General features: G+C 41.1%; 193 protein-coding genes and 2 tRNA genes (2 of these 195 running past the window's edge). 122 read left to right on the top strand and 73 right to left on the bottom strand.

Going from position 1 to position 230,686, the window contains the following annotated elements; all coding sequences use genetic code 11:
- The 4 genes from D7322_RS03090 to fabD all read left to right on the top strand — a co-directional run.
- On the top strand, positions 1 to 2,359 hold the 3' portion of the coding sequence (locus tag D7322_RS03090) for a TonB-dependent receptor (protein WP_121121154.1). 491 nt of this gene lie to the left of the window's left edge; only the last 2,359 of its 2,850 coding nucleotides appear in the window; its start codon lies beyond the left edge, outside the window; the stop codon is at positions 2,357 to 2,359.
- A 98-nt stretch (positions 2,360 to 2,457) separates the two neighbouring features.
- On the top strand, positions 2,458 to 2,904 hold the full coding sequence (locus tag D7322_RS03085; protein WP_121121152.1) for a GNAT family N-acetyltransferase: 447 nt from the start codon (positions 2,458 to 2,460) through the stop codon (positions 2,902 to 2,904).
- Between the two features lie 18 nt (positions 2,905 to 2,922).
- A complete protein-coding gene (locus D7322_RS03080) occupies positions 2,923 to 4,152 on the top strand; it encodes a M16 family metallopeptidase (protein WP_121121150.1) in 1,230 nt (409 codons plus the stop codon).
- A gap of 98 nt (positions 4,153 to 4,250) precedes the next feature.
- Positions 4,251 to 5,141 (top strand): ACP S-malonyltransferase, encoded by an 891-nt coding sequence (gene fabD, locus D7322_RS03075; RefSeq protein ID WP_121121147.1) that lies wholly within the window; start codon positions 4,251 to 4,253, stop codon positions 5,139 to 5,141.
- 225 nt (positions 5,142 to 5,366) lie between these two features.
- On the opposite strand, the gene D7322_RS03070 is transcribed toward fabD, so the two are convergent.
- Positions 5,367 to 6,098, bottom strand: a complete 732-nt coding sequence (locus tag D7322_RS03070) for an RDD family protein (protein WP_121121145.1) — start codon at positions 6,096 to 6,098, stop codon at positions 5,367 to 5,369.
- A gap of 29 nt (positions 6,099 to 6,127) precedes the next feature.
- Here D7322_RS03070 and D7322_RS03065 point away from each other — a divergent pair, with 29 nt between their 5' ends.
- The 6 genes from D7322_RS03065 to D7322_RS03040 are packed head-to-tail and all read left to right on the top strand — an operon-like array spanning position 6,128 to position 12,349.
- The gene (locus D7322_RS03065; RefSeq protein WP_121121143.1) at positions 6,128 to 7,090 is read left to right on the top strand and encodes a stage II sporulation protein M; all 963 of its coding nucleotides are present in this window, start codon (positions 6,128 to 6,130) and stop codon (positions 7,088 to 7,090) included.
- Positions 7,081 to 7,992, top strand: coding sequence for an ABC transporter permease (locus D7322_RS03060; protein WP_121121140.1), 912 nt, complete (start codon positions 7,081 to 7,083; stop codon positions 7,990 to 7,992). Before D7322_RS03065 ends, D7322_RS03060 begins: the two co-directional genes overlap by 10 nt.
- Positions 7,985 to 8,845 carry a DUF4129 domain-containing protein gene (locus tag D7322_RS03055; RefSeq protein ID WP_121121139.1) on the top strand — a complete coding sequence of 287 codons (861 nt, stop codon included), beginning with the start codon at positions 7,985 to 7,987 and terminating at the stop codon, positions 8,843 to 8,845. Before D7322_RS03060 ends, D7322_RS03055 begins: the two co-directional genes overlap by 8 nt.
- Complete coding sequence (locus D7322_RS03050) at positions 8,842 to 10,035, top strand: DUF4350 domain-containing protein (protein ID WP_121121137.1); 1,194 nt, start codon at positions 8,842 to 8,844, stop codon at positions 10,033 to 10,035. Before D7322_RS03055 ends, D7322_RS03050 begins: the two co-directional genes overlap by 4 nt.
- Positions 10,032 to 11,021 carry an AAA family ATPase gene (locus tag D7322_RS03045; protein WP_121121135.1) on the top strand — a complete coding sequence of 330 codons (990 nt, stop codon included), beginning with the start codon at positions 10,032 to 10,034 and terminating at the stop codon, positions 11,019 to 11,021. The genes D7322_RS03050 and D7322_RS03045 overlap by 4 nt, the downstream gene beginning before the upstream one ends.
- Positions 11,021 to 12,349: a DUF58 domain-containing protein gene (locus D7322_RS03040; protein WP_245971235.1), complete on the top strand. Its 1,329-nt coding sequence runs from the start codon at positions 11,021 to 11,023 to the stop codon at positions 12,347 to 12,349. Before D7322_RS03045 ends, D7322_RS03040 begins: the two co-directional genes overlap by 1 nt.
- On the opposite strand, the gene D7322_RS03035 is transcribed toward D7322_RS03040, so the two are convergent.
- Together D7322_RS03035 and metK are read right to left on the bottom strand one after the other, a co-directional pair.
- Positions 12,342 to 12,746: a Dabb family protein gene (locus tag D7322_RS03035; RefSeq protein WP_220700006.1), complete on the bottom strand. Its 405-nt coding sequence runs from the start codon at positions 12,744 to 12,746 to the stop codon at positions 12,342 to 12,344. The two genes, D7322_RS03040 and D7322_RS03035, sit on opposite strands and share 8 nt — an antisense overlap.
- Positions 12,747 to 12,828: 82 nt before the next feature.
- Positions 12,829 to 14,082: a methionine adenosyltransferase gene (metK, locus tag D7322_RS03030; RefSeq protein WP_121121133.1), complete on the bottom strand. Its 1,254-nt coding sequence runs from the start codon at positions 14,080 to 14,082 to the stop codon at positions 12,829 to 12,831.
- Between the two features lie 306 nt (positions 14,083 to 14,388).
- Between metK and D7322_RS03025 the strand changes: the two genes are divergently transcribed.
- The 24 genes from D7322_RS03025 (at position 14,389) to D7322_RS02905 (ending at position 38,672) form a co-directional block, all read left to right on the top strand.
- Positions 14,389 to 15,267, top strand: coding sequence for a diacylglycerol/lipid kinase family protein (locus D7322_RS03025; RefSeq protein ID WP_121121131.1), 879 nt, complete (start codon positions 14,389 to 14,391; stop codon positions 15,265 to 15,267).
- Between the two features lie 4 nt (positions 15,268 to 15,271).
- The gene (locus D7322_RS03020) at positions 15,272 to 15,622 is read left to right on the top strand and encodes a translation initiation factor (protein WP_121121129.1); all 351 of its coding nucleotides are present in this window, start codon (positions 15,272 to 15,274) and stop codon (positions 15,620 to 15,622) included.
- Between the two features lie 432 nt (positions 15,623 to 16,054).
- Positions 16,055 to 16,879, top strand: coding sequence for a MotA/TolQ/ExbB proton channel family protein (locus D7322_RS03015; RefSeq protein WP_121121127.1), 825 nt, complete (start codon positions 16,055 to 16,057; stop codon positions 16,877 to 16,879).
- Between the two features lie 103 nt (positions 16,880 to 16,982).
- On the top strand, positions 16,983 to 17,645 hold the full coding sequence (locus D7322_RS03010; protein ID WP_121121125.1) for an ExbD/TolR family protein: 663 nt from the start codon (positions 16,983 to 16,985) through the stop codon (positions 17,643 to 17,645).
- Between the two features lie 24 nt (positions 17,646 to 17,669).
- Positions 17,670 to 18,227, top strand: coding sequence for an ExbD/TolR family protein (locus D7322_RS03005; RefSeq protein WP_077437320.1), 558 nt, complete (start codon positions 17,670 to 17,672; stop codon positions 18,225 to 18,227).
- Between the two features lie 33 nt (positions 18,228 to 18,260).
- The gene (locus D7322_RS03000) at positions 18,261 to 19,151 is read left to right on the top strand and encodes a TonB family protein (protein ID WP_108634594.1); all 891 of its coding nucleotides are present in this window, start codon (positions 18,261 to 18,263) and stop codon (positions 19,149 to 19,151) included.
- A gap of 329 nt (positions 19,152 to 19,480) precedes the next feature.
- Complete coding sequence (locus D7322_RS02990) at positions 19,481 to 20,407, top strand: PstS family phosphate ABC transporter substrate-binding protein (protein WP_183078587.1); 927 nt, start codon at positions 19,481 to 19,483, stop codon at positions 20,405 to 20,407.
- Between the two features lie 25 nt (positions 20,408 to 20,432).
- Positions 20,433 to 22,238: a tetratricopeptide repeat protein gene (locus D7322_RS02985; RefSeq protein ID WP_121121119.1), complete on the top strand. Its 1,806-nt coding sequence runs from the start codon at positions 20,433 to 20,435 to the stop codon at positions 22,236 to 22,238.
- A 119-nt stretch (positions 22,239 to 22,357) separates the two neighbouring features.
- A complete protein-coding gene (locus tag D7322_RS02980; RefSeq protein ID WP_121121117.1) occupies positions 22,358 to 22,732 on the top strand; it encodes an NADH-quinone oxidoreductase subunit A in 375 nt (124 codons plus the stop codon).
- Positions 22,733 to 22,793: 61 nt separating this feature from the next.
- Positions 22,794 to 23,345, top strand: a complete 552-nt coding sequence (locus D7322_RS02975; protein WP_104383484.1) for an NADH-quinone oxidoreductase subunit B — start codon at positions 22,794 to 22,796, stop codon at positions 23,343 to 23,345.
- A gap of 3 nt (positions 23,346 to 23,348) precedes the next feature.
- Positions 23,349 to 23,843, top strand: a complete 495-nt coding sequence (locus D7322_RS02970) for an NADH-quinone oxidoreductase subunit C (protein WP_121121115.1) — start codon at positions 23,349 to 23,351, stop codon at positions 23,841 to 23,843.
- Between the two features lie 10 nt (positions 23,844 to 23,853).
- Complete coding sequence (locus D7322_RS02965; RefSeq protein ID WP_183078586.1) at positions 23,854 to 25,089, top strand: NADH-quinone oxidoreductase subunit D; 1,236 nt, start codon at positions 23,854 to 23,856, stop codon at positions 25,087 to 25,089.
- Positions 25,082 to 25,603 (top strand): NADH-quinone oxidoreductase subunit NuoE family protein, encoded by a 522-nt coding sequence (locus tag D7322_RS02960; RefSeq protein ID WP_121121113.1) that lies wholly within the window; start codon positions 25,082 to 25,084, stop codon positions 25,601 to 25,603. The genes D7322_RS02965 and D7322_RS02960 overlap by 8 nt, the downstream gene beginning before the upstream one ends.
- Position 25,604: 1 nt before the next feature.
- Positions 25,605 to 26,960, top strand: coding sequence for an NADH-quinone oxidoreductase subunit NuoF (gene nuoF, locus D7322_RS02955; protein WP_121121111.1), 1,356 nt, complete (start codon positions 25,605 to 25,607; stop codon positions 26,958 to 26,960).
- Between the two features lie 30 nt (positions 26,961 to 26,990).
- Entirely contained in the window at positions 26,991 to 28,010 is a 1,020-nt protein-coding gene (locus D7322_RS02950; protein ID WP_121121109.1) for a 2Fe-2S iron-sulfur cluster-binding protein, read from the top strand.
- A 9-nt stretch (positions 28,011 to 28,019) separates the two neighbouring features.
- Positions 28,020 to 29,063 (top strand): NADH-quinone oxidoreductase subunit NuoH, encoded by a 1,044-nt coding sequence (nuoH, locus tag D7322_RS02945; RefSeq protein ID WP_121121107.1) that lies wholly within the window; start codon positions 28,020 to 28,022, stop codon positions 29,061 to 29,063.
- A gap of 12 nt (positions 29,064 to 29,075) precedes the next feature.
- A complete protein-coding gene (locus tag D7322_RS02940; RefSeq protein ID WP_077437308.1) occupies positions 29,076 to 29,585 on the top strand; it encodes a NuoI/complex I 23 kDa subunit family protein in 510 nt (169 codons plus the stop codon).
- A gap of 11 nt (positions 29,586 to 29,596) precedes the next feature.
- The gene (locus D7322_RS02935; protein ID WP_121121106.1) at positions 29,597 to 30,094 is read left to right on the top strand and encodes an NADH-quinone oxidoreductase subunit J family protein; all 498 of its coding nucleotides are present in this window, start codon (positions 29,597 to 29,599) and stop codon (positions 30,092 to 30,094) included.
- Complete coding sequence (gene nuoK, locus D7322_RS02930) at positions 30,094 to 30,423, top strand: NADH-quinone oxidoreductase subunit NuoK (RefSeq protein ID WP_121121104.1); 330 nt, start codon at positions 30,094 to 30,096, stop codon at positions 30,421 to 30,423. The genes D7322_RS02935 and nuoK overlap by 1 nt, the downstream gene beginning before the upstream one ends.
- Positions 30,424 to 30,442: 19 nt before the next feature.
- Positions 30,443 to 32,365, top strand: coding sequence for an NADH-quinone oxidoreductase subunit L (gene nuoL / locus D7322_RS02925; protein ID WP_121121102.1), 1,923 nt, complete (start codon positions 30,443 to 30,445; stop codon positions 32,363 to 32,365).
- A gap of 15 nt (positions 32,366 to 32,380) precedes the next feature.
- On the top strand, positions 32,381 to 33,823 hold the full coding sequence (locus D7322_RS02920; RefSeq protein WP_121121100.1) for a complex I subunit 4 family protein: 1,443 nt from the start codon (positions 32,381 to 32,383) through the stop codon (positions 33,821 to 33,823).
- 18 nt (positions 33,824 to 33,841) lie between these two features.
- Complete coding sequence (locus D7322_RS02915) at positions 33,842 to 35,218, top strand: NADH-quinone oxidoreductase subunit N (protein WP_121121098.1); 1,377 nt, start codon at positions 33,842 to 33,844, stop codon at positions 35,216 to 35,218.
- Between the two features lie 174 nt (positions 35,219 to 35,392).
- Positions 35,393 to 37,885, top strand: coding sequence for a DUF5686 family protein (locus D7322_RS02910; protein WP_183078585.1), 2,493 nt, complete (start codon positions 35,393 to 35,395; stop codon positions 37,883 to 37,885).
- A gap of 4 nt (positions 37,886 to 37,889) precedes the next feature.
- Positions 37,890 to 38,672: an enoyl-CoA hydratase/isomerase family protein gene (locus tag D7322_RS02905; protein WP_121121094.1), complete on the top strand. Its 783-nt coding sequence runs from the start codon at positions 37,890 to 37,892 to the stop codon at positions 38,670 to 38,672.
- Between the two features lie 133 nt (positions 38,673 to 38,805).
- Here D7322_RS02905 and D7322_RS02900 read toward each other — a convergent pair whose 3' ends face one another.
- Entirely contained in the window at positions 38,806 to 39,699 is an 894-nt protein-coding gene (locus D7322_RS02900; RefSeq protein WP_121121092.1) for an AraC family transcriptional regulator, read from the bottom strand.
- A 126-nt stretch (positions 39,700 to 39,825) separates the two neighbouring features.
- Here D7322_RS02900 and D7322_RS02895 point away from each other — a divergent pair, with 126 nt between their 5' ends.
- The 5 genes from D7322_RS02895 to D7322_RS02875 all read left to right on the top strand — a co-directional run bounded on the left by D7322_RS02895 (position 39,826) and on the right by D7322_RS02875 (position 50,200).
- The gene (locus tag D7322_RS02895; protein WP_121121090.1) at positions 39,826 to 41,214 is read left to right on the top strand and encodes a sugar porter family MFS transporter; all 1,389 of its coding nucleotides are present in this window, start codon (positions 39,826 to 39,828) and stop codon (positions 41,212 to 41,214) included.
- 64 nt (positions 41,215 to 41,278) lie between these two features.
- On the top strand, positions 41,279 to 44,647 hold the full coding sequence (locus D7322_RS02890; protein ID WP_121121088.1) for a tetratricopeptide repeat protein: 3,369 nt from the start codon (positions 41,279 to 41,281) through the stop codon (positions 44,645 to 44,647).
- A gap of 8 nt (positions 44,648 to 44,655) precedes the next feature.
- On the top strand, positions 44,656 to 47,445 hold the full coding sequence (locus D7322_RS02885; protein ID WP_121121086.1) for a sugar-binding domain-containing protein: 2,790 nt from the start codon (positions 44,656 to 44,658) through the stop codon (positions 47,443 to 47,445).
- Between the two features lie 198 nt (positions 47,446 to 47,643).
- On the top strand, positions 47,644 to 48,837 hold the full coding sequence (locus D7322_RS02880) for an ankyrin repeat domain-containing protein (protein ID WP_121121084.1): 1,194 nt from the start codon (positions 47,644 to 47,646) through the stop codon (positions 48,835 to 48,837).
- Between the two features lie 19 nt (positions 48,838 to 48,856).
- Entirely contained in the window at positions 48,857 to 50,200 is a 1,344-nt protein-coding gene (locus D7322_RS02875; protein WP_121121083.1) for an ankyrin repeat domain-containing protein, read from the top strand.
- Between the two features lie 98 nt (positions 50,201 to 50,298).
- Here the strand turns inward: D7322_RS02875 and D7322_RS02870 are convergent.
- Together D7322_RS02870 and D7322_RS02865 are read right to left on the bottom strand one after the other, a co-directional pair.
- A tRNA-Glu gene (locus D7322_RS02870) sits at positions 50,299 to 50,370 on the bottom strand.
- Between the two features lie 110 nt (positions 50,371 to 50,480).
- Positions 50,481 to 51,122 carry a 4'-phosphopantetheinyl transferase family protein gene (locus D7322_RS02865; RefSeq protein WP_121121081.1) on the bottom strand — a complete coding sequence of 214 codons (642 nt, stop codon included), beginning with the start codon at positions 51,120 to 51,122 and terminating at the stop codon, positions 50,481 to 50,483.
- Between the two features lie 166 nt (positions 51,123 to 51,288).
- Between D7322_RS02865 and dcd the strand changes: the two genes are divergently transcribed.
- Together dcd and D7322_RS02855 are read left to right on the top strand one after the other, a co-directional pair.
- Positions 51,289 to 51,825, top strand: a complete 537-nt coding sequence (gene dcd, locus D7322_RS02860) for a dCTP deaminase (protein ID WP_108634617.1) — start codon at positions 51,289 to 51,291, stop codon at positions 51,823 to 51,825.
- Positions 51,826 to 52,935 carry an MBL fold metallo-hydrolase gene (locus tag D7322_RS02855; protein ID WP_121121079.1) on the top strand — a complete coding sequence of 370 codons (1,110 nt, stop codon included), beginning with the start codon at positions 51,826 to 51,828 and terminating at the stop codon, positions 52,933 to 52,935.
- A gap of 1 nt (position 52,936) precedes the next feature.
- Here the strand turns inward: D7322_RS02855 and D7322_RS02850 are convergent, their stop codons facing one another.
- Positions 52,937 to 54,175: a glycosyltransferase gene (locus D7322_RS02850; protein ID WP_121121078.1), complete on the bottom strand. Its 1,239-nt coding sequence runs from the start codon at positions 54,173 to 54,175 to the stop codon at positions 52,937 to 52,939.
- Between the two features lie 122 nt (positions 54,176 to 54,297).
- On the opposite strand from D7322_RS02850, the gene D7322_RS02845 reads away from it, so the two are divergent.
- The 6 genes from D7322_RS02845 (at position 54,298) to D7322_RS02820 (ending at position 61,291) form a co-directional block, all read left to right on the top strand.
- On the top strand, positions 54,298 to 56,892 hold the full coding sequence (locus tag D7322_RS02845) for a phosphatidylglycerol lysyltransferase domain-containing protein (protein ID WP_121121077.1): 2,595 nt from the start codon (positions 54,298 to 54,300) through the stop codon (positions 56,890 to 56,892).
- A gap of 39 nt (positions 56,893 to 56,931) precedes the next feature.
- Complete coding sequence (locus tag D7322_RS02840) at positions 56,932 to 57,600, top strand: AcvB/VirJ family lysyl-phosphatidylglycerol hydrolase (RefSeq protein WP_121121076.1); 669 nt, start codon at positions 56,932 to 56,934, stop codon at positions 57,598 to 57,600.
- A gap of 77 nt (positions 57,601 to 57,677) precedes the next feature.
- Entirely contained in the window at positions 57,678 to 58,718 is a 1,041-nt protein-coding gene (locus D7322_RS02835; protein WP_121121074.1) for an Atu2307/SP_0267 family LLM class monooxygenase, read from the top strand.
- 71 nt (positions 58,719 to 58,789) lie between these two features.
- On the top strand, positions 58,790 to 59,371 hold the full coding sequence (gene miaE, locus D7322_RS02830; protein WP_108634623.1) for a tRNA-(ms[2]io[6]A)-hydroxylase: 582 nt from the start codon (positions 58,790 to 58,792) through the stop codon (positions 59,369 to 59,371).
- 75 nt (positions 59,372 to 59,446) lie between these two features.
- A complete protein-coding gene (gene rlmN / locus D7322_RS02825) occupies positions 59,447 to 60,547 on the top strand; it encodes a 23S rRNA (adenine(2503)-C(2))-methyltransferase RlmN (RefSeq protein WP_376786660.1) in 1,101 nt (366 codons plus the stop codon).
- Positions 60,548 to 60,589: 42 nt separating this feature from the next.
- Entirely contained in the window at positions 60,590 to 61,291 is a 702-nt protein-coding gene (locus tag D7322_RS02820) for a ComF family protein (RefSeq protein ID WP_121121072.1), read from the top strand.
- 29 nt (positions 61,292 to 61,320) lie between these two features.
- Here the strand turns inward: D7322_RS02820 and D7322_RS02815 are convergent, their stop codons facing one another.
- Entirely contained in the window at positions 61,321 to 61,704 is a 384-nt protein-coding gene (locus tag D7322_RS02815) for a VanZ family protein (protein ID WP_121121070.1), read from the bottom strand.
- A gap of 155 nt (positions 61,705 to 61,859) precedes the next feature.
- Here D7322_RS02815 and D7322_RS02810 point away from each other — a divergent pair, with 155 nt between their 5' ends.
- The 3 genes from D7322_RS02810 (at position 61,860) to D7322_RS02800 (ending at position 66,463) form a co-directional block, all read left to right on the top strand.
- Positions 61,860 to 62,231, top strand: coding sequence for a PadR family transcriptional regulator (locus D7322_RS02810; RefSeq protein ID WP_104383543.1), 372 nt, complete (start codon positions 61,860 to 61,862; stop codon positions 62,229 to 62,231).
- Entirely contained in the window at positions 62,224 to 63,894 is a 1,671-nt protein-coding gene (locus D7322_RS02805) for a PspC domain-containing protein (protein ID WP_121121068.1), read from the top strand. The genes D7322_RS02810 and D7322_RS02805 overlap by 8 nt, the downstream gene beginning before the upstream one ends.
- Before the next feature lie 145 nt (positions 63,895 to 64,039).
- A complete protein-coding gene (locus tag D7322_RS02800; RefSeq protein ID WP_121121066.1) occupies positions 64,040 to 66,463 on the top strand; it encodes a TonB-dependent receptor domain-containing protein in 2,424 nt (807 codons plus the stop codon).
- Positions 66,464 to 66,524: 61 nt separating this feature from the next.
- On the opposite strand, the gene D7322_RS02795 is transcribed toward D7322_RS02800, so the two are convergent.
- Positions 66,525 to 67,535, bottom strand: coding sequence for a LacI family DNA-binding transcriptional regulator (locus D7322_RS02795; protein WP_121121064.1), 1,011 nt, complete (start codon positions 67,533 to 67,535; stop codon positions 66,525 to 66,527).
- A gap of 218 nt (positions 67,536 to 67,753) precedes the next feature.
- On the opposite strand from D7322_RS02795, the gene D7322_RS02790 reads away from it, so the two are divergent.
- A complete protein-coding gene (locus tag D7322_RS02790) occupies positions 67,754 to 68,521 on the top strand; it encodes a rhamnogalacturonan acetylesterase (protein ID WP_121121062.1) in 768 nt (255 codons plus the stop codon).
- A 178-nt stretch (positions 68,522 to 68,699) separates the two neighbouring features.
- Here D7322_RS02790 and D7322_RS02785 read toward each other — a convergent pair whose 3' ends face one another.
- The 11 genes from D7322_RS02785 to D7322_RS02735 form a co-directional block, all read right to left on the bottom strand.
- Entirely contained in the window at positions 68,700 to 70,319 is a 1,620-nt protein-coding gene (locus D7322_RS02785; protein ID WP_121121060.1) for an NADP-dependent glyceraldehyde-3-phosphate dehydrogenase, read from the bottom strand.
- 71 nt (positions 70,320 to 70,390) lie between these two features.
- On the bottom strand, positions 70,391 to 71,833 hold the full coding sequence (locus tag D7322_RS02780) for an MFS transporter (RefSeq protein WP_394342578.1): 1,443 nt from the start codon (positions 71,831 to 71,833) through the stop codon (positions 70,391 to 70,393).
- Between the two features lie 103 nt (positions 71,834 to 71,936).
- Complete coding sequence (locus tag D7322_RS02775) at positions 71,937 to 72,581, bottom strand: bifunctional 4-hydroxy-2-oxoglutarate aldolase/2-dehydro-3-deoxy-phosphogluconate aldolase (RefSeq protein ID WP_121121058.1); 645 nt, start codon at positions 72,579 to 72,581, stop codon at positions 71,937 to 71,939.
- Positions 72,578 to 73,603, bottom strand: coding sequence for a sugar kinase (locus tag D7322_RS02770; RefSeq protein WP_245971234.1), 1,026 nt, complete (start codon positions 73,601 to 73,603; stop codon positions 72,578 to 72,580). Before D7322_RS02770 ends, D7322_RS02775 begins: the two co-directional genes overlap by 4 nt.
- 5 nt (positions 73,604 to 73,608) lie before the next feature.
- On the bottom strand, positions 73,609 to 75,009 hold the full coding sequence (gene uxaC / locus D7322_RS02765; RefSeq protein WP_121121054.1) for a glucuronate isomerase: 1,401 nt from the start codon (positions 75,007 to 75,009) through the stop codon (positions 73,609 to 73,611).
- Between the two features lie 14 nt (positions 75,010 to 75,023).
- Positions 75,024 to 76,670 carry a UxaA family hydrolase gene (locus D7322_RS02760; protein WP_121121052.1) on the bottom strand — a complete coding sequence of 549 codons (1,647 nt, stop codon included), beginning with the start codon at positions 76,668 to 76,670 and terminating at the stop codon, positions 75,024 to 75,026.
- A 12-nt stretch (positions 76,671 to 76,682) separates the two neighbouring features.
- Positions 76,683 to 78,200, bottom strand: coding sequence for a tagaturonate reductase (locus tag D7322_RS02755; RefSeq protein ID WP_121121050.1), 1,518 nt, complete (start codon positions 78,198 to 78,200; stop codon positions 76,683 to 76,685).
- A 14-nt stretch (positions 78,201 to 78,214) separates the two neighbouring features.
- Positions 78,215 to 79,252, bottom strand: coding sequence for a pectate lyase (pelA, locus tag D7322_RS02750; RefSeq protein ID WP_121121048.1), 1,038 nt, complete (start codon positions 79,250 to 79,252; stop codon positions 78,215 to 78,217).
- Between the two features lie 4 nt (positions 79,253 to 79,256).
- Positions 79,257 to 81,173 (bottom strand): glycoside hydrolase family 88/105 protein, encoded by a 1,917-nt coding sequence (locus D7322_RS02745; protein ID WP_121121046.1) that lies wholly within the window; start codon positions 81,171 to 81,173, stop codon positions 79,257 to 79,259.
- Positions 81,174 to 81,180: 7 nt separating this feature from the next.
- Positions 81,181 to 82,851, bottom strand: coding sequence for a glycoside hydrolase family 28 protein (locus tag D7322_RS02740; protein ID WP_121121043.1), 1,671 nt, complete (start codon positions 82,849 to 82,851; stop codon positions 81,181 to 81,183).
- A gap of 98 nt (positions 82,852 to 82,949) precedes the next feature.
- Positions 82,950 to 83,240, bottom strand: a complete 291-nt coding sequence (locus D7322_RS02735) for a hypothetical protein (protein WP_121121041.1) — start codon at positions 83,238 to 83,240, stop codon at positions 82,950 to 82,952.
- Positions 83,241 to 83,422: 182 nt separating this feature from the next.
- Here D7322_RS02735 and D7322_RS02730 point away from each other — a divergent pair, with 182 nt between their 5' ends.
- The 3 genes from D7322_RS02730 to D7322_RS02720 all read left to right on the top strand — a co-directional run bounded on the left by D7322_RS02730 (position 83,423) and on the right by D7322_RS02720 (position 87,547).
- Positions 83,423 to 84,724 carry a UDP-N-acetylmuramoyl-tripeptide--D-alanyl-D-alanine ligase gene (locus D7322_RS02730; RefSeq protein ID WP_121121039.1) on the top strand — a complete coding sequence of 434 codons (1,302 nt, stop codon included), beginning with the start codon at positions 83,423 to 83,425 and terminating at the stop codon, positions 84,722 to 84,724.
- A gap of 295 nt (positions 84,725 to 85,019) precedes the next feature.
- A complete protein-coding gene (truA, locus tag D7322_RS02725) occupies positions 85,020 to 85,775 on the top strand; it encodes a tRNA pseudouridine(38-40) synthase TruA (protein WP_121121037.1) in 756 nt (251 codons plus the stop codon).
- Positions 85,776 to 85,783: 8 nt separating this feature from the next.
- Entirely contained in the window at positions 85,784 to 87,547 is a 1,764-nt protein-coding gene (locus D7322_RS02720; protein WP_121121035.1) for an ABC transporter ATP-binding protein, read from the top strand.
- 3 nt (positions 87,548 to 87,550) lie between these two features.
- On the opposite strand, the gene D7322_RS02715 is transcribed toward D7322_RS02720, so the two are convergent.
- Positions 87,551 to 88,069, bottom strand: a complete 519-nt coding sequence (locus D7322_RS02715) for a PglD-related sugar-binding protein (protein WP_108634644.1) — start codon at positions 88,067 to 88,069, stop codon at positions 87,551 to 87,553.
- 243 nt (positions 88,070 to 88,312) lie between these two features.
- On the opposite strand from D7322_RS02715, the gene D7322_RS02710 reads away from it, so the two are divergent.
- Positions 88,313 to 88,795: a DUF4293 domain-containing protein gene (locus tag D7322_RS02710; RefSeq protein ID WP_121121033.1), complete on the top strand. Its 483-nt coding sequence runs from the start codon at positions 88,313 to 88,315 to the stop codon at positions 88,793 to 88,795.
- A 68-nt stretch (positions 88,796 to 88,863) separates the two neighbouring features.
- Positions 88,864 to 89,328: a hypothetical protein gene (locus tag D7322_RS02705; protein ID WP_121121031.1), complete on the top strand. Its 465-nt coding sequence runs from the start codon at positions 88,864 to 88,866 to the stop codon at positions 89,326 to 89,328.
- An 81-nt stretch (positions 89,329 to 89,409) separates the two neighbouring features.
- On the opposite strand, the gene D7322_RS02700 is transcribed toward D7322_RS02705, so the two are convergent.
- The gene (locus D7322_RS02700; RefSeq protein WP_108634647.1) at positions 89,410 to 89,949 is read right to left on the bottom strand and encodes a tetratricopeptide repeat protein; all 540 of its coding nucleotides are present in this window, start codon (positions 89,947 to 89,949) and stop codon (positions 89,410 to 89,412) included.
- A gap of 232 nt (positions 89,950 to 90,181) precedes the next feature.
- Between D7322_RS02700 and ung the strand changes: the two genes are divergently transcribed.
- Positions 90,182 to 90,856: a uracil-DNA glycosylase gene (ung, locus tag D7322_RS02695; protein WP_121121029.1), complete on the top strand. Its 675-nt coding sequence runs from the start codon at positions 90,182 to 90,184 to the stop codon at positions 90,854 to 90,856.
- On the opposite strand, the gene D7322_RS02690 is transcribed toward ung, so the two are convergent.
- A complete protein-coding gene (locus D7322_RS02690; RefSeq protein WP_121121027.1) occupies positions 90,853 to 91,926 on the bottom strand; it encodes a DUF6695 family protein in 1,074 nt (357 codons plus the stop codon). The two genes, ung and D7322_RS02690, sit on opposite strands and share 4 nt — an antisense overlap.
- A gap of 13 nt (positions 91,927 to 91,939) precedes the next feature.
- Positions 91,940 to 92,410: an Lrp/AsnC family transcriptional regulator gene (locus tag D7322_RS02685; RefSeq protein ID WP_028071042.1), complete on the bottom strand. Its 471-nt coding sequence runs from the start codon at positions 92,408 to 92,410 to the stop codon at positions 91,940 to 91,942.
- A 331-nt stretch (positions 92,411 to 92,741) separates the two neighbouring features.
- On the opposite strand from D7322_RS02685, the gene sufB reads away from it, so the two are divergent.
- The 4 genes from sufB (at position 92,742) to D7322_RS02665 (ending at position 98,024) form a co-directional block, all read left to right on the top strand.
- On the top strand, positions 92,742 to 94,193 hold the full coding sequence (sufB, locus tag D7322_RS02680) for a Fe-S cluster assembly protein SufB (RefSeq protein WP_121121025.1): 1,452 nt from the start codon (positions 92,742 to 92,744) through the stop codon (positions 94,191 to 94,193).
- 60 nt (positions 94,194 to 94,253) lie between these two features.
- Positions 94,254 to 95,012, top strand: a complete 759-nt coding sequence (gene sufC, locus D7322_RS02675) for a Fe-S cluster assembly ATPase SufC (RefSeq protein ID WP_121121023.1) — start codon at positions 94,254 to 94,256, stop codon at positions 95,010 to 95,012.
- A 60-nt stretch (positions 95,013 to 95,072) separates the two neighbouring features.
- The gene (gene sufD, locus D7322_RS02670) at positions 95,073 to 96,380 is read left to right on the top strand and encodes a Fe-S cluster assembly protein SufD (RefSeq protein WP_121121021.1); all 1,308 of its coding nucleotides are present in this window, start codon (positions 95,073 to 95,075) and stop codon (positions 96,378 to 96,380) included.
- 420 nt (positions 96,381 to 96,800) lie between these two features.
- Entirely contained in the window at positions 96,801 to 98,024 is a 1,224-nt protein-coding gene (locus tag D7322_RS02665; protein ID WP_121121281.1) for an MFS transporter, read from the top strand.
- A gap of 49 nt (positions 98,025 to 98,073) precedes the next feature.
- On the opposite strand, the gene D7322_RS02660 is transcribed toward D7322_RS02665, so the two are convergent.
- A tRNA-Gly gene (locus tag D7322_RS02660) sits at positions 98,074 to 98,149 on the bottom strand.
- A gap of 59 nt (positions 98,150 to 98,208) precedes the next feature.
- Positions 98,209 to 99,753 (bottom strand): NAD(P)/FAD-dependent oxidoreductase, encoded by a 1,545-nt coding sequence (locus D7322_RS02655; protein WP_121121019.1) that lies wholly within the window; start codon positions 99,751 to 99,753, stop codon positions 98,209 to 98,211.
- 166 nt (positions 99,754 to 99,919) lie between these two features.
- On the opposite strand from D7322_RS02655, the gene D7322_RS02650 reads away from it, so the two are divergent.
- The 5 genes from D7322_RS02650 to D7322_RS02630 all read left to right on the top strand — a co-directional run bounded on the left by D7322_RS02650 (position 99,920) and on the right by D7322_RS02630 (position 103,794).
- The gene (locus tag D7322_RS02650; RefSeq protein WP_108635100.1) at positions 99,920 to 100,498 is read left to right on the top strand and encodes a LemA family protein; all 579 of its coding nucleotides are present in this window, start codon (positions 99,920 to 99,922) and stop codon (positions 100,496 to 100,498) included.
- A 157-nt stretch (positions 100,499 to 100,655) separates the two neighbouring features.
- Positions 100,656 to 101,084, top strand: a complete 429-nt coding sequence (locus tag D7322_RS02645; RefSeq protein ID WP_317125718.1) for a TPM domain-containing protein — start codon at positions 100,656 to 100,658, stop codon at positions 101,082 to 101,084.
- 20 nt (positions 101,085 to 101,104) lie between these two features.
- Positions 101,105 to 101,896, top strand: coding sequence for a TPM domain-containing protein (locus D7322_RS02640; RefSeq protein WP_245971233.1), 792 nt, complete (start codon positions 101,105 to 101,107; stop codon positions 101,894 to 101,896).
- A 74-nt stretch (positions 101,897 to 101,970) separates the two neighbouring features.
- The gene (locus D7322_RS02635; RefSeq protein ID WP_121121277.1) at positions 101,971 to 103,110 is read left to right on the top strand and encodes a TlpA disulfide reductase family protein; all 1,140 of its coding nucleotides are present in this window, start codon (positions 101,971 to 101,973) and stop codon (positions 103,108 to 103,110) included.
- Positions 103,111 to 103,347: 237 nt separating this feature from the next.
- Complete coding sequence (locus D7322_RS02630; protein ID WP_121121014.1) at positions 103,348 to 103,794, top strand: hypothetical protein; 447 nt, start codon at positions 103,348 to 103,350, stop codon at positions 103,792 to 103,794.
- Positions 103,795 to 103,912: 118 nt separating this feature from the next.
- On the opposite strand, the gene pfkA is transcribed toward D7322_RS02630, so the two are convergent.
- From pfkA to D7322_RS02610, 4 genes are all read right to left on the bottom strand, one after another.
- Positions 103,913 to 104,887, bottom strand: a complete 975-nt coding sequence (pfkA, locus tag D7322_RS02625) for a 6-phosphofructokinase (protein ID WP_121121012.1) — start codon at positions 104,885 to 104,887, stop codon at positions 103,913 to 103,915.
- A 196-nt stretch (positions 104,888 to 105,083) separates the two neighbouring features.
- Positions 105,084 to 106,790 carry a protein-disulfide reductase DsbD family protein gene (locus tag D7322_RS02620; RefSeq protein ID WP_121121010.1) on the bottom strand — a complete coding sequence of 569 codons (1,707 nt, stop codon included), beginning with the start codon at positions 106,788 to 106,790 and terminating at the stop codon, positions 105,084 to 105,086.
- 86 nt (positions 106,791 to 106,876) lie between these two features.
- Complete coding sequence (locus D7322_RS02615) at positions 106,877 to 107,326, bottom strand: protein-disulfide reductase DsbD N-terminal domain-containing protein (protein ID WP_121121008.1); 450 nt, start codon at positions 107,324 to 107,326, stop codon at positions 106,877 to 106,879.
- Positions 107,327 to 107,449: 123 nt separating this feature from the next.
- On the bottom strand, positions 107,450 to 108,220 hold the full coding sequence (locus tag D7322_RS02610) for a biotin--[acetyl-CoA-carboxylase] ligase (protein ID WP_245971232.1): 771 nt from the start codon (positions 108,218 to 108,220) through the stop codon (positions 107,450 to 107,452).
- 47 nt (positions 108,221 to 108,267) lie between these two features.
- Between D7322_RS02610 and rsfS the strand changes: the two genes are divergently transcribed.
- From rsfS to D7322_RS02590, 4 genes are read left to right on the top strand one after another with little or no spacing between them, the layout of a single operon-like run.
- Positions 108,268 to 108,642, top strand: a complete 375-nt coding sequence (gene rsfS / locus D7322_RS02605; RefSeq protein ID WP_077437259.1) for a ribosome silencing factor — start codon at positions 108,268 to 108,270, stop codon at positions 108,640 to 108,642.
- 48 nt (positions 108,643 to 108,690) lie between these two features.
- Positions 108,691 to 110,775, top strand: a complete 2,085-nt coding sequence (ftsH, locus tag D7322_RS02600) for an ATP-dependent zinc metalloprotease FtsH (protein WP_121121006.1) — start codon at positions 108,691 to 108,693, stop codon at positions 110,773 to 110,775.
- A gap of 57 nt (positions 110,776 to 110,832) precedes the next feature.
- On the top strand, positions 110,833 to 111,480 hold the full coding sequence (locus D7322_RS02595; RefSeq protein ID WP_121121004.1) for a LutC/YkgG family protein: 648 nt from the start codon (positions 110,833 to 110,835) through the stop codon (positions 111,478 to 111,480).
- 2 nt (positions 111,481 to 111,482) lie between these two features.
- The gene (locus D7322_RS02590) at positions 111,483 to 112,106 is read left to right on the top strand and encodes a rhomboid family intramembrane serine protease (RefSeq protein WP_121121002.1); all 624 of its coding nucleotides are present in this window, start codon (positions 111,483 to 111,485) and stop codon (positions 112,104 to 112,106) included.
- On the opposite strand, the gene D7322_RS02585 is transcribed toward D7322_RS02590, so the two are convergent.
- Positions 112,103 to 113,647 carry a YifB family Mg chelatase-like AAA ATPase gene (locus D7322_RS02585; protein WP_121121000.1) on the bottom strand — a complete coding sequence of 515 codons (1,545 nt, stop codon included), beginning with the start codon at positions 113,645 to 113,647 and terminating at the stop codon, positions 112,103 to 112,105. The two genes, D7322_RS02590 and D7322_RS02585, sit on opposite strands and share 4 nt — an antisense overlap.
- A gap of 239 nt (positions 113,648 to 113,886) precedes the next feature.
- Between D7322_RS02585 and D7322_RS02580 the strand changes: the two genes are divergently transcribed.
- The 3 genes from D7322_RS02580 to D7322_RS02570 all read left to right on the top strand — a co-directional run bounded on the left by D7322_RS02580 (position 113,887) and on the right by D7322_RS02570 (position 115,200).
- Positions 113,887 to 114,156, top strand: a complete 270-nt coding sequence (locus D7322_RS02580) for a YtxH domain-containing protein (protein WP_104383581.1) — start codon at positions 113,887 to 113,889, stop codon at positions 114,154 to 114,156.
- 128 nt (positions 114,157 to 114,284) lie between these two features.
- Positions 114,285 to 114,704, top strand: a complete 420-nt coding sequence (locus D7322_RS02575) for a hypothetical protein (RefSeq protein WP_121120998.1) — start codon at positions 114,285 to 114,287, stop codon at positions 114,702 to 114,704.
- Positions 114,697 to 115,200, top strand: a complete 504-nt coding sequence (locus tag D7322_RS02570) for a hypothetical protein (protein ID WP_121120996.1) — start codon at positions 114,697 to 114,699, stop codon at positions 115,198 to 115,200. Before D7322_RS02575 ends, D7322_RS02570 begins: the two co-directional genes overlap by 8 nt.
- Here D7322_RS02570 and fcl read toward each other — a convergent pair.
- Positions 115,197 to 116,135 carry a GDP-L-fucose synthase gene (fcl, locus tag D7322_RS02565; protein WP_121120994.1) on the bottom strand — a complete coding sequence of 313 codons (939 nt, stop codon included), beginning with the start codon at positions 116,133 to 116,135 and terminating at the stop codon, positions 115,197 to 115,199. The genes D7322_RS02570 and fcl overlap by 4 nt on opposite strands.
- A gap of 57 nt (positions 116,136 to 116,192) precedes the next feature.
- On the opposite strand from fcl, the gene trmB reads away from it, so the two are divergent.
- The 5 genes from trmB (at position 116,193) to D7322_RS02540 (ending at position 124,048) form a co-directional block, all read left to right on the top strand.
- Positions 116,193 to 116,849: a tRNA (guanosine(46)-N7)-methyltransferase TrmB gene (gene trmB, locus D7322_RS02560; protein ID WP_121120992.1), complete on the top strand. Its 657-nt coding sequence runs from the start codon at positions 116,193 to 116,195 to the stop codon at positions 116,847 to 116,849.
- A gap of 465 nt (positions 116,850 to 117,314) precedes the next feature.
- On the top strand, positions 117,315 to 120,494 hold the full coding sequence (locus tag D7322_RS02555; RefSeq protein WP_183078584.1) for a SusC/RagA family TonB-linked outer membrane protein: 3,180 nt from the start codon (positions 117,315 to 117,317) through the stop codon (positions 120,492 to 120,494).
- Positions 120,495 to 120,505: 11 nt separating this feature from the next.
- Complete coding sequence (locus D7322_RS02550) at positions 120,506 to 121,975, top strand: SusD/RagB family nutrient-binding outer membrane lipoprotein (RefSeq protein ID WP_121120989.1); 1,470 nt, start codon at positions 120,506 to 120,508, stop codon at positions 121,973 to 121,975.
- A 3-nt stretch (positions 121,976 to 121,978) separates the two neighbouring features.
- Entirely contained in the window at positions 121,979 to 123,238 is a 1,260-nt protein-coding gene (locus tag D7322_RS02545; RefSeq protein WP_147430281.1) for a DUF5689 domain-containing protein, read from the top strand.
- A 129-nt stretch (positions 123,239 to 123,367) separates the two neighbouring features.
- The gene (locus tag D7322_RS02540; RefSeq protein ID WP_121120985.1) at positions 123,368 to 124,048 is read left to right on the top strand and encodes a DUF937 domain-containing protein; all 681 of its coding nucleotides are present in this window, start codon (positions 123,368 to 123,370) and stop codon (positions 124,046 to 124,048) included.
- A 150-nt stretch (positions 124,049 to 124,198) separates the two neighbouring features.
- Here the strand turns inward: D7322_RS02540 and trhO are convergent, their stop codons facing one another.
- The 10 genes from trhO to D7322_RS02490 all read right to left on the bottom strand — a co-directional run bounded on the left by trhO (position 124,199) and on the right by D7322_RS02490 (position 133,255).
- Positions 124,199 to 125,179, bottom strand: coding sequence for an oxygen-dependent tRNA uridine(34) hydroxylase TrhO (trhO, locus tag D7322_RS02535; protein ID WP_121121273.1), 981 nt, complete (start codon positions 125,177 to 125,179; stop codon positions 124,199 to 124,201).
- Positions 125,180 to 125,273: 94 nt separating this feature from the next.
- Entirely contained in the window at positions 125,274 to 125,489 is a 216-nt protein-coding gene (locus D7322_RS02530; protein ID WP_046673143.1) for a DUF3820 family protein, read from the bottom strand.
- Entirely contained in the window at positions 125,489 to 126,244 is a 756-nt protein-coding gene (locus D7322_RS02525) for a glycosyltransferase family 2 protein (RefSeq protein ID WP_121120983.1), read from the bottom strand. The genes D7322_RS02530 and D7322_RS02525 overlap by 1 nt, the downstream gene beginning before the upstream one ends.
- 2 nt (positions 126,245 to 126,246) lie before the next feature.
- Complete coding sequence (locus tag D7322_RS02520) at positions 126,247 to 127,161, bottom strand: glycosyltransferase (RefSeq protein ID WP_121120981.1); 915 nt, start codon at positions 127,159 to 127,161, stop codon at positions 126,247 to 126,249.
- A gap of 3 nt (positions 127,162 to 127,164) precedes the next feature.
- Complete coding sequence (locus D7322_RS02515; protein WP_121120979.1) at positions 127,165 to 128,037, bottom strand: glycosyltransferase family 2 protein; 873 nt, start codon at positions 128,035 to 128,037, stop codon at positions 127,165 to 127,167.
- Positions 128,038 to 129,498: a lipopolysaccharide biosynthesis protein gene (locus tag D7322_RS02510; RefSeq protein WP_121120977.1), complete on the bottom strand. Its 1,461-nt coding sequence runs from the start codon at positions 129,496 to 129,498 to the stop codon at positions 128,038 to 128,040.
- Positions 129,499 to 129,521: 23 nt separating this feature from the next.
- Positions 129,522 to 130,265 (bottom strand): DeoR/GlpR family DNA-binding transcription regulator, encoded by a 744-nt coding sequence (locus D7322_RS02505; RefSeq protein WP_108634674.1) that lies wholly within the window; start codon positions 130,263 to 130,265, stop codon positions 129,522 to 129,524.
- 65 nt (positions 130,266 to 130,330) lie between these two features.
- A complete protein-coding gene (locus D7322_RS02500; RefSeq protein WP_121120975.1) occupies positions 130,331 to 131,458 on the bottom strand; it encodes a hypothetical protein in 1,128 nt (375 codons plus the stop codon).
- Between the two features lie 121 nt (positions 131,459 to 131,579).
- Positions 131,580 to 132,305 carry a YebC/PmpR family DNA-binding transcriptional regulator gene (locus D7322_RS02495; RefSeq protein WP_121120973.1) on the bottom strand — a complete coding sequence of 242 codons (726 nt, stop codon included), beginning with the start codon at positions 132,303 to 132,305 and terminating at the stop codon, positions 131,580 to 131,582.
- Positions 132,306 to 132,307: 2 nt separating this feature from the next.
- Positions 132,308 to 133,255 carry an NAD-dependent epimerase/dehydratase family protein gene (locus tag D7322_RS02490; RefSeq protein WP_121121271.1) on the bottom strand — a complete coding sequence of 316 codons (948 nt, stop codon included), beginning with the start codon at positions 133,253 to 133,255 and terminating at the stop codon, positions 132,308 to 132,310.
- A gap of 403 nt (positions 133,256 to 133,658) precedes the next feature.
- Between D7322_RS02490 and D7322_RS02485 the strand changes: the two genes are divergently transcribed.
- Positions 133,659 to 134,648 carry an aspartate-semialdehyde dehydrogenase gene (locus D7322_RS02485; RefSeq protein WP_120260404.1) on the top strand — a complete coding sequence of 330 codons (990 nt, stop codon included), beginning with the start codon at positions 133,659 to 133,661 and terminating at the stop codon, positions 134,646 to 134,648.
- Between the two features lie 121 nt (positions 134,649 to 134,769).
- Here the strand turns inward: D7322_RS02485 and def are convergent, their stop codons facing one another.
- Positions 134,770 to 135,996 carry a peptide deformylase gene (gene def / locus D7322_RS02480; protein WP_121120970.1) on the bottom strand — a complete coding sequence of 409 codons (1,227 nt, stop codon included), beginning with the start codon at positions 135,994 to 135,996 and terminating at the stop codon, positions 134,770 to 134,772.
- A gap of 106 nt (positions 135,997 to 136,102) precedes the next feature.
- On the opposite strand from def, the gene ruvX reads away from it, so the two are divergent.
- From ruvX to D7322_RS02465, 3 genes are all read left to right on the top strand, one after another.
- Positions 136,103 to 136,516 (top strand): Holliday junction resolvase RuvX, encoded by a 414-nt coding sequence (ruvX, locus tag D7322_RS02475; protein WP_121120968.1) that lies wholly within the window; start codon positions 136,103 to 136,105, stop codon positions 136,514 to 136,516.
- Positions 136,517 to 136,674: 158 nt separating this feature from the next.
- A complete protein-coding gene (ybeY, locus tag D7322_RS02470; protein WP_121120966.1) occupies positions 136,675 to 137,103 on the top strand; it encodes an rRNA maturation RNase YbeY in 429 nt (142 codons plus the stop codon).
- A gap of 273 nt (positions 137,104 to 137,376) precedes the next feature.
- Entirely contained in the window at positions 137,377 to 138,153 is a 777-nt protein-coding gene (locus tag D7322_RS02465; RefSeq protein ID WP_121120964.1) for a class I SAM-dependent methyltransferase, read from the top strand.
- A 68-nt stretch (positions 138,154 to 138,221) separates the two neighbouring features.
- Here the strand turns inward: D7322_RS02465 and D7322_RS02460 are convergent, their stop codons facing one another.
- Positions 138,222 to 138,641, bottom strand: a complete 420-nt coding sequence (locus D7322_RS02460) for a nucleoside-diphosphate kinase (RefSeq protein ID WP_077437233.1) — start codon at positions 138,639 to 138,641, stop codon at positions 138,222 to 138,224.
- Between the two features lie 300 nt (positions 138,642 to 138,941).
- On the opposite strand from D7322_RS02460, the gene D7322_RS02455 reads away from it, so the two are divergent.
- The 5 genes from D7322_RS02455 (at position 138,942) to galK (ending at position 144,596) form a co-directional block, all read left to right on the top strand.
- Positions 138,942 to 139,790 (top strand): 4-hydroxy-3-methylbut-2-enyl diphosphate reductase, encoded by an 849-nt coding sequence (locus D7322_RS02455; RefSeq protein ID WP_121120962.1) that lies wholly within the window; start codon positions 138,942 to 138,944, stop codon positions 139,788 to 139,790.
- 80 nt (positions 139,791 to 139,870) lie between these two features.
- Positions 139,871 to 140,905 (top strand): ferrochelatase, encoded by a 1,035-nt coding sequence (gene hemH / locus D7322_RS02450; protein WP_121120960.1) that lies wholly within the window; start codon positions 139,871 to 139,873, stop codon positions 140,903 to 140,905.
- Positions 140,906 to 140,917: 12 nt separating this feature from the next.
- Complete coding sequence (locus D7322_RS02445) at positions 140,918 to 142,192, top strand: metallophosphoesterase (RefSeq protein WP_121120958.1); 1,275 nt, start codon at positions 140,918 to 140,920, stop codon at positions 142,190 to 142,192.
- A 200-nt stretch (positions 142,193 to 142,392) separates the two neighbouring features.
- Positions 142,393 to 143,442, top strand: a complete 1,050-nt coding sequence (locus D7322_RS02440) for a UDP-glucose--hexose-1-phosphate uridylyltransferase (RefSeq protein WP_121120956.1) — start codon at positions 142,393 to 142,395, stop codon at positions 143,440 to 143,442.
- Between the two features lie 2 nt (positions 143,443 to 143,444).
- Positions 143,445 to 144,596 (top strand): galactokinase, encoded by a 1,152-nt coding sequence (galK, locus tag D7322_RS02435; protein ID WP_121120954.1) that lies wholly within the window; start codon positions 143,445 to 143,447, stop codon positions 144,594 to 144,596.
- 94 nt (positions 144,597 to 144,690) lie between these two features.
- Here galK and D7322_RS02430 read toward each other — a convergent pair whose 3' ends face one another.
- The 6 genes from D7322_RS02430 to D7322_RS02410 form a co-directional block, all read right to left on the bottom strand.
- A complete protein-coding gene (locus D7322_RS02430; RefSeq protein ID WP_121120953.1) occupies positions 144,691 to 145,881 on the bottom strand; it encodes a trans-sulfuration enzyme family protein in 1,191 nt (396 codons plus the stop codon).
- 201 nt (positions 145,882 to 146,082) lie between these two features.
- Positions 146,083 to 149,421, bottom strand: a complete 3,339-nt coding sequence (gene mfd / locus D7322_RS02425; protein WP_121120951.1) for a transcription-repair coupling factor — start codon at positions 149,419 to 149,421, stop codon at positions 146,083 to 146,085.
- A 212-nt stretch (positions 149,422 to 149,633) separates the two neighbouring features.
- Positions 149,634 to 149,765, bottom strand: coding sequence for a hypothetical protein (locus D7322_RS29060; RefSeq protein WP_262707616.1), 132 nt, complete (start codon positions 149,763 to 149,765; stop codon positions 149,634 to 149,636).
- Positions 149,766 to 149,767: 2 nt separating this feature from the next.
- On the bottom strand, positions 149,768 to 150,352 hold the full coding sequence (locus D7322_RS02420; RefSeq protein ID WP_121120949.1) for a hypothetical protein: 585 nt from the start codon (positions 150,350 to 150,352) through the stop codon (positions 149,768 to 149,770).
- Positions 150,353 to 150,675: 323 nt separating this feature from the next.
- Positions 150,676 to 151,968: an HAD-IB family phosphatase gene (locus tag D7322_RS02415; protein ID WP_121120947.1), complete on the bottom strand. Its 1,293-nt coding sequence runs from the start codon at positions 151,966 to 151,968 to the stop codon at positions 150,676 to 150,678.
- Positions 151,969 to 152,263: 295 nt separating this feature from the next.
- Positions 152,264 to 153,235 carry an NAD-dependent epimerase/dehydratase family protein gene (locus D7322_RS02410; protein WP_121120945.1) on the bottom strand — a complete coding sequence of 324 codons (972 nt, stop codon included), beginning with the start codon at positions 153,233 to 153,235 and terminating at the stop codon, positions 152,264 to 152,266.
- Between the two features lie 107 nt (positions 153,236 to 153,342).
- On the opposite strand from D7322_RS02410, the gene D7322_RS02405 reads away from it, so the two are divergent.
- Both D7322_RS02405 and rmuC read left to right on the top strand, forming a co-directional pair.
- A complete protein-coding gene (locus D7322_RS02405) occupies positions 153,343 to 154,530 on the top strand; it encodes a formimidoylglutamase (RefSeq protein WP_121120943.1) in 1,188 nt (395 codons plus the stop codon).
- Between the two features lie 238 nt (positions 154,531 to 154,768).
- Positions 154,769 to 156,091, top strand: coding sequence for a DNA recombination protein RmuC (gene rmuC, locus D7322_RS02400; RefSeq protein ID WP_108634693.1), 1,323 nt, complete (start codon positions 154,769 to 154,771; stop codon positions 156,089 to 156,091).
- A 217-nt stretch (positions 156,092 to 156,308) separates the two neighbouring features.
- Here rmuC and D7322_RS02395 read toward each other — a convergent pair whose 3' ends face one another.
- Entirely contained in the window at positions 156,309 to 157,385 is a 1,077-nt protein-coding gene (locus tag D7322_RS02395) for a DUF4407 domain-containing protein (RefSeq protein WP_121120941.1), read from the bottom strand.
- A 171-nt stretch (positions 157,386 to 157,556) separates the two neighbouring features.
- Between D7322_RS02395 and D7322_RS02390 the strand changes: the two genes are divergently transcribed.
- Both D7322_RS02390 and D7322_RS02385 read left to right on the top strand, forming a co-directional pair.
- Positions 157,557 to 159,668, top strand: a complete 2,112-nt coding sequence (locus tag D7322_RS02390; protein ID WP_121120939.1) for a M3 family metallopeptidase — start codon at positions 157,557 to 157,559, stop codon at positions 159,666 to 159,668.
- 129 nt (positions 159,669 to 159,797) lie between these two features.
- Entirely contained in the window at positions 159,798 to 160,118 is a 321-nt protein-coding gene (locus tag D7322_RS02385; RefSeq protein ID WP_104383616.1) for a hypothetical protein, read from the top strand.
- Positions 160,119 to 160,256: 138 nt separating this feature from the next.
- Here D7322_RS02385 and D7322_RS02380 read toward each other — a convergent pair whose 3' ends face one another.
- A complete protein-coding gene (locus tag D7322_RS02380; RefSeq protein ID WP_121120937.1) occupies positions 160,257 to 161,642 on the bottom strand; it encodes a nucleotide sugar dehydrogenase in 1,386 nt (461 codons plus the stop codon).
- Positions 161,643 to 161,945: 303 nt separating this feature from the next.
- Here D7322_RS02380 and dnaG point away from each other — a divergent pair, with 303 nt between their 5' ends.
- The 3 genes from dnaG (at position 161,946) to D7322_RS02365 (ending at position 165,497) form a co-directional block, all read left to right on the top strand.
- On the top strand, positions 161,946 to 163,949 hold the full coding sequence (gene dnaG, locus D7322_RS02375; protein WP_121120935.1) for a DNA primase: 2,004 nt from the start codon (positions 161,946 to 161,948) through the stop codon (positions 163,947 to 163,949).
- Positions 163,950 to 163,959: 10 nt separating this feature from the next.
- On the top strand, positions 163,960 to 164,316 hold the full coding sequence (locus D7322_RS02370) for a YraN family protein (RefSeq protein ID WP_121120933.1): 357 nt from the start codon (positions 163,960 to 163,962) through the stop codon (positions 164,314 to 164,316).
- Between the two features lie 152 nt (positions 164,317 to 164,468).
- Positions 164,469 to 165,497, top strand: coding sequence for a glutaminyl-peptide cyclotransferase (locus D7322_RS02365; protein ID WP_121120931.1), 1,029 nt, complete (start codon positions 164,469 to 164,471; stop codon positions 165,495 to 165,497).
- Positions 165,498 to 165,783: 286 nt separating this feature from the next.
- Here the strand turns inward: D7322_RS02365 and D7322_RS02360 are convergent, their stop codons facing one another.
- Positions 165,784 to 166,809, bottom strand: coding sequence for a Kelch repeat-containing protein (locus D7322_RS02360; RefSeq protein ID WP_121120929.1), 1,026 nt, complete (start codon positions 166,807 to 166,809; stop codon positions 165,784 to 165,786).
- Positions 166,810 to 166,815: 6 nt separating this feature from the next.
- Positions 166,816 to 168,180, bottom strand: a complete 1,365-nt coding sequence (locus tag D7322_RS02355; RefSeq protein WP_121120927.1) for a DUF4270 family protein — start codon at positions 168,178 to 168,180, stop codon at positions 166,816 to 166,818.
- A gap of 119 nt (positions 168,181 to 168,299) precedes the next feature.
- On the opposite strand from D7322_RS02355, the gene D7322_RS02350 reads away from it, so the two are divergent.
- Complete coding sequence (locus D7322_RS02350; protein WP_121120925.1) at positions 168,300 to 169,733, top strand: sensor histidine kinase; 1,434 nt, start codon at positions 168,300 to 168,302, stop codon at positions 169,731 to 169,733.
- A gap of 63 nt (positions 169,734 to 169,796) precedes the next feature.
- Entirely contained in the window at positions 169,797 to 170,471 is a 675-nt protein-coding gene (locus D7322_RS02345) for a response regulator transcription factor (protein ID WP_121120923.1), read from the top strand.
- Positions 170,472 to 170,495: 24 nt separating this feature from the next.
- Here the strand turns inward: D7322_RS02345 and D7322_RS02340 are convergent, their stop codons facing one another.
- Positions 170,496 to 173,237, bottom strand: a complete 2,742-nt coding sequence (locus D7322_RS02340) for an outer membrane beta-barrel protein (protein WP_121120921.1) — start codon at positions 173,235 to 173,237, stop codon at positions 170,496 to 170,498.
- Between the two features lie 177 nt (positions 173,238 to 173,414).
- Between D7322_RS02340 and D7322_RS02335 the strand changes: the two genes are divergently transcribed.
- Complete coding sequence (locus D7322_RS02335; RefSeq protein ID WP_121120919.1) at positions 173,415 to 173,957, top strand: TetR/AcrR family transcriptional regulator; 543 nt, start codon at positions 173,415 to 173,417, stop codon at positions 173,955 to 173,957.
- A gap of 211 nt (positions 173,958 to 174,168) precedes the next feature.
- Positions 174,169 to 175,875 carry a glycoside hydrolase family 3 protein gene (locus D7322_RS02330; protein ID WP_121120917.1) on the top strand — a complete coding sequence of 569 codons (1,707 nt, stop codon included), beginning with the start codon at positions 174,169 to 174,171 and terminating at the stop codon, positions 175,873 to 175,875.
- Positions 175,876 to 175,999: 124 nt separating this feature from the next.
- On the opposite strand, the gene D7322_RS02325 is transcribed toward D7322_RS02330, so the two are convergent.
- A complete protein-coding gene (locus tag D7322_RS02325) occupies positions 176,000 to 177,547 on the bottom strand; it encodes a glycoside hydrolase family 10 protein (RefSeq protein ID WP_121120915.1) in 1,548 nt (515 codons plus the stop codon).
- 215 nt (positions 177,548 to 177,762) lie between these two features.
- On the opposite strand from D7322_RS02325, the gene D7322_RS02320 reads away from it, so the two are divergent.
- The 8 genes from D7322_RS02320 (at position 177,763) to D7322_RS02285 (ending at position 187,457) form a co-directional block, all read left to right on the top strand.
- The gene (locus D7322_RS02320; RefSeq protein WP_121121269.1) at positions 177,763 to 179,190 is read left to right on the top strand and encodes an L-serine ammonia-lyase; all 1,428 of its coding nucleotides are present in this window, start codon (positions 177,763 to 177,765) and stop codon (positions 179,188 to 179,190) included.
- A gap of 76 nt (positions 179,191 to 179,266) precedes the next feature.
- Positions 179,267 to 180,055 (top strand): MBL fold metallo-hydrolase, encoded by a 789-nt coding sequence (locus D7322_RS02315; protein WP_121120913.1) that lies wholly within the window; start codon positions 179,267 to 179,269, stop codon positions 180,053 to 180,055.
- A 516-nt stretch (positions 180,056 to 180,571) separates the two neighbouring features.
- Positions 180,572 to 181,288 (top strand): DUF4198 domain-containing protein, encoded by a 717-nt coding sequence (locus tag D7322_RS02310; protein WP_121120911.1) that lies wholly within the window; start codon positions 180,572 to 180,574, stop codon positions 181,286 to 181,288.
- Positions 181,289 to 181,379: 91 nt separating this feature from the next.
- Positions 181,380 to 183,800 (top strand): TonB-dependent receptor, encoded by a 2,421-nt coding sequence (locus D7322_RS02305; RefSeq protein ID WP_121120909.1) that lies wholly within the window; start codon positions 181,380 to 181,382, stop codon positions 183,798 to 183,800.
- 30 nt (positions 183,801 to 183,830) lie between these two features.
- Positions 183,831 to 184,163, top strand: a complete 333-nt coding sequence (locus tag D7322_RS02300; RefSeq protein WP_121120907.1) for a hypothetical protein — start codon at positions 183,831 to 183,833, stop codon at positions 184,161 to 184,163.
- A 12-nt stretch (positions 184,164 to 184,175) separates the two neighbouring features.
- Positions 184,176 to 184,454, top strand: a complete 279-nt coding sequence (locus tag D7322_RS02295) for a hypothetical protein (protein WP_121120905.1) — start codon at positions 184,176 to 184,178, stop codon at positions 184,452 to 184,454.
- A 6-nt stretch (positions 184,455 to 184,460) separates the two neighbouring features.
- A complete protein-coding gene (locus tag D7322_RS02290; RefSeq protein ID WP_121120903.1) occupies positions 184,461 to 186,107 on the top strand; it encodes a PepSY-associated TM helix domain-containing protein in 1,647 nt (548 codons plus the stop codon).
- A 567-nt stretch (positions 186,108 to 186,674) separates the two neighbouring features.
- Positions 186,675 to 187,457, top strand: a complete 783-nt coding sequence (locus D7322_RS02285) for a hypothetical protein (RefSeq protein WP_121120901.1) — start codon at positions 186,675 to 186,677, stop codon at positions 187,455 to 187,457.
- 4 nt (positions 187,458 to 187,461) lie between these two features.
- On the opposite strand, the gene D7322_RS02280 is transcribed toward D7322_RS02285, so the two are convergent.
- The gene (locus D7322_RS02280) at positions 187,462 to 188,877 is read right to left on the bottom strand and encodes an aminotransferase-like domain-containing protein (RefSeq protein WP_121120900.1); all 1,416 of its coding nucleotides are present in this window, start codon (positions 188,875 to 188,877) and stop codon (positions 187,462 to 187,464) included.
- A 2-nt stretch (positions 188,878 to 188,879) separates the two neighbouring features.
- The gene (locus D7322_RS02275) at positions 188,880 to 189,248 is read right to left on the bottom strand and encodes a hypothetical protein (RefSeq protein WP_121120898.1); all 369 of its coding nucleotides are present in this window, start codon (positions 189,246 to 189,248) and stop codon (positions 188,880 to 188,882) included.
- A 184-nt stretch (positions 189,249 to 189,432) separates the two neighbouring features.
- On the opposite strand from D7322_RS02275, the gene D7322_RS02270 reads away from it, so the two are divergent.
- Both D7322_RS02270 and D7322_RS02265 read left to right on the top strand, forming a co-directional pair.
- Positions 189,433 to 191,013 (top strand): Na+/H+ antiporter, encoded by a 1,581-nt coding sequence (locus D7322_RS02270; RefSeq protein ID WP_121120896.1) that lies wholly within the window; start codon positions 189,433 to 189,435, stop codon positions 191,011 to 191,013.
- 76 nt (positions 191,014 to 191,089) lie between these two features.
- Positions 191,090 to 191,731 carry an NAD-dependent epimerase/dehydratase family protein gene (locus D7322_RS02265; RefSeq protein WP_121120894.1) on the top strand — a complete coding sequence of 214 codons (642 nt, stop codon included), beginning with the start codon at positions 191,090 to 191,092 and terminating at the stop codon, positions 191,729 to 191,731.
- A gap of 26 nt (positions 191,732 to 191,757) precedes the next feature.
- Here the strand turns inward: D7322_RS02265 and D7322_RS02260 are convergent, their stop codons facing one another.
- The 5 genes from D7322_RS02260 to D7322_RS02235 form a co-directional block, all read right to left on the bottom strand.
- Entirely contained in the window at positions 191,758 to 192,306 is a 549-nt protein-coding gene (locus tag D7322_RS02260) for a YcxB family protein (protein ID WP_121120892.1), read from the bottom strand.
- A gap of 77 nt (positions 192,307 to 192,383) precedes the next feature.
- Positions 192,384 to 193,241, bottom strand: coding sequence for a nucleotidyl transferase AbiEii/AbiGii toxin family protein (locus D7322_RS02255; protein ID WP_121120890.1), 858 nt, complete (start codon positions 193,239 to 193,241; stop codon positions 192,384 to 192,386).
- A complete protein-coding gene (locus D7322_RS02250) occupies positions 193,238 to 193,876 on the bottom strand; it encodes a type IV toxin-antitoxin system AbiEi family antitoxin domain-containing protein (protein WP_121120888.1) in 639 nt (212 codons plus the stop codon). The genes D7322_RS02255 and D7322_RS02250 overlap by 4 nt, the downstream gene beginning before the upstream one ends.
- A gap of 200 nt (positions 193,877 to 194,076) precedes the next feature.
- Positions 194,077 to 195,765, bottom strand: a complete 1,689-nt coding sequence (locus D7322_RS02245) for a HEPN domain-containing protein (protein WP_121120886.1) — start codon at positions 195,763 to 195,765, stop codon at positions 194,077 to 194,079.
- 693 nt (positions 195,766 to 196,458) lie between these two features.
- Positions 196,459 to 197,235 carry a hypothetical protein gene (locus D7322_RS02235; protein ID WP_121120882.1) on the bottom strand — a complete coding sequence of 259 codons (777 nt, stop codon included), beginning with the start codon at positions 197,233 to 197,235 and terminating at the stop codon, positions 196,459 to 196,461.
- 108 nt (positions 197,236 to 197,343) lie between these two features.
- Between D7322_RS02235 and D7322_RS02230 the strand changes: the two genes are divergently transcribed.
- The 3 genes from D7322_RS02230 to D7322_RS02220 all read left to right on the top strand — a co-directional run bounded on the left by D7322_RS02230 (position 197,344) and on the right by D7322_RS02220 (position 199,995).
- Positions 197,344 to 197,757 carry a hypothetical protein gene (locus D7322_RS02230; protein WP_121120880.1) on the top strand — a complete coding sequence of 138 codons (414 nt, stop codon included), beginning with the start codon at positions 197,344 to 197,346 and terminating at the stop codon, positions 197,755 to 197,757.
- A gap of 200 nt (positions 197,758 to 197,957) precedes the next feature.
- Complete coding sequence (locus D7322_RS02225) at positions 197,958 to 198,329, top strand: hypothetical protein (protein WP_121120878.1); 372 nt, start codon at positions 197,958 to 197,960, stop codon at positions 198,327 to 198,329.
- A gap of 445 nt (positions 198,330 to 198,774) precedes the next feature.
- Positions 198,775 to 199,995, top strand: coding sequence for an SH3 domain-containing protein (locus D7322_RS02220; protein WP_147430280.1), 1,221 nt, complete (start codon positions 198,775 to 198,777; stop codon positions 199,993 to 199,995).
- A 122-nt stretch (positions 199,996 to 200,117) separates the two neighbouring features.
- Here D7322_RS02220 and lipB read toward each other — a convergent pair whose 3' ends face one another.
- The 10 genes from lipB to D7322_RS29170 all read right to left on the bottom strand — a co-directional run bounded on the left by lipB (position 200,118) and on the right by D7322_RS29170 (position 212,747).
- Positions 200,118 to 200,813, bottom strand: a complete 696-nt coding sequence (gene lipB / locus D7322_RS02215) for a lipoyl(octanoyl) transferase LipB (RefSeq protein WP_121120874.1) — start codon at positions 200,811 to 200,813, stop codon at positions 200,118 to 200,120.
- A gap of 58 nt (positions 200,814 to 200,871) precedes the next feature.
- Positions 200,872 to 202,062, bottom strand: coding sequence for a GTPase HflX (gene hflX / locus D7322_RS02210; protein ID WP_121120873.1), 1,191 nt, complete (start codon positions 202,060 to 202,062; stop codon positions 200,872 to 200,874).
- A 530-nt stretch (positions 202,063 to 202,592) separates the two neighbouring features.
- Entirely contained in the window at positions 202,593 to 204,698 is a 2,106-nt protein-coding gene (recG, locus tag D7322_RS02205) for an ATP-dependent DNA helicase RecG (protein ID WP_121120871.1), read from the bottom strand.
- Between the two features lie 36 nt (positions 204,699 to 204,734).
- Positions 204,735 to 205,433, bottom strand: coding sequence for a hypothetical protein (locus tag D7322_RS02200; RefSeq protein WP_121120869.1), 699 nt, complete (start codon positions 205,431 to 205,433; stop codon positions 204,735 to 204,737).
- Between the two features lie 44 nt (positions 205,434 to 205,477).
- The gene (locus D7322_RS02195) at positions 205,478 to 205,888 is read right to left on the bottom strand and encodes a hypothetical protein (RefSeq protein WP_121120868.1); all 411 of its coding nucleotides are present in this window, start codon (positions 205,886 to 205,888) and stop codon (positions 205,478 to 205,480) included.
- Positions 205,889 to 206,099: 211 nt separating this feature from the next.
- Positions 206,100 to 207,770: a SusD/RagB family nutrient-binding outer membrane lipoprotein gene (locus tag D7322_RS02190; RefSeq protein WP_121121267.1), complete on the bottom strand. Its 1,671-nt coding sequence runs from the start codon at positions 207,768 to 207,770 to the stop codon at positions 206,100 to 206,102.
- A gap of 10 nt (positions 207,771 to 207,780) precedes the next feature.
- On the bottom strand, positions 207,781 to 210,843 hold the full coding sequence (locus D7322_RS02185; protein WP_121120866.1) for a SusC/RagA family TonB-linked outer membrane protein: 3,063 nt from the start codon (positions 210,841 to 210,843) through the stop codon (positions 207,781 to 207,783).
- Positions 210,844 to 211,303: 460 nt separating this feature from the next.
- Positions 211,304 to 212,215: an EamA family transporter gene (locus tag D7322_RS02180; protein ID WP_245971230.1), complete on the bottom strand. Its 912-nt coding sequence runs from the start codon at positions 212,213 to 212,215 to the stop codon at positions 211,304 to 211,306.
- 3 nt (positions 212,216 to 212,218) lie between these two features.
- Positions 212,219 to 212,605: a RidA family protein gene (locus tag D7322_RS02175; RefSeq protein ID WP_121120864.1), complete on the bottom strand. Its 387-nt coding sequence runs from the start codon at positions 212,603 to 212,605 to the stop codon at positions 212,219 to 212,221.
- A gap of 10 nt (positions 212,606 to 212,615) precedes the next feature.
- Entirely contained in the window at positions 212,616 to 212,747 is a 132-nt protein-coding gene (locus D7322_RS29170) for a DUF6728 family protein (protein WP_317125717.1), read from the bottom strand.
- A gap of 249 nt (positions 212,748 to 212,996) precedes the next feature.
- Here D7322_RS29170 and nagA point away from each other — a divergent pair, with 249 nt between their 5' ends.
- From nagA to D7322_RS02115, 11 genes are all read left to right on the top strand, one after another.
- A complete protein-coding gene (gene nagA / locus D7322_RS02170; RefSeq protein WP_245971229.1) occupies positions 212,997 to 214,103 on the top strand; it encodes an N-acetylglucosamine-6-phosphate deacetylase in 1,107 nt (368 codons plus the stop codon).
- Between the two features lie 208 nt (positions 214,104 to 214,311).
- The gene (locus D7322_RS02165) at positions 214,312 to 215,934 is read left to right on the top strand and encodes a glycoside hydrolase family 10 protein (RefSeq protein ID WP_121120860.1); all 1,623 of its coding nucleotides are present in this window, start codon (positions 214,312 to 214,314) and stop codon (positions 215,932 to 215,934) included.
- 214 nt (positions 215,935 to 216,148) lie between these two features.
- A complete protein-coding gene (locus D7322_RS02155; RefSeq protein ID WP_121120856.1) occupies positions 216,149 to 216,703 on the top strand; it encodes an acyl-CoA thioesterase in 555 nt (184 codons plus the stop codon).
- A 935-nt stretch (positions 216,704 to 217,638) separates the two neighbouring features.
- Positions 217,639 to 220,683: a SusC/RagA family TonB-linked outer membrane protein gene (locus D7322_RS02150; protein WP_121120854.1), complete on the top strand. Its 3,045-nt coding sequence runs from the start codon at positions 217,639 to 217,641 to the stop codon at positions 220,681 to 220,683.
- A 5-nt stretch (positions 220,684 to 220,688) separates the two neighbouring features.
- A complete protein-coding gene (locus D7322_RS02145) occupies positions 220,689 to 222,272 on the top strand; it encodes a SusD/RagB family nutrient-binding outer membrane lipoprotein (protein ID WP_121120852.1) in 1,584 nt (527 codons plus the stop codon).
- Positions 222,273 to 222,354: 82 nt separating this feature from the next.
- Positions 222,355 to 223,002, top strand: coding sequence for a peptidoglycan recognition protein family protein (locus tag D7322_RS02140; RefSeq protein WP_121120850.1), 648 nt, complete (start codon positions 222,355 to 222,357; stop codon positions 223,000 to 223,002).
- A 261-nt stretch (positions 223,003 to 223,263) separates the two neighbouring features.
- On the top strand, positions 223,264 to 226,347 hold the full coding sequence (locus D7322_RS02135) for a SusC/RagA family TonB-linked outer membrane protein (RefSeq protein ID WP_121120848.1): 3,084 nt from the start codon (positions 223,264 to 223,266) through the stop codon (positions 226,345 to 226,347).
- Positions 226,348 to 226,359: 12 nt separating this feature from the next.
- Complete coding sequence (locus D7322_RS02130) at positions 226,360 to 227,928, top strand: SusD/RagB family nutrient-binding outer membrane lipoprotein (RefSeq protein ID WP_121120846.1); 1,569 nt, start codon at positions 226,360 to 226,362, stop codon at positions 227,926 to 227,928.
- A gap of 19 nt (positions 227,929 to 227,947) precedes the next feature.
- Positions 227,948 to 228,751 carry a DUF4397 domain-containing protein gene (locus D7322_RS02125; RefSeq protein WP_121120844.1) on the top strand — a complete coding sequence of 268 codons (804 nt, stop codon included), beginning with the start codon at positions 227,948 to 227,950 and terminating at the stop codon, positions 228,749 to 228,751.
- A 2-nt stretch (positions 228,752 to 228,753) separates the two neighbouring features.
- Positions 228,754 to 229,746: a phosphodiester glycosidase family protein gene (locus D7322_RS02120; protein ID WP_121120842.1), complete on the top strand. Its 993-nt coding sequence runs from the start codon at positions 228,754 to 228,756 to the stop codon at positions 229,744 to 229,746.
- A 447-nt stretch (positions 229,747 to 230,193) separates the two neighbouring features.
- Positions 230,194 to 230,686, top strand: partial view of an exo-beta-N-acetylmuramidase NamZ family protein gene (locus D7322_RS02115; RefSeq protein ID WP_245971228.1) — the start only. It continues 749 nt past the right edge of the window; the window shows 493 of its 1,242 coding nt (coding positions 1-493); the start codon lies at positions 230,194 to 230,196; its stop codon lies off the right edge, out of view.

Below are 230,686 nucleotides of genomic sequence, written 5' to 3'. Positions count from 1 at the left end.
AGAATCGGTGAAACGAGTGCGGATCAATGGTAAGGACTTTTTTGGTGGAGATGTAAAAACCGCCACTCAAAACCTTCCTGCCAATATTATCCAAAAAATGCAGATTATCGATGACTACGGGGACATGGCCAATATTACAGGAAATAAGAATGGCGATTCCGAAAAAGTACTGAACATTCAGATTGATCCTAAATACAACCAAGGTCATATGACGACACTCCGTGCGGGCTACGGTACCGAAGACCGTTATCAGGCAACAGGAATGTGGATGGGAATGCGCGAAGGCGAGCAGATTTCTGTTCTCGGAAATTTAAACAACACCAATGCGCCCCTGTTTGATTTTAATACCACGGGTGGCGGTGCCCGACGCGGCCAGGGTGGTGGTGGACGTCGCGGCGGCGGTATGTTTGGTGGCTCAGACGGTCTGACCAAAATAGGCTCCATCGGACTTAATTTTCGTAAGGATTTTTCGGATAAATTGACAGCCTATGGTAGCTATAGTTATAGCCATAGCAATAATACAACACTCTCGCAACGATATATTGTGAATGCAACGCCCGGTCGGTCGCAGGCGGATAGCGTAGATGCAAATTCAAATACCATTGGCGGAAATCATCGTTTTGAGGCAAACGTAGAGTGGAAGCCCACCGCGAAGGATTACATTAAGCTAGTGCCACAGTTTGGCTATGATGACGGGAATAATAATGCGATAACCAATTCCATTACTTATTTAAGTAATGTTTTGGATAATAAGCAAGTACTAACAACTGGAACAAATTCCACCGCGCCAAGGTTTGGGATCAGTGGTTTATATAACCGTAAACTGAATGACAAGGGACGTAACTTGTTTTTCAATTTCAATTACAATAATGCCAAAACAGATAAAGACGTAAATCAGATACTCGACAGGTATATTTACGACCCGTCCAATATCAACCAAACCATGAGTAACATTTACCAGCGTACGGTTCAGGATGCGCTCAATAAGAGCTGGAATGCCGGAGCTTCGGTAAATTATACTGAACCTCTATCCAAAAACGGAAAATTAGAGATAACCTATGATTTTAACAAAAATAAATACAACAATAATATCACTCAAATAGGTTATGATAAGGATAGCAGTATTATTGAAAACGCATTTGAAAATGCGAAGCTAAACCTTGACTATAATTATGACTATGCTTTTACAACGCATAAAATCGGAGCGAACTATCTCTTCAGCAATGATAAAGTGACGTACTCTGTGGGTGTGGCTGGTCAACCCTCCCAATTGACAGGATCAGCGATTAATTCGGGTGAGATTATTCCGATTTCCCGCAAGAATATGAACTGGATGCCGATCGCTCGTTTTGAATATAAATTTTCACGTCAATCCAATTTAAGCGTAAACTACTCTGGATCTCCGACAGAACCAGGTGTATCGCAAATATTGCCATATAATCTGAGCACAAGCTCGACAAATATTGTTTATGGAAATGCGAGTCTGAGTCCAGAATTTAACCACGATTTGAAACTACGATTTCGCAAAAATGACTTTCAGAAAGGAAACAATTTCTTTGTGTTCCTCAATGGTTCACTGGCAGACAATAAAATTGTTAGCTTAAACAAATCGTACTACGGCCCTATTCAACAAGATCCCACAACAGGAAAAATTGATTCGGCATTGATCTCAGAGACACGCTATTTAAACGAGACTGGAGATCGTCCGTATGCGATCAATTCATTTTATCATTATGGTAAATCCTGGAAAGAAAAAACCTTTAACGTGATGTTGATGGGGGGGATTTCGGTAAATAAAACCATTGGCTATTCTTCAATTGATGAAAATGACAATATCGGACAGAAAAACGTCGCTCGTAATTTCGTCCTGACTCAGGGACTAATGTTCCGTTATAACCCCTCTGAGAATCTGGAAATCAATCCCGGGGTTCGTTACCAGTTTACACATACAGAAAATAGTCTGTTACAGCGAAATAGTGATATTCAGACTTGGACACCAACCTTAGTTGGTTCATACAATATTCTGAAGAATACTATTTTTGGCGCCGATCTCTCTAAATCTTTCAATCAGGGATATGGTCAGGGCTTGTCTTCCAATCCGTTCATTATCAATACCTATGTAGAACAAAGATTCTTAAAAGAGCAACGTGGGACATTACGTCTGCAAGCATTTGATTTATTAAATCAACAAACAAATCTGTCTCGTACGGTAGATGGCTTCTTAACTACTGATAGCCGTACCAACCGTCTCGGACGCTACTTTATGCTGTTATTTACGTATAAGTTCCAGAAATTTGCGATGGGTAATCCTGAAGGGGAAAATAGATTCCCAGGAGGAATGCGTCCACCACGTATGTAAATAATAACGATCTTATAACGAATAAAAGACGGTCATAGTGATTTCACTATGACCGTTTTGCATTTAAAAATACCTAGTTTTGCAGAAACAGATACGAAATGATTAAGTTTGATGAATTAGCAATTGGAGATATCCCGGCTATTGTAGCTATGATGGAAGAGTTTTATGCCATCGATGGGTACGATATCGACCGCAAGACAACGATTGATAATTTTGATCTTTTTGTTAATAACCCTCAACTTGGACAAGCTTGGTTGATTCGCAACGGAGAAGATATTTTGGGTTATATGATCGTCGCTTATTTCTTTAGTTTTGAATTCAAAGGAAGAGTCGGGCTTCTCGATGAACTTTTTGTGGGCGAAAAAGCCCGGGGGATGGGGCTTGGAAAATTGGCCGTCGATTTTGTAACTTCCTACCTGGAATCAAAGAATTGTAAAATGATCTTGCTGGAAGTCGAGGAACATAACGAGCGGGCCATTCATCTGTATAAGAAAAATGGTTTTGCTTTTCACCCGCGCAAATTTATGCGTAAACACATCAATTAGAGAAATTTCATAAACTGAATGGAGTACGAAATCATTAGACTTTCAAATGGAATCCGTGTGGTATTCCAATATCAAAATTTGCCGGTAACCCATGTGTGTATGGTCATCAATGCGGGGTCAAGGGACGAATCGGAGGGTAAATTTGGGGTTGCTCATTTTATTGAACATCTTTTATTTAAGCGAACAGAGAAACGTTCAACGCAGCAGATTATCGATCATCTGGAGTCTGTCGGTGGTGACCTGAATGCTTATACCACAAAAGAATATACCTGTGTTCATGCCTCCATATTGCAACCATATCTCCACCGGGCGCTGGATTTATTTGAGGATATTTTCTTTCATTCTACTTTTCCCGAGGTGGAGATGGACAAAGAAAAATCGGTTATCGTTGATGAAATGGCTTCTTATTTGGATAGCCCGGAAGAATCCATCGTCGACGATTTTGAAGATCTCGTGTTTAAAGGCTCTGGTTTAGGACACAATATATTGGGACTTGAAGATCAGCTTTTAGCCTTGCAAAGGAATGATATCACAGACTTTATGCGCTCAAACTACGATACGCATGAGATGGTGATCGGTATCACAGGTAATTACAGTCTACGAGAGGTCGAGAAATTGTTGCATAAGGTCTTTGGAGAAATAGAGCAACATGCAATTTCACGTTCCAGAAATGATGTAAAACCAATTACAGCGCTGCAACTTGAGGTCCCCAAGCCCATTAATCAGGTGCATTATATGCTCGGATCATTGGCTTACGACTACCGTGATGAGCGCAAAACCGGCCTGTTGCTTTTGAATAATATGTTGGGCGGGATGGGAATGGGGTCGATTCTTAACCTCTCCATCCGGGAAAAATACGGGATTGCCTATACCATCGAATCCAATTACACGATTTTTTCAGATACAGGATTATTTAGCATCTATCTGGGAACCGATGAGGAAAAGGTTGAAAAAGCTAAAAGACTCGTATTTAAAGAGCTACATAAACTGTGTGAGCAGCCACTTTCCGAAATCAAATTGAAGAAGGCAAAGCAGAAATTTATTGGCCAAATTGCCCTGACGGAAGAAAATAGAATGAGTATGATTATTTCGGCGGCAAAGAATGTGATGGATTATGACCGCGTTATCTTATTGAATGAAGTGATCGAGAAAATACAACATTTAGATCGTACAAACCTTTTGGCGATTGCACAGGATGTATTTGATCCCCGGAAGATGTTGTCGTTGAGTTTTGTTCCGGAAGATTAATATTTGATAGAATTCTATATATTTGCGATTACAGTAATTCTTAAATATGAAACCGAGCTTGCAAGCTCTTATCAGCCATTAAAGAAAAAATATAACAGATGAAAACAGCATATGTATTTCCTGGTCAAGGAGCCCAATTTGTTGGGATGGGGCAAGACCTGTATAATTTAAATGAAGAAACAAAAGCTTTATTCGAGAAAGCAAATGATATTTTGGGATTTCGTATCACGGATATTATGTTTTCCGGTACGGATGAAGAATTGAAACAGACCAATGTTACGCAGCCTGCGATTTTTTTGCATTCTGTTATTTTGGCGAAAGCATTAGGCGACTCTTTTCAGCCAGACATGGTTGCAGGACATTCCTTGGGTGAGTTTTCGGCATTGGTTGCGGCGGGTGCTTTAAGTTTCGAAGATGGATTGAAATTGGTGTCCCAGCGTGCAAATGCCATGCAAAAAGCTTGTGAATTGCAACCCTCAACAATGGCGGCAATTTTAGGATTGGAGGACGCCATCGTAGAAGAGATTTGTGCTAAAGTGGATGATGTTGTTGTCGCGGCAAACTACAATTGTCCGGGACAATTGGTGATCTCAGGATCAATTGAAGGTGTCGATAAAGCCTGTGCCTTATTGACTGAGGCTGGAGCGAAGAGGGCACTAAAATTAAATGTTGGTGGTGCATTCCATTCTCCACTGATGGAATCCGCTAAAGTAGAATTGCAGACAGCGATTGAAGCTACGGATATTCTATCTCCGAGATGTCCAATTTATCAGAATATTGATGCGCAGCCACAAACGGAACCTGCTATTATTAAGCAAAATTTGATCGCACAGTTGACTGGGGCTGTTCGTTGGACACAGACTGTACAAAATATGCTCGCCGATGGTGCCACAGCATTTGTGGAAGTTGGTCCGGGAAATGTCTTACAAGGTTTAGTTAAAAAAGTTGATCGTCAGATACCAACTTCGGCAGCTTCTGTAACAGCTTAATAATTTTCTAGCTAAAACATATAAAGGGCCGATTATTCGGTCCTTTCTTGTATTTAAATCCCATAATGCGCCCTTCACAAAAATCAAATTATGGGCACATCTCCATTGCCTTCTAATGGGAACTGTGTGCTGCTAATTCAATTGTACACCTACAAAAGATGTAATACTTGACTAATATCGGTTGCATTAACCACGTAAGTGCAGAACTTAAGAGCGTATTTAGGTCTATTTATCCTTAAACATGCTATAGTGATCTTTCATGACTTGTAGAACGAAATCATTCGGGGTCATCTGTTCGGGATGTTTCACCTCCATAATTGTTTCTAAACGTTGAACTAAGGCGGTCAGTATGCCTACATCCCGTCTATCAAATGCAGTTTGATAGACATCTTTGATCGCATTGGCGTCTTTGTCGCTTAACTTGATGACCTGAGGAAACAAAATAGGATGATTTTCAAAAGTTTCCTCATAAATGGTATCGCTGAGCTTCAGACTGGGTTTCAAACTAATGACAGATGTTTCTCCGGCAATATCCCCAATACGCTGACCATGTTTGGAGAGCACAATTGAGGTAATTGCAATGCCGCCCATTGTCATCCATATATCGACGATTGATAAGGTCCAGCGGGATAGGTATTGATAAAAATCAGCGCGTGAACCATCAAGCTTCACCACTTTAATTTTCATAATCTTTTTACCGATAGTTTGTCCGCCGAATGCTGTTTCAGCAATTAAGGTATAAAAAAATGCGGGTAATGTCATTCCCATTATAATACCATAGAAAAGATAGGGGTCGCTGCTTGTGATATTTAATGCATCCAACAGAAACATACAAAAGAAAAAGTAACAGACAATAATAAAGTAATCAATGGCAAATGCGATCATCCTCGAACCTAGGCTAGCAAGATTATACTGGATTTTTACATTTTGTGCTGTGTTTATCTCAAGCTTATTCATATATTTGGTTTAGCCAGTTAAAAAAATTAATGAGAGAAGCATCATTTGTAGAACGAAATAAAGAAAAATGGACGTTAATTGAAAATAATTTGTCAATTAACATACAGGTAGATCCAGATGAATTGGCATCGAACTATATTGAGCTAACAAATGATCTTGCTTATGCGCAGACATTTTATCCCAATAGTAAGGTACGAAATTATTTAAATGAACTTGCTGTAACTGCACATCAAAAAATCTACAAGGATCGAAAGGCTTCCAATAGTAGATTCAAGTCTTTTATCAACGAGGAGATTCCACAGGCAATTTGGTCAATTCGTAGGCAGCTTTTTTATTCCCTATTGATTTTTGTTCTTGCATCAGCGATTGGCTTCCTTTCGGCGATGTACGATATAGATTTTATTCGGCTTATTTTGGGAGATTTTTATGTAGATTCCACCATAGAGAGCATTAAAGCAGGCGATCCTGCTGCAGTTTATGGTAAAGGAAGTAGTTTTGGATCAGCGATCTGGATTACAATCAATAATGTCCGTGTGGCTTTTATGGCTTTTGCTTTTGGGCTGTTTTTGAGTATCGGTACGGGCTATATATTGTTTAGCAATGGCATTATGTTGGGGGCATTCCATCAGATGTTTTTCCAATATGGTGTGATGGGGAAGGCTATGTCTGCGATATGGATCCATGGCACGATTGAAATTTCTGTGATTGTTGTCGCTGGAGGGTGTGGGCTTGCAATCGGAAATAGCATTTTGTTTCCCAAATCTTATACCCGGATGGCTTCTTTTGTTCAGACAGCAAAGACATCCATGAAGGTATTGGTCAGCACGATACCATTTTTTATCGTCGCCGGTACATTAGAAGGTTTTGTAACAAGATATTATAACGTATCTGTTTGGTTCAGTATATTCATCATACTCCTGTCATTGTTGGCAATACTATTTTTTTATGTTATTAACCCCTATCGGTTAGCAAAACGATATCAATGGAAGTAGATTTTGAATTTCAGAAAGAACGAAAGATAGGCGATTTTGTCCAGAGCTTTATTGATCTTTTTAAATTGATCTATAAACATTTTGTGACGACCATATTTGGGCTGTCTGCATTACCGCTAGCAGCAATAGCATTGGTATATTATTTCCTTTCTACAAAAATTACGTTCTCTGCACACAGTAGTTCATTTGAAGATATTGATGGATTTACCTGGGCTGCATTACTGATCATGGCTCTAATTGCGCTGGGATTATATGTATATGGAATTTCTATCGAATACTTTATTCTGCTGAAAGAACGTAAAAACACATTGTTCACAGGAAAGGAGGTCTTACGAAATTTTAGGGCAAATATAGGTAAGTATATTATGTTCTTATTTGCGATGATCTTGGCTTTGATCGTTGTTTTTATACCACTCGCCATCGTTGCTGTAATCTCGGCATTTATCCCGTTTATCGGAAGCTTTGCAATTGGTATATTAATGTCAATGGTCGGAATTTGGTTATTTAGTTCGTTTTTATTTTATCGTGAAGGTTATTCAGATTTGGGAAGCTGTTTTACAGATGCTTATGTTATGCTGAGCAAAAAATTGATCCAATATGGTGTAGCGGCTTATATTGTCAATTTTATTTTCCAGATGGCTGTTATGATGATCTCTGTAATTCCTTTAATAATTGTTTCGCTGATATCTTATAATTTTTTGGGGATGGAAGCGGCCTTCTTTGATTCATCCTGGGGGAAATTACTGATGACCTTGGGCGGGATGTTTATTACTCTATTTACGTTATTTTTATATATGTCCGGTGTCTTGGCCAATGGGATAATTTACGAAACGGCCAAGGACCTCAAATTCGGGGAACGTATTTATGGGATGATTGATCAGATTGGAGGTGGAAATGAATAGGCTACTATTTGTTTTTTTCTTTGTATACATGCTTTCATTGAGCGCCTGTGATCCAAAACCGCGTGAGACAGATTCAGAAAGATATTCTGCAGATTCGGTGACTGTAGATTCTGTTGCATCCCTTTTGGATTCTGCTATGGTGGATTCCGTTGCGATGGCTAAAGCAGCGGATAGAAAAGATGACCTTTGGGATCCGCATTTATTTGATTCTATTCCTAAATATAGCCAAGAACGCGCTTTTAAGATGGATCCCTATCCGGAAATTATCAAACGATATGAGCGTGATGATTTTGTGTATTCTGAGAATATTAAAGATAAAATAAGTGTATTGCAACGTATCTTACAACGTATTTCGGAATGGCTCGGGGATATCATGCCGGATAATCCATATAAATTTAACAAAGAATTTGGTTATGTATTTGCCTTCCTGGCGTTAATAGCGCTGGCTTTTATGCTCTATAAGATATTATGCAATAAAAACCAGTATTTCATTAAACATGAGTATGAAGCAGACGCTTTGGATACATTGGCGTATGTGGAAAGAAATTTGATGAACAGCGATCTCAGTCAGTATATTAGGGATGCTGTCGCGCAAAAAAATTATGCGCTGGGAATTCGTTACCTACAATTATTGAATATTCAAAAGTTGGCACAAGCAGGTTATATCAAATGGAAGCATAGTAAAACAAATGCAGAATTTGCGAATGAGCTCCAAGATAAGGATTTGCGTGTGGGCTTCGAGGAATGTACCCGGGTATTTGACTACGTCTGGTTTGGACAATTTGAATTAAAAGAGTCCGACTTTAGTCATTATGAACAACTGTTTAACCAATATCAAAATCAAATTAAATGAAAGGATCAGTAAAATTTGGATTGATATTGCTGGGAGCTGTTTTGCTACTGATTGGCGTCATCGATATGACGAGCAAGAAACCAATAATTTGGGATCGAACTTTCGATGCAAAAGATAAAAATCCTTTTGGAGCCTATGTGCTCAGGCAGGAATTAAAGTATATAATTGATCAGCGCAATGTAGATGTCAAGCGCCCGCTCTATGAATACCTGGATAGTACACAGGGAACTGCAATGAATCTGCTGTTTTATACCTCGTATTTTTCCTTGGGTGAAGCAGCCAGCAATAAATTACTTGACTATGTGTCTCAAGGGGGGAAAGCAATGATTATCGCTGAAACGATTGACTATACTCTTTTGGATTCCCTAAAGATAAAAGTGGAGGATTTCTATGGTTACAAGAAAGGTGTTGATATTAAAAGTCATTTAAGAGTGAAGCTGGCCAATGAGAATATTAAAATTCATTATGCTAAATCGGACTTAAGCGAGGTGTTTAGTAAATTGCCAAAAAATGCGACTATTTTAGGGGGAATTACTTATCAAGATTATTTATTACCTAATTTCGTCGAAGTGAGCGTTGGTAAAGGTCGACTTTATCTACATTTGACTCCCGATTTATTTGGCAATTATTATTTACTGAACTCCGCTTCTCAATATGCTTATGCTGCCAAAGCATTATCATATTTAAACGATAAACCGATTGCCTGGTATGATTTCAAGGCGAATATGGATCAATATCGTACTCCATTGCGGGTTTTATTGACCAATGAAGGATTACGACAAGCTTGGTATGTGCTGTTGGGGGGACTTATTCTTTTACTTGTGTTTAAGAGTAAAAGAGAACAGCGTGCGGTGGCGATTGTCAAACCGGAGCCGAATCTTTCCAAAGAATTTTGTGAAACAATTGCGACTTTATATTATGAAAACGGCACGCCGGGCAATATGGTTGATAAAAAAATAGATTATTTTCTACACGACCTTCGGAGCCGTTTTCATATGGATACACTGGAGTTAAGAGAAAACGGGTTCTGTGAAGAATTGGCTGAGCGGTCAGGTGTTCCACTTGCTGAAACACAACAGCTCATTGGGTTAATAATTCGAATGCAGGGAACACAAATGCACGACTTGACCCAATTAAGACAGATCAATGAAATTATAGAAGATTTTAAACATAAAGCAAAAATGATATGAGTGACTTCGATAAATATATATCTTTTGAAAACCGAATTGATATATCGGGTTTATATGAAAAAATGGCTCAGGTAAAGTCGGAGGTAAAAAAAGTTATTGTAGGACAGGATCAATTGATTGATATGTTATTGATTTCGATTTTAGCGTCCGGACACTCTTTAATAGAAGGGTTACCGGGTGTCGCGAAGACTTTATCTGCAAAATTAATTGCCAAAACAATCAGTAGTGACTTTAAACGGATTCAGTTCACCCCAGATTTGATGCCTTCAGATGTGACCGGGTCATCTATTCTGGATCTAAAGAGCAATGAATTTGAATTTCGCAAAGGGCCGATTTTCGCTAATATTGTTTTGATTGACGAGATCAACCGTGCTCCTGCGAAAACGCAGGCCGCGCTTTTTGAAAGTATGGCAGAGCATCAGGTTTCGGTCGATGGAAATACCTATCTCTTGCCTGTTCCATTTATAGTTTTCGCTACGCAAAATCCCATCGAGCATGAAGGAACTTATCGTTTGCCTGAAGCGCAGTTGGATCGTTTTCTATTTAAGATCAATGTGGATTATCCGGAACTTCAGCACGAATTGGAAATTTTGAAGGAGCATCATGCACAAAAAGCAACAAATAAAGAGGATCAAGTTGGCAGTGTGGTTTCGGCGGAAGAGATTTTCTCTTTTCAGCGTCTGATCAAATCAATTTTTGTACATGACGAATTGTTAAATTATATTGCTCAGGTGATCATAAAAACACGTACCAATCCGAGCTTAACTTTGGGGGCTTCGCCGAGGGCTTCTATTGCGCTACTGGAGTCGTCCAAAGCATCTGCGGCGTTGAGCGGACGGGATTTTGTGACACCCGAGGATATTCGAAGAGTGGCTGCTGCGGTATTAGGGCATCGGGTCATGTTGACTCCTGAGCGAGAAATGGAAGGCTTTACAACGGCTTATGTGATAGATCAAATCATTAATTCGGTAGAAATTCCAAGATAATGGCGAAAATAAAGCAGCTCTTTCTGACCAATCAGTTTTTCTATTCCTTGTTGGGAATAGCGATGTTCTTTGCAATCTCTTTTTTTATGAGGGGATTGTTTACTGTTGCATGGATTGTGTTTTGGCTGTGGCTGGCGGTATTGATTTTTGATTTCATTGTATTATTCTCCGGCAACGGACGTGTCGAAATTACAAGGATATATCCAGAGAAATTATCCAACGGCGATGAAAATCCGATGAAATTAATGATCAATTCCTTTTATCCATTTCCTGCTTCCATCGAAATCTTGGAAGAATTTCCGATACAGTTGCAGATACGGAACAATGAATTTTTTACGCGTTTGTCCGCATATCAAAGCACTGAAATTTCTTATTTGATGCGACCAACGCAAAGAGGTATATATGAGTTTGGCCGATGTATCGCTCTGGTGAAGCGGTTTGGTTTTTTTAAGAGAAGGTTTTTAACCAATCAGGCGCAGCAGTTCCCCTGTTATCCATCATATATTCAATTGAGGAAGTATCAGCTTTTGGCGACGAGCAATAGACTTAATGAATTAGGAATAAAGCGTATCCGTCGCATTGGCTCAGCCATGGAGTTTGATCACGTCAGGGAATATGTTCAGGGGGATGATTATCGTCATATGAACTGGAAGGCTACAGCGAAGGTCAAAAAGTTAATGGTCAATCAATATGAAGAGGAAAAATCACAACCGATCTATTCATTTATAGATTTGGGGCGCGCTATGCGAATGCCTTTTGATGGGCTCACATTACTGGATTATGCAATCAATGCATCATTAGTTCTTTCAAATGCGACAATATTAAAACAGGACCGAGCTGGATTGTTGACTTTTTCGAAAGATGTGAATGTGTTTATACCTGCTGAAAAGAGAAATAACCAAATGCTCAAGATTTCGGAAGCGCTATATCAAGTGACCACAAACTTTGAGGAACCTGAATATGGTAAACTTTATAGCTATGCAAATGCTCATATCAATAAGCGCTCGCTGATCTTTCTCTATACTAATTTTGAGACACTAGACTCCTTGAGAAGGCAAATGAATTACCTTTCCATGTTAAACCGGAGCCATATCATTGTTGTTATTGTCTTCAAAAATGTTGAAGTAGAAAATTTAGCCAAAAGCGCTCCGAAAAAGACCATCGAAATCTATAACCAGATCATTGCTGAGAAATTTATCTACGAGAAACAGCTTATTGTGCAAGAGCTTATCCGCAATGGATTTCAAACGATCTATACTGCACCCGAAAATTTAACGATCAACTCAGTCAATAAATATTTGGAGATAAAAGCACGCGGGCTTATTTAATGATGGAAGTATCTTTGACCATGACTTTCGTCCAAAAATGCTGATATTTTTCGATTGCTTTCAGGTGAATCGGGTGTGTTTCGTATATAGTGATATCTTTAAGGTCCTTGAATGTGACAATCAATGTATAGTCAAAGCTATTATCAACGACTGCTCGCGCATTTGTCGGTGCTGGAATGCCATAATTGAGTGTTTTGATCGTGTCAATTTTGCGGAGTTCTTCAAAGAAACCGACAAAATCCTTTTTATCTTTTTCACTGATATCTTTCTTCAGCCAAAAATTAACAACATGAATAATTGTATTGGGGGGCAGGTCATTATCTGACTGCGTCGGATTTGCCCATGTGGGTGCGGTGACGAGCACCATAGGTGCAAATAAAAAATTGCGTCTTTTCATTGATGATACGGTTTAGAACCATTAAGGTACAAAAAAAGAGATACATTTCTTGCATCCCTTTTTTATTTTATTAGCTAGTCCTTTATAGACCGAACTCTTCTTTCACTTTTTCGATATAGTCCAATTTTTCCCAAGTGAATAATTCGACCTCGATTTGTTTCTTTTCTCCCGTGGAACTTTCAAATTCTTTCGTTACTTTTCTTGGAGTTCGTCCCATGTGACCGTAAGCTGCAGTCTCTGAATAGATTGGATTTCTTAAACCAAGACGAGTTTCGATACCATAAGGAGTCATATCAAATAGATGAGCTATTTTATCAGCAATCTGACCGTCTGTGAGATTTACTTTGCTTGTTCCATAGGTGTTCACATAAATACCCATTGGGTCTTTTACGCCAATTGCGTAAGAGATCTGAACAAGGATTTCATCTGCTACACCCGCCGCGACTAGATTTTTGGCAATATGACGGGTAGCATATGCCGCTGAGCGATCCACTTTTGACGGATCTTTTCCTGAAAAGGCACCGCCACCATGGGCACCTTTACCTCCGTACGTATCAACAATGATCTTCCGGCCAGTAAGCCCTGTATCGCCATGCGGCCCCCCGATAACAAACTTACCTGTGGGATTGATATGAAATTTAATCTCATCATTGAATAACAGCTGAAGCTCCGGCTTCAGTTGTGCCTTTACGCGAGGGATTAAGATTGTTTTGATATCCTGCGTAATCTTGTCCAACATGACCGGTTCGGTGGCGAAGTCATCATGTTGTGTAGAAATGACAATGGTGTCAATTCTTTTTGGTTTGTGGTCATCACCATATTCCAGGGTTACTTGTGACTTCGCATCCGGACGTAGATACTGTATTTCATTGTTCTCCCGACGCAGTTCTGCTAGCTCATATAAAAGGCGGTGGGAAAGATCCAAGGCTAAGGGCATGAAGTTGTCCGTTTCATTGTTAGCATAACCAAACATGATGCCTTGATCACCAGCCCCCTGCTCTTGTCTTGTTTTGCGGTCCACGCCCTGATTGATATCTGCAGATTGCTCATGGATTGCGGATAATACACCACAAGAATTTGCTTCAAACATATATTCAGACTTTGTGTAGCCAATTCTTTGAATAACAGAGCGGGCTATTTTCTGCACATCTAAGTAGATGTTCGATTTAACTTCACCAGCGAGAACGACCTGTCCAGTCGTTACCAAAGTCTCAATAGCAACACGTGAATCTTCATCCCATGCTAAAAAATTGTCTATTAATGCATCTGAAATTTGATCCGCAACTTTGTCTGGATGCCCTTCAGAAACAGATTCTGACGTAAATAAATAAGCCATGCCTTACGTAATTTTAATATTGGATTTGCGCTAGAAATGAAATAACAGCAAAGTGATAAGAGCCGTGATAGCGAAGGGTTTTTAGCACTTTTTTACTGTGGTTGCAATCTCCTTGTCGTTGCTTGTGTAGGCAACAGCACGCAAATCAGTCCACATTCTATTTTTTGTTGCGACAAAGCTACAATACTTTGTGGGATATTTAAAATCAAATTTGTCTTTTAATTTTAAAAAGAGTAGGAAGCGATGCTAAAGCCGTACAAAGATTACATTATTTTAAGAAATTGGTAATTTCCGTTATCTTTGGATATGTCAGAACGTAAACAAATATTGTTTGTTATTAACCCTATTTCAGGAGGAAAGCGTAAAACGTCTTTTAAGAAGCAGGTATTGGATGTGCTGGATTTGCAGAAATTTGATCCTACATTTCAGCAAACTGCAAGGCCCAATCACGCTTATGAAATCGGTTTGCAGGCCGTTCAGGAAGGATACGATGCGGTGATTGCGGTGGGTGGAGATGGAACGATCAATGAGCTGGGGTCTGCTTTAGTTGGTTCAGGCATACCCTTGGGTATCATTCCGGAAGGATCTGGTAATGGTCTGGCACTCTACTTAGGTATCCCGATGAATGAAGCTGCAGCTATCCGCCGTATAAACCGTTTTGAATCTATAGAAGTTGATTGTGGTGTTATCAATGACCGACGTTTTTTTAATATAGCGGGACTCGGATTTGATGCATCGGTGAGTGAAAACTTTGCCAACGAAAATATCCGCGGTCCATTGGGCTATATGAAATCTGTTTTTAATGTGCTGAGCAAATACCAGCCGGCGCATTATAAATTAACGATAGATGGAAAAGTCTACGAACGACAGGCCTTTATGATCAGTGTCGCCAACTCGCCCCAGTATGGGAATAATGCTTATATCGCACCGCAAGCTTCGGTCAACGATGGCATATTGGATGTTTGTATCGTGCATAAGTTCCCTTTATATATCCTACCAAAAATGATTTTTCACCTATTTAATAAATCCGCGGATCAGTCAAGCTATGTTGAGATCATCCCGGGCAAGAGTATTGAAATTGAGGTAGATGCGGCGTCGCCGGTACATGTGGATGGCGAGCCTATTGAACTTGGCGATAAGCTAAATATTTCGATTATGCCAAAGGCGATAAAAATTATTTGTTAAAATCATGAGTAAAAATAAGAAACAGTCTTACGAAGGCGTTGTATATTCAACGGATGATAGTTTTAACTATCAGCTTGCCGATCTTTTTCAGGAAGCGGAGACATTACCTGTCAACCAGCAGAACCTTAAAGTGCAGCTTGACCGCAAAATGCGGAAGGGCAAAGTTGTGACCCTAGTTACAGGTTTTATAGGACAAGCGGAAGATCTGGGGGCCTTGGGTAAATTCCTGAAACAAAAATGTGGAGTAGGGGGGACGGTGAAAGACGGGGAAATTGTTATTCAGGGTGAATTTAAGCAGAAGATCTATGATTTGTTACTTAAGGAAGGGTATCGGGTGAAATTAGTTGGTGGTTAAACAACTATATCTGTGTGAATTATAGTAAATCTAATGGGTTGTTTATTAGGTGGATATGACAAAGAATAAACTGAGTCATTTATCAGGAAACATGAGTAATCACTTACTTTTTGTCGCTTAAAATCCTCGTTTTTCTTGCATATCAAAAAAAAAATGGTTTTCATTGTAAAATAATTATTGCTAATAAGCGATTTAGCTGATGGTAATAAGGATTATATACGGGAACTGCTGAGAAAAATGACACCATTGGATGGTGTATTCAGTTTGAAAAAACAAATTTGATTTTTTATATATATTTGAGATGAATATTTTAAATTTGACATTAAATATTAAATTTGCTTTGCAAAATTGATTTCGAAAGCGAATAAGAGTGCATATAATTTAAACAACATTATATATTTAAACAACAGTAAAAAACTAAAAATTAGAAAAATGGCAAACGCACCTAAAACTGCTGCAAAACAAGAGAGCAACAACGGAGGATCTTTCTTTGCTCAAGCTGCAATCATCATCTGTTTCATCGTGGGTTTCTGTGTATGGAAATTTGTGATGGGTAATCCGACTAACTTCGTTGACAACAATCCTGAAAATGCTCCAAATCCAGGTAACTACTTAGGAATGGTTTACCATGCTGGGGCTATCGTACCTGTTTTGCTTGGTTTATTCTTAATGGTTTGGGTTTTCTCGGTAGAACGTTTAATCGTTATCAACAAAGCTTCTGGTACAGGAAACGTTGGAAACTTTGTTAGAAAAATTCAATCTTTGATTAATGGTGGAAACATCGATTCAGCTATCGCTGAGTGTGACAAACAAAAAGGTTCAGTTGCAAACGTAGTAAAAGCTGGTTTATTGAAATACAAAGCCGTATCAGCTGATGTTAATGTTGATACTGAAAAAGCTACTATTGCAATTCAGAAAGAAATCGAAGAAACTACAGCATTAGAAATGCCGATGTTGGAGAAAAACTTAAACGTAATCGCAACTTTAGTTTCTATCGGTACATTATGTGGTCTATTAGGTACAGTAACAGGTATGATCAAAGCCTTCTCGGCGTTGGCAACCGGCGGTGCTCCAGATTCAGCTAAATTAGCAAACGGTATCTCTGAGGCCTTGATCAATACAGCTACGGGTATCGCGACTTCAACATTCGCTATCGTATTGTATAACATCTTTACTGCAAAAATCGATAAATTAACTTACTCTATCGACGAAGCTGGTTTCTCAATCGTACAAACATACGCTGCAAACCACAAATAAGAACTGTGATGAAAATTTTTGATTTTATTTTATGGAAATCAAAAATCAAAAGCATCATAGATTAGAAGATTGAGTTTAATTAATTTAAAAAGAAGAATTAAAAATGGGTAAAGCAAAAGTAAAAAGAGCCAGTACGTCGATCGACATGACAGCGATGTGTGACGTATCGTTCTTGCTGCTTACGTTCTTCGTATTAACGGCGACAGCGCGCCAACCGGAAGCATTGACGGTGGATACCCCAGCATCAACTACGAAAGATAAATTACCTGACTCTAATGTGGGTATGATTACAATCGGTGATGGTGGAAAAGTTTTCTTCGGAACGACAGATCAACAGGTTCGCGTGAAAGCATTAGAAAGAATGTCTGCAAAATATGGCATTGGCTTTTCACAAGAAGATTATGATCATTTCAAACTGATGGAAAACTTTGGTGTACCAATGTCTAAGTTGAAAGGATTATTGGCTTTGGACGCAGGTAAACGTACAGAAAAAGGTGTACAAACTGGTATTCCGATTGACAGTACAGAAAATACTTCCAATGAGTTGTATTACTGGGTTCAAAACACACGTTTAGCAGCTGAAGAGGTAAATAAGGAAAAGGAATCGTCGGACAAGAACTTTGTTCACCCGGGGCCTTTGAAAATTGCGATCAAAGCTGATGCGAATGAAAAATATCCTTCTGTAAACCAAGTTATTGAAACATTGCGCAATCAAAAGCAAAACAAATTTAGTTTCATCACTGGTATGCGTGCTGAGGAAAAATAATTGACGATTTAATAAGAACAAAAAATGGCAGAATTAAATCAGGATAGTGGTAAAAAAGGCAAAGGCGGGAAAGTTCGGTCCAAGAAAAACGGCGGTAAGGTCGACCTTACAGCCATGGTGGATTTGGCTTTCTTATTGATTACCTTTTTCATGTTGACCACATCTTTAAATAAACCACAAGCGATGGACGTGGCGATGCCAGATAAAAATAAAGTTAAGGATGAGCCTCAGCCCGATTTATTGACAGCTGATAACCGTTCATTGACAGTTTTATTGGGATCTGATAACAAAGTCTCTGTGATTTACGGACAAGTAAAAAATCCTATCGAAGGACCAACGACTGTTGGTTACGGAGCTGATGGTATTCGCAAGGTATTGATGGAGAAGAAAGCCTATGTACCGCGCGTTGCTGGCGGTAAGGATTTGATCGTTATCATTAGACCGAGCGATAAAAGCACGCAACGTAACTTGGTAGATATTCTTGACGAAATGAAAATCGTTGATATCAAACGTTACATGATTGCTAAAATCAGTCCAGAAGAAGTGGAGGTTTTAAAACGTGACAATATCTACAATGATTAATCATTATTAGATAGCACGATAAAGTATAAAAATATGATAGGGTCAAAATTAGATATTTTTAAGAAAGAATGGCTTGAAGTCGTTTTTCAGGGACGTAACAAGGAATACGGCGCGTATGAGCTACGTAAACTTGCCCCTAAAGCGACGAATAGAGGACTTCTTGTCGTTATCGGCGTAGTGGTTCTTGCCAGCCTTCTTCGTCTTTTCGGAGATAAAATTTTTCCGAAGAAACCTGTTGAAGCACCTCCGGCAGTAACAGAAGTTACCTTGGAAGACCTTGAAGAGATCAAACCGCCAGAACCACCAGAAGAGGAGCCGCTTCCACAAGAACCGGAAGAGAAACCTCAGCAAGTGGCGATGGATGTGCCAAAAGAGGATTTGATTCGTTTTCCTGAGCCAAAAGTAGCTCCTGCTAATAAAGTTGTCGAGGAAGTTGCTTCTCAAGAAGAGTTGAAAGATCCAAATAAAACACCGGCACGCATTACGTTGAAGGGTAGTCCTACAGGTACTTCAGTAGCACGTGGTGAGTTTGGTTCGAAGAAACAGGACGGTGGAATCACTGGTGTTTCAAAGGGTGATCCAAATGGTGATCCAAATGGCGATAAAATCTTTACGGCAGTAGAGGTGAATCCAGAGCCAATTGGAGGTATGAAAGCGTTTATGTCATGGATTTCTTCTAACTATGATTATCCTCAAGCGGCATTAGAAAATGGAATCAACGGTGTTGTGGAAGTTTCTTTCGTCGTGGAAAGAGATGGTAGTTTGACTGATATCAACGTAAAACGTGATTTGAAATATGGTACGGGAGATGCAGCTGTTAAGCTGTTGAAAAAGGCTAAAAAATGGAAGCCAGGTATTCAAAATGGTCGTCCAGTTCGTGTCGCTTACACCCTGCCAATTCGTTTGAATACTATTCAAAATTAGAATGACAGATTTTAATTCGAATAATAATTCTAATTATAGACAGAAATCGCCTTTAAAGCGATTTCTGTCTATTTTAGGACTATTTATGTTTGCCTTTTATTTTGTTTTGGGTCTACTGATTATTTTTTGGGATAATTTTCCCATTGAGATAAATCCGACGTACAAAACAGTTTTTGGCGTTGTATTGATTCTCTATTCTTTTATGCGGTTTGTACGACTTTGGCAAAACAATTTTAATTAGCAGCTGGCGCTCTTTTTAATTTTAATCAACTCTCTTCAAAAATTAAACTATTCATTTATTTTAATTGTCTTATTGTATGATGTATCGTATGAGAAAATATAGTATAATTCCTGTGATGCTTGTTCTCTGTGCAGGGTTATTTCAATCTTGTAAAGACAAGTCGAAGAGCAAAAGAGAGAGTGAGGATATCCTAACCGGCAAATTGCCCGTCTTGGTCGATCAGACATTATTGCCGGTCATCAAAGAATCCGCTGATGTATTTGAAAGTTCCTATCCGAATTCCAGCCTTGAGCTTATGGTACGACCAGAAATAAAAGCGGTCAATGCATTGCTGGCAGATTCTGCCTATGTTATTGTGTTAACCAGAAAGCTAACGGATAAGGAGGGCGACTATTTTAAGAAGCGCGGTATTCAGCCTAAAATTTTCCAGATGGCATCCGACGCTGTTGTATTAATCAATAATCGTAGCAGTGCTGATACTATAATGTCCCAAAAGAACGTTAAGTCTTTGTTGGAGGGTAATTTAAGTGGCCAACGTTTGATTTTTGACAATGCGAATTCAAGTACGCTGCGTTTTTTAAAGGACTATTATAAATTGGATAAAATTGATCCAAAGGCCATTTCAGCCATGAAGGATAGTGAGGACGTAATGAGGTATATCAGTGAGAATACAAATTCTGTGGGCGTTATCGGTTATAATTGGTTTTTAAAAGCTGTTGAAAAAAATTCGCAATTATTGGAGAAAATTCGTACATTGAGCATTGAAAATGTGGGTGAAGGAGAGTCTAAAGGGCTTTTTTATAAGCCATCACAGTCAACCATAGCGGACGGAGTGTATCCGTTCATACGACCGGTTTACATCATGAATTATCAACCAAATATGGGTTTGGGCTTAGGCTTTAGCGCATTTTTGACAGGAGATCGCGGACAGCGCATTGTATTAAAAGCGGGATTGGTCCCTGAAACAATGCCCGGACGAGAGATCATTATTAGAGATGAGAGTTATATTAAATAGATAATAAATAGTACAAAAATAGATTATGACAAACAGTAAATTATTATTTAGTCTTTTATTGGCTGGATCTGTGGGCACAGTAAGTGCGCAGAGTTTGAAAGATGCTAGAGCAGCCATCGAGGCTGAAAACTATGGTAAAGCGAAAACTATTCTTCAACAATTAGTGACTAAGCAACCTAAGAATGGAGATAATTATTTCTATTTGGGTCAAGTTTATTTGGTAAACGACAGAGCGGACTCTGCCGCTGCGATTTTCAACCAAGGTTTGACTAATGATCCAAAAGCGACTATCAATAATGTCGGATTAGGCTATGTTGACTTATTGAAAAAAGATAAAGCTAGTGCAGAATCGAAGTTTGCTTTAGCAACAGCAAAGTTAGGTAAAAAGGACTACGAGCCATTATTGGAAATCGGTCGTGCATATATTAATACACCAGAACCGGATTATGCGAAAGCTTTGGAATATTTGACACAGGCGAAAGCAAAAAATACCAAAGATATTGCTATTCCTTTAGCTTTAGGTGATGCATACCGTGGATTGAGAGAAGGTTCATTAGCTTATACAAGCTATGGGGATGCCATGGATATTGATCAAAATTCGGTTAAAGCCAAAGTTGGTCAGGCAATTATCGTTCGAGGCGCTCAAGCCTATGATGAGGCTGTAACACAATTGGAAGCAATTGTTGCTGAAACTCCTACTTATGCACCTACTTACCGTGAGTTGGCCGAAACGTATTATCAATGGTCGAAAATGCCTGGAACGACTGATGAAAAATATGTTGAGCTGAACAAAAAAGGTGTTGAGCAATACAAGAAATATTTGGAAGTAGCTGGTGATAATACACTAGAAGCAAAAATTCGTTATGCTGACTTCTTGGTTTACGCGCGTCAATATGACGAGTTGAAAACAGTTTCAGAAGAATTGGCTAAAAATCCATCGATAGATCCAAAGATCTATCGTTACTTAGGTTATATTGCGTTCCAAAAATCAAAGGATTATCCAAAAGCGTTAGAGTATTTAAATCAAATGTTTAGCAAGATGGAGAAAGATCGTGTTATTCCTTTGGATTATATGTACCTGGGTATGGCTGAAATTGCTACTAACAGTCCAAAACCCGCTACTCCAGCCGCTGGCGCAGATAGCACAGCTGCCGTGGCAGCTCCAGTTCTGACTCCTGAAAACGAAGCTAATATTCAAAAGGGAATTGCAAATATTAAAAAAGCGATCGAAGGCGATAAAGAGCTGTTGGGAGAGGTTGCAGAGCTAGCTTTTGCAAAATATCAGGAGCAAGAATTACAAACCGCAGTTTCACTATTTGGACTTGTAGGTGAGTATAAAGATTCTCCTTATTACTTCGATTCGCACTATTACGCCGGTGAGGGTAGCTATCAAATTGGTTTCAAAAAAGATACTCAAGCGAAAGATGCTGAAGGGAACTATGTTAATCAAGATTTGAGGAATCAAGCTATCGCTGATTTTGCTAATGCGCAAAAAGAGCTTACGATCATTGAGACAACTGACAATAAAGAGGCTCAAGATAAGTATTTAGTTAATGCGTTATATTATAAAGCTTTTTCAGCTTTGGGCTCTGATGATATGGCACAGCCAAAAGGAGACTTCGTGGCGGCATTCCAAAAATTGATTGATACAATCAACCAAAGAGGCACACAAGAAAAGAATAAAGCGTACTTAGTGGATGGTTATACTTATATTGGTCTTTTCCATTATTTGAAACAAGATACAGCGAAAGCAAAGCAAAACTTCCAAAAGGTAGTGGAGATTGATCCTACTAACGAGGATGTTAAAGGATACTTAGAGGCTTTAAAATAAGCTTAACTAAAATGATTCTAAATTAGGCGCAGATCGTACGATCTGCGCCTTTTTTGTTTTGATTTTAGTCACGGAATCTCTATATTTAAAGACAGTTACCAATATAAATTTTGATTGAGATGGAGCACGCCAATAGTATGCCGATAGATTACTTACCTATATTCATACAGCTTATCGTAGCGGTAGGATTCGGAGTAGGTACCATAATTATCACACACCTTATCGGGCCGAAAGTTAGGACAGAAAATAAGCTCGGAGCGTTTGAGTCTGGTGTTGAAGTCGTAGGAAACGCGCGGCAACCCTTTTCCATTAAGTATTTTTTGGTGGCAATCCTGTTTGTCATTTTTGATGTTGAGGTTATTTTCATGTATCCATGGGCTGTCAACTTTAGAGAAATGGGCTTTCAGGGCTTGATCGAAATGTTTATTTTCATGGGATTGCTCTTGTTGGGCTTTATCTATGTCATTAAGAAAAAAGCATTAAACTGGGACTAAGTTGTCCTGTAACATTGGCTGTAATAGTCAATTGTACTTAAACCTTATAAATCGTCTTTTCATGAGTGATATAAAATTGGCAGAAGCTCCTCCAGGAGTAGAAGGTGCGGGATTCTTTGCGACAAGTTTGGATAAAGCGATCGGATTGGCGCGTGCAAACTCATTGTGGCCTTTGCCTTTTGCGACATCCTGTTGTGGTATCGAATTTATGGCTACGATGGGCTCCACCTACGATTTAGCCAGATTCGGTGCAGAGCGGCCTAGTTTTTCCCCACGTCAGGCGGATATGTTGTTAGTGATGGGAACTATTGCAAAGAAGATGGCTCCTGTCTTGAGGCAGGTATACGTGCAAATGGCCGAGCCGCGTTGGGTGATTGCAGTGGGGGCCTGTGCTTCCAGTGGCGGGATCTTTGATACCTATTCTGTGTTACAGGGTATCGATGAGATTATTCCTGTGGATGTTTATGTGCCGGGTTGTCCTCCTCGGCCCGAGGCTATTTTGGATGGTGTATTGCGCTTACAGGATATCGTTAAAAATGAGTCCTTAAATAGGCGAAATACGCCTGAATATAGGGCGCTATTAGAAAAATACGGTATACATACTAATAAATAGAGGATGGAGAACAGTTTTTTATTGGAGAAACTCCAAGGAAATTTCCCGGCAAAGATTGTAGAAATTCCAGATGCACATAATTTATTGACCATCCTTGTCGATGCCGAGGATATAATAGATGTGTTGCGCTTTCTGAAGTCGGACCCCGAGTTACAGTTTATTCATTTAACTGATATCACTGCGGTACATTATCCCCATTTAGAGAAAGAATATGCCGTTGTGTATCATGCGCATAGTTTGATTCACAACATTCGGATACGTGTAAAGGTGTTTTTGTTTGGTCCAAATCCCGAAATTCCAACTGCTACAGTTGTTTGGAAAGGGGCAAATTGGATGGAGCGTGAGACTTATGATTTTTTTGGTGTAAATTTTATAGGTCATCCGGACTTGAGAAGAATCCTAAATGTTGACGATATGGAGGTGTTTCCAATGCGGAAGGAGTATCCCTTGGAAGATCCAAATCGAGTAGATAAAAAAGATTTGTATTTCGGCCGTTAATTTATATGATATGAGCGATTTTATAAGCAAGATAACTTCTAATCAGCCTATTTTCGATGATAATGATCCGCAGGATGAGCTTATCACCCTTAATATTGGCCCCACACACCCAGCTACTCATGGCGTATTCCAGAATGTAGTTCAGATAGATGGGGAGCGAATTGTGAGTGGTGTTTCTACGATAGGGTATATCCACCGTGCTTTCGAGAAAATCGCTGAACATCGGCCTTTTTATCAAATTACTCCATTAACGGACCGTTTAAATTATTGTTCGGCGCCCATTAACAACATGGGTTGGCACATGACCGTTGAAAAACTGCTGAAAATTGAGATACCAAAACGGGTGCAATATATGCGGATTATCGTGATGGAGCTTGCTCGTATCGCCGATCATATCATTTGTAATGGAATTTTGGGGGTAGATACAGGGGCTTTCTCAGGTTTTTTGTATGTGATGCAGGAACGTGAATTTATCTATGAGATTTTCGAAGAGATCTGCGGTGCACGTCTAACAACAAATATCGGCCGTATTGGCGGATTTGAACGGGATTTTAATGCCGTTGCTTTTGATAAGATTCGTGAGTTTTTAAAACGTTATCCTCCTGTATTGAAAGAGTTTGAGGAAATGTTCGTTCGGAATCGAATTTTTATTGAGCGAACTTCTGGTGTCGCTGCCGTTTCTGCGGAGGAAGCCTTAGATTATAGCTGGTCCGGCCCTATTTTAAGGGCTACAGGCGTGGACTATGATGTTCGGGTACAAAACCCATATTGTTCTTACGAAGAATTTGATTTTGAAGTTCCTGTGGGTACAACGGGGGATGTCTATGATCGTTTTATGGTTAGAAACGAGGAAATGTGGCAATCGCTTCGCATCATTGAGCAGGCCTTGGAAAAAATCGAAAAGGAACCGAAAGGCGTATTCCATGCCGAGGTCCCCGATTTCTACTTACCACCGAAAGAGCAGGTCTATACCAATATGGAGGCACTGATATATCACTTTAAAATTGTTATGGGCGAGGTCGACACACCTAAAGCCGAAGTATATCATTCGGTAGAGGGAGCAAATGGTGAACTGGGTTTTTATTTGATCCATGACGGTGGCCGTTCACCCTATCGTCTTCATTTTAGAAGGCCTTCTTTTGTCAATTATCAAATGTTTGCGCCTATGAGCGCAGGGATGTTGATTTCTGACGCAATTATTAACATGAGTAGTCTTAACGTTATAGCAGGAGAATTAGATGCTTAGTGTAAAACAACATAATGAAAATGTAACGTTTTCTCCCGAGTTGCTCGCCAAGTTTGGAGAGGTGGTAAGCCGTTATCCTGAAGGAAAGCAGAAATCAGGTCTGTTACCTATTTTGCATTTGGTTCAAGCGGAATTTGGTTGGGTTAGTGCGGACGCAATGGACCAAGTAGCTGTTTATCTTCATATTTTACCGATCGAAGTCTATGAGGTCGCAACATTTTATACCATGTTTTTGTTGGAGCCTAAAGGTAAATATGTCTTGGAAATCTGTCGTACCGGTCCTTGTTGTTTAGTGGGTGCAGAACGGATCATGGGGCATTTGGAGCAAAAGCTTGGCGTAAGAGAGGGAGAGGTTACGGCGGATGGACTTTTCTCCTGGCGAGGTGTAGAATGTCTGGCTGCCTGTGGTTTCGGGCCTGTTTTACAGATTGGTCCCGAATATACCTTCTATGAAAACTTGAATGAGGCTAAGGTGGATGAATTGATTGATAATTTAAAAGCTAAAACAGAATAATATGGCACGTAAACTTTTATTGACACATATCGATGTCCCGGGCATCAATACCTTTGAGGTTTATCGTCAGAAAGGGGGCTATGTAGCTGTTGAAAAAGTAATAAAAACAATGTCTCCTGAAGATGTGGTTGAGGAGGTGAAAAAATCGGGACTACGCGGAAGGGGTGGAGCAGGCTTCCCGACAGGAATGAAATGGTCTTTTCTCGCAAAACCAGAGGGTGTTCCCCGTTATTTGGTCTGTAATGCGGATGAGTCTGAGCCAGGCACATTCAAGGATCGTTATTTGATGACACATATCCCGCATGCTTTGATCGAAGGGATGATTGTGTCTAGTTTTGCCCTTGGCGCAAATACCTCCTATATCTATGTGCGTGGTGAGATGATGCCGCAGATCAGAATTTTGGAGCGCGCCATTGCTGAAGCAAAGGAGAAAGGATTTTTAGGTAAGAATATATTGGGCTCAGGCTATGATCTGGAGATTTATGTCCAACCGGGTGGAGGTGCGTATATCTGTGGGGAGGAAACTGCATTATTGGAGTCTTTGGAAGGTAAACGTGGTAATCCACGTATTAAACCCCCTTTCCCGGCTATAGCGGGATTATATAATTGCCCAACTGTGGTAAACAATGTGGAGTCCATTGCGGCGACCGTTCCCATTATTAATTTGGGTGGGGAAGAGTACGCAAAGATCGGTGTCGAGCGTAGTACAGGAACGAAATTGATTTCAGCCAGTGGAAATATCGTCAAACCTGGTGTTTATGAGATCGAACTTGGCTTACCGGTGGAGGAGTTTATTTACTCGGAAGAATATTGTGGTGGAATAGCTAACGGAAAACGGATGAAAGCTGTTGTGGCCGGCGGGTCGTCGGTGCCGATTCTACCAGCAAACCTTATCCTGAAGACAGCTGCCGGAAACAGTCGTCTCATGACTTACGAATCGTTAGCTGATGGCGGCTTCCAAACAGGAACCATGCTTGGCTCGGGTGGTTTCATCGTATTTGACGAGGACCAATGTGTTGTTCGTAATACCTGGAACTTTGCTCGGTTCTATCACCATGAAAGTTGTGGACAATGTTCGCCTTGTCGTGAGGGAACCGGCTGGATGGAAAAAGTGTTACATAAAATTGAAAGTGGACATGGATCTATGTCCGATATTGACTTGCTTTGGGATGTACAACGCAAGATTGAAGGGAATACGATCTGTCCATTGGGTGATGCGGCTGCTTGGCCTGTTGCTGCGGCGATCAGGCACTTTAGAGATGAGTTTGAATGGCATATACTACACCCGGAGGAGTCACAAACAAGAAATTACGGATTGGCGCATTATGCGGATCCTTTACAACCAATTGTATCATAATAAAAGCTGTAACGATAAATTATAAATATCATGGCAGAAGCGGAAGATGTAAAGTTTAAGGTCACAATCGACGGTATACCAGTAGAGGTCGCGCCGGGGACAACCATATTGAATGCAGCACGGCAAATTGGTGGCGACATCGTTCCGCCGGCAATGTGCTATTATTCTAAACTGGAAGGCAGTGGCGGGAAGTGTCGTACTTGTTTGGTGAAGGTCTCGAAAGGCTCCGAGAAGGATCCTCGGCCTATGCCAAAACTCGTGGCATCCTGTCGGACTACGGTGATGGATGGTATGGAAGTGCAGAATATTACCTCACCAGAGGTCGTGGAGGCAAGAAAGGGCGTCGTTGAGATTCTTTTGATCAATCATCCTTTGGATTGTCCGATCTGCGACCAGGCTGGGGAATGTAAGTTACAAGATCTTGGGTATGAACATGGCAGTGCAGATACACGTTATGAGTTTGACCGCCGTACTTTTGAACGAATCGATCTTGGGGACAAAATCCAATTGCATATGAACCGATGTATCTTATGTTACCGTTGTGTTTATGTGGCGAATCAATTGACGGATCAACGCGTGCATGGTATTTTGGGGCGTGGAGATCATTCGGAAATATCTACTTATATCGAAAATGTAATCGACAATGATTTTTCGGGGAATGTGATTGATGTCTGTCCAGTTGGGGCTTTGACTGACAGAACTTTCCGTTTCAAAAACCGGGTCTGGTTTACAAAGCCGATAGATGCGCACCGTGATTGTCCGACATGTTCTGGTAAAGTGACATTATGGTATAAAGGGGAAGAAGTTATCCGTGTAACTGCACGGAAAGATGAATTTGGTGAGGTAGAAGAATTTATCTGTAATACCTGTCGTTTTGATCAGAAAAAAACAAGTGATTGGATCTTGGATGAACCGACAGAAATTGATTCGCAATCTGTTATCTCGGCCAATCATTATGAACTTTTTAATCCGCCAAAAGTGGTGAAGGAGAACCCGATACTTCAACAACAAAATCGAGAACAGTTGGCTAGAACAGAAAAATTGAAATAAGCACGCATCATGGAGTGGTCTTTTGTTATAGAAAAATTAATATTGGTGTCTGTAATCTTCGTTATTACCTTGGTGATTGCGATGTATTCAACACTTGCCGAGCGTAAAATAGCAGGTTTTATGCAAGACCGATACGGTCCGGATCGGGCTGGTATATTTGGTCTCCTACAGCCATTGTGCGATGGTGGAAAGTTCTTCTTTAAGGAAGAGATTATTCCTGCAGGTGCACATAAGGTGCTCTTTATTGTCGGGCCGACCATTGCAATCATTACGGCCTGTATCAGTTCGGCTGTTATCCCTTGGGGACAGGAATTACAGATCGGCGATCGTGTGGTCTCGCTACAGGTAGCAGATGTCAATGTCGGTATATTGTACATGTTTGGTGTCATCGCATTGGGCGTATATGGCATCATGCTGGGCGGATGGGCGTCCAATAATAAATTTTCGTTAATGGGCGCAATTCGTGCGGCATCACAAAGTATCAGTTATGAAATTGCCATGGGACTTTCCATTATCGCATTGTTGATGGTGACCCAAAGTCTCTCACTTAAAGAAATTGTAGCCCAACAATCGGGTTTTGTCAATTGGAATATCTGGGCACAGCCACTGGGATTTATTATTTTCATGGTCTGTGCATTTGCGGAGTGTAACCGTGTTCCCTTTGATTTACCCGAATGTGAAACTGAATTGGTCGGCGGTTATCATACAGAGTACTCTTCCATGAAATTGGGGCTTTATATGTTCTCTGAATACATCAATATGTTTGTGTCTTCGGCATTGATGGCATCACTTTATTTTGGAGGGTATAATTTCCCTTTTATGAATGACCTTGGGCTGTCCGCAAACTGGATCACCATTATTGGGGTAATCGTATTCTTCCTTAAAATATTTGGATTTATCTTTTTCTTTATGTGGGTACGTTGGACATTACCACGGTTCCGTTATGATCAATTGATGAATCTGGGCTGGAAAATGCTGATTCCTTTGGCTATTGCCAATATTGTACTTACAGGGGTATTTACATTGATAAAAGATACTTATTTCTCATCATAAGAAAGGATTTTTATGCAACTAAGCAATCGTAAGAAAGTAATCGAACAAAAACCAATGACCTTTTCGGAAAGAATTTATTTTCCGGCAATAGTCAGGGGCCTGCGTATTACATTGAGACATTTTTTTAAGAAAATCCCTACTGTTAAATATCCTGAGGAAATAAGACCTTATTCGAAGAATTTTAGGGGGCAACATTCGCTAAAGCGCGATGAGGAGGGACGCGAGCGCTGTACCGCATGTGGATTATGTGCGTTGTCATGTCCTGCCGAAGCAATTACAATGACTGCTGCTGAACGAAAAAAGGGGGAAGAACACCTCTATCGTGAAGAAAAGTACGCATCAGTTTATGAAATTAACATGTTGCGCTGTATTTTCTGCGGTCTTTGTGAAGAAGCCTGTCCAAAAGAAGCTATTTATTTGGACGGTCCACATGTGACAGCAGATTATCTACGTAAGGATTTTATCTATGGGAAGGATAAGCTGGTCGAGCCAACTTTTGATATTACCAAATTAAAGAGCTAATTCAAGAAATTATGACAGTATTTTATTTTGTAGCCTTCTTGTCTATTTTCTTTGCGCTGATGACCATCTTTACAAAGAATCCTGTGCATAGTGTATTGTATCTGGTCATTACCTTTTTCACATTTACGGTGCATTACATTTTATTGAATGCCCAGTTTTTGGCTGTGGTCAATTTTATTGTGTATATGGGGGCGATCATGGTACTCTTTTTATTTGTACTCATGTTGCTCAATTTAAATAAGGATACCGAACCGATGAAGTCCAATCTGGTTAAATTTATGGGGGTAATTGCTGGCTGTTGCTTAGTGGTTACCTTTTTTGGAGTATACCGTGTGTTTGAGATCTCTAACCCTTTGACAATCGTTAATCCTGAAATTGGACTGGTAAAAAATCTGGGCAAGGTATTGTTTAACGAATTTTTGCTTCCTTTTGAGCTGTCTTCTTTATTATTATTGACAGCCATGATTGGAGCGATTTTATTAGCTAAGAAAGAACCTAAACAAATCTAATGGAAACAATTGTTCAACAGTTGCAGGGTGTACCGATAAATCATTATTTGATTTTTTGCACGATTATTTTTGCTATTGGCGTGGTCGGTGTGCTTATCCGTCGTAACGTAATCATTATTATGATGTCGATCGAATTAATGCTTAACGCTGTCAACCTGCTGTTAGCAGCTTTTTCGGTGCAGCATAGTGATTCATCAGGGCAGGTGTTTGTCTTCTTTATTATGGCACTTGCAGCCGCGGAAGTAGCGGTCGGTTTGGCTATTATTATTATGGTATATCGGAATACGAAGTCTGTGGATATCGATTCCTTGAATAAACTTCGTTGGTAGAACTTAAGAAATAAATACGATGAGTGAATTAATTTGGTTGATTCCCCTTTTGCCCTTGATCGGGTTTATAGTGAATGGATTGGGCAGGAATGCATTTTCCAAAAGTATGATCGGTGCTTTGGGCAGCGCCGTGGTGCTTATTTCTTTTATCTGCAGTTGTATCCTTTTTTCCGAAGTATATCAATCAAGACAGGCGGGACAGGCAGGAATTGTCGAAAAACATGTATTTGACTGGATCTCTGTGGGAAATCTCAAAATAAGTCTTTCCTTTTTAGTGGATCCATTAAGTGCAATTATGTTGTTGATTGTCACTGGCATTGGATTTTTGATCCATATTTATTCTATTGGGTATATGCATCACGATAACGGATTTGGTAAGTTTTTCGCTTATTTGAATCTATTTATCTTTTTCATGCTGTTGTTGGTGTTGGGTTCTAACTATCTGGTCATGTTTATTGGTTGGGAAGGTGTAGGACTCTGCTCTTACCTGCTCATTGGATTTTGGTATAAAAATACTTCTTATGCAAATGCTGCGAAAAAAGCATTTGTGATGAACAGAATTGGTGATCTAGGATTCTTGTTGGCGGTATTTCTGATATTGGGAACTTTCGGATCACTTGAATTTTCTACGGTATTTGCGGGGGCGAAGAATTTTGCCGCGGGAGACATCGCTGTCGTGAGCATCACCATATTGCTATTTATAGCCGCAACAGGTAAATCAGCACAAATTCCCTTGTTTACTTGGCTCCCGGATGCTATGGCTGGTCCTACGCCTGTATCGGCTTTGATACATGCCGCGACCATGGTGACTGCAGGTATCTACATGATTGCACGGTCAAATGTATTATTCGTACTTTCACCGATTACCCTACAATTGATTTCCATTATCGCGATTTGTACTGCCTTGCTGGCCGCTGCAATCGCAATAACGCAAAATGATATTAAGAAAGTACTGGCTTATTCGACAGTTTCTCAATTAGGTTATATGTTTCTTGGTCTAGGCGTAGGAGCATTTACGGGTGCATTTTTTCACGTATTGACTCATGCATTCTTCAAAGCCTTATTATTTCTTGGTGCAGGATCCGTTATTCACGGGATGAGTGATGAACAGGATATGCGAAAAATGGGTGGATTGAAGAAAGCGATGCCAATTACTTATATCACCATGCTCATTGGAACAATAGCAATTGCAGGTATCCCTCCATTTTCCGGATTTTTCTCTAAAGATGAAATATTGGCCAATGCATTCGCTGCCAATCCGCTCTTATGGGGCCTAGGATTTTTGGGAGCGTTAATGACAGCTTTCTATATGTTCAGAATGCTATTCATGACATTCTCTGGCTCATTTAGAGGCACGGAGGAACAAAAGCATCATCTTCACGAATCACCAAAAAGTATGACATTCCCTTTGATGGTGTTAGCAGTGCTTTCTGTTGCTGGTGGCGCGATAAACTTACCCGCAGCGCTAGGTGGAAACCATTGGTTGGAGCATTTTCTTGCGCCTGTATTTGCTGAGGGGAAGGCATTGATTCCTGCGGCACATCATTTGGAGCATAGTACGGAATATATGTTAATGGCAGTTTCTGTAGTTGGTGTATTCATTATGGTTGGCCTTGCCTACAACGTCTATGTGAAGCGTCAGCAAATACCTGCTGGAGATGAAGTTCCACGGGGATTTCTGGCAAATCTTTCCTACCATAAATTTTATGTGGATGAACTTTATGATGCTGTCGTTGTACGCCCGATCAACTGGCTATCGACTTTCTTTGGTCAGGTCGTGGATCAACGTGGTATTGATGGTGTTGTTAATGGAGCCGGTAAAGCAACATTTGATACAGGAAAAGTACTCCGCTTGCTTCAAAATGGAAATGTTGGGTTTTATTTATTGATGATGGTAATTGGAGTGATTGCTATTTTCGTGTATGGATTTTTGAGTCTTTAATATTTAGTATAATCGATGGATAACCTTTTCTTACTTATTTTATTGCCCTTAATCAGCGCATTGATTTTAGCGTTATTAAAGACCAATGTCGCCAAGTCAATAGCATTGATTTTATCAATAGTATCGCTCGCATTGACGATCCCATTCCTTTGTCAATTTGATCCGAATGGCGGAATGCAATTCGAAAAAAATTGGGAATGGATTTCTGCTCTGCATATTCATTTTCATCTTGGGGTAGACGGGATTAGTTTGCCGCTGATACTATTGACCAATGGATTGATGCCTTTCATTATTGCAACAACTTTTTCTAAAGACTATAGGGGCAATTTTTATGCGTTGATGGCTTTTATGCAAGCTGGATTACTGCTTGTGTTTATGGCGTTGGATGCTTTTACGTTCTATGTGGGTTGGGAAATCGCTTTGATTCCGATTTATTTTATCTGCGCACTATGGGGCGAAGGTGATCGTATTCGGGTTAATCTAAAGTTTTTCATTTATACTTTTTTGGGAAGTCTTTTGATGTTGATCGGAATTCTTTATCTCTATCAGCAAGTACCAAGTCATGATTTTGAATGGACTTCTTTTATCGCTTTGGAGCTGGGGGATAACACACAACGTTGGTTATTCTGGGCATTTTTTATTGCCTTTGCGATTAAGATTCCCATCTTTCCGTTTCACACTTGGCAGCCGAATACATATACGAATGCACCGGCGGCGGGAACCATGTTGTTGGCTGGTATTATGTTGAAGATGGGGGTATATGGTTTAATGCGTTGGTTATTGCCTGTGGTTCCCACGGGGGTTGCTTTGTATGGGCAATTTGCCATGATCTTGTGTATCATTGGAATTGTTTATGCTTCTATCATTGCCATTAAGCAGGACGATGCCAAACGGTTGATTGCATACTCCTCTATTGCACACGTTGGATTGATCAGTGCGGGGGTCTTCACTTGGAATACAAATGGTTTAAGTGGCGCAACAATACAAATGTTAAATCACGGTATTTCGGTCATTGGACTTTTTTATGTACTGGATATCGTGCAGCAACGTACGCAAACACGTCGTCTTTCAGAACTTGGCGGAATTGCGAGCAAAGCTCCAAAATTAGCGATCTTTTTTATGATTATCTGTATGGGTGCAGTTGGACTGCCTCTAACCAACGGTTTTATTGGTGAGTTTCTGTTATTGAAAGGTGTATTTCAATATGGATTCTGGTTTGCAGTTTTCGGCGGACTAACGTTAATATTAGGGGCTGTGTATACGCTTCGCCTTTATCAGCAGACGATGTTGGGGGAAACTACGGACGAAACCATGCGGTTTGAAGATGTAAAAGGGGGAGAACTCGTTGTATTGAGTTTGATCTCCTTCTTGATTCTTTATATCGGTATATTCCCGAATTTCCTATTGAATCTTTCTGCGGGTTCAGTGGAAGTTTTAAGCACATTTTTAGGCAGATAAATAGATATATCAATTTGTATGGGAGCTATAATTACACTTTCAATATTAGCATTAGTTGTTCTTTATCTTGGCTTGTTCAAAGCGAAAGCCTTGCTTTTACCGGTTTCCATCCTTGGATTCTTGGTAGCGATTGGTTTTCTATTGAATGATTGGACAGCTGACAAAGGGCCTCTTTTCAGTGGGATGGTTCATTTCGATCATTATGCGATTGCTTTTTCGGTCTTATGCGTCGCCGTTACTTTGTGCATATTTATTATCTCAAAGGGGTATTTTGATGAAGGGGGACAAGTCGCAGAGTATTATTCATTACTGATATTTTCGTTGACGGGGGCTGTTTTGGTCAATAGCTATCACAATTTCTCGATGCTCTTTTTGGGTATAGAAATCATGTCCGTTGCGCTTTATATTTTAGTCGGTATCCGTAAGCGGGATAAAGCGTCAAATGAGGCCGCACTGAAATACTTTTTAATGGGCGCATTTTCGACCGGATTTTTACTGTTTGGTATTGCGTTATTATATGGAGCCACAGGTTCATTCAATTTGGATGAGATAAAAGACTATGTTGTGAATAATCCGCATGCGATCTCACCCTTATTTTATGGGGGTATCCTATTGCTTATTGTCGGCCTGACTTTCAAAGTAGGGGCAGCACCATTTCATTTTTGGACACCAGATGTGTATGATGGGGCGCCTATTCTGATCACAAGTTATATGAGTACAGTGGTCAAAGTGGCCTCTTTTGCAGGTTTATTACGGTTGTTTAGTTACAGCCTAGTTCCTTTACAAGATTTCTGGGAGCCGGTATTCTTGATTATAGCGATTATCACATTGTTTATTGGAAATATTTCAGCTGTCATGCAATCTTCTTTCAAGCGCATGTTGGCTTATTCCAGTATCTCGCACGCAGGTTACATGCTGTTCGCTATTATAGCGGTCGGGACTACTTCAGCCAATAGTATTTTCGCTTATGGGCTAGCGTATTCACTTGCAACAATTGTTGCGTTCACTGGATTGATCCTTGTCAAGAAAACAACGGGATCAGAGCATTTTGAAGCATTTAACGGATTAGGAAAACGAAATCCAATGCTGGCATTTGCGATTACTGTAGCGATGCTTTCACTTGCAGGTATTCCGTTAACCGCAGGGTTTATTGGTAAGTTTATGATGTTCTCCTCGGTCATGGAGAATTACCATATTGTGTTATTGGTGTTAGCGGTTATCAATGCCGCTATCGCAGTCTATTATTATTTGAAAGTGGTGGTTGCGATGTATTTTAGAGACAGCGAAGAATCCTGTGTAAATGTGCAATGGAATTACTCATTCATTCTATTGCTAGCGGTTGGATTGACCATTCTTATCGGCGTATATCCAGACTGTCTTATAAAGTTAATATAAAATTTCTGTTAAAATACTTGTTGTTTATTAAAGCATAGCGATTTCGTTATGCTTTTTTTATATTTATTGGTATAACTCTTGAATACAAATTGTATATTGTAAAAAAGAAATCCTATCAGTTTGAAGATGGTGTTTAAAGTGTGTGTTAAATCTTTTTCAATAAGCTTTTTTAGTGTGTTATTATTCCTGCTGTTCGGGGGGGAAGTGATTGCGCAAGAATTTCTTCGCGGTAAGGTTGTTGATGCAAAGACGGGCAAGGGAATTGCTCGCGTATCGATAAACTGGGTCGGAGATGGGGGAGGAGGTACCAGCGATACACTTGGTTACTTTAAGATTCAGGATATAAAGCAACATCGGCAATTGACATTTGGGGCAGTGGGATATGAGCGAAGGACGATAGACGTACAACGGGGCCCTGATACTTTGATGACTGTTCGGTTGACTTCGAAAGACAATACGCTGGATATGGTTGTCATCAATCGAAAGAATAGGAAACCAAAAGATCCTGCGATTGCACTGATAGAACAGGTCATTGCCCATCGTCCGCAAAATCATTATACTCGTATTCCCGAGATCCGTTTTGATGAGTATGAGAAGACGCAATTTGGCTTTGTGGACCCAGAAGATAAAGCAAAAAAAGTTCCAAAACCCTTCCGGTTTCTTTTTGAAAATATTGACTCCTCGGTATTTCGAGGTGTAACGATAGCTCCGTTCTATATGGAAGAAAATTATGCAAACGTCTATTCATCGCACGACCCTAACCGGAGCAAAAAGATTGTCACTAGCCACAATCAGACAGAACTAAATCCCCGTTTTTTTAATAACGACAATTGGCAGACCCGTTTCCAGACCATACTTCGGAATGTCGATCTCTACGAGAATACCATACAGATTGCGAATAAGGGGATTTTGAGTCCGATAGCTACAGGTGCCACCGCCTTTTATAAATACCGTATAGAGGATACCGTCCAGATTGCTGGTAAAGACTATATCGAACTTCATTTTGAGGGTAAATCCAAGATTGATTTGCTTTTCTACGGTGTTCTCCTTATCTCAGACGATACGCGGTTTGCTGTTCAGCGGGCCACATTGAATATTGGAAAGGCGGCAAATATCAACTGGATCAATGATGTACAGATCGATTTGGGCTACAGCGAATTTAAAAATGGGAGTATGATTCCGGTACATACCGATTTAAAAATATTGTTTGGTGCAAGCAAATCGGATGTTTTATATGGTCGTAGGGAAACGCAATACCTAGGACACCGGACAGACTCAATCTCGAATGATAACTTTGCGGGGGGTCCCGTTGAAAAAAGATACCTGCTTCAATCCTCGGCAAAGGTTCCGATGATTCAAGTCAGACCTGCGCCACTGAGCAAAGCTGAATTGGGGGCCTACCAAAAAGTGGATTCCGTTCAGAATATGCGCTCCTTCAACCAGTTGGTTGCTTTAGGTTACTTATTGGCAAAAGGCTATTACAATGCCGGAAAATTTGAGTTCGGGCCGTTGGAGTACCTCTATAGCCGGAATAATTATGAAGGTAACCGTATCCGGCTGAGTGGTCGGACTACACGTCTGTTTTCCGAAAAGGCATTTATAGAAGGGTATACCGCTTATGGCGATAAAGACAAGGAGATAAAATATTATCTAAGTACAGCGTTTACCCTTAATGGCGAGCGTATTGTTCAGTTTCCTGCAAACTATCTGCGCTTTACTGTACAGCACGATGTCATGGAGCCGGGTCGTAATCTGGGCTTTCTAAAAGGCGACGGATTTTTCCGATCTTTTGGAAAGAATAGGCCAAATAAATGGCAATTTAACGATATCTATCGTCTCGATCATCTGATTGAGTTTGGTAACCATGTCAGTATCGCCACTGCATTTACTCATACCCGGAGACAGCCAAGGGGTGATTTATTTTACATCAATACTCTACCCAGCCCCGATACGATCCGTAGGGTAAATACAAACGATCTACAAGTTATCCTACGCTGGGCTCCAAATGAGGATTTTACCTACCATAACCTAGATCGTGGTACAGTAGAAAATAAATACCCGATTTTTACACTTCAATATAACAGGGGGCTGACCGGCTTTTGGGGAGCAGATTATAGTTATGATGCCTTAAGGTTCAGTGTGTTCAAGCGGATGTTTTTATCTCCGGCCGGACAGGCAGATTTTGAGTTTTCCGGAGGAAGGATCTGGGGAAAACATTTGCCGTATACGCTGTTGGAGCTCCCCGATGTCTCCAGAGATAAAGCGGGGCCGCTGGTCAACTTTGATTTGATGGCCACTTCAGAGTTTGCATCCGACCAGTTTTTAAAATTGACCTATCATCATAACTGGAACGGGTTTTTCTTTAATAGAATCCCTTTGTTCAGAAAACTGAAATGGCGTGAACTGACAGGTTTTAAAGCTTTTTATGGAAAACTGAGTGATGTGAATAACCCTTTTGTAACGCCTGAAAATATTCAATTTGAAGCCGATAAAAATGGTATTGTCCAAACAAAGGCCTTGCGCAATAAACCTTATGTTGAAGGTTTGGTCGGTGTGGATAATATCTTTAAATTGCTTAGATTAGAGTATAAAAAGAGATTGAGCTACAAAGGTGGAGAAGGGGTGCCTTCAGATACCTTTACAGCATCCATACATTTTAATTTTTAGCTTTATGACCCATTATTCGAATTTAAAATATGAGGTTAAAGATAGCATCGGCTATATCCTAATAGATCGCGAACCTCAAATGAATGCCCTGAATCAGGAGACACTTGATGAACTACAGGATATTTTTAAGCACTTTAATGCAGATAGTCATGTCCGTGGTATTATATTGACGGGAGCAGGCCAGAAAGCATTTGTCGCTGGGGCGGATATTAAGGAGTTTACAGACCTGTCTGTTGTCCAGGCCCGCTGGCTAAGCGAGCGCGGTCATATTATATTTACGGATCTTATTGAGGGAGCGCCAAAACCCGTTGTTGCGGCTATCAACGGCTACGCTTTAGGTGGAGGGCTTGAGATGGCACTGGCCTGTCATATGCGCATTGCTTCTGAAAATGCAAAAATGGGACTTCCTGAAGTTTCTTTGGGACTGATTCCGGGTTATGGTGGGACACAACGCTTACCAGCTTTGATCGGGAAGGGGCATGCTATGCAGATGATTTTGACCGGCGATATGGTTGATGCGCATAAAGCCTATGAAATGGGACTGGTGAACGAAGTCGTTCCACAGGAAAAGCTGATTTCGCGTGCCGAAGAAATACTTCAGAAAATATTTACACGTTCACGTGTCGCGGTTGCCAGCGCCATAGATGCCATCAATGCCGCTGGTGATAAAAAGCGCGATGGTAGTAAGGTGGAGATGGATGCATTTGGTCACTTGTTCGGAACAGACGACTTCAAAGAAGGAGTTTCCGCTTTTCTTGAAAAAAGAACGCCTAAATTTCCATTGTAAAAATGGTTCTATCCTAGCGGTAACTCGGCGCCACAAATTGTTAGGTTGATCTTCTTTCGCCGAGGGTAGGCTTTAGACTGGAAACCTATCTGAAATAGCCCTATGCTAAATAAGACACTATAAGAAATCAGCACTATTTCTGATACTTTCTCCGATAATCTTGGGGGGACATCTTCATCTCTTTGGTAAACGCCTTGGAAAAATGAAAGGGATCGTAGAAATGCAGCTTGAAAGCGATCTCTTTAATTTTTAGCAGCGTAAATTGTAGATATGAACAGGCTCTTTGCATGCGTAATTGATTGTAGTATACCATGGGCGGATAAGAGGTCTTCTGTTTGAATAAGTTGATCAAGTGCGATTTCGAATAGTTAAAATGTGAAGCAATCTCGTCCAGGCTAATGTTATTTTCCAGATTGTCCTTCATAAACAGGATGATATCCTGAATGATATTATCTACCTTAATCGGATTGCTTTCTTTGTATTGTGTCGAATATTTGATGGACGCCAAAAAATATTGAAAGCAAAAACTTGTGTATTCTAAATTTTCTGGACTATAGCCCATTTCCAGATTTTGGTATATACTTTCAAATAGCTGAAGTCGGTCGTTTTGCTTGTTTGTGTGGTTGTCATCCATGTGAGTGATCTGTCCGATGATATTTTCAAAAAGAGATGTTTCAGTACCTTGAAAGTGGATCCAATAAATACTCCAGGGGTCGTTGGCTCTGGAACCATAAGAATGCGTTGTGTTTTTAGGAATGATGTAAAGATCATTTCTGGCGATATTATAAGTTATTCCATCCTGTTTGATCCACCCATGGCCGTTTTCGCAATAAATCAAAATATATTCTGCACAGCCTTCCTGACGGTCACGATAATGCTTTTTTGCATTCGGATAGTAGCCAATATGTGTGATGTGTAATTTTGAAGTAATTGTATTGGCAGCTTGGTAGTTGCACACGGAATAAGGGAGCACAATTGCCTTCTCACCTTTGAATCCTTCTGCCATCACATCTGTATCTCTATTCATAAATCAGGAAATTTGGTATATGCTATAAAAATAGTAATATTTTACATGTTTATCGTGTTCACTTACATGATTTACATACAGTATTCCACTAATTTTACGTCAATAAATCTAAATATGTAAATTCTTATGCAAAAGACCAAGACAATGTATTTGCTGTTAATCACATTTGTGGCCGCTATTGGTGGCTTTCTTTTTGGCTACGATTGGGTTGTCATTGGAGGGGCGAAGCCTTTCTATGAGGCATATTTTCATTTGGAGTCTGCTCCCGCACTTCAGGGGTGGGCGATGTCGTCAGCAATTGTAGGCAGCTTTATCGGCGTATTACTTTCAGGAGGCTTGGCAGATCGTTATGGACGAAAGCCATTGATCTATACCGCCGCAATTCTATTTATTATCTCTGCGGTAGGGACGGGTATGGCTGCTGACCTTAACATCTTTATTATCTATCGGGTGCTCGGAGGAATAGGTATAGGCGTAGCTTCCAATTTGGCGCCGATGTATATTGCCGAGATAGCTCCCGCGGAGAGCCGTGGGAAATTTGTTTCGATTAACCAACTGACGATTGTATTGGGTATACTCGCGGCGCAAATTGTCAATTGGTTGATTGCAAAGCCCGTGTTGCCCGAAGAAGTTATAGCCTCAACATGGAACGGGCAGCAGGGCTGGCGGTGGATGTTTTGGGCGGGAGCGATTCCGGCGGTTATTTTTTTATTGCTGCTTTTCCTGATTCCGGAAAGCCCCAGATGGCTATACAACAAGGGAAAACATGAAGAGGCCAGACGTATCTTTTTGCGGATGGGTGGTGATTATTATGCTAAAGAAAGCATGGCTACCATTGATGCGGCTAAACGAAACCAAGATACACCGAAGAAAAGGAGCTTATTTAAGGGGAAATTATTGCAGTTATTGCTGCTCGGAAGTTTTATCGCCGTGTTTCAGCAATGGTGCGGCATCAACGTGATCTTTAACTATGCACAAGAAATTTTTACAGCCGCGGGATACACAGTTTCGGGGATGCTCTTCAATATCATTATAACAGGCGTTATCAATGTGATCTTTACTTTCGTAGGAATGTATATGGTCGATAGGGTCGGGCGTCGCGCATTAATGTTGTTTGGTTCGGCGGGGCTTTTTGGTATTTATGCGGCATTAGGTGCTTGCTACTATTTCAATTGCAGTGGAATCTTTGTGCTTCTTTTGGTATTAGCTGGAATTGCGGTTTATGCGATGACATTAGCGCCAGTGACCTGGGTTATTATTGCTGAAATTTTCCCTACGGCAGTTAGAGCGCAAGCGATGGCTATAGCTACCTCGCTGTTATGGATAGCATGTTTTGTGCTTACTTATACGTTTCCGATGTTGAACCAAAGCTTGGGAGCGGCGGGCACATTCTGGCTGTATGGAATAGTCTGCTTGATTGGCTATGTGTTTTTGTGGGGACAATTGGAAGAGACCAAAGGCAAGAGTCTCGAGGAAATTGAACAGGAATGGTCTGATGAAGCCATAATACCCTGATTTTTGCATATAGAAATCCATTTTTATAATTAAATCAACTTACAGTATATAACCTCTTTAGAACATGACAGAATTGACACGTTACCTGATTAAATCTACAGTCGATCAGCGCGGTATAGTAAAAGTTTGGGCGGAATCTGTGGCGATACCAACCTACGAGGTTGGCGCGATGGAAAAAAATCCGATTTATGCTGAAAAACGCGTGTACCAAGGTAGCTCCGGGGTGGTATATCCCTATCCCATTATCGAAAAAATTAGCGACGAGAAAACGGACAAGGTATATCAGGCACTATTTTTAGAAAATGAATATATCAAAGTAATGATTCTGCCTGAACTTGGTGGAAGAATTCATATGGCCTACGATAAGGTTAGAGAACGGCATTTTGTCTATTATAATGAGGTGATAAAGCCAGCTTTAGTAGGGCTTACAGGTCCTTGGATTTCTGGTGGAATCGAATTCAACTGGCCTCAGCATCACCGTCCGACGACCTTTATGCCAACAGAATATTTAGTTGAACATAATGCCGATGGCAGTGTGACTGTATGGTGCAATGAAATCGAACGCATGTTTCGAATGAAGGCTATGCAGGGATTTACACTTTATCCCGACAAAGCCTTTATTGAAATAAAGGTTCAGGTGTACAACCGCACCGCCTTGCCGCAAACTTTCCTATGGTGGGCCAATCCGGCCGTTGTCGTCAATGATGATTATTATTCGGTTTTTCCTCCCGATGTAAATGCTGTGTTTGATCATGGCAAAAGAGAAGTTTCAACATTTCCGATCGCGACAGGAACCTATTATAAATACGATTATTCAGCTGGAGTTGATATCGCACAATACAAAAATATTCCTGTTCCGACATCCTATATGGCCATCCAATCAAAATATAATTTTGTGGGAGGTTATGAAGCCGGAGACACTAATGCAGGGATGTTACACGTTGCGGATCACCACATTTCTCCGGGAAAGAAGCAATGGACATGGGGAAACGGTGATTTTGGCTTAGCTTGGGACCGGAATCTGACAGACGAAAATGGTCCTTATATTGAATTAATGGCAGGTGTTTACACCGACAATCAGCCCGATTTTGCTTGGTTACAGCCTTATGAGGTGAAATCATGGTCACAATATTTTATGCCTTACGCGGCTGTTGGTCATGTGAAGAATGCAACAAAAGATCTTGTCCTCAATATGGAGGTCCATCAGCAGCGTGCCGACATTATTCTATATGCAACAGCTGCATTTGAAGGACTTCATATTGTTCTGCGGGATAAGCAAGGAAGAGTTTATCTGGAGGAAAGGATCTATTGTTCTCCTCGTGATATCTATAAACAAACTGTTTCTGATTTACAGGGTAATCCATTTGATTTGATCCTTTCCGTTTATGATAGCAATGGTAACGAAATGCTGCAATATCAATTGGAAAAGAAAAAGGATAGCACAGCTATCCCCGAACCGGCACGGGCTGTTTCAGCACCACAATTCGTTCATTCGACGGAGGAGTTATTCCTGGCAGGACAACATCTTGAACAATACCGGCACGCCACCTATAATCCCTTGGATTACTATATTGAGGCTCTGCGACGGGATCCGCATGATGTACGATGTAACAATGCAATGGGTGCTCTTTTATTGAGAAATGGAAAGATAGCCGAGTCCATCCCTTACTTCCGTACCGCAATCGCGCGACTTACTGAACGTAATCCAAATCCTTACGATGGTGAAGCCTACTATAACCTTGGATTGGCATTACAGCTATCCGGTGAGCTGGATGTAGCTTACGCCGCTTTTTACAAGGCAACCTGGAATGCTGCCTGGCAGGATGCAGGTTATTTTGGTCTTGCACAGATAGATGCAACGCGTGGAGAGTGGCACGTTGCTCTGGAAAAAATAGAACGTTCAATAAACCGAAATTGGAAGCATCATAAAGCTCGGCAATTAAAAACTTCGATTCTAAGAAAACTGGGGCGGGGAGATGAAGCGTTGGGTTACATTAAAGATTCTTTGGAAATAGATCCATTTAATATGGGTTGTCAATTCGAATGGTATTTGCTGACAAAGGACGAGGCTATATTAGCGCCTATTCTAAATTTATGTAAAGTCAATGTACAGAGTGTGGTGGAATATGCGTTGGATTTTGCTCAAGCTGGTCTGTATGAAGAAGCCATCCTGTTATTGGAAAAAACAATCGATGATCCGCAAACGGTATATCCAATGATATATTATGGACTAGGTTATTTTAACGCCTGTATCGGACAAAATGATCAAGCAAAAGCCTATTATGACAAAGCTCGTATCATGGACCCGACTTATTGCTTCCCAAATCGGTTGGAAGAGATCGTTATACTTCAGGACGCGATCCTGCACAATAATCACGATGCAAAAGCATATTACTACCTAGGGAATCTATGGTACGGCAAGAGACAACATCAAGATGCGGTAGACTGTTGGGAGCAATCAATACAATTGGATCAACAATTCCCTACCGTTTTCCGAAATTTGGCTCTGGCCTATTATAATCGGATGGACAGGAAGGCGGAGGCTGTTGCATTGTTAGAAAAAGCATTCGCATTGGATGAAACAGATGCACGACTGCTGATGGAACTGCACCAGCTCTATAAGAAACAAGGATACAATTATGTGGAAAGACTGACGCTATTGGATCGATATGCAGATCTTGCTGTCAGCCGAGACGATCTTTTCCTGGAACGGATTTCACTTTTCAATCTTCTGGAACGATACGAAGAAGCTCGGCAATTATTGGCTTCCCGACAGTTTAAACCTTGGGAAGGAGGAGAAGGGAAAGTGTCCCGTCAATATACAATCTGCCATCTGGAACTGGCAAAAGAAAGATTAAAAGCCAACGATCCGAAGGGAGCCTTGGCCCTGTTAACAGCTATTGACAGCTATCCGCATAATCTCGGTGAGGGTAAACTGATTACCATGGAGGAGAACGATATTGATTATTATAAAGGCGTTGCATACCGTTCATTGGGAAATGAGGAGGAAGCAACAGCTTATCTCATCAAAGCTACTATGGGGGCTCAGGAACCCCAACAGGCTCTTTTTTATAATGATCCACAACCTGACAAGATCTTTTTTCAAGGATTGGCCTGGCTCGAACTCAAACAAGAAGAAAAAGCGGAACAATGTTTTCAAAGGCTAATTGATCATGGTAAAACCTATTTGGACAAACCTTTTAAAATCGATTATTTTGCAGTTTCATTGCCTGATATGGATATCTGGGAGGATGACCTTGACCATAAAAATAAGATTCATTGCTTGTACGTAATGGGGTTAGGTTACTTAGGTAAAGGCGATTTGGACCTGGCTAAGGATTATCTTACACAAGTGTGGCAACTAGAACCCAATCATCAAGGCTGTTTGTCAATATTGCGCTCTTTCATAGCGGAAGTCACCCTAAATAATTAAATTCAGACATGCATCGTTATCTCATTTTATTGCTTGCTCTTCTACAGAGCTACAGCGTTTTGGCCTTCGGAGGGCATCAGCTCAATCTTGCCGGACAATGGAGTGTACAACTTGATCCAGAGGATGTGGGGGTGAAGAACGGTTGGACTAATAGGTCTTTCACAACAGCCATTAAATTACCTGGGACAACCGACGATGCAGGACTGGGAACTGCGAATAGCTTAACACCGGCACTAACAAAACCCCAACTTTCACATCTGACAAGGAAACATCGGTATGTGGGGGCAGCCTGGTACAGCAAGGAGCTATTTATTCCGAAAGGCTGGGTGGGTAAAGAAATGATCCTGAAACTGGAGCGGATTATATGGGAGTCTAATGTCTGGGTTGACGGAGTAGAAATTCCGCAAAAACAGCGCAGTCTGGTAGGCTCGCATGAATTTGATTTAAGTTCTTTGTTAAAGGCTGGAAAAAAGCATCGTCTGACTATACGTATTGATAACCGCAAGAAGCTGGCGATCAGTGTCGATGATATGGCACATGCTTATACGGATCATACCCAGATTATGTGGAACGGTATCATCGGTTCGATGTGTATTGAAGCATTGGATCGAGTTCATATCAAGCAAGTAAGTACTTTTCCGGTTTTGACAGCAAAACGTGTAGACCTGCGGGTAGTTCTTTCGAATAGAACACAAGGAAATACAGGTAGTACACTCCGGGTAAGAGCCAAATTTAAGGGTGATAGCGAGTATCTTCCGACAATAGAAAAGGAGGTTTTATTAGCCCCAGGTGATTCCACCATACAATTAAGCTATGATCTGGGCGCAAAAATCCGGTCATGGAGCGAATTTTCACCAAATCTCTATGATGTCGAAGTGGTGTGCCAATCGGGTGAGGGAGTCAATGTGATGAGTACATCATTTGGTATGCGTGAATTGTCAAGGGAGGGAACGGTCATGAAAATCAATGGGCAGCCCCTTTTTCTTCGGGGGACATTGGAATGCAGCATTTTTCCGTTGACAGGGCATCCCCCAATGGATAAAGCGGGATGGAAGAAGGTGTTTTTGACAGCAAAGGAATGGGGACTCAACCATTTACGGTTCCACTCTTGGTGCCCTCCGGAAGCTGCTTTTGCTGTAGCTGATGAAATGGGATTCTATCTTCAGGTCGAATTGCCTATCTGGGAAAATAATGCTGGTAAGGATGATGCGGTGCTACGTTTTTTATATGAGGAAGCTGATAAGATGATCAGGCAATATGGCAATCATCCATCGTTTTGCTTTTGGAGTATGGGAAATGAGCTAAGTGGTGACTTCGATGCCCTTAACGCACTGGTAAAAAACCTAAAGGAAAAAGATAAGAGACATTTATATACGGCGACATCATTTACTTTCCAACAAGCACATGGAATTGTCGGCGAACCCTTTGACGATTTTCTGATTACGCAGTGGACGGCAAAGGGATGGGTGAGAGGGCAGGGGGTCTTTAATAGTGAACCTCCTGTCTTTAATAAAAATTACAGCGCTTCATTGGATGGCGTTTCTATTCCTGTGGTTACTCATGAGATCGGACAATATGCTGTTTATCCCAATTTGGAGGAGATCAAAAAGTACACAGGTGTTTTAAAGCCTTTAAACTTTATTGCTGTAGCCGAAGATCTGAAACGCAAGGGTTTATTGCATAAAGCGAAGGCATATACCATGTCGTCAGGCAAGTTGGTAGCAATTCTCTATAAAGAAGAGCTGGAACGGGCCTTAAAAACACCAGGCATCAGTGGTTATCAACTATTGGATCTCCATGATTTTCCGGGCCAAGGTACAGCTTTGGTGGGACTATTGGATGCCTTTTGGGATAGTAAGAATATTCTTTCAGCAGCTGAATTCAGACAGTTTTGTGCGCCAATAGTTCCCTTGCTCCAGTTTTCCAAAGCCGTATATACCAATGATGAAGTATTTGAGGGGATTTTAGACATCAGCAATTATGGAGCTGCAGCGTTGAGCGATCAGTTGGTCGAGTGGTCTATGAAAGATGGTACGAAAACTGTTGCAAAAGGCCTCTTTCAGACAGTCGTAGGTCAGGGGTACAATGGGAATGTAGGCCGCTTTGAAGTCCCACTGCAGGCGATACAACAAGCCAAAAAGTTGACAGTTCATATTAATCTCAAAGGCACTAGCTATGAAAATCATTGGAATATATGGATGTATCCTAAAGAAAATCAAATTGATTTTGCTGATGTAAGCTATACAAGGGAGCTGGACGAAGCTTTACGGCTGTTGCAGGCAGGTAAAAAGGTCCTTTTAAATCCTGATTGGAAGAAAATTACAGGTATAGAAGGCAAGTTTGTTCCGGTATTTTGGAGCCCGGTACATTTTCCGAAGCAGGCTGGTACAATGGGATTGCTCTGCGATCCAAAACACGCTGTATTCGCTGATTTTCCGACAGAGGAACATACCGACTGGCAATGGTGGGACTTACAGATCAAATCGACAACAATGTTGATGGATCAGATCAAAGGCGGCGAAACCCTTGTAGAGATGATCGATAATTTTGCAAACAATAGAAAATTGGCTTCACTATTTGAGGGGACAGTGGGGAATGGCAAACTGATGGTAGCTTCATTTGATCTCGCGACTGATTTGGACCAGCGACCTGTTGCAAAACAGATGCTACAATCCATACTCACCTATATGAATAGTTCGAGGTTTGCGCCAAAAGTTATCGAAAATCCTGAGGTGTTACGAAAGGTTCTGCAATATAGAGAGCCGCAGGAAAAGGCAGCTCCCGTCGCTATATATTAGTCCCATAGTGATATTTATTATCCAGGGCAAATTATAGCCGCTCCATTCTCGGAGCGGTTTTTTTATGGTTTTCTGATCAGTACGGCAGCTTGTTCGTTGTATCGGTTGATTTTGCTCATTATTGATACTATTCTTTTGTTTAACTCGTTTTTAAAAGAACCACATTACTATCTTTTTCTTTAGTTTAATAGAAAAAAAATGACGAATAACGAGTTAAGAGCACTTGCAGAGTGTTCGCGTAAAGGCGATGTAACGGCGATAGAGCAGATTATAGCCTCGGCAAGCGGTAAAGCTGAATTTCAAGATTACGAATTGAATAGTGCTGTTAGCCAATTGATTAGGTCTCGGCATTATGGTGTCTTGGATAAATTTATTGATAAGGGTTTCATTTCTAAGGATCTATATGATTACGATCGCTTCAGTTCAACCGTTTTCCATGCTTTATTAAAGCCACAGATTTCAACCGACCAGCTAGCAAGCTATTTGGTCTGGTTTAAAGGATATCTAGAACAGATCGATGATATTAACGAAGAGGTTGGCGGTACGACTTTATTTGAATATGCATTACAGGAAAATGTCAGCATTACACTGTTGAAAGTTATTGCGGAGGCTGGGGCAGATGTGCAGCGTATGGATCAATATGGACAGACACTGCTTTTCAAGGTTTGTAGTCTTCGTATGCAACCTGTGGATCGCATTGTTGAGCTGGTGGATTGGTTGCTATCGGAGGGTATCGATCCTAATGTTAGCAATGTCGAGCAGAAGACAGCGTTGCACATGGCCGTGGACACGATAAAAATGGAGGTAGTAGTCAAGTTAATGGACGCAGGTGCAGACCCCGGACTGAAGGACTGGCACGGTGAAAGCGCTTTTCATTACGCTGTCACAAGACAATTCAATCCCGATTTATTGGAGCTGCTGCTAAATTATGGTGTACCGGACTTCCATGGGGTTAATAAGCAGGGAGAAAATCTGCTCAATGCATTTCTTCGAATGATGCCTTCGGACAGCGAAGCTAACCTTAGAATCCTAAATTTGCTGCTGGAACAGGGGGCAGATCCGACGGCAGCATCACTTTGGTATCAGAAAGAGAAAACAGGTGTTGACTGGCTTTCAGAGCGATCTGCGGCTACATTGCAAGAAGTTATGGAAAGAGGATATTTGGATCTCAATTATTTAGATAACGAAGGAAATACAATATTGCATAAGGTGTGTCAAGTTGATATCAATTATGATGAAAGTAAAGCGCGTGATCTTTACAAAAAGGTGAAGTATTTGGTCGGCGAGGGTATTGATCCTCAGGTAGAAAATATCAAGGACAAAAAAGCGGTCGATTACGCAATGGAAGATAATCTCAAAGTAAAGACAGTAGAATGGCTGTTGAAACAATAAATACGAAAAATATAATTTTATGTCTCAATCATTTATAGTTGCTTGTGAAGGCGGTAAACGCAAAATTGCAGAAATCTTGTTGGAAAAGAATCAAGTCGATGTATCTTATACGGACGAAATAGGGCGTACAGCATTGCATTATGCTGCTCATCGCGGTTACTTGGACTTGGTGAAAAAATTGGTCGAGGCTGGAGCAATTATTGATTATGAAGACCATCGCGGTGAGACACCCTTGTATTTTGCCCTGCTACAAAAGCAGAAGCAAACTGCGGCTTATTTACTGGACAAAAACGCCAATATTCATATCAATGACTTCTTGGGTAATAGCTTATTGCATATCACCGCACAGACCGGACAACAGGAGATGGCCGAAAAACTGATTGAACAGGGGCTAGATGTAAATGTGCTAAATAATAATGCTGAATCGCCATTATTGCTGGCCGTACAGGCAAAATATCCGCCAGTAGTACAGCTCTTGGTTGTGCATGGCGCTAGTGTGGACGCGACTGATAAGGAAGGAAACACAGCTTTGAATTTAGCTGTGGCATTGGGGGCAGTACCTATTGTCAATATTTTGTTAGACCATGGTGCAAAAGTCAATTTATTGAATGACTTGAGCGAAGGCCCTCTGCTGCATGCAGTAAAAATGGGTAACCGCGCCCTTGCACAGAAATTGATAGAACAAGGAAGTGATATCTTTGTTGAATCTGCCGAAGGAGTCTCTCCGGTTTGGTACGTCTGTAATAGCAATCAAAAGGAGCTGCTGGCGTTGTTTTTGGAAAGAGGGCTTTCTGCGGATTATGCACGTCCTGTGGATTCCTTTGATGGAAAGGATGGGAAGTATATGGAAAAGCTGATCGAACGCACTGGTGGACGTACATTTATTCTTGGATTTGAACCTCATTATGCCGGTGAAACATTATTACAGACTGCAACAAAAATGGGTTATCTTTCGTTGGTCAAGCAGCTTTTGGATAGTGGTGCGGCAATTGATAAGCAAGATGCCTCAGGCAATACCGCCGTCCATTATGCGGCAGCGTATGGTAAAAAGGATGTTTTGCGGTATCTCTTGTCCAACGGGGCACTCACGGATATCGCAAACGTATTGGAACAAAAGGCTATAGACTACTCAAACGTACAAGGTTTTAATGAGATAACCGCTTTATTGATCGACTTTGGAGCGCAGTCCAATGCTGTTGATGATGGGCCTGTACTTCAAGAGAAAAAGGTACCCGAAGTGGTTGCAGGAGTGGACATCTCACTTAAGAAACAAGCTTTATTTGATTTAAAGGAATTGTTGGATGCCGGTATTATCAATCAGGACGAGTTTGATTTGGAGAAAGCGAAGATATTAAAGTCTTAAATACAACTATTGAAATGAATCTCGGAAATAGATAAATGGTCAAAGGAGATAAAAAAGAAACACCTGTAAGCTTCGACTTGCAGGTGTTTCTTTTTTTGTAGCCCGTAGGGGAATCGAACCCCTGTTTCAAGAATGAAAATCTTGCGTCCTAACCCCTAGACGAACGGGCCATTTGCTTTGTGATGCTGCAAATATAGAAGCTTTTTCAATAAGCGCAAAAAAAAAGTGCGTTTATATCGCTAATTCGCTGAAATTGAGAAAAATTATTTTTTAATCGACCTTAGCCAACAGCATATGCAAGCATATATTCATTGAATTTTTCATAATGTACGTCAAAAGTCTGCTTGTGGTGGTTGCTGTCCAGTTCGAGTTTCAAGACACCTTGCTTTTGGTAGTCGAAGGGCTGTATCGTCATATTGTTTAAGAATGAAACTCCTGAATTCCCCTGAAGTTTATAGATTGCCTCTTTGGCGCACCAACAGGCATATAGCTGCTCATATCGTGCATCGCTTTGCGTAATAAAAGCAAGTTCAATGGGTTTGAGAAACTTATGCTGGATCCGCTCAACTTTCGTCTTGATGATCTCCATATCAATACCTACTTCCCCTTTAGTACTTATCATTGCTGCGGCATAGTCAAAAGAGTGTGAAAGGGATATCTTCTGTGGGAAGTTGGCAAGATAAGGCTTACCATTAGCATCGGAAGGACAATCAATATAACGCGAAGTATTCAATAAAGTCCGCAACAACACACGCGTAGCCAGCCAATGTAAGCGCCGCTTACCCTTGTTAAAAGAGCCTAGTTTGGCCTTCTCACGCTCATCCAACTGGAGTTTTGACAATAAATCATCATCCGATTCTTCAATTCGCCAAATGGCAAATTTGGTTTGGCTATCTATTTCACGTAAATACACTAGACTCATACCCAAATTTAAAAAACAAATCGCAGATATCGTACAATCAATACCAAGCGATCTGAAAAATTGATGGGTTTGTTTTTTAAATAAAAAAATAGCGTAAAAATTTGAGTGAGAACCGTATTTTTGAATTTATATAGCATGGCCTGATGCTCTTGCTATCTTGATACACATGATTTTATCGGATAAAAGAATTCTTGAAGAGATTGAAAATGGCAGTATTGTCATTCAACCATTTGATCGTAAGTGCTTAGGAACAAATTCCTACGATGTGCATTTGGGTAAATATTTGGCAACTTATGCAGATCGCGTACTGGATGCCAAAAAGCATAATGAAATTGATCATTTTGAAATTCCAGAGGAGGGTTTTGTATTGGAACCCAATACCCTTTATTTAGGCGTCACTCAAGAATATACAGAAACACATAAACATGTTCCTTTTTTAGAAGGAAAATCCAGTACTGGTCGTTTGGGAATTGACATTCACGCAACAGCTGGTAAAGGTGATGTAGGTTTTTGTAATACATGGACATTGGAGATATCTGTTGCACAACCCGTCAGAGTCTATGCCGGTATGCCAATCGGTCAATTGATTTATTTTGCTGTAGAAGGAGAGATAGAGACGTTTTACAATACAAAGGGTAATGCAAAATATAATGGCAAGACCATCCGTCCTGTCGAATCTATGATGTGGAAGAATAGTTTCTAAATGAAAAACGTTGGATGGGTCATTTTGGGGATGCTATTGATTGTCTTGGTCAGTGGGTTGCTTTATTATTTTGTTCATCCAATGTTTGGCGGAAGCTTTAAAGGTGCGCGATTAGAGCGGATGAAGCAATCGCCTAATTTCAGAAATGGTGTATTTCATAATCTTGAAGTGACACCTTCCTTGAAGAGTGATGTAAACATCGTCTCTTTAATGTGGGATTTTCTTTTTAATAAAAAGCCGGGACTTAAGCCATTGGATGCATTACCGGCCATGAAATGTGATCTAAAAAAACTGCCCGCCCAGGATATTTTGGTCTGGTTTGGACACTCTTCTTATCTGCTGAAAATTGATGGCAAACTGCTGCTCGTTGATCCTGTATTCAGTGACAACGCCTCGCCTGTTCCGGGGAGTAACAAAGCGTTTAAAATCGCTGTGGATTATACTGCGGCAGACTTCCCAAAAATAGATTACCTATTTATTTCCCATGATCATTATGACCATCTTGATTATGAGACCATAATCAAACTGCGTGATAAAGTCGGTCAAGTCATCTGCGGTTTGGGGGTAGGTGCACATTTCGAGTCCTGGGGTTATAAACCAGCACAGATTGTCGAAGGCGATTGGTATGATCAAATAAATCTTGTGCCTGATTTTCAGGTAACTTTTACCCCTGCTAGACATTTTTCGGGACGCAGAATCACTCGAAACAATACCCTTTGGACTTCCTTCGTCCTGAAGACTTCAAAATATAATTTATTTTTAGGAGGCGATAGTGGTTATGGTAAGCATTTCAAGACAATAGGCGAGCGATTCGGTCCCTTCGATCTGGCTATACTGGAGAACGGGCAGTACAATGATGCCTGGCATTATATCCATTCGTTGCCCGAAGAGTGGGGGCTTGAAACCAGAGACTTACAAGCCAAAGTCACTTTGCCGGTTCATTCGTCAAAATTTGCCTTGGCAATGCATGGATGGAAAGAGCCAATGGAGAAGTTTTATGAAATTTCCCAAAAAGAACACAGTAAACTCATTACACCGAAAATAGGGGAACTGGTGCATCTGGACAAACTGGATACTGTATATGCTCCTTGGTGGCGCGAAGTCAATTAAATTATACCTTGTTCTTTTCAGCAATCCACAACGACATATATTTTGTGCTCTGTACAGTGTGATGCAAGAGTATCTGGCTAATAAAATTGTGTTGCCGATGTTTCTCCAGCTGTACCTTAAGTAAGGATAGATTGGTCATAAAGTCCGCTTGATATTTGCGTTTCTCGTAACGTTCGTTGATGATACGGATACCGTTGGCCTGCGCTGTTGCCCAGGCAACTTTGTCGTTATAAAGTGCCACGGTTTTTTGGCAGAAAGCTTCGGGTTCATCTTCAATAAAACCATTCCAGGATAGGTTGCCCTTCATCGCCTCAGCGCCAATCGATGTCGTGACGGTGGGGGTGCCAGTATGCATGGCGTCGATAAATTTGCCTTTCACTCCTGCGCCAAATTGAATCGGCGCAATCAATAGTCTGTAGTTGGACATGGTGTCCTTTGCAGAATCTGTTCTTCCCTTGATATGAAAATTCTCTTTGGGATTATGTAACTGAAGGACTTTCTGTGTCGGATATGCCCCATAGATATGTAACTCTACTTTATGGAGAATTTTACGAAGAACTGGCCAAATCGTTGTTTTTAGATATTGCACGGTATGCCAGTTGGGTTCATGGATGAAGTTGCCGATAAATAGCAGATTTCTTCGTTCTTCAAATGACTTCCAGGTATTCGCTTCGTCGACCGTAATTTCATCTTCCAGAAAAGGTAGATAGTATAGAATATCAGGCGAGATCCGAAAGACTTCCGTCAGTATTTTCATTTCAGACTCCGAGATAATTAATGATAGATCACAACGCAATATGGAAGCAATCTCCCGCTTTGCTGTTTCTGTAAACAATTCTTGAAAGGAAAAATCGTCTTTATTTTTGACGCAGGTTTGCCGTGCCTGTCGTAAGAAATGGAGATCCTCGGTGTCAAGTACCCGAAGTGCACCGGGACACTGTTGAGCCACCCTCCAGCCATATTGCTCCTCGATCATAAACCTATCGAATACAACAATATCGGGTTGTAACCATCCAATAAATTCGTCAAAACTATCACTATTGAGCACAATAGCTTGTTCGGTAATACCTCGCGACTTTAATGGGGCACTATAGGGGGATTTGGCTGCTGCAGAAGCAAAAGTAATTTGATAAGAACGATCCAGGAATGTCTCGATCAGTTGCATCATCCGAAAACCGGCGGCTGATGATGTTGGTTCCGGCCAAACCAGCCCGATGAATAATACCCTTTTCTCTTTCATGGGTGAAAATTACTGATTAATGTCAAAAGAATTGACGAAAACTTAACAATTTGTCATTTTGAAACGATTAGCTTTATTTCGTGTTTATTATACGGTACGGTTATTAGACAATAAACGATAATATGGGCAAGACTATTGTTCAACGCATTAGACGTTTTTCACCAAAAACCTATTGGAAGGAACTAATAGCTGTTTTGGTTATTTTAATGGCTTTTGTTTTTTTTAGAAATGAAAGGAAAGAACTCGCTGCCATTATTCCGCAGTTAAAAGCGGCAGATCTAACCTGGGTTTCGGTCGGCATTTGTATAACCCTGCTCTATGTCCTATTACAAGGTGTAATGTATGTGCAGAGTTTCAAAGCCATTGGTCTCTCGATCAACTTGAAAATTGCCATAGATCTATTCCTAAAAAGAAATCTGCTCAGTGTATTTCTTCCTGCGGGCGGCATTAGTTCGCTCGCTTATACAACTACTCAGTTGCGAAAGCGGAATCTGAATACGACGCAGATTCATCAGGCTGGTGCGCTGTACGGGTATGTAGGACTGTTAACTGTCTTTATGATTGGTGTCCCCGTCATATTGTATACCATTTTGGACAATAAAAATTTTGGTGATGCCTGGATTTCATTGTTAATTTTGGGTATACTGCTGGGTGTTGTATTCTGGTTCATATGGTCTTTCCGTACACACAAAGGAATTTACCGTTGGGTAGAACTAAAATTTCCTGCTGTTGCCTCCAATATAGACGAGATATTTTCTGGGGAAGTAAAAATGAAATATCTTCTGGGTACCGTGTTGGCGTCTATGGTTGTTGAATGCTGTGGGATAGTCCATGCTTTTGTCAGTATGTATGCACTGGGCTTAGATCATTCCTTTGAAGCAGCGGCTATCGCCTATACCGTTTCGGTGGTTTTAATGATTGTGTCACCTTTTCTAAGAGGTTTAGGAGCCGTGGAATTAACGATGCTGTATATCTTCAAGGCCTATGGCTACGGTCAGGCAGAAGGCTTGGGAATAACTATTCTTTATCGCGTATTTGAATTTTGGCTGCCACTATTGTTAGGGTTAATCGCTTTCGCCTGGCGGGGTAGACAGCTTTTGGCGCGTGTAGGGCCAGCGTTGCTGATCTTCTTCTTGGGCATGGTTAATATTGTTTCGGTACTGACGCCGCCTTTGGCCGATCGAATGAAGCTGGATCGGTTTTATTTACCCCTTGAAGCGATCCATGCATCTAAGTTTATGGTTTTTGTTCTAGGAGTCGGTTTGTTGGTTACGTCGGCTTATTTAATCAAAGGTTTCCGTGTAGCCTTTTGGATCGCAGTTATTTTTAGTGCGCTGTCGTTATTTGGACATGTGTTTAAGGCGTTGGATTATGAAGAGGCATCGGTAGCGTTAATGACACTCGTTTTTTTGGGATTCAGTTATAAGCAATATCCAATTAAAAGCAATATTCGCTGGGTGAGGATCGGGTTTGTAACATTCGTCGTTGCATTGGTCGCGGTGTGTTTGTTCGACGTATTAAGTTTTTACTTTATTGATAAGCAGCATTTTGGGGTTGAATTTACTTGGCGGCAATCCATTTATCATACCGCAAAAAGCTTTTTGTTGTTCATTGATGATGATCTGATGCCACATACTAATTTTGGGCAGGAGTTCTTACGTATTACACAGGTCCTGGGGATTTTTTGCTGGTTCGTTCTGATCTACGCGCTCGCTCGCCCACGCCTGATCATAGATGAAGATTCTAGTAAATCCGAGCGTGAACGGGCGCAACAGCTACTGGATGAATTCGGACAGTCTGCCATGGATTTTTTCAAACTCGGGAAAGACAAATATCTTTTTTTCTCTGAGATTTCCGAAGGGTTTACAGCCTATAGATTGGCAAATGAGTTTGCCATAGTATTGGATGAGCCGGTGTGTGAACAGGGGGATAAAGAAGAGCTTGTCGAGGAGTTTGATCGTTATTGTTATGCAAATGGATTAAAATCGATTTATTATCGGGTCGATGAAAACAGCTTGGTTCATTTCTCATCGCTTCGTAAACAGAAGATAACCATTGGGCAAGAAGCTGTTTTGGAACTGGAAACATTTACGCTCGAAGGAAAAGAGCGTAAATCATTGCGCAATGGACTGAATGCAATCCAGAAAAAGGGATTTACAACCGCAGTGCTGAAGGCTCCGCAGCGTGCAGCAGTCCTTGGTGAACTTCGGGCTGTTTCGGATGAATGGCTGAGAGAATTCGATAAAAAAGAAATGGTTTTTTCTCAGGGAATGTTCAATACCGAAGAACTGATCCAACAGGATATTATTGTCCTTAAAAATGGGAACGGCAAAATCGTCGCTTTCTTGAACGTCATTCCTGATTACGCCAAAGATGAATGCACTTACGATATGATCCGAAAATCACTGGAAGCACCCAGCGGGAGCATGGATGCGTTGATAGTAGAGATGATCAGTTATGCAAAAGCTCAAAAATATAGTTACCTGAATCTGGGAATGGTTCCGATGACGGGACTGGAAGCAACAGAGAGCCCTGCAGAAAAGATTATGAAATTTGCGTCAACGCGACTTGGGAATTTTAAACATTACCACAGCTTACGTGATTTTAAAAAGAAGTATGCGACTTTTTGGGAAAATAAATACCTTATCTTTGATAACGATTTTGATCTGATACAGCTTCCGGCAGCGCTAGTTAAAGTAATGAAACCGAATGATTAGTGTCATCTTGAGCGGTATCCAGCGTGTAATACTATTCCGATGAAAAAATTGACCATTTTATGTATAATCGGCTGCGTGGCATTTCATACTTTTGCGCAACAACGTTTGGTCGAGATAAAATATTGGAACAACAAAACAGTATTGCCTCTGGTGCTTTATTTAAGTGGAGATGGTGGTTTCAATTCTTTTTCGAATAAGATATGTCAGTTAATTGCCGATGCTGGATACGCTGTGGCTGCGATTGACTCCAGGAGCTATTTTTGGAAGAAGAAAACACCTAAGGATATCGCTGCGGATATGTCAAATACACTCAAAAATCTGATTTTGTCTCGACAGAACCACCAGTTGTTTATTGTGGGATATTCTTTTGGAGCAGATGCGGTACCTTTTATCATAAATCGTATTGATCCCTTAATAAAGGAAAATGTACGTAGCATTGTGTTACTGGAACCATCAGTATCGACCGATCTGGAGATACATATTGCCGATATTTTGGGCAGAAGCAGCACTAAACGGAGCCTTGATGTAGTTGCTGAGATAAACCGGATAGAAGGCATCAAAACAAGTGTGGTGTTAGGAGATGATGAGGCTGAGTTTCCGGTAAAAAAGATTACATTAAAAAACTTTAATAAGAGCTATCTTTCGGGCGGACATCGTTTTAGCGGCAATGCGGAGCAGGTCGTTAAAACAACATTATCTTTTTTTTGATATTTTCTTATCCTAGATCAACTAAATTATGAAATGGAGCCGCTATTTTTGAGTTAGTTTTTAAATAGAGAAGAGACATGGAATTAGGAATAGGAATGTTTGGTGACTCGAGGATAGACCCCGGTACAGGTCAGATCCAGGCGCCACAGGATAGAATGAAAGAAATAATCGAAGAAATCAAACTGATGGATCAGGTTGGATTGGATTTCTTTGGGATCGGTGAGCATCATCGGGCAGATTATGCCGTTGCTGCTCCGGAGATTATAATGGCGGCGGCAGCCACAGTGACCCAAAACATCAAGTTGGGTAGCGCTGTTTCCGTATTGAGTTCGGCAGACCCCGTCAAATTATTTCAAGATTTTGCAACAGTAGATCTCTTGTCCGATGGTCGGGCAGAGCTCATGGCTGGCAGGGGGTCATTTATTGAGTCATTTCCGTTATTTGGATATGATTTAAAGGATTATGCGGATTTGTTTGAGGAGAAACTGGAACTTCTACTTCGGTTGAATAAACAGAATCCGGTTACCTGGCGTGGCAATTTTAGAGCTCCTTTGATCAATCAGGAGATTTTTCCGCGACCAAAGAATGGATCTTTGCCAATCTGGGTTGCAGTAGGAGGTACCACTTCATCTGTTATCCGTGCTGGAAAACTAGGTTTACCTGTCATGTTCGCGATTATTGGGGGGATGTACGAAAGTTTCGACCATTTGTTCGAGATGTATCGTCAGGCCTACGAAGATAATGGGCACGATATGGCAAAATTTCAAGTCGGGGTTCATATGCACGCTTTTTTTGGCGATAACAGTGGGCAGATTGCGGACTACTATTATCCCATTTACTCGGCACAGATGGATCGTATTGGAGCAAGCCGCGGATGGCCACCTTATCAACGGACACAATATGACTTTGGCAGGTCTTCAAGAGGACATCTTATTGTTGGAGATGCTGAATATGCCGTTGATAAAATTTTGGCAATCCATGAAAAATTTGGATTGACACGTTTCTCCGCGCATATGGACGTTGGCGCTCCGGGACACAAAGAGATGTTGCGGTCAATTGAAATTTATGGCGAAAAAATAGCACCTAAAATTAGGTCAATACTTAATAGAGATAGCTAAAGAAAACATTATCATTTTTTTTAAGCAGAGATATTAACTACCTTTGGCTTTAAATTATTTTAGAAAGTAAGATGCTTGGACTTAAGTTGTTGACAGATCCGCGATGGGCAAATATCGCGGAAGGAAATTTGGAAGAGATTTTGACAGATCATGCCTGGTGTGAACAAAAGGCTGCTTCAAATGCAATATCCTTGATCACAAACAACTCAGAGCACGAGGATTTGGTTCATGAATTGACAGCTATAGCCATTGAAGAGATGGAGCATTTCAAAATGGTCATTGACATCATTAAGGAACGGGGCTATACATTGGGGCGTGAACGGAAAGATGACTATGTCGGTCAATTGATGAAATTTTCCAAAAAGGACGGTAGCCGCAATATGGCGTTTATCGATAGACTATTATTTGCTGCAATGATTGAAGCGCGTAGTTGTGAGCGGTTTAGGGTCTTGTCTCAAAATATCCAGGACAAGGAGCTCGCTCAGTTTTATTACGATTTGATGGTTTCCGAAGCGAACCACTATACAACTTTTCTGAATTTTGCAAGGAAGTATTCCGTAGATGTCGATGTGGAAAAACGCTGGAAAGAGTGGTTGGATTTTGAAGGTAAACTGATCCAGTCTTACGGAAATAAAGAAGCCATACATGGCTAATGGATAGCGAATCTACCTATTTTAAAACACATACATAACAGTTGTCCCGTTCTATTTTCTTTAGAACGGGATTTTTTGTCACTTAATTATTCTTATCTTTGTACCGTGATCGAAAAAAGTAAAATAATAGATATCAGGAGTTTGTCTTTGAGTCAGATCAAAGATCAACTGACCGCGTTGGGTGAACAGGGCTTTCGTGCAAAGCAGATTTATGAGTGGATATGGGAAAAATCTTGTACAGATTTTGATCAAATGAGTAATCTGAGTAAGGCCCTGCGTGAAAAGCTGAAGGAAAATTTTACGATTAATGCAGTCAAAGTTAAAGAGTCACAAATCAGCTCGGACAAAACCATTAAAAGCAGCTTTAGGCTCTATGACGGTAATATCATAGAAGGCGTATTAATTCCTGCACCTGAGCGTATGACTGCCTGCGTGAGTTCGCAGGTGGGCTGTAGCCTGACCTGTAAATTTTGTGCAACAGGTTACATGGATCGAAAACGTAATCTTAATGCAGATGAAATTTATGACCAAGTGGTACTTATTAGTAAACAGGCTGAAGAAAACTATGGTCAGCCTTTGACAAATATTGTCTATATGGGTATGGGTGAGCCACTATTGAATTACGCCAATATGATGAAGTCTGTTGAGCGGATCACCGCTCCGGACGGCCTTAATATGGCTGCGAAACGAATCACTGTATCAACAGCCGGTATTGCGAAAATGATCAAGAAACTAGGAGACGATCAGGTACGGTTTAATCTTGCTCTTTCATTACATGCGGCAAATGATAAAAAGCGTAATGAGATTATGCCGATCAATGAGCAGAACTCTTTAGCTGCACTAGCTGAAGCGCTAAAATACTTTTATGCCAAGACAAAGAGTCCGATAACATTTGAATATATTGTATTCAATAATTTCAATGACGAGTTGGAAGACGCTAAGGAGCTTGCTAAATTTTGTAAGCATGTCCCCTGTAAAGTAAATTTGATTGAATATAACCCAATTGCTCTGGCCGACTTCCTGAATGCCGAAGCTGACAAGATAGACGTATTCGCGAATTACCTAAAAAGCCAGGGAATCATCACCAATGTAAGGCGAAGCCGAGGAAAGGATATTGATGCGGCATGCGGACAATTGGCGATAAAAGACAAGGATAAAGAGACTGCTGAGGCTTAGTTTGCAAGATTGTTGCTATCTTTAGCTGAAGAAGTTAGCATTATGCCATTTGATTTACGGAATATTCTTGGTGATTTTGTTTCCATATTCTTTCCCAAAGAATGTGCCTGTTGTGGCTGTGTGCTAAAATATCAGGAAAAATATATCTGTATTGCCTGTGATTATCATCTGCCTTATACCAATTTTCATACGTATTCGGATAACGATACCGCTAGGCAGCTTTGGGGCAAAGCGCCTATAGAAGAGGCTTGCTCTTTTCTCCTCCTACAAAAGGAAAGTCGTGTAGAGCGGCTAATCTACCAGATTAAATATAATAACCAGCCATTTTTGGCAGAATATTTTGGTTATCAGTGTGGTCACAAGCTCCTTCAATCCGAACTGTACGTTGGATTATCGGCTATTGTTCCAATACCATTACATACGAGTAAGCTTCGAAAAAGAGGGTATAATCAATCGGCCTATTTTGGTCGTGGACTGTCGCGGGTGATGCATATTCCCTTATGGGAGGACGTATTGATACGTAAGCGGGCAACAATGACACAAACAGGTAAGGACCGTTTAGCGCGTTATGAAAATGTGGAAGACATCTTTGCCTGCAAGGAGCTTTCAATGCCACAAGATGTACATATTTTACTTGTTGATGATGTACTGACAACCGGTGCTACAATTGTCTCGGCCGCAATTACGCTGCAGGAATCCCTCGGATGTAAAGTGTCCGTGGTAACCTTGGCCCGAGCCCAATAGTTTTATTCGATAGCCGGGTTTATCGCTAATCAGTGCCTCCTGTCGACATAATTCAACAGATAGGCAAATCCGGCCATCCCAATCCCTACAGAATCAGCAAATAAATCCCACAAGTCACCACTACGGTAAGTAAAAATATAAAGCTGAAGTAATTCCGTCAATCCTGCAAACAGAAAACCGAAAAAAGAGACAATAAAGATGGGTAACCAGCGTGTTGGTTTTCCGCTAAATTGTTGGATAACACCGTTGTACATCAGTGTGCAAAAAACAAAAAACATGCCCGCATGAACGAGTTTATCCATTCCGGGGTAGCTGGGAACTGTATCAAAGTTATTTCCGGGGAGCGTACATAAAACAATGACTATGATGGCCCAAATAAAACACCATTTGTAGTCCAGTAGGATTTTAATCATGGGGATAAATATCCAAAAATTTCTTGATAGAAGTGAAATGTAAATAATTTTAAAAAATTATTTACCTAATAATCAGTCTGTTAATATATTTTTTTTGTTTTATATGGTACTATGTATTGCATGGTACCATAAAATACATATATCTTTGTATTGTTATGATAGCTGAAAATACACAAATCCAAATGAGGAAGGGGATACTTGAATATTGTATCCTATCCATAATTTCTCGAGGAGAAATTTATGCCTCCGATATTATCAGCGAACTGAAGAAAGCTCAATTGTTGGTTGTGGAAGGAACCTTATATCCGCTTTTAACACGTCTAAAAAATAATGGCTTGTTGAGTTATATATGGAAGGAATCGACTTCAGGTCCGCCTAGAAAATATTATGAAATTACCCAAGAAGGACTTGATGTCCTTTCAAGATTGGACATTACCTGGAATGAATTGGTGTTTGCTGTAAACACATCATTGGTGGGTAGAAACAATGATTCAACTAAACCAGTTAAAGACAATAGCGATGAATAAGACAATAATTATCAACATAAATAGCATCGTCTTCCATATTGAGGAGGATGCTTATGAGGTACTGCGGTCGTACATGATTGATATACAGAAGCATTTTGGTCAGTCGGAAGACAGCCGTGAGATTTTGCAGGATATTGAGAACCGTATTTCAGAGATGTTTACTGAGAAGATCCAGGCGGGCAGTAAAGAGGTGCTCAATATGGAAGATGTAAATGCAGTTATTGATCAAATGGGGAGGGTTAGTGACTTTGAGTCGGAAGATCAGGATGACTATAGCTCCTTTCGGCATGAACCGAATACCAATGGTTTTAAGGTCGGTAAGAAATTAATGCGGGATCCCGACGATCGCGTTTTCAGTGGAGTCTGTAGTGGTCTTGGCCATTTTTTTGGAATTGAATCCAAATGGGTAAGGTTACTTTTTGCACTTTTTGTCATAATCGGTGGATCGGGACTATTGGTTTATGTGATACTTTGGATCGTGATGCCGCCAGCGATTACAAGAGCGGACAAAATGGAGATGCGTGGTGAAGCGCCTAATATCCAAAATTTTAAGCGCTCTTTTGATGAAGAAATGAGTGGTGTGAGAGATACCTTTTCACGTGGACTGGATCGTACAGGAGATGGGGTGACAAAGCTATTGCAAATCATCGTGAAAGCTATCGGTGTCTTTTTTGTCATCCTTGTCGGGATAACGCTTATCGGATTGATTATCGGGCTGATATTCTTTGCATTAGCTATTGTAAACGTGATTCCTGATGTGATGGACGATTCCGGGCCGTTTTATTTAATGGATCCCAGTGATGTGCCATTTGCCTTGATTGCGGGCTTTTTGTCCATATTCATTCCGCTAGCGGGGTTATTTTACCTGCTTTTACGTGTGCTCTTCGAAAAGAAACCGATGAATAACTATTTGACAACAACACTTTTCTTGGTGTGGTTGGCATCTATAGGAGCCATTATCTATTATTCAACCTCGGTTGCAAAAGAATTTAGGGAGTCGAGTACGATTGTCGAAGAAAAACCTTTACAAAGACAGCCTGTATACTTTTTAAGTGAAAATGATGTTCGGGTTATCCGTTTAAAAAATGGAGTGAAAACTGGTATCGGAATAAAAAGCGAGAATCTTTCGTCCTATCTGAAACGGGATATCCGGATCCGCATAGAACGTATTGACTCTTTGCAGGCACCTTATGTACGTTATGAATATTCTGCAAAAGGCAGTACCTATAAGATGGCTACAGATAGAGCTGCAAAGATCAATTATGCACTGAAGCAAGATACTGCTGCGTTGATTTTTGACAGTGCTTTCCAATTGAGCGAAGGTGAACGCTACCGTGATCAGGAAGTGAATGTTACTCTGTTTTTGCCTGTCGGAACAAAATTGGTGATCAATGATAATTTGGAAGGTAAATTGCGCGATATTTCATTTTACGATTGCCGCGACCGCTATAATAAAGATTTAAGGGATGTCAAGGATGTGGAATTTATTGTGACTTCGCTCGGTGTTAAATGTGCTTTGCCTCCAAAAAAATCAGATGAAGAGGAGGGAGAAGATTCTGACCGTAATGAAGTTGTTATTGCCGATACTTCCATTGTGATCCGTCGGGATACCATCATCAACGCGAAAAAAGATGGCGTGTCCGTTCAAATAAAAAATAAATAATAAGCTGTCTTCCGCTTCAACCGGGCGGAAGACAGATCATACAAGCCAATACCATGATGATGCCATTTAGCGCTGAGGTCAACTTGTAACAAGATGACGATGGCCCTTTTGAAGTTTCATTACGTTAAACAAGATTATCCTAATAATGAAAAAATATTTTTACTTCTTACTGGTAAATTTTTTAATTGTCTCCTTTGCCCATGCGCAAGTGAAAGTTACTGGGAAAGTGCACTCGGCAGATCATTTGCCGCTGCCTTTAGCAACGGCCTACCTAATGAAAGCTAATTCTGCTGTTGTCTTAAAGGCGGTAGTCACCAATGAGTACGGAGAATATCAATTCACGGACGTGGGGCCCGGAAATTATCTCGTTGAAGCAAAGATGGTGGGATATACTTCAAACCGAAGTAGCTCTTTTGCTATCGATAAGTCCGATTACTCTCCTGCTGTGATCGAGTTGATCGCGGATAACAGAAAATTAGAGGAAGTTACCGTGGAAGGTAAACGTCCTATGGTCGAGAGTAAGCCCGGTAAGTTGATCCTAAATGTAGAGAATTCTCCATTGGCTGCCGGCAACAATGCACTGGATATCGTGCAGCGTGCGCCCGGTGTTAGCTTGGACAACAACAATAATTTGCAATTGATGGGACAATCGGGGGTGGCCGTTACCATTGATGGACGACAAACCTATATGTCCGGTGAGCAACTTTTGAGCTTTTTAAAAAGCACGGATGGTAATCAGATTAAATCCGTTGAAGTGATTACGACACGATCCGCTAAGGATGATGCTGAAGGGGCTGTAGGAACGATCAACATCGTCCTTAAGAAGAATCGTATGGAAGGATTTAACGGGACCTTTAACCTGACGGCAGGAAGCGGTGAAAAATTCAAGGGAAATAGTTCCCTTTCATTAAATTACAAAAAGAATAATACAACACTGTTTGGTTCCTATGCTTATTCGGATGAAAAGTCTTACCGTAAGCTGTATATAGACCGGGTTATACAGAATGATGGTAAAAAGAAATATTTCAATCAAAAATCAATATTGGATGAAGATGAACGCAATCATTCCTACCGTTTTGGCGTTGAACAAAAGACATCTTCAAGAAATACATTAACACTGCAATTCAATGGGTCAAATAATACCGAATACAATGACAATGACAGTAGGACGAATATAGGTACTACCGTATCCGCTTATGATACGATATTAAGCTCATCGTCCTCTTTCAAAGAATTGTTTGACCGCTACTCCGCTAATCTGAATAATGAGTTTAAGATAGATTCCAATGGACGGAAACTGACTGTTGATTTGGACTGGAGCAAATTTAGGAGCAATAAACGTGTCACCTATCGCAATGAATATTTTGATGCCGGTATGAAGCCAGTTTCCCCGTTGGAAAATGAACGCAGTGGAATGCCAATCGGTATCGATATCTATGTTGCAAAGTTCGATTACGAACATCCCTTATCAAAAAAATCCAAGCTTGAGATGGGGGGGAAATATTCGAATGTAAAGTCTGATAATGATCTGCTTTTTGAAATGTTGCAGAAAGACTCCCTACAGAATAGCTCCTGGATAAATGATACGACACGTACAAATCATTTTGTCTATAAGGAGCAAATAGTGGCGGGCTATCTCGATTATAATACAAGCATTGGAAAATGGAGTTTAAAAGCTGGTGTGCGGGGAGAGTATACGATGTCAGATGGAAACTCATTAACAAAGAGCAAGCGTGTGAAACGTGATTATTTTCAACTTTTCCCCAACGCTAATTTGACCTATTCGCTAAATGAGAATCATATATTGTCTATAGGTTACACCAGAAAAGTGACCCGTCCTAATTATCGTCAACTGAATCCATTTGATTATTATATTGACAAGTTGACTTTTGAGCGCGGAAATCCTTATCTAAATCCCCAATTTTCCAATGAATTCACATTGAATTATACCTTGTTGCAGCGTTATAATGTGACATTGGGTGTCAATGATGTGAAAGACGCAATTGTAGAAAGCATGGGACAGGACTCCGTCAGAGATAAGACTTGGGTTGTGCGGGAGAATTTAGGTCGGAATTTAACCTCTTATTTAAATCTAAATATTCCCATTACGGTATTGAAGATCTGGAGCATGAATAATAATATCACTGGAATCTACTTTGATTTTGATGGTATGATTTCAGGCATTCCGATCAAAAGGAAATCATTTCTCCTTCAAGCGAATTCCATGCATAATCTAAAATTAAGTAAGAGTCTTACGGCTAATGTTAATTTACGCTATTTTTCACCTTTTAAATACAGTGTGTATGACTTAGAGGGAAGATGGGACATGGAAGTGGGAGCGACCAAAACATTTAAAGATCAGCGTAGTTCCTTAAAATTGGCGGTGAGTGATCTATTCAATACTGGCAATCAAAACCTGGTCACTACTTTTGGTCAATTTGATTCTCAGATCAGGCAACGTCAAGATCGTCGGGTTATACGGCTGACCTATTCATACAAATTTGGTAACCTTAAAAATAATTACCGTAAGAAAGATACAAGCAACGAAGAGAAAGAAAGAGCGCAATAATTACTGTTCGTTAAGTAATTGTATAAAGCCGTAAGAATATCTTGTTTTTACGGCTTTTTATTTAATCATTGGTAATCAGTTCGGTGGGTAATACACGGGTTTCAAATTCTGTAATAGGATATTTGGCTTCTATCAGTTTGATCAGCAGTTCGGTAGCAATTTTCCCCATTTCGAAAGCAGGTTGTCTGATTGCTGTGACTTTGGACGAAAATAGTTCGACAACATTAGAATTTGTAAATCCGGCAATAGCGATATTGCTAGCGGCGCCGAAATTTCTTTTTTTTGTAACATGAAGGTATCCCGTGGTCAATTTGTCTCCAGAGATAAAAATGGCATCAAAACCAATTTGGATAAGCTCTTCGATCGCTTTTTCAATTTCGTCTAAATGCAGACCCCCATATTGAGAATATTTGACAAGATTCGGGGCAAAATCGATATGATTTGCCAGTAATGCCTTTTTATATCCTTCTAAGCGATCTCTTGTTATGGACAAGGATTTTGAGCTTGTCAGATGCGCGATTTTCTTGTTTCCGAGTTTTATAAGATGCTGGGTCGCATCGTAGGCCCCTTGCTGATTGTTGACCACGACCTTGTACGTGTTAAACTGTTTTGGGATTCGATCAAAAAATACAATTGGAAATCCACGTTCTTTTAATTGATGGAGATAGGAAATGTCCTCGGTTTCTGAAGACAATGCAATCAGTAGGCCATCTATGCCTCTGGATGTTAGGTACTCCACATTAAGCCGTTCCCTTTCCGAAGACTCATGTGTCTGTGAAATAATGATCTGAAAATTTTTGTCATAAGCAATAGATTCGACGCCGTTGATGACTTGGGAGAAGAAATTATTGGCTATTTCACTCACAATAATACCAATGGAGTGGCTTCGACGTTCCTTTAAGCTCCTCGCAATGGGATTAGCACGATAATTGATTTTTTCGGCATATTCCAATACAACTTTTTTTGTTTCAGGACTTATTTCATAACTATCTCTTAATGCTCTGGAGATGGTAGAAGTTGATAAATTAAGCGCTTTAGCAATGTCTTTGATTGTATAGTTTTCGAATTTCATAATCGGCAAAATAGACTATAATATTAATCAAAAAAAATTACAAAACCTAATTAAATCCCCTGTGCAAACGTTGCCGATAACGTTTGCACAACTTTATTAATGATACTGGCATTAACAAGTGAAATATACTTTGTAAACTTGATTATAGGATAACCAAATAAATATCCATGCAGTTCGTGCAAAAGTAATTTAATCATTTTATTTAAATACCTAAAAATATGAAAAAAATCGGTACACTTATTTCGGGCTGTGTGATGATAATTTTTCTCTTGGCTTTACAGCGAGAACAAGTCCGCACAATCTATATAATTGGCGACTCTACAGCTGCGGATAAAGACAGCCATACCTTTCCAGAAACTGGTTGGGGAATGGCCTTTGCAAAGATGTTCAATCAACAGGTGAAGGTCGATAACCGTGCATTAAATGGGCGTAGTTCCAAATCCTTTAAACATGATGTGGGCAAAGATGGAAGTGCTGTAAATCATTGGAAGCCTATTTTTGAAAACCTTCGTCTAGGAGATTATGTGTTCATTCAGTTTGGACATAATGATGAAAAGATCCATAAACCTGCTGTGGGAACTTCGTTGGAAGAGTTCGAACAGAATTTGATTTTCTATATCAATCAAACAAGAGAGAAGGGCGGTACTCCGATTCTTTTGACACCGATAGTACGGCGTAAATTTGAAAATGACGTGCTCGTGAAAACCCATGGAGCATATCCTGCAATTATCCGTAGGGTTGCTAGGGATATGCAAACTCCTTTGATTGACATGGAGGATAAGACAACAAAACTTGTCATGTCCTACGGAGTGGAGGACAGTAAGAAATTGTTTTTGCATGTGAACAGCGGTGAAAAGAATTATCCACAGGGAAAGAAAGATGATACGCATCTGAATACTTTTGGTGCTAAAGAAGTGGCAAGGCTCGTTGCCGAGGGGATTCGCGATTTACAGTTACCTATTCAAGACAATCTGATTCTGAAGTAACTTTAGGACGTTATAAAATCAGGAAGAAGCATAGACTCAAATCAATTTGATTGACAGAGGGACGGCTGTCGTAAAAAGATGCAGTGGATATGAAAAGTATTTGAAGAATTTCTGAAAAAATGAATACAAAAAAGCGACATCGATAATCTCGATGTCGCTTTTTTGTATCATCCGTATACTAGAAGATATATTTCGTGCTTAAGAAATTTGATTCATTTTCACTTACGATGTCATTTAATAGTTTTTTGTTTTCCTCAGTGAATTTTGTCGCTACTAAAGAACGTATGGAGAATGAACGCAAGGCATCGACTACTGACAACGTTCCTTCAGCACTGTCCTTTCTACCTGTGAAAGGGAAAGTATCCGGGCCGCGTTGGCATTGACAATTGATGTTTACACGGCTCACTTGATTGACCAGTGGATCAATAAGCGATGAAACAACAGCTGCATTATTGCTGAAAATACTTACCTGTTGTCCATGCGAAGATCCGATTAAGTATTCGATAGGTTCTTCCAGGTCATCAAAAGGAACGACTGGGATAACCGGGCCAAACTGCTCCTCTCTATAAAGTTTCATCTGTGAATTGACAGGATAAACAATCGCCGGATAGAAGAATGATTCAGCGACTTGGCCACCGTTCTCATTCACTACTTTCGCACCGTATGCTTTTGCATCTTCAATGCATTCAGTCAAATATGCCGGTTTATTGACTTCAGGAAGCGGAGTCAAAGATACTCCCTTTTCCCATGGCATTCCATATTTCAATTTAGCAACTTCAGCAGAGAGACGTTTCAGGAACTCTTGTGCCAAGCTACGGTGCACATAGATAATTTTAAGTGCCGTGCAACGTTGACCATTGAATGAAAGTGAACCCAATACTGTTTCAGAAACTGCTAGATTTAAATCTGCATCTTTGGTAATGATTGCTGCATTTTTTGCGTCCAAACCAAGAATTGCACGGAGGCGATTCACTTTTGGATGCAATTTTTTAAGTTCGTCAGCTACACGGCTTGAACCGATTAGCGTTAATACATTGATCTTTCCCGATTGCATTAGACTAGGGACAATTTTATTGCCACGGCCATAGATCGTATTGACAACACCTTTTGGGAAACTTGTTTTAAAAGCTTCTAATAAAGGATAGTGTAATAATGTACCATGTTTAGGTGGTTTGAATAACATGGTATTCCCCATGATCAATGCGGGAATCAATGTCGTAAAGGTCTCATTCAACGGATAATTGAATGGCCCCATACAGAGTACGACTCCTAATGGAGATCTTCGGATTTGGGCAACGATACCCTGTTCGATTTGAAAACGTGAAGAATCGCGGTCTATATCTTTCAGTGCATCGATCGTCGCATAGATGTATTCTACCGTACGATCAAATTCTTTCACGGAGTCAGCGTAGGATTTGCCAATTTCCCACATAATAAGCTTGACGACAATGTCCTTCTTGGCAATCATCTTTTGTGTGAAATTTTCAACACAAGTAATACGATCGGCAACGCTCATTGTCGGCCATTCTCCACGGCCATTGTCGTATGCTTTTACAGCAGCGTCTAAGGCTTCCATGGACTCTTTTTCTGTACAAACAGGGAAACTACCGATGCGCTTACGTTTCAAGCCATCCTTAGTCTTCACACAAATAGGTGAAAAAACTTCGTTTACTTGACCCGTCCAAGAAATCATTTCTCCATTGGAAAGGAACTCTCTTTGATCGACCTGTTCGTCGAGCGTAAATTCTGCGGGAATGTCTTTCTCCTCGTAGAAGATACCTTCTAAGTTTAAGCTCATTGTTTTTAAAAATGGTTTAGATTGATATTTATAAAGATATTGCTAATATAATATAAATTTTGCAATATATGTTAATTTTTTATTAAAATAAGTTTAGGAACTAGTGTTTTCATTACGACCCATGCAATTAAATAGGCAATGGCACAGAAGGAAAAGATAATGAAATAACCTGCTTCCTCGCCTTTGAAGCCCATAAAAGTCATCTGGGTTTCTTTGGCATAATCAAATAGCCATCCTGATGTTTTGTTGATAATAAAGGCTCCTACACCTCCCGCGAGCCCCCCAATTCCGGTAACGGTTGCAATGGAGCGCTTTGGAAAAGAGTCTCCAACGGTCGAAAAGATATTGGCGGACCAGGACTGGTGTGCGGCCCCGGCGAAACCGATAAGAATGACAGGTATCCAATAGGAGATATGTCCCAGAGGCTGTGCAAAGAGTACGACCAATGGCACAAAAGCAAACAACAGCATGGCTTTCATGCGCCCTTCGTAAGCGTTCATTCCTTTTTTGTCAACAAAATAGGTTGGTAGCCATCCACCATAAATAGACAACATGGTAATTGCATAAAGCACAAAAATTGCGAGCTGTCCTTCTGTATCCGATGATTTTATGTCGTAGACGGCAGAAAGATAAGCCGGCATCCAGAATAAGAAAAACCACCAGACTCCGTCAGTCATAAATTTTCCAAAGACGAATGCCCAGGTTTGCTTATATTTTAAGCATTCAGAAATGGTCGTTCTTGGAAGTTTGGTATCGCCAGTAGGTGTGATCTGCTGTTCATGGTCATCTTGATTGATATAAGCCAGCTCGGCCGCATTGACTTTTGGGTTTTCATTTGGCTTTTTATAGAGAAACATCCAAAAACCCATCCAGACAAATCCTAATGCACCGATGATGATGAAAGACATTTCCCAGCCCCAATGCGCGGCGATTACAGGAATGGTTAAGGGAGCTGCCAAGGCGCCAATAGTTGCACCTGAATTGAAGATACTCGTTGAGAGGGCACGGTCTTTTTTCGGAAAATATTCCGCAGTGGCTTTAATCGCAGCAGGAAAATTCCCCGCCTCTCCGACCGCAAGAACAAAGCGGGCAAAGATAAATAGATTGACACTGACACTGATTACTAACCCCACGTTGTTGACATGAGAAATTGCCTCTTTTGCGCCTTCGAAACCAACGAACCATTCACCAGCAACAATTCCTGACGTCGCTATACCACAGAAGGCATGCAGTATTGCGCCAAAGGACCAGATTCCAATTGCCCATAGAAAACCTTTTTTTGTATCCATCCAATCCACAAAGCGACCTGCAAACAGCATACTGATGGCATAAAAGATTGAAAACAGGGCCGTAATGTTACCATAGTCCGTATTTGTCCAATGAAATTCGGGGCTAATAAAATCCTTCCAGGTCAGGGATAGCACCTGGCGGTCCAGGTAATTGATTGTAGTAGCAAAAAATAGTAAGGAGCATATTACCCAACGGTAATTACCCTTTTTCTCCGTGTTGATCATAATGGGTTAAATAGTTTATTTTTAGTGTAAGCGTCTGTTTTTTCACGCTAATAAGGTCCCTCCGTATTTGCTTTTTAAAGCTGGTACCAGAGGGATTTTACTGTTATCGTGCTTTCGAGACGAAGTCAAGTGCCTTTTTAGTGTTCTCAAATAAGTTGCCAGTGTCTTTAGGATCAATTAACTTACTGCCCATCCCTACTGCGCATACACCGGAGTTGAACCAAGCTTTTAAGTTTTCCATTTCGATTTCTACACCCCCCGTAGGCATAAATTTCTGACCTTTAAAAAGGTCCCGGATAGATGACATAAATGTTGGCCCCAGTATATTTGCAGGGAACAATTTTATAAGTGCTGCTTGTTGCTGTTGCGCTGTATAGATTTCTGTTGGGGTCATACATCCCGGAATCCATAATTTATGCTGCTCATGAACAAGCGACCCCACCAAAGGATTTACAATCGGAGAGACAATAAAATCGGCACCGATTTGCAGAAATTGTTGCGCTTCCTCAACCGATTTGATGGTGCCTATACCCAAATAAAGGTCAGGCATGTCAAGGTTTCTTGCGGCAATTAAACTCTCAAAAACTGTTAATGCTTCGGGACCACGGTTTGTAAATTCAAAGACACGTATACCGGCTTGGTATAAGGTTCGCAGAATAGCTATACTTTCGGCCTTATCGTGATGGAAGAACAAAGGAAGTATCCCTTGTTCAAGGATTTTATCTAATACAATTTCTTTCAAATTCATGCTATCATTCTATTTTTTATATCTTCCACTGTACTTGTTGTCGCATCGCTGGCGATAAACAGTTTATCAAATGCGGCAAGTGTTGCAAACTCTAGGGTCTCTTTGGGAGAAAGGTTGGAGTATAAGCCGTAAATCAAGCCCGCCATAAAGCAATCGCCACTGCCCACCTTATCCAAAATTTCTTCGGCTGTATATTCCGTTGATTTAATCAGGCTGTCTTTGTCAAAAAATGTGGTATAATACTTGATACCTTTGCTTTGATGGTCAAAACGAAAGGTGTTGGCCACATATTGACAAATCGGATTCACGGAAATGATCTCTTTGCTTGTACGATCTGCCTGTGCCAGTAAGTCTTCTTCCTGATACCCCGAAGAAGAAGTTCGGAATTTCTCGTCTAGCTGCGTGCCGAGCATTTGATGTGCAGCCCAGATATTCCCCATGATTAAATTGCAATATTGGGCAATTTTGGGCATAATTTCTTTCGGTGCTTTCCCATATTTCCAAAGCTTTGCGCGGTAGTTAAGGTCCAATGATACAAAAATGCCTTTTTCCTGTGCTTTTATAACTGCTTCTTGGCATAGATCAGCAATATCTTGACTAATAGCAGGACAGATCGCTGAAAAATGAAACCATTTGACATCAGCAAAAATCTCTTCCCAATCAATGCTGCCAGCTTTGAGGTTTGCAAATGAAGAATTCGCACGATCATAGATGACACCGGCATTTTTTAGATCTTTCCCTTTTGGGAGATAATAAATCCCTAATCTCTCGCCGGTCCACAGCATAGTCGAGGTGTCTATGTTTTTGTTTTTTAGGTAGTTGTTAATACCTTCACAGATGGCGTTTTGAGGAATTGCGGATAAATAGGATGATGGTACATTCCACAATGCTAAGGCTGTGGCGACATTCAGTTCTGCTCCCCCCACGTAGAAAGGCAGCTGGTGTTGTTCAATCCAATCTTGTTCGATGTCGGGACAGATCCGTAACAACAATTCTCCAAAGCTTAAAACTTTACCCTGCATATTCATTAAAATTCAAAATATTCTTTCGCGTTATTATAGCTGATATCTGTTATGATTTTCCCTATCCATTCGATATCATTTGGTATTTCTCCTCTTTCGATGTCCTTCCCGAAGATGTCACACAATAATCTTCTGAAATATTCATGTCTCGGGAATGACAGGAAGCTTCTGGAGTCGGTCAACATACCAACAAGACGGCTTAATAAACCCATATTCGACAATGTATTGATTTGTTTTGTCATACCATCTTTTTGGTCTAAAAACCACCAGGCAGAGCCGAACTGGATTTTTCCCTTGATAGAACCATCGTTGAAATTCCCGATCATAGTCGCAATAAGTTCATTGTCCGCCGGATTGAGATTATACAAGATGGTCTTGGTTAGCTTATCTTGATTGTCTAATTTATTCAAAAAATTTGACAATGCACGTGCCTGGCTAAAATCTCCGATGGAGTCCCAGCCTGTATCTGGTCCGATCAAGCGATGCATACGGGCATTATTGTTGCGTAATGCACCTAAGTGGTATTGCTGAACCCAGCCTTTTTCATGATCCCATTCTGCAAAATAAATCAGCATTGCAGATTTGAATTTCAGATTTTCGGCCAAGGAGATTTCCTTTTTTGTACGAATTTTATCAAAGATCGTCACGATTTCCTGTTCGGTATAGTCTTCTGCATAGATTTGTTCCAGGCCGTGATCCGACACTTTGCATCCGTTGGCAGCAAAGAAATCATGTCTTGCTTTTAATGCCTTCAAGTAATCTCCAAGACTATTGATTTGAATATCGCTGACCTCTTCCAGTTTATCGATGTATTGATTCAACGCAATGATATCGTCCGAATTCATGGCTTTATCAGGACGAAAGGCGGGAAGCATCTTGAACGATTCTTTCTCCTTGGCGAATTGTTGGTGAAACTCGAGACTATCGATCGGATCGTCGGTGGTACAAACGACCTCAACATTCATCATTTTCAATAATCCGCGAACCGAATGGCTATCTTGTTGTAATAAGGCACCTGTATCAGCGTATATCTTGGCTGCCGTTTTTGGGGACAGCAAATCTGTGATGCCAAAGTAACGTTGCAATTCAAGGTGTGTCCAGTGGTGTAATGGGTTGCGCAATGTATAAGGAACCGTTTCCGCCCATTTGATAAATTTTTCTTCATCCGAAGCATCACCCGTAATATAGCGTTCATTGATACCATTGGCGCGCATGGCCCGCCATTTATAATGGTCGCCATGCAGCCACACTTGGCTAATGTTGTCAAATTTGACATTATTAGCGATCTGTTCCGGAATCAAGTGATTGTGATAATCAATAATCGGCAAATGCTTTGAATAGTTGTGATACAGCTCTTCGGCTGTTTTTGTGTTTAATAAAAAGTTGTCGTCTAAAAAAGCTTTCATACAATATCCTATTTTTATAAACTCACACCTCTTTTCCAAGGTATGAAATCGTCTTGGTTTAATTGGACAGCTTTAGGTGTTATTTCGCCACTAGCTGCTTTGATACAATATTCTAAAATATCCTCCCCCATGGCCTGGATAGATTTATCTCCATCTATAATAGGACCGGTATTGATATCAATGATGTCGGCCATTTTGGTGGCTAATACATTATTTGTTGCTACTTTGATGACCGGACATATTGGATTACCTGTAGGGGTACCCAAGCCTGTTGTAAACAGAATGAGTGTTGCGCCCGCCGCTGCTTTTCCAGTTGTTGCTTCCACATCGTTTCCGGGCGTACAGACTAAGTTAAGACCGGGCTTTGTCGCTTCCTCGGTATAGTCCAGGACATCTACAACGGGTGAGGTTCCACCTTTTTTTGCGGCACCATTACTTTTTATAGCATCCGTGATAAGCCCATCACGGATATTGCCTGGGGATGGGTTCATATAAAACCCCGAACCAACAGCCTCTGCGGCATTGCTGTAGGCAGTCATAAGGTCAATAAATTTATTGGCGGCGTTTGGATCGATAGTACGGTCTATTAGGTTTTGCTCGGCACCACATAGTTCCGGAAATTCGGCCAATAGTACTTTTCCGCCAAGAGCAACCAATAGGTCGGCGGTGTAACCTACGGCAGGATTGGCTGAAATGCCGCTGAATCCATCACTGCCACCGCATTTTACACCTAAGGTCAATTTGCTCAATGGTACTGGCTGTCTACCGAGTTTATTAATTTCTGTCAGCCCAATAAAAGTTTGCAGTATCGCCTCCTTCAGCAATTGCTCCTCACTTTTTGATTGTTGCTGTTCAAACAAGTACAAGGGTTTATCAAAATTTGGATTACGTAGCTTAATGTCGTTGACTAGATCATTCAGCTGTAAATTTTGGCAGCCTAGACTCAATACCGTAATGCCTGCGACATTCGGATGGTCGGCGTAGGCCGCAAGCAATTTGCTCAAGATGGCCGCATCTTGTCGAATTCCGCCACAGCCACCCTGATGGTTCAAAAATTTGATGCCATCCACGTGCTTGAATACACGGTCAGACTGTTCGGTAATCGTGTTAAGCTGTTCTAGTGAGGACAGGTCTAACGTTTCACCTTTTTCATAGGCTTTTAACAGCTGATGGGTGAAGTTCTTGTATTTTGCAGTGACTGAATAGCCAAGCTCATTATACAGCGCCTCTTTGATAACATCAAGATTTCGGTTCTCGCAGAATACAGTTGGGATAAATAGCCAGTAATTTGCGGTTCCAACACGGCCGTCCGGGCGAAGATAGCCATTGAAAGTTCTCCCTTCAAACTTTGAAACATCAGGCTTTTCCCAGTGATAGTTTGAAGGTCTGAAATGATAAGGCTCTACCGCATGTTTGGTGTTGTCTGTATTCATAATGCTTCCCTGAGGGATATCAAATTGAGCCTTTCCAACGAGTACACCATACATGTAGATTTCGTCACCAAAGTGCATGTCCTGCATAAAAAATTTATGCTTGGCCGGAATATCTTCTTGTAGAATATAATGTATATCCTCAAATGAAATCACATCACCTTTTTTGAGATCTTGTAATGCGACCAAAACATTGTCTTTGGGATGTATCTTTAATACGTTGTTTTTCATTTGTAGTGCTATTTATACCTTTTTATTATCAAGAACTGATGAAATTTCAAGTGCTTTTAATGCTCCTTTTTCAATGATCTGCTGTAATTTCTGGTTGACTGTTTCTTCAAAATGAGGAAACTCCGTTAAATTGATCCCCCATAAATCCGTATCTGAAAGCACGGTATGGACAAGTTTATCTGGATTGGTCCAGGCCATATATAATCTTGGAGCCAATTCGTCCTGGAGCATGATTGTCCGTCCATTGATCACCTGCGTATATTGATCGCCGTCCAGCTTGGATTTTAATAGATAGAGATAAGCCGCGAATCCAAGTGCAAACAGTTGTGGTGCTTCATGGTGGGCTGTATACCACTTTCTTAGCAGTGGGATATTGCGCATCGCCATTTTTGAGCTGTAATTTAAAGCAATGGATTCCCATTTGTGCTCAAGATGAGGATTCGCAAAGCGATCGATTACTTTGGATGAGAAATCGTTGATGTCCGCAACTGAAATACTGTCGCTTAAAATTGCGGGACCAATTTCATCTTGCATTAAAAGTCGTATAAATTGGTTGAATGCTGCATTTTGCATAGCCTCCTTTACCGTATTGAAACCCGCAAGAAGTGCAAGGGCACAACTTAATGTATGTGTTCCATTAAGGAGCCTCAGTTTGATTTCCTTATATTTTTCAATGGAAGGAACCAGCAATACATTTGAGTCCGCTAAGGCAAATGACAACCGTTGTTGCACACGTTCAGAAATAGCTTCTATCGCCCACAAGCGAAACGGTTCGGCCATAATCATCAATTGATCTTCGTAGCCCAGTAAGGTACAGGTTTTCGTGTATTCCGCTAAAGGCAATGCTCCGGGAACAATACGGTCTACCAGCGTGTTGCAAAAGTCATTGGCGGTATCAAGCCAGTTCAAAAACTCTTTCGGGAGCTTATTCAGCTCAGCAAGATCCCTTATTATTGATTTCAGTTTAGTGCCATTGTCCGTGATCAATTCGGTCGGAACAATGGTTAAACCTTTATTTTTGTCGGCATTGAAGTAAACAAATCTCCGGTATAAAATGGCTAAAAGTTTACCTGGAAAAGAAGCCGGTGGTGCGTCATTGATAGTATCTTCACTCATGACAATGCCAACTTCTGTGGTGTTGGAAAAGACAATTTCAAGGTCAGGATTTTCGGCACTTTTTAATATCTCTGACCAATTTTTGTTGGCCGCCAGCACACGTGAAATCGAATTGTTGATTTCGTAATGTGAAATTTCCTCACCGTCTTCTATACCTTTAATAGCTAATGTATATAGGTTGTTTTGCTGTTCGAAGGCATCAGCACCGGCTGAAATTGTTGATTTTACAACAAGGATTCTGCCACAGAACAGGTTTTGTTGATTGGCTTTATGGACAAAGTAATCTGGTAGGCCTCTGAGCAGTACGCCCGTGCCGAATTGAAGAATCTTTTCTGGATAAGAGAAAGATGATTCGGTAGGCTTACTGACCAGATCCGAACCAATTGTATTTATAGTATGTTTTGTGAGTAACATCTGATAACTATTTATTATTGAATTTTATATTGTTTTTTCCATTTCGGAAAGTCCTTTTCGATCAGTTTCTCTGGCCAGTTGCCGAACCAGGCATAGCCATTCCTACGTTCTACGGATACGTCCTCAAAATTGTATTTGACGGTATTGTCGCGATCTCCAAAGAGCGGGCGATTGTCAAACAGATCATAGAATCGTGCCCAAATTGTTGAAGTACTATCAGCCACAAGCCTACGCTCATACTCCTTTGTCAGCTTATTTTGTACGCGATCAAAACGATAACCTTCGATATCATTTTGCTGAAACCATTGTATTGCCTGTTCAATAGCTTGTTGGATCGCTGGCGTCGCGGGCTGCATCATCAGAAACCGAACGATGGCAACAGATTCACTCGTACTTAATGAAGCAGGTTCGAATTTTCTGGCCTGAGCAGGGACTAAAGTGTGCTGATCGTATTGCGCAGCCCAAATACTCCTTTTCCCGTCTTGCATGACCTGTGTCTTCAGGATACAGGCTATGCCTTTTTCTACTGCTGTTTGTGCTTTTGACACAAATATGGGGTTGATAAACTCAAAGCCGTCTTGCTTAATGACAACTTTGTAAAGCACCAATAACGCATTGATCATGACATTATCGTTGTAAGTTATCTCAGCTCTATAGAGTGATTTATTCGGATAATATTGGGGAAAGCCTCCATTCTCATACTGAGCCGATAAGATATATGCGATACCTTTTTCCGCAGCGGTCAGATAAGCCGGATTTTTCGTATCCTTAAAAGCCTTGATCAAACCATTTATTTCCCGGGTTGTCGCATTGTTGTCGAGCGTGGCATGGTCAATAGCTGTTTTTTTAATCTTTTGCAGGATTTCTTTTGTAATTGGCCGCTGGTAGTCAACGACACTTTTGTCGACCAGCTGTTTAGGCCATGCACCATTTGGTAGTTGATAGATGAGCATCTTTTCTGCTAATGAATCTTTGGACGGCAACGACTGTCCGATGCAGTGGTGATGAAACACTGATACCGCGATGAAACTTAGGATAGCTATTTTTCTCATGGTTCTAGTTGTTGATCTGTTTGATTAACCAGCGCACTAAATCATTTGCTGCAGTAAAATTTTCATATTCCTGAGGCAGTTTTCTTCCATCTGTATATTCGTTATACAGCCAAGGATCTCCAATTGCAAATACGGTTCCTTTTCCATACTTCGCTGTTGCAATGATGTTATCACCCTTCTCTTTAATCAATGTTTGGGCCGGAGCTTTTACTTGTAACGTTGAAATCTCCTTGATATATATTTTGGATGTATTTGGAAATACTGTATTACCTTGCGGGATCAGAACTGCCCCGGTTTGGAAATCATTTCCTTTAACACGGTTGCGACTGTCTTCATTGAATGTAATGCCGAACTTCTGTGCGAGGGTATTAAATTTCGCGATTTCGCAATTGCCGCTATCATTTAATAAAAGAACGAGTACGCCGCCCTGTTCAACCCATCGTGAAATCTGCTGGGCATCTGTTTCATTCATGAAATGTGGATGTTCGGTTTCTTTCTCTGTATCGGGATCTACGATAATATAAATGTTGGATTTGGAGAGATTCTGTTGTGTAGGGGCTGTCTTTAATGTATTTAATTGGGCCCCGTTTTTTTCAAATATCCTGCCCAATAGCGAAAATCCATTGTTATCATCGCCATCCCAAAGATAGTGATAGGGGGTAAGTTGACCCGATACTGTCTTTTTATATTCGTTGTTGAAGTAATTATCCAATGTGACAGTACGCCGTTTCTTACCCTTTTGTGCCTTCGCAAATTCAACTTCTGATGCTGCAAGGATAAAAGCACCGATTCCCTTGGGATCATTGGTAATGACGGGTTCGCTCATATAATACGCAAAGCTACCGTCACGATATTTTTTTCCGCCTAAGCCAGATACTTGGACCGTTTTGTTAAGGTTCACACGATTTTCTCCTGCTGGAGTAATGAACTCCTTCACAAGTCCTTTATAACCCCGGTCCAGACTTTTTTGAAATGAAACCGGGATATAGCCTTTGCGCAATGATTTTGCCAATGCAAAGACAAACATACTTGAAGCCGAGGATTCGAGGTAGTTCCCTTTTCTGGTGCCTAAATCCACAATATCATACCAAACACCGGTTTTGGCATCTTGATACTTGACGATTGCCGATAACGTTCTGTTTAAGATCGCAATGAGTTCTTGTCTACGTGGATGCTCTTCCGGGAAATGGTCCAATACATCGACAAGCGCCATCACATACCAGCCCATGCCCCTGGCCCAGAAGTGTGGTGACAAACCTGTTTTCGGGTCAGACCAACGTTCTTTTCTCGATTCATCCCAACCGTGATACAGCAAGCCTGTTTTCGCATCACGGGCGTTTTTTTCCATGTAGCTAAACTGGTTGGCGATATCGTCAAAGGCGGAAGGAATATTCATCAGGCTAGCATATTCTGCATAGAAAGGTTGTCCCATGTATAAGCCATCCAGCCACATTTGATAGGGATAGATTTTCTTATGCCAAAAACCTCCTTCTTTAGTTCGCGGATGCTTTTGGAGCTGTGCATATAATTGGTGGCAGGCCTTAAGGTATTTTTCTTTACCGGTCACTTTGTAAAGCGTTAATAGTGCCGTACCATTTTTGATATTGTCGATATTGAAATCTTGCGCATCATAGTTCTTAATGGAATCCTGAATGCTGAGATAAGCATCCATGCGGGTCTGCATATAATTAAAATAGGTCGCGTCTGCCGTATTGCGCCATACATCCGTGAGACCTTCAAAAATAACCCCCATATCGTATGACCATTTCGGAAATTTGTCGGTCCTGTTGAATAGGGAATCCGGATAAAGCTGTTCAAGTACAGTATTGGCCATCTGCTCAGAAAAAGGTTTTTGTTGGCCGAATCCTGAAAATGGAACAAGTGCTATAAGGTTTAAAAGAATTAAAAATAACTTTCTCATTACGTTCCTAATTTTTGATCGTTAAGGATTTTTTCGTACTTCCCGCTATAAATTGACTGACAGCCTTAGCCGCTTTTGTGTTGGAATTCGAGAGACGGATATCACTGCTTTTCTCACCTGCAACCTCGATATACAATTCTGGAGCATTCAATGCTTGGATATTAGCTAGATTTATCGCGGAGCTATTGTTGATGGCGATCAACGGATTGTTTTCTGTTGTCTTTAATACAATATTTTTTAAATTAATATGAGAAGCTTCAATGATTTCTATGCCCTTATTTGCTTCCAATGTGGCATCCTCAATCCAGATGTTCTGAATATGCATTTCAGGAAGACCACGTAGGAAAATTCCTTTTGATGCTCCTTTTGCTGCAATATTTTTGATATAGAAGTTCTTAAACTGCGGAGTTTCTTCTGTAACCGGAAGTGTTACTGTTTTTACGGAAGATCTTTTTTCTCCAGCCAGAGGAACGGGGTCTACTGCTGCATAATACATGTCAAATAGAATAGCCTCGCCGGGAATATCAATCATATTGATATTGTTGATGAATATGTTTTCTACTACTCCGCCACGGCCTCTTGTCGTTTTGAAGCGAAGTCCAATATCAGTTCCGATAAATGAACAGTCTTCCACCCAAATATTGCGGGCGCCACCGCTCATCTCGCTTCCGATCACAAAACCACCATGTGCGTGATAAACAACATTATTGCGAATGATTACATTTTCGGTTGGCTTGCCACGGTCACGGCCAGCTTTATCCCGGCCTGACTTGATACATATGCCGTCGTCACCAACATCAAATGTACAGTCCTCAATCAGGACATTCTTGCAAGATTCGACATCGACACCATCGCCATTTTGGCCATACCAAGGGTTACGAATCGAGAGCTTTCGTAAGGTCAGCTCCTCGCATAATAGGGGATGTAGATTCCATGCAGGGGAGTTTTGTATAGTTACGCCTTCCAATAATACCTTTTTACAGTTTGTAAATACCAAAAGATTGGGCCTTAAGAAATCTTTGACATCTTTGAAGTCATCGATGGTTGTGCCCGGACGAATTACCCCTGCTTTCTTCTCTTTTGAACCTTTTAGTGAGCTTTCTGAGGGGTACCAAATCTCATTGTCGGCATCAACTGTGCCACCTGAGGCAACGAGATTTTTCCATTGGGAGGCTGTAAGTTTGCTTTTTTTGACCATTCGCCAAGCACCTCCGTTGCCATCGATAATGCCATTGCCCGTAATTGCAATATTATATAGGTTCTTGCCTGATATTGGATTTTGATTGCGCCAAGCCGGTTCACCCTCCCAATTGGATTCAACAAGCTTGTATTGATCAAAGTCCCTTGTGAAAAGCAAGATGGCGTCTCGTTTGAGATGCAGGTTTACATTGCTTCGCATTTCAATAGGCCCTGTCAGCCAAATTCCGGCGGGAACCAGTACCACACCGCCACCGCGCTCGCTACATGTACGGATGGTTTGGTTGATTGACGCTGTATTAAGAAATTGACCGTCACCTTTAGCGCCATAATTGCTAATACTTAACGTGTCTTTCTTAAATTCGACTTGTTGTATAATAGGACGGGCAGGTTCTTGAGCCATACACAGCTGTGGCAGCACGAGAAGCAGTCCAAGTGCAAGTTTCAATGTACGGGAATAGTGCTTTTTAAACGAATTCATTTTTTACATTTTTGGTTTAAAAATGGTTATTTGTAAAAGCAATTGTACATTCTTTGTTCCTAACTTAGATGAAAAACTTATGCAAACGTTACCGGTCATTACTTAGCAATTAGATGTAAGATTGGTGTCCAATCCTTGAATACAAGCCGAGAATTAAGGCTATCAGCTGCTCCATCTATTAAAAGATGTTTCCATTTGACACGATTTTGTGACACAGGACCTAGTTGTTTATTCCTATATTCTATTAAATACAGCGGATTTTTATTCAATACCTGTATGATTTGGAAATTGCAGAAGCCATCTTTCCCAACAACGATACCTTGTTCTTTTGCTGTTGGGGCAAGAAGAGAGAAAGAACGTGAAAAAAGTGAAAGTATAATCGTCCGCATTCCAAACTGTTTAATTGGTCAATGAAATTACCAATATTAAAGCCTTAGTTAAAGAAAATTGATTAAAATAAATGCGCAAACGTTATCGGGGATTGTGTTTGTGATCCAAATATTTGAGATGTGCATCCCTGTTGATTTGAAATCGGACAGAATGGTTATATTTGTTCAACAAATTTCTAAACATGGACATTCAATCGTTATATCAGATTTATAAACAGTATCCAAATATTACAACAGATACACGTAAGATTGAGAAGGATAGTATATTCTTTGCACTGAAGGGCGCAAATTTTAATGGGAATACGTTTGCAGAACAGGCGCTCCAAATCGGAGCGAAGTATGTCGTTATTGATGAGGAAATTTATAAAAAAAGCGAACAGTATATCTTGGTTGACGATGTATTGAAGACATTGCAGGATCTGGCGAATTATCATCGGAGACAATTAAATATTCCTGTTATCGGTGTAACAGGCACAAATGGAAAGACAACCACAAAGGAATTATTGTATTCCGTTGTCTCGCAGAAATATAAAACTTATGCGACAAAAGGAAATCTAAATAACCATATTGGCGTTCCTTTGACGCTGTTGGCCATTGATGGATCCATTGAAATCGCTATTATAGAAATGGGAGCCAACCATTTAGGTGAAATTGCGTTTTTATGTGAAATTGCTGAACCAACACATGGATTGATCTCCAATGTCGGAAAGGCGCATCTGGAAGGCTTTGGCTCTTTTGAAGGTGTTAAGAAAACAAAGGGTGAACTGTATGATTGGTTGCAAGAACATCAGGGGACACTCTTTTTACAGGCGGATAACCCGCATTTAAGAGAAATGGCTGCGGCACGGCAAATAGCTGAAATAGTGACTTATGGGTTTTCCGAAACCAATGATGTCATTGGTAAATTGTTGAAAGCAACTCCATTGTTACAGATCTCATGGAAGACGAAAGGAGACCCCCAGACTTATATCATAGATACGCAACTTACAGGTTCATACAACACAGAAAACTTTTTGGCTGCAATAGCGGTAGGTTTACATTTCGATATCTTGCCAAAGGAGATCAATTTGGGTATTGAAAGCTATACCCCGACAAATAATCGTTCACAGATCATGAAAACGACCCACAACACGGTGATCTGTGATTATTATAATGCCAATGCCACCAGTATGGCAGCTGCTTTGGATAATGTCCGAATTATTGAGGCCAACAAGAAAGCGGTTATTTTGGGGGACATGTTTGAACTTGGTGCTGAATCTTTTGAAGAGCATCGTAAAATCGTGGATAACGTAGGAAGCATGTTCGCTGATCGCAAAATTTTTGTCGGAAAGGCATTTTTTGAACATAAAAATGATGGCGCCGAATTTTTTGAAACAACCTTAGAGGCGAAGGCTGCCCTGAAAGAAAGACCGATTATCGGAGCTACGGTATTATTAAAGGCCTCGCGGGGTATGGCTTTTGAAAATCTGATAGATATATTATAGCTTTTTGTTTTGCTTAAAATCAACTAGGTGTTAAGGGCTCGTTTTTTGCTGGCTTTCAATGGGGGCGTCCCCTGCGTAGGTACGCTTGAAAAGACGGACTTGATGTGCCACTCGACGCGGACTCAATGTGCAGTAGGCCTAATTTGGTAACAACTTAAACTTGAGCAATTTCCTGATTAAAACTAAAGGTTGTTATAAGTTTTGTCATTTGAGGATTAAATATTGACCAAAATAAGCAAAATAATACTTTGGGAAAATGGAGCTCATTCTGAAAAATGTACCTTTGTGTCGTATAATGGATAAAAGACGTTTTTTTTTAGAAATAGCCTACTTTGGGCAATCTTATCATGGGTGGCAGGTTCAGAATAATGCGATTTCGGTACAGGAAGTATTGAACAAAGCATTGGCGACATTGTTACGGGAACCTATTGAGACCACTGGAGCGGGAAGGACAGACACGGGGGTACATGCGAAGCAACTGTATGCTCATTTTGATGCAGCTGCTGTAGGGATATTAACAAATCCTGAACGTTTTATTCATTCACTTAATGCATTATTACCCTTTGACGTTGCGGTTAAGAGGCTGATTGAAGTTGCTGATGATGCTCATGCCCGATTTGATGCGACGCATAGATCTTATGAGTACCACCTTCATTTTCATAAAGATCCGTTTATTTATCCTTATTCCTGCTTCTTGCGTGACCGCCCTGATGTGGACAGAATGAACGAGGCTGCTCAATTTTTATTGGGTAAGCAAGATTTTGAATGCTTTAGCAAGTCTCATACGCAGGTATTTACAAATATTTGTGATATTCGTAGAGCAGAATGGTTATGGCATGATGAACAGGATCTGGTATTTCATATCACCGCAGATCGTTTCTTGCGCAACATGGTTCGTGCGATCGTAGGTACTTCGCTGGAGATCGGACTGAAGGGCAAACCGGCTTCCTTTATGCAGGAAGTGATCAAAAGCAAAAGTCGCGGCAAGGCTGGGGTATCCGTCCCGGCGCATGGATTGTATTTAACAGAAGTAGCTTACCCTTATATATAAATAATAACGTGAGTCAAGATAAAATAACAGGCAAAACCTACGATGTCAATTTGTTGCGGCGTATGAGTCGCTATATGCGACCTTATCATGTCACATTTTGGATATCCGTGGTTTTAACAATACTATTGGCGGCAGTGGCCCCAGCGCTACCGATGCTTATCCAGCATACGCTAGACAACTATATCTTAAATTTTGATACGGCGGGATTGTCCTATATGCTCATGGCCATGCTGGCATTGGTCGTGGTGCAGACCCTGATTCGTTATTATCATACCCTTATGACAAATACGCTGGGACAGTCTGTTATCCGGGACATTCGCATCCAGGTGTTTAATCACATTGTACAGCTGCGTCTTAAGTATTTTGACCGCACCGCTTTAGGAAAGTTGATTACAAGGACGATATCTGACTTGGAAACACTTTCCAATATCTTCTCGGAGGGATTGATTCAGATTATTGGCGATCTTCTGCAGTTGGCGGTGATATTGGGCGTTATGTTCTATTCGGATTGGAAATTAACGTTAATCGTACTTATTCCCATGCCTTTGATGATTGCTGCAACCTATGTATTTAAAGAAGCGATGAAAGCTGCCTTTATCGATGTTAGGAAATGGGTGTCTAATTTGAATACCTTTTTACAGGAGCATATCACTGGAGTCGGTATTATTCAATATTTTGCGCGTGAAAAGCAGGAAATGGATAAATTCAAAGAAATTAACGCGCAGCATCGGAACGCGCATATTCGTACCAACTGGTATTTCTCTATCTTTTTTCCAGTTTTGGAAATTATCATGGCAATTTCCTTAGGCTTGTTGGTGTGGTTTGGAGCCAAACAGATCATGGGCGATGTGATTTCACCCGGTGTAGTTGTAGCCTTTATTATGTATATCAATATGATTTTTAGGCCTATTCGGGAGCTTATTGATAAGTTTAATACGCTTCAAATGGGTATGGTGAGTGCTGAACGCATTTTTGAAGTGCTGGATACCAATGAGATGACTCCTAATTTGGGTACATTAAAACCAGGCCATATTAAAGGGGAAATTACATTTAAGCATGTTTGGTTTGCTTATAACGATGAAAGCTGGGTACTGAGGGATGTCAATTTTAGTGTACAACCTGGCGAGACATTGGCTTTGGTCGGTGCTACCGGTGCTGGTAAATCGTCCACAATCAATATTCTTAGTCGGTTTTACGAGATCAATAAAGGTGAAATCCTCCTGGACGGTGCAAATATTCGCGAATACGATCTTGATTATTTGAGAAATACCATTGCTACGGTGTTGCAGGATGTGTTTCTTTTCTCGGATACTGTCATCAATAACATTACATTGGGTGATCCTTCAATTTCGAGGGAACAAGTTATCGAAGCGGCCAAAGAAGTTGGCGCACATGACTTTATTATGCGACTTCCCGGTGGATATGATTACGACGTGAAGGAAAGAGGAGCAACATTGTCTGCTGGGCAGGCACAATTAATTTCTTTTATTCGGGCGCTGGTTCATGACCCCAGAATCCTGATCTTGGATGAAGCTACCTCCTCCGTAGATACCGAAACTGAGGAAATGATCCAAAGTGCGATCGACAATTTAATGCGGGGAAGAACTTCGATTGTTATTGCCCACCGCTTGTCCACCATTCAGAAGGCGGACAAGATCATTGTTTTGGACAAGGGGGAAATAAAAGAAATTGGAACACACCAAGAGCTTTTGTCTTTTGAAGGTTACTACAAAAAACTGTACGATCTACAGTTTCACTCGGCGGGAATTTAATCCTTAAACGACACTCTCTTTGGGGATGGTCTCTTCGTCCTCGATATGGGTGTTGGCTTTGATTTCTGAGCCTCGGCCTACCAGTACGTTGGCACCGATGGAAACATTTGGTCCGATGTTTACGAAATCTTCAATAATGGTGTTGCTTTCAATGACTGCCGATCCGGAGATGATACAATGGTTGCCAATCTGTACATCGGGGGCTATCGTTGCTCCGGGAAGAATAATACATCCTTCGCCAATCTCAGCCCTTTTGGAGACATAGGCTTTCGGGTGAATTAAGGACTGAAAATTCCAATCTGGATTTTCGGATACGATCCTTTCGCGTAGCCCCGGATTTTTAACGGCAACAAAGAAATTTTCTGCAGCATCTTTAACTTGATGATGAAGTTGGACCTCATAATCGAATACATCCTCGATCAGCAATGACTTATCAATAAGCCCTCCGATTTCGATGTCCAAATCTTCGGCTACATCTACAGCAGTTTTTGCATGCGCTGTTGCGCCATATATATATAGCATGATCTTTTAATTTTCTGCAAAGATAATGCTTTCTGAAAAGAACTCCATGAGCTAACCGGTATCAATATACTAAAAGGAGTCGGTGCTACTTCCGGTTATTGGAAAGAAGATCGCTTTAACGGATTTCAACAAACATTTGGCATGATACATTCTAAAATTTGCAACAAAATAGCCCTTTCGATTGTTCTGATTTCTAAATAGAAAGAAAGCTTATTATATTTGTTGATATACAAAAATTAAAATATGATTCAACGTATCCAAACTGTTTATTTATTAGTGGCAGGACTAATTATATTCGGCTTATTTTTATTCCCTTATGTAAATTACAGTGATTTAGTCGGTTTGGGAAAAAATGTGAAGGTGACAGGTGTTTATGGTGTTGCTGCTGGACAGCCGGTTCATGAAGGTGGATTCGGTTATATCCTGCAGACCATTGTGACGGCGCTGTTGGGATTGCTTCCGATTTTCACCATATTTAAATTTAAACAGCGTAAGGTTCAGCTTTTATTGATATGGGTAGAGATTGTTGCAATTATCTTTTTCGCAATTTGGCTTTATTCATCCGCAAGTACACATCTTGCTACGGTTGGTCAGTTCCTAGGAGCAGGGAATATCGGGGTAGGTTTCTTTTTGCTGCCAATATCAATTATTTTTTGTGCGCTGGCATTGGGCGGAGTACGCCGGGATGAAAAACTGATTCGCTCAGCCGACCGTTTGCGTGCATAATTTGATTTCAATAGATCTTTACTAGATTGAAGCCACGGTTAGCGTGGCTTTTTAAATAATATAATAATATGACTAAATTTTTCCATTGTGCTGTTATCCTGCTTTTTCTTTTTATTGCTGGCACGACGCAAGCGCAATCTGTAGATTCGTTACTGGTGGTTGATGATATTCAATTCGATTTAAAAGACTTTCGTGTGGATAAGACGACAAATGAGCTGGTTATTAACTTATTCGCGATATCCTATAGTACAGATCCTCGGGAGTATAAAATGAATACTTTCTCCACACAGATTCTGGATCAAAAAAAGCAGCCACATTTTTTCTCCTCAATTCAGATGGGAAATGTCCGGATTAACTTTGAAGATAAACAGAACTATTTGCATTACTTACTTGAGGAGGATAAACCTGTAGATATCCAAGTAATTGTGAAAGACTGGAAGAAGACCGATAAGCCTATTAGTATCAAGCTTGTTTTTGAGAGTAGCGAGGAAGAAGGTAAGTTTTTGGAAGTACCTATCTTGCTGAGTAAATAGTTGATCGGACGGATGTAAAATAGAAAAAGCGCTGGAATCTTTGAAGATTCAGCACTTTTTTAGCTTTTTGAAATTTATTTCTTATCTATTGTATCGGATCTGTTGTTTGTCTAACATGCCCATCTGATCTTTCATCATTTTTATTTGATCAGCTAACAGTTTGTTTTTGTCTGCTTTCTTAGCTTCCTGAAGTAATTTCTCGGCTTCACGTTTATTGCGTTTTGCCATCGCTACACCTGCTAAGCTTAATTTTGCCAAGGCAATATTATGATCCATATGAAGCCCGAGTGCGAGTGCTTTTTTGAAATACTTCTCAGACTGCATTGGCGCGCGTTGAGATTCAATCAAACCGATTAACATGTTATAATAACCATGTTGTTGCGGGATTAATTGTTTTTCATAATTCGTGATTTTCTTTAACCATTTTTCGGCCGCGGCCATATCTTGTTTGCGCATATACCATTGCGCGATAAGCATGTATTCATGAAAAAATACAGTAACAAAACCAAGAATTGTGATCAAGATGCCCAGTATTCCCCATCCCCAATTTCCTGTCCAAAATAAAGCAACTGTCCCAATCAGCAATGCACTGCAAATGATGATTCTAACGAGATTTGACATAAATCTTTGTTTAAAAAATATTTGTGTTCAATTTAATTCTGCAAATATCCGTTAATTTCGGCGTTTAAGCAACCCGTTCAAGTGGTTATTTTGTAAAATTATGTATTTCCCATCCCTATAGATATTCAAAACGATCCTATGCTAACCAATTATACGGCTGTCGTTCGTGTTTTATGAATTGGGATAGGGGAATAAATTTGCCATTGCATACAACTTTTTCTAAGTTTGGTTTATGGAAAAGCTATATGATGATTCTTGGGCACCAGTACTGAAACCTTTGTTCAGTCAGCCTTATATGAAACAATTGTCTGCCTTCGTACAGCAAGAACGGCAACAAACAAAAGTGTTTCCGCCTGCTGATCTGGTGATGAACGCATTTAAGCTGACTCCGCTCCAAAATGTTAAAGTTGTTATTCTAGGGCAAGATCCGTATCATAACGATGGTCAGGCACATGGATTGTCTTTTTCAGTGCCGGAGGGGATCATGCCACCACCTTCTTTAAAAAATATTTTTAAGGAATTGCAGGATGATATCGATGGATTTACGGAGCCGCGATCGGGCGACCTGACAGCGTGGGCGAAACAGGGTGTGTTGTTACTTAATGCGACGCTGACTGTGCGGGCGCATTTGGCCGGTTCGCATCAGAAGAGAGGCTGGGAAGTTTTTACGGACAGTATTATATATGCAATTTCTGAACAATGTGAGCATGTAGTTTTCCTGCTTTGGGGCAGCTACGCACAAAAGAAAAGTGCATTGATTGACAAGCATAAGCATCTTATTTTGACAGCCGTGCATCCGTCTCCGCTTTCTGTTTACAGGGGTTTTTTTGGGAGCAGACACTTTTCAAAGGCCAATCAATATTTGGTGGAACATGGTAAGGCTCCTATTGATTGGCGTTTGGCTTAAGCATATTTGTCTCGGGCAGCAATGCCTGTTTCTCCAATCGCCAAAATATGGATATGTTTGACTCGAATGATATTCTTATTCTGTCGTAGATGACTGAATAGAAAGTGGCTGTCGTAGGTGATCTGATAAGAACTTTCAAAATCTACGGGCTGGTTCATTTCGCCCAGAACACTATATTCATGCTCTCCTTGTTGCGTGAATCGATGTATGATTGCCCGATTCGCACTAACGGGGTCTATGTGGAACCAAGCTCCTTCGCCGACACCGCCTAAGTACTGTGCGCTGGCTGGGAGGTGACAGGGTTTATCTTTCTGCAGCATTCCGCCAATTGTAATATCTTCAGGTAAGGTTTTGGCGTAACGAGTCAAAATATTACTCCTTAGTTTTTTAAGGAGGAATAGCAATGATGTGAATCGCCCCATTTTTATACGTTGCAGGCCACCTGATGTCGTATATTTATAGATCGACCCGTCGGAGCAAGAGTTTACTATATTGCTCATTGGGCTTGCCTTTATGGTTTCCGGGAAATTGATTGGATGCCAGAAATGAAACTTTTTGGAGGCGTGGATAAGGAGTCTTACGATAAATCGGGAGCAATTATTGTTATTGTAGGCCACGGCGCCATAGGGATATGATCCCCGGCGTACCCATTGATCAGCAAAAGCTTTTGCGCGATAAAAATCTATTTTTGGGACAATAGAAAAATAAAGATCGCCGACTCCTTGCATGGCATCTTTCATCTCTTCAAAATGCCGGACAATTTCCGGCAGGTTAAGGATGTGGTTTCGTTCAATTTGTGCTTTAAGTTTAATCGTTAATTTTGGATCAGAATCTTCTGAACGTGCTCTCCCGTATCCTCTTGGGGCGATATACCGGCCAAAATCGTAGAAACAAAGTCTGCCTGTATTACGTTCGATCAGGACAATGCCCGTGTGGCCGACTTTAAAGTTTAGATTTTTAACAAGACCTATTCTCTTGAAAAACATCATCCATGCTTCGTCACCACGGATCGTAGCGTCAGGCCAGGCAAGGATCATTGCGAGATCCTGATATTCGGATGATGTTTTCATAGGCTTTTCTTTTTTAGTATTCTAATGGAATGATCGGTTCCTTTTTGCTTGTGGACATAATCATCATAGTTTGAAATGTCTTTACAAAAGGAATCTTGGCAATCTTTTCCATGATAACACCTTCATAGGCTTTTATGTCTTTTACGTAAACCTTGAGAATAAAATCGCAGTTGCCGGTGACATGGTGGCACTCTGTTACCTCCGGGATCATTTTTACAGCAGCAACAAATTCTGGAATTGCGTTGTGTGTGTGGAAATCCAGCGAGATCTGTATAAAGGATTTTATGCCTAGTCCTAATTTTTCTTCGTCAACAAAAGCATGATAACTCTTGATAAAGCCCGAATTCTCAAGTTTTCTTACACGTTCTAAAGTTGGTGCAGGAGAGAGCCCGATACTTGATGCTAATTGCAAATTGGTAATACGACCATTCTCTTGTAATAGTTTAAGAATTTTTAAATCTGTTTTGTCTGGTGCAAACGGCATATCTTAAGTCTTAATAATCAATAGTATTTGTAAATATACAAAATTATATTTGGAAATTTAAAAATAAACAAAATTATTGACGATAAATAGATTTTGTTTATACAATAGAAGTTATGATATAATTTTAATTGATTTAAAATCATTTGACTGTCATAATCGTTTGAAATGTGCGCATTTCAATGAAATGAAGTGATAAATGTCATTTTTTTATTAAAAATACCTGTTTGAGGATACATAAAATGTATTTTATTGGCTTTGAAATTGTAACTTTGCAGTTCGATAGGTGCGGAGGTTAGACCCCTCCCGATTAGTTAAACCGTGAGAGCGAAATATGAGTACTAAAGACGACGATTTATTAAAAGAGCTGGAGCTCGAAGAATATAAATACGGGTTCACGACAGATATCGAAATGGAAATTGCAGCCAAAGGCCTTACAGAGGATACGGTGCGTTTCATTTCGGCAAAAAAGAATGAGCCTGAATGGTTATTGGAGTGGAGATTGAAAGCTTTTCGTCATTTCTTGACGTTAAAGATGCCTACTTGGCAAAATTTCAGAGCTCCAGAGATTGATTTTCAAGATCTATCTTATTATGCTGCCCCAAAGGCAAAACCCCAATTGAATTCTATGGATGAAGTTGATCCTGAATTGATTGCTACTTTTGAAAAGCTGGGTATACCTTTGGATGAACAAAAGATATTGGCTGGTGTAGTTGCTGTTGATGCAGTTTTTGACTCCGTATCGGTAAAGACAACTTTTCGTGAGAAGCTGAAAGAACAAGGGGTAATCTTCTGTTCATTTGGTGAAGCCGTACAAGAGCACCCTGATTTAGTGAAGAAATATTTGGGAACAGTAGTTCCTCAAACAGATAATATCTATGCTGCATTAAACTCTGCTGTGTTTTCGGATGGATCATTTGTTTATGTTCCAAAGGGCGTGAAATGTCCAATGGAGTTGTCAACTTACTTCCGTATTAATGCTCAGAATACGGGTCAGTTTGAACGCACATTAATCGTTGCGGACGAAGGGGCTTATGTGTCGTACTTAGAGGGATGTACTGCGCCGATGCGTGATGAGAATCAATTACATGCAGCTGTTGTGGAATTGATTGCTGAGCGCGATGCAGAAATTAAATACTCAACTGTACAGAACTGGTATCCGGGTGACAAAGACGGGAAAGGTGGTATTTTTAACTTTGTAACCAAACGCGGTATTTGTAGAGGAGATAACAGCAAGATCTCTTGGACTCAAGTAGAGACCGGATCTGCAATTACCTGGAAATATCCAGGTGTGATCCTAAAAGGGGACAATTCAGTCGGTGAGTTCTACTCGGTTGCGATGACTCGTAATTACCAAGTTGCTGATACAGGAACGAAGATGATCCATTTGGGTAAGAATACGAAATCCAAAATTGTTTCAAAAGGAATTTCCGCGGGAAAAAGCCACAACAGCTATAGAGGATTGGTGAAAATCGGCCCTAATGCTGATAACTCCCGAAACTTTACCCAATGTGATTCGTTATTGATCGGTGATAGATGTGGTGCACATACATTCCCATACATCGAAAACCGCAATAAGACAGCAAAATTGGAGCACGAGGCGACTACATCGAAAATTGGTGAAGATCAAGTGTTTTATTTAAACCAACGTGGTATTGATTCTGAAAAAGCGGTTGGGTTAATTGTTAATGGTTACGCCAAAGAGGTGTTAAATCAGTTGCCAATGGAATTTGCTGTAGAAGCACAGAAATTATTGGCGATTTCTTTAGAAGGTTCAGTAGGATAGATAAAAATAATTGAGCGCGCTAAATTGGTAGCATACTGCTCAATACTCAATACGAATAAAATGTTAAGCATTAAAAATTTACATGCGTCTGTAGAAGACAAACAAATATTAAAGGGATTAAACCTGGAAGTTAAAGCCGGGGAAGTTCATGCCATTATGGGGCCTAATGGAGCTGGAAAAAGCACCTTAGGAAATGTGTTGGCTGGACGCGAATCATATGAAGTGAATGAAGGTTCTGCTTTTTTGGATGGCGTGGATTTATTGGATCTTTCTCCAGAGGATCGTGCCCGTGAGGGACTGTTCCTGGCGTTCCAATATCCTGTTGAAATCCCGGGAGTATCGAATATTAATTTTCTGAAAACAGCAGTGAATGATATTCGTGAATATAAAGGTTTGCCTCCCATGGAAGCCAAAGAATTCTTACAAATGGTAAAGGATAAGCAAAAACTGGTTGAGTTTTCGGCTAATTTAGCGAATCGTTCTTTGAATGAAGGGTTCTCCGGTGGCGAGAAAAAGCGTAACGAAATTTTTCAGTTGGCGATGTTGAATCCTAAATTATCGATCTTGGATGAAACAGATTCAGGTTTGGATATCGATGCACTTCGTATAGTTGCAAATGGTGTGAATCAGTTGCGTTCCAAAGACAATGCCTTTATTGTCATTACACACTACCAACGTCTATTGGATTATATCGTTCCAGATTTTGTTCACGTATTGTACAATGGTCGTATCGTGAAATCAGGGCCTAAAGAATTGGCTTTAGAGCTAGAAGAAAAAGGATACGATTGGTTAAAAGAATATGATACACAAAACGCTTAATCTTTTACACCGATAAAATAGGAGTGGAAGAGAATTTTGGCGATTTGATTAAAAAATAACATGAGTACATTAGTTTCAGAATCATTACTTCAACAAGTGTTGGGAGCTTTTAAAGAGCAACCTGTTTCAGACGAACCTGCCTTCTTTACGGAGGCGCGTCAACAAGCATTCGAACGTTTCGAAGCAGCAGGCTTTCCCACAGTTAAGAATGAAGAATGGAAATATACAAACATTCACAGTATTATCAATAAGCCCTATGCGCTTGATGTAGATGTGGATATCGAGGGCTTGGATTTTAGTGCGGGAGAGATCCCGAATTTGGATGCGTACCGTATTATTCTAGTTAACGGCCAGTATGTATTGGCAGTGAGTGAACTGGAAAAGGTAAAAGGACTTGTTGTTATTCCGATGGATGACGCTGCTACTGAACCTGCATTTCAGGCACATTTCGCAAAATATGCTGATAAGTCCGATAATATCATGGTGGCGCTTAATACGGCTGCTTTTACGAATGGTGTATTTATCCATTTGAAAAAAGGAGTTGTACTTGATAAGCCAATTCAGATTATCCATGTAGCGACTGGGAAAGAAGATTTCTTTGCTCAAACGCGGAATTTGGTTATTGTTGAAGCTAATGCTGAACTTGAACTGATCGAGAGCTTTATTACGGCAGATGGTGCCGCAAGCAATGTGCATAATAAAGTTTCGGAGATTGTCGTAAAAGAGAATGCTAAAGTTCAACATTACTATCTTCAAGTGGCTCAATCTGTAAGCCGTTACTTTAATCATACGGAAGTATACCAAGAAAAATACAGCCTTTACAATAACTACAACTGTAATTTCCCTGGTGCATCTTTTATCCGCAATAATATTAATGTGCGTTTGGATGCTGAAAATGTAGAAAGTCATTTGTACGGTATTAACCTGACTGCAGGAGATCAATTAGTCGATAATCACACAGTTGTGGATCATCTTAAGCCACATTGTGAGTCTTACGAATGGTATAAGAATATTACACAGGATAAATCTACGGCTGTTTTCAACGGAAAGATCTTCGTTCGTGAAGATGCACAGAAAACCAATGCTTTCCAACAGAACAATAATATGCTGATGTCGGATAATTCAGCGGTGTATACCAAGCCCCAACTGGAGATTTTTGCGGATGACGTGAAATGTTCACATGGATGTACGATCGGTCAGTTTGATAATGAAGCTTTATTTTATTTGAGGGCACGCGGAATCGGTGAGGAATCGGCGCGTATCCTACTTGTTCACGCCTTTGCATTTGATGTAACGACCCGTTTTTCAAACGAGGTTGTTCGGAAATATGTTGAAGAGCTTGTGGAAGAAAGTCTGAGAACGAACTAAATAAAATCACACAAACTATAAACATAAATAGGCGTTTACCAACCGGTAAACGCCTATTTTTTTGATCAAGTTTTCTCTTTAAAGATTCGGTGGAAATAGGTAGAAGCCTTGGAGTTGTGTTTTTGTTTCTTTTCTCCTACTTTTGTACCATTATGAACATGTCTTTGTATACAGCTTACGCTTATAAACCTTGGGTTTTATAGCTCATTTACGTTTTTAAATTCTCCATTGGACACACCTGTTCGTTTAATGAATGGATTGTTGCTCTCTGAGGTATCTACTTGTAGCTTTGACAGGTCTGATACTCGGCGCGCGATCCTCTATTTTCATTTGCTGATTAGGTAGGTGTCATAAACGTTTTATTTTATTGTGCTGATCATTCTTGATCATGCACCTGTTGTATTTTTTATTAAAAATTTTATGGAAAAAAATAACTGGTTTCGTACCTATAGTTATATATGGATTGGACAATTTATTTCTTTACTGTCCAGTTCAGCGGTCAACTTTTCGATCATGATATGGTTGAGTTTGACGCACAAGTCTGCTGAAGTATTGGCTTTTGCTGCAATCGCAGGTTTATTGCCACAAGCGATCATCGGACCATTTGCTGGTGTTTATATTGATCGGTGGGATAGAAAGAAAGTCATGATCTTTGCAGATAGCTTTATCGCACTCTGTACATTAGGAATGACCTTTGTACTCAAAAGCGATGGTACCAATATGTTTCTGATTTATCTATTGATGGCCTGTCGTTCGATCGGTTCAGCATTTCACTCGCCAGCCATGCAGGCAATTGCGCCACTTCTCGTACCCGAAGATAAATTACTCCGTGTTTCAGGTATTAATCAGATGCTACAGTCGGTAAGTAGTATTGCAGGCCCTGCATTGGGGACGTTGGCAATTAGTTATTTCCCGATTTCACAAGTGCTGTACCTGGATGTCATTGGTGCTGCGGTGGCCATCACATCTTTATTTTTTGTAACTATCCCACATCTTTCCCGATCGGATGTGAAGCCTTCGATTGCTGCCGTTTTGGAAGATCTTAAGCAAGGAATGAGAGCGATCTATCATAATAAGGGCTTAAAAATGTTATTTATTTATGCCATGGTGGCGACCTTCTGTATTATGCCCGTTGCGATCATGTTTCCGTTATTGACCATTGGTCATTATAGTGGCGGCAAATGGGAAATGAGCATTATTGAGATTATTTGGGGGATAGGTATGCTTATTGGAGGAAGCTTTCTGGGACTTGCAAAAGTGTCGGTGTCCAAGGTGGCATTGGTTAATAGCATGCATATTGTTTTGGGACTCACATTTGCCCTATCAGGTTGGTTTCCCTCTACATGGTTTATTCCTTTTGTCATTATGACCGGCCTGGGCGGAGTTTCAATGTCCATTTTCTCGGCCTCATTTATGACAATTATTCAAGAGCAGGTGCCGGCGGAAATGCTGGGACGTGTGTTCTCGCTTTATTTTAGCATCGCCATTTTACCAAGTATGATAGGACTTCTCTTTACAGGCTTTATCGCAGATGTGATCGGAGTAGCGACGGCATTTATTATTGCGGGTCTTATTGTTGTATTGGTGGGACTGCTATCTTTTTTCAATGCATCAATTATGAGTTTAGGGCGCACGGAAAAGTAAGTTGAGCACAAATAAAAAACGCTTCCAAATTTTGGAAGCGTTTTTTATTTGGAGCGAAAGACGAGATTCGAACTCGCGACCCCAACCTTGGCAAGGTTGTGCTCTACCAACTGAGCTACTTTCGCGTTGATGCTACAAAAGTAAGGCATTTCTTCTTATTCTGCAAGAGAAAAAGTAAAAAAACTTAACTTAAATCAATTGCATCGACACAATTAATCCCATCTATAGCCGCCGAAATAATACCCCCTGCATAGCCGGCTCCCTCCCCGCAAGGGTAAAGTCCTTTGACCTGAGGGTGTTGCAGATTTTCTTTGTTTCGCGGTATACGTATGGGTGAAGATGTCCTCGATTCTACACCGACCAAAATTGCATCATTTGTATAATACCCTTTCATCTTCTTCCCAAATATTGGTAAGGCACCCCGAAGGGCTTCATGCACAAAAGTCGGTAAAACCTCTCGCAAGTCTGCCGAAGATGTCCCAGGTTTGTACGAATTCTCCGGTAGGTCCATCGAGACCCGTCCCTCAACGAAGTCAACCATTCGTTGTGCGGGGGCAACAAGACTTCCTCCACCCACCTCGAAAGCTTTGCGTTCAATTTGCTTTTGAAAATCAAGTAAAGCAAAGGGATCATTTAGGGCATTAGGTACATCTTCGAGGTTGATCTGGATGACAGTGCCTGAATTGGCATGTGGATTATTACGTTTGGAAGGCGACCATCCGTTGACCACAATTTCATCACGGTCTGTTGCACAGGGAGCGATGACGCCACCCGGACACATACAGAATGAAAAAACACCACGATCATTAACCTGTTCGACCAGACTATAATAGGCTGGCGGTAAATGCTCACTTCTGACCTGGCAATGGTATTGTGTCTGATCAATAATAGCCTGTGGGTGTTCTATGCGGACGCCTAGGGCAAAGGCTTTTGCTTCGATCAGCCAGTTGTTGCGATGAAACAGTTCAAAAATATCCCTTGCGGAGTGACCTGTAGCCACGATAACATGATCAGCTTTGATTTCTTCCCCACTGGCTAATTTTACACCACGAACCTGACCAAAGGATTCCAATATATCATCTACACGCTCGTCGAAAAGAAACTCACCGCCAAATTCGATCACACTTTCCCGCATCGCCTCAATAATATGAGGGAGCTTGTTTGTGCCGATATGGGGGCGGGCATTCACTAAGATGTCAGTTGTCGCTCCATGAGATACAAAAAGTTTGAGAACTTTGTCTACGTCCCCCCTTTTGTTTGAGCGGGTATAAAGTTTGCCGTCTGAGTAAGTTCCCGCACCACCTTCTCCAAAACAGTAGTTGGATTCAGGGTTTACAATACCTTCGCGGTTTAGTTTCGCAAGATCGCGTCTTCGGTCCTGAACTTTTTTGCCCCTTTCAATGACAATTGGTTTGATACCTCGTTCAATACAGCGGATCGCCGCGAATAGACCTGCAGGGCCAGCACCTATGATAATGACCGGCTTACCATCCTGGACAGATTTAAAGTGGTTTTCATAAATCTCTGGTAACGGGAGTTCGTCGATATAAAAAATGACCCTTGCTCGATAAACTACCTGTCTGCCGCGGGCGTCAATAGAACGTTTACGAATTTTAAATCCTTTGACCTGTTGGGGTTTTAGGCGCAATGCTTTTACACCTTCTTGTAGAATATATTGCTCATCTTCGATTTTTTCGGGAAGGATAGCAATTTCAATTTCTTTTTGCATAAGATAAAGGGCTGGGTTTTTATCCCAAAACCACCACAAAGTTACGTAATATTGGTTGTTTGCCGATTTGGAAATAAAAATATTCTTATCTTAGTAGGAGCTTGGTATATGCTTTGATAGTGTATCCATATAATTTGAATAGTATTTAATTCTTTTAACAATGAAAATGAAAAGATTTTTAGTAGCCCTATGCGGTTTATTTGCATTAGTATCATTAAACTCATGTGGTTACAATACGATGGTTTCTCAAGATGAGAATGTCAAAGGGAAATGGGCACAGGTTGAAAATGCTTACCAACGTAGGGCTGATCTGGTTCCAAACTTGGTAAACACTGTAAAAGGTGCCGCGAAACATGAAGAAAGCACATTAACTGCCGTGGTTGAAGCGCGCGCTAAGGCAACGTCGGTTACCATCAATGCGGATGATTTATCGGAGGAGAATATTGCTAAATTCCAGAAAGTACAAGATCAGTTCAGTGGTTCTTTGAGCCGTCTGTTAGCTTCGGTAGAGGCCTATCCGGATTTAAAGGCAAATCAAAACTTTTTGGAATTGCAAGCGCAATTGGAAGGTACGGAAAACCGTATTTCGACGGAACGTAGATCTTATAATGAAGCTGTGCAGCAATTCAATACGACTGTACGTAGCTTTCCAAATAATTTAATGGCGGGCATGTTCGGATTTAAAGCCAAAGGTACATTTACTGCTGCCCCTGGTTCAGATAAGGCCCCTACCGTATCATTTTAATAACTTCTTTGTTAGAAATGGACGAAATGATGGATGATGCGGCTTGCGTATGGCCCTTCATCCATTTTTTTATACAAAATGCTTTATGTTAGATGTTTGCATTGCAGTAGTGCCGAAGGGGCGGACTGCTAAATGTGAACATAAATGAAAATATATTATGGCTTTAAACGCAGAAGAGCAAGAAAGAGTCGTTCACGCCATTAATCTGGCTGAAAACGAGACGTCAGGAGAAATTCGTGTTGTGATAGAAAACCACTGCCCGGATGAAGTTCATGACCGGGCAACATACTATTTTTCCAAATTAGGGATGCATAAAACTGTGCTGAAGAATGGGGTTCTTATTTATATTGCATTGGAAGATCATAAATTTTCCATCATTGGTGATAAGGGAATCGATCAACGCGTAGAAGTGGGCTTTTGGAATTGCACCAAAGATCTTATGGTTGAGGAATTCCGTATGGATAAAATTGTGGAGGGACTGGTGAAAGGGATTGAACATGCAGGCAAGCAATTGGCGAAATTCTTTCCCCGTGAACATGACGATATCAATGAATTGCCAAATGATATAGTTTTTGGTGATCGCTAGTCAATAAAAAAATAAAACTTATGTTGAAATTATTTTCCCGGGTTCGGATTCCGGTCATGGTGATGTTGCTTTGGGCACTGACTTTCATGACAGCAATAGGTCAGGATTTTCCGGAGGCACCGAATAGACTTGTAAATGATTATACTAATACGCTGACTGCCAGTCAAAAGCAGCAATTGGAGCAAAAGCTGCTGGCATTTGAAGATTCTACATCTACACAGATCGCTGTGGTTATGATGAACTCCACGGGAGGATATGATATTTCAGATTACGCTGTCCGTCTGGCGAAGAAGTGGGGGGTCGGTAATAAAAAATACAATAACGGTATTCTATTGCTGGCAGCATTGGGCGATCGGGCTGTTACGATTCAGACCGGCTATGGGATTGAAGGAGCGGTACCAGATGCGATCGCTTATCGTATTATAGAGAATGATATCAAACCGGCATTCCGCCAGAGGGATTATTACGGTGGAGTTGACAAAGCGACGAACTCCCTGATTTCCTATGCCAAGGGTGAATATAAAGCTGATCCCAAACAGCCTAGCGGCGGTGGATCGGGATCCATCATATTTGTCATTATTGTCGTGATATTTCTTGTCGTGATGTTTTCGAACCGCGGTGGCGGAGGAAAAGGCGGGGGCCGTGTGATGAACGGCCGTGGTTCTTCAGATATTTTCTGGTGGACATTGCTTAATGGTCTAGGTGGTGGTAGTCGTGGCGGCGGCGGTGGATTTGGCGGCGGTTCCGGTGGTGGATTCGGTGGATTTGGCGGTGGTGATTTTGGTGGTGGTGGTGCCTCGGGACGTTGGTAACAACTTTGCTAAATAATGTTAAATGGCATGTTAGTGCAACATAAATGTTTTACATTTATGGCAAGTATATAATTATGAAAAAGGGATTATTAATGGGTTTAAGCTTTTTACCAGCCTTATTGATGGCACAAGAAAGCTATACGGTTACAGGAAAAGTCAGTGCTGCTTCTGACAAAGCTAAAGTATTTATGCAGTACGCTAATAATGGTACACGTCAGCTAGATTCGGCAGCAGTAGTGAAAGGTGAGTTTAAATTCAACGGTCAGGTAGCTTCTCCTACGAAAGGTGTCATGATCTATTCTCCCGAAGGGCTTTCCTTTGGAGAACTAAGAGGTGCTCAAAAGCAACCTGAAACTTCGCAATTGTATTTGTCCAAAGGTGTGATCAAAGTAGATGCCTCCAAGGGATTTAAAGATGCTGTCATCACTGGTACAGCTATCAATGATGATTTTACACAATACAAAGCTTTTGTAAAACCATATGCAGATCAATTTGAGGCATTGAATCAACAATATTATGCGGCGTCTGAAACTCAAAAACAAGACCCGAAATTTATTGAAGGCTTGCAAAAACAAGCTGGTGAGATTTCCGAAAAAATGGAAAAGGCAGACGCCGAATTTATCAATAAGAATCCAAAAAGCTGGTATACATTGGATCTGCTTGCCGAAAACGTGAGTGGCGAAAATGTGAACGAATATGTAGCTTCTTATGATAAGTTGTCTCCAGAATTAAAAAATTCTGAAAAAGGTAAAGAACTGGCAGAACGTATTCAGAAATTGAAAGCTGTTGCCATAGGTTCAGTAGCTCCTGATTTTACATTACCGGATACTACAGGTAATAATGTCTCTTTATCTTCACTTCGCGGAAAATACGTATTGTTGGATTTTTGGGCGAGCTGGTGTGGACCTTGTCGTCACGAAAACCCGAACGTTGTTGCCGCATTTAATAAATTTAAAGATAAAGGCTTTACTGTGTTTGGTGTCTCCTTGGACAATCCAGGGAAAAAAGATGCTTGGATGAAAGCAATTCATGATGATAATTTGCAACAATGGCCACATGTGTCCGATTTACAGGGTTGGAAATCTGCTCCCGTGAAATTGTACGAAGTACGTGGAATTCCACAGAACTTCCTAATTGATCCGTCGGGTAAAATCGTCGCTTCAAATCTGAGAGGAGAAGCTTTGGAAGCTAAATTGGCAGAGCTATTAAAATAGGCTGTTCTTTCAGCCCGGTACTGAAATACGAAACACCTACTTAAAGTCTTATCTTTGTTGATGGATTTTAAATAGGTGTTTTTTGTTAGAACCAGCTATTGATCTTTTAGTTATCTCCTGAGGATGAACTCAGCTTTAAAAAATTACTTCTTCCGACCAATCCTGGTGCGGCGGATCATTTACGCAGGAGAGTTCGTGGAGATTGAACAGAGTGAAGTGCACTCAGAATAACATAAAATGAAAAAAAAACTGATATTGGCAATGGTCTTGGCTATTTTTGCTGTTGCCTGTAATTCGAAGAAAGAAAATGGTGTACCCGTAGTTAACCTTGAGGCCCTCAGTGCAATCCCTTTGGATCATTCCATTGACGCACTGGCGAAGGGGACGGAATTTATAGATGTGACATTACCGCCAAACGCGCGGATAGATGAGTTGTCACAAAAAGAACTGGGCCTGTTGAAGGCAGCTGCCTATCGCTTCTATCACCATGTGTCTTTAGCTGACAATCAATATAAAGTTGATATCAAAGATCCCAAGTCTTTATATATTTCCGATCAGGTTGTCAAAGCCTATGAGCAGGCGATCGTAAATACCAATCATTTTGCGGATTCAATGGCTAAGGCTGGACAGGCGATTCAATTGCCTGCCGTAAATGAAGAATATCTCAATAAACTACTGAAATAGGCTTTCGAGATAATATAAAGGCGGTTTGGATAGCATGTATTGTCAAAAAAGAAACGCGCATGACACAAATATCATGCGCGTTTCTTTTTTATATATATCCGATGGGGAAAAACTTCCCTTACAAGGAAAGTATTTCAATGATACGAAGTAGATCTTCGTTAAGTTTAACGTTATGTTTAATTGCGCTCTTGAAAGGCGTGAATCTAACTTCACTGCAGATCAGTCCGGCCATTTCGCCCCTACGTCCAGCTACGAGTGCTTCTACTGCGGCAACACCAAGTCTACTAGCCAATACACGGTCCATACAGGTCGGGCTCCCACCACGTTGGATGTGGCCTAAAATAGAAAGCCTTACATCGTAATGCGGGAAATTTTCCTTTATTTTTTCCGAAACGACCATTCCACCTTCTTTATCACCTTCGGCAACGATGATAATGCGTGAAGATTTATTCTTCCGGCTTTTATCCAGCCTTTTCATGATTGTATCGTAATCCACCTCAAACTCGGGAACCAATACAGCTTCCGCACCGGTGCTTATACCAGAACGGATGGCGATCAAGCCCGAGTCACGTCCCATAACTTCGATCACAAAAACACGGTCATGGGATTCTGCGGTGTCACGGATCTTATCTACAGCCTGAATAACGGTGTTTATTGCGGTATCATAACCAATGGTAAAATCAGTCCCGGCCAGGTCATTGTCGATCGTTCCCGGTAGGCCGATAATTGGAAAGTCAAACTCGTCAATGAATTTTGATGCGCCTGTAAATGTTCCGTCACCACCGATGACAACCATTGCGTCAATTCCATGGCTGCGTAAATTATCATAAGCTTGTTTGCGTCCTTCTATTGTCTTGAAAGCTTCGCTGCGGGCAGTTTTTAAGATAGTTCCGCCACGCTGTATGATATTGGCCACAGATTTGGCGTCCATGGGAATAATTTCACCATTGACCAAACCATCATAACCCCTGCGTACACCAAATACCTCAAGATTGTTATAGATACCCGCCCTTACGACAGCGCGAATACCAGCATTCATTCCTGGAGCATCTCCTCCAGATGTCAAAACAGCAATTTTTTTAATGTTACTCATACGTACTCAAACTTAGCTATTTTTGTGTTTATATACAATTATATTTCCGTTATTAAAAGTGATGAATCACTTCAAAACAATTAAATAATAGCCATCTGATCTGCATTTAATCTAAATGAAGATTAAACTTCATGTAAACTTTATAATAGGGGCAACAATTACGACAAACGATTTAGGCAGCTCAAGAATGGGCCGCTTATTTTTTTGCTCTAAAAGCATCAATACCACTTTGTAAAAAAGCTTTGTATTGTTCAATATTATAGTTTGCGCCAGTTTGTGGTACCAATACCGTCCCAGAAGCATCGACAATGACATATAGTGGTTGTGAATTGCTATTGAAGGTCGATGCCTGAAAATCACTGTTTTTATTGCCGATTGTTTTAATTTTCTTGCCGCTATATTTGGAAATGAACTGTTCGTTGGCGGGTAATTCTGTTTTATCATCAACGAAGAGTTCCGCCATAACAAATTCTTCTTTTAACAATTTGGCTACGCCCGGATCAGTCCATACATTTGCTTCCATTTTTCGACAATTCACACAGTTCCAGCCTGTGAAATCGATCAAAACAGGTTTATTTAGTTCTTTTGCAGCTTCCAGAGCCTGATCATAATCGTAGTATGGATCAAACCCTTTTGGGGTACCGCGCTCATGGAAGATTTCTGCATATTTTTTCACTTTACCGTCGCTGTGAGCTGGCGTGCTTGTCACTCCAGCCGAAAGGTCAAAGTCCTGTGTTGCAGAAGGCGGTAAGAAAGCCGAAATGGATTTCAATGGTGCGCCCCATAGACCAGGAACCATATAGACAACAAAAGAGAATACAATGACTGCCAATAGCGTTCTCGGTACAGAAAGGAATTTCAGTTCACTATCATGTGAAAACTTGATCTTCCCAATAAGATATAAGCCCATGAGACCAAATATGGCAATCCACAAGGATAGGAATACCTCACGATCCAACCAATTCCAGTGATAAGCTAAGTCTACGTTGGACAAAAACTTTAAAGCCAAGGCAAGCTCTAAAAATCCAAGAACTACTTTTACCGAATTGAGCCATCCACCCGATTTCGGCAACGACTTTAACATCGAAGGAAACATAGCGAAAAGACCAAAAGGAATCGCCAAAGCAATGGAAAAACCCAGCATACCGATGGCCGGACCTAAACGCTCGCCTTTTGATGCTGCTTCAACGAGCAGCGTGCCAATAATTGGTCCTGTGCAGGAAAAGGATACCAGTGAAAGGCTGAAAGCCATAAAGAAGAGACCGACCAGGCCTCCTTTATCTGATTTGGCATCCATCTTATTGACAAAAGTGCTTGGTAGCGTGATTTCGAAAGCCCCAAAAAAAGATGCCGCAAAGACAACGAGTAATAGAAAAAATAAGAAATTAAATATGCCATTCGTCGATAATGCATTCAGCGCATCCGAACCAAACGCAATTGTGATAATCATCCCCAAAGCCACGTATATCACAATAATAAAAAGGCCATAGAGTAGTGCTTTGCTAATGCCGCTTGCACGGGTGCCCGACTGTTTGGTGAAGTAGCTTACAGTCAGGGGCAGCATCGGGAAGATACAGGGCATCAAAAGTGCAGCAAAACCACCGATTAATCCAGCAATAAAAATACTCCAAAGCGATTTTTTCCCTGTATCTGAATCTGTAGAAGAAACAGTTGTTGTTGCTTTGTCCAATTTGCTGCTATCCTGACTCAGCGTTGTATCTGGAGCCTCTGAAAAAGCCAGGTCGTCCGGTACAGCTTCCACTGCTGGTGTGGTGTCAGGTGAAGATTCAAATTGAAGCCCTTCAGTGCTCGTTAGACTGTCTTGTTGAAATGAAAAAGCTGTCGTAGTCAGCGAAAGACTGAAAAAAGCAATTAAAAATAGAATAAATGTGTTTTTTAACATGCGTATCTGTTTCTGATGTCAGTTTCAAAAATAAAAAAAGGCGATGAGAATCGCCTTATTATTTTATCCGTGTATGATCATTTTTACTATTTGATTGTCACAGCAAAAGCATATTCGTCCGGTGGGAGACATTGTGACGCATCACAAGCCTGCCATTCTACGGTGCCTTTTACTGTTGCAGTACCTTTATTTAACTTCACTTTTTGTTGAAAGATTACTTCATTTGTGAAATAACCAACATCCATTTTGAACACCTCTTCGTGTTTTACCTTTGGTTTTGGTTCAGCAGTTTTACCTACCAATGCGTAGTCAGCAGCTTTAGCAAAATTGAATGAGGTTGGGATAGGTCCGCCATCTTTAATATTCTGCGAATAGATGTGCCATCCGTTTTGGATTGTTCCTTTGACATAAACAACAGCTTCGTTGTTATTCAGTTTTTTACTGGCTACAGTCCATTTTACAGGTTTGTGAATTTGAGCGAAGGCTCCGGTAACTGCGAAAATTACCACAGTTATTAACATTACTAATTTTTTCATTTTCCTAAATAATTATTGCAGTTCGATATACACCTTTGATAACTAAAGTTGATAAAGGTTTAATTTATCCGCTTCACAAATTTAGCATATTCTAACATGGCTTATCTGGATTTTGTGTAAAGATTAGGATATAAGATGGCTTATCTCCTTGATGTTGAATTTATGCAGTTTGTTGTCAATAAGCACTTGTAGCTGGCCATCGATCCCCACGGCTTTGATGATCCCTGTTTTTTTTTCTCCCGCGACCAAAAATGGCCGCTCTTGGTCTCTCCAAAATAAGGACTCATTATAACGATCCAATATAGGCTGCCAGGATTGGTTGAAGAGGTTGCTGTATTCCTGCTGTATACTTTCAAAAAGCTCGACGGCCAGGTCCTTTATGACATAATCGGCTTTGTTTGTAAGAAGAGCTAGGGAAGTAATTGTTATCGGTGTGTCAAAATTGACCTGATTGATATTTATTCCTATTCCGACAATAGAAGCATCAATTTTATTTCCCTTTAACTTATTTTCAATAAGGACCCCTGCGACTTTTTTGCTGTCGACATAAATGTCATTGGGCCATTTTACGGTTACAGGCTGCTCGGTTTTGCTTTTAAGCCACTTTACCATGGCGATAGCCACAGAGGCTGAGAGTGCAAACTGTTGTTCTATGGATAAAAAATGAGGTTTTAAAAGAATGGATGTGGTCAGATTTTTTCCGGGTTCGCTGACCCAGGTACTCCCCCGTTGTCCTTTTCCTTGAAACTGTTCTTCTGCTAAAATGGCAGTACCCTCTGCGAGTGGCTTGAAATTTGACAATAATTCTCTTAAATAATCGTTTGTAGAGGCAACTTTGTCAAGATATATTACATTTTGACCGATGATAAGTCCCGAAATATTGTTATTTTGCAAACTGAAAGTATTAAATAAATATTAAGTCAAAACTATCATATTTTTTAATGAGTAAAAATAAAAGTTCAGAATTGTCGCAACGTCTATCAGAAATTATCGTTCACGGTATGCAGGAAAAGAAAGCAAACGAGATTGTTCGCTTGGATTTAAGAGATCTTCACAGTTCTGTTTCTGATTATTTTGTGATTTGTCATGCCGACTCGAACATTCAGGTTAACGCTATTGCCAAGAGTGTAGAGGAGGAAGTTTATAAAGCTTTTGGTCAAGAACCCCAATATAAAGAAGGACAATCAAATGGAGAATGGTTGATTTTGGATTTTGTGGATGTGGTTGTACATATCTTTAAGACCGAGAAGAGAGCACATTACGGCATTGAGGATTTATGGGGAGATGCGCAGATTCAGCATTTTCAAAGCGCCTAATAGCCGCCTCAATACAATAGTTTATACAGAAAATATAATTACGATATAATGAAAAAAATCCCAAGTAGTAAGGTAAGCCCAAAACCGCCGAAATTCAATTTCGTGTGGCTTATGATTGCCATGTTTTTAGGTTTTTTTGCCTTGCAATATGTTTTTGGAGAAAACCCGGCTAAGGAAATTAGCTATAGTGATTTTGAAACACGCATGTTAAAAACCGGAGCTGTTGAGCGTCTGGAAGCATATAAGAAAAATGATCTTGTCGAGGTAGAAGTCTATCTAAAAAAAGGTTGGAAAGACAATCCAAGTTTTAAAGATGTAACCAAGAGTAATGATCCTATTCCCAGTCTTGCTGGTCAAGAGGAAACAGGACCTCAATACATCTTTAAGGATGCCTCAGCAGAGGTTCTGGAGAAGAAATTAGCGGCATCGCAAGCTGAATTGGCTCCGGGAACACCTAAAGTGCAATTGAAATATGCTGACCGTTCCAATCCTTGGGCGAGCTGGTTTGTGACATTTATGTTGCCCTTGTTGGTATTGGCAGCGATCTGGATTTTCTTGATGCGCCGCATGGGCGGTGGTGCAGGTGGCGGTGGGGGCGCGATCTTCAATATTGGCAAATCCAAAGCACAATTATTTGATAAAGAATCGCAGATCAACATTACCTTTAATGATGTTGCTGGCTTAGAAGAGGCAAAACAAGAAGTTATGGAAATCGTGGATTTCTTGAAAAATCCACGTAAATACACGAATCTAGGCGGTAAAATTCCGAAAGGAGCATTACTTGTAGGCCCTCCGGGAACAGGTAAAACGTTATTGGCAAAGGCTGTTGCGGGCGAAGCACAGGTGCCTTTCTTCTCTTTATCGGGCTCAGACTTCGTGGAGATGTTTGTCGGTGTGGGTGCTTCACGTGTCCGCGACCTGTTCAAACAAGCCAAAGAGAAAGCCCCTTGTATTATCTTCATTGATGAGATCGATGCGATCGGTCGTGCCCGCGGTAAAAACTCAATGATGGGCGGCAACGACGAACGTGAAAATACATTGAACCAGTTGTTGGTGGAAATGGACGGTTTTGGTACAGACTCCGGCGTTATTATTCTAGCCGCTACAAACCGTATCGATGTATTGGATACAGCTTTATTGCGTCCGGGACGTTTCGACCGTCAGATTTCAATTGATAAACCAGATTTGATAGGTCGTGAGCATATTTTTAAAGTGCATTTAAAACCATTGAAGTTATCTGCAGAAGTAGATGCCAAAAAATTATCAGCACAGACACCGGGTTTTGCAGGAGCAGAGATCGCGAATGTGTGTAATGAAGCTGCGCTGATTGCTGCACGTAAAAACAAATCTGAGATAGATATGCAGGATTTTCAGGATGCCGTAGATCGTGTGATCGGGGGGCTTGAGAAAAAGAATAAAATCATTTCTCCTGAAGAAAAACGTATTGTTGCTTATCACGAGGCGGGGCACGCCATTGCAGGGTGGTTTTTAGAACATGCCGATCCTTTGGTTAAAGTTTCTATAGTTCCCCGTGGGGTAGCGGCTTTGGGATATGCACAATATCTTCCTCGTGAACAGTTCTTATATACAACAGAACAACTGGTAGACAGCTTATGTATGACTATGGGTGGACGTGTAGCAGAAGATATTACTTTTGGTAGAATTTCCACAGGAGCTCAGAATGACTTGGAACGTATTACGCAGCTTTCTTATGCAATGATTGCTATTTATGGTATGAATGATAAGGTAGGAAATGTGTCTTTCCGTGATAGCTCAGAAGCTTCTTTTCAAAAACCATACTCTGACAAAACGGCAGAGCTGATTGATGCTGAAGTTCGTAATCTGATTACTGATGTCTATGCACGTACAAAACAACTCTTATTGGATAAACGAGAGGGTTTGATTAAGATTGCAGAGAAACTATTGGAAAAAGAAATTCTTTTCCAGTCCGATCTTGAAGAGATATTAGGTAAGCGTCCTTTCGATACCAAGACAACTTATGATGAGTTTGTCAACGGGGCTGACGGTGGCGGTGTACCACAGACCGATTTACCATTGGATGTTCACCCCGAGGAGGCAACTTCAAAAGATGACCGGCGATTGGACAATAATCCGTCAGGTAGTTTAAACTAATTTAGATTTTGCAGCGCTAGAAAAACTCTAGCGCTGTATTTATATTGCTATTGAGCCATGAATGTGAAGAACGCGACAGCGAAGGAGGTAATGTTAAAACGCATACGTCAGGCATTACTTCAAAAGAACGATAATCCCCATCCTAATTTCAAAGAAACACCCCTTTACAAAGAAGAGGATGAGTTGGTTGATCTTGTTTTTGTTCGCGAACTGACAGCCGCTGGCGGTAAGTTTCTTTATTGCGATGGTGAGATCGGCCTCATTGAGAATCTGATTGCTTTAACCGAGGTAAACAATATAAAAAATATCTATGCCTGGGAGCAGGGGATCCAAAATCTGCTGAGTCCCTATGGTTTCCCTTTTTTCAAAACGGAGAAAGACTTCGAGTCTGCCAATGCGAGTATTACTTCGTGTGAAGCGTTGATTGCGCGTAATGGTAGTATTATGGTAAGTAATGCCAATGCTTCCGGACGTCGCCTGAGTATCTACCCTCCAATTCACATTGTTGTTGCTAAAGCTTCTCAGTTAGTTTGGGATGTGAAAGATGCTCTGACATACATCCAAAAGCGTTATGGACAGGAAATTCCGACGATGATCTCAACAATTACAGGTCCTTCGCGGACAGCTGATATTGAGAAAAGATTAGTTCTGGGTGCTCATGGCCCTAAAGAACTTTATGTTTTACTTTTAGAAGACCGTTTTTAGGCATGCTTACTTTATACTTACAACAGGCTCCCGTAGCGAGCGCTATTTTCTTTTTTACGCTTGTCACGAGTATCTATACCTTTTCTCATGAACAGCTTTATGGCAAGTTAATGCTCCATCCATATAGTATCGCTCGTAAACAGCGGGTATATACAATATTGACCAGTGGTTTTATCCATAAAGACTGGGGGCATCTGCTGTTCAATATGATCACTTTTTATTATTTCGCATTTCGATTGGAAATGATACTGGCACAGGCCAGCCCTTATGGACATCTCTTCTTTGCTGTCGTTTATTTTGGTAGTCTGGTGCTGAGTGACATTCCAACGATTGTTCAGCAAAAAAATAATTATGGATACTACAGCTTAGGAGCATCCGGTGCTATCTGTGCCGTGTTATTTAGCTATATCCTCTTTGATCCAAGGACGAAGATAGGGGTTATGTTTATCATTGGTTTGCCGGCTTATTTATTTGCTTTCCTGTTTTTAGGGTATTGCATCTGGGCTTCCAAAAAGGCGCAGGACGGGATTAATCATGATGCGCATTTCTATGGTGCATTATCCGGATTGATCCTGACGATTATCTGCTTTCCCTGGGTCATCAAACATTGCTTAGCGCAGTTTTAAAATTTTCCACCCCAGGTTTCTTTGTCTAAATTCCTATACTGGATCGCTTCTGCGAGATGATGATTTTCTATCGAAGGGCTATTTTCCATGTCTGCAATAGTACGGGCTACTTTTAATATTCGATCGTAAGCTCTTGCAGAAAGATTCAAGCGGTCAATGGCTGTTTTAAGTAGTTGCTTTTGCGGTTCACCGATCTGACAGATAGCTCGGGTAAGTTTTGTGCTCATATGCGCATTACAATGAATATCGGAGTAGGATTCAAATCTTTTTTTCTGGATCGCTCTTGTCTGAATGACACGATTACGAACCATTAGACTGTTTTCAATAGGACGGGAGCCACTCAATTCTTCAAATTGCACCGGTGTGACTTCTACATGCAGATCGATGCGATCCAACAAAGGGCCTGATATTTTACTTAAATATCGCTGAACGGTATTGCTGCCGCAGATACATTCCTTTTCGGGATGGTTAAAGTATCCACAGGGACAAGGGTTCATTGCTGCTATTAACATAAAGCTGGCCGGATAATCAATGGATAATTTTGCCCGGGATATGTTGATGTTTCGGGATTCCAGCGGTTGTCGCATGACCTCAAGTACGCTTCGTTTAAATTCAGGAAGTTCATCCAGAAATAGTACCCCGTGATGCGACAAGGAGATTTCACCGGGTTGCGGATTGGAGCCACCACCGACCATGGCAACGTCAGAGATGGTATGGTGGGGGGCGCGAAATGGTCGATTCGTAAGTAAAGCATCTTTCGCTTTGAGATTTCCCGAAACGGAATGAATTTTGGTTGTTTCCAGCGATTCGGAGAGGGTGAGCGGCGGCAGAATTGTTGGTAATCTTTTAGCCAGCATGGTCTTTCCCGCTCCCGGCGGACCTATTAGAATGACATTGTGCCCTCCGGCCGCAGCGATTTCCAGTGCTCTTTTGATATTTTCCTGTCCACTAACATCCGAAAAGTCAACATCATATCTATTTGTTTCGGTGTGAAAGAAGGATTGGATGTTGACTCTGGTTGGAGCAATACTTTTCGAATTATTGAGAAACTGGACCACATCGCTGAGGTTTTCGACAGCGATCACATCAATTCCGGTAACGATGGCGGCTTCCAGCGCATTTTGCTGAGGAAGTATGATTCCTTTAAACTCATCATTTAATGCTTGTAGGGCGATGGATAAGACACCTCTGACGGGTTTTATGCTGCCATCTAAAGATAATTCACCCAAGATCAGGTAATGTTCCAACAGATTGCTTATCAACTGTCCGGAAGAGGCTAGTATACCGACCGCGATAGATAAATCATAGCCGGAACCTTCTTTCCTGATGTCAGCTGGTGCCAAGTTGACCACAATTTTCTGGCGTGGCATGTGAAGTTGGCAGGAAGTAATGGCACTTTCAATGCGTCTGAGACTTTCTTTGACAGCATTGTCAGGAAGTCCGACGATATAATAATGTAGTCCTGTAGAAACTACGACCTCAACGGTAATGGTGCATGCCTCAATTCCATAGACGGCACTACAATAGGTTTTGTTCAACATGAATTTTGTAATCGGTTGATTTAAAGATACTAAATATTAAATTATAAATAATAATGTTGTGGCAAATTATTGTAAATCGATAGGGAATTGCTGGAAAATGACTATATTGTAATTGGATAGTTTCTAGTAAATAATGGATAAAATGCGGTATTTGGCAAACGATTTGCTTTATAAATTGTATTATTATCGAAGACTAGATTCATCGTATAATAGAATTAGAACTTTAAAACGAAAAAGAAATGAATGACACAAGTAAAGTAGCTTTGGCGTTGTTGGCAGGTCTTGCTGCGGGGGCAGCTTTGGGAGTTTTATTTGCTCCGGATAAAGGATCAGATACAAGAGATAAGATCAATGATTCATTAAGCGATTTGAGTGATGCTATTCGTGAGAGAGCTGAAGAACAATTCGATCAGTTGAATGAATTTAAAGAAAAAATTGTCTCCACCTTAAAAGGTAAATTAAATCAGGCCGAGGAGATTGTAGACGATGATATCATCGAGCATGCATAAAGTGCAAGTTGTCCTTTGGGATGATTTGGTGAAATACATAGCATTATAGGCTATTTCAAAAGACTGAATTTAGACAATTAAGAGTTTGATATTGGACTTTTGAGATAGCCTACATAAATTTAAGATGAATGGAAGAAGAAAAATTTTCACTTAGTGGTACTTTCCAGAAAACCAAGGAATACGTAGATTCCCAGTTTAAGCTTGTTAAATTGAAGACAATCGAGCGTTCATCACGCCTGATTGCTAGTCTAGTAGTAGACGCGACCAAATTAATCTTTACTTTGTTTGTTGTCTTTTTTTTATGTTTAGCATTGGGATTTTGGCTAGGTGAACTATTAGGAAGCTATTCATTGGGATTCTTGGCAACAGCGGCTATTTTTATGGTGATTATCGTGATCATACGAATTTTTGAGCCAGCCTTGGAAGCCAAGTTTATGGATCTTTCTATTCGTCGCTTTTTGGCCAAATGGAACGACGAGATTGAAGAAGAGGAAGAAGAATTGAAAAACAAGGAAAAATTTGATAGAGAAGGGGCTACAAATGAATAATAAGCAGACGAAAATACGCAATTTAAAGGAGCTTAAGGAAGAAATTGCTCGTTTGAAAGAGCTTAAAAACGAACAGGAAGCTTACTTGAAAGCACAATTTACCTTGTTTAACAATAAGATTGAAGCTCCGATCCGATTTTTCAATTCGTTAAAAAATAATATTCCCGGAGTAAACATCGTCCAGCAATTATTTGCAAAAAGTAATAATCCCGATTCGGATTGGCTGACAAAAACCCTGCGTATAGGCGTTCCTTTTATTATGAACAGACTGTTTCTGAAGAACACAGGCGTACTGAAAAAGGCGCTGATGCTGTTGTTGTCTGAGCGGGCTGTCGGTCAGATCAATCAGGATAAAATCAGTGGTTTAATCAGTAAGCTCACTAACTTTATCCGTCCCAAAAAGAAGAAAAAGAAAGGTGTGCAAATTGAAGGTGAGACTGCAATAAAAGATGAAGTCAATGAGTATGGTATCCCTTCCTATAGCGAGACCTATTAGGAATCCGCTTCTTCTCTTTTCAGGAAGTCAGCATAAGCTAATTTAATTCCCTCGCGAAGATTGATTTTATGTTTCCATCCTAATGCGTGTAATTTAGATACATCCATTAACTTACGTGGTGTTCCGTCAGGTTTACTTGTATCAAATGAGATTTTGCCGGTATATCCAATGACGTCCTTAATGAGTTCAGCAAGATCCTTTATGCTTAAATCTTCACCGATGCCGATATTGACAAACTGTTTTTCGTCATAATTATTCATTAAGAAGACACAGGCGTCAGCTAGGTCATCCGAGAAAAGAAATTCCCTTAGGGGAGTACCAGTACCCCAGATAACAACTTCATCAAGGTTATTTATCTTTGCTTCGTGAAATCTACGGATCAGGGCTGGTAAAACATGCGAGTTTTGTGGATGATAATTATCATTGATACCATAGAGATTAGTTGGCATAACTGATATATAGTTACAGCCATATTGATCACGGAAAGCTTCCGCCATTTTAATACCCGCTATTTTGGCGATGGCATAAGGCTCATTGGTAGGTTCCAAGGTGCCTGTCAACAATAGGTCTTCGTTTAAGGGCTGTGGCGCCATTTTAGGATAGATGCAGCTTGAACCTAAAAACATCAACTTTGTAACGTCATTATCGTAGGAGGACTTAATGACGTTATTCTGTATAGCCATATTTTCGTAGATGAAATCCGCGCGATAGGTGTTGTTCGCCATAATACCGCCAACCTTAGCCGCTGCAAGGAAAACGTAATCAGGTTTCTCTTCGTTGAAAAAGTCAGCAACTGCCTGTTGATTGCGCAGATCTAATTCTTGAGACGTACGGGTCACGATGTTATTGTATCCCAGTTCTGTTAATTTGCGATATATTGCCGATCCGACCATTCCTCGATGGCCTGCTACATAAATTTTAGCGTCTTTTTCCACGATAAGTTATTGATTCCTGCAAATATAAGGTTATTTTTGCGGGATATTAATTAAAAAATGGGAAAGGATAAACTACGTAAATTTGCCGAAGTAGCGACTTTTGAGAATGTCATCCAGCTCGATGCCGGCAAAGAATATAAAGGAAAATGGGCGGAGAAGCAATTTGGAAATACGAACCCGGTTGTTTTGGAACTCGCCTGTGGTAAAGGGGAATATACGGTGAACTTGGCACGCATGTTTCCGGATAAGAACTTTATCGGTATTGATTTTAAGGGCAACCGTATCTGGCGTGGTGCAAAAACTGCATTAGAAGATGGTATTAAAAATGTAGCCTTCTTACGGATACAGATTGAAACAATTCTTGAGCACTTTGGCGAAAATGAGATTGATGAAATTTGGATTACCTTTCCAGATCCACAGCCGCAGGATAGCCGTGAGAAGAAACGTCTGACCGGACCTAAATTTTTAGATCGCTACAAAATCATCTTGAAGCCAGAGGGTATGATGAACCTAAAGACAGATAATGATGGCTTTTATGCCTATACCCTTGAGCAAATAGAGTTACAGAACCTCAAGAAATATAAAGAGACAGCAGATCTGTATCACTCGGAATTGGTTGATAATGTTTTATCAATCAAGACATACTATGAGAAAAAGTATCTTGCTGACGATAAGAATATAAACTATGTGAAATGGAGCTTTGAGCAATGTTAACATCTGCGTTTTCATTATAGAGGGGAGCCCAAACGAAAGTTTGGGCTTTCTTTTTTTTAGCCGAAGTATCTGCTGGATGTTGGTTTCTTATTGGATTGTTTTATTTTAAATAATTTCGATTTATTTCGTTTTTTAGGAAATATTAATTATTTTCGATTGTTTAATAAACAATAACCAAAACTAACAATTTTATTTGAACCTGATAATTGCAATTTGGAGCTAGTTATACCCTTTTAATATACAAAACAATATTTGAAAACGGTTCTTGTATTTGTAAAAGGAAATTTAATTCGAAACAATTCTTAACACAAAGAAAACATTAAATTAAAACTAACTTTTTGTTAAGAATATATTTTTGTGCCAAATTGAAAATTACAATCTACATTCATATCTATGTTTAGTATTAACCCTATCCAAATTAATCTGAGGCACTCCTCCTCAAAGTTGCTCTTCATAGCATTGGCGATGGCAGGCAATATGGATCTCACGGCAGCAGCAGTTCCGGTGGAGCATGGTAAAGTTGTACATTCGTTTAACCAAACCAAGATTAAGGTAAAAGGAAAAGTCGTAGATAACCAGACCAAGGAGCCTTTGGCATCAGTTTCTATTCTTGTTGGCGGGGTAGCCAAGGGGACGACCGATCGAATGGGAAATTTTGAAATAGAGGTTGAAGCAGGTGCTTCGATTCGTTTTCAATTGATTGGCTATGAAGCGCAAACAAAGAACTTTGCAACAGGACAGTCTGATGTGCAGATAACGTTAAATGTTACGTCTGAAGCATTGAATGAAGTCGTTGTAACGGCATTAGGGATACAACGAGAGGAAAAGGCGCTGGGGTATTCAATTAGTACCGTTAAAGGGGAGGAATTGACCAATGCGATTTCAAACAACTGGACAGATGCGCTGACAGGGAAGGTGGCAGGTTTGAATCTGGTTAAATCGGGGGCAGGACCCTTGGGGTCAAATAAAGTTATCCTGCGTGGGGAAACCTCTATGACGGGTGACAATGAGGCATTGATCGTTGTGGATGGAATAATTATGGGCGGGGGAGTCAGATCGACACAAACAGGAAATTCCGCCTATTTAGATGCGGATTCACCTGTAGATTTTGGTTCTTCTTTGGCTGATATTAATCCCGAGGATATTGAATCGGTTTCTGTGCTGAAAGGACCTGGTGCTGCGGCATTATATGGGTATCGTGGTGCACGTGGTGCTGTAATTATTACCACAAAAAAAGGAAAGGGGATACAAAATAGAATTGGGGTTACAGTCAATTCAAATACCGCTATCGGGACAATTAATCGGTGGCCTGATTACCAGTATGAATATGGACAAGGTGTAGTGGGGCAAGACTTGTATTATTCTTACGGACAATCGGAAGATGGTGCAAGTACGTTGAGCACTTCTTCTGCATGGGGACCAAAATTTGATGGCCAGTATTTCTATCAATACGATCCAGCTAACTATAGACAAACGCCAGCAGAACGTACGCTTTGGCGCCCATATGAAAATAATCGAAAAGACCTATTTCAAACGGAGCTGACTTCAACAAATTCCATTAGTGTTTCGGGATCTACAGATAAGACGACAGCGCGCTTTTCTTATACCAATGTAACCAATAAGTGGATTATTCCCAACATGGGATACAATCGGCACACCATTGCTATGCAGTTCAGTAATAAAATTACGGATAAATTGAGCTTGTCTACTAAGGTTAATTTTAACAATAGGGGATCGGACAATCTGCCAAACAGTGGCTACAATAATCAGAGCTACATGTACTTCGTCCGTGGTATTACGCCCAATATAGACGCAGCATGGTTAGATCAAAATTGGATTCCGGGCAAAGAGGGTATTGAACAAATGACACCATTCTCTGGCTTGTTAGATAATCCAAGAACAATATCTTATGATATGATCAATGCACAAAATAAAAATAACCTGATCGGAAACGTGCAGTTGGATTATAAATTCACCAATGAACTGAGTTTGATGCTCCGGACAGGAATCGATATGAGCTATGATAAACGTAAACAGTCGAGACCTTTTGATACCAATAAATATGCTTTCGGTTACTATCGCGAACAGTCTATATATGCCGAAGAGCGGAATTCTGATTTCCTCTTGCAGTACAACAACCAGCGTCTGCAAGATCACCGTTTTGGTATTTCTGCAGGTGGGGCGTTACTAAACAATAAATACATCAAGGACGACGCAAAGGCCAATAGTTTACTTTATCCAAACCAGTATAACTTTGCAAATGCGCGTGAAAGAGTGCTTTATGAGCCTTGGCGGGAGGAATACGCCATACATAGTGTATATGGTTTGGCCAATTATAGTTACAAGCAAAAGTACTTTATTGATTTTACAGGTCGCGTAGACTGGGCAAGTACGCTAGCTTCACCAAAGAGAAATGAGGTGGCATGGTTCTTTTATCCGTCTGTGAATACGAGCTTTATCCTGAGCCAGATTTTTGAACTGCCAAAATCAATCAACTACTGGAAATTGAGGGCTTCTATTGCAGGTGTCGGTGGCGGGGGCAAAGACCCCTATGGAAACTCCTATGCATATATGAGTGCGATTGGATTTAATGGGGGGTTAAGTAATCCGACGACAGTACCTGACGAGAATTTGCAGCCAGAGCGTACCACTTCTTATGAATTGGGGACAGATTTCCGGATGTTTAAAGACCGGATTAAATTGGACCTTACAGTATATAGTACAACTACTGATAAACAGCTGATCAAACCTCCTGTGGATCCATCCAGTGGATATAGACTACGGTATACCAATGCAGGAGAAGTTCGAAGTAAAGGGATTGAACTCGCTTTATCGGGAGATATCCTGAAAAACCAAGATAAGCTGAACTGGAATATGTATGGAAACTTTACCCATTATGACTCGAAGGTGCTATCCATTCCGGCGGCTTTTGAGGGACAACTTGTGCTGTCGACGTTGTTTGGCAGTCGAGGTTCCGTTGTCGCTATCCCTGATCGTCGATTTGGAGATATCTGGGGCTTAGGTTATGAGAGAAATCCCGAGGGAAAGATTGTTTACGAGGGTGGAATCCCTGTATTGAGCCAAGATAATATCTATATTGGCAATCCCAATCCAACGACGAAATTCGGTTGGGGGAATGAATTTAAATACAAAGGTTTCCGATTTAACTTTTTATTTGATGGACAGTTTGGCGGGGTAGGTTATTCATTGACGCATGCTGTATTGATGGAGGAAGGAAAGTTGAAGAAAACGCTGCCCGGAAGATATAATGGTATTATTGGCGACGGTGTTGTGCTGAATCCGGATGGAAGTTATAGCAAAAATACGGTCGTTGCAGAAGCCGGTGATTACTATGCCAGACATTTCAACCGTGATAATATTGAGTCCAATACATTCTCAACAGACTTTATTAAACTCAGAGAAGTGCGTTTGGACTACGCATTGCCCAAATCTTTTTTAAGCCGTTACAAAATTGAAAAAGCATCTATTGGTGTGTATGGTCGGGATCTGTTTGTTTTTACCAAATGGCCGGCTTTTGATCCAGAGTTCGCTTCTTTAACCTCCAGTGGTATTGAAAAAGGAGCTGAAATTGCTCAATTTCCTTCGACGCGTACAATGGGTGTAAATCTATCGTTTTCATTTTAACTATTGACATTATGAAGAGACATATCTATATAGCAAGTCTACTGATGCTTGGAAGTCTAACATTCCAAAGCTGTACCAAAGACTTTGTAGAAAAGAATACCAATCCCAATGCAGTTGCAGCAGCAGCCCCCCAAAGCCTATTGGCCCCTGCATTGGTCAGTCTGCTGAACACCAATCTATCGCGCAATTTGCGGATTAATAATGAATTGATGCAGGTCACCGTTACCGTAAATGATAACCTGGAAATCCAGCGCTATGAAATTCGGCCATCGGAATCTGAATCGAGCTGGTCCGGTTGGTATGTGCAATTAACCAATATACGGGATATGTATCAAAAAGCACATGCCGGACAACAGAAAGGTTATCAAACATATCAAGGGATCTCTCTGATATTGGATGCTTGGGTGAGCTCGCTGATCACCGACATGTATGGAGATGTACCTTATTTTGATAGCAACAAAGGTTTTTCCGAAAATAATCTCACACCAAAATTTGATAAACAGGAAGATATCTATAAAGACATTTTTCGAAAACTGGAGGAAGCCAACGGCTTATTGAAAGAGAAGGTTGCGGTTGAGTCGGCCAATACAGCGATGGATCCGATTTATAATTCCGATCCGGAAAAATGGCGCAAATTTGGAAATTCCTTGTATTTGCGGTTACTTTTGCGGGTTGCACATAAAACGGAAACGAATGCTATCGCCAAGATTAAGGAAATATTAGAAACAAACGCTGCCGAATACCCAATTATGCAAAGCAATGCTGAAACAGCCGCATTGTATTATACGAATGTGCAACCGTATATGAATCCCAATTTCACAATGCGGGATTTTGATTTTAACCGTTCAAAGGGCTACGCTGAATTTTTTGTTAATAATCTCATGGATCTTGGTGACCCACGTTTAAAGATATGGGCTACGGAGGCTACTCTAGGCGTATACGGTGGTATGCAGTCGGGATACAGAAGGGGTAATGTTCCTGAGATTCAATCGACGCTGCAACTCGCTTTAAAATCTGAAGCCCGTATGGGGAATATGATGAATTATGCCGAATTGCAATTTATTATTGCAGAATGTGGTATCAGAGGTTATGCTAATGTAGATGCTTCGGCAGCAAATTTGATGGGAGTAAAGGCTGCCATGGAATATTGGGGTGCAACTGCACCGGAGGCTTACTTAACAAATCCAAAGGTAATTTTTTCAGCTGAGGATTCCGAAACTCAAAAACTAAAAAAAGTGCACTTGCAGAAATACTACGCCATGATGTTTACCGATTTTCAACAATGGTATGAATATCGGAGGACACAATTGTTGGATCTTTATAAAGGGCCTGGCTTATTAAATAATGGGAAAATGCCGGTCAGATTAAATTATCCAATAATTGTTCAGTCTCTTAATAGAGAAAATTACCAAGAGGCCGTCAATCGCATGGGCGGAGATGGAATCAACGTAAAAATGTGGTGGCAACCTTCAATCAACTAGTTCATGAAAAAGTTAAAGTTAGTAATGTGGGCTGTGTTGGCGATGTCAACGCTCCTGACAAACTGTAAAGAAGATATCAATGAGTCTATCGGAGAATTAAATCCAGAAATATCATTATATACATTGCGTAGTCTTTATAAGAACACGGATTTGCAACTCAACGAATCAAGTGCGCTTGGCGCAAAGTATGTGAAGGCGCTTGTGGTTTCACGCGCTGAGAATAAGAATCTGCCCGAAAATACCATTGCTGTTCAGAATATCTGGCGTAATCAACGTAGAGGGATTTTAGTCGAAGTTGCTGATGCATCGCAATTTAAATTTGGCGATTCTATTCAGATCAATATTGATGGGGCAAAATTGGTCAAAAAATCTGGACTAATGGTTTTATCGTCTGTTAAAAATCAACAGGTCAATGTCTTTGCCTCGAATAAGAATGTTGCCCCATTGCCGGTGTCGGTTGCAAATCTCAAAGCAAAATTTGAGGAATTTGAATCGACTTATATTGATGTTACGGCTGAAGTTGATCCTGAACCTGCTGCAGGGACTGCATTAAAAGGGGATAAAATCCTGATGGATGGAGATAAAAATGAGATTATACTACATACCCAGGATAATGCAGCATTTGCTGCTCAAGCGATTGCTCCCAGTGCCTCTTTCAGAGGAATAGCGTTCAGAGAGGGGGATAAATTGCAAATCCGTATGCAGGACTATTCGGATATGGCTTATGCGAGCGGTAAATTATATGCTGGATGGCCAGAGACCTTTGAAGCTTTGGATGCAAGCGTGAAAGGGAGCTATGATATGGGCGAAAAGAATGATGTATCTTTTTCAACGGGTCAATGGAGATTATATCAGGCGATCTTGGGTACTACAGCTGGTAAAGATCGCATTGTTTCAGGTAAAAATGCGATACGTATGCAGCAGAATTTAAGTGTGGATGGTCATGTGCAGATGAATTTTGATGTACCAAATGGCGCTTCAAAAGTGACCATTTGGTATGGCTCTTATTGGACGGATCGTTCCTGTACCTTTAAGTTGGAGTATTCTACGGATCAAGGAGCGACATGGGTACAAACAGGTGAATCCATAACAGATGCGCACACAACGACTGAAAGTATGAATTCAAAGCAGGCGGTATTCTTAATGAACGTCCAAGGAGCTGTTCGCTTCAGGATTACTAAACTCGGTCTAGGAACCAGTAATAATGTCATTAATAACGGAAGGCTCGGCCTGGATGATATTGCGATCTATAAGAGTTATTAGATTGAACGGTTGATTTAGCTAAAAAGCCCTGTGTAGTTAACACTCCACAGGGCTTTTTGTTGTTGGCATATATTTTCTAAACTCCTCATAAAAAATCGTTATCTTCATCATAACTATAAACGAAGACTTATGAACTTAACAGACTTAGTTACAGGAGGAGTTGGCTCGAAAGCAATAGAAGCCATTTCTAAAATGACAGGCGTCAGTGAATCCAAAGCAAAATGGATTGTGGCAGCGGCTGTTCCTTTGATGATCGCAGCACTGAATTACAATGCGAAAAACAAAGGCCAATCGGAAAACATCGACAAAGCGATCGATCAACATAGCGGTGGCGGTATCTTCGATAAGATAGGTGATTTATTTGGTCAGGGCGGATCCGACGACGGGAACAAGATTGTCAACCATATGTTTGGGCAAAATACAGAAGTGGTGACACAGAATATTGCCGATAAAGCTGGTATCAGTTCAGCGCAGGTCACAGGTGTTCTAGCTACACTAGCACCTATTGTCATGGGATATCTTGGTCAGCAAAAACAGACGTCCAACGGCGGCGGCATTGGTGACCTGATCGGATCTGTTTTAGGTGGCGGCGGACAGCAAAGTGCAGGTGGTGGTATGCTAGGGGGAATCCTTGGCTCATTTTTAGGTGGCGGACAGGAAGAACCTGCACAAGAAACACAACAGGCTTCCACAGGTGGCAGTATGACTGATATGTTGGGCGGCCTGGCTGGAAGTTTCTTTGACAAAAGTAACGATGGCCAATCCAAAGGAAATATCCTCGATTCAATCGCAGGAATGTTTGCGAAGTAAAGCAATCTTACAACATAAAAAAAGTCGGTAACTGATCAGTTACCGACTTTTTTTATAAAAGTATTTGTTTCTATTGGCAAGAAAGAACCTTCAGTTTGCTTTCATAGCTGTTGGTGCTAGCGAAATCATGAAGGTTTTATTGAATTAATTTTAGACCTTCACTTTAGGTGGAAAATTCTTATGTTTTCTCTTGCTGATTTTGTCTACATTGACGGGTTGTGGTATCTTTACATAGTATCCTGTGCCATCGTATTCCCGCTTATTCGGACTTTCCTTACAGGCCGCCGAACAACAGCCATCCATTTCCCAGCCACATTCATCGCATTGGGTGAAATGCTCATTACATACGGGGTTGGCACAGTTGATCATCTTGGTGGTCTGTTTACCACAATTGAAACAGGTTGATACCACAGATGGATTGACCGAATTGACATCTACTGTAACACGATTGTCAAATACATAACATTGGCCTTCGAAATCTTCGCCACCCGCTTCTTTGCCATATTTAATGATTCCACCATGCAATTGGTAAACATCCTCAAAACCTTCTTTTAATAGTAGGGCAGAAGCTTTTTCACATTTGATCCCGCCAGTACAGTAAGTCAATATTTTTTTTCCTCTATATTGTTCCAGCTCTTTGATCTTTTCTGGAAACTCGCGGAAATTGTCGATGTCCAGGGTCACTGCGTTTTTAAAGCGACCTACACTATGTTCGTAGTTTGAACGCACATCCAATACAACGACATCTTCCTGGTCTTTCATGGCCAAGAAATCTTTTGGCTCCAGATGCACACCTGTTTGTCGGTTCGGATCGATTTCTTTCGGATCTCTTAGGCCAGAGTGCACGATTTCAGCTTTATAGCGACAGTGCATTTTGATAAAAGAAGGTTCTTCAACATTGTCGATCTTAAATTCTGTTTTGTTAAAACGACCATCCGCATAAATGGCATCCATATATTGCCGACAAGCCTCAATCGTACCGGAAACGGTACCATTCAAGCCTTCATCAGCGACGATAATACGTCCTACTAAGCCAAGTGATTTACAAAATTCAAGGTGATCAGTCGCAAATTGTTCTGCGTTTTCGATAGGGCTGTAACAATAGTACAGCAATGTTTGATATTGTGTCATGATATTCATTGATACCGCTGCAAACGGCGTTTAATGCAAAAATAAATTCACTGCAAAGCTACGAAAAATAATAAATGGAAGAAAATGACCTTCGTCACCTTTTCTTCAAAGGTTCCAGAAGATATTCCAGACCGTTTAGCTTGATCTCATACAGTGTGGCCAGTTGCTGACCTAATTTGCCTTTAGGGAACCCTTTTTGATTGTACCAAACCAAATAAGGCTCCGGAAGATTGCATAACGTGTAGCCTTGATATTTGCCGAAAGGCATTTTAACTGTGACAAGTTCAGTGAGGATTTCAGGATTTAGCATTAGTCTTGGGGTTTGCCGTAATTAATGCGGTACCAGATCGCTTTTAAAGCGATGATCCCATGGTTGAATAAATTGGGAATGGTGCCGTAATAGTGTTTGAAGATGGCGAAGCGTTCTTTTAGCGACTCCTTATGTCGCTGTTTTGACATCCCGCCGACGAGATAGCGCGCGACATATTGATGCGCATTAACAGATTTATTTGCCTTTTTAGCACAGCGAATGACCCAGTCTATATCCGCGCAGAGTTTATAATTGAGGTCGTATGGTTCTGCAATACTCCGTTTGATATAGATGGCCTGGTGACAGATATTCATGCCATAACGAAAACTCTTCCAGTCGAAATTTGCGGGTACCTTATGTCTTCGTTCACCGATAATAGCCCTATCGCCATCTATCAGTATCGTTTCACCATAGAGGATATCGGCGTCACCACTGAGCTTTGCTAGGTTTTCGATGCTGTTGAGATCGTATATTTCATCGCCGGAATTCAAAAAGAGGACATAGTCCCCCGTAGCCAAAGCAAGGCCTTTGTTCATCGCATCGTAAATTCCTTTGTCTTTTTCAGATAATATGACCGAAATTTTATCCTGATATTTTTGAATAATGGCTAAAGTGCCATCGGATGATTCCCCGTCAATGACGATGTATTCAATATTGTCGTAGGTCTGGTTAACAACCGATTTGATGGTGTGCTCAATATCCCGCACATTATTGTAAACGACAGTGATGATTGAAAATTTTGGATGAGCAGCCATGTCTATTTATTGAGTTTGTTAATTTTCTTTCTGAGGAACCGGATGCCCCGACTGAGTAAAGAACCTTTCCGATGTGCGTAAAAATATTTGATCGCTTTATAGGCCTGCGTATTCTCCACTATTTCTGTTGGAAAAAAAACTATAGGACGATCAGCTAATGTAACCTGATAGGTTGATTCTGCTGCCGTATGGGTGCCAGTACCATCATTGCCGATATTCTGTGTCATCGAATTCCTCGGATACAAAACTAGTCCATTTTTTTTGAATACCGAAGCGTACCAACGGATTGCCCAGGAGTTGATCTTTCCGCTGCGAAGTTCCTGTACCTGCTTCCAAAAGTTCTCTTTTCCTTCAATACTGAACTGGTGAATCTGTTCCTCCGAAAAATCAGAAACAAGCTCATCGATGTCTGGGTTAAAATGTTGCCACGCACGGTCCCATGTTGCCCAGCCCCAGCTATTGGCTACCCGAAAGAAAAACGTTTCAGGAAGCTCATGTAGGTTTTGTACAGGGTAACCGTAGCCACTGATCTGCATGACCTGTTCATCTTCCCGATAACGGTTTAGCGCTTTATTAAAATAATCAAGCGCAAATGCAGATGTTTCAAGATCGTCTTCTAAAACGATAATCTGCCCATGTTCATGCACGACCTTCGTCACACCATCGATGACATTGGCGGCCAAGCCCCAGTTCTTGTCACGTTCGATAATTTTAATCTGTTGAAAATGCCAGGGTCTTTTAATAATCCTACGGACTTCTTCGACTGCCTGAGCCGCGCGTTCATCCTTTGCTGCATCCGAATAAATATAGAGAACAGTCTGGTCAGCATACTTGTTTCTCTCCAGGGCAGCGAGTGTTTTTAACGTATGCGACGGACGATTATACACGAAGAGTAAAACTGGAGCAGGACTATCCATCTGTCAAAAAATTTTGTTAAAAGCTTTTTTATTAGCCCGACGGGTATTCCGGACTTCTCCGGTCTTGCCTAATAGTCTAAAAGCGATATTGAGATAACTTCTTGTTTCAAAAATACGACCTTTACCCAAAGAAGACAGCATTTTCTTTACGCTCGCCAATATAGCCATCGAAAAAGCCTTTGTAAAGGTATAATTGATATTGCAATATTCCGTCAGATGATAAACGAATTCGCTTTTTAGAAAAGCTTTGCGATCTACTTGGCGCTGCTGTCTGTCGTGATAAGCCCGGGCATCTTCAGCCAGCACAAAGTTCAGTCCATAATAATGGATGCGGTTGGCATAATCTTTATCTTCTCCATAATGGAAGAAAATTGGAGAAAAACCGCCAACTTTTTTGATGACAGCTTTAGGTATCAACCAAAAAGCAGCATTGACGAATGAGCAGGTTCGGTAGGAATTTTCAAGCTGCGTATGTTTCGTATAGACTGAGAATCCATGGTCGAGTTTTTCCTCCGTACCATCGTAGTGGATGGGAGAAATAATGCCAATGTTTGTGGTATTCACTTTGATCAGGTTGGCGATGCAGTTCTGATCTACCCAAGCGTCCTGATTGACCAAAAAGGCGTAGTCATAATCTTCCCTCAGGGCGATGGTCAACCCCATGTTGTTGGCCTTTCCAAAACCGAGGTTTTCGGGGCTTTCTATCAGTCTGACTGACGGGTAAGTTTCTTTGATGATACGGGTGGTATGATCTCTTGAGTTGTTATCTATAACAAGGATATCCGTTTGATGGCTTGATGCTAACAAACTGGGTATGCATTTGTGAATCCAAGGTTCAAAATTATAAGAAACGATTATGGTGAGAATCCTGGCCATCTATTTTTTTCGGATAACTGTGATGACATAGCTGAATAATTCAAGCAAAATACTCGGCTTAAAGATTCTATTGACGATGATATAGGCACAGACGGCGACAACAATAGTACTTGCAAACCGGAGATAAAGGTTGGCAATGGATGCGGTGGCGTAGTGTGCTGCCAAACAGCTGATACCGGCTAATATAGCATATGAAAATACATCCTGAATTAGATAACGGAATGAATAGGTCATATAAGGTTTAGCCGAAGCGTACCAGACAAATATCCATAGCGCGTTTAATCCTGAGGTTAAGGCGATGAGCATTTCAATGCCAAGCGATTTGCCAAAGACTAAAATAGCGATTTGAAGTAAACCAAAAACAACGATATTTCGCATATAGATCTGGGACTTACCCTTGCTGATAATCAAGCTGGAGAAGACATTGCTTACAGAATCGAAAGCCGCGCCAATACAGAAAATTTGAAGAAAGATAGCACTTTGCTGCCATTTTTCGGTTATTGTAATCGTAATGAAGTCTTGTGCAACTGTAGTTAAACCAAATAACATTGGAAAAGCCAAAAAAGCTGTAAAGGAGATGAGCTTGCGGAATACACGAAGCTGTCTATCCCTATCATCTTCTATTTCCCGCAGAATCGGCTGTGTAACATTATTGACCATATTGGTCAAAATATTCTGCGCCATTTGGCTCCATTTATTTGGTTGAACAGTATATCCTAGTTCTTCGGTTGTATAATGTTTTCCCAAAATTGCCGCATATATATTTTTATTAATATTGATAAAGATATTGGTAACCAGTATTTTACTGCTAAACCCTAGAATATCGCGGATAGGACTGAAATCAAAGGTAAATGAGGGCTTGAATTTGGAGAAATACCAAAAGCCAAGCATATTAAAACCACTATAGGAAACGATTTGAACGGCAAATGCCCAATAGGCATAACCTTTATAGGCTAAATATATACCAATTGTATTTGATAAGATAAGGGCCAAAGTCCCGGTGATCACTCTTTCCTTGATCTTTAAATTGCGGAAAAGGTAGGCGTTATGTGCAATCCCGAAACTTCCTAACCAGAAGGACAGAAAGGTGAAGCGACTGAGTTCAACAAGTACCGGCTGGTTGTAGTACAGGGCAATGAGAGGAGCTGAAAAGAATAATACAATATAAATAAATGTACCTATCCCAACACTTGTCCAGAATACGGCATTATAATCTTTGTGCTGAACTTCTTTTTTATTGACAATACCATAGATAAAACCACTTTCCTGAAATGCCGATGCAAGAACAGAGAATATGGTAATCATGGCTACTAAACCGTAATCTTCTGCTGTTAGTTTACGATTTAGTAGAATACCGAAGCCGAAGCCCAAAAACTGCTGGATAATACTGGCCATGCCACCCCACAGCAGTCCTTTTGTTGTTTTTGATTTTAAAGAGTCATTTTCCGTTTGCGATGACATGCTAAATTAAATGAGCGGCAATATTAAAGTATTGCAATTGTATTCGCAAATTCTTTTAAGGAAACATCGGTCGGATTGATATCAGTAATCAAATAAGAAATATCACGTAAAGGTACTACTTTCATTTTTTGAACGGAATTGAGTTTCTCCGCAATACTGAGTATAGCAACCTTTTTAGAACATTTGATCATTGCGCGCTTGATCTGCACCACCTCCCAGTCTGAGTCAGTAACTCCGTCTTCTACAGAAAGTGAATTGGTTCCTAATAGACAGAGGTCTACCTTTAAATCTGCTAATTCATTGGCCACCTGAGCGCCGGATACAATATTTGTATTACGTGAAAGCTTTCCGCCGACCAAGATCACCTCGAGATTAGGTTTCTCCGCGAGTTCCAATGCGACCAGTGGACTGATGGTAAAAAAGGTACATTGAAGATGATCCGGAATTGTCCGCGCTAGCTCGATAAGGGTCGTTCCCCCGCCAACAAGTACTGTCATGCCATTGGAGATCAGAGTGCTTGCCTTTTTTGCAATCTCTTTTTTCGCTTCTTTTGCGTAGACATTTCCATCCTGAAAAGGAAATTGAAAGGACTTGGAGAGTGCTCCACCATAGACTTTTAAAACTTTGCCGTTTTCTGCGAGCTCGTTCAGGTCACGTCGGATGGTATCTTCGGATACATTCAGTTGAACACTTAGATCTGAAGATAAAACTTTGTTATGTAGATTGATCTGATGTATAATAAATGCTTGTCTTTCTTCCTTTAACATTGGTCTTTGGTTTTAATCGGAATTTTTAAACTAATTGAAAAAAATCAGTTTAAATGTAGTGAAAATTATTCTTCCTTTTTATCAATTTTTGTTAATCCAGCTTTGAAGCGAGGTTTAAATCCTGTCGGCTTGTTTGCCGCTGCCTGCTCCTGCGCAATATCGTTGTTCTGTTGCAGTTCATCGGCCGGTTTGTCCCTGTTGCTTTCCGGCAGCGTTGGCGTCGCCTGTGGAGTAGGGGCAGCGGTCTGCTGTATGTTCAGGTCTTCTGTTGGTGGAACCACTTCTTGTGTCGAGTCGGTATTTGCTGTTTTGGTTATCCCTGCTTTAAATCTCGGCTTAAAGCCGGCGGGCTTCGAAATTTCGCTTGCCGAACTGTTCGGGGCCTCCGCAGGTGAGGAGGTATCCGCAGGTGAGGAGGTATCCGCTGTCGCAGCGCTATTTGCAGATACTGGAGTTGTCTTCGTGTCCTCTACTGGCATCGTCTTTTTTTGCGAAGAATCCGCACTTTCTGTTTTCGTTACGCCCGCTTTGAAGCGTGGTTTGAACCCAGTTGGCTTGGCGGTTTCAGCCTGCGCTGGGGCCGTCGTCTCTGAAGGTGTTACTGGATTTTCTTCCAAAGTTGCTGACTGTTCAGGTGCAGCAACTTTTGTCACGCCCGGCTTGAACCGTGGTTTGAATCCCGTGGGCTTCGGCGTTTCTGGAGCCGAAGCCTCTGACGAATCTTTAGGTGTGGACGTTTCTTCCGTTGGTTCTGCACTTTTAGTTACGCCGGACTTAAAGCGGGGCTTAAACCCAGCTGCCTTCGGTGTTTCTGTTACGGCGCTATCAGCCGCTTCTGAACGTGTTGTGGATGGTTCTGTTTTATGTTCCTCCTTTTGATTGGCGGGCTCGGACGGGACAGGTGCTTTAAAACGAGGTTTGAAACCTGCAGGTTTTGACGCATTGGCGTCTGTTGTGGGGGAAGTCGTTTCTATTTTGTCTTCCTGAATTGTTTTTTTGACAACCACCACCTCTTCTTCCGTTAGATGGAAGCTCTTCCGAAGTTTGTTGAACCAAAACTTCTTACTATGATCAAAGCTTTTCTCGCCCATAGCAGAATAGTGTGCTTTGAACTCTTCAAATAAGGGTTCATCTGCAGCTTTTAAAGCTTTTAAATCAATTTTCTTTTTCGTGAAAAACTCTTCAAAAGTCATCCTGTTATGCGTTTGATATAGTCTATTACAAATGTAGTAATTTTTCCGACGGAGCTGGGAGGCATTTCAATAAAAAAAGAGCGACTAGCGCTCTTTTTAGATATTTTGTGAGATACACAGTTTAAGCCATGTTATGGTATACCGCCTGTACATCATCATCCTCTTCGATTTTATCGATCATCTTCAGCACGTCCGCGGCTTGTTCCTCTGTAATGTCAGAGTGCGATAAAGCAATACGTTCTAATTTAGCCGAGGTTACTTCGATACCTTTCTCTTCCAGCAGTTTTTGCATATTACCGAAATCCTCGAAAGAAGTCTGCACTACGGCAACATCATTACCTTCTTCATCAGCTTCAACGTATAATTCTTCCAAACCACCATCGATGAGCTCTAGTTCCAGTTCTTCAAGATCCAATTCGTCTGTAGCTGCAAAACGGAAAATAGATTTGCGATTGAAAATAAAATCCAATGATCCTGTTTTTCCCAACGAACCGCCAGCTTTTGTAAAATAGCTACGGATATTTCCTACGGTACGGTTGGTATTGTCAGTTGCTGTCTCGATCAAAACCGGCACACCATGTGGGCCATAACCCTCATATACATATTCTTCATAACCTTTTGAATCTTTCTCCGAAGCGCGTTTTATAGCCGCTTCTATACGATCTTTAGGCATGTTTACAGCCTTAGCATTGTGTATTGCTGTGCGAAGTCTCGAGTTGGTTTCAGGGTGCGGGCCGCTTTCTTTGACCGCCATAGCGATCTCTTTACCTAAACGTGTAAATTGTACGGCCATCTTAGCCCAGCGTTTGAATTTCCGCTCTTTTCTGAATTCGAAAGCTCTTCCCATTGTTATATTTTGTTTTTAAGATTCTCAATCATATCGACTGTCATCTTCTGGATGTCAAATGCTGGCTTCCAGTTCCAGTCTTTGCTTGCGTATGAATCATCCAGACTTGCAGGCCATGAATCGGCAATCTGCTGTCTCGGGTCATTCGCTACGTAAGAGATTGCAAAATTAGGAAGAATTTTTTTAATTTCTTGTGCGAGTTCTTTCGGAGTAAAAGTAATACCACCAAGGTTATAGGCATGACGGATGCTCAAACTTTCCTGTGGTGCGTCCATTAGCTCGAGTGTGCCGCGGATGGCATCTTCCATATATAACATCGGTAATGCTGTGTTCTCGGATAGGAAACATTCGTATGTACCTGTTTTCAGTGCCTCATAGAAGATATCAACAGCATAATCTGTTGTTCCGCCTCCCGGTTCGGTCTTCCAGGAAATAATACCGGGATACCTTACGCTACGGATATCCAATCCGCGGTGCTCCTGATACCATTCGATAAGACGTTCACCTGCAAGCTTACTGATGCCATAGATTGTATTCGGATCCATAACACAGTATTGGGCTGTATTATCCTTTGGTGAGTGCGGGCCGAAGACAGCAATGGAACTTGGCCAGAATATCCTTGAAACTTTATATGTAACAGCTAGGTCAAGTACGTTGAGCAATCCATTCATATTAAGCTCCCAGGCTTTTTCAGGATATTTCTCTCCTGTTGCTGAAAGCATGGCTGCCAATAAATATACTTGAGTAGGTTTATATTTTTGAAACAATATGTCCAGACCATTTTTGTCAAGCACATTTGCAATTTCAAAATTCTCGTCGGGGCTTTTTGTCTGTGGTTCTCTGATGTCTGTGGTGACAACATTTTCTGCACCAAATTTTTTACGCAGAGCGATTGCCAATTCAGTACCGATTTGGCCGTTTGCACCAATGATAATAATGCTTTCTTTCATGATGCAAATATAACGGCTTTTCATTAGCTAGCAACTGTTTGATGCAAAGGACAGTCTCCTAAAAATGTTAATTTATAGACTCTTGGCGCAGTTTTTATGAGATTTTAAACCGTTTCAATCGTTTGTTCTTTTTTTTTGAACGAGCAGCGAAAATTTTTATTTTTTTTGAATTGTCGCTACTTCAATTTTTTTAGGTCAAATACGGCGGTTTGTGCTCAATATTTTTTTGATCAAGGTGGAAAAAACAAAACCGTTGTGACTTTTTTAGCAGAATGGGGGATAATTTATTATTTTAATAGCGTAATTACGGAATATTTTTTAAATTTGAAGAATTCATTCTTCAAGAATCAACTAAAAACAAATCAAATAACAAATTTTATATACAATTTAAACACAGACAAAAATGAAAGTGGCAGTAGTCGGCGCAACAGGCCTTGTAGGTACTGAGATGCTAACCGTGTTGGCGGCGCGAAATTTCCCAGTAACAGAATTGATTCCGGTAGCTTCAGAGCGCAGCAAGGGTAAGGAAATTGAATTCAAGGGAAAGAAGTATAAGGTGGTTACACCATCTGAGGCTATTGCTTTGAAACCTGATGTTGCATTGTTCTCCGCGGGAGGCGATACGTCCAAAGAATTTGCACCGAAATTTGCAGAAGCCGGAATTACAGTCATTGATAATTCTTCCGCATGGCGTATGGATCCGACGAAGAAATTGGTCGTTCCGGAAGTAAATGGCGATGTATTATCTGCTGATGATAAAATCATTGCAAACCCGAATTGTTCAACTATCCAGATGGTAGTGGCGTTAAAACCATTACACGATAAATATAAAATTAAACGTGTCGTAGTTTCGACTTATCAGTCCGTAACCGGGACTGGTGTAAAAGCCGTTAATCAGTTGATGGACGAGCGTGCCGGTAAAGAAGGCGAGAAAGCTTATCCTTATCAGATTGATTTGAATGTTATTCCGCATATCGATGTATTCCAGGAAAATGGCTACACAAAAGAGGAAATGAAAATGATTTTGGAAACAAACAAAATCATGCGTGACGATTCAATCAAGGTAACAGCAACAACTGTACGTATTCCAGTGATGGGCGGGCACTCCGAGTCATTGAATATCGAATTCGAAAATGACTTTGATCTAAATGATGTACGTGCTGCATTAGCTGCTCAAAGTGGTTGTATCGTTGTTGATGATCCTGCTAATCTTCAATACCCGATGCCAAAAGATGCACATGGTAGAGATGAGGTTTTTGTAGGACGTATCCGCCGTGATGACTCGCAACCGAATACGTTAAATATGTGGGTAGTCGCAGACAACTTGCGTAAAGGTGCAGCGACGAATGCCGTTCAAGTTGCCGAACTATTAGCAGAAAAAGGATTGATCTAAATTCAAGTAGATTCCATGATATTGAGCCCCCACGATGCAATTCATGGGGGCTTTTTAATGACGCATGATGGTTGATTGATATCCAGTCATGCCCTTTAAGAATTTCCAGTAAATCTGAAATCTACGGTGTTAAGCTTTTTGGTAAAATAGAAAAATCAATTTTATCATTCAGTGGCACATAGTTTTCTTTTTGTTGTTCCTCCAGACGATCAGGAAATAATATTCCGAAGAGGTGATCCGTTTCATGCTGGAAGATTACTGCGGTAAAGCCTTCAATGTTCTCTTCAATCACTTTTCCTTCCTTATTGATGTATTGTAGACGGATTGCATAGCTCCGCAACACATCTTCTTTGCGGTTGGGGATGGAGAGGCAGCCCTCGGCTCCCCTCCGTTTTAGCTTCGAACGCCACAGGATTTTGGGGTTTACATAAAACTCGAAAGGTTGTTCCGGCTTGTCAAACCGCTGTACCCAGATGAGATTTTTGTTGATGCCAATTTGGGGAGCAGCTATTCCCACACCTGGGTGATTTGGATCCCGAACGGTCGCAAACATTCGCTTTGAAAGCGTTTCTAACAGTGGGTCGTTGTATTTAACATCGTTGCTTGTTGCTTTCAATACCTTTAAATCTTTTTCGTCGGTAGTTTGCAATACACGAAGAAGCGTGTTTTCATCCCCTGACAAAATAATCTTCTTATCAGCTTCTGTAAATTCCTGTCCACCATTTAGGTTAACGGGACGCTCATTCTTCGCTTTATGAAAGGCTTTTTCTCCTGCCATAATTTTTGTGTCTAAATTGTTTTCTACTGGGGGAACCGGACAACGATAACCGTTGCTGTAGGCACAATAAGGATTGTAAGCCTTATTAAAATCTATTTCAATGATACTGCCCTTGATGTCATCCGTGGATAAGTCGATATATCGTCCGCCACTATAGCTCTCCTGGCCATTTGTCTGATCTAAAAATGGTAAAAATAAATGTTTTTTATAGGCAGGATTTTGAAATAAGGCCACACTCTGGTAAATATTCAATGTCCTTTCAGCCCCATTCAATTGAAATGTCACTGTCGCATAACGTTTGTACTCGTTGCTGGTACCGTCATAGGTCGGCATACGAAATACAGGTGCATCAAATAGGACCTCTATATGGGCTTTGACTTTATAATTTGCGCTTACAGGGAAGTAATCCAAAGAGGCCACTTGTTCTGCCTTCAACGGACCAAATTGTTCTTTGGCCAATTCCAAAGCTTTTTCCTCGCGCTGGGCCAAAATTTGTTGCTCATAATTGCCCTGGGCATGGCCATATAGGCAAAATGCAACAAAAAGGCTGGCAATAACTGTTTTTCTCATTTATCTTTTAAATAGTCTATCAAAGTTATAGCTTTTTTAATGAATCTCAATACGCATATCTCAATACTCATATCTAAATTGTACTTTTGTAAAAAAAAATGGTTCCATGAGGTTAATGGCATTTGATTACGGTACAAAACGAATTGGGGTTGCAGTAACCGATCCGATGCAAATTATTGCTACGGCACTGACGACAGTACATCCGCAGGATATTTGGACTTTTCTAACGGATTACCTCCAAACAGAACAGATCGAAACATTTATTGTCGGCAGGCCCAGGCAAATGGATGGATCGGACTCCGAATCAGCTTCGCACGTTGTCGGGTTTATGCGTAAATTGAAAAAGATATATCCGACGATACCGGTTGTCGAAATTGATGAACGCTTCACCTCAAAAATGGCTTCAGCAGCCATTGCTCAAAGTGGCAAAAAGAAAAAGGACCGTCAACAGAAAGGCCTGATCGACACGGTATCAGCGACGATTATTTTACAAAGCTACATGGATAGTCGCAGCTTTTAAATGAGAATTCATAGCATGACCTCTTTCCTGATAAATAACAGCTTTTTGGATGGGAAAATGTCGATTTGAAGATTATAAGATTCCTCTAGCTGATGGAATGAAAATAGCTGATGGAATGAAAACTGCGCCCCGTGTGCTCAATTAATACTTATTTACAGATGAAAAGCATATTATTTTTTACAGAGGACATAGATTTCAAACTAAAAGAAAAAGGTAAGATTCGCCAATGGATCGCTGATGCGATTAAAGGTGAAGGGTTTAAGCGTGTCGGCGAATTGAGCTTTATCCTTTGCTCGGATGCATACCTGTTGGAGATCAATAAAGAATACCTGAATCACGATACCTACACGGATATTGTGACTTTTGATTCATCAGAAGACGAGGATACCATTGCTGGTGATATTTTCATCAGTGTGGAACGTATTCAGGAGAATGCGCAAAAATTTAACGTTGCCGAACGCGATGAATTACATCGTGTCATTATACACGGTGTTATGCATCTTTGTGGATATCCGGACAAAAAGCCTGCGGATAAAACCAAGATGACGGCGAAAGAAGATGAATATTTAGGAAAAAGAAATTTCTAGTTTTTTATCGTAACTTTTTCTCCTAAGCACCTCGGAGCCTCATTCAGGTTTGCAATCCTGTGGTGCTTTTCCTTTTTGACAGCTTCTCGTTTATTTTCTTCAAGCAAGTAATCTGTCATTTGCTGTCACTGATCTCCCTGGATAAACCGCGCTGAAAATATGGCTCATACGAAGTTATCCCGTACGTTTTTCCATCAAAAAAAAACTTGACTTTTCGATTATATTTAGCTAGTTTCGACACAAATTTTCTACACCATTTATTAAGTGTCTAATATGAACGAGCTAGAGGAATATTTCCGGAATAATAATGATAAGCTGATCAACAAATGGATGCATTATTTCGACGTATACGATCGTCATTTCCGCCAATTCAAAGGTAAGGAGATTGTCGTGCTGGAAATAGGAGTCTTTCAGGGCGGGAGCCTCCAGATGTGGAAGAAATATTTTGGCGACAAAGCAAAAATCTATGGGGTAGATATCAACCCCAACTGCAAAGCACTGGAAGAGGAGAACATCGAGATATTTATCGGATCTCAGTCAGATCGTAAGTTCCTGCGCAAAGTGAAAGAGTCAATCCCTCCGATAGATATCCTGATAGATGATGGCGGGCATACTATGTTGCAACAGATTATTACATTTGAAGAACTATTTGGACATGTAAAAGAAAATGGTGTCTATCTATGTGAAGACCTGCATACCTCTTACCAAGTTTTTTATGGTGGTGGACATAAGCGAAATGGCACATTTATCGAATACAGTAAGAATTTTATTGATTATATCAATGCCTATCATTCAGAACAACGGGGGCTAAAGGTCAATGAGTTTACACGTTCGGTCAACTCTTTGCATTATTACGATAGCATTTTGGTTGTTGAGAAACGTAAAATGCAGCCGCCTACTCATATGAGAACGGGTAATGCTACAGTACAAGATTTTGACGCCCCACCAACGGGTTTAAGCGGTTTAAAATGGAAGATTAAGAAACCCGCGCTAACAGCGATCAATAAATTCCTCCGCTTTTTCAGGATTGGTGGATTTATGTGGAGATAAGAAAACGCTGATCCATAAAAAAAGCGTTGTACAACAGTACAACGCTTTTTTTATAGCATTGTCAATGATTAAAATCTTTCAAATTGAGAGAAAAAGAAGTTACCTTCGATAGCCGCATTCTCATCAGAATCAGATCCGTGGATAGCGTTAGCATCGATAGATTTAGCATATTTATTGCGGATTGTACCTTCAGCTGCATCAGCAGGATTCGTAGCACCGATTAATGTACGGAAATCTTCAACTGCGTTGTCTTTCTCTAAGATTGCAGCAACGATAGGACCTGAAGTCATAAACTCTACCAATTCACCGTAGAAAGGACGTTCTTTGTGCACTGCGTAAAATGCACCAGCAGTTTCTTTTGATAACTGAATGTATTTCATTGCAATGATTTTGAAACCACCAGCAATAATATCGTTTAAGATTGCACCGATGTGACCGTTCGCTACTGCGTCAGGTTTAATCATCGTAAAAGTTCTGTTAGTTGCCATTATTTTATTTTTTTGCAAACTTAGATAAATTGCTTTTTATATGCAATATAATTAGGCTTATATAAAAACAATTTATTCGTCATGGTGGGTTAATTTAAAGTGCTCAGTGCCGTGAAACAAGCTGCCGTTTCGTGGTTGCTGAAACCAAAAGTTTGGCTTTCACTCTTTCACCGCAATCTTTTTATCGTACAAAATGTAATAAGATCATAGGTAATTGACAATATACGGAAATAAAAAATCAGCTGTTAACAAATCTATACCATCAATATATTCGATATGAATATGTAACTTTGTAATGTTATGGCATTAAATCTAACAGTAGACATCGATAAGGATTCAGGCTTTTGCTTTGGAGTGGTATACGCCATCGATATGGCGGAGGAGATTTTGGAAGAGGATGGTTACCTCTATTGTTTAGGTGATATTGTGCATAATGACGAGGAAGTCGCCCGATTGAAAGCCAAAGGATTGCGTATTATTGATCATGCTGTTCTTCCTACTTTGCGAAACGAAAAGGTGCTGATCCGTGCACATGGCGAAGCTCCGGAGACCTATCGTACCGCTTTGGAAAACAATATCACTTTAATTGATGCCTCTTGTCCGGTCGTGCTTAAGTTACAGAATCGAATCAAGACCTCCTTTGACCAGGATGAAAAGATTCTGATCTTCGGAAAGCATGGTCATGCGGAGGTCATCGGTTTACAAGGTCAGACAAATAATGAAGCGCTCGTTTTTCAGGATATTGCCGAATTGGATGACGCGGACTTACCAAGTTCATTTACCCTCTATAGTCAGACTACAAAAAGCGTGGATAAATTCTACGCCATCAAAGAGGAGTTGATCAGAAGGGGGTATGAAGTCAAGGCAAATGATACCATCTGTAGACAAGTTTCTAACAGGTATGAAGATCTTGGCGCATTTGCAAGGCAATATGACAAAATCGTTTTTGTGTCCGGGAAGAAATCTTCCAATGGAAAAGTTTTGTTTGAAGTCTGTCAAAAAGCTAATTCCGAAAGTTATTTTATTTCTGATCCCGCTGAACTGGAAGTCTCCGTTTTTGCCGTGGGCGACCGCGTTGGTATATGTGGGGCAACCTCGACACCAATGTGGTTAATGAAAGATGTGAAAGCCGCTCTGGAAGCACTATAGCCTAATGTACCCGTCATAGATATTTCATATTATTGCGAGTGAATCCGCAGTACGTGCTTTTTTGTTTATTTTTGTAGGCTATGAGCAATAAAGCCAAAAAAGGTATTCTTTTAGTACAATTAGGTACACCCGATAGTCCAACTACTCCAGACGTAAAAAAATATTTGACCGAATTCTTAATGGATCCACGTGTCATAGATATTCCTTATTTCCAACGGACATTATTGGTGAAAGGAATTATTGCCCGTACCCGTGCACCCAAATCAGCAAAAATCTACGAAACAATCTGGGATAAGGAAACCGGATCTCCTTTGATGTATTATAGTATACTGCAACGCGACTTGCTGCAGGAGTCTCTGGGGGAGGAGTACCATGTCGAACTGGCCATGCGTTACCAAAATCCATCCATAGAAGCTGCACTGAGCAAGATGGAGGGGATGCTGCTCGAATCCGTTCGCGTTATTCCATTATTCCCACAATATGCATCAGCAACATCGGGTTCCGTAATAGACCGTGTTATGGAGCTGATCCGCAAATGGAATTATTTGCCCGAAATTAGTTTTGTAAGCAATTTCTGCACGGATGAATTAATGGCCGAGACGTTTGCTGACCATGCCCGAAAACATGATCTTACACATTTCGACCACTTTGTTTTTAGCTACCATGGACTTCCCGTCAGACAACTAGGCAAAGTAGATCCTACAGGTCAGCTAAAATGTCCTGAATCAGGTTGTGATTCCTGCAAAACAAATGTCAACACATATTGTTATGTTTCTCAGTGTTATGCAACTACGCGGACCATCGTTGAAAAATTGGGCTTGCGGAAGGAACAATATTCCCTTTGTTTCCAGTCCCGATTAGGCAAAGAACCATGGATACAGCCTTATACTTCCGATCTGTTGCATGACCTCGCTAGTAAAGGTTATAAGAAATTATTGGTCTTCAGCCCGGCTTTTGTGGCAGACTGTATTGAGACTATTGATGAAATTGGCGTGGAATATGCTAATGAATTCAAGAATTTAGGTGGAGAGGAGGTCTGCCTGGTGGAAAGTCTAAATGACGATCCAAAGTGGATCACATCTCTAAAGCAATTGGCAGTCAATGCCAAAAATTAAAACGAATTGATGATGTTGTTAGTAAATGCATGTGTTTTACTCATTTTAGATTTTTATATCTTTTTTGCCCTTCGTGCTACGAAGATTAAATTCCCCAAAACAAAAATATTCGCCGTGTTATGGTGGTCGTATACCGCCCTCCTGCTATTAGGTGTTTTTATATCAGCCAAATATAGCATTCCGCTGATTGTAAGGTCTGTTATTTTGGTTGGATTCTTTTTGACAGCAACTTCAAAATTGTTCTTCTTTTTGATCCTATTGATCGATGACATCCGTCGCGGCGGCGTATGGGTCAAACGCTTGTTCAGTAAGAAAGAATCTGTTGAGGATCTTGTTGAAGATGCTGGAGATCCCTTACCTGAAAATCCGGTAAAGGGAATCAGCCGTTCGGATTTTTTGACCAAGGCCGGTATATTAATAGGCGCTTCGCCGCTTATTCCGCTGAGCTGGGGTATTGTTTCCGGTGCCTATGATTACCGTATCAGACGGGTGCCGTTATACTTACCTCATCTGCCTAAAGCTTTTCATGGCATGACCATCGCACAGATATCTGATGTGCACTCGGGATCTTTCTATAACAAGACTGCTGTGACCGGCGGGATAGATATGCTGCTTAAGGAAAAACCCGATGTTACATTTTTTACAGGTGATATCGTAAATGCTCAGGCATCTGAAATGCGGGATTACCAAGATATTTTTGCAAGAGTGAAGTCGGATCTGGGAGTATTTTCCACCTTGGGTAACCATGATTATGGGGATTACTATTATGGGAAAGAAGACTCTCCGGAGAAGCGAAAAAATCTAAAAGATGTGATCGATGTACATAAAGTGATGGGCTGGGATCTGTTAATGGATGAAAATCGTAAGATCAAAGTGGACGGTGAAGAACTTTGTATTGTTGGCGTTCAAAACTGGGGAACTGGTCGCTTTCCAAAACATGGCGATATCAAAAAAGCATTGCTCGGAACGGAGGAACAGGCTGTTAAACTGCTCTTGTCCCATGATCCTTCCCATTGGCGGGCACAAGTATTAGATACTGATGTGGATGTGATGTTTGCAGGCCATACACACGGTATGCAGTTTGGTGTTCGTTCTGAAATGCTGCAATGGAGCCCGGTACAATATATCTATAAGGAGTGGGCCGGACTGTACCGCGCACAGGAAAACAAGCGCTTATACGTCAATGTTGGATATGGATTCTTGGGTTATCCCGGCCGTGTCGGTATTCTGCCCGAAATTACAGTCTTTGAATTGATTAAAGGTCAGGATCCGAAGTTTAAAGCTTAGATTTGGTATGGCGGTTTTGGCTATTCCGGCCCTCGGCTTCATTAACCCTGGTATGACTGAATGGAAAAAGGGTACGGGGAATTTCGATCCATTTTTACAGCGTGTTAAAGGGCTCATCTTTCGATAATTTTACTTTTTAATTTTAACTTTTTATTTAAAAAAGCTAATATTGTGTATTCTGTACACCAGTTATACATGACATGCAATCAACTTTAAACTTCGGGGACTCTCCCCACACACGCGTTAATATTCTTACCGGGGAAAAAGTACTTGTGTCTCCACATCGCAGTAAGCGACCTTGGCAGGGCCAAGTTGAAGATTTACCCGGTGATAATCGACCTGCCTATGATCCCCAATGCTATTTGTGCCCAACCAATAAACGGGCAGACGGGGATATCAATCCTGATTATAAAGAAAGCTTCGTTTTCGTCAACGACTTCTCGGCCTTATTGAAAGATACCAGCCAACAGGAATTTAATGAGGATGAATTATTTATTGCGGAGACTGAAAAAGGAATCTGTAAAGTTATTGCATTCACCCCACGTCACGATCTTACGTTGCCCGAAATGGAACAGGCCGCTATTAAAGCTGTTGTTGACCTCTGGCAGAAAGAATTTGAGGAACTCTCTAAGGTAGAATGGATCCGTTATATTCAGATTTTTGAAAATAAAGGCGCTATCATGGGCTGCAGTAATCCGCATCCACATGGACAGATCTGGTCTCAAAATCATTTGCCGGTTGAAATTCAAAAAGAATGCGTTCAGCAAAAAAGATATTTTGACAAGTATCAGCGTACCCTATTAGCTGATTATATCAATGCAGAATTAAGAAAAGAAGAACGTATTATTGATGAGAACGATTCTTTTGTTTCTTTGGTGCCTTTTTGGGCAGCCTGGCCTTATGAAGCAATGATAGTCAGCAAAAGACCGGTGCAGAATATTGCCGCATTTAATGAAAAAGAAAAGGAAGACTTTGCCGCAATACTTAAATTACTGACCACACGATACGATAACCTTTTCAAGACGTCTTTCCCTTATTCTGCGGGTATGCACCAGGCGCCCGTCAATGAGGGAGACCACCCGGAGTGGCATTGGCATATGCACTTCTACCCACCATTATTGCGCTCGGCTACAGTCAAGAAATTTATGGTAGGCTATGAGATGCTCGCAAATCCGCAAAGGGATATTACTCCGGAAATTGCCGCCGAACAATTGCGGAATTGTGCTACTATACATTATAAATCTAAGTAAGAATGATCACGAAAGAAACTGTAGTAAATAAATTTAAAAGCTTATATCAGGGAGATCCTATTGTGGTATCATCCCCGGGCCGGATCAATATCATCGGTGAACATACGGATTACAATGATGGATTTGTCCTGCCTGCGGCTATTGACAAGGCGATCTATGTTGCTGTCAGCAAGCGTGCGGACGATAATATCGTATTGTATGCCGAAGACTACGGAGAAAGCCATGAAGTCAAATTAAAAGATATCGCTATTTCAGAAAAACATTGGCCCAACTATATCCTTGGTGTAGTGGACCAATACCAGAAAAGAGGCGCTGTATTGGGCGGATTTAATCTTTATATTGATGGTGATGTGCCATTGGGCGCCGGATTATCCTCTTCGGCTGCGGTGGAATGTGCGGTTACCTTAGCGCTTAGTGAGCTGTTCGGTTTGGATGTCAAGCAGATCGATATTCCGCAGATCGCACAAAAGGCTGAGCATACCTATGCCGGCGTGATGTGCGGTATCATGGATCAGTTTGCTTCGGCCTTTGGTAAGGAAAGAAATGTCATTAAGCTGGATTGTCGCTCCTTGGGATTTGAATACGTGCCGCTTGACCTTAAAGGTTATGAAGTGGTTCTTTTGAATACCAACGTGAAACACTCTTTGGCTTCTACAGCGTACAATAAGCGCCGTGAGCAATGTGAGCAGGCGTCGGCATGGGTGCGGGAGAAATATCCGGAGGTTAAAAACCTACGTGATGTAACGGTGGACATGCTGGATGAACTGGTAAAAGATAAAGATGCTGATATCTACGCCAAGGCAAGTTTTGTTGTCCGTGAGAATGAACGTGTAGAGAACTCTTGCGAAGCATTGCGTTCAGGAGATATTGCTCAGCTAGGACAGTATATCTTCCAGAGCCATGAAGGCTTGAGCAAAGTATATGAGGTCAGTTGTCCTGAACTGGATTACCTGGTTGATTATGTCAAGCAATTTCCCCAAGTGATCGGCGCCAGGATGATGGGCGGTGGTTTTGGTGGCTGCACGATCAATATTGTTAAAGAGGGTGCGGTTGCATCAATTTTACCAGGATTGGAGAAGGAATATCAACAAAAATTTGATAAAGAACTTTCAGTCATTCAGGTGAAAATTGCCAATGGTACGCGTGTACTTTAAGCTAATAAATACAAAAAGCTGAAGAGAGCGGACAGTTTACAGCAACTGTCCGCTCTCTTTTATTTTATTGGATTAAGGCGGGTGGCTTCCGAATTTAACCAAGTTTCGCCAACGCTTGCTCTAGATCCTCAATTAAATCTGCTATATTTTCAATACCAACAGAGATCCGCAACATACCCATTGTGATTCCCGAGATTTCTTTTTGCGCTTTGGTATGGTGCCCGCCCCACATGCTTGCCGGGTGTACAATCAGTGATTCGACACCACCTAGACTGGCGGCATTGATAAAGATGTTCAGGTTGTTAATTAAAGATTGTGCATTTTTAAAGGTCTGCTCTTCCTCCTGTCCATCAACTTCAATACAGATCATTCCTGAAAAGCCGCGCATCTGACGGGCTGCCAGCTGGTGCTGGGGGTGGTTGGGAAGCCCCGGATAACTTACGCTCTTGATCTTCGGATGCTGATCCAAGAACTCAGCCAGTTGTAGGGCATTCGCATTGATCTGCTTGACACGCAAGCTCAATGTTTTCAGTCCACGGAGCAACAGCCAGGAGTCCATCGGTGCCAGCGATGCACCCAGCGCCACGGATCGTTTCCAGACTTTTGCGATATAATCTTTACTCCCACAGACAATTCCGGCTGTTAGATCGCTATGGCCGCCCAGATATTTTGTGGCACTATGCACAATGACATCAATCCCAAAATCCCGAGGCGTCTGATTGATCGGTGAAGCGAAAGTATTGTCAACCATACTCAAAATACCTTGTTGCCGAGCCAACTCGCCTACCGCTTTAAGATCCGTAATATTTAAATTGGGATTGGAAGGAGTTTCGATATAGATCAGCCTGGTATTTGCCTGAATAGCCCGGGCAAAGGCTGCGGTATCCGTTTGATCAACCGCGGTGACTGTAATGCCATAGTCAGCAAGAAATTCCTTAAAGAAAATGGCCGTGCCGGAGTAGTGAGCAAGTTGTGCAACGATATGGTCACCCGATCTCACTATGGCTAATATGGCGTTACTGATCGCAGCCATACCCGTTGCAAAGACAAGTGCATCTTCTGTTTTCTCCAGTTTGGCGACTATCGCCGCAACTTGGCTATTGGTTGGATTGCCATGACGGTGATAAAAGTAAGGGTGTTTGGGTTCGGTCGCTGCTTTAATGTACTCCGCGGGATCACTGTCCGCAATATAGGTTGAGGTCTGGAAGATCGGAGCCGTTACAGCTGCGGTAGAATTGAAGTGTTGTCCTTCATGGACGAGTATCGTTTCGGTATTGGATGACATGCTAATTTTTATTGATAAGTGTCCTTTTTTAGCTTCAAGAGATCCATAACATATATGTCTGTTCCTGAGTGCCAATAAGAGCCTTCAATATCCTTTCATTGCACTTGGCGCAGATTGCTATAGGACGGTTTCTTGTATACCCAAATATAAATAAAATCTACATAATAAGTAGATTTTATTTATAGCTGAGTGCCAAGACTGTTAAGATAACATCTGTTTGAGTAGGTTTAGCGCGTAGCTTATTGTATTTACATTGCTTAGCGCAAGACGAAGTTGCCCTTTTACTTCTTTGAGGTTGCTGATTTCAGGGTGGGACTGCACAAAAGACAAGACCCGACCAAATTGATCCGATTCAAAATAGCTTGATTTTGGATTATTCACAAAATAACCTTTGAGGGTATGCTTTTTATAGGATATCTTTTCAAACCCAATTGTTTTTCCAAACCATTGCAGGCGTAAAGTATTGAATAGTTCGAATACTTCGTGCGGAATCGGGCCAAAGCGATCTTCGAGTTCTTTTTCAAATGCTGCCAGCTGCTTTTCATTGTCAAGTTTGGAAAGCTCCGTATAGAGATTATAGCGTTCGGTGATATTCGTTACGTACTCATCAGGGATTAATACTTCAAGATCTGTATCTATTTGCGTAAAATTAACATATTTGCGCTCTTGCTCATCTGCAAATACCTCCGAGAATTCATCATCTTTGAGCTCCTGAATGGCTTCGTCCAAGATTTTGTGGTACATCTCAAACCCGATTTCAGCGATAAAGCCCGATTGCTCACCACCCAATAAATTTCCTGAACCTCGGATATCCAGATCCCGCATGGCAACATTAAAACCCGAACCTAATTCCGAAAATTCCTCTATCGCCGAAAGTCGTTTGTATGCCTCCGGTGTCAATGTCGATAACGGTGGGCTCAATAGGTAACAGAATGCTTTTTTATTCGAACGGCCTACACGGCCCCGCATCTGGTGAAGGTCACTCAAACCGAACATATGGGCGTGATTGATGATAATCGTATTGGCATTCGGAATATCCAGACCCGCTTCAATAATCGTCGTCGCAATCAATACGTCAAAGTCATGGTTGATGAATTTGAGCATCACATCTTCCAATTCATCCCCTTCCAGCTGACCGTGGGCCACACCGACACGTGCCCCGGGTACGAGCTTGCGGATTAAATTGCCCAATTGAGGAAGGTCAGCTACGCGGTTATGAATAAAGAAAACCTGTCCACCCCGATCGAGTTCATAACTGACTGCTTCGCCGATCAATGATTCATTAAAGACATGAAGCTCGGTCTGTACCGGTTGACGATTAGGAGGCGGTGTCGAGATAATGCTTAGATCGCGCGCTCCCATCAGGGAGAAATGCAAGGTCCTTGGAATCGGAGTCGCTGTTAAGGTCAACGAGTCCACATTGGCGCGCATAGCCTTTAACTTCTCTTTAGCGGCAACACCAAATTTCTGCTCCTCATCAATAATCATCAAACCCAGATCCTTGAACTTGACATCCTTACTCACCAGGCGATGCGTACCGATGATGATATCTATTTTTCCCTCCGCCAGACGCGCTAAAGTGTCCTTGATCTGTTTAGTCGTTTTGAAACGGTTGATGTAGTCAATATTGCATGGAAGTCCTTTTAGGCGCTCTGTAAATGTACGATGATGCTGTAATGCTAAGATGGTTGTTGGAACTAACACAGCAACTTGTTTGCTGTCCGCAACGGCTTTAAATGCTGCCCGGATGGCAACTTCTGTCTTTCCAAATCCGACATCACCACAGATCAACCGGTCCATTGGATGTGGCGATTCCATATCTTTTTTCACATCTGCGGTAGCCTTTTCCTGATCTGGGGTATCCTCATAGATAAACGATGCCTCCAGTTCATTCTGCAAATAGCTGTCCGGAGAGAAGGCATTCCCATGCTGAGCCTTCCGTTTTGCATAGAGCATAATCAGGTCACGGGCAATATCCTTAACCTTTTTCTTGGTCGTTTTCTTTAATTTATCCCAGGCATCCGTACCGAGCTTGTTCATCTTCGGAACTGTACCCTCCTTGCCGGAATATTTTGAAATTCGGTTTAATGAGTTGATATTGACATACAGCAGGTCATTGTCCGCATAAATCAGCCGGATCATCTCCTGAGATTTGCCGTTGACATCCACCTTTTCCAGACCGCCATATCGGCCCACACCATGATCAATATGTGTAATAAAATCTCCAGGTTTGAGATCACGTAAATCTTTCAGTGTAATTGCCTGCGAACGTTCGTAAGCTTTTTTCCGTTTGTATTTGTAGTATCTGTCAAATATCTGATGATCCGTATAACAGGCTAATTTCAGGCTGTCATCCCTAAAGCCTTCACGCAATGCTTTATGAATAGGGATAAACGTAGCCGCTTTGTCAAGATCCTCCAGTATCGTATAGATCCGTTCAACCTGTTTCGTTGAATCCGAAAAGATCAGATTCTGGATTCGATGGCTTTCATTTTCCTTAAAGTTATGGATCAGCAGATTAAAGTCTTTATTAAAAGAAGGTTGTGGATGAATGTCAAACTTGAGCGTGAACTCCCCCTTATAGAAAAACTGTTTTCCAAATTCTATGATCGGGAAATCAAAAAATAAGGCATTGAGGTTTTTCTCATCGGTAAATTCATATTCGGGATTATGCCATTCCGGATTATCTTTTTTCTGTTTATCAGTCAGACTGGCCCAGAGTTGTTTTGCTTTTTTCAACCCATCCTTGACAATATCAAGTGTAAACTGGGCGTCTTTGATCCAGATGGCAGCCCCCTGATCGATATATTCCAGTAAAGAAATATGCTGCGAGGTCAGAAACTTGGCCTGAACATTTGGAACGATGGTAACCTTATGGATTTTATTGACCGAAAGCTGAGATTCAATGTCAAATGTCCGAATGCTTTCGATATCATCACCAAAGAATTCGATGCGGTAGGGAAGGTCGTTCGAGAAAGAAAAAATATCTACGATACCACCTCGTATGGCAAATTGCCCCGGTTCATAGACAAAATCTACACGTTCGAAATCGTACTCGATCAAAAACTCGTTGATAAAATCGATACTTAGCGCTGTGTTTTCTGTTATCTCCAGTGTGTTTTTCTCCAGATCGGTACGATTGATTACCTTCTCAGCAATCGCTTCGGGGTAGGTCACCACCATCTTTGGCAATTCCGACGTATGATTGAGCGAACTTAATGTTTCTGCACGCTGTAATACATTTGCCGAATCCGTCTGTGTGAAATCAAAAGATTTTCGGTAAGAAGAAGGGAAAAAAAGTACCTGCTTGTCCAGGAGGCTCTCCAGGTCACTTAAAAAGTAGGAGGCATCTTCGTGCGTCGGTAAAATAAAGACCATTGGACGCTCCTGCAATTTGTAGGAGGAAACGGCAATAAATGCATCCGAAGAACCGATAAGACCTTTCAGCTGAATCTTTGGATTTTTGGACTGCATAGCCTTTGTAAGCGATTGGACTGATTCGCTTTGACTGTATTTTTCTAGTATTTCTTGAATTCCCACGAGCAAAAATTTCGAATAATTGCGAATTTAATTAAATCCTCTTAAGTATGTGGTATGTTGTGCTAAATTTTTTGGTAAAAACTTGTCCGGAAGTGAACTTTTCATGCGGAGGCAAAAAGGCAGTATGCCATGATTGTGGCGAAAACGTTGCCAGGAAAAGATGGGGTGTGCCGCCAATCCCTAAAGATTAGCAGTGGAGGTTCCTCAATGAGCTATTTTACTAAGTGAAATGTATAGGCAAAGACCAATAAGATCAAAAGGATCGCCAGATAGATTAATTTATACTGCTCGTAGGCAGTGATACGATAGGATCCAATTTTAATACGGTTTTTGCTGTTTCTCATGACTAATTTAGGTCGAGCTCAATTCGCTGCTCACTAATATAGCTTTTTAATGTTGTATTGCCAAAAGCATGTAGGGCGTTTTGAAAATCTTCCCGATAATCGAACTGAAAATCCTCATGAAGTTTATCGTATTTACCGATAGCATGTTTAATACGGCCCGTGATATATTTATGCAATTTATGGGCTGCCGATTGATAAGATGAATCGAATAGTCGCTCATAGTCGCCTATGACCCGTTGTAGGATATAAAAACGAAATTCAGCTTCACTGGTTTTGTCTTTGGTGACTTTCTCGTGTTCGTTCACCAGACCGCTGGCCTGTTTGACTAGCTTATTCAATGCAATAAAATTGCTGTGATGTGGTGTGTTGGCAATCTGATTTGTTCCGATGTCAAACAATTGAGCTAGTTGCTTCCGCAATTTATCAATACGTTCCTCCAGATCATATTCATTTTCCAGCAATTGAAAGTGCAATTGTTTCATCAGCATTTTGTCTTTGCTGATCAGGCGGACAAGTAACTTGTCTTTTTCCTTTTGTGGTAACTCAAGGACTGCTTTCTTTAATTCTGCATCTTGGTGTAGCGACATGATTTAAAGTTATGATGTTATAATATTACGGGTCGTATAAAAATCTAATTAATAGCCACGCGTGAACATGTTTGATTCCCTTGTTTTGTGGCAGAATGATTTCATCCGGCGAGACGACTATTTTCTCATAGTTATTCTGTATGCCCTCCAAAAAGGCATATTCTATTTTTATAGTTTCTTCATCTACGAGTAAATAGCTGCTCTGTATATGGAGCAAAGATAAAAGACGCCTGATTGTTCAGCGAACTGTCCGTCATCCTTGCTCCTTTATTGTCTTATTAAATTGAGTCACAGCATGGCGTAGATATCCCGAACCAATTGATCTAATACAATATTCTAAACTTGATCGTATTTTCAATCTGTTTCAATTGCTTCAATAGATCTTTATCATACTCACCTTGTATATCAGTAACAGCGTAACCGATATCACTTTTGGTCATCAGGAACTGTGCAACGATATTGATATCATTCTGTGCATATACATTATTGATTTGGGCCATAATACCCGGAACGTTTTTATGGATATGGAGCAATCTCGTCACCTGTTTTACTTTTGGTAAGACCAAATTCGGGAAATTACGGCTTAAATACGTATCGCCGTTGTTGATAAATTCGGCCATGCGACGTGGGATAAATTCCGAATTTTTCTTCTTGCTTTTTTTATCATCAAAGACGACAATTCCTTTGGCATTACAGATATCCTTATTGATATGCCCCTTGATATCGCCCAGATAACCGATCGTTTTTAGCTTATCTGCCTGTTGCAGCTGTTCATCGGTAATGTCGATATTGTTGCCCAACAAAAGCATCCCAACATCCTTCACATATTTTTCTTCGAAGGTCTCTTTTGTGCGGACCGAGAAACCATCTCTTTTTAAAATATGGGCTGCAATCTCAGGAACGTCGCCGACAATGAGGCACAGAATCCGATTTTTAGGGTAAGAGATCGCACGTGGTAAATCATTCACGTACAAGAATTCATCAAAGCTGGGTGTAATGAAGTCTGCTTTTTCAGTGACACTTTTGCGCTGAATATTCTCTGTAAAGGCAAAGAATTTTTCAATCAATCCGGACTCTTTTAGCTGGAAATCCGAATAACCATCGCCAATGCCAAAAAGCCGTCCCTCGATATTGAGTTGTTTAAGTAATTGTACTTTTCCACCTTCGTTGGACAAAGGATTTTCTTCGTCAAACCCGATAATATTATCCTCCGCATCAAATCTGAACGTATTTGCATAGATATTCTCGGTTTTGATATGATAGGGCGTCACAACGGGGGTGATAAACTCCTTAAAACCTCCGGAAACGATCCAAGCCGTATCAGAATGTTTTCTGAAAAACTCCCGGTTGCGTGAGAAGGATGTTGATACCTTTTTCTTGAGGTGAGATACGAGTTTGTCCAAGTGGCTTCTGTTGGCATTCAATAATTTTACCCGGCCGGCGAGTGCTTCGCGGAAGGAAAGTTTGCCTTCCATGGCAAGATTGGTATATCGTTCGATTTCTTGATAGATCGCTTCGCGGTCAGGATGATCTTCAAGTGAGATCCGGGCGAGCTCATCGAGCGCTTCTACTTGCGTAAATGTACTATCAAAATCAATGATGTAATAATTTTTCATCTTAATAACTTGTTTTTTAATGGTGATGAAGCTATCATGTGCGGTACGTATCACTATTGAGTTGTGACTTGGTTAAACTCATGACGGTTTTATCGTAACTTGTTTTTAATGACGATGAAGCTATCATGGACAACCAATCATTTCTTAATAAAGCAATGGAGGTTTGTGATTGTTTCACTGGAATACTGTTTAGCAAATGAATCAATCATAAACATGCAGGCTATATTTTTTTTATCAGATAATTTGATACACTCATGATGGGTTCAGGGTTTGGTTGTTTACTATTTATGTTGTTTTACTGTTTGTTGTACAAATTTGCAATTTCTTTTAATGTTTGTTCCAATGGGCGATAGTTGTGGTTCAGGAGTGACTGGACCTTCGCATTGGAGTATTGTAATTTAGCACTTGATGCCGCGGCCGTTTCTTTGGTCAGCGAAGAACCCGATTTCTTGAAGACAGATAACATACCAGAGACAGTGGACGCGATCTGAAGAAGTGTTTCGGAAACTTCAATCGTGGGCTCAGGCTTGTTCATTAGGACACTGGCTACACTGAGCAAATCTTTATTGAGGATGTTGAGGTGATTGATGATATAACGTTCAGCAGTAATATCGCTTTTTTCCATTAATTGGATCATGATTGTTGCGACATCCTCTACGTCAACTATCCCAACACTCCCCTTTGGATAAAACTTCAATCCTTTATTGATCATTGAGAACAATGCTCCCGATCCCTTATCTTTGGCCGCTGCGCCCAATATGACAGATGGATTAACAATAACAGCATCCAGCCCCTCGGTAATACCGCGCCAAACTTCCATTTCTGCCTGATATTTGGAAAGCGAATAATTAGAGGTCGTCGAAGTGTGTTCCCAATGGTCTTTCTCCGAAACTGGCAGATTGTCCTTATTTGTGCCCAAAGCCGCGATTGAACTGACATGAAGCAGGCGAATGCCCTTTTCTAAACATAGATTGACAATATGAGCTGTCCCTTCTACATTGACTTTAAAAAGTGATTTGGTGTCTTTCTTCTGATAGGAAACCAGCGCCGCGCAATGATATACTTTTGTCACTCCTTCCAGCGCATCTTCGAGCTCAAAATAATTGTTGATATCTGCATCAATCCATTGAATCAATGATGAGGACAGCAGGGCTGCCGGAATAGTCGATTGAGCTCTTTTGATGGCAATGACGTCAATTCCGCGGTCTATCAATTGTTTGATTAGCGTAGACCCTAAAAAACCTGTTCCTCCAGTTATTAATATCACTTGATAAAGATACTGTTAAAAATAATGTTTTCAAAAGTTAGTTAATAAATGGATATTTGTGTGAGTTGCATCCCAAAAAATGAGGTGTCTTAAACAAACTATAGCTTATGTCGTCATTGTCCGTGTTTTTTAGTCCGATTTCAATTACAAGTATTTCTCCTGAGCATGGTTTCCTGAACTCCCAGTTAGGGAATGTGATCCGGGCCTATGAGACCGATTTTCCGGCCTGGGAGGAAAGTGATAAGCCCCAGTTGGCAATTGTCGGTGTACAGGAAGATCGGGCATCCATCAATAATAACGGGACCGACAAAGCTCCCGATGCGGTACGCAAACATCTTTATACGCTGTATCAGGGCGATTATAAGATGAATATAGTAGATCTAGGCAATATAAAAGCGGGGAATACCATTCAAGATACCTATGTCGCACTGAAATCTGTGGTAGAAGAATTGGTGAAAGCTAATATCCTTCCGATTATTATTGGTGGCGGACAGGATTTGACTTATGCACAATACTTGGGATACCAGAATTTGGAACGAAAGATTGAGCTTGCTATTGTGGATTCACGTTTTGATCTCAATCAGGAAGAAGCAGAAAATGTCAGCCTCAATTCGAGGTCTTATGTCAATCACATTATTCTACATCAGCCCGATTATTTGTTTAACCTGAATTCCATTGCTTACCAAACCTACCTTGTCAGTAAAGAATCCATCAATATGTACGACAAATTGTTTTTCAATGCCACCCGTGTGGGCATGATCGCGGGTAGGATGGATCAGTCCGAACCCCTTATCCGGGCGGCCGATATGATAAGCTTTGACATCGGGGCCATCCGTGCTTCGGAGGCGCCGGGCAATGCCAATGCAATTCCAAATGGGCTGTACGGCGACGAAGCCTGTCAGCTGGCACGCTATGCCGGTATGTCCGACAAATGTACTTCTATCGGTTTCTATGAACTGAACCCCACATTTGACCCGATGGAACAGACAGCCATGTTGGTGTCGCAGATGGTCTGGTGTTTTATTGATGGTTATTATAACCGTAAACAAGATACACCGTTGTACCCGAAATCCTCCTATATTATCTATCGTACAACACTCGAAAATGAAGAACATGAATTGGTTTTTGTGAAAAGCAAAAAATCTGACCGCTGGTGGATACAGGTACCTTACTTTGGATCAAAATCAGTCAATGAAAGGTATTATCTGGTGCCATGCCGTTATGAAGATTATCAGCTTGCGGTTTCTGGCGAAATGCCTGATCTATGGTGGAAGACCCATCAAAAGCTGCAATAGGCAACAATAAATGGCGGATCACTCCTCATGAAATAACTATCCATGAGCTGTCCAAAAGCCAGTGACACTGGAGTGATTGCAGAGTTCCCGAAAAGAACATACATGCATCGGTCAAAAGGGGTACGATCGTACGAAACGATCCATCTATACTTCCGCGGAAACTTAACGTAAATCAAAAATTTCAATAGCAGTTACACGGTACGAAAGCCAAGCTGCTATTCTCGTAAAATATAAATTCATGGAAATATTTTTCTTTGCAGGCATTGTCTTGTTGCTAGTCATTTTGATCATATTGGTATTAAAAAAAAATACCGCGCCTGGTTTGGATATCGGTCCGAATAAGGAGATGGAAACATTGAAAATAGAACTGGCGCGTTCACAGCAACGGGAGCAAAGTCTGCTCGAAGAACGTTTAATGCTAAGGAACGAATTGGATAAAGAGCGCGAGAGTGTATTGGTCGCTGAGCGCTCGTTGGAAAGTACACGTTCCTTCTATGAGGCCCAATTGGATAAATTCCAGGAACAAAAGAATGAAATCGCTGAAATAAAAAGACAGTTTAACAATGAATTTCAAGTGATCGCCAATAAAATATTGGAAGAGAAGACCCAGAAATTTACCGAAACAAATCATCGTTCACTCGGTCTGATCCTGGATCCCTTAAAGGAAAAAATCAAGCTGTTTGAAGAGAAGGTAGATAAAAATTATAATCAGGAAGCGGCTGAGCGCAATTCCTTGAAGGGCGTTGTATTGCAATTGGTCGAACAGAGTCTCAAGATTAAAGATGAAGCCAATAGTTTAACCAAGGCCTTAAAAGGAGATACCAAAAAGCAGGGTAATTGGGGGGAAGTGATTTTAGAAAGGGTCCTGGAACGTTCGGGACTGATGAAAGACCGTGAATTTAGGCTACAGGTTTCCCTGATGGATGCCGAAGGGCGGAGAATGCAGCCCGATGCAATTATTGATCTCCCGGAAGATAAACATCTTATTGTGGATTCTAAAGTCTCCTTGATCGCTTATGAGCGTTGGGTAAATGCGGAGACTGATGAAGACCGTGCAATTTTCGCGAAACAACATGTACAGTCCGTCGAAAATCACGTGAAGGAACTTTCCGCCAAAAACTATCATGAGTTGTATGGGATAGAGTCGCCCGAATTTGTCTTGTTGTTTATGCCGATCGAATCTGCATTGAGTATGTCTGTCGCAGAAAAACCAGATTTATTCAGCGATGCCTGGGACCGCAAGGTCGTTATCGTCAGCCCATCCACGCTGCTAGCGACATTGCGTACGATCGCCAGTATCTGGAAACAAGAGCGCCAGACACGCAATGTGATTGAAATCGCCAAAGAAGCAGGCAGTTTGTACGATAAATTTGTGAGCTTCCTGACGGATATGGAGCAGGTTCAAAATCAGCTGGAACGCGCGCTGAAAAGCCATGAGGATGCGACCAAAAAGCTGTCCACTGGTGCCGGAAATGTTATCGGAAAAGTGGAGAAGCTGAAACGATTGGGAGCAAAAGCAAATAAACAGATCGACGCTAAATTTCTGGACGAGGACGAATAATGAGGCCCTACCTGTCCGGCAGGTTCTGCAGGCATAACAACTTCAATCCTCAATCTAAGGTCGTAAGCCGAAGGCTTGAGCTCACTAAAGTCTCAATACTAAATACTAATATCTCAATACTAAAAGATAAAGCAAACTCACCTATATGACATAAGCCGAAGGCTTGACCCACCAAAGTCTCAATACTCACTACTCACTACTCAATACTAATACCTCCCTACAGTTCTTTCATGCGTTTATTGATGGAAACATCCACATAAGTATCCTTTAGACGATCAACAGCCTCTTTCTCCACAACGAGATTGGTATCCGATTCGTAATCATGTAAGGTTCTTAGATTCTGAATTTCATTGTCGTAAGGATCGCGTCCGGCCAATAGTTTGACAATGACAGGAAGACATTCCAGAAACACAAAGAGCAGGGCGATAAAGAATACCGCATTTGCATTGGATTCGTTGACCTTTCCATTGGCATCATAGTGCAGATTGCCCAGCGCCGAATTGCGATCGGCGAAACCAGCAACGTTCACGGCGCTGTCCAGCGAGGCATTTGACAGAACCTTTTGATCCAGTATCCCTTCAAATTTTTGCTTTTGACGGATAGCATTTTGTTGTGCTGCTATTTTATTACGCAGCGTGTCCAGATAAGCTTCTTTCTTTTTAAGATCTTCTTCCTTCATTTTAGCATAGGGACCATAACCCATCACACCCGATGTCTCCGTGGTTTTATTACCATAGATTTCATAATTTAATTTGGTGCGGTCGGTCTTGATACTAGATTCAAGTGAATCACGTTCTACACTTATTGCCTTTAATTGATTGACCTCATTGCTGTATTTTTTGTTGAATGTATTATTGAGGGTGTCGATCTTTGCGCGTTGGTCAGCAAGGTAACGTACACGTAAATTCTCGCGGATCTCTTTGTCGAAAATTTTTAGCTCCAAAGGTCGGGAAATGACTAAACCGATTAAAATAGCCAGCAGAATACGGGGCAGCGCCTGTAGGAGTTGCATCCAGCCACTTTTGGATTTATTAATACTCAATACGATATATCGATCCATATTGAATATCGCCAATCCCCAAATGATGCCAAATACGATGGCCAGAAACCAGTCCAACGTTCCTCCGCTGAATACAAAATACATCGCATATCCACCAGAAAGACTGGCAAATAATCCAGTAAAAAAGATAGTAGCACCTATGGCTGTGTACTTACTATGCTCCTCGGGATACTTTTCAAGAGTTTCTTGATGTACACCTGCACACCCCCAAAAGAAACGGTTAATAGCGTTCATTAATATATTTTTATCCAAATTGACAGAATATTTTTAACAAGAATTGTGAATAAGTTTTTGTTTTACAATAGGATGACGGTTTTTTGCTGACTTAGGATGGAAAGAGGTGGGGCTCCTGTATTTGCCTAATTTTATTATCTTTGAAAAAAAAATCAGGAATAATCAGACGATATGAAGAAAAGACAACTTTTGCCATTTTTAATGATAGTGGCAACTGCATTTGTTGGTTGTGAGGAAAAAAAAATGATGACAGATAATCCTCTTTTATTAGCCTATGAGACGCCCTTTAATGTTCCACCATTTGACAAGATCAAAACCGAACATTTCAGACCTGCCTTTGAAGAGGCAATAAAAGCACATAATCTGGAGATTGACACCATTGTCAATAACTCCGATAAGCCTACGTTCCAAAATACGATAGTAGCCCTTGAAAATGCAGGAAGCTTGTTAAACAACGTATCCACTGTATTTCATAATTTAAATAGCGCAAATACCAACGATAGTATTCAGGCTATTGCGAAAGATCTGGCGCCAATATTGTCCAGTCATTCCGATGAGATTTCGATGAATTCCAAGTTATTTGATAAAATCAAGACCGTTTGGAATAGCCGTAATACGCTTGGTTTAGATTCGCAGGACAACAAGCTTTTGGAAGAGACCTATAAGAGCTTTGTACGTTCCGGTGCCAATCTGAAGGATGCTGATAAAGAAAAAATGAAAAAGATCAATGCCGAACTTTCGACATTGACGACACAGTTTGGCCAGAACCTTTTGGCTGAAACCAATGTCTACCAGCTTGTGGTAGATTCAGCCAGCCAATTGGAAGGTTTGCCTGAATCCTTGAAAACAGCTGCTGCTGAAGAAGCCGTTAGTAAAGGCAAGAAGGACAAATGGGTATTTACCTTACAGAATCCTTCGATTATGCCTTTCCTGCAGTATGCTAAAAACCGTGATTTGAGAAAACAGATCTGGGAAGCATATCAGATGCGCGGCAACCACGATAATACGAATGATAACAAAGCAATCATTCAGAAAATTGTTAATCTACGTCTTCAAAAGGCGAAACTATTGGGCTATAAATCGCATGCGGCCTACGTCCTAGAAGAATCCATGGCTAAGACACCTGAAAATGTCTATGCTTTATTGAATAAGTTATGGACACCTGCTTTGGCAAAAGCCAAGGGTGAAGAAGCTGATATCGCAAAAGAAATCAAAGCTGAGGGCGGTACTTTTACGGTTGCTCCCTACGATTGGAGGTATTATACGGAGATTATCCGCAAAAAACGCTTTGCATTGGATGAAGATGAAATAAAACCCTACTTGAGCCTGCCAGCGGTACGTGAAGGCGCTTTTGCTGTAGCAAACAAATTATATGGTCTGACATTCGTTGCCTTAAATAACGTACCCACTTACCATAAGGAAGTCGAGGTGTACGAAGTGAAAGACAAAGATGGTTCACATCTGGGACTTTTGTATGCGGATTTCTTTCCGCGTGAATCGAAACGTGGTGGCGCATGGATGACATCTTACCGCGATCAGTCCACAAAAGATGGTAAACGTGTTGCACCGGTAATTTCGATCGTATGTAATTTCACAAAACCTGTCGGAAAAGATCCTGCCTTACTGACTTTTGATGAGGCGACTACGTTATTCCACGAATTTGGACATGCCTTACATGGCCTGCTTTCCAATGTTCGGTACAGATCTATGGCGGGTACCTCCGTGCCACGCGACTTTGTGGAATTACCTTCACAGGTCATGGAAAATTGGGCCGCAGATCCAGAAGTGTTAAAAACCTATGCAAAACATTTTAAGACCAAAGAGGCCATGCCGGACTCCTTGATTCAGAAAATGGAAAAAGCAGGCACTTTTGATCAAGGCTTCGCGACAGTGGAATATCTTTCGGCAGCATTGCTCGATATGGACTATCATGCCACAACCAAAGAAATTTCGAAAGATGTCAATGGATTTGAAAAATCGGCAATGAAGAAAATTGGTATTATAGAAGCAATTATACCACGTTATAGAAGCACTTACTTTCAGCATATCTTTGCTGGAGGTTATTCAGCAGGTTACTATGCGTATATCTGGTCAGAAGTATTGGATTCAGACGCTTTTGCAGCCTTTAAGGAGAAATCGCTGTACGATAAAGCGACCGCGGATTCATTCCGTAAGAATATCCTTGAAAAAGGAGGAACAGATGATCCCGCAAAAATGTACCGCATCTTTAGAGGAGCAGATCCGGATCCGAAATATTTATTGAAGAAAAGAGGATTGAATTAATCCCACATGAAACAAAAAAAGGAGATATAAAAAAATATATCTCCTTTTTTTGTTTAAATACTTGTTATTCTAAAAACAATGCTTACATTTGAATATTATTTATAATAAGTCTAAATAAATATGTATAGTATGTGTGATACCAAGATCCTAAGTCAACGCGGAGATACCCACATTAGTGTTTGCCATAAGTGCAGAACATATTATATCTGGCAGCAAAGTTTTGTACTGACATTTACGCAGAACAAGTTTTTCGACTTTCTAAACATTATTAAGAGTAATGGTGATGAACTATTCTTCAGTACATTCCCGGATGGGGAGTTTCGCTTGATCATGAAGACACCCTATCCTGATATCGTTTTCTCCTTTGATGAAGAACAATGGCAAAACTTTAGGGATGCTTTGCAAGAATCGTATTACATGAATGAAGTTTATGGCATGTTAAACAATTAAGATAAAAAGTCCTGTTGCTTCGCTTGTGTTTCATCTCTCTTTCCTTATGCGTTGCTAACAGGCACAAACAAAACCCTCAGTGATATCCGTATGAATATATAGATAGCAACTGAGGGTTCTTCTTTATCGTAGAATATGTTATTCCCCAATCGCGTAGTATTTAAAATCGAGATCTTCAAGTTGCTTCCGGTTCAATAGTTTCCGCCCGTCAAATACAAAAGCCGGTTTCTTCATTTCATCCTTGATCTTTTTCCAGTCATAGCTTTTGAACTCATCCCATTCGGTTAATACCGCTATGGCATGTGCATTGCCACAGGCTTCATAAGGTGTGTTGACTACTTTGACCAGCGCCCTGTTTTCTTCCGGTGAGCGGGTGTTTAGATAGTCCAGGTCAGCGTAGATACGTTCTGCGGATACCTTAGGGTCGTATACCGTAATTTCGGCTTGCTCATTTAAGAGATAGTCGGCCACATAGATTGCTGCTGATTCACGGGTATCATTGGTATCTTTTTTAAATGCCCAGCCCAAAAAAGCAATCTTTTTTCCCGATACCGTATTGTACAGCGTCTGGATGATATTGTCAGCAAAACGTTGCTTTTGATAATCATTCATTAAAATAACCTGATCCCAGTATTCGGCAACTTCCGTAAGCCCATAACTACGTGCGATATAGACGAGGTTAAGGATGTCTTTCTGAAAACACGAACCTCCGAAGCCAACCGATGCTTTTAAAAATTTAGAGCCGATACGTGTATCCATACCAATAGCTTTGGATACTTCATCAACATTGGCGCCCGTTTTCTCACAAAGAGCAGAGATCGAGTTAATTGAAGAGACCCGTTGTGCCAGAAAAGCATTGGCGGTCAATTTAGAGAGCTCAGAAGACCATAAATTAGTGGTCAAGATTCTGCTGTGATCTACCCAATGCGCATAAATATTCACTAATGCTGCAATTGCTTCTTCATTTTCACCGCCAATCAGCACACGATCCGGATTGATCAAATCTTGTATTGCCGTTCCTTCGGCGAGGAATTCAGGATTTGATAAAATATGAAAATTCACACCGTTACCGGTATTGTCAAGGATACTTTTCAAGGCAGCAGCCGTACGTACCGGAAGAGTGGATTTTTCGACTACAATCTTGTCGTCTTTGGCGACAGCTGCGATCTGACGCGCGCATAACTCGATATATTTTAAATCCGCAGCCATTCCCTTTCCTTTTCCGTAATTCTTGGTCGGGGTATTGACCGAAATAAAAATCATATCAGCCTCATCAATAGCCTTGTTGATATCGGTTGAGAAAAACAGATTGCGACCTCTTGCTTCGGCAACGATTTCTTGGAGCCCGGGTTCATAAACGGGAAGGTTTTCCAGGTTTTCATCATTCCAGGCAGCGATACGCTCGGCATTCATATCAACAATGGTGATCTCAATATGAGGACATTGTCTGGCAACGACCGACATCGTTGGCCCACCTACATAACCGGCTCCTATACAGCATATTTTCTTGATAGTTTTACTCATTTTGATTATCTTAATCAGCTATAAATTGAACAACAAATGTAAAGATTCGAAATTGTTTTTTGTCGATAAAAGCCAATATTTCATGGCAACACATAAAAGCAGATTTATCGGATATACAGTCTACGAATGGAGCCTTCGTCCCGTCCGCCCCCAAGATCGTCGGGGCGGGATTTAGGTAGACTACACGAAAAACATCTTTTTCAGAGTTTGGATACACAGCAATCGGGGGGGCATAAATAATTGGATCGGGACTGAAATCTAGCAGATTTATACTAATTTTACATTAAAAATAGGAGCAGGGTTTTGATAAAACAAGAGGTTATTGATAAAGTACTGGAAACAGCACGGATAGAGGAAGTGGTGGGTGACTTCGTTGATTTAAAGAAACGAGGGACTTCCCTGATCGGAAACTGTCCGTTTCACCACGAAAAGACACCTTCGTTTCACGTTTCTGTTTCAAAAGGTATCTACAAATGTTTCGGTTGCGGTGTCGGGGGCGATTCACTCAAGTTTGTCATGGAACTGGAGAAGTTTTCCTATCCCGAAGCAATCCGGTATCTGGCGGATAAATATTCCATTGAGATCGAAGAAGTTGAGCGTTCCCCGGCGCAGTTAGCAGCACAGGATAAGCGCGAAAGTCTCTATGTCCTGAGTGCTTGGGCAGGTAAATTTTTCGTGGAGCAACTCTGGAAAAGCGAAATGGGGCAGGCCATCGGACTCAACTATTTCAAAGAACGGGGGTACCGTGAGGATATCATCAAAAAATTCGAACTCGGCTATTCGCCGGAAGAATGGACCGCACTGGTTGATAAAGCACAGGAGGCCGGCTTCCATCCGGATTATCTCGCAGCGAGTGGACTTGCTATTGAACGTGACGATAAATCGCTCTACGATCGCTTCAGGGGGCGTGTCATGTTCCCGATCCATAACTTGACCGGACGTATTATTGGGTTTGGTGGACGTACGCTAAAAACGGATAAGAAGGTCGCCAAATATGTGAACTCACCCGAAAGCGAAATCTATCACAAGTCAGATGTGCTCTATGGCTTGAATTTTGCCAAAAAGGCAATCATGGAGGAGGACAACTGCTACCTTGTTGAAGGTTATGCGGATGTCCTATCTGTACACCAGGCAGGTGTTGAAAATGTAGTTTCTTCTTCGGGAACTTCCCTGACGACGGGACAGATCAAATTGATCTCTAGGTTTACGAAAAATGTGACCATACTTTATGATGGCGACGAAGCTGGTATAAAGGCCTCCCTGCGTGGCACTGATATGTTATTGGAAGAAGGCCTGAATGTGAAGGTGTTACTCTTTCCGGACGGAAATGACCCAGATTCTTATGTACAAAAGTTTGGGGCTACAGCCTTTAAAGACTATGTGAAATCCCACCAGCAGGATTTTATCTTCTATAAGACAAGTATTTTGCTTCGTGACGCCAACAACGATCCGATAAAGAGGGCCGAAGTCATACGTGATGTGGTGGAGAGCATTGCTTTGATTCCGGATGAGATTAAAGTCTCGGTTTTTATTCGGGAATGTAGCAGTTTGTTGGATATTGAGGAGCGTATTTTGCTCGCTGAACTGAATAAAATAAGGCTAAATAAGGCAAAGAAAGCGGACAAAGATGCCAGCCGCAAAGCACAGAGTAGCCCGGCGAATATGGGAGTGCCCCCCTTCGGAATGGACGGGCCGCCACCCGATTTCTTTATGACGGAGGATGAACGTGGGGGAGTGCCGGCCATGGAGGCCATAACGGAGCCTACGCAGCTGACAGCTGAGATTTTGCAGGAACGTGAAATCGTCCGCATCCTGATCAACTACGGTGACTATCTGGCGACCTGGGAAGGGGATGGCGACATTCCGGTTGCTGGCGTCCTATTAGGGAACATCGGCGATATCGAGTTTAAAGATAAGGCCGCTGCATTTATTCTAAAAGCTTATCGGGATGCAGCTGAAAACTATGAAATCCCAGATGCGAAATTATTTTATTCCAATCCTGATGCCGCTGTTTCCGAACTGGCAATCAATTGCGTCGCAACAAAATATTCGCTCAGCGAAAACTGGAATGACGATAAACGAAAAATCTATGTAAGCCAGGAGTATGAACATCTTAAAAAATTGGTTGTTGAAGGCATTTACCGGATAAAAAAGCAAAAAATCGGAGCCGAAATGCATCATATTCGCGAAGAAATGAAGCAAGAACAGGATATCGCTAATTTGGAAGTACTTATCTTTAAGTACCAAAAGCTCAAAGAAGCAGAGCGCCTTTTGGGAGGATTTTTGGGCAACACCATCGTAAAGTAATCCCGATGATATGGCAAAACATCATGAGATAGGAATACGGGGCGAACAATTGGCCATGGAATATCTGATCAAGATGGGCTATAAAATAGTGTTAAGAAATTGGCGATTTAAGAATTTAGAGGTAGATTTGATCGTCATGGATGGGGATACGCTGGTATTCGTGGAGGTGAAAACTAGGTCTGGGACAGATTTTGGTGAACCTTACGAATTTGTGGATACCCGCAAACAACGACGACTGATTCGTGCTGCTCAGGCCTATATCTTGAAATATGCGTATGTAGGTGAAGTGAGGTTTGATGTCGTGGCTTTGACAAATGGTATGCATTCGGAACTTACTTATATAAAAGATGCTTTTTGGGATAGTTGATCATAGTATGCCCTCGCCCTATAAGCTCTCGGTTTATCGGGATTCGAATCGGACTTTTTAAATCATAAAGATGAAACGATCATGATTTTTTTAAACATACTGTTTTATGAAGATATGATCTTTTCATCGGTGCTAAAAAATAAATTATATAGATGAAAAAAATCACGTATTTTATTGCGATTGCAGCACTTGCTTTTGCTTCCTGTAAGTCGAAAAAATCTGCGCTGGAATTTGCATCTCCGGGTGCGAACCAAGCCGTATTGAAAGGTAGTCAAGTGCAATTAAAATTGAAATTTGACGCTATTTCCATGGACTCTGTCGCTTATTTTGTAGACGACAAACATGTGGGATCTTCAACTGACACGGTGGCCATTACCGTTGAGACTAAAGACATGGCCTACGGCACGCGGAATATTTCTGCAACAGTCTACAGTGGTGGCAAGTCTGATTCCGTTTCGAGTACCTTCTACGTGGTTCCGGCGAGTGCTAAGAACTACGGATTCCAAATTGTCAACAAATATCCGCATGATACCACCGCATTTACCCAGGGGCTTCAATTTGCCGATGGGGTATTATATGAATCAAATGGACGGTACGGGGAGTCGAACCTTAGAAAGGTAGATCTGACAACAGGAAAAGTACTGAAGGAAATCAAATTCGATGAAAAAACCTTTGCTGAAGGAATGACATTAGTAGGCAATAAGTTGTTTATGTTGACCTGGCAGCAGGGAGAAGGATACGTGTTTGATAAAAACTCATTTACAAAAGAAAGCTCGTTCAAATACGAAAATAGTAAAGAGGGTTGGGGAATTACTTATGATGGAAAGCACCTGATCAAATCGGACGGATCAAACAAATTATTCTTTTTAGATGCAGTTACGGGTAAGGAGTTGAACGCTATTGGTGTATATGACGAGAATGGACCGGTGGATGAACTGAATGAATTGGAATATATTGACGGAAAAGTTTATGCAAATGTATACCAGAAAGATGTCATTGTAATCATCAATCCGGAGACAGGTGCAGTAGAGGGGCGTATTAACCTGGTCGGTATCTATGAGCATACTGCGGCCTATGATAATGAACTCAACGGCATCGCTTATGACCAGGCCAATAAACGCTTGTTCGTAACAGGTAAGCTATGGAATACATTATACGAAATTAAAGCCATTGAAAAATAGCCTATAAGAACAAAATATATGTAAATAAAAGCCACGTCCCCGGATGTGGCTTTTATTTACATATATGTGATCTCGGAACCAAGACATGGTTTATCTTGGGATGTACCCTATCTATACTTCCTGCCTGGCTTATGTGAAGGTTAAGATAGGTATATGATATAAAATATTCCTTCGCTCCTGAAACTCGCCCGGTAGCATTCGGAGAACAACCAAAAAATATAAAATAAATCACAAAAAAAGGGATGAAACAATAAGTTTCATCCCTTTTTAGATTTTATGATTAATATTAATAAATCGGAGTAAACACCCAAGTATCGTCAAAACGAGTTGACCCGTTCAGACCAGTAGTTACATAGCCGTTGTTACCTACTGCGAAACCAATAGCATCCTGACGTGCAGAACCCGCAAAGTTTCCATTGTCATTTGTCCAATAATCGCCACCGATATTGTATTTCCAGACACTGTTGATCACTGCGTTTTTGTATCCACCCACGACAAATGGTGTGCCATTGATGGCAAAAGCTGCAGCGCTAGAACGCGTTAAATCATAAGTGTATGTGTTGTCAGCTCTATTTAAGTCATTCAATTTAGTCCATTTGCTGCCATCAAATTTGTAGAAATCTTTTGGATAAGAACCATTTGAAATACCGCCACCCACATAAGCTACATTACTTACAACAAAAGAGAAAGCAGATTTTCTTTTTGCAGAAAAAGGTGCATCACTGATCGCCTGCCATGTGTCTGCTGTAGGGTCGTATTTATAGAATTCATTTGTGTTAGTAGTTCCACCGTTCACGACAGTTTCACCTGTGCCCACATAGGCTGCTCCGTTCAATGTAAAAGCAACAGCATTGGACAAAGGGATCGGTAGGGGAGCAATAGGAGACCATGCACCTTTTCCACCATCAGCCGCAGGGTCAAATTTGTAGAAATCTTTTAAGTTGTTGGTTCCATCATTTCCACCACCTATATAACCGATATTACCGATTGAAAAACCGATAGCACCGTTTCTCGCTACACCAGTAAAAGGAGCTTTCTCTGCCCACGTGTTGGATGCAGCATCGTATGCATAAGTATCTTGAACACGGAAAGGTTTACCTCCAGCATTACTTGCCAAACCTGTTGAAACATATGCTATATTGTTTATCAAAAAGCTTGCAGCAGATGAAGTTTGTGGCCCTTTAAATGCAGCTTTTTCAAACCATTCGTCTGATTTATCAGAATCATCGTCGTCACTTTTTTTACAAGAAGAGAAAGTTGTAACTGTAAATACAAAAGCTAATAAAACGAGTAGCCAATTTTTCTTGTTCATAAATTATTAAAATTTAGTATAAAGGATGTTTAATTTAATTTTTGGATTATTCTCATTATCTCTTGCCAAAATTAATCTGTCTCCTGTTGAAAACAACCCCGATGTTGGTAAAGATAGATATAATGAAGTGTTTTTATATGCTGTAGTTTTAATTTTTGTCAAATATTCAATTAAATTGAAGGTATATTTTCCATTCGACCCGAAATCATCACCCCGTTGTAAAGGTACTTGTTGAGTTTCAGTTCCATATGGTGTGGTTACCAGACTGACGGGATTCCCATTATTACTGGCCACCATTAAGATGAGGCTACTAGGCTGTGCGAAATTTGTCGCTGCAGCATTTTCTACTTCGATGACCAGTTCAGCCTTATTTATTGACACCGAAGGATTATTTACTAGTTCTAATAACGTAGGAAATTCCAACTTTGCTACAACACCCGTAGAGCCCTCTAAAAATGTATAGCCATCGGTCTGCTGACTTGAAAGTTGTGGATTTGCCAGTGTTAACGGCGCAAATTTGGTCTGTGAACGATCTGTCTCAATCTGATTATATTGGAAGGCTTTATTGTCAATTGAAAAGTATTGTTTCCCACTGGACTTTGTCCCTTCATTGTTTAAAAAAGAATAGTGGACTTGTAAATAGACCGTGTCTTTAAAGCCAATAAGTGTGCTATTGTTATTATCAGGCACAAGTGCCAAACCTTTGAAATATTCCTGAAAGCTTGTGTTACTCTGAATTCTGTTGTCGTTGTTTTTGATCATCGTAAACAGTTCATTGCTGATCGTATTGTTAAATCTAAAATGTAAAGAGTCAATAGATTTAACATGGGGCTTGAATGAAAGTTCCGCTAACGAAGCGTTGTCAAAAGCAAATTTTTGTTTACTGAATATTGCTGCTGAAGTGACAAATACAGGGCGTTCGTCAGCAGGTTTTGTCAGGTCAATCTGTGTTTGGGTAATTTCTTCAGACACGCGGTGGACCGAAATTTTTTGAGTTTGGGTCGTATCACCGTAATAGTATTTGTTGAGTGGAACAACTAAGCTTACCGAATCCAACACTGCGTCATCAGGTATACTTGCACTGTTCACGGTGCCAATTCCCAGACGTAGATAAGATGTTGACTTTACACTTCCAGAGATCGCATTGCTATTTTTTCCTACTAACATCGTTCCTGTTGCAGATGTTGGAATATTGTCCAATTGATAAGTAGAAACTTTGGCTGAAACCGTATCAATCGGTACTACGCCAATCGTTTCATCTCTCGAATTATCCAAAGAAAGTGAAATGTCTTTATTACAACCGACAGCAACTGCCAGCGCAAAAAGTGGAAGTAAAAATTGTATACTACGTCTCTTAAAGTTTTTGATCATATTAATTTTTGAATAGTGCAAAAGTAATCAATGCTTACTGTTAATCAGTGTTATATTTTGTTAAATATGGTTAATTACCACAGCGATTGCAAATCTAGTAATTTAAATTTGTTTTCATTATGGGTAGTAGATTTAAATTGCTGATCAGCTTGATCGTTTTAATAGGTACGGGTATTACCATTGTACTGGGGATCTGGCTTTATGGAAGTTATACTAACCGCCGTGATCTTTTTCTGTCCACTGCCGAACGTTCACTCTTCAACGCTGTACAGGAAGTGTATCAGGCGGAAAATGGGAATCAGCGGCTTGATGGCCCTGACAACGAAAGAGATCGGCTGCTCAACGATGTGAAAAGTGAATTTCTACCCTTGATACCCGAAGCACAACTTGATCAGGTACTACAAAAAATACGCAGCCGTCAGCCAAGAAAAGAACATACTTTTCGTAATGATCCGGATCGAAAGATAAAGCTATATGGCAAAGATCGGGATAACCAGAATGCCATTATTCCTCCCTTTTTGTTCCGTGATTTTGAGATGAGCAAATCCAATCTGGACCTGATAGACAACAAATTCAGGGAATCGCTCAGCAATAAGGGCATTTCAGTACCCTACGAATTGAGCATCGTCACTATCCCGCGCGAACAGGTAAAGGATGTACGTCGTGAATACCGGGAAAAAAACTTAGCCTGGACGAGACCGATGATGGTCAATCCTCTAAAAAGTGAATTCCTCGTGATCAAATTTCAGGAAGATTGGAAATACCTGCTGTATAGCTTGAGCTGGCAATTATTGATTTCGTTGCTGCTGATCGGGCTTTTGTTGGGGACCTTTTTTTACCTGATGAAAACCATCCTTAACCAGAATAAAATGGCCGAGCTGCGAAAAAACTTTGTGGACAATATGACTCATGAACTGAAAACCCCGGTATCGACGGTGATGGCAGCGGTTGAAGCAATACAGCTATATGGTGTGCGTGAGGATAAAGAGAAGATGGACCGCTACCTGGATATTTCAAAAAGGGAACTTGAGCATCTTTCCGGTATGATTGAAAAAGTACTGCAGATGGACATCGATGCATCAAGAGGGATTGTCTTGCAACGGTCTGAGTTTGACCTTGTCGCCATGGTGGAAAGTGTTATTGAAGTGGCACAGCTCAATAAAACCAAAGCGGTCGAAGTAGAACTGTTTACCGATCCGAAGTCAATCCTGATCCGGGGGGATGAGTCTCATCTGAAAAATGTCGTCAATAATTTATTGGAAAATGCCATTAAATATGCCGGACAACACGTAAAAGTCAAGGTGGACATCAAAGGTACTAAGGAACATGTGCAGATCCGTATCACGGATAATGGTAAGGGCATTGCTCACGAATACCATCAGCAGATTTTCGATATGTTTTTCAGGGTGCCTGCAGGTAATTTACATGACGTGAAAGGCTTTGGTTTGGGACTTGCTTACGTCAAACAGGTGGTGAAGCGACACGAAGGTAAGATCAGTGTTGAAAGTGAATTGGGGAAGGGAAGCACTTTTACGATCCGATTACCATATTAGCATAAACTATGCTATCTTCGATAGGACGATAGCATAGCAAAAAAAATATTGAACGATAGAATTATGATTGATATTTTATACGTAGAAGATGAACCGAGCCTAGCCATGATTGTGGCGGACAGTTTGGAAGCGAATGGTTTCCGGGTCGTACATTGCAGTAATGGCGATGAGGCGTTAGCTTCTTTTAATAATGCTAGACCAGATATTATGGTGGTCGATGTAATGATGCCTGTTATGGATGGCTTTACCTTGGCCACAAAAATCCGGGAAATGGACACTTTGCTTCCCATTATCTTCTTGACAGCCAAAGTACAGACCGAAGATGTGGTACGGGGATTTCGTCTCGGGGGCGATGATTATGTCAAAAAACCTTTTAAAATAGAGGAGTTGATCGTCCGAATAGAGTCGTTGTTAAAGAATAGTCCGAAGATGCTGTTTGGACAAAAACTAATGATCGGGGATTATATGCTGGACAGCCTGAAACACCAGCTGATCTATCAGGGAGAAGCGCTGAAACTGTCATTTCGTGAAAGTGAACTCCTCCGTAAGCTGTACGAACAAAAAGATAAGGTGATCCCCAGAGAAGAGATTATGCGGGCTTATTGGAGCCATGATAAGTACTTCACGGGGCGTAGCCTGGACGTGTTTATTAGCCGTATCCGAAAATATTTAAGCCAGGACCCAAGAATCAAAATTACCAATGTCCGTGGTGTCGGATATATGCTGACAGTGGATTGAAAATAGTGTTCCACGTGGAGATTTTTAATCCTTTCGCTCCCGGTTTGCCTTTCCGCCCATACCCCTTATATGATACGTAAAGCTTAAGATTGCATAACGGGTAATGGCATTGGACGCTGATACGCGTACCCAAAGGTCATTGACCTGTTGATTGATGTTTTTATTATCGTTGAAAATATCAAAAACAGTCAGATTGATCTCAGCATTTCTCCTTTTGAATAATTTCTTGCCGACAGAAACATTCCACAGCAAACTTGTGGTGCTCGGTGCGTTGAGGATGCTGCCATTGTATAGGTAATTGAAAGTCGAATTTAAGGTCCAGCTTTTCAACAATGTCAATGCAATGGAGTTGCCGATGGTGTGTTTATAAACGGAATAGTTGGATTTCTCCGTTGCGGAGTTTTTTGAATAGGATAAATTTCCGTTGTAATCCAGTCCAATGATGACATCTTTGCTGAAAGCCGTATTCACCCCGACACGTTGATTTATCCCATATGTTTTTGCATTTACCTTCTGCAGATTTAACAATGTGTAATTCTGATTGAAATATACATTGTTGTTGAGGTTGATATTCAGTTTTAATGGTTCAATACGATAGCCGAAACTATTATGCCACTTCAGGTTGTATACTCCGTCAAAGTTTTCAGGTCTGCTATACTGGCCTCCCGGTCCGAGTATGATATCCTCAGCGATGGCAAATGCTGAATCTGTCGTAAAGATGGTTGTTGAAATCTTATTCTGAATAAAATCTGCCATAAAATCTGATGTAAAGCTTCTACCGGAAGCTTTGTTGACAGATCTAAACTGCATGACCAGGTTATGGTCATATTCCTGCTTCAGGTTAGGGTTGCCCGAACTGATACGCAGTGGATTTTGGTTATCAATAAAATCTTGCAGCTGTTCAATAGCCGGTGTATTGGTTTTGGCGTTATAGCGTACCTCTATACGGGTTTCTTTGTCGAAATTGTACTGGAAATTTAAGTTGGGCAACAGGCTGTTAAAATAGCTCTTTGTTTTCAATATGTTCGGAAATAGTTTGTCGTTTGCTTGATTTGCTGTCTGATAGTCCATTCCAATTTGAAACCGTATGCTATCTTTTTTATTGAATAAATAAGAAAGCCCGGCGCTGTGGTATACAAAGTCATTACGGAATTCATTTGACAGGCGGTTTTTTAATTCCCCTAACTGTTCGGTTTCCGCAAGGAATTCGTAGGTTTTTCGGTCAGAATATCGTGCGGTATTCCGGAAAGTATAATTTCCCTGCAAACGTGCGTATTTATTCAGCCTTTCGGTATAGGCAATTTTTGTACGAAAGCCATTGTTGTCGCCATTTGAATAATTTCGGTTATCAACGGTATCAATACGCTGAGGCAGGCCATCCCGATAATAGGAGTTAAGGGCATAATTGGCAGCATGGCTTTTGTTTGTGCTGAAAGAGCCATTGAAATTGACGCTGACCGTACGGCCGGGTTTGTTCAGTCTACGCATATAAGTCAGGTCACCGCCCCAGTTAAAGTTCTCACCGAAGCTTTTATTGTTGCGATTTGATCTATTAAGCGTGTCCTGCAAATTTAACAGTGTATTGCCGATGGAACCACCACGCCTATCGTTGTTCTGGTAGGAGAAATTAGGCTGTATATCCAACTTTTGGATAGAATCTATTTTCCAGTTTGCACGCAGGGAAAGGGCATGATTGTTTGTATAGGTACTGCCGAACTGCTGTTGACTGTTGATTTGATTGGCTCTGTTGCCTGCGGTATATTCTGTTTTGCTTTGGCTGACCGTATTATTGTCCGTATAGTTGTAGGTGTAATTGGCATTGAAATCCATCCGGTCTGCCAAAAAGCGGTCGAGATAATTAAATCCGGCATTGAACCGTGTTGTAACCCCCTGTCCGGTACGGCCGCGCGTATTGCCACGGGGTGCAAAGCCATTGGGTTGGTTGACGTTATTGGTGTTGATATCTATGGAGTACTGACGCTTTGGATTCATTTTGGTGACTTGAGTATTCACCGCGTATTTATTGTCCGGACCGGCTCCGCCGCTGATCTTGCCAAAGTAGGATTTCCTTTTGTCCGGCTTGGTCACAATATTGATCACTTTCATCCGTTTGCCGTCGTCAAATCCGCTGAATTTCGCCTGCTCGGTCTTGTCATCAATGAGCTGAACTTTGGCAATGACATCGGCAGGTAAGTTTTTTAGCGCAACTTTTGGATCAGTACTGAAGAATTCACGGCCATCAATTATAATCTTGTTTACGGCTTCTCCCTGCGCCTTGACATTACCGTCTTCATCAATTTCTACACCCGGTATCTGTTTTACCAGCTCGTCGGCATCCGCAAAATCAGGAGTAACATATTTTTTGGCATCAAACTCCAGTGTATCGCCCCGTACCTGTATGCTCGTCGGCGAGATGCTGACTTCGTCCAGTATGATCTCCGAGCCGTTGAGCTTAAAATTGATGTCTACGGTTTTGCCCGTTAATTTAATTTTTCGGATGTCTGCCGAATAGCCCATTGGCTGTACCGACACGAGATAATCCCCATCGGGAAGAGCTGTGCTGATAAACTTGCCCAAAATATCTGTAGGTGTCTGTAGTTTGCTGGAATCCTTTAGTGCGATGATGGTAACGCTGGCACCTGAAATAGGTTTGGAATTGTTGTTGTCCGTGAGTTTACCGGATATATACTGCTGGGCAAGCACATTCGTCTTTAACAGCGGTAAGCTAAGCGAAAGGATAACAATGATCCAGGTCTTGATTTTCATTGGTTGAGGATGTCTGCGTCTTTTTAATGCGCTGTTATTGGTCGTAAATTTTTATTTGTCAAATTTATGCGACTATTTGATACGAATTACTATCATTTTAGTTACAATAATCCTAACTGAACGGAAAGATTAGATATATTTGCAGTAGAATTAAAGATCAACTGAACGACATAGTATATGAAAGAGAGTGTTTTGAGTAGAAAAGAGCGTATTATGAAAGAGGCGTTGCTGCTTTTTTCAGAACAAGGCTATACCAATACCTCTACCAAAACAATAGCGCAGAACGCTGGGGTTTCCGAGGCTTTGATATTCAAACATTTTGGTAATAAAGACGCGCTGTTGGTTTATTTGATTAAATCAGGCTACCGTAAAGTCCTCACGCATCACCGTGGAATGATGACTTACCGTGAACCTAAAGAGTTCCTTCGGACGATGATCAATCTACCCAATAAATTGGTTACCGCCGAACCCCTATTCTGGAAGTTACAGGAGCGCCTGTCGCACCATCCCTTTTCCAAACAGCAGCACGAACAGTTCATGAAACCCGTGCAACCTATTATTCATCGTGCCTTTCAAGATCTGAACTATGAAAATCCAGACCTTGAAACTCAATTTCTCTTGTTGATAATCGATAAGCTGTGGAAAAAGGAAGCAATCGGTGAATTGGAAAATGTGATGGAACTGACGCTTTTTCTGGAGAAAAAGTATAATTTGATTTAGTATTCAGTATGGAGTAACTGAAACCCAGCACCACATGTGCGTTCCGATGAACCATCAATATTAGAATAAAGCGAACATTATTAATTTCCATTGTTGCGAGTAAAATGCATCTTTATGCGTGTTTATATAAAATTGTTGCAAAAACAATTTCATATTATCCAAAATAATAGCGTTATTAGTGATCTATTTAAGACATTATAGAAACTAATTTATGTTCAAAAAATTCAGTCTGGGCCTATTGGCATTGGCCGGTGCGCTCTCCATTACGAAAGCACAGGACAAGAAAGATTTTGTAAAATACATCAATTCCCAGCACGATTGGGTGGATGCCGTATTTAATACACTGACGCCAAAGGAGAAAGTAGCGCAGTTGTTCCTCGTGCGGGCACATACCAATCTTGGCCAAAAATATATTGATTCCGTGGCACAGGTTATTCAGGACGAACATTTGGGGGGGCTTGTTGTTTTTCAGGGTGGTCCCGTACGTCATGTGGACATGTTCAATCGCTACCAATCCCTTTCTAAAGTGCCCTTGATGATGACTTTTGATGGCGAATGGGGGCTGGGTATGCGGATGCCGGATTCTACCTTATCTTTCCCTTACCAGATGACGCTTGGTGCCGTGCAGGACAATCAATTGATCTACCGCATGGGACGGGAGGTTGCACAGGACTTTCACCGCATCGGTATGCATTTTAATTTTGCTCCGGATGTGGACATCAATAACAATCCTAAAAATCCGGTCATCGGGATTCGCTCTTTCGGCGATAATAAATATAATGTCGCCCAAAAAGCAAAAGCATATATGGACGGTATGGTGGATGGTGGTATATTGGCTTCCATCAAACACTTCCCGGGACATGGTGATACCGATGTCGATTCACACTATGACCTTCCCCAGCTTCCTTTTGATAAAAAGAGATTGGATACGCTGGAACTGTACCCTTTCAAAGAACTTATTAAAGCAGGTGCTCCGGCCGTTATGGTTGCGCATATGAATATCCCGATCCTGGATGACACACCAAATATGCCATCTTCCATTTCTAAAAAAGTCGTCACCGACTTATTACGGAACGAACTGGGCTTTAAAGGCTTGACCGTCACTGATGCCATGGATATGAAAGGTGTCAAAAAATTCTTTCCGAACGGTGAGGCGGATGTACAGGCCATCATTGCCGGACATGACCTCCTTGAGGTTTCCGAAAATAGTAAACGGGCCATTGATCTTATTCTTAAGGCGATCGAAGAAGGCCGTATCTCACAGGCGGATATTGATGCGCGCGTGAAAAGGGTGTTGGCTGCCAAACTATGGTTGGGATTGGATAAATATCAGGCTACCCCACAACAGAATCTGTATGCCGATTTGCACCGTGCATCTGCGGTACAATTGATTGACGAACTTTCCAGGGCTGCCATTACGGCGCTTAACTCGACAGAGAAATTGAAATCCTTTAAAAAAGAACTGCCTACAGCAATTATCAATATCGGTATTTCTACCAATCAAACATTCCAAGATCAACTTGCAGCTGCGCTGACAAACGAAACGCAATATTTTGTACCGGACAGCTTGAGTAAAGATGATAAGAAACGTCTTGTAAAAGAGATCAAGAAAAACAAACAATTCATTATCGCAGTACACGATACGCGACTACGTCCGCGCCCTACCATACAGTTGAATGAAAATGTGCAGGACCTGATGAAGAAGTTTGCGAAAAAATCCATTTTGACGCTATTTACAAACGTATATGCCTTAGATGGTGTTGAAGCTTCGAAGAAAGCAAAGACAATTTTATTGGCTTACCAAAATGATGCTTTTATGCAGAAGGCTGCTGCCGAAACACTGTTGGGACAGAATACCCCGAAAGGAAAACTGCCCGTTACCATCAACAAAAAATTCAAATACGGACAGGGCAAATAGCATTGCTTTAAAATCATACTAAAATAAAAGAACCCTCCTGAATCGCTGAGCCAACAACAGCTGTGCAATTCGGGAGGGTTCCTCTTTTACTCCTCTTCTGTTCAATGCATCGCTCGACCTGTCCCTACGTATCTTCATTTGCCTCCCTGCTATCCGAAGGGCGGCTCTCATTTTTCATCCGGTCTATTGCTGTGACGACATACTTGTACTGTTGATGTTGTTTGATGTCATTGTCTGTATACTGAAGTTTATCGGCATCGTAAGTGATAAAAATGATTTTTCCGGGATCCTTGATATTGACGCGTTCATCTACTGCAAAGCGATAAACAACATAACCATAGGCAGATTCACCATCGCTCGCCGCATCCGGTTTCTGCCAAAATAGCGTGTTCATTTTCCCATTGCCGGACGATTTTACCAGCAAGCCAAAAGGGGCATTTGGCGGAATGCTATCCAGCCAGGGCATTGTCGGTGGTAGAGCAGGAGTACGGTAAAGGTCATTACGCATGGAATCTTGCAGTCCGACCAGGTTGTCGGTGAGTGATTTGGAACTGAAATATATACTTCCTTCGACATCATGTTCTTCGCGCAGGTGACGTACCTGTCTCGGAATCTGGCTTTTGTCTGTCCACCCCATCTTATTTTCCGTTACCCTGTAAGCACCGTGCCCGACATAAAAATGCCGCCCATAGGTATGCCGTTGCCACCAGGATACCAATATTTCATAAGCCGCGGCACGATTTTTAAAAGGAAAGTAGATCTGCGGATTGATGTAATCGATCCAGCCTTCCTGCATCCATTTTACACCGTCCGCATAAAGTTCGCGATACGCACTTAAACCACGGGTTTCCGAACCGATGCTATTGTTTTCCTTATTGTCCCATACACCGCATGGGCTGATGCCATATTTAACATAAGGCTTTATTTTTTTGATCGCAATACCAAGGTCGCGCACAAGCATGTTCACATTATTGCGTCGCCAGTCTTCAATATTTTCAATCCCATTATTGTATTGGGCGAAGGTCAGCTGATCCGGTACGGATGTATTGCGACTGTCCGGATAAGGATAAAAATAGTCGTCAAAATGGATACCGTCAACATCGTAATTTTTAACAACGTCCATGATGACATCAATAATATATCTGCGGACAACCGGTAGCCCCGGATTGAAAAGCTTTTTTCCAGCATAGGTAAAGAACCATTCGGGATGACGTTTGGTAATATGGTCATCGGAGAAGTGTGCAGGATTCAATGTTGTCGAAGCACGATAAGGATTGAACCAGGCATGTAATTCCATTCCTCTTTTGTGTGCTTCCTCAATTGCAAATTGTAAAGGGTCATAGAACGGGGTCGGCGCCTGCCCTTGTTTTCCGGTTAAATAGCGGCTCCAGGGTTCCCTGCTTTTTGCATAGAAGGCGTCTGCCGCAGGCCGTACCTGCAGGATGATGGCATTTAAGCCAGCGCTTCGATGCTGGTCAAGCAGGTCGATAAATTCCTGCTTTTGCAATGCTACATTGTTACTGGCCTTGACAGAAGGCCAGTCTATGTTACCGATGGTAGCTACCCATACACCACGAAACTCCCGTTTAGGTAGCTGTTGGGAATATGTTCTGATCGAAAATAAACAGATAAAAAAGGCAAAAAAAGAATATAAATATGTTTTTCCCGTCATGCTATAAATTGTAGCCAACAAAGATAGGGAAGCATTTCTTACTTTTTCGCTAAAAAATGTAAGATGTTTGTTGGATACTTGTTAAAAGAATGACAGCTTGGTTTTCAAAATGATAATAATGTAAATACAGGTAACATTGTACGGTTATTTGTGCTAATTTAGATGCGGTTTTCACAAAAGCTATGAAAAACGAGCTAACCGCAACAATTGAGATTATGAGCAAAGAACAAATATCCGTTTTTGATATGTTTAAGATTGGTATCGGACCATCCAGTTCGCATACCCTGGGGCCTTGGCGTGCCGCCCAACAATTTACCCATGTCCTGCAGGCAAAAGGTGTATTGAATGAGGTGGAGCAGGTCAAGATTTTGCTTTATGGATCTTTGGCCAAAACCGGTGCTGGCCATGGTACGGATATTGCTGTTCTGCTTGGCTTGAGCGGAGACGACCCCGTTACCTTCGATGTTGACCATGTGACACCAAAGGTGGCCCATATCAAAAGTGTAGGCCAGCTGGAAGTGGCCGGTAAACGTACCGTTCCGTTCTCCTATCAGGAGGATCTCCTTTTCCTGTACGCCGAGAGTCTGCCCTTCCATCCGAATGCCGTTACATTTCAGGCCTTTCTGTCAGGTGGTAAGGCCATTACCGAGACCTATTATTCCATAGGGGGCGGTTTTGTCGTTCAGGAAAATGATACCGAGAGTGTTCTGTCCGAAGTAGATCTTCCCTTTCCGATAGATACTGCACAGGAACTGCTGCACTGGACGATGAAAACAGGGCTTAAAATATCGGAACTCGTTCTAGAAAATGAATGCGCTTGGCGTGAGGAAAATGAAACAGTTGCTGGTGTACTGAATATTTATAAGACGATCTATGAATGTATCTACCGGGGCTGTCACACTGGAGGTACGTTACCGGGAGGCTTGAACGTAGAGCGCCGGGCAGCGAAACTAAATAAAAAATTGATGCAGGGGCGGAGCTATCAGGATTATGAGTCATGGGTGATGGCGATTCGTGAAGGCGGACAGAATTTTCAATATATCCTGGATTGGGTGAGTTGTTTTGCCCTCGCCGTCAATGAAGAAAATGCCTCTTTCGGCCGTGTCGTTACAGCGCCTACCAATGGTGCTTCAGGAGTTATACCGGCCGTTTTGCAGTATTTTATTACCTTCCATGACGGCATGCGGGAAAATAAAATCGTTCAGTTTATTCTAACCGCTTCGGAGATCGGATCCATCTTTAAAAAGAATGCGACAATTTCGGCGGCCATGGGTGGCTGTCAAGCAGAAATTGGCGTATCCTCAGCCATGGCCGCCGGTGCTTTAACAGAGGTATTGGGTGGATCACAACGTCAGGTACTGATGGCGGCAGAAATTGCGATGGAGCACCACCTCGGATTGACCTGCGATCCGATCGGCGGGCTGGTACAGATCCCCTGTATCGAGCGGAATACGATGGGAGCGATAAAAGCCATTACTGCGGCTCAGCTAGCGCTGCAATCCAATCCTGATAAGGCCAAAGTAAGCTTGGATACCGTTGTTAAAACCATGTGGGAAACAGCATTGGATATGAATGCCAAATATAAAGAAACGGCAGACGGAGGCCTGGCAGTCAATATTCCATTGAGTTTGCCGGAATGTTAAGGCCTTACTGCGTGTTTTTGTTTTTCGTATCTTTGACGCAGTGAACAAAAATACCCTCATAAATTAGTATACGCGAATGAAATACTGTGCGATAGCCTCCGGTAGTAATGGAAACTGTTACTATATAGCCAAAGATGATTCGGCCATCTTGATAGATGCCGGTATCAACAGCAAGCATATTCACCTCCGGATGTATAATCTGGGTATTATTCCTACCCAGATCAAGGCAATTTTCATCACACACGAGCATTCAGATCATATTCGCGGATTATCTGTTTTCGCTAAAAAGTACAATTTACCCGTGTATATCACAAGAGGGAGTTATGACGGATCCCGCCTGCATTTACCTTCCCATCTGGTTCATATCATCGCGCCAAATGAAGAAGTTGAAATCGGTGGCCTTAAGATTTATGGAATTCCCAAATACCATGATGCAAAAGAACCCTGTAGTTTCCTTGTTTCGGATGGTGTTCATAATATTGGTGTATTGACGGATATTGGAAGACCCTGCGAAAACGTACAGCAAGTGATTCAGCATTCAGATATCCTCCTGTTGGAGTCCAATTATGATGAGGATATGCTACGTACCGGGCGATATTCCTATTTTTTGAAAAATAGAATCAGCAGCGGATGGGGGCACCTCTCCAATCGCGTTGCCGTCGAACTGTTTAACCAATATAGGACAGATCGCCTCAAGCATTTAATTTTAACACACCTCTCTGGTGAAAATAATACGGTTGACCTTGTTCATGCAACATTCGAGCCTCATTGTGAGCATATCAAGCTTCATGTGGCCACGCGCTATCAGGAAACAGAATTATTTGATATTGCCCATATCAACAGTGTGGAGGGCGCCCTTTCTTAGCCTCCCCAATGCCGGGCATTAGACAAAACCCAGGCTGCTCTTCTTCCAATACCGATTTGTATAAATGGACCTGTCATCTGTCAGTAAGGCTGAATGACAAGCGCAGGACACGATGTGTTGCTTTTTTGTGGTTTTAATGGGCCGGGCCGGCGATACCTCGGAAGGGAAATCCAGTACAATCTGCGAAAAATGTAAAATATCCTTGATATCCAAAGAATTCCTTTTATATTTGCTCTGTTTTTAATCAGTCTAAATAGTTTTAAAGCTATGGTCAGATTGATTGCGGAGCAAATACCATGTAATAGACGGCAATCTATTACATGGCAAAAATCTACAGACAGCGGCAACTGTCTATAGGTGGCCGGAGCAGTTAACTGCTTCAGTTGCTTCCGATAAAGGACATGGAAGGACTTGCAAGATAGCGAATTTTAATGATTTTATTCGTTTGACGCTCGTTTTTGACGAGTAGAAGCTTTCCTGATAAGTTGCAGAACTATACGCATCAATCAACATATTATGAAAATTTTAGTTTCGCTTTTTACATTTCTTGCAGTATTGTTTTACTGTAACAGCAGCTATGCGCACGCACTTTGGATAGAATCAGCGCCCTATGGTGCAGTTAACCAATCCCATGAAATCAAGGTCTATTATGGTGAATATGTAACCAATGAAAGAGATCTCATTGAAAAATGGTATTCGGACGTGAAGGATTTTACCCTGTTATTGCATGCGCCCGGAAAGGCACCTGTGCAGGTACAACTGACCAATAAAGGAGATCATTTTAGCGGTTCATTCCAACCTGCCGAACAAGGAACCTACTTTTTATCTGTCGTAAAAGCCCCAAAAGACCTGGGTGGGCAGACGAAATATGAGTTTTCGTCATTAGTACCCGTTATCGTTGGCAAATCAGGCAAATTGGACTATAGCGCGATAAAAAATCCGCTTCAGGTTGAGCTACAGAACTCAGCCAATGCAAAAAAAGGTGCCAGTCTGCAGGCGAAGGTTACCAGCGAAGGAAAAGTCGTTCCCCATGCCAAAGTATCTGTTTTTTCATCCACAGGTTGGGGAAAAGAATTTGTAGCCGATGTCAATGGTGTGGTAACATTCGATGCGCTATGGTCAGGAGCCTATGTGCTTGAAGCAAGTACTTTTGTTGAAAAAGCCGGTGAGCACGGCGGGAAGCCTTACGCTTCGTCTTGGCAGGGAAGCACAACATTTTTTGAAGTAAAATAAATCGTTGATACCTACAACTTGGATGGATTCATTCTAAATCCCACATTTAAATGAATCCATCCTTTATTACATATCTACTATTGAAACACAAATGAATAAAACTTTATCTTTTTTGGCGATTCCGATGATCAGTTCAATTTTTTCGATGGCTCAGGCCCAGAGCAACTTGAAGATTGAGGGGACCCTTGTAAATGAAAAATCCGAACCTATTTCTGGCGCAACAATTAAACTATCGCCTACAGGGGTGACCACCAGTACAGACGCTGAGGGGCGCTTTATTTTTGATAGACTTTCTGCCAAGACTTACCGCTTGGAAATCAAATCTTTCGGCTATGGTAAACATTCCATGGAGGTTATCGTAAAAGACGAAGAAACACATTTAGGCCCCATCATTATGAAAGACCAATCCGAGTCGATCGATGAAGTGGCCGTTTACGGTAAATACTATGAGCATTATAAGTTTGATAGTATATCCGGGTCATTGCGTCTTAAAACACCGATCCTGGAGTTACCCCAAAATATTCAGGTTATTTCTTCTGACCTCATGGCTGATCAGCAGGTTTTCGACATTGTCGACGGGATCACACGTAATATCAGCGGTGCAACACGTCAGGGACACTGGGATAATCAATATGCCAATATCCGTATGCGCGGATCCAAGATTCCAGCTTTTCGTAACGGTATGAATATCGAGGCTTCATGGGGACCTACAGCCGAAGATGCAAGCATGATCGAACGTATTGAATTTGTGAAGGGGCCTGCCGGATTTATGCTTTCAAACGGTGAGCCGGGAGGATTTTATAATGTCGTTACCAAAAAGCCAACCGGAAACACGAAAGGTTCTGTGACACTCAATACCGGTAGTTTTAGTACCTATCGTGCAGCAGTTGACTTGGACGGTAAATTAAGGAAAGATGGTAAGTTACTTTATCGCCTTAATGTCGCTGGTCAGCAGAAAGATTTTTATACAAAATATAATTATAGTGATCGTGTTGTAATTGCTCCTGTCTTGACGTATAAGGTGGATTCATTGACTTCACTGACATTTGAATATACCTATCAAGGTTCGAAGTACCTGTCGAACGGTAATTATGCATTTTCGCCAAAAGGATTTGCCGATCCGGGTATTTCGAATGATTTCTTTGCTGGAGATCCTTCATTCGCACCAAACAAAATAAAAGATCACAGTGCATACCTATATTTTGATCGAAAACTAAATTCCAAATGGAATTTCCATGGACAGCTTGCCTATTTTAATTTTAATATGGTAGCCACCAGTTCATGGGTGAGTGCGATGCGAGCCAACGGTGATATGTCTCGGACCTATAATATGGCTGATGAAGCAGGTGAAAACAAATTTGCGCAATTCTCGTTTACAGGAGAAGAATATACCGGCAATGTGCGCCATCGTATATTGGCTGGTGCTGACTTTGGTACTAAAAAATTCTGGGGTGATTTTGGGGTATTGGCAAAAGATACCTTGGTCACAAAACCACTGAATGTATATAATCCTGTTTATGGGATCGCAGCGTCGGCAATTCCTAATCCCGATAGGTCCCAAAGTGTTAAGGTAAGAGCTGGAGGCCAAAATTATGTCAACTCTGTATCGTATTCGTCTTTGTATGTACATGATGAAATGGCATTTTTGGAAGAAAAATTACGTTTGTCTTTAGGTTTACGTTACACGATAGCCCAAACCATCGGGAAAACCGCTACAGCGGATCGGACGGATAAAGCGCTTACACCACGTGTCGGATTGAGTTATTCAATAGACAAATCAACAAGTGTTTACGGGTTATTTGATCAGTCTTTTGTCCCGCAGGCAGGTACTGATTGGGAAGGAAATGCATTTAAACCTGTTAGAGGTAATGATTTGGAAGCCGGTATCAAAAAGGAATGGGCTGGCGGAAAGTGGATCTCCACTTTAACTGCTTATCGGATTAAAAGACAAAACGCTTTAACAGATGATCTTGATCATCCAATGGCGGGAACCAATAATTACTTTAAAATCGCTCTCGGTGAAACAACAAGTAAGGGTATAGAGTTTGATATCACTGGTGAAGTGCTACCTGGATTGAGTGCCAACGCAAACTATGCATTGACTGATTCCAAAGTATCGAAAGATGGAAAACAGGAAAATATAGGCAATATTACACCGAATACAGCCAAACACACAGCCAATGCCTGGTTAACTTACCGTTTGCAACATGGACCATTGAGAGGCTTGGGATTAACAGGTAGTGTTCAGGGGATGTCCGATCGTGCTATTGGAACAACAAAAGAAAGTAACTTTAAGAATTATATAAGAACTGATGGCGGTGTTAGTTTTCAAGGTGGAAAATATAGTATTTTCTTGATGGTTAATAACTTGTTAGATAACAGAAAGCTATTAACTTCCGGCTCTATTACTAGAACGAGTGAGGCGATGAAGAAGCAGGGTATAGTAGATTATTATACCTATATCGTAGAAGCAAGACGTAATTTCCGTTTAGGAATAACCTACAAATTTTAATTAAGCGATTCTATATAAATCATTTATGCGATGTATAGCACACTTTTAATAACCATACTTATAGGAGCCTACCTCTTTTACAACAGCAGTAAGAAAGTGAAGTTTCAGCATAGACCGGAGTGGTTGAAAAAGCTTTGCGCACAGACTCAGTCTGTGCGTATCTTGAGTATTGGGTTGCTACTGTTACCATTTGTAGTCATCCTTTATGTACAGGGATTCGGGGCCGGATTCTTTGCTTTTTTTGCCTATGTCATGTGCATGATGAGCCTAGTGGTCTTATTGAATCCGTATCGTTATTTAACAGCCTACCATGTCCTCGGACTGTATGCTGTCAGTCTATGTATTGAATTTTTGATCTCTTAATTGATTGCTGTTATGCCTGCAAATAAAAAATACCTGAGTTCACCTTTTCAGCGATTTCTGAAGATTACAGCCGGATTCATCGGTGGGTACGTTGTTATGCTTTCCTTTCATGTGTTGCTGACAACTGTTTTTGAGAAAAAGGATGTTGTTATGACTGCCGGATTCACCGGTTATCTCCTTTGGGCAGTACTGATGCTCCTGGCCTTTCTCTCCAAAAGCGGATGGAAAATATGGGGAATTTATTTACTCTTGGCTTCGGTTTTTTCGTTGCCTTATTTGTTAAAGATGTAATCAGTCATGAACAACAGAAATTATAACATCTATTTTAATACCCATACCATCAGTGGTATTATCATCTGTGCACTGCTGTATGTGATATTTTTTGCAGGTTCATTTGCCTTTTTTAGAAACGAAATCGCGGCCTGGCAAAATAACGCGTCATACAAAACCTACCAGGAAAATTATCAAAGCTTTGACAAGCTGCTGGATTCGCTACAGGGGGAAACCAACCTCCATGGACGTGATATCAACTTCTATATGCACCGGGAGGGGACTTCTGCCTATATTGGTTACACGGCATCAAACGATACGGTCCTAAACAAGGAAAATTTGTCGAAGATAACACCTGAACAGAAGGCGGAAAAGAAGAAAGGCCGGAAACGTAGAGGGGGCGATGATGATTCGAAGAATTTCATGTATAATTTTGCTAATAAAACAGCAGGTGACTATACACAGAATTATGATATGGGCGAGTTTTTATTCCGCCTGCACTTTTTGGCACAGCTCAATCAGGTGCCTATCAGTGTGGGCATCGCGCCTTTTGGATATCTCGTTGCCGGTATTACAGCTTTTATCTTCTTGTTCGCATTGATAACAGGTTTGTTGTTGCACTGGGATAAGCTGGTTTCGAACTTTTTTGTTTTTAGACCATTTAGTAAGTGGAAGACCGTGTGGACGGATATGCACACTGCCCTGGGAGTGATCGGGTTTCCTTTTCAGTTTATTTTTGCCGTTACGGGAACATTTCTGATTGTCAACGCTGTTTTGGTTCTCCCTTTCAGCAAATTACTGTACAATGGAGAACAGCAAAAAATGTATCAGGATATCGGCGTAACTGCCCATGATAATTATCCGTATAGCTATAAACCCTTGCTGGCGGATGTGAAAATTGCACCTTTCTTAGATCTAGCAAAGAAAAAATGGCCAGAAAGCGAGTTTAAACGTATTGTTGTAAAAAACTTTGCGGATTCGAATATGCATGTTATCATGGAACTCGAACCACATTTTAACCGAAGCTTTGCAGGATCGGGTATATTGACGGTGAAGGTCGCGGATAACAAAGTTGTTGAAGAGAAATCGCCATTAGCAGATACAAGCTATGGAGACTATGTCAGAAGTATTATCTACCGCCTGCATTATGGTGATTATGGTGGATACCCACTCAAAACCGTCTATTTTATTCTTGGTGTAATGGGCTGTCTGGTTATTATTTCCGGAATTCTGATCTGGTTGGTTGCCCGTGATAAAAACAATGTCATTCCAAGAAAACGTAAATTCAACTTTTGGGCAGCTAATATCTTTACGGCGATTTGTCTGACGATGCTCCCAGTTACGGCAATTACATTTATTGCCATTAAGATTAGTCCCAAAGTGGACCAGGATTTTATCTATCGGGTCTATTTTTATGCTTGGTTAGTTCTTTCGCTATATTACATCGTTCGTCGAAGTATAAGAAGAACAAATCGCGAAACACTTTTGGTCGGAAGTATCCTGGCATTTATTGTCCCGATAGCCAATGGTCTGGTAACAGGTAATTGGCTTTGGAAGACTTTTGTGGATGGACAACGCGATTTATTTATTGTTGATTTCCTATGGTTGATGATTGGTGTCATCGGACTACTGGCTTTTTATAGGACAAAAAAATTCTTTCAGAAAATTCAGTAATTAGGATCCGTTACGCTCATCCGATGGGCAGGCGGTATACACATTTCGCAAGATAAAATATATGGCTAAAGGTTGCTTGAACAAAGCAGCCTTTAGCCATATATAAGGTACGGTTGAAGCACTCGTAAAGTACTTTTCGCTTTGTACAATCTGCGAGTAAATGCAGTACTGGATAGGTAAGGCGTTTGCGTTGGTCTAGTGTCTCTTGTTCGATAGCTATTCGGACCTTGTTCGGTGATTCTTCGGGATTCCATTGCTATTGCTTCGGGACAGCGTTGGGATTGGTCTGACCGTTCTTCGACTCTTGTTTGCCTTGTTGCCGATGAATTACCGAAGCAGCCCCGACCAAATGTCGAAGCAGCCCCGAGGCGGCCCCGAAGCTGGTGCGAAGCATGTGCGGAACGTCCCCGAATGTTATTGGTGTTTGAACGGACTTGAGGGGACTTTAAGGGAGTCGAAGGGACTTTGTTGCGCTAAGTGATCTTTGTTTTATGTGTTGTTAAAGGAACTGTTGTTTAATTCATACGATTATTGTAGTTTTAAAGTATACCAATTTAACTTAGTAGTATGAAGAAATCTTCCGGCAAGGGTAAAAAAGAACGAAAGCGAGGGGAAGCTTATGTTCTAAGTGAAAACAGCAAGTTAACGGGCCTCGATTTTACGTACAACAGTAATCTTGCCAGTCGTTTGTATCAGATTTTAAAACCTATGCTGCGAGCCGCCTGTGAACGTACGACCTACCTCAGGTTACAGAATGCGCTTTATGCGGCGGTACGCAACGACCGTGAGCACGGACTCGGAAGCTTACGGCTTGGATATGGATCAGTACTACCCTTGAGGGGATTCCGGTACTCCAAGCGGGTCAGCTGGAGCAATTTCTTTATGAATCACCCAGTTGCACATTTTGATGAGACTCGACAACAAATTCAGGTTCAGCTCCCTTTGGCGGGTCTCCGAAAATTTGATTTAATCCATGAAAGGCTAGCTAAAATTGACATAAAAATATATTGTGTGGTGATTCAACTAGATGATCGCAATACTATATTTTACCATGTGAGCAAAACCTTGGAGCTAAGAAAAGAAGATCACAAAGTGGACCGTGGCATTACTTTCACATTGGGGGACTGTAAGGATGCCGTCATTTTATGTCTGGGCACGGTAAGGTGTTGGCTGACGAGCCCTGATGGGAACGAAGAATTCATGTCCAATAATAGCACCCTGATGACCGGTGAAGTTTTCGATGCGATCCTGATCCGTGAGGGTAAGGAAACCATATTTCCTGAAGAAAAATCCGATAAATTGCCGCCGCCTATTTTACCGGGCGATGATGATGAGGTAGACTGGGATTAATAGCTTAGATAATGGCTTTAAAGAAACGTCCCAATCGCATCAGGTCATGGGCTGTTTTTTCATTCCAGTCAACGGCATAGTTCAGCCGGATACAGTTTTTAAACTGATCATGCTGGGTAAACATTCGGCCGGGGGCAAAGCTCAATTTTTGTTTCAGCGCGTAATCATAGAGTACCGTTGAATCAATTTTTGGATCCATTTCCAGCCAGAGAACAAAGCCACCTTCGGGTTGCGACATCTTTGTGTTTTCAGGGAAATGGGTCTCGATACTGTTTCTGAAGTTGATATAATTGCTATACAGCTTCTTTCTAAAGGTATTGAGGTGATGGTCATACCTTCCGATCTGCAGAAATTTGGCCACCGCTTCCTGATATATAGCGGGCTGTGAAATGGTCTGGACCAGTCGTTGTTTGAGAATCCTGTCTTTGTACTGTCCGGGTTCGACCCATCCGATCCGGAAACTTGGGGCCAATACCTTGGTAACAGATCCGCACCACATGACCAGGCCTTCTTCATCAAAGTATTTACAGGGTTTAGGTCTTGAGGTGCCGAAATATACATTCCCATAAAGGTCATCTTCGATCAATGGAATATGATGGAAAGCCAGGAGTTTGACAAGCTCTTTTTTATGTTCATCCGGCATCAGCGCACCCAAGGGGTTACTGAAATTGGAAACAAAACAGCATACATCGATTTTATGGATCACTTTTTTCAGGGCGTCCAGTTCAATACCCGTAATCGGATGTGTCGGGATCTCAATGGTTTTTAACCCCAGTACCTGAAATGCCTGAATAAAACCAAAATAGAGGGGGCTTTCCACAGCAATGGTATCTCCAGGCTTCGTGACTGCGCGGAGGCAGCTATAAATGGCATTCATGGCACCCGAAGTGATAATCAGGTCATCGTCGCTTATTTTTCCTTCCAGTACGAGCGACCATTTGGCAATCTCTTTACGTAAAGTCGGGCTACCCTGCACCTGTCCATACTGATCGCCGTAATCGTGCAGTTCGTGTACTGTCTCCAGGATACATTTATTGAGCTTCTGAATGGGGAGCAAAGAAGGGCTGGGCAGTCCCAAAGAGAATCGCGTAATTTCCTTATCCTCCAACGAGTGAAAAACTTTATCAATCAAAGCCGCGGGATCTTGCTTCTTTTCATCAATCTTAAACGTTGAGATAGAAGGGATAGACATCCGGCGCTGTCCGGCCAGGCTGACAAAAAAGCCAGATTTGGGGCGTGATTCGATCAGCGACCGGCTCTCGAGCTCCATATACGCGCTCTTTGCCGTATTTAAGCTCACATTATACAATTTTTGCGCACTACGAACGGAGGGGAGACGGTCGCCGTAGGCCAGAGAGCCATTTTTGATCTGGTTCTCTACGATGTTTGCAATTTTTTTATACAATTGTTGCTGCTCCATGCTTATGCTAATTTACTGTTTCCGTTTGGATTTACCCAATCATGGAAATGACGGATTCCCCTTTTTAACGATTCTTCACTACCAAACATGGTCAATAGTTGTTGTTCAAGATAAGTTTGTGCCCTGTGCTTAAATACGTTTGATAGCTCTTCGGGAACGTCGGCACCGTAGCAAATTTCAACAGTAAGATTATTGTCTTCAGAGACGGTAGCCAAGGAAAAGGCAGCTATTGACTCATTTTGAGCAAGCAGTAGGAAAGGCATGTGCAACAGACTTTTGTTTTTCACAGTATGCTGTACCTTTTTTAGTAAGGATAGATCAGAGAGGTTGACCTCTCTGATGGAATACGGTTGAAGTGTTGTAGTTGACATGGCAATAAATCTTTTTGCTAATTTAGGAAGGGTACAGGCTGTATTTAAGGTACAGAATCATAGAGAAATTAGGGTACAGATGAGAAAGTAAAAAATATGGCGGGAAGTAGTGGTTTTTAATTTCCATTTAAGATATTTACAAGAGTTAATGATGTGTCTCAAGACCAGTAAATTATGACAGCCTATGCATAACTTGTTCCCGCTATTTATCGCCATGATCACGGCCATCGTGTTGCTCGAAATGCTGGCGACGAAACTTCGGGTAGCCTATCCCATTCTATTGGTTTTGGCGGGCTTGATCGTCAGCTTTATTCCAACATTACCCGTTGTTACGATTGATCCGGATGTTATTTTTCTGATTTTCCTTCCACCCTTATTATGTGAGGCTGCTTGGTCGATTTCGTTTAAGGAGATGAAGAAATGGTGGCGTATTATTGGAAGTTTTGCCTTTTTGGTGGTTTTCTTTACGGCACTTTCCGTTGCGGTGGTTGCTAGTCATTATATTCCGGGTTTCACACTCGCAATGGGCTTTCTACTGGGAGGGATTGTTTCTCCTCCGGATGCTGTCAGTACCGGTGCAATCATGAAGTTTGTGAAAGTTCCAAAATCTACTTCTGCGATCCTTGAGGGAGAGAGTCTGCTGAACGATGCCTCCTCTTTGATTATTGTTCGTTTTGCCCTCATTGCCGTGGGTATGGGACAGTTTGTATGGCAGGAAGCAGCGGTTTCATTTATCTGGATGTTGGTCGGTGGAGTTGGTATCGGTGTCCTGTTGGGGTGGTTTTTTATTCAGGCACATAAACGCTTACCGACAGATGCCCCTTCAGATATTGCGCTGACCTTGATCGAACCCTATTTTATGTACTGGATTGCCGAGCAATTTCACAGTTCTGGGGTGCTGGCTGTCGTTGCAGGAAGCCTCCTGATGTCCAACCAGCGCCTTAAATTTCTGAATAGTACCAGTCGTGTGCGGGGGCTGAGTGTCTGGGAGAGTTTTGTGTTTATCCTGAATGGCATAGTGTTTTTTATTATCGGTCTTGATCTCCCTGAGATTGTGGCAGGTTTGCGTGCGAACGGAACTTCACTACGGGAGGCTATCGGTTACGGTCTGTTGGTGACAGCAGTCCTTATCCTTGCCCGCGTGATCAGCGCCTATGCTGCGATGATTGCGACACTTATCTTCCGTCCAAGTGTGGCACCCAGGGTGCGGTCTTCAAAGCAACGTTTCTTTATGCCACTTCTATTGGGTTGGACTGGGATGCGGGGAGTAGTTTCCCTGGCCGCGGCGCTTTCCATTCCTTTGGTCATGAACGGTACTGTGATTCCACAGCGGCATCTGATTCTATTTATCACCTTTGTTGTCATTCTCTCTACCCTTTTGGTTCAGGGATTGACCTTACCCTATCTGATCAAGCGAACGAAGCTTTTTGATGCCGTGCTTGCCGAGACGCCCGAAGAGGTTGCCAAACAGCAGATGAAGCAAGGTTTAAAACAGCATGTCTATCAGTTTCTCAAGGATAAATATGAGCAAGAAGAACATAATCGGGTGGCAATGGAAAGGATTTTGAAGCATTGGGAGGAAAAAGTCAATGCTGCGGATGATTCGTGGATGAACGAGCGTACGAAAATGATTTTCATTGAATTGTTGGATGTGCAGCGTGAATATCTGGAAAAATTGAATAGCGAGTCGGAGATTGATGAGGACCTCATCCGTTCGCAGCTCTATCAAATTGACCTGGAGGAAGAGCGCTTGCGCATGATATAATGCCATGGTGTTCCATTTGTCTGGATAAATAATAATAGTTGTAGCCTTTTGGGCTAGGTACATAAGTTGAATTGCGATGAAAGTTATAATAACAGGGCCCACAGGGATGGTCGGAGAAGGTGTTTTACTGGAATGTCTTCAAAATGATAAGGTAGAGGCGGTATTGAGCATATCGCGTCGTACTGCTGACATACATCATCCAAAGTTAAAGGAGCTTTTGGTTAAAGATTTTACGAATCTTTCCGAAGTTGAAGCAGAGATCAGCGGCTATGATGCCTGTTTTTATTGCGCAGGTGTCAGTTCAGTAGGCATGAAAGAGGACAAATACCGTTATATTACCTACGATACGACATTGGCATTTGCAAAATCGCTGTTGAAGATTAATCCCGAAATCAGCTTTATCTACGTATCAGGCGGGAGTACGGACAGTACCGAACAGGGACGGGTGATGTGGGCTAGGGTGAAGGGCAAGACGGAAAATGATCTGGCGAAATTGCCTTTTAAGAAGGAATACAATTTCCGGCCGGGCGGAATGACCACCGTTGCGGGGCAGAAGCATGCCAATCCATTTTCGTTTGTTGCCAAGATTATAAAATTTTTTGCCCCTTCGGCGGTGTTGTCCCTATATGAGGTGGGGCGGGCGATGATTCATGCCGTGGAGCGTGACGATGTAAAAAATATATTGGAAATCAAGGATATCAGGGCGTTGGCTAAATAGTATAGATCGCTGCAGCGTTTTCGAACTTATTTCCATTTCCAGTCTAGCTCCTCCTGATAGGCGATATGAAGGCGTTGGCAGAGCTTTGTCAGAAAAGCTTTAAATTCGGCGGTATCTTCGATCTGCTGTTTTGGGAAAAACAGTTGATCAGCCATTTTCAGTTTGATAAAAAAAGCGAAAGCCGTTTCGGTCATATATTCAAACTGATCGTATTGATATTTGGACTCCATTTGTGTGCTTTTGATCTGGAGATAATTATCTTCAAAGCTGATTGTGTGTAGAATACCGATCCGATTCTGGAATTCGGGGCTTTTGACATATTTGGTGAAATAGCGCTTATAGTATATACCGAGATATTTCGGAAAAAACAAAAAGGCGATTGCACTTAAAACAATAATCAAAATGGCCAGTTGACGTTCATAATAGAAAAACGGGATGGCCAGTATCAGCATGAGCAATATAAATATGAATCGCGATGTTTTGCGTGCTTTGGCTATTTGGGGTGATTTGGACATACTGAACAATAATGCATCCAGTTGATCTTGCTCGGAAAGGGTTAGTTGAAGTTCTTTCATAATTTAAATATATTAAATTGGTAAGATAACTGGAAATGGTATTATGTTGTTAAGTGGTCAAGTATTATTGTTGCATGTTAAGAGTTATTAAACCTGAGTTGTTGAATTAGTTGTATAAAATATTCCCGACTCCAGATATCAAGAACAGTATGATCTGGAATAAATCTTTCTATGTCTTCTTTTACATTCTTAATATCTACTGTCTCTATTTTCTTCTTCAGGAGATCCAATATGTCTTCTTTTGAGATCGAAGATCCTTGCCAATCACTTGTGTCTTTGGCGCGTAATAGAAAATGATCGATATCTAAGGGAATCCTTTTTTTTATATACCATTCTAAATCATACCAGTCTCTGCCCTTTACTCTATTTTTCCATTTTCGAAACAATAATGCATGCATCTTGCCAGCAAACAAGCTCGATAAAGTAAAACACTTAACATAAAAAGAGAACGGACGAAGCAAAAGCTTTTCTTCTGTCACAAAACCTAAAGGAGGTTTTTTATCAACTTCTATCTTTATTTTGATACTCGGCATGTTGGTGAGGCCCAATTGGGGAATCACCTCTTCTAACACTAATTCTTTCCAAACTGTGTCGGATTTAAGGAAGGCAGATTCTACTGATGAGATCACAGATTTCTTTTTTTCATTTATGCTGACCGTCATCCCTAAAGCTCTAAATTCACTTGTGACTGCCTCGAAATAAGGTTCAAGGGAAAAACCTGGGTCTATCGCTAAAAGCGAAAAATCGAGATCTTCTGAGTACCTATCTAGCTGATAAAATATACGAAGTGCCGTGCCGCCATAGAATGCAGCCTTTTCAAAAAAGCCAGATCTTTGAAGTCCTGCGAGTGCAATCTCTTGCATGATTTCGCGAATTGCATCATAGGTCTGTTGTTGGGTCTGGGGATTATATTCTTGTAGCCATTCTTTGATCATAAGCTGTATAGGGTTTTTATTAGCATTTTTATGCTATTTTTTTTTGGCAAATTATCAATCCAATTGGATATTTCAGATAGGTCGAGTTCTTTAAGCTTTTCTTCCTCCATTCTCATATCTTCGATTAAGAAATCTATCACTTGGTTGGTGCTGCGCAAAAGTATCCCAGAAGTTGTAATTATTTTGTCGCATATCGCCTTTTCTGGTGACCCAATCATAATGGATTGTTTTGGAGTGAGCTGTATGGTTTTTAGTCCAAATGAATAGTGAGGGAAGTCGGCATGTGTGAAACTAAATCTACCTATTTTTGTATTGAAAACGCGTGTGTTTTTAATTGTTATAGAACTGGTTTCATATACCCTTTCAGGTATATAGCCCCAATAGGAAAGAGCGGACTCCATAGATATATAGCTTGGGCCCCATAGGTGATTTGCAATTAAAAATAATTCTGGAGCGGCAACTTTACTTTTTGGACCGGGTACATAGAGTCCTCGCTTTACAGTAGTTAATAGTTCCGATTTTACGAGTTCATTTATTTTGTCGTTGGGACGTTTAAAATCTTTAAGGATAGACAAAATCAGTTGTCGTGTAATCGGTTCCTCGCTATAATTATTTAAAACCTCTCTGAGCTTCATTTTGTCAAATATTTATATAATAATCGGAAAATTTCCGATTATCTGCAAATAATTTGACATATATTTTTAGTAGATTACTGTTTTCTGCCAAACAAATTGTGTCTTTTGAAGAATCCCAAAGGAATTTTTAGATGGAACATCTTCAGCAAGAGATTGGAAGGACATAAAAAAAAATCTAGATGGTCTATACGCTTAAACTTTTATTCTATTTTCTCCACCTGAATAGCGCTTGAGATCTTTCCAAAGTAATCTTCCATCTCTTGGTTACATCTTTCGATAAACAGCTTTGTAAGTTCCTGTAATCTTATAATGGCGAATGGGTCTCCTTTATAATTGGCGTTATACCTAAATTCCTGTTGGGCTTTGATAATTTCTTTAAAGAGTTTAACGTGGTCGCTGTTGTTCAGACAGAAGGTCGCGTGCGCTTCGGGAACAATTAACCGGCAGAGATTCATTAAAAAAGGAAGACCTACAGATTGAGGTTTGTATTGAAGGATTGTACTGATAACACCGAGGCAGATTTGTTCTAAAGCCTGTGAGAGGGTGAAATATACTGCTTCGACACCACTAGGCCAGCCTTCTTCATAAGATAGATATAAGCAACGGGCGTTCTTGTAGCGACTGTCCCATTGCTTGCGTGCATACTCCAAGTCAAGTTGAGGAACAGCGATGCTGTCAGGTTTGATATTTTCAATTATCGCATTTCGAAACCAGATATCACCGACTTTTACGAGGGATAGAAAGAAAGGATGGCCTTTGGACAGTTTTTTGATAAAGTGTGCTGTTTCTTCGGTGACCAAGGTCAGCGACACATTTTTCGGCAAGAGATCCATTGTCTGTTGTTGCAGGTTGGCGAGGTCAGTATTTAGGCTATCATACGCAATAAAGAGGTAGTAAGCATGCGTTATCTGATCTTCTTTATTATTTTGGAGCAGGCTATTGTACTTATGTTGATCCGAATAATAACCGAAGCAGGCAACTAAGGAAGGGGTGCAATATAACTCCAACGTATTTAATATTAGATCGCGGTAGTTACTGTTACATTTATTTGTGTTGTAAATAACAATGTTATTTTTGGATTTTTCAGTCTCCTTGTGCTGAATTTCTTTCTTGCTAAGTTTTTCTCTGATTTCTTCGAATAAAAGATTGGAGTAATCGTAGATCCAGTTTAAAGCGTTTATGGCAATTTGGTAAGCTGTTTCTAATAGACTTTTGTCGATCGTATAATCTTGATTGTAACGATAACCAACATAGGCATCATCAATCTTTTCAAGTGCTTTTTTTTCCTCTTCGCTGTCTATCAATTTGGCCAATTTAGAATCAAAAGTTTTGAGATGGGCTATGGTACCTCTAAGTGAATGTGATTTCCTTTCATCGTTTAAGAGAAGTTTTTCTGCGGTTCTTAGAGAGAGTTCGATGGCCTGATGGAGCATAAAGGCTGCATGTGCATGGTTGTTACTATCCAGATAGAAAAAGTGTCCATCTATAAACGATCTGATTTTACTTTTCTCTTGATCGATATATGATCTGGTTCTTTCGATAACCTCAGCTGGAGCATATTGGGGTAATACAAGAGGTATTTCTTGAGCAGGATTTTGATAAATGCGATTTTCTGATTGATAAATAAGATAGGTACGGCCCAATCCTTGGTCGAGTTTCTTTTGAATCTCATGGGTGAAGTGTATTTTGACGTATAGGTCTGGGTGATTCTTGATGATCTTGTTAATCGTGCCGAGAGGATCTATGCATCGAATTGCTGTATTTGACAAGCGATTAATCTGAAGTATTTGATATTTCTTGCCATCGTTGGTATAAGTCCATTGGTAGATTTCATCAACGGCAATAGCGCGAAGGATAGCTTCGATGATTGGAGTGAGTTCGGTGTTCATAATCGATTGGTTTGGTGTTGTGGTTATTAGTCTATTTTTCCTTCATTTAGATGTATGGTTCTCAAAGCAATTGGGAGATCGGAGAGTATCTCTTGAAGGGGTATGAGATCTTCTGAATAACTTAAAAAAGTGCAACTAAAACTTGGGTCTAAGTAGGAAAAGAGGAGTTCGTCTATAGCAGTATGCCAGTCTTTGTGACTTTGATAACTAAACATTTTCGTCAAAAAATCAGGAGGATATACCCCTTCGAGATAATTACAGGAGCAATCAATCTCGTCGCTATGGTTTGGAAGAATATCTTTTATATTCTTTCTTCTTAATCCGGATTTGTTAAATATCAGCCAAGCAAGATCGATAGCTTTACCGAGTTCTAGATAAGTATGCGTCGAGTTAAAATCCTTACAGCGGATCTCTTTGCATAAACACATGTTGATAAAATGCAAGAAATTTTTACTACAGTTTCTTTTATCCTCTGAAAATTTTTTGAGCGTCAACAAGTGGTTATCGAATTGACTTTTACGGAGGTGTCTGCATTCTCTCCATGTTATTTTTCTACTTTTCTTTTTCATCTTCTTAGGTTATTTGTTTATCAACTATTTATTGATTGAGGTATTATTCATAAGTATTTATTTTCACTTGTATTCATGAGCTCGTTTCACTCGGTTTTCGGTGGCTCAAGCGGAAGTGATAGGATCAGATTTTATCGTTTAAGTCGCTGTTTTCGCTTGCAGGAACTTCTGATGTCTCCAAACTTTGGTTTTCATCTATTTCATTGCTATTTTCCTGTGCTTCTTTTTGAGCATATTTTTTATCAATACTTTCTTCAATGATTTGCCGTAATATAGTTTTCTTTTCGGTAGACTGATGAGGTTCATCAGTTATAGCTTTTACATAGGAAGGGACATTCAGGGATATTCCCTCATCTTCATAGATATAGTGTAGGGCGAATGCGAGGCGAATCAGCAATTCTCGTATGGCAATAATTTGATCACCAAAATATTCGTAGCTCCCTGAATCGGGCACCGTTAGATAATGCATGATATCATCCATGGTTTCATACCATTTTTGCAGAGATTGATAGGAGAAAAACTTACTTATGGTGTCCGCAGGAGCTACATGTCCGTTGGTGGTAAATTCCAGTTTAAAAAGGTAGTTGTGGTAGTCTTCTTTTGTGGCAAAGAAATCTAATGGGGCTTCTTGTATTGGAAGTTGACATTGGTGAAAAATTACATAAGCTGCTTCAATCTGTTTGATCATCTGTTTGCAATGATACCCGTTTTCAGCGAAGTTGCGATCTGCCATTTCGGGGACAGTTGCAGCGTTGACAAAAAGCTGAATATGATTCATCCAATAAATAACATTTGTTTCATAGCGATAGAAATCCCTGATATAGATCATTGGATTTTTGACTACATCCTTGCTTAAATAGCGAAAATGTTTCGCTTTTAGTTTCTTTTGCGTATTTTTCATGCTAGGAAATGTTTTTGGTTAAATATTGTGTTTATAATTATCATCTGTTAAGCTAATTTAAGAACTATATTTCATCAAAACAAATTTATAATATTAAAATTTTCGGAAATGAGTTCTATTTTGAAGAGAATTAAGATTGTTTCAGAAAAAGAGGGGATAAGTGTGTCCGCTTTAGAAGCATCAATCGGGGCTAGTAAGGGTGTTTTTACACGCGCACTGGCGAATAATACTGATGTTCAAGCTAAGTGGTTAGTCAATCTTGCTGAAAAATATCCCAAATATTCATCAGAATGGTTATTGAGAGGGGAGGGGGAGATGCTTAAGCCCGTTTTAGTGAAGGAAGATGAAGAAACGTATCTAACACCTGAATTGGAGACAATCACGAATGGGGAGATTAATACGTTAAAACAATTGATCGCTTCTCAAAATATCACTATTAAATCTCAGGAGAAGACAATTATGTCTTTGGAGAGATTATTGTCATCTTTGGAACATGAGATTGAATCGCTGCGGAATAAATAGATTCTAACAGGAAATTTGAGTTTTCTTATCGGAGACGGGAAGCTAATGGGCTATTTTTTTCATGGAAATAACTCGTACAATCGTTTGGGATCAATACACATCTGTGAATCTCGTCTTTTGCGGAGATAAACTCCTTCACAAATTGGAAATTTGGTTTGCGGTTTGGTTTAAAATAATAGCGTCTTAAAAATAGAATAATTGTGAACGTAAAAGAACGTGTATTGCTGATCGCTGAAAAAAAGGGCATCAGTAAAACTGAATTTTTTAAAGATGTGGAGCTTTCCTATGCAAATTTTAAGGGCGGTCAGAAAAATACGGCCCTCAGTTCGGATGCAATGATTGCGATATTGACCCGCCATCCGGATATTAGTCCTGCCTGGCTATTGATGGGGGAAGGTAAAATGATGCGTACTGTGGAATCCGTTAACCCAGGTCCACAGATTGCAGCGACAAGTTCCGAAGATTCGTCAGTTTCCAAACAATTGGTCGCCGCACTGGAGCAGACGATCAAAGCGCAGGAAAAGACCATTTCCGCCTTGGAGGGACAGGTGGAACTGCTGAATCGCAAGTAAGAACCTGGAGAGATACTGCGTTAGCTCCGATGAGCATTCTTTTTCTCCAACAGAGATATTCTTTACCCCAAGAGCCTTTAAAACAACAATTATCTTTTCTTTCCGAAGAATTAACAGCGTGCTCAAATGAAAATGCTGCTGTTGTCATCATGTTTACTTGTTAAAATTGGGATTGTGTAACTTATGCTTCGATGCAAAGATAGGAAAGCTATTTTTCGTTAGTAAAACCACTTCGTTATAGAAATCGGGACGGATAGATTCTACGTTCGCGAAATAGCTGATTATAGCGATTTCCTTGGCCTTCTTTTTGCCTATTTTTGCTAAGTATCGGAAGATGCTATTATTCGTCTAAAAGGTTGAGCTACGCTGCTCGCAGCGATGGTTTTCAATAGGTTTAGCCGACTTTGATGGATATCTGTATTGCTATTTAAAGAAATAAAGCTATATGTTTAGAAAAGTAGTACTCCTGTGCTGTATCCTATACAGTTGTTTTGTGAACCGAAGCATGGCGCAGCCAGCGGGCGAACGGCCGGTGTATGCTTCCAAGTGGGGTTATCTCTATCGGGAGGCTGGGGAGAACAATGATCCTTTGGGGATATTCGCCACCGAAGCCCCCGTTTATCTGCTCGACTCGACCAATAGGCAGTATAAGGTGCAGGTCAGCAATGGCGATATCGGCTTTATCGACCGGCAGCCGCTAAAGACATTTATGGACGGGGAAAAATCTGCGGACGAACCTGCACAGTATTTTTATCGCGGTGTTGAAGGTCATCAATGCCCGCATTATTACGTACAGGTGTCCGAACTCCGTGTCCGTAAGGCGCCGACAACGACAAGCACCGCTGTGCGCCGCGCACCGCTTAATGAGTTGCTGTGCATTGATTATGTCCCTTTATATACCGACGGCTGGGTGTATATCGGCGATCATTTTCATGAGAACCCTGAATATGTGCAATTGAAATTTTTAGGTTCCGCTCTGACTTACGATAAAGTACTGAAAGATTATTTGACGGTAAAAGGTAAGGATCAAGAAAAAGAACTGGTTCAGGTGGGAAGATTGCGGGAACTGGCCTGGCGGGAAGAGAAAAACTTAAAACAGGCCTTTTCCTATTGGAAGGAATCTTATGCAGCCTATGGGGTGAATAATCCGAAAGTCGATATTGATTTTGAATTGCTGCTGGCCAGCAAGCTGGATAAAAAGCCGGATTTTGACACGTATGAAAAAAAGATGAAGGCGTTGAACTTACATTTTATCTGGAAAGGGATATCTCTTATTGACGGAGAAATCAAAGATGCCCAGATGAATCAATTAAAGATGCAACGTGTTGCCGAGATACCGGATATGCCTGAATGTGGCTGGGAACCGCGCTACTATTATAAAACCCCGAATATGATCGTGGCATTTGAAGAGAATTACAAAAAGAAAGTTGTTGGAACGGTTTATAAGCTATATTTTACGGATGGTGAAATCTTGGTGATAGGCAATGAACGCATGGATGCCAATTACACTGAAAGGGATTTTATCAATCATTTTGGTGATATGGTCTCCGCAAATATGATCGAGGAGCCGCATGTATATCGTCTTCAGAATGGCGATGCAGGGCAACTGATCATCACCTTCAAAGATGGTAAACTGTATAGCTACGATTGTATGTACTATTGTTAATCGCAGCATAGGGGACTAAAGAAATAAATGGATTACTAAAGGATTTCCTATTTTTAAGGATAGCATAAACGCGCAAGGACCTGCTCAATACAGGTCCTTGCGCGTTTATTGTTGTTTCTGATCTATATAATTGACATTTCAAAAAGTCTGGCAATGTGTCCGCGAAGTTTTTCCTTCACGTCGTCCATATCCACTTCTTGGCCAAGTTCCCGCTTCAATGAGGTCACGTCCTTGTCGTCGATACCACAGGGGATAATATTGTTAAAATAGTCCAGATCTGTATTGACGTTAAATGCAAAGCCATGCATGGTGACCCAGCGTGAGGCGCGCACGCCCATCGCACAGATCTTGCGGGCCGTGGGTTTGTCCGGTTCGATCCAGACACCCGTAAATCCGGGGTATCTGCCCGCCGGAACACCATAATCGGCGCAGGTCAGGATGATCGCTTCTTCCAAGGTCCTTAAATAAAGGTGAATATCGGTAAAGAAGTTGTCGAGGTCCAGAATCGGATAGCCGACAATCTGACCCGGTCCATGGTAGGTGATATCACCCCCGCGGTTGATCTTATAGAACTTTGCTTCTTTTTCTTCCAGACCTTTCTCATCCAGGAGCAGGTATTCTTCGTGCCCGCTTTTTCCTAAGGTATAGACATGGGGGTGGGCTGTGAAAATCAGGTAGTTTGGCGTGTCTGTCGTCGTCGCATTGACCCGATTGTCGTGTTTGATATCTAATACTCCTTTGAAGATGGACTCTTGTCTGTCCCAGGCTTCCTGATAATCCACAAGTCCCCAGTCTTGGAACTGCACCACTTTATTCATTGCTTATTTTTTTAAGAAGACGGATCGTCAGAAACGATCCGCCATCATGTTAGTCAAATTAATACAACAGATTGTTGTATGGGTAACGTTCATTGTGCATCTTCACGATGATATCGTAAAGGGTCTGTTTGAACTCTTCGATATTTGTCTTGTTTGTCGCAGACAGGAAGATCGCCGGATCGGAGTTTTTCGCCATCCATGAATTGCGGAAATCGTCCAATGTAATCTCTACCTCTTCACCATCGTGTCCCTCTTCAACAGCCGGTTTGTACAGGTCAATTTTGTTGAACACTGTAATAACGGGCTTATCTAAAGCTTTCAGATCTTTCAATGTCTCATTCACCGCCTGTATGTGGTCTTCAAAGTTAGGGTGTGAGATATCCACCACGTGGATCAGCACATCTGCTTCTCTGACTTCATCCAATGTAGATTTGAAACATTCCACCAGGTGATGCGGTAATTTGCGGATAAAACCTACCGTATCGGACAGCAGGAACGGAAGGTTGTCGATAACGACCTTACGTACCGTAGTGTCAAGCGTTGCAAAAAGTTTGTTCTCGATCAATACGTCAGATTTGGAGATCATGTTCATGATCGTTGATTTACCGACGTTTGTATAACCCACCAGCGCTACGCGGATCATCTCGCCACGGTTTTTGCGCTGGGTTTCATTCTGCTTGTCGATCGCGCGCAGTCTTTCCTTGAACAGCGAAATTTTGTCCAGGATAATCCGTCTATCGGTTTCGATCTGCGATTCACCGGGACCACGCATACCGATCCCCCCACGTTGACGCTCCAAGTGGGTCCACAGGCGGGTCAATCGGGGTAATAGGTATTGCAGCTGTGCAAGTTCGACCTGAGTTTTTGCCTGTGCAGTTTTTGCATGTCGGGCAAAGATATCCAGGATCAGATTGGAACGGTCCAAGATCTTGCGTTTGAGTTCTTTCTCGATGTTGCGCAATTGGGAAGGGGACAACTCATCATCAAAGACAACAATGTCAATCTCTTCAGCTTCGACATAGGCTTTGATCTCTTCAAGTTTTCCACTGCCGACAAATGTCGCTCTATCCGGAAAAGCTAATTTCTGTGTAAACATGCCTTTGGTCTCGCCACCGGCTGTCTGTACGAGAAATTCAAGTTCTTCCAGATATTCCTTTGCTTTTGCCTCAGTCACGCCCTGCGTGATCACACTGACCAAGACGGCTGTTTCGGGTTTTATTGCTGTATCGTGTATTTTAATTCTGGCCATTTTGTCCTATTAAGTATATTAAGTGAAGTAGGTAGGTCACTAAGCCGCACACTGCGATCTATTGCCTATATCTTGTTATACGTTCACTTTTAATTATTGTTTTGAAAAGGTAAATTTAAGAATTTATGCGTTTGTACACCAAATAAGATGGGCACCTAAATAGGACATAATTCTTCATTAACCAATAAGTCTCTTGTGATTTGCTTACCAGGGCAACTCAAAATAAGTAAGCGGTCGGTCGCCATCTTTTGCCTAGTAAAAGAAGGGGATATTTTCTATATCATGTTCATAATGATGCAAAAATAAATAATTTTGATTTTATATACAAGCGAATTGATGATAGATAGTCTATTAGCTGGCGGCGGCGATCTTTTTCTTGATTTTGATAAACAGGTTTCACTGGTAAGGGCATATCTTCGAACTGAGTTATCCTAGTTTGTTGAAGCGTTTTCAAACAGCATTGAATGGACTCCTGAATAAAACAAGTGATGGATGGGGTTTAAGCTTGTCAATGGCCGGCTGGCCGATGATCAGGAGATTTTGTCCCAGGCAATGCCATCTGATTTCCGGGCCAAAAAGCTCCGGAGCAAGTAGTTTTTTTCGCTTTGCAGCATAGGGTCTTCTTTGAATATGGCAATGACGGTGTTTCTGCATTCGGTCAATAAGGCCTGGTCTGTCGCCAGATTGGCCATCTTAAGGTCGAGCACGCCGGACTGCTGTGTGCCGGAGATATCACCTGGGCCACGTAGCTGTAGGTCAACTTCGGCAATCTCAAAACCGTCATTGGTCCGCACCATGGTGTCCAGCCGGAGGCGGCCTTCTTTGCTGAGCTTATTTCCTGACATGAGGATACAGAAAGACTGTTCGGCGCCACGGCCCACACGTCCCCGCAATTGATGTAGCTGGGAGAGACCAAACCGTTCGGAGTTTTCAATGACCATAACCGAGGCATTTGGGACATTGACCCCAACTTCAATTACCGTTGTTGCCACCATGATCTGCGTCTCGTGTTTTACAAAGCGCTGCATCTCAAAATCTTTATCTTTCACAGGCATTTTGCCGTGTACAATACTGATCTTATACTGAGGAAGTGGGAATTCGCGCTGCAAATTCTCCAGGCCGGCCTCCAAATAGATCAGATCGAGTTTTTCACTTTCTTTGATCAGTGGATAGACGAGATAGACCTGTCTGCCTTTGGCGATTTCTTCACGCATAAAGCCAAACATCCGTAGGCGGGAGCTCTCAAAGAAATGGACGGTTTTAATAGGCTTACGTCCGGCCGGAAGTTCGTCGATCACTGAAATGTCGAGGTCACCATACATGGTCATCGCCAAGGTCCGGGGAATAGGCGTAGCTGTCATCACTAGCATATGGGGTGGGATGACATTCTTGCGCCAGAGCTTGGCGCGCTGCTCTACACCAAAGCGGTGTTGTTCATCGATCACGACGAAGCCAAGATTCTTAAATTTTACCTTATCTTCAATCAGTGCATGGGTGCCGATCAGGATGTCGAGTGTACCTTCTTCGAGGGCCTGATGGATCAGTCGGCGTTCTTTGGTGCTGGTCGATCCTGTGAGCAGCTTGATGCTGACGAGATCATCGCCGACGAGCTGTTTGAGCCCCTGGTAGTGCTGTGTGGCCAAAATTTCTGTGGGTGCCATCATACAGGCCTGAAAACCGTTGTCCACGGCGAGCAGCATGCTCATCAGGGCAACCACGGTTTTGCCAGAGCCTACATCACCTTGCACCAAACGGTTCATCTGCGCCCCAGTATTGGTATCGATACGGATTTCTTTAATAACGCGTTTCTGCGCCCCGGTCAATGGAAACGGAAGACGTTCGTTAAAAAAAGTATTAAACTTTTCGCCTACTTTGTTGAAGCGTTGCCCCCTGAATTTCTGTGTGTTCAGCTGCTTATTGTTGAGCAGTTTGAGCTGGATGAAAAATAGTTCTTCAAATTTGATCCGCTTGATCGCCTGATTCAATTCCTTTTGGTTGCTCGGGAAATGAATGGAGGCCAAAGCCTGCTGGTGAGAAACCAGTTGATGTTTTGCGATTATTTCCTGGGGGATCGTCTCAGCGATACTCCGAAACACGGCTTCCAATGCGGTCTGTTGCAGACGTTGGATGCCCTTGGTGTCCAGATTGAATTTTTTGAGTTTCTCCGTAGATGAATAGACCGGCTGTAGGCTCATATTGCCCGCTTGCTTGACCTGCGGATTGTAGAGGTCCATTTCGGGATGGGTAATGGACAGCTGGCCGTTGAATTCACTGGGCTTGCCATAGATAATATAGGCCGCACCTACTTTCAAAGACTTTTGGAGCCAAGGAATGGACTGGAACCAGACGAGCTCCATGGAACCTGTTTCGTCCTTGAATGAGCCGACGAGGCGTTTGGTCCTTTTCTCACCCACGAGCTGTAGGGAAACCAGCCGCCCCAAAACCTGTGCTGCCATCATATCGGGGTGCAGCTTCCGTATCTTGTGGAATTCTGTACGGTCGATGTAACGAAAGGGATATTGGGTCAACAGATCTCCAATGGTAAATACCTGTAACTCTTTTTTGAGTACATCTGCCTTTTGGGGACCTACACCTTTGAGGTATTCTATTGGGGTAATTAAACTTAATTCAGCCATTCTTCTCGAATGGCTAAAATACGAAAAATTTAATTTTTACGATTTATATACTTCTACAATAGGTTTTCCATCCTTGCATTGTACTGGTTTCGCCATATTTGGGCAGTCCCCCTGACACGTTGTTTTGTCGAGCCGGAGTTTGTTTTCCATTAAGCGGTTGTATATACCTATTTTTTCTACCATCTCTTTTGACCGGATGGTTTTGTGGACAGCTATACCTTCCATGCAACAGCCTGTACGTAAAAAATGGCTGGTCCAATCGTTTGGATTTGTACAGGTTACGTCTTTATAGAATTCTTGTAGCTCTTTATATCTTTTAGGTAGTTCGGCGTTGATTTCCTCGATGGAAAGATTATGCGCAAAACGCATTACGGCTTTTCCGTTATCACAGAGTTTTTCCAAGGGCGGGTTGGGGGGAAGAGGGTCTAATGTAGCAGCGTAAATACCCTCGCGTTGAGCCGCTTTCTGTTGTTGGCTCTCCAGACGATCCAGTTCTTGTAGCAGTTTTTCGAATTGGTTTTTCAGGGAAGAATGGACTAGATAATAGCTGGAGTGTTCTATAATTTCAAATTCATTGATATTTGTACACGAGACAGATTCGAGCAACGTGCTGATTTCCTGTGTTTTTTTATTGACTTGCTCAGACCAATATTCATACGATTTAGAACTGTCTTTAGAGCAGGCAAGGAACAGTATCAATCCAATAATCGGAAGGCTAAATATTATTTTTTTCATATTTGGTTAATTTAGGTTTGTAAAGTTTTCTGTTTTGAATTGGTTTATTCGTACTTGATCATGGCCTTTCCTTCCTGACAGATGACATCAAGTGGTTTTCGATAGGGAATGCAATTGATTCTTGGCGCCATCATGGGCTGGTATATTTCCATCAGCTTATTATAATCATTGATCATGTTCTGTAAAGTTGTCTTATCAACAGAACGGTGGTAGGGGATATGACTGGTGCCACATACAGTCTGAATATCTATGATTTTCCAATCCTCGGTATCGGTACATTCTTTTGGATTGGCCAGCGCAATAATCTTACTGTATTTTTCATTTGAGAGTACCTCCAGTTCTTTTTCGGTTTTTTCTTTATAGGGATTGTCCAGATGAGATTCGGATTTGCATACGACAAATAGCATCGTACAGGCGAGCAGGGAGGTAATACCCAGGACGGACAGATTTTTCATAATCGCATATTTGGTTTTTTGAATGAACGGGCAATCTGGAAGGAGCGCTACAGGGATAGATAAAAATTCTCATTAACGTGATTTTTTGGAATGCCATGTATATTGGAACATGCTAAGCCATATTGGCTTTGGAGGTGGATCAATGGAGCAATCATAAAAAAGGCGGCTTAACCAAAAGGTTAAACCGCCTTAGTATAGGAAAAAATTCCGTTTAGAAATTTCCTTTGGCAACATCCCACCACAGGCGTGTCCCACCATTGTCTGGGCCACCTAATAGGGCAATTGCTTTCTGTACTTCGGCCGCATTTGTATTGTATTCATTTTGCGAGAATGGTAGTCGACGAATCTGTATTTTCGTGTCGATCAGGTCTGCACTATTGTTTACAACGACAGGGAACAGGCGAGGATATCCTGTACGGCGGAATTCACTCCATGCTTCCTGTCCTTCCGGGAAGATAGCTAACCATTTTTGTGTAATGATGCGCTCCAATTTTTCTTCATTGGTCGCAGCATCGTTCCATTTGATCGTTAATGCACTCGGCGAATCGGCATTGTTTTTTGCATTGTACGGGTCTACATAGGCTGCTGCTTTGCTTGTGTTGTCATTTAAATACGTGCTTAGGCCTGATGTAACTCCCCATTGCCCAAATGAAGTTTCAATTCCTTTTTCATAAAGAGATTGTGCTGTACCACCTGCATTTGCCCAGCCTCTTAAGGCTGCTTCAGCACGCAAGAAGTAAACTTCGGCAGCCGTCATCAACATCGGCGCTGTGCTTGCGGTAAATGAAGGAGTATTACCTTCCGTATTTAACGCCGAAAGCTTTTGATAGCGTGTTTTGTCAATGCCATCACCTCCGATGCGTATGCCTATATATTTACCTTGAACATTTGCCAGCGCAGGATCCTTTTCAACAGGAGACATATACTTTGAGATTCTTGGATCTTTTAGTCCCTCCATGTAAGCTGAAAGCGTAGCGTTGATGCGGGTATCCGCCCAATTTTTAGAAATAAACCAAAGGGGGTTGCTAAATGTGCCATCGGTAGGTACAGTAACTTTAAAGTTTTCGGTATTATTTTCCAGTAGCCCTCCATTTGTCGCATTTAATGCTTTTTCTCCCTGCGTTTTTGCTAATTGTGGGTCTATTTTGACAATACGCATAGCAAGACGCAAACGAAGTGAATTTGCAAGTTTAAGCCAGTTCTTAAAGCGTGTCTGGTTATCCATATTTGGATAAACTAAATCTATTGCTTCTATTTTATCTGTCATTGGACTTTGGGCGTCGAAAGCTTTCAAAGTTTCCACAGCCTGATCTAGCTCGGCGAAGAAAGCGGCATAAATATCCGATTGTTTATCATAAGGAATAATTTCATCAGATGTTCCGACTTTGGTATAAGGAATGGGGCCGTACACATCGGTAACCCGGCTGGCAGCTTCCACTTTGATGACTTTTGCGGCGGCACCAAGTGCAGGATAGGTTTTGTCCAATCCATTTTTTTGTAATCTGTCCACAGCCTTGATCACGTTAAGATAGAGAACTTTAAATGTTTCACCATTCCAGCCGTTTGTTAACGCATAATTAAGGTTGCTTCGGTTTCCGAAGGGATTGGGTGACATAAAATAGCCTGAATAAACGTCGGCGTTGAGGTTTTGTTGTACCTGGAAAGAATTGGGGTCGCCACCACCAGAAAAATTATAAATGGCCATTTGTGCCGTCTTAAAGAAGATTTCCAAATCTTTTCCGTCAGCAGCAAGATCACCATCTGTCAGGCCTAAATTATTTTTGTTGTAATCGTCAAAATTTTTGGTACAGCTGCTTAAGGTTCCTCCAATGAGTAAACCGGCAGCAATAAACTTGCTTATATTGTTGAATGTATATTTCATGTCTGTATTCTTAAAAAGTTGCATTTAATGTAAGGCCGTAGTTGCGTGTTGCAGGCATCATAAAGATGTCAACACCACTTAATGAGTTGCCTGTGGACATGGTTACTTCAGGATCGAAAGGCGCTTTTTTGGTAATATAGAATAAGTTCCTTCCTACAGCATTGACACGAAGTTTTTTGAAGAAGCTATCTTTGATATTGAAGTCGTAGCCTACAGTCAGTTCACGTAAACGTACGACAGTACCATCGTAGATATACTGGCTGCTCACAGGAGACATACCGCCGGTAGATTCATACCAGGCTTGTGGATCTACGGAAGTTACAGCAGCTCCTGCGGTTGTAACGCCGTTGATGGCAACGTGCCCATTTGCCCGAGCATCACCAGTCGCTTTTGATACGCCATATCCATCAAGTAAAGCCTGTGTTACGGACATGACCTCATAATCAAATTTACCATCAATAAGGAAACTTAGATTGAAGTTTTTATAGCTAAAGGTATTGTTCCAGCCCATTTGCCAAATTGGATTTGAATTTCCAAGTTTAACATATTGTGAGGTTGTCTGCGGTTTACCTGCAGCGTCAACAAGGATCCGCCCTTGGTCATCTTTCACGAAATCTAAACCATAAATATCTCCAAAAGATCCACCAACCTTAAATTTTGATGCATAGTTACCAAAAAGCCCGTCCCCTGTAAGGGCAAACTCGCTTACACGATCATCGAGTTTAACAATCTTGTTTTTATTATACGTAAAATTCAGGCTGGTATTCCAGGTGAAATTATCGTTTTTAATCGCATCCAATGATACCAATGCCTCGACCCCTTGGTTTTGAATGTCTCCGGCATTGATTGCATATTGGTTATAAAGAGAGGCTTGATTCGCTGCAATCTTAAAGAATTGATTTTTTGTGTTCGTTTTGTAGTAAGTCACATCTACATTCAAGCGGTTGTTCCACATACGCCATTCCGTACCAATTTCTAATGAATGCGTTTTCTCAGGTTTTAGACTTTTAAGAAAAGAGATGTCATTTAAAGTCAATACAGCATAGGGACCCAATGAATTTGTCAACAGTGTAGTGTATGGCGGGAGATCATTACCTACTATAGCATAAGATCCACGTACTTTCGCCATATTGATAAATTCAGGCATATTCAATTTATCATTCAGTACTACGCCCAGACCAACAGATGGATAGAAGAAAGATTTTGTGTCGGTGAATGCTAAGGTACTGGACCAGTCATTACGGGCTGTTAGGTCAAGGTAGAGCCATTGATCGTAAGACAAGTTTGTGCTTGCAAATACCGACTGTAATTGTCTGCGGTTATTGGAGAGACCTGTTGGTGTTGGTGTTTTGGAGTTCTGGATAATGAACTGATTGGGATACTCCAGCCCCGCAGTTCCGCTCGTATAATTGACACCTTCTGTTTTCCAGTCGGTGATACTCGTTCCGACAAGTCCTGTAATCTGAAATTTGTCGTTAACATGGAAATTCATGTTGGCGATCAAATCTCCATATTGTTGTGTGATCGTTGTATTGGTATAGTTGTAGCCGCCATTTGGTCGTGCCAGGATACTCTGCGTGCCGGCATATGCTTTTCTGTCCCAGACCTCACTTGTGCGGTCAACACTTCCCCGCGCCTGTACACTGATCCAGGGGGCAATTTGGTATTTTGCGCTACCATTTAACAGAAGCCTATTCCTTTTTGAACTGTTTGGGTTTCTATTGACCACCCACCATGGATTTTGTTGCGTCGTTTGATCATCAACCAGCGTATACCAATTTTGGTCGTAAAGATTCCGGCTGCTATTGAAGGTTTCAAATTGTTTGTAGTTAGCGATATCTAGATTTCTCGGCAGTAAATATAAACCAACTATAGGGTTGTAATAAAATCCGGATGTGGGTGCATTATCCAGTTTTTGTGTAATATAATTGGCACTTCCTTCCACAGTCAGTTTATCATCAAAAAACTTTGCGCTTTCTTTCAGATTGAAATTATGACGCATCAGATCGTTTTCGGGTACTATTCCCTTAGCTAGGGTATTGGCATAAGAAAAATAAGTTTGATTTTTTTCGTTACCGCCAGATAGTGTCAGCGAGTTTGTGAAATTACTTCCTGTACGGAAAAACTGGCCTGTATTGTCATAATTGGTCCCATCAGTTTTGCCTCCCCAGCTTGAGACGCTGGTATTATCGTTTTTTCCACCTGTTCCCTGTCCATATTGGTTTTGGAACTTGGGTAATGATACGGGTTGTTCAATTTGTGCACTTGAAGAGAAGTTGACAACTGTACGCCCCTGTTTTCCAGATTTGGTGGTAATCAAAATGACACCATTAGCGGCTTGGCTACCGTATAATGCTGCTGCGGAGGCACCTTTTAGCACGGAAATATTTTCTACATCTTCAGGATTGATCAGAGCAATTGGATCCCCGCCATCGCGCTCTCCACCAAAAATATTTCCCGGTTGTGTTGCCAAGGTTTGGTTATTGATCGGAACACCGTCGACAACATAAAGTACCTGGTTGTTACCGGAGGCGGATTTGTTACCACGTAAAACGACTTTTGCCGAACCTCCCGGGCCCGAAGAACTGGAAGCGATATTGACACCCGCTACCTTACCGTTTAGGTTGTTGGCCAAGTTGGTGCTTTTTACCTTGTTCAGTTCATCCCCGTTGACCTGTTGGGTAGAGTAAGTCAATGATTTCTGTGCGCGGCTGATACCGAGTGCGGTGACAACAACACTTTCTAGCTGTTGCGTCTGCTCATCCAGACTTACTGTAACGGTGGTTTCACCCGGTCCGAGTGTAACGGTTTTATTTTCGTAACCAATCGTGCTGATATTCAGGACACGATTTTTATCGTCAACATTGATCTGAAATGCCCCTTTGCTGTCTGTAGAACTGGCTGTTGAGGTACCTAAAACTTTGATTGTAGCACCCACAAGTGGAGCTTTTGATTTAGCGTCAACAACCGTCCCTTTCACTTGGTTGCTTTGTGCATGGAGTAAAGATGCTGAAAAAAGCATTGTCGGAACAATACTCAGCATCCTTAGTGTAGTGTATAATTTGTTATTCATATAGTATATGTGTTATATTCAGTTTTTTATATACATATTTTCATAACAGAAGTTATTTTCCGCAGTAATGGGCTAATTCCATTTAGCATGTCGGTTAGGAAAAATGTATTGAATATGAATGGAAAGCAAAATCAGTGATTATGGTATGCTATTCAATACAGAAGTGATAGGAGCAAAAGGAGGTGTGATTCCCCTTAAATTGTGCACTAATTTACTACTGTTGATGAAAAATCAAAAATTTTGGTAAACAAAGTTGATACAAATGTGAAGAGTTGTTTTGTAAGTTGTTGTCTGTGAGACGAATGTGTTTTGTCATTTTTTGTTCCTTGCTGGAAATGTATCCTCCTTTGAAAGGAAAAGTGAATAATCTGGCTTATTACCATTGCAATTAATGGTGATAAGCCAGATTATTTATAATAATTTAATTCCGGGTGTAGTTGATCCTTGGTTAAAATTTACTTTAATTTTTCCTGGTCTGGCGGAAATTGATACTATTGAAAAGGACGATGGCCATCAGTATAATTCCATACGCCAGATATTTGATGAAGGGAACAGGCTCCTGAAAATAGGTTGCTGCCAAGGTGAAGGCAATGATTGGATTGATGTATAGCAATACACCTGTGGTGGTAGAGGAAATACCAATCAAGGCGTACATACTCAGAAATAGTGGGATAATGGTAAATATAACTGCAATCAGTATTATTGTACCCCAAAAGACAGGATCTGTGGGGATCTCATGATGATTATAGATCAGTTTGGGTATAACAAATAGTGCACAGATTGTCAATTGGACAACTAACTGATTGAGTTTGTTAAAACCCGTAGACACGCGCTGTACGATAAGATAGAAGGCATAACAGGTGGCGATGGTCGCTGCCCATAGAACATCATGCAGCGATCCTTTGGCTAATAGGCAGACACTGCCAAATGCAATGAGGAGAGCCATCTTCTGAATCGGGCGCAGTTCTTCTTTTAAGATGAAGTAGGCTGCTGCCGCTGTAATCAAAGGGCAAGTCAGATAAGCCAGAGCTGCGGACTGGATGCTGATGTGGTTGACGGCATAAATATAGGTGAACCAGTTGCCGAAGATCAAAAGCGAGGCGAGCACGGTAAGGCCGGTCTGCCGAATTTTGCCCTTTTTTGAGAGCTCCCTGAATTTAAGAATATCCAAGCGCAGCGTCTCCCGTTGGAAAAGCAGGAGATAGAGCCAAAGTGCGGCCAGAGCCGTTACGATCCTAAAATAGAGAATATCCTCGGCAGGGTATTCCCGTATCCACCGAACGGGAATGGACATGAATCCCCAAATGAAGGGAGCCAAAAAAGCCGCGAAAAGATATTTTCCGCGGCTTACAGTTTCGTTGTTATTTTCCACGGATTAATCTTTCCAGGCGATCACCGAAATCTCGACATTGACATTCTTTGGTAATGTCTTCACCGCCACGCACTCACGCGCCGGTTGTGCTTCTTTGAAATATTCGGCATAAACATCATTAACGAGGCTAAAGTTGCCCATGTCACTTAAAAAGATGGAGGCCTTGACGACGTCCTGAAAGGTATATCCAGCATGTGTTAAAATGGCTTCCACATTTTTCAATACCTGATGTGCCTCATCTTTTACGCCGGAAGATACCAGTTCCATCGTCTCTGGAACAAGTGGAATCTGTCCGGAAACATAAAGGGTATTACCTGCTTTAATTGCTTGATTATAGGGGCCTATTGCCGCAGGAGCTTTGTCTGTATTGAAAATCTCTTTTTTTGACATGGTTACTAGTTTAGGATGAAAAAAATATTTTATAGATCAACCCCAATAAAAAGACAATAACAGCCGTTGCATTAATGATATGCATGGCTTTAATGCTGCCATTTGTGGGGCGATCGGCATTGCGCTTTCTGAAAAAGTACATGGAACTAAGTTACAACAGTAAATTAAAAAGTTAAAATTAAAAAAGTAAAAATTTTGGGATAGCGTAAAGACAAACCCTAACTTTAGCAAAGGAAGCGTACGCTGCAAGCTTTTACGTTCAGCAATGCCTGAATGTATAGGACCGAAACAGAGAGAAACCTGTTCCGGATCGGAAAGTGATATCAGGCTTTGAGTGAGGACGACAAACCAAAATTGGTGTGTCAAACAGCTTAACTTATACTAATTTTTGATGAAAAAAACAGCATTGATCGGCGGTAGGATTTATACCGGAACTGAAATTATAGCGCATAAAGCATTGCTTTTGGATGAAGGAAAAATTGTAGGGATCGTCGATGAGCAGGATCTTCCAGAGGGATATCAGCTGCTTGATGTCAAAGGGGCCAATGTTTGTGCCGGATTGGTCGACTTGCAATTGTATGGTGATGGAGAGGATCTCTATTCTGCCGAACTTAGTGTGGAGGCATTGGAACGAATCTCCAACGGACTGATCGATAAGGGGACCACTTCCTATATGATGACTTTGGCAACAAATACAATTCCGGTATTCAAAGAAGCCATTCGCGTTGCCGAGAACTATCACCACGATGCATTTTTAGGATTGCATCTCGAAGGGCCTTTTCTGAATGCAAAAAAACGTGGCGCTCATCCCGAAGAACTGATTATAGCGCCTACGAAGGAAAGGATCGAAGATCTGCTGCAGGGAAATAAAGTTGTCAGGATGATGACGATTGCCCCTGAATGTATTTCGGACGAGGTGCTGGCGTATTTGCAAGGTTACCAGCTGCTCCTCAGTGCCGGGCATAGTAATGCTACTTTCGAGGAGGGAACACATGGTTACGACTCGGGAATTCCAACGAGTACACACCTCTTCAATGCCATGTCACCGCTGCATCATCGCGAAGTAGGTTTGGTCGGCGCTATTTTTAATCATAAAAGTGCTTGCGCGAGCATCATTGTCGATGGGCATCATGTCAGCTTTGAAGCCGTGAAAATTGCCAAACGGCAGATGGGTGAGCGTCTATTTATGATTACGGATGCTGTGGCGGCATGCAGTAAGGGGATCTATCAGCATGTATTGAATGATGGCTATTACGCCTTGCCGGACGGAACCATTTCAGGGGCCGCAATTTCCATGTTTGAAGGAATCAGAAACTGTGTGGAACAGGTTGGAATTCCACTGGATGAGGCAATCCGGATGTCTACGACTTATCCGGCTAAGCTATTACAGAGAAGTGATATCGGGAATTTAAATGCGGGAAGCATGGCTAATGTCATCGTATTTACGGATGACTTCAGGCTGAAACATGTAATCTTTAAAGGGGAACTACGTTATTGATCGCCGAATAGCACGAGTTTCCAGATAGCATGGCTTCGTAAATTGAATCGGAATGCTTTGTAATCTGACAATGAAATCTATGCTTCCTCTTTTCATCCGATAGAAATATCTTCTTAAAGCGGATGGGCGACGGCTAAATTTCTTTTCTATTGAAATTTAGCTTAGTTTTGGGGTTAGTTTGAAAAAAAACATAATATTCTATAGCTTGATGAAACGTTCCTTATTATTTTTAACTACGGCACTCTTTCTTTTGTCTTCTTGTTCATCCAAGAAAAATAAAAAGCAAGAACCTGTAAATACGAACACCAACGTTGAAATTGTAAAAAAAGATCCCCCTTCGGTTCCGAAGCGAGAGCGGATGAAAAATACGATAGAGACAAAAGAACAGCCTGCGGTTGAAAAAAAGAAGGATGTCGTTGTTGATCTTCCACCTGTGCCCCGTGAGTTTCGTGCGGCTTGGGTAGCTTCAGTTGCCAATATCAACTGGCCGAGCAAAAATAATCTCAGCACCGCAGAACAACAGCAGGAAGCAATTGGTATTCTGGATTTTTTGAGGAATAATAATTTCAATGCGGTGATCTTTCAGGTACGTCCTTCGGCAGATGCCTTTTATAAGAGCGATCTTGAGCCATGGTCGTATTTTTTGACGGGAACGCAGGGGCAGGCACCCTCACCCTATTATGATCCTCTTGAATTCTGGGTTGAACAGGCGCACAAACGAGGAATTGAGCTTCATGTTTGGCTAAATCCTTATCGTGCGCACCATACTGCTGGTGGGGCAGTGACTTCGGCTTCGATGGCCCGTAAGATGCCAGAATCCGTTGTAAAGTTAAAACAGGGCTATTACTGGTTTGACCCGTCCAAACAATCGACACAAGATCATGCCGAACGTGTCGTGATGGACATCGTTAAACGTTATGATATTGATGGGGTACATTTTGACGATTATTTCTATCCCTATGCTGAATACAATGGTGGACAGGATTTTCCGGATTCGGACAGCTATAATGAGTTTAAACGCAATGGTGGTACCCTGTCACGTGGTGATTTTAGAAGAAACAGTGTGAATACCTTTATTGAGCGGATCTACAAGAATATCAAAAGGGAAAAAAACTTTGTGAAATTCGGTATCAGTCCGTTTGGAATCTGGAAACCTGGTTATCCTGCAGGTATACAAGGTTCAAGTCAATACGATATGTTATATGCAGATGCTAAACTATGGTTGAACAAAGGCTGGATTGATTATTTTGCGCCACAGCTTTATTGGCCTATCCAGCCGGCAAAACAAAGCTATACGGCTTTGTTGAAATGGTGGGAAAGTGAAAATACAATGGGCCGTCATCTTTGGCCGGGTATCAATACAGTCGGAAGGCGCGGACCGGAATATGTGCAGGAGATTGTCAATCAGGTCGCGGTGGCACGTAATATTCTGCCGGATAACCGCAATGGTGTGATTCATTGGAGTTTGGCCGGACTGAACAAAAATCCGGCGATGACCCAGGCGCTGGTGGATGGACCTTATCAAGCTAAAGCTTTGGTTCCGACAAGTCCATGGCTCAATGCAAACCCTTTGTTGAAGCCGACTTTGCTACTGACGCCACAAGGAAATAATATGTTCTTGAAATGGCAGCATCAGCAAGTCGATCAGGTTGCAAAATGGGTGTTGTATCTGAACTATGGTGGGCAATGGACGTATGAAATTCTGGAACCGGGTGTAACAACGAAAGATGTTCCGATGGTATTGAATAATAAAAAATTGCAATATGTTGCGGTTAAAGCGATCGACCGTTTGAGCAATGAAAGTCCTTATATTGCTGAAAAAATTAAATAAAGAGTTTTTTGTACTATTTGGAAAAGGGGTATCTGACATTTCGGATATCCCTTTTGCTTTTTTATATCTTATCGGATCATCTGATTCGTCTGACATGTGCTTCTATGCCGAATGGCGGAACGTATTTGTCTTTTTTAGATCACAAATGTTGGTGTTTGCTAAAACACAGTGATTTTGTTTTGAATTTCGATCTGTCCGGGGTAAATTTAGGGATATGGAAGAGATCTATAAAACCGTTAGTGACTCAGTTATCCGAATTTCACAGCTGATGTTGCCCTCCAACGCTAATTTCGGGGGAAAGATTCATGGAGGTTATATTTTGTCTTTGATGGATCAAATCGCTTTTGCGGTAGCCTCTAAATTTTCTGCACATTATTGCGTAACAGCTTCAGTGGGCAAAGTCGATTTTTTGAAGCCGATCGAGGTAGGGGAGCTGGTCACGTTAATTGCATCCGTTAATTACGTTGGCAATTCGTCGATGGAAGTGGGGATTCGAGTGGAGGCAATGAATATCCAAACCGGTGAAACAAAGCATTGCAACTCCTCTTATTTTACCATGGTCGCTAAAGATGAAACGGGTAAACCTGCCCGTGTGCCCCGGTTGATCCTGGAGACGGAAAAGGATGTGTTTCGATTTTATCGCTGTGTGGTCAAGATGGAAGTAGATAAAGAGCGTGATCGTGCTATTCATGATTTGGAGACAGATTCCGCCGAGCAACAGGCTTATATTAAAAAGCATTATGATGTGAAGATTAGCCTGGCGCATTAGGTCATTTTCTTCTACCATTCAAAGGCCCCGATATATTTAGTTTCTGTGCATTCGTTGCTTCCATCTGTCTTATAAAAAAATACATAAATGTGATACATCCCAACTTGTTGGGTTTTGCGTAAATCGACAGACCGTGACTTGTACTTTAGGCTATTATAGCTTTCATTTGTGAAGAAATTGCTGATTAAGATTTCTTCGGCATTATACAGAATTACCTAACAGCTGCTTGTATTGCAGCTGTACTGTGAAGCAATAGCTGCATCATATTCCCATGTGAGAAAAAATGTCCCATTCTTCGTATCAATGTCAAACGTAGAAGATGTGATCGGATTGGGAATGCCTTTACTTATGCGAAAGTCCTCATACTGATCCTATATCCATTTGTTGTCTTTTCTGTGCCATTGTTAATGTTATAGGACATTGCATTGCTGCGTGTAGTTTTTAAATCCAAGCCTTATGAATGGTAGTATTGGTGAGATGAATGGAAAATCGAGAAACTGACAAACCTGATCAGAAGAGGGCGTTTTAGTGGTTTTCTTTGGTAGCCCCCTTGTGTATGTTGTGTTGCCAGCTTTCTAAGTCTCAAATCTATTTTTTTATTTTTTTTGCTGTTTGGTTAGTATTTTAGCGGATGCTGGCATTTTGCATGGAATATTGCGCTATTTTAGCGAGGTCAATTGCACAGATTGTTGTTGTTAAATTGATTAGGTGTCAAATTTTGTTTAAATGTGCGTTTTTGTAACGCTTTTATAATCGGATTGGTGGTCTTTTTGTGTCGAATCGTGCGTTTGTATTTTTATTTTTATTTCTTTTTTAAATAATTGCGCATAAACTTGCATAAATACTTCAGTTTTTATAGTATTGTATTATAATTGGTGTAAACCTCGGGCTGGAACCTCCCGTTATGATCAGTTATTAACAACTAACTAAATACCATGAATAAAAAATTACTCTTATTCTGTTCAGGAGTGATGCTATCTACCAGTTTATGGGCACAGACCAAGACGATTTCAGGTAAGGTGACGAATGCCTCAGATGGTGGGTCTATGGCAAATGTTACTGTCAGCATCAAAGGTAAACCTATCAGCACACAAACTAATCCAGATGGAAGTTTTACGATTAAAGCCGATCCTGGAGATGTTTTGATCTTTAGGGCTGTTGGCTCTAAAGAAAAACAGCAACTCGTGGGGGCGGATGCTACAATCAATGTTTCTCTTGCTGGTAGCGAGGAAGCTCTTGAGGAGGTAGTTGTGACAGCGATGGGGATTAAGCAGCAAGCTAGAAGTCTTGGTTTTGCGGTTCAAAATGTAAGCTCGAAAGAGATCTCTGAATCTAATCAAGCAAATGTCGTTAACGCCATTCAGGGTAAGGTGGCGGGTGTGCAAGTTACAAATTCAGGCGGATCACCTGGTGCCTCAGCAAATATTATGATTCGTGGAGGGAGCTCGTTAAGTGGTAATAATCAGCCTTTATTTGTTGTGGATGGGATACCTATTGATAATACTACTCCAGTCTCTCAGGGTGGGTTGGGGGCTGGTACTGCGCCAGCTTCTAATCGCGGGGTAGATATTAATCCCGAAGATATCGCAAGTATTTCTGTATTAAAAGGACCAGCAGCAGCAGCTCTTTATGGTATAAGAGCGGCTAGTGGAGCTGTTGTAATTACAACAAAAAAAGGATCCTCAGGAAAAGGTTTAATAACTTACGGGACAACTTTTTCGATTGATAATGTAAATAGGTTACCCAAATTACAGTCGATATATAAACAGGGATTACAAGGCAAATATGACCCTCAAAGCTATTTGTCTTGGGGGCCGAAATTTGATCAATCAGATAAGATTTATGATAATTTAGGTGAATTCTTTCAAACATCAGTTTCTCAAGTGCACGATTTGACAGCAGGGGGAAGTACAGAAAGGTCATCTTTTTATGCTTCTGCTTCTTTACTGGATCAGAATGGAATTGTCAAAAATATGGATTTCGACAGAAAATCATTCCGCTTAAATGCCGATCACAAGATTTTCGATAACTTGAAAATCGGGGCGAATATGAACTATATAAATTCTGGAAGAACATATTTTTCTCAGGGCAGTGCTAATGGTGTTATGGGGGCAATATATTGGCCGTTGAATGTTGATATGAAAGATTATGTCAATGTTGATGGAACCCAAAAATTATTAAGTCAGAATTCGGACGGTGCTGTAGATAATGCTTATTGGACAATAAATAAGAAACCAATAACGAATAAAGTGAATCGTTTTATGGCAGTTGGTGATATTTCATATGATCCATTAAGCTGGTTGAATTTAACTTATCGTATAGGTACAGATTATTATACAGAGAATTTCCAGAGTGTTACTGCTCCTACTTCCCAAACAAGTGTAACAGGTTATTTGGCTGAATCGACAGCTAATAATCAAATTACGACATCAACGTTTTTAGCAAATGCGAAGCGTAGCTATGGTGATTTTAACTTTAATTTGACTGTAGGACATAATTTGGAGTCCACTTATAGACAAACAACTACTTCAACGGCTATTAATTTTATTGATCCAGATTTTGTCGGAATTAATAATAGCATTCAAGCTGATCGTACGGTTTCCAAGTCCATTAACAGGAGAAGAATAATGGGGGTATTTGGAGATTTAAACATGGATTGGAAGAATATAGTTTATTTGAATTTTAGAGGACGGAACGATTGGTCGTCAACACTGCCAAAGTCGAATAATTCGTTCTTTTATCCCTCTATTAGTACATCTGTTGTGCTAACTGACCTTGTTAAAGAAATTTACGAGAGTGAATCTACAGGGATTTTATCTTATGCAAAGGTGCGCGGAGCCTGGGCACAGGTTGGTAAAGATGCTCCTGCTCACGTTTTACGAACGACTTTGGGTACTTATATAAATGATTTTACAATAAATCCTAGGGGATTCATCACGAATATTACCGATTATTTTGGCAATCCTAATCTGAAACCGGAGTTCACAAATTCTTATGAAGTAGGCGCAGATTTGAGATTTATAAATAATCGTGTGGGACTTGATGTGACGTGGTATAAAACGAAGTCTGATGATCAGATTTTAGGTACAAGGACACCGCCGTCTTCAGGCTCATTTCTTGCTTACCTCAATGGTGGAGCAATAGAAAACAAGGGATGGGAAGGTATCATCAATATTCAGGCAATAAAGAAAGAAAATTTTCAATGGTCGTTTGATCTAAATTTTAGCGCAAATAGAGCTAAAGTTTTGAATTTACCCGGTAGTTTGGATCGCGTAGAGTTGTCGGATGCTTGGGTGACGGATAATGCTGCGCAGGCTGCCGCGTTTTTGAATGGTACAGTCTTTGGCATAAATGGTAATGTTTGGAAAACGAATGATCAGGGGCAGTATTTATTAGATAATAATGGTCGTCCTCAAATTGCATCTTCTATGCAGTTGGTCGGTGACCGTAATCCCGATTGGATAGCAGGAATTACAAATACATTTAAGTATAGAGATTTTGGTTTATCTTTTATGTGGGATTTCCGTCAAGGCGGTGATGTTTTTAATGCAACGGCTTATACTCTCGTGAACTCTGGTTTGAGCCCTTTAACGCAAAATCGTGATAATATGGTGATACCAGGGGTTATAGAATCTACTGGACAAGTTAATGGTTTGACGATTCCATTGAATCAAGATTATTATCAGACCTTATATGCAAAAAATTCCAAAAATTTTGTTGAGGATGGTAGTTGGGTTCGTTTGCGTTACGTTAGCTTAAATTATAAAGCTCCATCTTCATTGGCGAAGAAGCTTAGGTTGCAGAATTTGCAATTTACATTGACAGGAAGAAATTTATTATTATTCACAGATTATTCAGGCGTCGATCCTGAGGTCTCAGGTAGTGGTGCGGGAGTTGGTGGATCCGGTTCATTTGGTTTTGATAACCTTGGTGTCCCCGCGACAAGAGGTATTGATTTAGGGTTGAAATTTTCCTTTTAAAGCTTATGAAAAATAGATTAAAAAAATATAGCATTTTTTGCATAATTACAGTTGGGATGGGATTCTCATCATGTAGTAAGTATTTGGATGTCAATGAAGATCCAAATAATCCTGCTAGAGTAGAGGCTGCCAGTCGTTTGGCTGGTGCAATAACAACCTCAAGCGGGGCTGCTCAATGGCGGGGGACGAGGGAGTTGGCAGGGGTTATGCAATACGGGGGGCTGCAAACTGCAAGTTCTGGAGGGTACGCTGCGACAAATTGGAGATTTACGGCTTCTTACTTTCTGTGGCAAAATGCCTATGTGAATACAATGCCTAATTGTGTAGATATAATTAATTTAGGCGAAGAAGAAGGGAACCCTCATTTTGTGGGTGTAGGAAAAATATTGTTAGCATTAAATTTTGGGCTGCTGACGAGCCAGTATGGCAATATTGTAGTAGATGATTATTATAATGGTAAAGATCAAGTTGTATTAAAGCCTAAATTCAATACACAAAAAGAGGTTTATGAGCGCATTCAAAAGCTTCTTGATGAGGCTATTGCTGCTCTTGAGAATCCCAATAATAAGAGAGGCTTGGACGCGAAAAAAGGTGATTTATTGTATCATGGAGATGTGTCAAAATGGATTAAGTTTGCATGGTCATTGAAAGCAAGATATTATAATCATCTCAGTAAAAAATCTTCTATCTACGATGCTGATGAAATTATAGCTGCTTGTGCCAAAGGATTTAATGGAGATGGTATGGATGCAGAATTTCCCTATTTAAGTGGAGGTCAATTGATTGATGAGAATCCATGGTCGAGCTGGGGTGGATTTGAGAGCGAAGCGAATCCACGGTATTTCGCTTGGACACAATTCTTTGTAAATATGTTAACAGCGTTTCCTGTCTCTAATAAGTTGTATGAAGACCCCCGAATAGGTAAAATAATGAAGGGAGCTGCATCCGACGGAAAATATAGAGGCCCTGGGGCTGGTGATTTTATAGCCAATGGCCAAGGGGTTCTTGCTGACGGTACTCAAGGTGATAAAACTAAGGTGAAACCGGAGGATTATGGAAGGTTTAGTAAAAGTGGGTATTATACAAGTACTACATCCCCTTTTGGTTTCATTACCTATTCTGAGGTAAAGCTAATTGAAGCGGAAGCAAAGTTGAGAAAAGGGGACTCTAATGGTGCATTGGTTTCTTATGAAGAGGGTGTCAAGTCCAATATGCGAAAATTGGGAGTTTCTGCATCTGATATTTCTAACTACTGGAATGCTCAAGTAGCAGATGGTCTTTCTCAACATTTTAGTACAGTCGATGGGGGATTAAGCCATATTATGAGACAGAAATATATTTCACTTTGTTTGAACCCTGAAACTTGGGTTGACATGAGAAGGATGGACTATAGTTCTGCTGTTTATGGGCCAAGTTTAAAAAGACCAGCGAATTTAAACGCGACAATTTTTGACGTAAATAATCAAAACCAATGGATCCAAGCGATGGTTTATGAAAATAACGAACAGACAAGGAATCCGGATGCGGTGGGAAATAATACCGAAAAATATCGTTTACTTACACCTTTATGGTTCAATGTTAAAGAATAAAAAAGGGGGGGAGACCCCCTTTTTCGCTTTATAAACGCATTGTTATAACATAAAACAAGATCTTTATTATATTTGGTTATTTATGAGGAAAATAGTTTTATTGGGACAATTGTTTTGGTCATTGTCTCTTTTCGCCCAATCACCCAAGATTGTTCAAAAGCCTATCACATGGAATCAGGAGCGTATACAGTTGTCCCTAGATTATTTGAAAAATAGACATGGGCTAAGTCAGGTGGTACCAACGATACAGCCTAAGATGGTGGTGGTGCATTGGACAGCAAACAATAGTGTAAAAGCAACTTTTAATACGTTTAATCCCGTGAAATTGCCAGGAAGACCTGAGTTGACTAAAGCCAGTGCGCTGAATGTCTCCTCTCAATTCGTTATCGATCGCGATGGAACGATTTATCAATTTTTACCCGATACAATTTTTGCCCGACATACCATTGGTCTCAACTATTGTGCGATCGGTATCGAAAATATCGGCAGCCGTCAGAATCCATTGACTGATGCGCAGTTGAAAGCAAATGAAGAGCTTATTCGTTACCTGAGCAAAAAGTATCCTATCGAGTATGTAATCGGTCATCATGAATACCAACGCTTTAAAAGAACTTCCTGGTGGAAGGAAACTGATCCAAAATATATTACAGGAAAAGATGATCCCGGGGATAAATTTATGCATGCGTTGAGGGGGTGTTTAGTTGATCTGAAACTAAATCAAGTGCCGTAGATTATTTTTTATACGTTATTAAGCCGAATAAATCCTATTTATTCGGCTTTTTTCGTTATTGTGCGTTTTAAAACTATTTTTTGTTTTAATGTATGCGTTTTTATGCTATATTTGATAAAAGAAATATATAAACCAATATTTTTGCCTAAAATCCATTTTGAAAATGATAGATGATTTGAGAAATTTCGTCTTGGTAGCTACTTGCTAGGCAAGGGGGCTATATAGTTATAAAACCTAATTAACTAATTAAATTATTTGTGTATGAAAAGAAGTCTGCTCTTGCTAATGGGCTTACTATGTATGTGCTGTACTGCTTTTTCCCAAAAAATCATTACAGGTAAAGTAACCGATCTAAAAGGTGAAGCGTTAAGAGGCGTTACTGTTCAGGAAAAAGGAAAGAACACGCAATCTGCTACTAATGCTTTGGGTGTTTACAAAATTACGGCAAGCGATGATGCGACACTGGTCTTTCGGTCGGTCGGTTATGTGTCTAGAGAAGAGGTTGTTCGAGGACGGTCGGTCATTAATGTTGTTTTGTCGGATAATAATGCCTCAATAGACGAGGTTGTTGTGACTGCTTATGGTGTAAAGAGGGATAGAAAAACCTTGGGGTACTCAACGCCAATTGTTTCTGGCGATGATGTGTCGGATACGCAGCGAGAATCCTTTTTTCAGGGGTTGCAAGGTCGTGTCCCTGGTTTGTCTATTAATAGTACGAGCGGTTTGCCAGGCGCTTCCGCTCAGATTGTCCTCCGGGGATTTGCCTCCATATCTGGAGATAATAATGCTCTTATTGTTGTGGATGGTATACCTATCAATAATTCCACGATCAATGAGAATGATTTGGCAAGCAACGGTGCTAATCAAAGCTTGGATTATTCAAATAGGGCCATGGACATTAACCCTGATGATATTGAGACCTATACGGTTTTGAAAGGGCCCGAGGCGACAGCCCAGTTTGGTAGCCAGGGTGCAGGTGGCGCGATTTTAATTACAACAAAAAAAGGAAAAGCCGGCAAGTTTACTACAAATTATACTTTTTCGGGGCGTGTTGAAAGTGTGAATAAGTTTCCGGAAAGGCAATATGTCTATGCGCAGGGATTGAATGGTAATTATGACGGGACGGCATTGACCGCGCTCGGTCCGCGCTATCCCGAAGGGATGCATATTTATGAGGATAACGTGCAGAACTTCTTTACAACAGGTTATAATCAAAAACATAGCCTGGCTTTTGAGGGCGGGACAGAAAAAGTGACCTACCGCTGGTCAAATGAATATAATAACAATACGGGGATCGTGCCTAATACCTTGTATAGACGTTTTTCAACACGCTTAAATAGCACGGCTAAATTTGGGGATAAACTTGAGTTTAATACTTCGCTCAATTATATTTATTCAAAAAATGATAAGGTTAGACGGGGCGCATCTGGTTATCTAATGACCTTAATGAGTTTTAACCCTATTTTTGATGTGCGTGACTGGATTGATGATAAAGGGAATCGCGTGCTTCATAATTCCGATATTTTTAATGAAAGGGATAATCCTTTTTGGGATGTTTATCGTAATACAGCTTATGATATTGTTAATCGTGTGCTTGCAACTTCTAACATCACCTATCGGGCAAACAATTGGTTGAGCCTTAATGGGATTATTGGGGTTGATTATTCAAATACGCAGGGCCAAAGTGTGTATCATCCGCAATCTTATTCTGGTTCTGGTTCTGCTAGTGCTGTACGTAATGGTTCGATTAATGAATATCAGGTAAATGGCCGTATCCTTTCTGGATCTTTCATGGCTAACTTAAAAAAGAATTTGTCAAAAGACTTTTCTTTTCGTGCAAATCTAGGAGCTGAATTTAAAGATTATGACTTTTTGACGAATTCACAATATGGCGAAGATTTCTATGATCCAGATTTTTATAGCATTAACAATACATTTCCAAGTTCGCGGCTTGTAAAGAGTGCTGCGGCAAATTTTCGAACAGTCGGATTTATGGCACAGACCGGGTTTGGTTATCTAAATGATATGGTTTACCTCAATTTGACCGGTCGTTTAGATGCGGCCTCACGTATGATGCCCAATAATCCATACTTTGCCTATCCTTCTGCTTCATTAGCTTTTAATTTTACCGACCTGGATTTTTTTAAGGAGAAGGTGTCTTGGATGAGCAATGGAAAGTATCGGATTTCGGTAGGTACGACTGGGAAAGCTCCTTATAAGAGTTATTATACCCTTTCAAATTTTGAACCAAAGAATACTACAGGTGGAGGGTTTGCTTATGGAGTAAATGGCGGGAATCCAAATTTGAAAGCGGAAAAAACGAGGGATTTTGAGACAGGGTTGGAGCTGGCCTTGCTGGATAGAAGGATGACCTTTGATCTTAGTTATTTCAACAGGCTCAGTACTGGGCAGATCATTATGCCTAGATTGAGCTATGGGTCCGGGTTTGTGCTGCGTATGATGAATGGAGGTGAGGTGAAGACCTATGGTACGGAACTGCAGGCAACTGTAAACCCGATTCGCAAAGACAAGCTTAATTGGGATCTTACCTTCAATTTTACACAATATAAAGGTAAGGTACTATCGCTTGCCGAGGATCTTCCGGAGCTTTATGAGTCGGATACGCAAGTGTTGGGCGGTGTTCGTTCAGGCGTAGTTCCGGGGTATAGTATTGGGACTTTAACGGGTACCCGATTCAAGAGAAATGATCGTGGCGATGTCTTGATCAATGCACAGACAGGATTGCCAATAGCGGGTACAGATCGGTACTATCCGATTGGAGATCGAATTCCTGATTTTACACTCGGGGTAGTTAATAAGCTGACCTATAAAGATTTTTACCTTACATTTTTGTGGGACTGGCGAAAAGGAGGGGATGTGTTGAATGGGTTGGATTATCGGTTGTATATAAACGGAATGTCTTCTAAAACGTTGAATAGGGAGGAGCCAAGGGTGATTCAAGGCGTGTTGGAGGATGGTTTACAGAATACCCCGAATCCGACAATCAATAGGATTGCTGTGACACCTTATTCTTCTTCCGGGTACTATACTTTAAATACCGAGCCGCAGATGTTTATAGAAAAGGATATCTATACGGTGCGTTTACGTGATGTTACGTTGAGGTATAACCTTCCGAAGCATCTGATACGAAAAATTGGGGCGCAAGCTGGTATGAGCGTGTTTTTTACAGCTACTGATGTTTTTTTGTTTACAAATTATACAGGCTTAGATCCGGAAAGTAATATGAATACGCCCGGTCTGGGGGGGATTGGTGGTTATGGTATCGACTTCGGGAATATGGCGAAACCTAGAGGTTTTAACTTTGGTCTTACTTTAAAATTATAGGAGGAAAAAGAGATGCAGAAACGTGTCTATATAATTGTTGTTGCAGTCCTTGTGTTGGTGAGTAGCTGCAAAAAATATCTGGATATCAATGAAAATCCATCTAATCCACAGTTGGTGAAAGCGGAGTTGCTATTGGCTCCCATAATAGCTCAAATGGCTAGTGGGTATTCTCAGGATCAACGTCAAATGAATAAATTTAATCAAAGCATCCTTGGGGGAAGCAGCGATGTTTCTTCTAAAGTTTGGGAGAAGCACGGTTTTCCGGAGAGGAGTGATGTTGGCGGAGTTATGTGGCGCATGGTATATTTTGATCTTGGTTTGAATCTGGAGCGTATGATCAGAGACGCGCTGGAGAATGAAAAATATGAGTATGCGGCAATAGGTTACGCAATAAAAGCCTGGGGTTATCAATCTTTGACAGATTATCATGGGCCAATTATTTTGGATGAGGCATTTCGTCCAAATCAACTTGCGTTCAAGTATAATGACCAGCCAGAGGTCTATGCGAAAGTAAGACAATGGTGTGATTCAGCTTTGTTTTACCTGAATAAAAAAAGTCCAATAGACTATAGTGCTTCATTGAATTCGGTTAAGGGCGATAATTTGTACCGTGGCAACATGGAGCAGTGGCGAAGATTTGTTTATGGTTTGAAGGCGATACAGTATATTCATTTGATAAACAAACCGGATTTTAAAAATAAATATGCTGATTCCGTTGCTAGATTTGTCGACCTGTCTTTCCAGTCCATAGCTGATGACGCTGGTGTGAAATTCACTGGAGATAAATCTGCGAATGCAAATGTTGTGAGTGCTTTGTTTGGTGTCTATACAACTTCATATTACAATCGCGCTGGAAAACCCATCGTTAATTATCTTACAGGAGGACTCCGTGGTGCACCAATCGAAAATCCGAAATCTTCAACCGACCCTCGTCTATCCCGAATGTTGATGATGAATAATCCCAAGGATAGTATTTATATAGGAGGAGAGCCAAATGTCACAAATAGCACTGTGCCAAATATTTTGGGTGAATTTGTGAACAATACGTATCAAGGGAAATTTATCTTTAGAAATACGGTCGATTTTCCTTTAATGACATATGCGCAATTGCAGTTGGTAAAAGCGGAAGCCCTTTTTATAAAGGGTGATAAATCCGGTGCATATGATGCGTATCAAAAAGCAATTGTAGCCCATATGAACTTCGTGAATAAATATATAGATAATAAAGAAGTGGCTATTTCACTAAATGATATGAAGGTTTATTTGGAAGGGGGGGAGGTTGCACGCTCTGCGGCGGATTTAATGCTATCAGACATCATGGGGCAAAAATATATTGTTCAATGGGGTTGGGGCGGTCTGGAGCAGTGGTGCGATCTTCGAAAGTATCATTATAGTCCAGAAGTGTTTAAGCAATATATTCCCTTAAGTGGTAGTCAGCTTACTTATAATGATTATTGTTACAGGGTGCGGCCTCGCTATAATTCCGAGTATGTTTGGAATGAGAAAGAACTGGACCGTTGGGGAGCTCTGGATCCTGAATACGTGATTAAGCCAACATGGTTTGTTACTTCCGAGAATTAAACAAAATAGATGGAGTATTATGAAAGTTTTAAATATAATTATAGTTTTTGTACTGGCGACATTCGGAATGGTTGCTTGCAAAAAATCTATTCAAGACTTTGGTCAAGTTGATTTTTTGAGTGATAGCGATGTTATTGTTAAAATAAACATGGCGTCGATTTATCCTGATGACCGCTATATGTATGTCAAGTTTGATGGGCAGCGGGTTACTTCCTTGATAAGAGGGCGAGAGCCGTTTCCGGGTGGTGGATATAACACAAGGGGTGATTCGCGACCGGATTTCTTGAAGTATAAAGCCGGTAATATCAAGGTTCAGGTGGGTTTGCCTTATCGAATTGATGATGGTAGAGATTCTGTTATCCTGTATGAGACGCAGGTAAATTTTGAGGCGGGAAAAAGGTATACTTTGCATGTTACTGATACCGCCAGCAATACAAGGGTGATTTTGAATGAAGAGGATCTGTCTCGCCCTGATTCTACACAGGCGCGTTATCGATTCACGAATCTAATGCCTAATGTTTCTGCAATAGATTTGTATTATGGAGCAGCGGCAACTGCGGCTGAGCCGACGCAAGATTCGTTGGTTGCAAAAAATGTCAAATACTTGGAGACAAGCCCTTATTTTGAGTTGAACCGTATAGCGACGAGAACTTGGAAGATCCGCCCTGCGGGTGCTCCTGTTACAAACGCTTCGGTGATTGCATCTTATTCAAATTCAGGTGCTACGCTCGACAGGAGATCGTATACGGTGTATGCATTGGGGTACAATGGTTTTACAACAGCGATTATGAAACCTTATCTATCATTTTTTTTAGTTAGATAGTTATGAAAAAGAACCTATTAAACGGTCTCACTGGAATGGGGCTGATGCTTGCTTTGTTTTTTACCTCTTTTGTTTCATGTAAGAAACGGGATGATTATCCTAAATTCAATGAAAAAAAAGAGGAAATTGTTCCGGATGATATCATACCTCCGGATAATAAAATTGAAAAAATTACCCAGAAAATTATGAATCAGGCAGATGTGATCGGGGTTTTTCAGATGGATTCTACAGTTACCTTGGCTGATGGATTGCAAAGAAGCCATATTCGGTTTCTGAATAAATTAAATCAACCGACGAGTATTCAGATTTTGGAAATAGATCTCAAGAAAAAGATAGTGCCTTATGTAATGGGGGCATTTGATGATAACCTGTATGTCGCGCAACCGATTCCCGATATGGCTAAATATAATGAGGCTTCATCTGGTGGGGAGCTCCTGGCTGCAATTAACGGGGCTACTGTCGCTACTTATTCCTATATCAAAAATGGGCGGAAGATCAATATTTCTACTACTTCTGGAAAAGAAAAGACCCGACCATTTTTCGCTGTTCAATTTGACGGGACATCCTTTATTGGAAATTGTTTTGATACAGTTCAGTTTAATTTTGAGCCTTATGATATCAACAGATTTAAGGGGCTAATCTCTGGAACGGGCTGGTTGCAGTATCGCGGAGCTGTTATCGTGTCCACATCGGCTGTGGTGCAGGCAAATACTGCGCTTGGTTTGTCTTCTGATAAATCTACTTTGTATGCTGTTGTTGTTGACGGAGCTAGTGGTAGTTTTTCAGTCGGAATGACTTTTAACGATTTGGCAAGGGTCATGAAGTCGATTGGCTCTTATGATGCCTTTGTGTTGAATAGTGGTAATGCTAGTGTGATGACTCAAAGACAGTTCTCTGCAGGTTCTGTCGGACAGACTGTATGGAATGTTGTGAATAGGCCTCCTGCAAGTATGGTGGGAAGTTTGAATGGAGTTGGCTTTGTGAAAATGAAGTAATGTCAGGTGAAAGATATCGATGTTTATGGCCGGAAGCAAAGCTTCCGGCTTTGTTGTATGTAACAAGCTATTGTTCAGTATATGCGTTATGGTGAGTGCTGTTTTGCTGTTTTGCCGTGTTTTGCTGTGTTGTTAAGGATTTGTTAAATGTATCATATATGTTACTTTTGTGTGTTTAAAATACACTAAGATTCTAGTGGTAATTGTCTGTTATTATTTTTTAATTAGCTGTTAATTAGTTTGTTAAATATGTTTTTTGTTTTTTAGTTTACTGTTTAACAAGATGCTACTTAAGATGCTGTTCTCTTTTTAATAAGTGAACACTTACTTTGTTTTGCGTTTTTATGAGTATTTTAGTTTTAAAAACGAAAAGATCTACTTACTTTTATCCTGATTTTCAATTATCCATGCATAAAACTGCATTTGTGCATGGTCTAATGTCTATTTATGATGAAATATACCTTGCTAAAATTAACCTTTGTAGTCTCAGCGCTATCTGTCATCTCTTGCAGTAACTCGTTGCGGTCGGCGCAGAGTAAAAAAAGTGTGCGAGAAAATTCCGTCGCGGCTTCGGCCGACGTGATAATGCCTGGAGCTGATCAGTTATCATCTTATTTACCGCAACTAAAGGGTAAGAAGGTGGGGATTATGGGGAATCAAACTTCCATCGTGGGAACTGACAAAAGACATTTAGTAGATGTTTTGCTTGAAAATAAGGTCGATCTGAAGTTTGCCTTCGCTCCGGAGCACGGTTTTAGAGGGAATGTTGAGCGTGGGGAGAAGTTTGGTAATGACGTGGATCAAAAAACGGGGCTGCCTTTGTTTACCCTATACGGGGGGAATAAAAAACAAGATTCGATTGTCAATTCCATTGATGTTATGATTTTTGATTTGCAGGATGTAGGTGCACGTTTCTATACCTATATTACTTCTTTGCACC

Source organism: Sphingobacterium puteale, assembly GCF_003627955.1.
Taxonomy (GTDB): Bacteria; Bacteroidota; Bacteroidia; order Sphingobacteriales; family Sphingobacteriaceae; genus Sphingobacterium; species Sphingobacterium puteale.
This window is presented reverse-complemented; position numbering and strand designations above follow the sequence as displayed.

Coding starts and splice junctions, on each gene's coding strand:
- D7322_RS03085 (WP_121121152.1), top strand. CDS start 2,458: ATGATTAAGTTTGATGAATTAGCAATTGGAGATATCCCGGCTATTGTA.
- D7322_RS03080 (WP_121121150.1), top strand. CDS start 2,923: ATGGAGTACGAAATCATTAGACTTTCAAATGGAATCCGTGTGGTATTC.
- fabD (WP_121121147.1), top strand. CDS start 4,251: ATGAAAACAGCATATGTATTTCCTGGTCAAGGAGCCCAATTTGTTGGG.
- D7322_RS03070 (WP_121121145.1), bottom strand. CDS start 6,098: ATGAATAAGCTTGAGATAAACACAGCACAAAATGTAAAAATCCAGTAT.
- D7322_RS03065 (WP_121121143.1), top strand. CDS start 6,128: ATGAGAGAAGCATCATTTGTAGAACGAAATAAAGAAAAATGGACGTTA.
- D7322_RS03060 (WP_121121140.1), top strand. CDS start 7,081: ATGGAAGTAGATTTTGAATTTCAGAAAGAACGAAAGATAGGCGATTTT.
- D7322_RS03055 (WP_121121139.1), top strand. CDS start 7,985: ATGAATAGGCTACTATTTGTTTTTTTCTTTGTATACATGCTTTCATTG.
- D7322_RS03050 (WP_121121137.1), top strand. CDS start 8,842: ATGAAAGGATCAGTAAAATTTGGATTGATATTGCTGGGAGCTGTTTTG.
- D7322_RS03045 (WP_121121135.1), top strand. CDS start 10,032: ATGAGTGACTTCGATAAATATATATCTTTTGAAAACCGAATTGATATA.
- D7322_RS03040 (WP_245971235.1), top strand. CDS start 11,021: ATGGCGAAAATAAAGCAGCTCTTTCTGACCAATCAGTTTTTCTATTCC.
- D7322_RS03035 (WP_220700006.1), bottom strand. CDS start 12,746: ATGAAAAGACGCAATTTTTTATTTGCACCTATGGTGCTCGTCACCGCA.
- metK (WP_121121133.1), bottom strand. CDS start 14,082: ATGGCTTATTTATTTACGTCAGAATCTGTTTCTGAAGGGCATCCAGAC.
- D7322_RS03025 (WP_121121131.1), top strand. CDS start 14,389: ATGTCAGAACGTAAACAAATATTGTTTGTTATTAACCCTATTTCAGGA.
- D7322_RS03020 (WP_121121129.1), top strand. CDS start 15,272: ATGAGTAAAAATAAGAAACAGTCTTACGAAGGCGTTGTATATTCAACG.
- D7322_RS03015 (WP_121121127.1), top strand. CDS start 16,055: ATGGCAAACGCACCTAAAACTGCTGCAAAACAAGAGAGCAACAACGGA.
- D7322_RS03010 (WP_121121125.1), top strand. CDS start 16,983: ATGGGTAAAGCAAAAGTAAAAAGAGCCAGTACGTCGATCGACATGACA.
- D7322_RS03005 (WP_077437320.1), top strand. CDS start 17,670: ATGGCAGAATTAAATCAGGATAGTGGTAAAAAAGGCAAAGGCGGGAAA.
- D7322_RS03000 (WP_108634594.1), top strand. CDS start 18,261: ATGATAGGGTCAAAATTAGATATTTTTAAGAAAGAATGGCTTGAAGTC.
- D7322_RS02990 (WP_183078587.1), top strand. CDS start 19,481: ATGAGAAAATATAGTATAATTCCTGTGATGCTTGTTCTCTGTGCAGGG.
- D7322_RS02985 (WP_121121119.1), top strand. CDS start 20,433: ATGACAAACAGTAAATTATTATTTAGTCTTTTATTGGCTGGATCTGTG.
- D7322_RS02980 (WP_121121117.1), top strand. CDS start 22,358: ATGGAGCACGCCAATAGTATGCCGATAGATTACTTACCTATATTCATA.
- D7322_RS02975 (WP_104383484.1), top strand. CDS start 22,794: ATGAGTGATATAAAATTGGCAGAAGCTCCTCCAGGAGTAGAAGGTGCG.
- D7322_RS02970 (WP_121121115.1), top strand. CDS start 23,349: ATGGAGAACAGTTTTTTATTGGAGAAACTCCAAGGAAATTTCCCGGCA.
- D7322_RS02965 (WP_183078586.1), top strand. CDS start 23,854: ATGAGCGATTTTATAAGCAAGATAACTTCTAATCAGCCTATTTTCGAT.
- D7322_RS02960 (WP_121121113.1), top strand. CDS start 25,082: ATGCTTAGTGTAAAACAACATAATGAAAATGTAACGTTTTCTCCCGAG.
- nuoF (WP_121121111.1), top strand. CDS start 25,605: ATGGCACGTAAACTTTTATTGACACATATCGATGTCCCGGGCATCAAT.
- D7322_RS02950 (WP_121121109.1), top strand. CDS start 26,991: ATGGCAGAAGCGGAAGATGTAAAGTTTAAGGTCACAATCGACGGTATA.
- nuoH (WP_121121107.1), top strand. CDS start 28,020: ATGGAGTGGTCTTTTGTTATAGAAAAATTAATATTGGTGTCTGTAATC.
- D7322_RS02940 (WP_077437308.1), top strand. CDS start 29,076: ATGCAACTAAGCAATCGTAAGAAAGTAATCGAACAAAAACCAATGACC.
- D7322_RS02935 (WP_121121106.1), top strand. CDS start 29,597: ATGACAGTATTTTATTTTGTAGCCTTCTTGTCTATTTTCTTTGCGCTG.
- nuoK (WP_121121104.1), top strand. CDS start 30,094: ATGGAAACAATTGTTCAACAGTTGCAGGGTGTACCGATAAATCATTAT.
- nuoL (WP_121121102.1), top strand. CDS start 30,443: ATGAGTGAATTAATTTGGTTGATTCCCCTTTTGCCCTTGATCGGGTTT.
- D7322_RS02920 (WP_121121100.1), top strand. CDS start 32,381: ATGGATAACCTTTTCTTACTTATTTTATTGCCCTTAATCAGCGCATTG.
- D7322_RS02915 (WP_121121098.1), top strand. CDS start 33,842: ATGGGAGCTATAATTACACTTTCAATATTAGCATTAGTTGTTCTTTAT.
- D7322_RS02905 (WP_121121094.1), top strand. CDS start 37,890: ATGACCCATTATTCGAATTTAAAATATGAGGTTAAAGATAGCATCGGC.
- D7322_RS02900 (WP_121121092.1), bottom strand. CDS start 39,699: ATGAATAGAGATACAGATGTGATGGCAGAAGGATTCAAAGGTGAGAAG.
- D7322_RS02895 (WP_121121090.1), top strand. CDS start 39,826: ATGCAAAAGACCAAGACAATGTATTTGCTGTTAATCACATTTGTGGCC.
- D7322_RS02890 (WP_121121088.1), top strand. CDS start 41,279: ATGACAGAATTGACACGTTACCTGATTAAATCTACAGTCGATCAGCGC.
- D7322_RS02885 (WP_121121086.1), top strand. CDS start 44,656: ATGCATCGTTATCTCATTTTATTGCTTGCTCTTCTACAGAGCTACAGC.
- D7322_RS02880 (WP_121121084.1), top strand. CDS start 47,644: ATGACGAATAACGAGTTAAGAGCACTTGCAGAGTGTTCGCGTAAAGGC.
- D7322_RS02875 (WP_121121083.1), top strand. CDS start 48,857: ATGTCTCAATCATTTATAGTTGCTTGTGAAGGCGGTAAACGCAAAATT.
- D7322_RS02865 (WP_121121081.1), bottom strand. CDS start 51,122: ATGAGTCTAGTGTATTTACGTGAAATAGATAGCCAAACCAAATTTGCC.
- dcd (WP_108634617.1), top strand. CDS start 51,289: ATGATTTTATCGGATAAAAGAATTCTTGAAGAGATTGAAAATGGCAGT.
- D7322_RS02855 (WP_121121079.1), top strand. CDS start 51,826: ATGAAAAACGTTGGATGGGTCATTTTGGGGATGCTATTGATTGTCTTG.
- D7322_RS02850 (WP_121121078.1), bottom strand. CDS start 54,175: ATGAAAGAGAAAAGGGTATTATTCATCGGGCTGGTTTGGCCGGAACCA.
- D7322_RS02845 (WP_121121077.1), top strand. CDS start 54,298: ATGGGCAAGACTATTGTTCAACGCATTAGACGTTTTTCACCAAAAACC.
- D7322_RS02840 (WP_121121076.1), top strand. CDS start 56,932: ATGAAAAAATTGACCATTTTATGTATAATCGGCTGCGTGGCATTTCAT.
- D7322_RS02835 (WP_121121074.1), top strand. CDS start 57,678: ATGGAATTAGGAATAGGAATGTTTGGTGACTCGAGGATAGACCCCGGT.
- miaE (WP_108634623.1), top strand. CDS start 58,790: ATGCTTGGACTTAAGTTGTTGACAGATCCGCGATGGGCAAATATCGCG.
- D7322_RS02820 (WP_121121072.1), top strand. CDS start 60,590: ATGCCATTTGATTTACGGAATATTCTTGGTGATTTTGTTTCCATATTC.
- D7322_RS02815 (WP_121121070.1), bottom strand. CDS start 61,704: ATGATTAAAATCCTACTGGACTACAAATGGTGTTTTATTTGGGCCATC.
- D7322_RS02810 (WP_104383543.1), top strand. CDS start 61,860: ATGATAGCTGAAAATACACAAATCCAAATGAGGAAGGGGATACTTGAA.
- D7322_RS02805 (WP_121121068.1), top strand. CDS start 62,224: ATGAATAAGACAATAATTATCAACATAAATAGCATCGTCTTCCATATT.
- D7322_RS02800 (WP_121121066.1), top strand. CDS start 64,040: ATGAAAAAATATTTTTACTTCTTACTGGTAAATTTTTTAATTGTCTCC.
- D7322_RS02795 (WP_121121064.1), bottom strand. CDS start 67,535: ATGAAATTCGAAAACTATACAATCAAAGACATTGCTAAAGCGCTTAAT.
- D7322_RS02790 (WP_121121062.1), top strand. CDS start 67,754: ATGAAAAAAATCGGTACACTTATTTCGGGCTGTGTGATGATAATTTTT.
- D7322_RS02785 (WP_121121060.1), bottom strand. CDS start 70,319: ATGAGCTTAAACTTAGAAGGTATCTTCTACGAGGAGAAAGACATTCCC.
- D7322_RS02780 (WP_394342578.1), bottom strand. CDS start 71,833: ATGATCAACACGGAGAAAAAGGGTAATTACCGTTGGGTAATATGCTCC.
- D7322_RS02775 (WP_121121058.1), bottom strand. CDS start 72,581: ATGAATTTGAAAGAAATTGTATTAGATAAAATCCTTGAACAAGGGATA.
- D7322_RS02770 (WP_245971234.1), bottom strand. CDS start 73,603: ATGCAGGGTAAAGTTTTAAGCTTTGGAGAATTGTTGTTACGGATCTGT.
- uxaC (WP_121121054.1), bottom strand. CDS start 75,009: ATGAAAGCTTTTTTAGACGACAACTTTTTATTAAACACAAAAACAGCC.
- D7322_RS02760 (WP_121121052.1), bottom strand. CDS start 76,670: ATGAAAAACAACGTATTAAAGATACATCCCAAAGACAATGTTTTGGTC.
- D7322_RS02755 (WP_121121050.1), bottom strand. CDS start 78,200: ATGTTACTCACAAAACATACTATAAATACAATTGGTTCGGATCTGGTC.
- pelA (WP_121121048.1), bottom strand. CDS start 79,252: ATGAGAAAAATAGCTATCCTAAGTTTCATCGCGGTATCAGTGTTTCAT.
- D7322_RS02745 (WP_121121046.1), bottom strand. CDS start 81,173: ATGAGAAAGTTATTTTTAATTCTTTTAAACCTTATAGCACTTGTTCCA.
- D7322_RS02740 (WP_121121043.1), bottom strand. CDS start 82,851: ATGAATTCGTTTAAAAAGCACTATTCCCGTACATTGAAACTTGCACTT.
- D7322_RS02735 (WP_121121041.1), bottom strand. CDS start 83,240: ATGCGGACGATTATACTTTCACTTTTTTCACGTTCTTTCTCTCTTCTT.
- D7322_RS02730 (WP_121121039.1), top strand. CDS start 83,423: ATGGACATTCAATCGTTATATCAGATTTATAAACAGTATCCAAATATT.
- truA (WP_121121037.1), top strand. CDS start 85,020: ATGGATAAAAGACGTTTTTTTTTAGAAATAGCCTACTTTGGGCAATCT.
- D7322_RS02715 (WP_108634644.1), bottom strand. CDS start 88,069: ATGCTATATATATATGGCGCAACAGCGCATGCAAAAACTGCTGTAGAT.
- D7322_RS02710 (WP_121121033.1), top strand. CDS start 88,313: ATGATTCAACGTATCCAAACTGTTTATTTATTAGTGGCAGGACTAATT.
- D7322_RS02705 (WP_121121031.1), top strand. CDS start 88,864: ATGACTAAATTTTTCCATTGTGCTGTTATCCTGCTTTTTCTTTTTATT.
- D7322_RS02700 (WP_108634647.1), bottom strand. CDS start 89,949: ATGTCAAATCTCGTTAGAATCATCATTTGCAGTGCATTGCTGATTGGG.
- ung (WP_121121029.1), top strand. CDS start 90,182: ATGGAAAAGCTATATGATGATTCTTGGGCACCAGTACTGAAACCTTTG.
- D7322_RS02690 (WP_121121027.1), bottom strand. CDS start 91,926: ATGAAAACATCATCCGAATATCAGGATCTCGCAATGATCCTTGCCTGG.
- D7322_RS02685 (WP_028071042.1), bottom strand. CDS start 92,410: ATGCCGTTTGCACCAGACAAAACAGATTTAAAAATTCTTAAACTATTA.
- sufB (WP_121121025.1), top strand. CDS start 92,742: ATGAGTACTAAAGACGACGATTTATTAAAAGAGCTGGAGCTCGAAGAA.
- sufC (WP_121121023.1), top strand. CDS start 94,254: ATGTTAAGCATTAAAAATTTACATGCGTCTGTAGAAGACAAACAAATA.
- sufD (WP_121121021.1), top strand. CDS start 95,073: ATGAGTACATTAGTTTCAGAATCATTACTTCAACAAGTGTTGGGAGCT.
- D7322_RS02665 (WP_121121281.1), top strand. CDS start 96,801: ATGGAAAAAAATAACTGGTTTCGTACCTATAGTTATATATGGATTGGA.
- D7322_RS02655 (WP_121121019.1), bottom strand. CDS start 99,753: ATGCAAAAAGAAATTGAAATTGCTATCCTTCCCGAAAAAATCGAAGAT.
- D7322_RS02650 (WP_108635100.1), top strand. CDS start 99,920: ATGAAAAGATTTTTAGTAGCCCTATGCGGTTTATTTGCATTAGTATCA.
- D7322_RS02645 (WP_317125718.1), top strand. CDS start 100,656: ATGGCTTTAAACGCAGAAGAGCAAGAAAGAGTCGTTCACGCCATTAAT.
- D7322_RS02640 (WP_245971233.1), top strand. CDS start 101,105: ATGTTGAAATTATTTTCCCGGGTTCGGATTCCGGTCATGGTGATGTTG.
- D7322_RS02635 (WP_121121277.1), top strand. CDS start 101,971: ATGAAAAAGGGATTATTAATGGGTTTAAGCTTTTTACCAGCCTTATTG.
- D7322_RS02630 (WP_121121014.1), top strand. CDS start 103,348: ATGAAAAAAAAACTGATATTGGCAATGGTCTTGGCTATTTTTGCTGTT.
- pfkA (WP_121121012.1), bottom strand. CDS start 104,887: ATGAGTAACATTAAAAAAATTGCTGTTTTGACATCTGGAGGAGATGCT.
- D7322_RS02620 (WP_121121010.1), bottom strand. CDS start 106,790: ATGTTAAAAAACACATTTATTCTATTTTTAATTGCTTTTTTCAGTCTT.
- D7322_RS02615 (WP_121121008.1), bottom strand. CDS start 107,326: ATGAAAAAATTAGTAATGTTAATAACTGTGGTAATTTTCGCAGTTACC.
- rsfS (WP_077437259.1), top strand. CDS start 108,268: ATGAGTAAAAATAAAAGTTCAGAATTGTCGCAACGTCTATCAGAAATT.
- ftsH (WP_121121006.1), top strand. CDS start 108,691: ATGAAAAAAATCCCAAGTAGTAAGGTAAGCCCAAAACCGCCGAAATTC.
- D7322_RS02595 (WP_121121004.1), top strand. CDS start 110,833: ATGAATGTGAAGAACGCGACAGCGAAGGAGGTAATGTTAAAACGCATA.
- D7322_RS02590 (WP_121121002.1), top strand. CDS start 111,483: ATGCTTACTTTATACTTACAACAGGCTCCCGTAGCGAGCGCTATTTTC.
- D7322_RS02585 (WP_121121000.1), bottom strand. CDS start 113,647: ATGTTGAACAAAACCTATTGTAGTGCCGTCTATGGAATTGAGGCATGC.
- D7322_RS02580 (WP_104383581.1), top strand. CDS start 113,887: ATGAATGACACAAGTAAAGTAGCTTTGGCGTTGTTGGCAGGTCTTGCT.
- D7322_RS02575 (WP_121120998.1), top strand. CDS start 114,285: ATGGAAGAAGAAAAATTTTCACTTAGTGGTACTTTCCAGAAAACCAAG.
- D7322_RS02570 (WP_121120996.1), top strand. CDS start 114,697: ATGAATAATAAGCAGACGAAAATACGCAATTTAAAGGAGCTTAAGGAA.
- trmB (WP_121120992.1), top strand. CDS start 116,193: ATGGGAAAGGATAAACTACGTAAATTTGCCGAAGTAGCGACTTTTGAG.
- D7322_RS02555 (WP_183078584.1), top strand. CDS start 117,315: ATGGCAGGCAATATGGATCTCACGGCAGCAGCAGTTCCGGTGGAGCAT.
- D7322_RS02550 (WP_121120989.1), top strand. CDS start 120,506: ATGAAGAGACATATCTATATAGCAAGTCTACTGATGCTTGGAAGTCTA.
- D7322_RS02545 (WP_147430281.1), top strand. CDS start 121,979: ATGAAAAAGTTAAAGTTAGTAATGTGGGCTGTGTTGGCGATGTCAACG.
- D7322_RS02540 (WP_121120985.1), top strand. CDS start 123,368: ATGAACTTAACAGACTTAGTTACAGGAGGAGTTGGCTCGAAAGCAATA.
- trhO (WP_121121273.1), bottom strand. CDS start 125,179: ATGACACAATATCAAACATTGCTGTACTATTGTTACAGCCCTATCGAA.
- D7322_RS02530 (WP_046673143.1), bottom strand. CDS start 125,489: ATGCTAAATCCTGAAATCCTCACTGAACTTGTCACAGTTAAAATGCCT.
- D7322_RS02525 (WP_121120983.1), bottom strand. CDS start 126,244: ATGGCTGCTCATCCAAAATTTTCAATCATCACTGTCGTTTACAATAAT.
- D7322_RS02520 (WP_121120981.1), bottom strand. CDS start 127,161: ATGGATAGTCCTGCTCCAGTTTTACTCTTCGTGTATAATCGTCCGTCG.
- D7322_RS02515 (WP_121120979.1), bottom strand. CDS start 128,037: ATGGCCAGGATTCTCACCATAATCGTTTCTTATAATTTTGAACCTTGG.
- D7322_RS02510 (WP_121120977.1), bottom strand. CDS start 129,498: ATGTCATCGCAAACGGAAAATGACTCTTTAAAATCAAAAACAACAAAA.
- D7322_RS02505 (WP_108634674.1), bottom strand. CDS start 130,265: ATGTTAAAGGAAGAAAGACAAGCATTTATTATACATCAGATCAATCTA.
- D7322_RS02500 (WP_121120975.1), bottom strand. CDS start 131,458: ATGACTTTTGAAGAGTTTTTCACGAAAAAGAAAATTGATTTAAAAGCT.
- D7322_RS02495 (WP_121120973.1), bottom strand. CDS start 132,305: ATGGGAAGAGCTTTCGAATTCAGAAAAGAGCGGAAATTCAAACGCTGG.
- D7322_RS02490 (WP_121121271.1), bottom strand. CDS start 133,255: ATGAAAGAAAGCATTATTATCATTGGTGCAAACGGCCAAATCGGTACT.
- D7322_RS02485 (WP_120260404.1), top strand. CDS start 133,659: ATGAAAGTGGCAGTAGTCGGCGCAACAGGCCTTGTAGGTACTGAGATG.
- def (WP_121120970.1), bottom strand. CDS start 135,996: ATGAGAAAAACAGTTATTGCCAGCCTTTTTGTTGCATTTTGCCTATAT.
- ruvX (WP_121120968.1), top strand. CDS start 136,103: ATGAGGTTAATGGCATTTGATTACGGTACAAAACGAATTGGGGTTGCA.
- ybeY (WP_121120966.1), top strand. CDS start 136,675: ATGAAAAGCATATTATTTTTTACAGAGGACATAGATTTCAAACTAAAA.
- D7322_RS02465 (WP_121120964.1), top strand. CDS start 137,377: ATGAACGAGCTAGAGGAATATTTCCGGAATAATAATGATAAGCTGATC.
- D7322_RS02460 (WP_077437233.1), bottom strand. CDS start 138,641: ATGGCAACTAACAGAACTTTTACGATGATTAAACCTGACGCAGTAGCG.
- D7322_RS02455 (WP_121120962.1), top strand. CDS start 138,942: ATGGCATTAAATCTAACAGTAGACATCGATAAGGATTCAGGCTTTTGC.
- hemH (WP_121120960.1), top strand. CDS start 139,871: ATGAGCAATAAAGCCAAAAAAGGTATTCTTTTAGTACAATTAGGTACA.
- D7322_RS02445 (WP_121120958.1), top strand. CDS start 140,918: ATGTTGTTAGTAAATGCATGTGTTTTACTCATTTTAGATTTTTATATC.
- D7322_RS02440 (WP_121120956.1), top strand. CDS start 142,393: ATGCAATCAACTTTAAACTTCGGGGACTCTCCCCACACACGCGTTAAT.
- galK (WP_121120954.1), top strand. CDS start 143,445: ATGATCACGAAAGAAACTGTAGTAAATAAATTTAAAAGCTTATATCAG.
- D7322_RS02430 (WP_121120953.1), bottom strand. CDS start 145,881: ATGTCATCCAATACCGAAACGATACTCGTCCATGAAGGACAACACTTC.
- D7322_RS29060 (WP_262707616.1), bottom strand. CDS start 149,765: ATGAGAAACAGCAAAAACCGTATTAAAATTGGATCCTATCGTATCACT.
- D7322_RS02420 (WP_121120949.1), bottom strand. CDS start 150,352: ATGTCGCTACACCAAGATGCAGAATTAAAGAAAGCAGTCCTTGAGTTA.
- D7322_RS02415 (WP_121120947.1), bottom strand. CDS start 151,968: ATGAAAAATTATTACATCATTGATTTTGATAGTACATTTACGCAAGTA.
- D7322_RS02405 (WP_121120943.1), top strand. CDS start 153,343: ATGTCGTCATTGTCCGTGTTTTTTAGTCCGATTTCAATTACAAGTATT.
- rmuC (WP_108634693.1), top strand. CDS start 154,769: ATGGAAATATTTTTCTTTGCAGGCATTGTCTTGTTGCTAGTCATTTTG.
- D7322_RS02395 (WP_121120941.1), bottom strand. CDS start 157,385: ATGAACGCTATTAACCGTTTCTTTTGGGGGTGTGCAGGTGTACATCAA.
- D7322_RS02390 (WP_121120939.1), top strand. CDS start 157,557: ATGAAGAAAAGACAACTTTTGCCATTTTTAATGATAGTGGCAACTGCA.
- D7322_RS02385 (WP_104383616.1), top strand. CDS start 159,798: ATGTGTGATACCAAGATCCTAAGTCAACGCGGAGATACCCACATTAGT.
- D7322_RS02380 (WP_121120937.1), bottom strand. CDS start 161,642: ATGAGTAAAACTATCAAGAAAATATGCTGTATAGGAGCCGGTTATGTA.
- D7322_RS02370 (WP_121120933.1), top strand. CDS start 163,960: ATGGCAAAACATCATGAGATAGGAATACGGGGCGAACAATTGGCCATG.
- D7322_RS02365 (WP_121120931.1), top strand. CDS start 164,469: ATGAAAAAAATCACGTATTTTATTGCGATTGCAGCACTTGCTTTTGCT.
- D7322_RS02360 (WP_121120929.1), bottom strand. CDS start 166,809: ATGAACAAGAAAAATTGGCTACTCGTTTTATTAGCTTTTGTATTTACA.
- D7322_RS02355 (WP_121120927.1), bottom strand. CDS start 168,180: ATGATCAAAAACTTTAAGAGACGTAGTATACAATTTTTACTTCCACTT.
- D7322_RS02350 (WP_121120925.1), top strand. CDS start 168,300: ATGGGTAGTAGATTTAAATTGCTGATCAGCTTGATCGTTTTAATAGGT.
- D7322_RS02345 (WP_121120923.1), top strand. CDS start 169,797: ATGATTGATATTTTATACGTAGAAGATGAACCGAGCCTAGCCATGATT.
- D7322_RS02340 (WP_121120921.1), bottom strand. CDS start 173,237: ATGAAAATCAAGACCTGGATCATTGTTATCCTTTCGCTTAGCTTACCG.
- D7322_RS02335 (WP_121120919.1), top strand. CDS start 173,415: ATGAAAGAGAGTGTTTTGAGTAGAAAAGAGCGTATTATGAAAGAGGCG.
- D7322_RS02330 (WP_121120917.1), top strand. CDS start 174,169: ATGTTCAAAAAATTCAGTCTGGGCCTATTGGCATTGGCCGGTGCGCTC.
- D7322_RS02325 (WP_121120915.1), bottom strand. CDS start 177,547: ATGACGGGAAAAACATATTTATATTCTTTTTTTGCCTTTTTTATCTGT.
- D7322_RS02320 (WP_121121269.1), top strand. CDS start 177,763: ATGAGCAAAGAACAAATATCCGTTTTTGATATGTTTAAGATTGGTATC.
- D7322_RS02315 (WP_121120913.1), top strand. CDS start 179,267: ATGAAATACTGTGCGATAGCCTCCGGTAGTAATGGAAACTGTTACTAT.
- D7322_RS02310 (WP_121120911.1), top strand. CDS start 180,572: ATGAAAATTTTAGTTTCGCTTTTTACATTTCTTGCAGTATTGTTTTAC.
- D7322_RS02305 (WP_121120909.1), top strand. CDS start 181,380: ATGAATAAAACTTTATCTTTTTTGGCGATTCCGATGATCAGTTCAATT.
- D7322_RS02300 (WP_121120907.1), top strand. CDS start 183,831: ATGTATAGCACACTTTTAATAACCATACTTATAGGAGCCTACCTCTTT.
- D7322_RS02295 (WP_121120905.1), top strand. CDS start 184,176: ATGCCTGCAAATAAAAAATACCTGAGTTCACCTTTTCAGCGATTTCTG.
- D7322_RS02290 (WP_121120903.1), top strand. CDS start 184,461: ATGAACAACAGAAATTATAACATCTATTTTAATACCCATACCATCAGT.
- D7322_RS02285 (WP_121120901.1), top strand. CDS start 186,675: ATGAAGAAATCTTCCGGCAAGGGTAAAAAAGAACGAAAGCGAGGGGAA.
- D7322_RS02280 (WP_121120900.1), bottom strand. CDS start 188,877: ATGGAGCAGCAACAATTGTATAAAAAAATTGCAAACATCGTAGAGAAC.
- D7322_RS02275 (WP_121120898.1), bottom strand. CDS start 189,248: ATGTCAACTACAACACTTCAACCGTATTCCATCAGAGAGGTCAACCTC.
- D7322_RS02270 (WP_121120896.1), top strand. CDS start 189,433: ATGCATAACTTGTTCCCGCTATTTATCGCCATGATCACGGCCATCGTG.
- D7322_RS02265 (WP_121120894.1), top strand. CDS start 191,090: ATGAAAGTTATAATAACAGGGCCCACAGGGATGGTCGGAGAAGGTGTT.
- D7322_RS02260 (WP_121120892.1), bottom strand. CDS start 192,306: ATGAAAGAACTTCAACTAACCCTTTCCGAGCAAGATCAACTGGATGCA.
- D7322_RS02255 (WP_121120890.1), bottom strand. CDS start 193,241: ATGATCAAAGAATGGCTACAAGAATATAATCCCCAGACCCAACAACAG.
- D7322_RS02250 (WP_121120888.1), bottom strand. CDS start 193,876: ATGAAGCTCAGAGAGGTTTTAAATAATTATAGCGAGGAACCGATTACA.
- D7322_RS02245 (WP_121120886.1), bottom strand. CDS start 195,765: ATGAACACCGAACTCACTCCAATCATCGAAGCTATCCTTCGCGCTATT.
- D7322_RS02235 (WP_121120882.1), bottom strand. CDS start 197,235: ATGAAAAATACGCAAAAGAAACTAAAAGCGAAACATTTTCGCTATTTA.
- D7322_RS02230 (WP_121120880.1), top strand. CDS start 197,344: ATGAGTTCTATTTTGAAGAGAATTAAGATTGTTTCAGAAAAAGAGGGG.
- D7322_RS02220 (WP_147430280.1), top strand. CDS start 198,775: ATGTTTAGAAAAGTAGTACTCCTGTGCTGTATCCTATACAGTTGTTTT.
- lipB (WP_121120874.1), bottom strand. CDS start 200,813: ATGAATAAAGTGGTGCAGTTCCAAGACTGGGGACTTGTGGATTATCAG.
- hflX (WP_121120873.1), bottom strand. CDS start 202,062: ATGGCCAGAATTAAAATACACGATACAGCAATAAAACCCGAAACAGCC.
- recG (WP_121120871.1), bottom strand. CDS start 204,698: ATGGCTGAATTAAGTTTAATTACCCCAATAGAATACCTCAAAGGTGTA.
- D7322_RS02200 (WP_121120869.1), bottom strand. CDS start 205,433: ATGAAAAAAATAATATTTAGCCTTCCGATTATTGGATTGATACTGTTC.
- D7322_RS02195 (WP_121120868.1), bottom strand. CDS start 205,888: ATGAAAAATCTGTCCGTCCTGGGTATTACCTCCCTGCTCGCCTGTACG.
- D7322_RS02190 (WP_121121267.1), bottom strand. CDS start 207,770: ATGAAATATACATTCAACAATATAAGCAAGTTTATTGCTGCCGGTTTA.
- D7322_RS02185 (WP_121120866.1), bottom strand. CDS start 210,843: ATGAATAACAAATTATACACTACACTAAGGATGCTGAGTATTGTTCCG.
- D7322_RS02175 (WP_121120864.1), bottom strand. CDS start 212,605: ATGTCAAAAAAAGAGATTTTCAATACAGACAAAGCTCCTGCGGCAATA.
- D7322_RS29170 (WP_317125717.1), bottom strand. CDS start 212,747: ATGTACTTTTTCAGAAAGCGCAATGCCGATCGCCCCACAAATGGCAGC.
- nagA (WP_245971229.1), top strand. CDS start 212,997: ATGAAAAAAACAGCATTGATCGGCGGTAGGATTTATACCGGAACTGAA.
- D7322_RS02165 (WP_121120860.1), top strand. CDS start 214,312: ATGAAACGTTCCTTATTATTTTTAACTACGGCACTCTTTCTTTTGTCT.
- D7322_RS02155 (WP_121120856.1), top strand. CDS start 216,149: ATGGAAGAGATCTATAAAACCGTTAGTGACTCAGTTATCCGAATTTCA.
- D7322_RS02150 (WP_121120854.1), top strand. CDS start 217,639: ATGAATAAAAAATTACTCTTATTCTGTTCAGGAGTGATGCTATCTACC.
- D7322_RS02145 (WP_121120852.1), top strand. CDS start 220,689: ATGAAAAATAGATTAAAAAAATATAGCATTTTTTGCATAATTACAGTT.
- D7322_RS02140 (WP_121120850.1), top strand. CDS start 222,355: ATGAGGAAAATAGTTTTATTGGGACAATTGTTTTGGTCATTGTCTCTT.
- D7322_RS02135 (WP_121120848.1), top strand. CDS start 223,264: ATGAAAAGAAGTCTGCTCTTGCTAATGGGCTTACTATGTATGTGCTGT.
- D7322_RS02130 (WP_121120846.1), top strand. CDS start 226,360: ATGCAGAAACGTGTCTATATAATTGTTGTTGCAGTCCTTGTGTTGGTG.
- D7322_RS02125 (WP_121120844.1), top strand. CDS start 227,948: ATGAAAGTTTTAAATATAATTATAGTTTTTGTACTGGCGACATTCGGA.
- D7322_RS02120 (WP_121120842.1), top strand. CDS start 228,754: ATGAAAAAGAACCTATTAAACGGTCTCACTGGAATGGGGCTGATGCTT.